226 protein-coding genes, 1 tRNA gene and 1 riboswitch (2 of these 228 cut by a window edge) are annotated in these 230,686 nt (G+C 54.8%); of the genes, 109 read left to right on the top strand and 118 right to left on the bottom strand.

Features of this window, described 5'->3' with window-relative positions:
* The 3 genes from cobN to cobU all read right to left on the bottom strand — a co-directional run.
* On the bottom strand, window positions 1-1,456 hold the beginning of the coding sequence (cobN, locus tag CU041_RS10325; protein WP_101247038.1) for a cobaltochelatase subunit CobN. Its footprint begins 2,324 nt before the window's first position; 1,456 of the gene's 3,780 nt are visible here — the first part of the coding sequence; it begins with the start codon at window positions 1,454-1,456; its stop codon lies off the left edge, out of view.
* A 92-nt stretch (window positions 1,457-1,548) separates the two neighbouring features.
* Window positions 1,549-2,589: a cobalamin biosynthesis protein CobW gene (cobW, locus tag CU041_RS10320; protein ID WP_101246806.1), complete on the bottom strand. Its 1,041-nt coding sequence runs from the start codon at window positions 2,587-2,589 to the stop codon at window positions 1,549-1,551.
* 34 nt (window positions 2,590-2,623) lie between these two features.
* Window positions 2,624-3,151 carry a bifunctional adenosylcobinamide kinase/adenosylcobinamide-phosphate guanylyltransferase gene (cobU, locus tag CU041_RS10315; RefSeq protein WP_101246805.1) on the bottom strand — a complete coding sequence of 176 codons (528 nt, stop codon included), beginning with the start codon at window positions 3,149-3,151 and terminating at the stop codon, window positions 2,624-2,626.
* Window positions 3,152-3,206: 55 nt separating this feature from the next.
* A riboswitch (cobalamin riboswitch) is annotated at window positions 3,207-3,384 on the bottom strand.
* Window positions 3,385-3,635: 251 nt separating this feature from the next.
* Here cobU and CU041_RS10310 point away from each other — a divergent pair.
* A complete protein-coding gene (locus CU041_RS10310; protein WP_101246804.1) occupies window positions 3,636-4,310 on the top strand; it encodes a hypothetical protein in 675 nt (224 codons plus the stop codon).
* Window positions 4,311-4,414: 104 nt separating this feature from the next.
* Here the strand turns inward: CU041_RS10310 and CU041_RS10305 are convergent, their stop codons facing one another.
* Entirely contained in the window at window positions 4,415-5,053 is a 639-nt protein-coding gene (locus CU041_RS10305; protein ID WP_233433078.1) for a histidine phosphatase family protein, read from the bottom strand.
* A 45-nt stretch (window positions 5,054-5,098) separates the two neighbouring features.
* A complete protein-coding gene (gene cobS, locus CU041_RS10300) occupies window positions 5,099-5,914 on the bottom strand; it encodes an adenosylcobinamide-GDP ribazoletransferase (protein WP_233433077.1) in 816 nt (271 codons plus the stop codon).
* A 268-nt stretch (window positions 5,915-6,182) separates the two neighbouring features.
* Here cobS and cobT point away from each other — a divergent pair, with 268 nt between their 5' ends.
* Window positions 6,183-7,217 carry a nicotinate-nucleotide--dimethylbenzimidazole phosphoribosyltransferase gene (gene cobT, locus CU041_RS10295; RefSeq protein ID WP_101246802.1) on the top strand — a complete coding sequence of 345 codons (1,035 nt, stop codon included), beginning with the start codon at window positions 6,183-6,185 and terminating at the stop codon, window positions 7,215-7,217.
* 93 nt (window positions 7,218-7,310) lie between these two features.
* On the opposite strand, the gene CU041_RS10290 is transcribed toward cobT, so the two are convergent.
* A complete protein-coding gene (locus tag CU041_RS10290; protein WP_101246801.1) occupies window positions 7,311-8,540 on the bottom strand; it encodes an EAL domain-containing protein in 1,230 nt (409 codons plus the stop codon).
* Between the two features lie 335 nt (window positions 8,541-8,875).
* Here CU041_RS10290 and CU041_RS10285 point away from each other — a divergent pair, with 335 nt between their 5' ends.
* The gene (locus CU041_RS10285) at window positions 8,876-9,460 is read left to right on the top strand and encodes a D-sedoheptulose 7-phosphate isomerase (protein WP_101246800.1); all 585 of its coding nucleotides are present in this window, start codon (window positions 8,876-8,878) and stop codon (window positions 9,458-9,460) included.
* A 56-nt stretch (window positions 9,461-9,516) separates the two neighbouring features.
* Entirely contained in the window at window positions 9,517-10,989 is a 1,473-nt protein-coding gene (gene rfaE1, locus CU041_RS10280; RefSeq protein ID WP_101246799.1) for a D-glycero-beta-D-manno-heptose-7-phosphate kinase, read from the top strand.
* Window positions 10,990-11,005: 16 nt separating this feature from the next.
* Here the strand turns inward: rfaE1 and CU041_RS10275 are convergent, their stop codons facing one another.
* Complete coding sequence (locus CU041_RS10275; protein ID WP_233433076.1) at window positions 11,006-11,575, bottom strand: nucleotidyltransferase family protein; 570 nt, start codon at window positions 11,573-11,575, stop codon at window positions 11,006-11,008.
* Between the two features lie 53 nt (window positions 11,576-11,628).
* Complete coding sequence (gene cbiB, locus CU041_RS10270; protein WP_233433075.1) at window positions 11,629-12,705, bottom strand: adenosylcobinamide-phosphate synthase CbiB; 1,077 nt, start codon at window positions 12,703-12,705, stop codon at window positions 11,629-11,631.
* Between the two features lie 327 nt (window positions 12,706-13,032).
* Between cbiB and CU041_RS10265 the strand changes: the two genes are divergently transcribed.
* The 13 genes from CU041_RS10265 (at window position 13,033) to bioB (ending at window position 26,267) form a co-directional block, all read left to right on the top strand.
* The gene (locus CU041_RS10265; protein WP_101246797.1) at window positions 13,033-14,088 is read left to right on the top strand and encodes a sirohydrochlorin chelatase; all 1,056 of its coding nucleotides are present in this window, start codon (window positions 13,033-13,035) and stop codon (window positions 14,086-14,088) included.
* Window positions 14,089-14,121: 33 nt separating this feature from the next.
* Window positions 14,122-14,805 carry a precorrin-8X methylmutase gene (locus CU041_RS10260; protein WP_101246796.1) on the top strand — a complete coding sequence of 228 codons (684 nt, stop codon included), beginning with the start codon at window positions 14,122-14,124 and terminating at the stop codon, window positions 14,803-14,805.
* Window positions 14,802-16,055, top strand: a complete 1,254-nt coding sequence (gene cbiE, locus CU041_RS10255) for a precorrin-6y C5,15-methyltransferase (decarboxylating) subunit CbiE (RefSeq protein ID WP_101246795.1) — start codon at window positions 14,802-14,804, stop codon at window positions 16,053-16,055. Before CU041_RS10260 ends, cbiE begins: the two co-directional genes overlap by 4 nt.
* Window positions 16,052-16,792: a precorrin-2 C(20)-methyltransferase gene (cobI, locus tag CU041_RS10250; protein WP_101246794.1), complete on the top strand. Its 741-nt coding sequence runs from the start codon at window positions 16,052-16,054 to the stop codon at window positions 16,790-16,792. The genes cbiE and cobI overlap by 4 nt, the downstream gene beginning before the upstream one ends.
* Window positions 16,789-18,714: a precorrin-3B C(17)-methyltransferase gene (gene cobJ / locus CU041_RS10245; protein ID WP_324789231.1), complete on the top strand. Its 1,926-nt coding sequence runs from the start codon at window positions 16,789-16,791 to the stop codon at window positions 18,712-18,714. Before cobI ends, cobJ begins: the two co-directional genes overlap by 4 nt.
* Window positions 18,714-19,475 carry a precorrin-4 C(11)-methyltransferase gene (gene cobM, locus CU041_RS10240; protein WP_101246792.1) on the top strand — a complete coding sequence of 254 codons (762 nt, stop codon included), beginning with the start codon at window positions 18,714-18,716 and terminating at the stop codon, window positions 19,473-19,475. The genes cobJ and cobM overlap by 1 nt, the downstream gene beginning before the upstream one ends.
* A 175-nt stretch (window positions 19,476-19,650) precedes the next feature.
* Window positions 19,651-21,054, top strand: coding sequence for a circularly permuted type 2 ATP-grasp protein (locus CU041_RS10235; RefSeq protein ID WP_101246791.1), 1,404 nt, complete (start codon window positions 19,651-19,653; stop codon window positions 21,052-21,054).
* 19 nt (window positions 21,055-21,073) lie between these two features.
* The gene (locus tag CU041_RS10230; protein ID WP_101246790.1) at window positions 21,074-22,021 is read left to right on the top strand and encodes an alpha-E domain-containing protein; all 948 of its coding nucleotides are present in this window, start codon (window positions 21,074-21,076) and stop codon (window positions 22,019-22,021) included.
* Between the two features lies 1 nt (window position 22,022).
* Window positions 22,023-22,841 (top strand): transglutaminase family protein, encoded by an 819-nt coding sequence (locus CU041_RS10225; protein ID WP_101246789.1) that lies wholly within the window; start codon window positions 22,023-22,025, stop codon window positions 22,839-22,841.
* 16 nt (window positions 22,842-22,857) lie between these two features.
* On the top strand, window positions 22,858-23,607 hold the full coding sequence (locus tag CU041_RS10220) for a proteasome-type protease (protein ID WP_101246788.1): 750 nt from the start codon (window positions 22,858-22,860) through the stop codon (window positions 23,605-23,607).
* A 153-nt stretch (window positions 23,608-23,760) separates the two neighbouring features.
* Entirely contained in the window at window positions 23,761-24,411 is a 651-nt protein-coding gene (locus tag CU041_RS10215; protein ID WP_101247035.1) for a GntR family transcriptional regulator, read from the top strand.
* Window positions 24,412-24,679: 268 nt separating this feature from the next.
* Window positions 24,680-25,261, top strand: coding sequence for a biotin transporter BioY (locus CU041_RS10210; RefSeq protein WP_101246787.1), 582 nt, complete (start codon window positions 24,680-24,682; stop codon window positions 25,259-25,261).
* Between the two features lie 4 nt (window positions 25,262-25,265).
* Window positions 25,266-26,267 carry a biotin synthase BioB gene (gene bioB / locus CU041_RS10205; RefSeq protein ID WP_233433074.1) on the top strand — a complete coding sequence of 334 codons (1,002 nt, stop codon included), beginning with the start codon at window positions 25,266-25,268 and terminating at the stop codon, window positions 26,265-26,267.
* A 143-nt stretch (window positions 26,268-26,410) separates the two neighbouring features.
* On the opposite strand, the gene CU041_RS10200 is transcribed toward bioB, so the two are convergent.
* Window positions 26,411-26,893: a CHAP domain-containing protein gene (locus CU041_RS10200; RefSeq protein ID WP_233433073.1), complete on the bottom strand. Its 483-nt coding sequence runs from the start codon at window positions 26,891-26,893 to the stop codon at window positions 26,411-26,413.
* Window positions 26,894-27,042: 149 nt separating this feature from the next.
* Window positions 27,043-28,350 (bottom strand): MFS transporter, encoded by a 1,308-nt coding sequence (locus CU041_RS10195; protein ID WP_233433072.1) that lies wholly within the window; start codon window positions 28,348-28,350, stop codon window positions 27,043-27,045.
* Window positions 28,351-28,657: 307 nt separating this feature from the next.
* Between CU041_RS10195 and CU041_RS10190 the strand changes: the two genes are divergently transcribed.
* The 3 genes from CU041_RS10190 (at window position 28,658) to CU041_RS10180 (ending at window position 32,330) form a co-directional block, all read left to right on the top strand.
* The gene (locus CU041_RS10190; RefSeq protein WP_101246784.1) at window positions 28,658-31,009 is read left to right on the top strand and encodes an alpha/beta fold hydrolase; all 2,352 of its coding nucleotides are present in this window, start codon (window positions 28,658-28,660) and stop codon (window positions 31,007-31,009) included.
* A gap of 194 nt (window positions 31,010-31,203) precedes the next feature.
* A complete protein-coding gene (locus CU041_RS10185) occupies window positions 31,204-31,866 on the top strand; it encodes a GntR family transcriptional regulator (RefSeq protein WP_101246783.1) in 663 nt (220 codons plus the stop codon).
* Window positions 31,863-32,330 (top strand): OsmC family protein, encoded by a 468-nt coding sequence (locus CU041_RS10180; protein ID WP_101246782.1) that lies wholly within the window; start codon window positions 31,863-31,865, stop codon window positions 32,328-32,330. Before CU041_RS10185 ends, CU041_RS10180 begins: the two co-directional genes overlap by 4 nt.
* A gap of 6 nt (window positions 32,331-32,336) precedes the next feature.
* Here the strand turns inward: CU041_RS10180 and CU041_RS10175 are convergent, their stop codons facing one another.
* Window positions 32,337-33,134 carry a class I SAM-dependent methyltransferase gene (locus tag CU041_RS10175; RefSeq protein WP_101246781.1) on the bottom strand — a complete coding sequence of 266 codons (798 nt, stop codon included), beginning with the start codon at window positions 33,132-33,134 and terminating at the stop codon, window positions 32,337-32,339.
* A gap of 187 nt (window positions 33,135-33,321) precedes the next feature.
* Between CU041_RS10175 and CU041_RS10170 the strand changes: the two genes are divergently transcribed.
* From CU041_RS10170 to eutC, 5 genes are all read left to right on the top strand, one after another.
* Window positions 33,322-34,452 carry an ABC transporter substrate-binding protein gene (locus CU041_RS10170; RefSeq protein WP_101246780.1) on the top strand — a complete coding sequence of 377 codons (1,131 nt, stop codon included), beginning with the start codon at window positions 33,322-33,324 and terminating at the stop codon, window positions 34,450-34,452.
* Window positions 34,452-35,513: a FecCD family ABC transporter permease gene (locus CU041_RS10165; RefSeq protein ID WP_101246779.1), complete on the top strand. Its 1,062-nt coding sequence runs from the start codon at window positions 34,452-34,454 to the stop codon at window positions 35,511-35,513. The genes CU041_RS10170 and CU041_RS10165 overlap by 1 nt, the downstream gene beginning before the upstream one ends.
* A complete protein-coding gene (locus tag CU041_RS10160) occupies window positions 35,507-36,331 on the top strand; it encodes an ABC transporter ATP-binding protein (protein ID WP_101246778.1) in 825 nt (274 codons plus the stop codon). The genes CU041_RS10165 and CU041_RS10160 overlap by 7 nt, the downstream gene beginning before the upstream one ends.
* 167 nt (window positions 36,332-36,498) lie before the next feature.
* The gene (locus tag CU041_RS10155; protein WP_101246777.1) at window positions 36,499-37,890 is read left to right on the top strand and encodes an ethanolamine ammonia-lyase subunit EutB; all 1,392 of its coding nucleotides are present in this window, start codon (window positions 36,499-36,501) and stop codon (window positions 37,888-37,890) included.
* On the top strand, window positions 37,890-38,663 hold the full coding sequence (gene eutC / locus CU041_RS10150) for an ethanolamine ammonia-lyase subunit EutC (RefSeq protein WP_101247033.1): 774 nt from the start codon (window positions 37,890-37,892) through the stop codon (window positions 38,661-38,663). Before CU041_RS10155 ends, eutC begins: the two co-directional genes overlap by 1 nt.
* Before the next feature lie 27 nt (window positions 38,664-38,690).
* Here the strand turns inward: eutC and CU041_RS10145 are convergent, their stop codons facing one another.
* The 30 genes from CU041_RS10145 to CU041_RS10000 form a co-directional block, all read right to left on the bottom strand.
* Window positions 38,691-39,119: a rubrerythrin family protein gene (locus CU041_RS10145; RefSeq protein ID WP_101246776.1), complete on the bottom strand. Its 429-nt coding sequence runs from the start codon at window positions 39,117-39,119 to the stop codon at window positions 38,691-38,693.
* A 225-nt stretch (window positions 39,120-39,344) separates the two neighbouring features.
* Entirely contained in the window at window positions 39,345-39,785 is a 441-nt protein-coding gene (irrA, locus tag CU041_RS10140) for an iron response transcriptional regulator IrrA (protein ID WP_101246775.1), read from the bottom strand.
* Window positions 39,786-39,967: 182 nt separating this feature from the next.
* On the bottom strand, window positions 39,968-41,755 hold the full coding sequence (locus CU041_RS10135) for an SPFH domain-containing protein (RefSeq protein ID WP_101246774.1): 1,788 nt from the start codon (window positions 41,753-41,755) through the stop codon (window positions 39,968-39,970).
* A 159-nt stretch (window positions 41,756-41,914) separates the two neighbouring features.
* Entirely contained in the window at window positions 41,915-43,309 is a 1,395-nt protein-coding gene (locus CU041_RS10130; RefSeq protein ID WP_101246773.1) for an NAD(P)H-dependent flavin oxidoreductase, read from the bottom strand.
* A 99-nt stretch (window positions 43,310-43,408) separates the two neighbouring features.
* Window positions 43,409-45,532: a polyribonucleotide nucleotidyltransferase gene (gene pnp, locus CU041_RS10125; protein WP_101246772.1), complete on the bottom strand. Its 2,124-nt coding sequence runs from the start codon at window positions 45,530-45,532 to the stop codon at window positions 43,409-43,411.
* A gap of 208 nt (window positions 45,533-45,740) precedes the next feature.
* Window positions 45,741-46,010, bottom strand: a complete 270-nt coding sequence (rpsO, locus tag CU041_RS10120; RefSeq protein WP_101246771.1) for a 30S ribosomal protein S15 — start codon at window positions 46,008-46,010, stop codon at window positions 45,741-45,743.
* A 17-nt stretch (window positions 46,011-46,027) separates the two neighbouring features.
* Entirely contained in the window at window positions 46,028-46,954 is a 927-nt protein-coding gene (truB, locus tag CU041_RS10115; protein WP_101246770.1) for a tRNA pseudouridine(55) synthase TruB, read from the bottom strand.
* A complete protein-coding gene (gene rbfA / locus CU041_RS10110) occupies window positions 46,954-47,373 on the bottom strand; it encodes a 30S ribosome-binding factor RbfA (RefSeq protein WP_101246769.1) in 420 nt (139 codons plus the stop codon). Before rbfA ends, truB begins: the two co-directional genes overlap by 1 nt.
* Before the next feature lie 17 nt (window positions 47,374-47,390).
* Window positions 47,391-50,060 carry a translation initiation factor IF-2 gene (gene infB, locus CU041_RS10105; RefSeq protein ID WP_101246768.1) on the bottom strand — a complete coding sequence of 890 codons (2,670 nt, stop codon included), beginning with the start codon at window positions 50,058-50,060 and terminating at the stop codon, window positions 47,391-47,393.
* An 80-nt stretch (window positions 50,061-50,140) separates the two neighbouring features.
* Entirely contained in the window at window positions 50,141-50,731 is a 591-nt protein-coding gene (locus CU041_RS10100) for an RNA-binding protein (RefSeq protein WP_101246767.1), read from the bottom strand.
* 18 nt (window positions 50,732-50,749) lie between these two features.
* The gene (gene nusA / locus CU041_RS10095; protein ID WP_101246766.1) at window positions 50,750-52,306 is read right to left on the bottom strand and encodes a transcription termination factor NusA; all 1,557 of its coding nucleotides are present in this window, start codon (window positions 52,304-52,306) and stop codon (window positions 50,750-50,752) included.
* A gap of 9 nt (window positions 52,307-52,315) precedes the next feature.
* A complete protein-coding gene (gene rimP / locus CU041_RS10090; RefSeq protein WP_228194935.1) occupies window positions 52,316-52,855 on the bottom strand; it encodes a ribosome maturation factor RimP in 540 nt (179 codons plus the stop codon).
* Between the two features lie 161 nt (window positions 52,856-53,016).
* On the bottom strand, window positions 53,017-53,613 hold the full coding sequence (locus tag CU041_RS10085) for a biliverdin-producing heme oxygenase (RefSeq protein ID WP_101246765.1): 597 nt from the start codon (window positions 53,611-53,613) through the stop codon (window positions 53,017-53,019).
* Between the two features lie 105 nt (window positions 53,614-53,718).
* On the bottom strand, window positions 53,719-55,083 hold the full coding sequence (locus CU041_RS10080) for an HlyD family type I secretion periplasmic adaptor subunit (RefSeq protein WP_233433071.1): 1,365 nt from the start codon (window positions 55,081-55,083) through the stop codon (window positions 53,719-53,721).
* Window positions 55,080-56,744: a type I secretion system permease/ATPase gene (locus CU041_RS10075; RefSeq protein ID WP_233433070.1), complete on the bottom strand. Its 1,665-nt coding sequence runs from the start codon at window positions 56,742-56,744 to the stop codon at window positions 55,080-55,082. The genes CU041_RS10080 and CU041_RS10075 overlap by 4 nt, the downstream gene beginning before the upstream one ends.
* A gap of 187 nt (window positions 56,745-56,931) precedes the next feature.
* Entirely contained in the window at window positions 56,932-57,669 is a 738-nt protein-coding gene (locus CU041_RS10070; protein WP_101246763.1) for a calcium-binding protein, read from the bottom strand.
* A gap of 179 nt (window positions 57,670-57,848) precedes the next feature.
* The gene (locus tag CU041_RS10065) at window positions 57,849-60,596 is read right to left on the bottom strand and encodes a TonB-dependent receptor (RefSeq protein WP_101246762.1); all 2,748 of its coding nucleotides are present in this window, start codon (window positions 60,594-60,596) and stop codon (window positions 57,849-57,851) included.
* 173 nt (window positions 60,597-60,769) lie between these two features.
* A complete protein-coding gene (locus tag CU041_RS10060) occupies window positions 60,770-61,690 on the bottom strand; it encodes a FecR family protein (RefSeq protein WP_101246761.1) in 921 nt (306 codons plus the stop codon).
* A 96-nt stretch (window positions 61,691-61,786) separates the two neighbouring features.
* On the bottom strand, window positions 61,787-62,311 hold the full coding sequence (locus CU041_RS10055; protein WP_233433069.1) for an RNA polymerase sigma factor: 525 nt from the start codon (window positions 62,309-62,311) through the stop codon (window positions 61,787-61,789).
* 293 nt (window positions 62,312-62,604) lie between these two features.
* Complete coding sequence (trmB, locus tag CU041_RS10050) at window positions 62,605-63,324, bottom strand: tRNA (guanine(46)-N(7))-methyltransferase TrmB (RefSeq protein WP_101246760.1); 720 nt, start codon at window positions 63,322-63,324, stop codon at window positions 62,605-62,607.
* A gap of 170 nt (window positions 63,325-63,494) precedes the next feature.
* Window positions 63,495-64,667, bottom strand: a complete 1,173-nt coding sequence (gene metK / locus CU041_RS10045; RefSeq protein ID WP_101246759.1) for a methionine adenosyltransferase — start codon at window positions 64,665-64,667, stop codon at window positions 63,495-63,497.
* 305 nt (window positions 64,668-64,972) lie between these two features.
* Window positions 64,973-65,443: a helix-turn-helix domain-containing protein gene (locus tag CU041_RS10040; RefSeq protein WP_101247029.1), complete on the bottom strand. Its 471-nt coding sequence runs from the start codon at window positions 65,441-65,443 to the stop codon at window positions 64,973-64,975.
* Window positions 65,444-65,550: 107 nt separating this feature from the next.
* Window positions 65,551-67,128, bottom strand: coding sequence for an apolipoprotein N-acyltransferase (gene lnt / locus CU041_RS10035; protein ID WP_101246758.1), 1,578 nt, complete (start codon window positions 67,126-67,128; stop codon window positions 65,551-65,553).
* Window positions 67,121-68,101 (bottom strand): hemolysin family protein, encoded by a 981-nt coding sequence (locus tag CU041_RS10030; protein ID WP_101246757.1) that lies wholly within the window; start codon window positions 68,099-68,101, stop codon window positions 67,121-67,123. Before CU041_RS10030 ends, lnt begins: the two co-directional genes overlap by 8 nt.
* 41 nt (window positions 68,102-68,142) lie before the next feature.
* Window positions 68,143-68,733, bottom strand: coding sequence for an rRNA maturation RNase YbeY (ybeY, locus tag CU041_RS10025; protein WP_101246756.1), 591 nt, complete (start codon window positions 68,731-68,733; stop codon window positions 68,143-68,145).
* The gene (locus CU041_RS10020) at window positions 68,717-69,820 is read right to left on the bottom strand and encodes a PhoH family protein (protein ID WP_101246755.1); all 1,104 of its coding nucleotides are present in this window, start codon (window positions 69,818-69,820) and stop codon (window positions 68,717-68,719) included. Before CU041_RS10020 ends, ybeY begins: the two co-directional genes overlap by 17 nt.
* Window positions 69,817-71,208, bottom strand: coding sequence for a tRNA (N6-isopentenyl adenosine(37)-C2)-methylthiotransferase MiaB (miaB, locus tag CU041_RS10015; RefSeq protein ID WP_101246754.1), 1,392 nt, complete (start codon window positions 71,206-71,208; stop codon window positions 69,817-69,819). Before miaB ends, CU041_RS10020 begins: the two co-directional genes overlap by 4 nt.
* A gap of 170 nt (window positions 71,209-71,378) precedes the next feature.
* The gene (locus CU041_RS10010; RefSeq protein WP_101246753.1) at window positions 71,379-72,284 is read right to left on the bottom strand and encodes a lysophospholipid acyltransferase family protein; all 906 of its coding nucleotides are present in this window, start codon (window positions 72,282-72,284) and stop codon (window positions 71,379-71,381) included.
* A complete protein-coding gene (locus CU041_RS10005) occupies window positions 72,281-73,075 on the bottom strand; it encodes a GNAT family N-acetyltransferase (protein ID WP_101247028.1) in 795 nt (264 codons plus the stop codon). Before CU041_RS10005 ends, CU041_RS10010 begins: the two co-directional genes overlap by 4 nt.
* Window positions 73,076-73,237: 162 nt before the next feature.
* Entirely contained in the window at window positions 73,238-73,660 is a 423-nt protein-coding gene (locus CU041_RS10000; RefSeq protein WP_101246752.1) for a Fur family transcriptional regulator, read from the bottom strand.
* 254 nt (window positions 73,661-73,914) lie between these two features.
* Between CU041_RS10000 and CU041_RS09995 the strand changes: the two genes are divergently transcribed.
* Window positions 73,915-74,160, top strand: a complete 246-nt coding sequence (locus tag CU041_RS09995; RefSeq protein WP_101246751.1) for a sulfurtransferase TusA family protein — start codon at window positions 73,915-73,917, stop codon at window positions 74,158-74,160.
* Between the two features lie 147 nt (window positions 74,161-74,307).
* Here CU041_RS09995 and rimI read toward each other — a convergent pair whose 3' ends face one another.
* A complete protein-coding gene (gene rimI, locus CU041_RS09990) occupies window positions 74,308-74,838 on the bottom strand; it encodes a ribosomal protein S18-alanine N-acetyltransferase (RefSeq protein ID WP_101246750.1) in 531 nt (176 codons plus the stop codon).
* Window positions 74,838-75,608, bottom strand: coding sequence for a tRNA (adenosine(37)-N6)-threonylcarbamoyltransferase complex dimerization subunit type 1 TsaB (gene tsaB, locus CU041_RS09985; RefSeq protein ID WP_233433068.1), 771 nt, complete (start codon window positions 75,606-75,608; stop codon window positions 74,838-74,840). Before tsaB ends, rimI begins: the two co-directional genes overlap by 1 nt.
* A 46-nt stretch (window positions 75,609-75,654) precedes the next feature.
* Between tsaB and ddpX the strand changes: the two genes are divergently transcribed.
* Entirely contained in the window at window positions 75,655-76,215 is a 561-nt protein-coding gene (gene ddpX / locus CU041_RS09980) for a D-alanyl-D-alanine dipeptidase (RefSeq protein WP_101246748.1), read from the top strand.
* Window positions 76,216-76,347: 132 nt separating this feature from the next.
* Here ddpX and CU041_RS09975 read toward each other — a convergent pair whose 3' ends face one another.
* The 4 genes from CU041_RS09975 to CU041_RS09960 all read right to left on the bottom strand — a co-directional run bounded on the left by CU041_RS09975 (window position 76,348) and on the right by CU041_RS09960 (window position 80,575).
* The gene (locus CU041_RS09975; protein ID WP_101246747.1) at window positions 76,348-77,427 is read right to left on the bottom strand and encodes an ABC transporter ATP-binding protein; all 1,080 of its coding nucleotides are present in this window, start codon (window positions 77,425-77,427) and stop codon (window positions 76,348-76,350) included.
* A gap of 5 nt (window positions 77,428-77,432) precedes the next feature.
* Window positions 77,433-78,287, bottom strand: a complete 855-nt coding sequence (locus CU041_RS09970; protein ID WP_101246746.1) for a carbohydrate ABC transporter permease — start codon at window positions 78,285-78,287, stop codon at window positions 77,433-77,435.
* A 2-nt stretch (window positions 78,288-78,289) separates the two neighbouring features.
* A complete protein-coding gene (locus tag CU041_RS09965) occupies window positions 78,290-79,141 on the bottom strand; it encodes a carbohydrate ABC transporter permease (protein ID WP_233433067.1) in 852 nt (283 codons plus the stop codon).
* Between the two features lie 189 nt (window positions 79,142-79,330).
* Window positions 79,331-80,575: an ABC transporter substrate-binding protein gene (locus tag CU041_RS09960; protein ID WP_101246745.1), complete on the bottom strand. Its 1,245-nt coding sequence runs from the start codon at window positions 80,573-80,575 to the stop codon at window positions 79,331-79,333.
* 228 nt (window positions 80,576-80,803) lie between these two features.
* Here CU041_RS09960 and CU041_RS09955 point away from each other — a divergent pair, with 228 nt between their 5' ends.
* Entirely contained in the window at window positions 80,804-82,135 is a 1,332-nt protein-coding gene (locus CU041_RS09955) for a GH1 family beta-glucosidase (RefSeq protein ID WP_101247026.1), read from the top strand.
* A gap of 50 nt (window positions 82,136-82,185) precedes the next feature.
* On the top strand, window positions 82,186-83,226 hold the full coding sequence (locus tag CU041_RS09950; RefSeq protein WP_101246744.1) for a LacI family DNA-binding transcriptional regulator: 1,041 nt from the start codon (window positions 82,186-82,188) through the stop codon (window positions 83,224-83,226).
* A 74-nt stretch (window positions 83,227-83,300) separates the two neighbouring features.
* On the opposite strand, the gene CU041_RS09945 is transcribed toward CU041_RS09950, so the two are convergent.
* Complete coding sequence (locus tag CU041_RS09945) at window positions 83,301-83,846, bottom strand: MgtC/SapB family protein (RefSeq protein WP_101246743.1); 546 nt, start codon at window positions 83,844-83,846, stop codon at window positions 83,301-83,303.
* Between the two features lie 49 nt (window positions 83,847-83,895).
* The gene (locus CU041_RS09940; protein WP_170310192.1) at window positions 83,896-84,834 is read right to left on the bottom strand and encodes a LysR substrate-binding domain-containing protein; all 939 of its coding nucleotides are present in this window, start codon (window positions 84,832-84,834) and stop codon (window positions 83,896-83,898) included.
* A 102-nt stretch (window positions 84,835-84,936) separates the two neighbouring features.
* Between CU041_RS09940 and CU041_RS09935 the strand changes: the two genes are divergently transcribed.
* Window positions 84,937-85,629: a LysE family translocator gene (locus CU041_RS09935; protein WP_101246741.1), complete on the top strand. Its 693-nt coding sequence runs from the start codon at window positions 84,937-84,939 to the stop codon at window positions 85,627-85,629.
* A 48-nt stretch (window positions 85,630-85,677) separates the two neighbouring features.
* On the opposite strand, the gene CU041_RS09930 is transcribed toward CU041_RS09935, so the two are convergent.
* The 7 genes from CU041_RS09930 to CU041_RS09900 form a co-directional block, all read right to left on the bottom strand.
* Window positions 85,678-86,109, bottom strand: a complete 432-nt coding sequence (locus CU041_RS09930; RefSeq protein WP_101246740.1) for a DsrE/DsrF/DrsH-like family protein — start codon at window positions 86,107-86,109, stop codon at window positions 85,678-85,680.
* On the bottom strand, window positions 86,099-86,902 hold the full coding sequence (locus CU041_RS09925; RefSeq protein WP_101246739.1) for a HesA/MoeB/ThiF family protein: 804 nt from the start codon (window positions 86,900-86,902) through the stop codon (window positions 86,099-86,101). Before CU041_RS09925 ends, CU041_RS09930 begins: the two co-directional genes overlap by 11 nt.
* Before the next feature lie 287 nt (window positions 86,903-87,189).
* Window positions 87,190-88,140: a cysteine synthase A gene (cysK, locus tag CU041_RS09920; RefSeq protein WP_101247025.1), complete on the bottom strand. Its 951-nt coding sequence runs from the start codon at window positions 88,138-88,140 to the stop codon at window positions 87,190-87,192.
* Window positions 88,141-88,342: 202 nt separating this feature from the next.
* Complete coding sequence (locus CU041_RS09915) at window positions 88,343-88,798, bottom strand: RrF2 family transcriptional regulator (protein WP_008888834.1); 456 nt, start codon at window positions 88,796-88,798, stop codon at window positions 88,343-88,345.
* 167 nt (window positions 88,799-88,965) lie between these two features.
* Window positions 88,966-89,430, bottom strand: coding sequence for a dUTP diphosphatase (gene dut / locus CU041_RS09910; protein WP_101246738.1), 465 nt, complete (start codon window positions 89,428-89,430; stop codon window positions 88,966-88,968).
* Between the two features lie 69 nt (window positions 89,431-89,499).
* Window positions 89,500-90,717 carry a bifunctional phosphopantothenoylcysteine decarboxylase/phosphopantothenate--cysteine ligase CoaBC gene (gene coaBC, locus CU041_RS09905; protein WP_101246737.1) on the bottom strand — a complete coding sequence of 406 codons (1,218 nt, stop codon included), beginning with the start codon at window positions 90,715-90,717 and terminating at the stop codon, window positions 89,500-89,502.
* Window positions 90,718-90,883: 166 nt separating this feature from the next.
* Window positions 90,884-92,188 (bottom strand): polysaccharide deacetylase family protein, encoded by a 1,305-nt coding sequence (locus CU041_RS09900; protein ID WP_233433066.1) that lies wholly within the window; start codon window positions 92,186-92,188, stop codon window positions 90,884-90,886.
* Between the two features lie 240 nt (window positions 92,189-92,428).
* On the opposite strand from CU041_RS09900, the gene CU041_RS09895 reads away from it, so the two are divergent.
* Together CU041_RS09895 and CU041_RS09890 are read left to right on the top strand one after the other, a co-directional pair.
* A complete protein-coding gene (locus CU041_RS09895) occupies window positions 92,429-93,010 on the top strand; it encodes a malonic semialdehyde reductase (RefSeq protein WP_101246736.1) in 582 nt (193 codons plus the stop codon).
* 264 nt (window positions 93,011-93,274) lie between these two features.
* The gene (locus tag CU041_RS09890; protein ID WP_233433065.1) at window positions 93,275-94,669 is read left to right on the top strand and encodes an ATP-binding protein; all 1,395 of its coding nucleotides are present in this window, start codon (window positions 93,275-93,277) and stop codon (window positions 94,667-94,669) included.
* Window positions 94,670-94,686: 17 nt separating this feature from the next.
* Here CU041_RS09890 and CU041_RS09885 read toward each other — a convergent pair whose 3' ends face one another.
* From CU041_RS09885 to hslV, 3 genes are all read right to left on the bottom strand, one after another.
* Window positions 94,687-95,166 (bottom strand): GNAT family N-acetyltransferase, encoded by a 480-nt coding sequence (locus CU041_RS09885; RefSeq protein WP_170310191.1) that lies wholly within the window; start codon window positions 95,164-95,166, stop codon window positions 94,687-94,689.
* Between the two features lie 143 nt (window positions 95,167-95,309).
* A complete protein-coding gene (gene hslU / locus CU041_RS09880) occupies window positions 95,310-96,620 on the bottom strand; it encodes an ATP-dependent protease ATPase subunit HslU (RefSeq protein WP_101246733.1) in 1,311 nt (436 codons plus the stop codon).
* A gap of 59 nt (window positions 96,621-96,679) precedes the next feature.
* Window positions 96,680-97,240 carry an ATP-dependent protease subunit HslV gene (gene hslV / locus CU041_RS09875; RefSeq protein WP_101246732.1) on the bottom strand — a complete coding sequence of 187 codons (561 nt, stop codon included), beginning with the start codon at window positions 97,238-97,240 and terminating at the stop codon, window positions 96,680-96,682.
* Between the two features lie 217 nt (window positions 97,241-97,457).
* Here hslV and ade point away from each other — a divergent pair, with 217 nt between their 5' ends.
* The 11 genes from ade to CU041_RS09820 all read left to right on the top strand — a co-directional run bounded on the left by ade (window position 97,458) and on the right by CU041_RS09820 (window position 105,877).
* Entirely contained in the window at window positions 97,458-99,188 is a 1,731-nt protein-coding gene (ade, locus tag CU041_RS09870) for an adenine deaminase (RefSeq protein WP_101246731.1), read from the top strand.
* A 103-nt stretch (window positions 99,189-99,291) separates the two neighbouring features.
* A complete protein-coding gene (locus tag CU041_RS09865; protein WP_101246730.1) occupies window positions 99,292-100,407 on the top strand; it encodes a Fic family protein in 1,116 nt (371 codons plus the stop codon).
* Between the two features lie 109 nt (window positions 100,408-100,516).
* A complete protein-coding gene (hisB, locus tag CU041_RS09860; RefSeq protein WP_101246729.1) occupies window positions 100,517-101,116 on the top strand; it encodes an imidazoleglycerol-phosphate dehydratase HisB in 600 nt (199 codons plus the stop codon).
* A gap of 74 nt (window positions 101,117-101,190) precedes the next feature.
* On the top strand, window positions 101,191-101,634 hold the full coding sequence (locus CU041_RS09855; protein WP_101246728.1) for a DUF2628 domain-containing protein: 444 nt from the start codon (window positions 101,191-101,193) through the stop codon (window positions 101,632-101,634).
* On the top strand, window positions 101,631-102,281 hold the full coding sequence (gene hisH, locus CU041_RS09850) for an imidazole glycerol phosphate synthase subunit HisH (protein ID WP_101246727.1): 651 nt from the start codon (window positions 101,631-101,633) through the stop codon (window positions 102,279-102,281). The genes CU041_RS09855 and hisH overlap by 4 nt, the downstream gene beginning before the upstream one ends.
* Window positions 102,278-102,832 (top strand): GNAT family N-acetyltransferase, encoded by a 555-nt coding sequence (locus CU041_RS09845; RefSeq protein WP_228194908.1) that lies wholly within the window; start codon window positions 102,278-102,280, stop codon window positions 102,830-102,832. The genes hisH and CU041_RS09845 overlap by 4 nt, the downstream gene beginning before the upstream one ends.
* Window positions 102,829-103,557 carry a 1-(5-phosphoribosyl)-5-[(5-phosphoribosylamino)methylideneamino]imidazole-4-carboxamide isomerase gene (hisA, locus tag CU041_RS09840; protein ID WP_101246725.1) on the top strand — a complete coding sequence of 243 codons (729 nt, stop codon included), beginning with the start codon at window positions 102,829-102,831 and terminating at the stop codon, window positions 103,555-103,557. Before CU041_RS09845 ends, hisA begins: the two co-directional genes overlap by 4 nt.
* A 23-nt stretch (window positions 103,558-103,580) precedes the next feature.
* Window positions 103,581-104,342, top strand: a complete 762-nt coding sequence (gene hisF, locus CU041_RS09835) for an imidazole glycerol phosphate synthase subunit HisF (RefSeq protein WP_101246724.1) — start codon at window positions 103,581-103,583, stop codon at window positions 104,340-104,342.
* A gap of 3 nt (window positions 104,343-104,345) precedes the next feature.
* Window positions 104,346-104,672 (top strand): phosphoribosyl-ATP diphosphatase, encoded by a 327-nt coding sequence (locus tag CU041_RS09830; RefSeq protein ID WP_101246723.1) that lies wholly within the window; start codon window positions 104,346-104,348, stop codon window positions 104,670-104,672.
* Between the two features lie 255 nt (window positions 104,673-104,927).
* On the top strand, window positions 104,928-105,299 hold the full coding sequence (locus CU041_RS09825; protein WP_101246722.1) for a histidine triad nucleotide-binding protein: 372 nt from the start codon (window positions 104,928-104,930) through the stop codon (window positions 105,297-105,299).
* A 95-nt stretch (window positions 105,300-105,394) separates the two neighbouring features.
* Window positions 105,395-105,877, top strand: a complete 483-nt coding sequence (locus tag CU041_RS09820; RefSeq protein ID WP_233433064.1) for a DUF6314 family protein — start codon at window positions 105,395-105,397, stop codon at window positions 105,875-105,877.
* Window positions 105,878-105,916: 39 nt separating this feature from the next.
* Here CU041_RS09820 and CU041_RS09815 read toward each other — a convergent pair whose 3' ends face one another.
* Window positions 105,917-106,843 carry a LysR substrate-binding domain-containing protein gene (locus CU041_RS09815; protein WP_101246721.1) on the bottom strand — a complete coding sequence of 309 codons (927 nt, stop codon included), beginning with the start codon at window positions 106,841-106,843 and terminating at the stop codon, window positions 105,917-105,919.
* A 109-nt stretch (window positions 106,844-106,952) separates the two neighbouring features.
* On the opposite strand from CU041_RS09815, the gene CU041_RS09810 reads away from it, so the two are divergent.
* The 3 genes from CU041_RS09810 (at window position 106,953) to CU041_RS09800 (ending at window position 109,350) form a co-directional block, all read left to right on the top strand.
* A complete protein-coding gene (locus CU041_RS09810; RefSeq protein WP_101246720.1) occupies window positions 106,953-107,372 on the top strand; it encodes a VOC family protein in 420 nt (139 codons plus the stop codon).
* 318 nt (window positions 107,373-107,690) lie between these two features.
* Entirely contained in the window at window positions 107,691-108,638 is a 948-nt protein-coding gene (locus tag CU041_RS09805; protein WP_101246719.1) for a 2-hydroxyacid dehydrogenase, read from the top strand.
* A gap of 202 nt (window positions 108,639-108,840) precedes the next feature.
* The gene (locus tag CU041_RS09800) at window positions 108,841-109,350 is read left to right on the top strand and encodes an SRPBCC domain-containing protein (RefSeq protein WP_101246718.1); all 510 of its coding nucleotides are present in this window, start codon (window positions 108,841-108,843) and stop codon (window positions 109,348-109,350) included.
* A 9-nt stretch (window positions 109,351-109,359) separates the two neighbouring features.
* Here the strand turns inward: CU041_RS09800 and CU041_RS09795 are convergent, their stop codons facing one another.
* Window positions 109,360-110,259, bottom strand: coding sequence for a LysR family transcriptional regulator (locus CU041_RS09795; RefSeq protein WP_101246717.1), 900 nt, complete (start codon window positions 110,257-110,259; stop codon window positions 109,360-109,362).
* A 113-nt stretch (window positions 110,260-110,372) separates the two neighbouring features.
* Between CU041_RS09795 and CU041_RS09790 the strand changes: the two genes are divergently transcribed.
* The 5 genes from CU041_RS09790 to CU041_RS09770 all read left to right on the top strand — a co-directional run bounded on the left by CU041_RS09790 (window position 110,373) and on the right by CU041_RS09770 (window position 113,548).
* Window positions 110,373-111,113: an SDR family oxidoreductase gene (locus CU041_RS09790; RefSeq protein WP_101246716.1), complete on the top strand. Its 741-nt coding sequence runs from the start codon at window positions 110,373-110,375 to the stop codon at window positions 111,111-111,113.
* A gap of 176 nt (window positions 111,114-111,289) precedes the next feature.
* Window positions 111,290-112,222 carry a bifunctional helix-turn-helix transcriptional regulator/GNAT family N-acetyltransferase gene (locus CU041_RS09785; protein ID WP_233433063.1) on the top strand — a complete coding sequence of 311 codons (933 nt, stop codon included), beginning with the start codon at window positions 111,290-111,292 and terminating at the stop codon, window positions 112,220-112,222.
* Between the two features lie 42 nt (window positions 112,223-112,264).
* The gene (locus tag CU041_RS09780) at window positions 112,265-112,747 is read left to right on the top strand and encodes a GNAT family N-acetyltransferase (RefSeq protein ID WP_170310190.1); all 483 of its coding nucleotides are present in this window, start codon (window positions 112,265-112,267) and stop codon (window positions 112,745-112,747) included.
* A 107-nt stretch (window positions 112,748-112,854) separates the two neighbouring features.
* Window positions 112,855-113,148 (top strand): phosphoribosylpyrophosphate synthetase, encoded by a 294-nt coding sequence (locus CU041_RS09775; protein WP_101246714.1) that lies wholly within the window; start codon window positions 112,855-112,857, stop codon window positions 113,146-113,148.
* A gap of 100 nt (window positions 113,149-113,248) precedes the next feature.
* Entirely contained in the window at window positions 113,249-113,548 is a 300-nt protein-coding gene (locus CU041_RS09770; RefSeq protein WP_101246713.1) for a phosphoribosylpyrophosphate synthetase, read from the top strand.
* A gap of 59 nt (window positions 113,549-113,607) precedes the next feature.
* Here CU041_RS09770 and CU041_RS09765 read toward each other — a convergent pair whose 3' ends face one another.
* The 3 genes from CU041_RS09765 to CU041_RS09755 form a co-directional block, all read right to left on the bottom strand.
* On the bottom strand, window positions 113,608-115,119 hold the full coding sequence (locus CU041_RS09765; RefSeq protein ID WP_101246712.1) for a YifB family Mg chelatase-like AAA ATPase: 1,512 nt from the start codon (window positions 115,117-115,119) through the stop codon (window positions 113,608-113,610).
* Between the two features lie 95 nt (window positions 115,120-115,214).
* On the bottom strand, window positions 115,215-115,640 hold the full coding sequence (locus CU041_RS09760; protein WP_101246711.1) for a VOC family protein: 426 nt from the start codon (window positions 115,638-115,640) through the stop codon (window positions 115,215-115,217).
* Window positions 115,641-115,687: 47 nt separating this feature from the next.
* Entirely contained in the window at window positions 115,688-116,125 is a 438-nt protein-coding gene (locus tag CU041_RS09755; protein WP_101246710.1) for a YybH family protein, read from the bottom strand.
* A 210-nt stretch (window positions 116,126-116,335) separates the two neighbouring features.
* Here CU041_RS09755 and CU041_RS09750 point away from each other — a divergent pair, with 210 nt between their 5' ends.
* Complete coding sequence (locus CU041_RS09750; protein ID WP_101246709.1) at window positions 116,336-116,815, top strand: MarR family winged helix-turn-helix transcriptional regulator; 480 nt, start codon at window positions 116,336-116,338, stop codon at window positions 116,813-116,815.
* Here CU041_RS09750 and CU041_RS09745 read toward each other — a convergent pair.
* From CU041_RS09745 to gshB, 5 genes are all read right to left on the bottom strand, one after another.
* A complete protein-coding gene (locus CU041_RS09745; protein WP_212733788.1) occupies window positions 116,787-117,326 on the bottom strand; it encodes a GNAT family N-acetyltransferase in 540 nt (179 codons plus the stop codon). The two genes, CU041_RS09750 and CU041_RS09745, sit on opposite strands and share 29 nt — an antisense overlap.
* Before the next feature lie 153 nt (window positions 117,327-117,479).
* Window positions 117,480-117,716, bottom strand: a complete 237-nt coding sequence (locus CU041_RS09740; RefSeq protein WP_101246708.1) for a hypothetical protein — start codon at window positions 117,714-117,716, stop codon at window positions 117,480-117,482.
* Between the two features lie 97 nt (window positions 117,717-117,813).
* Window positions 117,814-118,458, bottom strand: coding sequence for a glutathione S-transferase (locus tag CU041_RS09735; RefSeq protein ID WP_101246707.1), 645 nt, complete (start codon window positions 118,456-118,458; stop codon window positions 117,814-117,816).
* Window positions 118,459-118,506: 48 nt separating this feature from the next.
* Window positions 118,507-119,976, bottom strand: a complete 1,470-nt coding sequence (locus CU041_RS09730) for an alkaline phosphatase D family protein (protein WP_101246706.1) — start codon at window positions 119,974-119,976, stop codon at window positions 118,507-118,509.
* A 161-nt stretch (window positions 119,977-120,137) separates the two neighbouring features.
* A complete protein-coding gene (gshB, locus tag CU041_RS09725; RefSeq protein WP_101246705.1) occupies window positions 120,138-121,082 on the bottom strand; it encodes a glutathione synthase in 945 nt (314 codons plus the stop codon).
* Between the two features lie 232 nt (window positions 121,083-121,314).
* Here gshB and CU041_RS09720 point away from each other — a divergent pair, with 232 nt between their 5' ends.
* The 7 genes from CU041_RS09720 to CU041_RS09690 all read left to right on the top strand — a co-directional run bounded on the left by CU041_RS09720 (window position 121,315) and on the right by CU041_RS09690 (window position 128,126).
* Window positions 121,315-122,016, top strand: a complete 702-nt coding sequence (locus CU041_RS09720; RefSeq protein WP_101246704.1) for a LolA family protein — start codon at window positions 121,315-121,317, stop codon at window positions 122,014-122,016.
* Window positions 122,017-122,556: 540 nt separating this feature from the next.
* The gene (locus tag CU041_RS09715; RefSeq protein ID WP_101246703.1) at window positions 122,557-123,234 is read left to right on the top strand and encodes an EI24 domain-containing protein; all 678 of its coding nucleotides are present in this window, start codon (window positions 122,557-122,559) and stop codon (window positions 123,232-123,234) included.
* A 278-nt stretch (window positions 123,235-123,512) separates the two neighbouring features.
* Window positions 123,513-124,010, top strand: a complete 498-nt coding sequence (locus CU041_RS09710) for a bactofilin family protein (RefSeq protein ID WP_233433062.1) — start codon at window positions 123,513-123,515, stop codon at window positions 124,008-124,010.
* A gap of 77 nt (window positions 124,011-124,087) precedes the next feature.
* Entirely contained in the window at window positions 124,088-124,534 is a 447-nt protein-coding gene (locus tag CU041_RS09705; protein ID WP_101246701.1) for a hypothetical protein, read from the top strand.
* Window positions 124,535-124,949: 415 nt separating this feature from the next.
* Window positions 124,950-125,513: an invasion associated locus B family protein gene (locus CU041_RS09700; protein ID WP_101246700.1), complete on the top strand. Its 564-nt coding sequence runs from the start codon at window positions 124,950-124,952 to the stop codon at window positions 125,511-125,513.
* A 253-nt stretch (window positions 125,514-125,766) separates the two neighbouring features.
* Window positions 125,767-127,011 carry a 23S rRNA (adenine(2503)-C(2))-methyltransferase RlmN gene (gene rlmN / locus CU041_RS09695; protein ID WP_101246699.1) on the top strand — a complete coding sequence of 415 codons (1,245 nt, stop codon included), beginning with the start codon at window positions 125,767-125,769 and terminating at the stop codon, window positions 127,009-127,011.
* Window positions 127,012-127,232: 221 nt separating this feature from the next.
* Complete coding sequence (locus tag CU041_RS09690) at window positions 127,233-128,126, top strand: EamA family transporter (protein ID WP_101246698.1); 894 nt, start codon at window positions 127,233-127,235, stop codon at window positions 128,124-128,126.
* Window positions 128,127-128,155: 29 nt separating this feature from the next.
* On the opposite strand, the gene CU041_RS09685 is transcribed toward CU041_RS09690, so the two are convergent.
* The 6 genes from CU041_RS09685 to CU041_RS09660 form a co-directional block, all read right to left on the bottom strand.
* The gene (locus CU041_RS09685; protein WP_101246697.1) at window positions 128,156-128,521 is read right to left on the bottom strand and encodes a Dabb family protein; all 366 of its coding nucleotides are present in this window, start codon (window positions 128,519-128,521) and stop codon (window positions 128,156-128,158) included.
* A gap of 86 nt (window positions 128,522-128,607) precedes the next feature.
* Window positions 128,608-128,931 carry a Dabb family protein gene (locus tag CU041_RS09680; protein WP_101246696.1) on the bottom strand — a complete coding sequence of 108 codons (324 nt, stop codon included), beginning with the start codon at window positions 128,929-128,931 and terminating at the stop codon, window positions 128,608-128,610.
* Complete coding sequence (gene mltA / locus CU041_RS09675; protein WP_101246695.1) at window positions 128,928-130,193, bottom strand: murein transglycosylase A; 1,266 nt, start codon at window positions 130,191-130,193, stop codon at window positions 128,928-128,930. Before mltA ends, CU041_RS09680 begins: the two co-directional genes overlap by 4 nt.
* A 95-nt stretch (window positions 130,194-130,288) precedes the next feature.
* Entirely contained in the window at window positions 130,289-130,534 is a 246-nt protein-coding gene (locus CU041_RS09670) for a helix-turn-helix transcriptional regulator (protein ID WP_101246694.1), read from the bottom strand.
* A complete protein-coding gene (locus tag CU041_RS09665; protein ID WP_101246693.1) occupies window positions 130,531-130,899 on the bottom strand; it encodes a hypothetical protein in 369 nt (122 codons plus the stop codon). The genes CU041_RS09670 and CU041_RS09665 overlap by 4 nt, the downstream gene beginning before the upstream one ends.
* 206 nt (window positions 130,900-131,105) lie before the next feature.
* The gene (locus tag CU041_RS09660) at window positions 131,106-131,810 is read right to left on the bottom strand and encodes a Tim44/TimA family putative adaptor protein (protein WP_101246692.1); all 705 of its coding nucleotides are present in this window, start codon (window positions 131,808-131,810) and stop codon (window positions 131,106-131,108) included.
* A 341-nt stretch (window positions 131,811-132,151) separates the two neighbouring features.
* On the opposite strand from CU041_RS09660, the gene CU041_RS09655 reads away from it, so the two are divergent.
* A complete protein-coding gene (locus CU041_RS09655) occupies window positions 132,152-132,736 on the top strand; it encodes an FxsA family protein (RefSeq protein WP_101246691.1) in 585 nt (194 codons plus the stop codon).
* Between the two features lie 370 nt (window positions 132,737-133,106).
* Window positions 133,107-133,601: a protein-export chaperone SecB gene (gene secB, locus CU041_RS09650; RefSeq protein ID WP_101246690.1), complete on the top strand. Its 495-nt coding sequence runs from the start codon at window positions 133,107-133,109 to the stop codon at window positions 133,599-133,601.
* Between the two features lie 113 nt (window positions 133,602-133,714).
* Here secB and hemJ read toward each other — a convergent pair whose 3' ends face one another.
* The 3 genes from hemJ to hemE form a co-directional block, all read right to left on the bottom strand.
* Window positions 133,715-134,143: a protoporphyrinogen oxidase HemJ gene (gene hemJ / locus CU041_RS09645; protein ID WP_101246689.1), complete on the bottom strand. Its 429-nt coding sequence runs from the start codon at window positions 134,141-134,143 to the stop codon at window positions 133,715-133,717.
* Window positions 134,144-134,301: 158 nt separating this feature from the next.
* On the bottom strand, window positions 134,302-135,417 hold the full coding sequence (hemH, locus tag CU041_RS09640) for a ferrochelatase (protein WP_101247020.1): 1,116 nt from the start codon (window positions 135,415-135,417) through the stop codon (window positions 134,302-134,304).
* Between the two features lie 199 nt (window positions 135,418-135,616).
* A complete protein-coding gene (gene hemE, locus CU041_RS09635) occupies window positions 135,617-136,657 on the bottom strand; it encodes a uroporphyrinogen decarboxylase (RefSeq protein WP_101246688.1) in 1,041 nt (346 codons plus the stop codon).
* A gap of 682 nt (window positions 136,658-137,339) precedes the next feature.
* Between hemE and CU041_RS09630 the strand changes: the two genes are divergently transcribed.
* The 9 genes from CU041_RS09630 (at window position 137,340) to rho (ending at window position 145,018) form a co-directional block, all read left to right on the top strand.
* Window positions 137,340-138,164, top strand: coding sequence for a pyruvate, water dikinase regulatory protein (locus CU041_RS09630; RefSeq protein WP_101246687.1), 825 nt, complete (start codon window positions 137,340-137,342; stop codon window positions 138,162-138,164).
* Window positions 138,165-138,192: 28 nt separating this feature from the next.
* Window positions 138,193-138,792 carry a Maf family protein gene (locus CU041_RS09625; protein WP_101246686.1) on the top strand — a complete coding sequence of 200 codons (600 nt, stop codon included), beginning with the start codon at window positions 138,193-138,195 and terminating at the stop codon, window positions 138,790-138,792.
* Between the two features lie 121 nt (window positions 138,793-138,913).
* A complete protein-coding gene (locus tag CU041_RS09620; RefSeq protein ID WP_101246685.1) occupies window positions 138,914-139,780 on the top strand; it encodes a shikimate dehydrogenase in 867 nt (288 codons plus the stop codon).
* A gap of 21 nt (window positions 139,781-139,801) precedes the next feature.
* Window positions 139,802-140,386 carry a dephospho-CoA kinase gene (gene coaE / locus CU041_RS09615; protein WP_101246684.1) on the top strand — a complete coding sequence of 195 codons (585 nt, stop codon included), beginning with the start codon at window positions 139,802-139,804 and terminating at the stop codon, window positions 140,384-140,386.
* A 7-nt stretch (window positions 140,387-140,393) separates the two neighbouring features.
* Entirely contained in the window at window positions 140,394-141,119 is a 726-nt protein-coding gene (dnaQ, locus tag CU041_RS09610) for a DNA polymerase III subunit epsilon (RefSeq protein ID WP_258548129.1), read from the top strand.
* A 1-nt stretch (window position 141,120) separates the two neighbouring features.
* Entirely contained in the window at window positions 141,121-142,059 is a 939-nt protein-coding gene (locus tag CU041_RS09605; RefSeq protein ID WP_101246682.1) for a substrate-binding periplasmic protein, read from the top strand.
* Between the two features lie 292 nt (window positions 142,060-142,351).
* On the top strand, window positions 142,352-142,999 hold the full coding sequence (locus tag CU041_RS09600) for a Smr/MutS family protein (RefSeq protein WP_101246681.1): 648 nt from the start codon (window positions 142,352-142,354) through the stop codon (window positions 142,997-142,999).
* Window positions 142,996-143,355: a helix-turn-helix domain-containing protein gene (locus CU041_RS09595; RefSeq protein ID WP_101246680.1), complete on the top strand. Its 360-nt coding sequence runs from the start codon at window positions 142,996-142,998 to the stop codon at window positions 143,353-143,355. The genes CU041_RS09600 and CU041_RS09595 overlap by 4 nt, the downstream gene beginning before the upstream one ends.
* Before the next feature lie 400 nt (window positions 143,356-143,755).
* A complete protein-coding gene (gene rho, locus CU041_RS09590; RefSeq protein WP_101246679.1) occupies window positions 143,756-145,018 on the top strand; it encodes a transcription termination factor Rho in 1,263 nt (420 codons plus the stop codon).
* A gap of 103 nt (window positions 145,019-145,121) precedes the next feature.
* Here the strand turns inward: rho and CU041_RS09585 are convergent, their stop codons facing one another.
* Window positions 145,122-145,619 (bottom strand): lactoylglutathione lyase family protein, encoded by a 498-nt coding sequence (locus CU041_RS09585; protein ID WP_101246678.1) that lies wholly within the window; start codon window positions 145,617-145,619, stop codon window positions 145,122-145,124.
* Between the two features lie 97 nt (window positions 145,620-145,716).
* On the opposite strand from CU041_RS09585, the gene CU041_RS09580 reads away from it, so the two are divergent.
* Window positions 145,717-146,601: a LysR family transcriptional regulator gene (locus tag CU041_RS09580; RefSeq protein ID WP_101246677.1), complete on the top strand. Its 885-nt coding sequence runs from the start codon at window positions 145,717-145,719 to the stop codon at window positions 146,599-146,601.
* Here CU041_RS09580 and CU041_RS09575 read toward each other — a convergent pair.
* Window positions 146,582-146,875, bottom strand: a complete 294-nt coding sequence (locus CU041_RS09575) for a hypothetical protein (protein ID WP_101246676.1) — start codon at window positions 146,873-146,875, stop codon at window positions 146,582-146,584. The two genes, CU041_RS09580 and CU041_RS09575, sit on opposite strands and share 20 nt — an antisense overlap.
* Before the next feature lie 152 nt (window positions 146,876-147,027).
* On the opposite strand from CU041_RS09575, the gene CU041_RS09570 reads away from it, so the two are divergent.
* On the top strand, window positions 147,028-147,582 hold the full coding sequence (locus tag CU041_RS09570) for an HD domain-containing protein (protein ID WP_101246675.1): 555 nt from the start codon (window positions 147,028-147,030) through the stop codon (window positions 147,580-147,582).
* A gap of 107 nt (window positions 147,583-147,689) precedes the next feature.
* Here the strand turns inward: CU041_RS09570 and CU041_RS09565 are convergent, their stop codons facing one another.
* From CU041_RS09565 to CU041_RS09555, 3 genes are all read right to left on the bottom strand, one after another.
* The gene (locus CU041_RS09565; protein WP_101246674.1) at window positions 147,690-148,664 is read right to left on the bottom strand and encodes a quinone oxidoreductase family protein; all 975 of its coding nucleotides are present in this window, start codon (window positions 148,662-148,664) and stop codon (window positions 147,690-147,692) included.
* 151 nt (window positions 148,665-148,815) lie between these two features.
* Window positions 148,816-149,304: a methylated-DNA--[protein]-cysteine S-methyltransferase gene (locus tag CU041_RS09560; protein WP_101246673.1), complete on the bottom strand. Its 489-nt coding sequence runs from the start codon at window positions 149,302-149,304 to the stop codon at window positions 148,816-148,818.
* Between the two features lie 94 nt (window positions 149,305-149,398).
* Entirely contained in the window at window positions 149,399-151,438 is a 2,040-nt protein-coding gene (locus tag CU041_RS09555; protein ID WP_101246672.1) for a thioredoxin domain-containing protein, read from the bottom strand.
* Between the two features lie 293 nt (window positions 151,439-151,731).
* Between CU041_RS09555 and CU041_RS09550 the strand changes: the two genes are divergently transcribed.
* The 7 genes from CU041_RS09550 (at window position 151,732) to CU041_RS09520 (ending at window position 159,243) form a co-directional block, all read left to right on the top strand.
* Window positions 151,732-151,986 carry a DUF6489 family protein gene (locus tag CU041_RS09550; RefSeq protein WP_101246671.1) on the top strand — a complete coding sequence of 85 codons (255 nt, stop codon included), beginning with the start codon at window positions 151,732-151,734 and terminating at the stop codon, window positions 151,984-151,986.
* Window positions 151,987-151,991: 5 nt separating this feature from the next.
* Window positions 151,992-152,315, top strand: coding sequence for a (2Fe-2S) ferredoxin domain-containing protein (locus CU041_RS09545; RefSeq protein WP_101246670.1), 324 nt, complete (start codon window positions 151,992-151,994; stop codon window positions 152,313-152,315).
* A 143-nt stretch (window positions 152,316-152,458) separates the two neighbouring features.
* Window positions 152,459-153,832, top strand: coding sequence for a tRNA uridine-5-carboxymethylaminomethyl(34) synthesis GTPase MnmE (gene mnmE, locus CU041_RS09540; RefSeq protein WP_101246669.1), 1,374 nt, complete (start codon window positions 152,459-152,461; stop codon window positions 153,830-153,832).
* A gap of 143 nt (window positions 153,833-153,975) precedes the next feature.
* Complete coding sequence (gene mnmG / locus CU041_RS09535) at window positions 153,976-155,883, top strand: tRNA uridine-5-carboxymethylaminomethyl(34) synthesis enzyme MnmG (RefSeq protein ID WP_101246668.1); 1,908 nt, start codon at window positions 153,976-153,978, stop codon at window positions 155,881-155,883.
* Between the two features lie 458 nt (window positions 155,884-156,341).
* Window positions 156,342-157,205 (top strand): 16S rRNA (guanine(527)-N(7))-methyltransferase RsmG, encoded by an 864-nt coding sequence (rsmG, locus tag CU041_RS09530; RefSeq protein WP_233433061.1) that lies wholly within the window; start codon window positions 156,342-156,344, stop codon window positions 157,203-157,205.
* Window positions 157,202-158,029, top strand: a complete 828-nt coding sequence (locus CU041_RS09525; RefSeq protein ID WP_101246667.1) for a ParA family protein — start codon at window positions 157,202-157,204, stop codon at window positions 158,027-158,029. The genes rsmG and CU041_RS09525 overlap by 4 nt, the downstream gene beginning before the upstream one ends.
* Complete coding sequence (locus CU041_RS09520) at window positions 158,026-159,243, top strand: ParB/RepB/Spo0J family partition protein (RefSeq protein ID WP_101246666.1); 1,218 nt, start codon at window positions 158,026-158,028, stop codon at window positions 159,241-159,243. Before CU041_RS09525 ends, CU041_RS09520 begins: the two co-directional genes overlap by 4 nt.
* A 109-nt stretch (window positions 159,244-159,352) precedes the next feature.
* Here the strand turns inward: CU041_RS09520 and holA are convergent, their stop codons facing one another.
* From holA to CU041_RS09500, 4 genes are read right to left on the bottom strand one after another with little or no spacing between them, the layout of a single operon-like run.
* On the bottom strand, window positions 159,353-160,384 hold the full coding sequence (gene holA / locus CU041_RS09515; RefSeq protein WP_101246665.1) for a DNA polymerase III subunit delta: 1,032 nt from the start codon (window positions 160,382-160,384) through the stop codon (window positions 159,353-159,355).
* A gap of 50 nt (window positions 160,385-160,434) precedes the next feature.
* Window positions 160,435-160,941 carry an LPS assembly lipoprotein LptE gene (gene lptE / locus CU041_RS09510; RefSeq protein WP_101246664.1) on the bottom strand — a complete coding sequence of 169 codons (507 nt, stop codon included), beginning with the start codon at window positions 160,939-160,941 and terminating at the stop codon, window positions 160,435-160,437.
* Window positions 160,942-161,616 (bottom strand): hypothetical protein, encoded by a 675-nt coding sequence (locus CU041_RS09505; protein ID WP_101246663.1) that lies wholly within the window; start codon window positions 161,614-161,616, stop codon window positions 160,942-160,944.
* 5 nt (window positions 161,617-161,621) lie between these two features.
* Window positions 161,622-162,185, bottom strand: coding sequence for a DUF3576 domain-containing protein (locus CU041_RS09500; protein ID WP_228194866.1), 564 nt, complete (start codon window positions 162,183-162,185; stop codon window positions 161,622-161,624).
* 253 nt (window positions 162,186-162,438) lie between these two features.
* On the opposite strand from CU041_RS09500, the gene CU041_RS09495 reads away from it, so the two are divergent.
* Both CU041_RS09495 and CU041_RS09490 read left to right on the top strand, forming a co-directional pair.
* Window positions 162,439-163,428: a porin gene (locus CU041_RS09495; RefSeq protein ID WP_101246662.1), complete on the top strand. Its 990-nt coding sequence runs from the start codon at window positions 162,439-162,441 to the stop codon at window positions 163,426-163,428.
* Window positions 163,429-164,022: 594 nt separating this feature from the next.
* Window positions 164,023-165,042, top strand: coding sequence for a porin (locus tag CU041_RS09490; protein ID WP_101246661.1), 1,020 nt, complete (start codon window positions 164,023-164,025; stop codon window positions 165,040-165,042).
* A 98-nt stretch (window positions 165,043-165,140) separates the two neighbouring features.
* On the opposite strand, the gene CU041_RS09485 is transcribed toward CU041_RS09490, so the two are convergent.
* Together CU041_RS09485 and CU041_RS09480 are read right to left on the bottom strand one after the other, a co-directional pair.
* Window positions 165,141-166,364: a glycosyltransferase family protein gene (locus CU041_RS09485; protein WP_101246660.1), complete on the bottom strand. Its 1,224-nt coding sequence runs from the start codon at window positions 166,362-166,364 to the stop codon at window positions 165,141-165,143.
* A gap of 36 nt (window positions 166,365-166,400) precedes the next feature.
* Window positions 166,401-167,033 (bottom strand): thiamine phosphate synthase, encoded by a 633-nt coding sequence (locus tag CU041_RS09480; RefSeq protein ID WP_101246659.1) that lies wholly within the window; start codon window positions 167,031-167,033, stop codon window positions 166,401-166,403.
* A gap of 48 nt (window positions 167,034-167,081) precedes the next feature.
* Between CU041_RS09480 and CU041_RS09475 the strand changes: the two genes are divergently transcribed.
* Window positions 167,082-167,777, top strand: a complete 696-nt coding sequence (locus CU041_RS09475; RefSeq protein WP_101246658.1) for a YggS family pyridoxal phosphate-dependent enzyme — start codon at window positions 167,082-167,084, stop codon at window positions 167,775-167,777.
* 221 nt (window positions 167,778-167,998) lie between these two features.
* Here CU041_RS09475 and CU041_RS09470 read toward each other — a convergent pair whose 3' ends face one another.
* The gene (locus CU041_RS09470; protein ID WP_101246657.1) at window positions 167,999-168,688 is read right to left on the bottom strand and encodes a response regulator transcription factor; all 690 of its coding nucleotides are present in this window, start codon (window positions 168,686-168,688) and stop codon (window positions 167,999-168,001) included.
* A gap of 387 nt (window positions 168,689-169,075) precedes the next feature.
* On the opposite strand from CU041_RS09470, the gene ribA reads away from it, so the two are divergent.
* Window positions 169,076-170,233, top strand: coding sequence for a GTP cyclohydrolase II (gene ribA / locus CU041_RS09465; protein ID WP_101246656.1), 1,158 nt, complete (start codon window positions 169,076-169,078; stop codon window positions 170,231-170,233).
* A gap of 154 nt (window positions 170,234-170,387) precedes the next feature.
* On the top strand, window positions 170,388-171,848 hold the full coding sequence (locus tag CU041_RS09460) for a hypothetical protein (RefSeq protein ID WP_101246655.1): 1,461 nt from the start codon (window positions 170,388-170,390) through the stop codon (window positions 171,846-171,848).
* A 76-nt stretch (window positions 171,849-171,924) separates the two neighbouring features.
* Here the strand turns inward: CU041_RS09460 and trpS are convergent, their stop codons facing one another.
* From trpS to mutS, 4 genes are all read right to left on the bottom strand, one after another.
* Window positions 171,925-172,926: a tryptophan--tRNA ligase gene (gene trpS / locus CU041_RS09455; RefSeq protein WP_101246654.1), complete on the bottom strand. Its 1,002-nt coding sequence runs from the start codon at window positions 172,924-172,926 to the stop codon at window positions 171,925-171,927.
* Window positions 172,927-173,086: 160 nt separating this feature from the next.
* On the bottom strand, window positions 173,087-174,637 hold the full coding sequence (gene murJ, locus CU041_RS09450; protein ID WP_101246653.1) for a murein biosynthesis integral membrane protein MurJ: 1,551 nt from the start codon (window positions 174,635-174,637) through the stop codon (window positions 173,087-173,089).
* A 551-nt stretch (window positions 174,638-175,188) separates the two neighbouring features.
* Entirely contained in the window at window positions 175,189-177,930 is a 2,742-nt protein-coding gene (locus CU041_RS09445) for a [protein-PII] uridylyltransferase (protein WP_101246652.1), read from the bottom strand.
* Between the two features lie 225 nt (window positions 177,931-178,155).
* Window positions 178,156-180,879: a DNA mismatch repair protein MutS gene (gene mutS, locus CU041_RS09440; protein WP_101246651.1), complete on the bottom strand. Its 2,724-nt coding sequence runs from the start codon at window positions 180,877-180,879 to the stop codon at window positions 178,156-178,158.
* A gap of 185 nt (window positions 180,880-181,064) precedes the next feature.
* On the opposite strand from mutS, the gene CU041_RS09435 reads away from it, so the two are divergent.
* Both CU041_RS09435 and CU041_RS09430 read left to right on the top strand, forming a co-directional pair.
* The gene (locus CU041_RS09435; protein ID WP_101247017.1) at window positions 181,065-181,565 is read left to right on the top strand and encodes a hypothetical protein; all 501 of its coding nucleotides are present in this window, start codon (window positions 181,065-181,067) and stop codon (window positions 181,563-181,565) included.
* A gap of 603 nt (window positions 181,566-182,168) precedes the next feature.
* A complete protein-coding gene (locus CU041_RS09430) occupies window positions 182,169-184,436 on the top strand; it encodes an NADP-dependent malic enzyme (RefSeq protein ID WP_101246650.1) in 2,268 nt (755 codons plus the stop codon).
* Window positions 184,437-184,551: 115 nt separating this feature from the next.
* Here the strand turns inward: CU041_RS09430 and CU041_RS09425 are convergent, their stop codons facing one another.
* On the bottom strand, window positions 184,552-185,757 hold the full coding sequence (locus CU041_RS09425) for an APC family permease (RefSeq protein WP_101246649.1): 1,206 nt from the start codon (window positions 185,755-185,757) through the stop codon (window positions 184,552-184,554).
* Between the two features lie 285 nt (window positions 185,758-186,042).
* Between CU041_RS09425 and CU041_RS09420 the strand changes: the two genes are divergently transcribed.
* Window positions 186,043-186,501: a hypothetical protein gene (locus tag CU041_RS09420; protein ID WP_101246648.1), complete on the top strand. Its 459-nt coding sequence runs from the start codon at window positions 186,043-186,045 to the stop codon at window positions 186,499-186,501.
* A gap of 105 nt (window positions 186,502-186,606) precedes the next feature.
* On the opposite strand, the gene CU041_RS09415 is transcribed toward CU041_RS09420, so the two are convergent.
* The 8 genes from CU041_RS09415 to CU041_RS09380 all read right to left on the bottom strand — a co-directional run bounded on the left by CU041_RS09415 (window position 186,607) and on the right by CU041_RS09380 (window position 193,420).
* On the bottom strand, window positions 186,607-187,497 hold the full coding sequence (locus tag CU041_RS09415) for a glucosaminidase domain-containing protein (RefSeq protein ID WP_228194854.1): 891 nt from the start codon (window positions 187,495-187,497) through the stop codon (window positions 186,607-186,609).
* Between the two features lie 307 nt (window positions 187,498-187,804).
* A complete protein-coding gene (locus CU041_RS09410) occupies window positions 187,805-188,374 on the bottom strand; it encodes a NifU family protein (RefSeq protein ID WP_101246646.1) in 570 nt (189 codons plus the stop codon).
* 163 nt (window positions 188,375-188,537) lie between these two features.
* Entirely contained in the window at window positions 188,538-189,512 is a 975-nt protein-coding gene (locus tag CU041_RS09405; protein ID WP_101246645.1) for a DUF2333 family protein, read from the bottom strand.
* 69 nt (window positions 189,513-189,581) lie between these two features.
* Entirely contained in the window at window positions 189,582-190,124 is a 543-nt protein-coding gene (locus tag CU041_RS09400; protein ID WP_101246644.1) for a L,D-transpeptidase family protein, read from the bottom strand.
* Window positions 190,125-190,751, bottom strand: a complete 627-nt coding sequence (locus CU041_RS09395) for an O-acetyl-ADP-ribose deacetylase (protein ID WP_233433060.1) — start codon at window positions 190,749-190,751, stop codon at window positions 190,125-190,127.
* Window positions 190,752-190,814: 63 nt separating this feature from the next.
* Window positions 190,815-191,339 (bottom strand): inorganic diphosphatase, encoded by a 525-nt coding sequence (gene ppa, locus CU041_RS09390; RefSeq protein WP_101246643.1) that lies wholly within the window; start codon window positions 191,337-191,339, stop codon window positions 190,815-190,817.
* A 164-nt stretch (window positions 191,340-191,503) separates the two neighbouring features.
* Window positions 191,504-192,388 carry a glycosyltransferase gene (locus CU041_RS09385; RefSeq protein WP_101246642.1) on the bottom strand — a complete coding sequence of 295 codons (885 nt, stop codon included), beginning with the start codon at window positions 192,386-192,388 and terminating at the stop codon, window positions 191,504-191,506.
* Window positions 192,389-192,481: 93 nt separating this feature from the next.
* A complete protein-coding gene (locus CU041_RS09380; RefSeq protein WP_101246641.1) occupies window positions 192,482-193,420 on the bottom strand; it encodes a LysR family transcriptional regulator in 939 nt (312 codons plus the stop codon).
* A 520-nt stretch (window positions 193,421-193,940) separates the two neighbouring features.
* Between CU041_RS09380 and CU041_RS09375 the strand changes: the two genes are divergently transcribed.
* Complete coding sequence (locus CU041_RS09375; protein WP_101247015.1) at window positions 193,941-194,873, top strand: DMT family transporter; 933 nt, start codon at window positions 193,941-193,943, stop codon at window positions 194,871-194,873.
* Between the two features lie 19 nt (window positions 194,874-194,892).
* Here the strand turns inward: CU041_RS09375 and CU041_RS09370 are convergent, their stop codons facing one another.
* Together CU041_RS09370 and CU041_RS09365 are read right to left on the bottom strand one after the other, a co-directional pair.
* Complete coding sequence (locus CU041_RS09370) at window positions 194,893-195,243, bottom strand: antibiotic biosynthesis monooxygenase family protein (protein ID WP_101246640.1); 351 nt, start codon at window positions 195,241-195,243, stop codon at window positions 194,893-194,895.
* Window positions 195,240-195,569: an NIPSNAP family protein gene (locus CU041_RS09365; RefSeq protein ID WP_101246639.1), complete on the bottom strand. Its 330-nt coding sequence runs from the start codon at window positions 195,567-195,569 to the stop codon at window positions 195,240-195,242. The genes CU041_RS09370 and CU041_RS09365 overlap by 4 nt, the downstream gene beginning before the upstream one ends.
* Before the next feature lie 212 nt (window positions 195,570-195,781).
* Between CU041_RS09365 and CU041_RS09360 the strand changes: the two genes are divergently transcribed.
* Together CU041_RS09360 and CU041_RS09355 are read left to right on the top strand one after the other, a co-directional pair.
* Complete coding sequence (locus CU041_RS09360; RefSeq protein WP_212733787.1) at window positions 195,782-197,017, top strand: metallochaperone AztD; 1,236 nt, start codon at window positions 195,782-195,784, stop codon at window positions 197,015-197,017.
* 110 nt (window positions 197,018-197,127) lie between these two features.
* Window positions 197,128-197,808 carry an ArsR/SmtB family transcription factor gene (locus tag CU041_RS09355; RefSeq protein ID WP_101246638.1) on the top strand — a complete coding sequence of 227 codons (681 nt, stop codon included), beginning with the start codon at window positions 197,128-197,130 and terminating at the stop codon, window positions 197,806-197,808.
* On the opposite strand, the gene CU041_RS09350 is transcribed toward CU041_RS09355, so the two are convergent.
* The 3 genes from CU041_RS09350 to hrcA form a co-directional block, all read right to left on the bottom strand.
* Window positions 197,805-198,551, bottom strand: coding sequence for an NAD-dependent deacylase (locus tag CU041_RS09350; protein ID WP_101246637.1), 747 nt, complete (start codon window positions 198,549-198,551; stop codon window positions 197,805-197,807). The two genes, CU041_RS09355 and CU041_RS09350, sit on opposite strands and share 4 nt — an antisense overlap.
* Window positions 198,552-198,686: 135 nt before the next feature.
* On the bottom strand, window positions 198,687-199,331 hold the full coding sequence (grpE, locus tag CU041_RS09345) for a nucleotide exchange factor GrpE (protein ID WP_101246636.1): 645 nt from the start codon (window positions 199,329-199,331) through the stop codon (window positions 198,687-198,689).
* A 51-nt stretch (window positions 199,332-199,382) separates the two neighbouring features.
* A complete protein-coding gene (gene hrcA, locus CU041_RS09340) occupies window positions 199,383-200,441 on the bottom strand; it encodes a heat-inducible transcriptional repressor HrcA (protein WP_101246635.1) in 1,059 nt (352 codons plus the stop codon).
* Between the two features lie 302 nt (window positions 200,442-200,743).
* Between hrcA and rph the strand changes: the two genes are divergently transcribed.
* The 12 genes from rph to ptsN all read left to right on the top strand — a co-directional run bounded on the left by rph (window position 200,744) and on the right by ptsN (window position 210,996).
* A complete protein-coding gene (rph, locus tag CU041_RS09335; protein ID WP_101246634.1) occupies window positions 200,744-201,460 on the top strand; it encodes a ribonuclease PH in 717 nt (238 codons plus the stop codon).
* 77 nt (window positions 201,461-201,537) lie between these two features.
* Complete coding sequence (rdgB, locus tag CU041_RS09330; protein ID WP_101246633.1) at window positions 201,538-202,134, top strand: RdgB/HAM1 family non-canonical purine NTP pyrophosphatase; 597 nt, start codon at window positions 201,538-201,540, stop codon at window positions 202,132-202,134.
* Between the two features lie 112 nt (window positions 202,135-202,246).
* Window positions 202,247-203,440, top strand: a complete 1,194-nt coding sequence (gene hemW / locus CU041_RS09325; RefSeq protein WP_101246632.1) for a radical SAM family heme chaperone HemW — start codon at window positions 202,247-202,249, stop codon at window positions 203,438-203,440.
* 169 nt (window positions 203,441-203,609) lie between these two features.
* A tRNA-Leu gene (locus CU041_RS09320) sits at window positions 203,610-203,696 on the top strand.
* Between the two features lie 178 nt (window positions 203,697-203,874).
* Complete coding sequence (locus tag CU041_RS09315) at window positions 203,875-204,486, top strand: ribonuclease D (protein WP_101246631.1); 612 nt, start codon at window positions 203,875-203,877, stop codon at window positions 204,484-204,486.
* Between the two features lie 151 nt (window positions 204,487-204,637).
* Window positions 204,638-205,645 (top strand): KpsF/GutQ family sugar-phosphate isomerase, encoded by a 1,008-nt coding sequence (locus CU041_RS09310; RefSeq protein ID WP_101246630.1) that lies wholly within the window; start codon window positions 204,638-204,640, stop codon window positions 205,643-205,645.
* Window positions 205,646-205,648: 3 nt separating this feature from the next.
* Window positions 205,649-206,356 carry an LPS export ABC transporter periplasmic protein LptC gene (lptC, locus tag CU041_RS09305; protein WP_101246629.1) on the top strand — a complete coding sequence of 236 codons (708 nt, stop codon included), beginning with the start codon at window positions 205,649-205,651 and terminating at the stop codon, window positions 206,354-206,356.
* Window positions 206,353-207,231 (top strand): LptA/OstA family protein, encoded by an 879-nt coding sequence (locus CU041_RS09300; RefSeq protein ID WP_101246628.1) that lies wholly within the window; start codon window positions 206,353-206,355, stop codon window positions 207,229-207,231. Before lptC ends, CU041_RS09300 begins: the two co-directional genes overlap by 4 nt.
* Before the next feature lie 15 nt (window positions 207,232-207,246).
* Window positions 207,247-208,086: an LPS export ABC transporter ATP-binding protein gene (lptB, locus tag CU041_RS09295; protein ID WP_101246627.1), complete on the top strand. Its 840-nt coding sequence runs from the start codon at window positions 207,247-207,249 to the stop codon at window positions 208,084-208,086.
* Between the two features lie 76 nt (window positions 208,087-208,162).
* Window positions 208,163-209,734, top strand: coding sequence for an RNA polymerase factor sigma-54 (gene rpoN, locus CU041_RS09290; RefSeq protein ID WP_101246626.1), 1,572 nt, complete (start codon window positions 208,163-208,165; stop codon window positions 209,732-209,734).
* A gap of 162 nt (window positions 209,735-209,896) precedes the next feature.
* Window positions 209,897-210,493, top strand: coding sequence for a ribosome hibernation-promoting factor, HPF/YfiA family (gene hpf / locus CU041_RS09285; RefSeq protein WP_101246625.1), 597 nt, complete (start codon window positions 209,897-209,899; stop codon window positions 210,491-210,493).
* Between the two features lie 38 nt (window positions 210,494-210,531).
* On the top strand, window positions 210,532-210,996 hold the full coding sequence (ptsN, locus tag CU041_RS09280; protein ID WP_028791622.1) for a PTS IIA-like nitrogen regulatory protein PtsN: 465 nt from the start codon (window positions 210,532-210,534) through the stop codon (window positions 210,994-210,996).
* A gap of 160 nt (window positions 210,997-211,156) precedes the next feature.
* Here the strand turns inward: ptsN and CU041_RS09275 are convergent, their stop codons facing one another.
* From CU041_RS09275 to CU041_RS09260, 4 genes are all read right to left on the bottom strand, one after another.
* Window positions 211,157-212,728: an AmpG family muropeptide MFS transporter gene (locus CU041_RS09275; RefSeq protein ID WP_101246624.1), complete on the bottom strand. Its 1,572-nt coding sequence runs from the start codon at window positions 212,726-212,728 to the stop codon at window positions 211,157-211,159.
* Window positions 212,729-212,893: 165 nt separating this feature from the next.
* Window positions 212,894-214,705, bottom strand: coding sequence for a translational GTPase TypA (typA, locus tag CU041_RS09270; RefSeq protein ID WP_101247013.1), 1,812 nt, complete (start codon window positions 214,703-214,705; stop codon window positions 212,894-212,896).
* Window positions 214,706-215,126: 421 nt separating this feature from the next.
* On the bottom strand, window positions 215,127-216,116 hold the full coding sequence (locus tag CU041_RS09265) for an adenosine kinase (RefSeq protein WP_101247012.1): 990 nt from the start codon (window positions 216,114-216,116) through the stop codon (window positions 215,127-215,129).
* 675 nt (window positions 216,117-216,791) lie between these two features.
* A complete protein-coding gene (locus CU041_RS09260) occupies window positions 216,792-217,724 on the bottom strand; it encodes a SirB1 family protein (RefSeq protein ID WP_407702979.1) in 933 nt (310 codons plus the stop codon).
* On the opposite strand from CU041_RS09260, the gene CU041_RS20920 reads away from it, so the two are divergent.
* Window positions 217,623-217,853, top strand: coding sequence for a hypothetical protein (locus CU041_RS20920; RefSeq protein ID WP_233433059.1), 231 nt, complete (start codon window positions 217,623-217,625; stop codon window positions 217,851-217,853). The genes CU041_RS09260 and CU041_RS20920 overlap by 102 nt on opposite strands.
* On the opposite strand, the gene CU041_RS09255 is transcribed toward CU041_RS20920, so the two are convergent.
* Together CU041_RS09255 and CU041_RS09250 are read right to left on the bottom strand one after the other, a co-directional pair.
* Window positions 217,854-218,516: a BON domain-containing protein gene (locus CU041_RS09255; protein ID WP_101246622.1), complete on the bottom strand. Its 663-nt coding sequence runs from the start codon at window positions 218,514-218,516 to the stop codon at window positions 217,854-217,856.
* Window positions 218,517-218,652: 136 nt separating this feature from the next.
* Window positions 218,653-219,516 carry an AraC family transcriptional regulator gene (locus CU041_RS09250; protein ID WP_101246621.1) on the bottom strand — a complete coding sequence of 288 codons (864 nt, stop codon included), beginning with the start codon at window positions 219,514-219,516 and terminating at the stop codon, window positions 218,653-218,655.
* Between the two features lie 32 nt (window positions 219,517-219,548).
* Here CU041_RS09250 and CU041_RS09245 point away from each other — a divergent pair, with 32 nt between their 5' ends.
* A complete protein-coding gene (locus tag CU041_RS09245) occupies window positions 219,549-219,956 on the top strand; it encodes a DUF2000 family protein (protein ID WP_101246620.1) in 408 nt (135 codons plus the stop codon).
* A gap of 20 nt (window positions 219,957-219,976) precedes the next feature.
* On the opposite strand, the gene CU041_RS09240 is transcribed toward CU041_RS09245, so the two are convergent.
* Together CU041_RS09240 and rsmI are read right to left on the bottom strand one after the other, a co-directional pair.
* On the bottom strand, window positions 219,977-220,360 hold the full coding sequence (locus CU041_RS09240; protein ID WP_101246619.1) for a YraN family protein: 384 nt from the start codon (window positions 220,358-220,360) through the stop codon (window positions 219,977-219,979).
* A 2-nt stretch (window positions 220,361-220,362) separates the two neighbouring features.
* Window positions 220,363-221,310, bottom strand: a complete 948-nt coding sequence (gene rsmI / locus CU041_RS09235; protein ID WP_407702976.1) for a 16S rRNA (cytidine(1402)-2'-O)-methyltransferase — start codon at window positions 221,308-221,310, stop codon at window positions 220,363-220,365.
* A gap of 8 nt (window positions 221,311-221,318) precedes the next feature.
* Here rsmI and CU041_RS09230 point away from each other — a divergent pair, with 8 nt between their 5' ends.
* Window positions 221,319-222,767, top strand: coding sequence for a penicillin-binding protein activator (locus tag CU041_RS09230; RefSeq protein ID WP_233433057.1), 1,449 nt, complete (start codon window positions 221,319-221,321; stop codon window positions 222,765-222,767).
* A gap of 47 nt (window positions 222,768-222,814) precedes the next feature.
* Here the strand turns inward: CU041_RS09230 and nth are convergent, their stop codons facing one another.
* Entirely contained in the window at window positions 222,815-223,456 is a 642-nt protein-coding gene (gene nth / locus CU041_RS09225; RefSeq protein WP_101246618.1) for an endonuclease III, read from the bottom strand.
* A 224-nt stretch (window positions 223,457-223,680) separates the two neighbouring features.
* Here nth and CU041_RS09220 point away from each other — a divergent pair, with 224 nt between their 5' ends.
* The 4 genes from CU041_RS09220 to dapB all read left to right on the top strand — a co-directional run bounded on the left by CU041_RS09220 (window position 223,681) and on the right by dapB (window position 228,612).
* Window positions 223,681-224,190, top strand: coding sequence for a DUF2244 domain-containing protein (locus CU041_RS09220; protein ID WP_101246617.1), 510 nt, complete (start codon window positions 223,681-223,683; stop codon window positions 224,188-224,190).
* Between the two features lie 337 nt (window positions 224,191-224,527).
* Window positions 224,528-226,441: a molecular chaperone DnaK gene (dnaK, locus tag CU041_RS09215; protein WP_101246616.1), complete on the top strand. Its 1,914-nt coding sequence runs from the start codon at window positions 224,528-224,530 to the stop codon at window positions 226,439-226,441.
* Between the two features lie 103 nt (window positions 226,442-226,544).
* Window positions 226,545-227,678 (top strand): molecular chaperone DnaJ, encoded by a 1,134-nt coding sequence (gene dnaJ, locus CU041_RS09210; protein ID WP_101246615.1) that lies wholly within the window; start codon window positions 226,545-226,547, stop codon window positions 227,676-227,678.
* A gap of 133 nt (window positions 227,679-227,811) precedes the next feature.
* Window positions 227,812-228,612, top strand: coding sequence for a 4-hydroxy-tetrahydrodipicolinate reductase (dapB, locus tag CU041_RS09205; RefSeq protein ID WP_101246614.1), 801 nt, complete (start codon window positions 227,812-227,814; stop codon window positions 228,610-228,612).
* A gap of 97 nt (window positions 228,613-228,709) precedes the next feature.
* On the opposite strand, the gene polA is transcribed toward dapB, so the two are convergent.
* Window positions 228,710-230,686: the 3' portion of a DNA polymerase I gene (gene polA / locus CU041_RS09200; protein ID WP_101246613.1), read on the bottom strand. It continues 843 nt past the right edge of the window; 1,977 of the gene's 2,820 nt are visible here — the last part of the coding sequence; its start codon lies off the right edge, out of view — the gene reads right to left on this strand; its stop codon occupies window positions 228,710-228,712.

Below are 230,686 nucleotides of genomic sequence, written 5' to 3'. Positions count from 1 at the left end.
CCCAGGCCTCGATCACCTGGCTTCGGATCGATTTGGGCAGGGCGGCAAAGGCGGCTTGATACTCCGCCAGGGACAGCGTTACCCGTATCTCACGCGTGGCAAGGGACTTGAAATCGTTGGTCGGCCCGGCCTTGATCGCGGCAATCAGGACATCGCCGTCTGCCGGCAAATCGGTGATGGCGTATCCGTCTTCAAGCATGGCACGCAGGGTTTCGATCATGCCAGCCGGCGTATCAAGTCCGACACCATTGCCCAGACGGGCGTCCTTGTTGGGATAGTTGGCCATGACCATGGCGATCTTGCGATCTGACGGGGCAGATTTGCGCAATCCGATCCAGTTGGCGGCAAGTTTTGCGGTAAAATCGACCCGATCGCGCACCGGGATATATTTGACGAGATCGATCTGGGTCAGGTCATCCTTACCCGCCGACCCCTTGAACGAAATGGCCCGGGCCAGAATACGACCATCGACCTCGGGCAGGGCGACATTCATCGCGATATCACGGGCGGCAAGCCCGTTCACACCATCGCGCCATGCATCTTCGCTGCCACCGGACAAGACCACCTGAAAGACCGGCGCATCAACGGCATCAAACGGCCCGTCATATCGTTCTGACCCCGGAACGGAAAGCGCAAACCCGGTCGTATTCAAAATCAGATCGGCATTCGTTTCCGCAAGCCAGTCACTGACCAGCGCACTTGCCACCGGGTCCTTGAGGCTGGCGACAAAAATCGGCAACGGATTGAGATGGTTGTCGCACAATGCAGTAACCAGCGCATCTATGACGTCAAGATTTCCCGCCTGGACAAGTGATCGATAAAAAATGATCGGGGTGACCGGCTGATCGGTTTTCCAGTTTGATCTGATATCATCAAGACCGGCCTGTGACATGCCCGGCCAATATCCGCCAGCCTTGACCAACGGGGCGGCTGGCGACCAGTTCCACAGTACATCTGCATTGAGTTTTTCATAGATCAGACGCAGCAAATTTTCGGCATTTTGCGGGCCACCCTCGATCAGGTAGCGCCAGATATTCTGATATTCAGCACCCTTGACGGTGGATAGCGACAGAAGTTCGGCATCGGGTTGATCATCACCGGGCAACAGCACCAGCGGGATATCACGCGACCGCGCCAAGGCGACCAGCTGCTCGACACCATATTCCCAATAACCGCGCCCGCCCAAAATCCGCACGATGATGAATTTGGCATCACAAAGCACATCATCGACATAAAGATCGACCGACATATTGTGACCAAGCTGCAAAAGACTGGCCAAACGCAAAGACGGAACATCATCACCAAACGCATCTGCCAGACGTGCCTGTGCGCCGGCAAGGCAGGCAAGCTCGGACTCGGCCGCAGACAGGATGACGACATCGCCCGGTTGCTGACCAAGATCGACCGCTTCGCTGCCATCGGTGACCATGCCGGGCTGTGCTGCCAAAAGATGCATTTGAAATTCCGTCTGTTCTGTCGTCAAAAGCACCGATACCGGATGCAAAACATCCGGTATCGGTCATATGGTTTTATGTGTGCCCAATGGGCTTAGGCCGCCTTGATTGCGGCCTCGATCGCGGCACGGTCCAGACCATGCAAGCCGATCACCACCAGTTCGGAACGGCGGTTTTCAGTATCCGCCCAGGGACGGTCAAAGTAACGCTGGAAACGTTCACCGACCCCCTGAACCACATGGCGCATCGGTTTGCCCGGAACATCAAGGAAACCCTTGATGCGCAGAACATCATATTGACGCACGATATCGATCAGGCGTTTTTCAAGGGCCGCCGGATCATTGACCGCATCAAGTGAGACAACAAAACTTTCGAAATCATCATGATCATGTTCATGACCATCATCATGATGGCTCGGGCGGCTATCAAGGTCATCCTCGGCCGCAGCACCAAGGCCCAGCAAAATGGCGTTTTCAACACGGGAATGCTCGGTCGCGATGATTTTGACCGACGGCTTTTTAAGTTCAGCGCGGATATCGGCTTCGACCTTGGTGCGTTCTTCGTCAGTCAGAAGGTCGGTCTTGTTCAGAACCACCATGTCGGCGCAATGAAGCTGTTCTTCAAACAGTTCTTCAAGCGGGCTTTCATGATCAAGGTTTTCATCAGCCTCGCGCTGGGCCTGTACCGCATGATGGTCGTGGGCAAACAGTCCGTCGCGCAATGCCGCACCATCAAGAACCGCAACAACCCCGTCGACAGTCACGCGCGACCGTACTTCGGGCCAGTTGAACGCCTTGACCAACGGCTTGGGCAGAGCCAGCCCAGATGTTTCGATTACGATATGATCAGGTGGCGTATCGCGATCAATCAGGCCACGAATGGTTGGCAGAAAATCATCTGCAACCGTACAGCAGATACATCCGTTTGCCAGTTCAACCACATCATCCTCGGCACAGCCTTCGATACCGCACCCGTTGATGATGCCGCGATCAACGCCCAGATCGCCAAATTCATTGATGATCAGGGCAATGCGTCTGCCATTGGCATTTTCCAGCATGTTGCGGATCATGGTTGTCTTGCCGGCCCCCAAAAAGCCGGTAATGACGGTTGCCGGGATTTTACCCAATTGTGCCATTTTCAAATTCCTTGAAATTCAATCATTTAAATTGTCATTTGACCTGCATCGGAATGCCGGCAACGACAAGCGTCACCCGATCAACCAATGCGGCAATACGTTGATGGAGACGTCCGGCATGATCGCGAAAAGCCCGCGCCATTGCATTTTCCGGGACAATCCCGAAACCGACTTCGTTTGATACCAGCAACACCGGAATGTCCAGCCCAGGCAAGTGATCACAAAGCCGGTCGATTTCAGCATCAATATCGCGATCTTCGAGCATCAGGTTGGTCAGCCACAAGGTCAGGCAATCGACCAGAACCGGTTTGCCGTCCGGCTGATTGCAGGTGTCGAGTGCACCGCAAAGATCAAGCGGTTCCTCGATCGTTTGCCAAAGATCGCCACGTGATTGTTTATGAAGGTCGATGCGGTTGACCATTTCATCATCCCATGCCCGACCGGTCGCGATATATGTGCCGCCGCCAGCCGCATTGATGATGTTTTCGGCGAACCGGCTTTTGCCAGATCGCGCACCGCCAAGAATCAGATGTGTCCCGCAAGGCGGGTCAGTCCGGGTCATATTCTATTCCTCGCCATGGCCTCCCACCGAGGCCCGATTGCGTCGCCATCATTTAAGATGATGACACCATTCGGCTGGTTTCCTGGCTGCGGGCATGAAAGCAATCCGCCTTCCCGGTTTCCCGGTGGCTGGTGAATGGCAATACATCCACCCGGATCACCCAACCCGATACAGTTGCGGGGGCAGCATCGGCATCGCACCGATTTCCCATCACCGAACGGTGCGCCGAACCTAACAGGTTTGCCCTTGAACCCAAAGGGCATTCTCTGTCCGGACGGGTCAGCTAACCGGAAGGTCAGTATTTGTAAGAATTGCCTGCTTGAGGCCGGCCCTCCTTTAAGGGAACATAATATTATCAAGCTGGAATTAGAGTGGTAACAAATCACCTTCCAGCAAGATCACCGGGACAAAAAACATCAAAACCGGTGGGCCGCATAATTGCGGCACCAAACTCTTGGGGTTAACTGGAATTTTGCAAAATCAGATGGCAGTTTCTGCACAACTATCGAAAATCCGAAATCCGAACACACCAACCTGGACCACATCCTCGCGCAAGGATATGTGGCTTGGTCTGCTTGAACGTCTGAATTCCGACAATCGGGCCTTTCAGACGTTTCTGGAAGAATATGCGACCGGTGCGGACATTACATTGTCGCGCCGCGATGTGCGCAGCATCTTTGCACTTGATGCTTCCAAAGGGGTGATCGGCACCATCATCTGGTCTCATGCGCGTGGCATCCGCGTCAATGCGCTGTCGCTGCTTGTGCGTGATCTGCCGACGCTCATCACGTTGATGTCGATTTCGGATTTCGGCCAGGAAGAATTGAACGAATTGCTTTCCCAGCCCGGGATATCGGTCCCCACCGCCAGCAAAATGCTGTCAGCCTGTGGAAAGACCTATCGCAAGATGCCCGCAGCCATCATTGATGACAACGTCATCCAGGCAATTGAGAATACGGCTCTTTGTGAAGATTTCCCGCATGTCGCCAAATTGCGCAACAAGTCACGCAGCCGTCCGCTGCCCTATTACGAAGCCTATTTGAAAGACGTGACTGCGATCTGCGAAAAGCATGACATTACCGCAGATATGCTTGATCGCTATCTTGCCGAACATGCGCTTGAAGATCTTCCCCTGAATTCCGAGCTGCAAACGGCCTGATTGCCGCGGACAGGGCGGTCTATGGCACGGAAATGGTTACGGCATCCACATCCTGACGGCATCGTTCCACAGCGGATCGATGCCGTTTTTATTTTCTGTCAAAATCATCCGAAGCTTTGATTGACCGCGGTGACACGCCAGCCAGGTTGATCCACTCCGTCGATATATTCCAGTCTGGTCAGACTTAGCGTATCGATATGAAATGACAAAGCCGCTTCAAGTGACAGTCCCAGCGCATTGGCCATGATCGCGCGGATGGTACCGCCATGGACCACTGCAACAATGTCGCGGCCCGCCCAATAGCTGGTGGCGTGGGTGAAAACCGGACCGACCCGCTCGACCATATCGGCAAAGCTTTCACCATTTGGCGGCTGCTGTCGGGCGAAATCGGTCCAGAATTGTGTGGTTTCGCCTTTCGGAAGGTCGTTCCAGTGCTGAAGCTCCCAGGCCCCGAAATGTTGCTCGGCAAAGCCGCTTTCGCGGGTCGGGGTGATGTCTTCGTCGATCAGTTCCTGAAGCTTGAGCGCGGTATCAAGCGTCCGTGACAGATGGCTGGTCATCCAGACCGCATCGCGGGGCAAGTGCCGCGCCACCGCACGCAGTTTTTTTTCATCAGACAGATCAACCTGCATGTCGCTTCGGCCATAGACCAGACGTTCCGGGTTTTGCACCGGCGCGTGACGCACCAGCCACCAGCGCGTTGTCTTGATTTTGGTCATGCTTTCCCCGGTTTGTTCGGACATTGGCAGTCAATCATGGTCGTTTTGATCAATCAGCAAAATTCATGGCTATGCCATTACGGCAATGAAGCCGATACCGGCAAACAGTTCGGCACAAATTTGGGTTGCGCCCAACACATCACCGGTCTGCCCGCCGATCTGTGATCTGGCGACCATTGCAACAATCAGGATCGCGATCATCACACCGACAATTACCGCAAACATCGCACCGATACCGCCCAATACCAGAACAATAGCGCTGGCAATGGCAAACCCGATCAGAACCGGAAGCCATCCGGGCCGCCCGGCCCCTTTGCCCAGTCCGTTATCCCGCGCCGGCGGCAATATGCGCATGACAATCGGCATTGCCGCACGGGAAATAACCGCCATGATCAGAAACAGGATACCGGCCTGTCCGATATCCGCCGCAGCCGTAATCAGAACCAGCCGTAAACCCAGCGTCAAAATCAGCATGACAACCGCATAGGTCCCGACAGTACTGTCGCGCATGATTTCAAGTTTGCGGTCGCGGTCCATCCCGCCGCCAAAGCCGTCTGCACAGTCGGCAACGCCGTCTTCGTGCATCGCGCCGCTAAGCAATACCATCGCTGCGATGGCAAAGATCGCATAGACAAGGGGGTTTCCCGTCAGAAAATCGACAAGCATCGCCGGCAGCAATGCCAGGCCCGCCAGAACCAGTCCGACAAGTGGCCAGCACCAGACAGATCGCGCGATCAGAGCCGCACGGAAATCACCAACCGGGGGCAACGGCACCCGGCTGAGCAATGCCATGGCACGCCAGAAATCGGATAAAACCGATGCATCAACAGACGTTTTATCCGCATCATCATGCCGATCACCTGTCGGTGTATCTGTGCTTTGCATGTTTGTTTCGTTTTGGTTATGATCTTCGGACACCATGAAATTCCGATTTTCGAACTGGCAATCTGTTGCGCATAGGCCTAGTTTGGGGCCGATTTTATTGGGGTTCTTCAGTCCACCGCGAAACCGAAGCCATCCCGGATCCGGGACCGGCAGACCGTTGGCCGATACTGAAACACACCAATTGATTGGTTTCTGACCCTAATCCTTACCATTCCAGAAGCCAAGCGGAACACGCTTTTTGACGATTTGCCGCCAGCCGGAGACCACAATGTTCAATCCCAAGCACCCGCCCCAAAGCCTTGATGAAATTCGCAGTCTTCTGGCCGATTTGCCGGCCGTTGACGCAGAGGCACAAGCTGCTGTTGCCAACCGTGAGCCGACCCTGACCAAACCGGCCGGGTCACTTGGCCGTCTCGAAGATTTCAGCCTTTGGCTGGCGGGCTGGCAGGGAACATCACGCCCGCGGATGTCTCGGCCGCGTGTCACTGTCTTTGCTGGCAGTCATGGCGTTGTGGCACAGGGCGTGTCTGCATTTCCGCCAAGCGTAAACCAGCAAATGGTGGAAAACTTCATCAATGGCGGGGCTGCCATCAACCAGATTTGCAAATCGGTCGATGCAGAACTCCGCGTGATGGAAGTTGCACTTGAAATCCCGACCAACGATTTCAGTCAGGAACCGGCGATGGATGATGAGGGCTGTGCAGAAGCCATGGCCTTTGGCATGAGCGCGATTGAAAAGGGCCTTGATCTTTTTGTGCCGGGCGAAATGGGCATCGGCAACACCACCGCCGCAGCGGCAATTGCCCATGCACTTTATGGCGGCAACGCCGGGGACTGGACCGGGCGGGGAACCGGCATTGATGACGCCACCCTGACACTCAAGACCCGGGTGGTTGGCGATGCCATCATCTTGCATAAAAACCAGATGCATGACGGGCTTGATGTCTTGCGCTGTGTTGGTGGGCGCGAAATTGCCGCCATGGCCGGGGCGATTATTGCTGCGCGCTATTCACGGGTGCCGGTATTGCTTGACGGATATGTTTCCTGTGCGGCGGCGGCGGTTCTGGCCTCCATGCGGCCTGATGCACTTGATCACTGTCTTGTCGGCCATGTTTCAGCAGAGCCGGGCCATATTCGCCTGCTTGAAAAGCTTGGCAAAAAGGCATTGATCGATTTTGGCATGCGCCTTGGCGAGGGGTCGGGTGCAGCATTGGCGATCCCGCTGCTGCGCTCGGCTGCTGAATGCCATAACGGCATGGCAACATTTGAAAAAGCCGGCATTGACGGCAAGGAACAGGCTTAAGCGGCCGAATTGCTTTTCATCGAAGCTTTTAAGACAATCATCATAGCGTCGGGCATCATAGCTTAGGGCATCATAGCGTCGGGAAGCCCGGCGCTATTTTTTTGTCCGCTCGCTCATCAATTGTTCAACGTGGCGGCCCTGGAACATGGTGATGTTGATCGAATGGCCGAATTTGATCGCGCGTTCATCGTCGCAACGGCACAGAATCACACGTGTATCACCTGATTCAGCGACTGCGGCGCGCATGGCTTCGCGATGGGCATCATCCATGCTTTCCATATCCGGATCCCAGATCATCTTGATCATATCAACGCCCAGCTTGTTGCGGTTGATATAGGGCAGGGAAAGATGGCTGATGCCGTCAATGCAAATGCGATAGCCGCGGTCACGGCAAAAATCGCGGGCAAAGAAGAAAGCACCCAGATCGGCAAAGATATCAATCTTTTGCAGTTCAAGAACGATGGTGCCCCGCTGACCGGCTTTGACATTGCTGTCAAAAGTCAGGAAATCGGGTGACAGCAAAGTCGACACATTAAGATTGATACTGACAGACCCGGTCACGGACGCATCGTTTGACCGGGTCAAAAGCGACAGCATCCGCCGATCAAGAATTTCCGTCAGATGCTGAAACAGCCAGCGGTTCGACAGCACATTGACATCGGGCAGAAGTGTTTCCTGCAAATCCTTGATTGAAATGAACAATTCATGGAAAACCGGTGTCGGGTTCGCATCACCGACCACCGCACAGATCGCCTGGCGGCGCATCAGGTTTGACAAGTCGGCACGGCGCAGCGATTCATCAATCCGGCCCAGAATTTTCGGGGTCAGCGGGGCGCGATCATCCCCGTAATCGGGATGATCGTTATGGCGCTCGGCCGCCTTGCTAACCACCCGGGGGCGGTTGGCATTGGCACGCACCAGCATCTGTGTCAGATGCAGAAAGTCCTTATACTGCTGCCCGACATCGTAAAAGTCGGTGAAGCTTGCCGGCGCACCGCTTTCATCCTTGCCATCACTGATCAGCGGATCATCGTTGAACAGGAATTTCAGACGAAAGATGACGGCATTGACCTCGTCAATCTCGGCTGCATCAAAAATGAAAATCAGGTCCTGATTGGACAGGGTAAAGATACGCCCGGTGACTTCCGGCGCGATTTCTTCAAAGGCAACAATCGCCGTGCGAATATGGTGGTCGCGACGGTTGAATGCCTGCAATTTCGAGAAATGCACATGGATAGCACCCACACCTTCCTTGCGCCGCTCAAGGCGTCGCACATAGTCGACCAGAAAGGCTTCGGGCGATGGAAGTGAGCTATCAGACATTAATGCAATAACCAGATTATTGTTTTACCGGAACCAACCCCGATACCAAGCCCGTTCCATAATAGAGCCTGTCGATTAACAGGTTATGTATTTATCATTCATACCTATTGAAACCAAACGTGAAAATCGGACAATTTCAGACATCCGGTAAAACAGATAAGTCGTAGCTTTCCGCCATCCAAGCTGCTAGTTTCTGCCCGATTTGAGATGTCAGGTAAAAACATCAATCAACACATAGCGATGATGTAAAACCATTCCAGATTCTTGTTTAAACAAGGACCCTGTTTAAACAGCCTGATCACAATACATGACCTACTGCGGGATTATAGAGCGCAATGGATATCAAAGCTTTTTTCGATGCTGAGTTTGACGAGCATCTTGATCTGGTAAACAAAACACGCGAAGCCACCCGCGATGCGTTTGTCGAGCTTGTTGAAATTTGCACCGATGCGCTTAATGACGGTAACAAGCTTCTGTTTTTCGGGAATGGCGGATCAGCTGCGGATGCGCAACATATCGCCACCGAATTCACGGTTCGCTACATCCACGACCGTCGTGCACTGCCGGCAATTGCCCTGACCACTGACAGTTCTGCCCTGACTGCGATCGGCAATGATTTCGGGTTTGACTACCTGTTTTCGCGCCAGATCGAAGCCCTTGGCAATCCTGATGATGTTGCGATCGGTATTTCGACATCGGGCAACAGCAAGAACGTCAATCTTGGTCTGGCCAAGGCCAAGGAAATGGGCCTGATTGCAACCGGCTGGACCGGCAAGACCGGTGGCGACATGGTCGATCTTTGCGATCCGCTGATGATTGTGCCCAGCAACACCACCGCCCGGATCCAGGAAATGCACATTCAGCTCGGTCAGATGCTTGTCGGTGCGCTTGAGCATACCCTTGGCCTGACTAAAAAATAATCGGCCCATAGGCTGCCAAAACACAATTCAGAACGACAGAACAAAGATACGAACAAATGACCGATCTCAGCCATCTGGCCCGACAGGTAGAACAACTGACCAACGCCAAGGTCCTTTGCATTGGTGATGTCATGCTTGATCGCTTTGTCTATGGGTCGGTCAATCGTATCTCGCCCGAAGCACCGATCCCGGTCATCCGGGTCGAACGCGAAAGCGCAATGCTTGGCGGGGCGGGCAATGTTGCACGCAATGCCACCGCCCTTGGCGCATCGGTTCAGTTCCTGACACTTGTCGGAGATGATTTGCCGGGCCGCGAAGTCATGGAATATGTCGCCAATGACAAGGGTGTCGAGCCCTATATCCAGACCGAACGCAACCGGCCGACCACCATCAAAACCCGTTATATCGCAAGCGGCCAGCAATTGTTGCGATCTGATAACGAAACCACATCGGACATCACCCCGGCCACCATCAGCAACCTTTCGACCCTTGCAGGCCAACTCGCACCGGATGTGGCGGCAATTATTCTGTCTGATTACGGTAAAGGCGTCTTGCATGCCGATGTGGTTGCCGCGGCGATCAATGCCGCGCGCAAGGCCGGAAAACCGGTCATTGTTGACCCCAAGGGCAGTGATTACACCATCTATCGCGGGGCAACCGTGGTAACCCCGAACCGCGCCGAAGCACAGGCAGCAACCGGGATTGCCGTCAATAGCGACGAAGAAGCGGTTGCGGCCGCCACCAAGATCATTACCGAATGCGGCATTGATAACGTCCTGCTGACGCGCAGCCAGGATGGCATGACCCTTGTTACCAAAGATGGCGAAGCCATCCACCTGCCGACCGAGGCCCGCGAAGTTTTTGACGTATCGGGGGCCGGTGATACCGTGGTCGCCTGCCTTGCATCCGCGGTTGCGGCAGGATCAAGCCTTGCCGATGCCGCGCGCATTGCCAATGTTGCGGCGGGCATTGTGGTTGGCAAAATCGGTACGGCCATTGTTTATCCCGACGAGCTGGTATCGGCCCTGCATCACCATGATCTGATGATTGGCGAAGCCAAACTGATGCCGCTTGACCGCATGGTGGATCGCGCAGAACGCTGGCGCCGCAAGGGCTATAAAGTCGGCTTTACCAATGGTTGTTTTGACCTTTTGCATCCGGGCCATCTCAGCCTGCTCAAACAGGCGCGGGCAAATTGTGACCGACTGATTGTCGGCCTGAATTCCGATGCGTCGGTCAAACGCCTTAAAGGCGAAAGCCGCCCGGTCCAGTCCGAAGCCGCCCGCGCAGCCGTTCTCGGATCGCTTGAAACTGTAAGCGGCGTGGTGATTTTCGGTGAAGATACGCCGATCAATCTGATCGAAGCGATCAAGCCTGACATCCTTGTCAAAGGGGCCGATTACACCATCGACAAGGTGGTTGGGGCCGATATTGTGCAAAGCTATGGCGGCAAAGTGGTGCTGGCCAATCTTGAGGACGGTTTTTCGACCACCTCGACCATTGCACGGATGAATGAAGGCAATAGCTGACTTCGGTTTTAATGGCTTAGTCGTCGCACATATCCGCATCGCCGCCCTCAACCCACGGCATGATATCAAGATGCGGCCAGATGTTTTTCCATCTGGCAACTTTCGCGGCGTAAACCGACGCGATGGGGAGCGCCTTATTTGGGATGACGCGGCCGTCAAGGGCGGCTTCTACCCCGAACGGCGCATAAAGTCGGTAATCGCCGTCAAGTTCCCTGCGAAGGCCGATCGCCGTAGTTTGATAGGCAAAGCGATCAATGCCGCCGCTTGCCGATTGAACCGCACCATATTCCAGACCGAACTTTTGGCGATACCAGATCGGTACCCGGGCCTGGTTTCGAAGCTCGATCCGGATCGGAAGATCCGAAAACAGATCAGCGCATCTGGAAATTAAATGATCCTCCGCACCCCAACTTGTGTCGGGATCGAAATAAAAAAGATCATAATCCTCAATCCCGGTTTCAGGCGCCTTTCCGGCTTTGAGGTTCCAGACGGTCTGCGCCAGACACCCCGCCGTAAGCCACCAGTCGGTGAAGCCCAGCAATCCGGTACGGTCAAGGATTTCGGCATTAAAACGGTTTTGAAGCACGGCAGCTAAAAATTCCGGCCCCCTTGGGCACGCATCAATCGCGCAACCAGCACTCATAACCCGATCCAAAGTGCCTTGATCAGAACCGGCCAAGCCGCATTGATCAGACAGGCCCCAATATAAAGCGACAATGCCCGGTCAATATCAGCTGCCCCGGCATCGCGCCGACCAGACCCGATATAGGGATCATCAACGATTTCATCACCATATTGACGTGGCCCGGCAAGAGCCAGATCAAGGGCGCCGGCAAAGGCTGCTTCCTGCCATCCGGCATTGGGGGATTTATGTTTGCGTGCATCACGCCAAAGCGTCTGCCAGGCAGCTTTACCGCTGGTCTTGGCACCAAGCACGGCGGCCAGACAAATCACGCCCCCGGCAATCCGGGCCGGGACAAAATTGGCAACATCATCAAGCCGGGCCGCAAACCGACCAAAATACAAATACCGTTCGTTGCGGTGACCAATCATCGAATCAAGGGTATTGATCGCCTTATAGGCGCAAATACCAACCGGTCCGGCGACCGCATACCAGAAAAGCGGCGCGACCACCCCGTCCGAGAAATTTTCAGCACAGCTTTCAATTGCAGCCCGGCTGACACCGGCTTCATCAAGCTTGTCCGGGTCACGGCCAACAATCATCGAAACCGCCTTGCGTCCGCCGGCAAGTCCATCGGTTTTAAGGGCTGTCGAGACCGCTTTGACATGTTGATAAAGGCCCTTTTGCGCGACCAGGACCGCCACCAGAAAGATCTCGAACAGCCAGAAGACACCGCCAAAGTCCGACAGAATCTGGATTACACCACCGGCCATGCCGGCCACGAAAATGACCGCCAGACTGGTGACCACGCCGCGCAGGATCAAGTCCGCATTGCCAAGCCCCTTGCGATTAAGGCGCTTTTCGAACCACGAAATCAGATTGCCAATCCAGACCACCGGATGGGAAATACGCGAAAACAACCATGGGAAATCGCCAAAGATCGCGTCCAACACCAGCGCCAGCACCAGTATTGTGAAAAGCGGTCCGGAAAAGCCGGAAGCCGGAATAAGAAAATCTGCAAGATCGGGTTCCATCGGCGCAATGTGCGATCTGCGCGGCAAACCGTCAATGCCAATGACACGGGCACGGGACAAGGCCCTGTTGCGACACCATCATTTGCCAAGCCTGACCCGATTTGATAGAAGAAATTCATACGATTTTTATTTTTATCATACGATTGATCGTCACAACAGCATGCATCCCCCGTAAGATCGCACCGCCCCACAAGATATTCGATATCAACGACCCGCCCGCCCACCATAAGTAGTATTTTCGCCTCTGATCCCGCCTTCGATATTTCTTCTGTTACCTGCCGCTTGCATTCCGCAGGCCAATCGGTGAAAACGGGGGTGGCATCGGGTACCGCGATGGCAAAAGTCATCGCGAAGAACACCAAAAGAGAGACAAAGGAGCAGCCTTTTATGTCCCCCAAAGGCGCAGTAATGATTTGCGGTCACGGTTCGCGTGATGAACGCGCAGTTTCACAGTTCAACGCCATGGTTGAAACGATGAAACAGACCCATCTGGCCGACTACGATGTCGAAAGCGGCTTTCTCGAATTTGCGCACCCGATCCTGCGTGATGGCTTTGAAAAGCTCAAAGCCATGGGCCACAAAAAGATCTATGCCCTTCCGGGTATGCTGTTTGCCGCCGGCCACGTCAAAAATGACCTGCCGAGCGAGGTAAACAATTTCGCCCACGACAATCCCGATATCGATGTCAAATTCGGTCGTGATCTGGCGATTGATCCCAAACTCCTGCTCGCGGCCAAAGACCGTATCGAAGAAGCCCTTGCCGATGCGGATGACAGCGTATCGCGCAAGGAAACCCTTCTGATGGTCGTCGGGCGGGGCACCAATGACCCGGATGCCAATTCAAACGTTTATAAAGTTGCCCGCATGCTTCAGGAAGGCATGGGATTTGGCCGTACCGAAATCAGCTATTCCGGTGTTGCCCATCCGCGCGTCAATTCGGGTCTGCGCGAAGCCATGAAACTGGGCTACAAACGCGTTGTGGTTTTCCCCTATTTCCTGTTTGCAGGTATCCTGATCGACCGTATCTATACCCATACTGACGAAGTCGCAGCCGAGTTCGGCGATGTCGAATTCATCAAGGCCGGTTACCTTAAAGATCACCCGATGGTTCTTGAAAGCTTTGCCGAGCGTCTTGCCGAAATTGACACCGGCGACAACAACATGAACTGTCAGCTGTGCAAGTACCGCGAACAGATCATCGGATTTGAAGGTGATGTTGGCACCCCGCAAGTCGGCCACCACCACCATGTGATGGGGATCGGCACCGACGGGCACAGCCATGGTCATAGCCACGGCCATCATCACCATCATGGTCACGGGCACCACCACGGCCATAGCCACGATCACGGTCATGACCACGCACACGATCACAGCCATAATCACGACCATGGGCACAGCCATTCCCATGATCATGGTGATGCGAACAAATCGACCGGTTCCTGACCGGTCGATCCCCGAGTTCTGAAAGGCGCGGCAATGTTTGACTATCTGCGTGATCCGCAGGAAATCTATGCCAAAAGCTTTGCCACGATCGAGGCCGAGGCAGACCTTGCGCGCTTTTCAGAGACCGAGCGTCCTGTTGCCATCCGTATCATCCATGCCTGTGGCATGGTCGAAATGGCGGGTCAGATTACCTTTGCTGGTGATCTGTGTGGAGCCGCCACACAGGCATTAAGAACAGGCAAACCCGTCCTTTGTGATGCGGAAATGGTCCGCCATGGCATCATTTCCCGCCTTTTGCCCGCGGAAAACCCGGTTTTGTGCACCTTGAATGATGGTGATACCCACGGCCTTGCAGCCCAGCTTGGCACCACCCGTTCTGCCGCCGCGGTCGAGGCATGGACAGATCATATCGAAGGCGCAATAATCGCGATCGGCAATGCGCCCACCGCCCTTTTCCATCTGCTCGAAGCCATTCATAATGGCCGACTGCCCAAGCCCGCCGCACTCATCGGCATGCCGGTCGGATTTGTCGGGGCGGCTGAAAGCAAGGATGCCCTGATCGAACATGCCGGGGATATTCCCTTTGTCACCTTGCGCGGCCGGTTTGGCGGCAGTGCGGTGACCGCCGCCACCGTCAATGCACTGGCGCGTCTGGCGCGCGATGACGAAACGACACCCGATGGCACCCTTGATCGCAAGAAGGCGGGCCTGTCATGAATGAACAATCCCCGCTTAAAGGGCGCATCACGGTAATCGGCATTGGTGAAGACGGCTATGACGGCCTGTCACCGATAGCGCGCAAAATCATTGAAAATGCCAACATCATTTTTGGCGGTACGCGCCATATTGCCATGTTGCCCGGGTCCAACACCGCAACCCAAAACAAATGGATCACACCATTTGAAGCCAACCTGCCGCTGATCGAAGATTGCCTTGATCAGAACCCTGTGGTTCTGGCCAGTGGCGATCCGATGTATTTCGGGGTTGGCAATACGCTGATTAAATATTTCGGACCCGAACCGATATATGCGATCCCGTCCCCATCAAGCATTTCACTGGCCGCATCGCGGCTTGGCTGGCCATTGGCGGAATGCGATGTGATTACCCTGCACGGACGGGAACCCGAAACCCTGCGCGCCCATTTGCGCCCGCATGGCAAACTGATTGCACTAAGTGCCGACGGATCAACCCCGGCACTGGTCGCGGTCATGCTGTGCGAAGCCGGTTTTGATCAAAGCCGCATGTCGGTTTGCGAACGCCTTGGCGGCCCCGAAGAACGGATTACCACCCAGACGGCACGTACCTGGCAATCAACCGCCACTTCGATGCCTGATGTCAAATCGGTCGATCCGCTTAATCTGATCATGATTGATCTTGAAGCCGGCCCCAAAGCCAATCCGTTACCCATGGGACCGGGTTTGCCCGATGATGCATTCATTCATGATGGCATGATCACCAAATCGGAAATCCGTGCACAAACGCTTTCTTCCCTTGCGCCGTTTGCCGGGGGTGTTTTGTGGGATCTGGGGGCCGGATGCGGTTCGATTTCCATTGAATGGATGCGATTGCAGGGCAAGGCGGTGGCGATTGAACGTGACACCGAACGTTGTGCAATGATCAAAAAGAATGCGCTTCGTCTGGGCGTACCGGGACTGGTCATTGAACAAAGCACGATTGAAGATGCAATCGCCTTTGCTGACCGCTTGCCAAGGCCTGATGCCATTTTTATTGGCGGCGGGATCACCAGTAACGGGTTGCTTGAAGCCTGCTGGAAACTGCTTCCTGCACATGGGCGGCTGGTGGCCAACACGGTGACGCTGGAAGGCGAAGAACAATTATTACGATTTTATAATGAAAACGGTGGCACGCTGTCGCGCCTGTCGGTATCCCGATTGGTTCCGCGCGGCAATTTCAGGGGCTGGAGCAACCTTGCCCCCGTCACCCATTACCTCGGAGTAAAAGCATGAGCAGTGCGGATCTTCCCGCATCAAACGGCCTTCCGGTTGCCGGAACCGCCTATGGGCTTGGCATCGGACCGGGGGAGCCCGATCTGATCACGCTTAAGGCCTATAACATCCTGCAACAGGCCGATGTGATTGCCTATCCGGCCCTGGAAGACGGTGTCAGTCTGGCCCGCCAGATCGTCGATCCGCACATTCCCGAAGGCCGGATTGAAATTGCCATCCGCATCGAAATGGGCAAACCCGCCGACCCGATCTATGACACCGCCGCCATCGAGATTGGCGAATATCTGGCAGCGGGCAAAACCGTAGCCGTGCTGTGCGAAGGCGATCCGTTCTTTTATGGCAGCTTCATGTATCTGTTTGGTCGCCTGGCCGAGGCCGGATATCCGGTCAAAACCGTGCCCGGTGTCAGTTCCATGATGGCCTGTGCCGCCCAGCTTGGCGCGCCGCTTGCCGCCAAGAACGACGTTTTGCAAGTCATCCCCGGTCCACTGGATGCAGATCGCCTGCGCACCCAGCTTGCCAATACCGATGCGGCTGCGATCATCAAGCTTGGCCGTCATTTCGCCAAGGTGCGCGATGTCATCAACGAGCTTGGCCTGACAGACCGGGCGCGCTACATCGAACGCGCCACCCTTGAAACCCAGAAAATGGTGCCGCTGGCCGATCTTCCGGCTGATGCCAAGGCACCGTATTTTTCCATGATCCTGATCCACCGTCGCGGAGACGCATGGCGATGACCGCCCATAACAGCTCGAACAGCCCGGCATTGCCGACCAACCCCATTGCCCCGATAGCGGTGATTTGCCTGACGCAGCGCGCCCTTCCGACCGCGCGCAAAATCGCCAGCAACCTTCAGGGTGCCAGCGTCCATGGCCTGCGCACCCGCGTATCGGTCAAGGATGTCGATATTGCCTTTGACGATACCATTGCACATCTGCAACAAACTTTTTCATCTGATCACGTGATCATCGGCGTCTGTGCCGCCGGCATTCTGATCCGCGCCCTTGCGCCGCTTCTGGCAGGCAAGTGGCAAGATGCGGCCGTCATTGCCGTTGACGAAGCCGGTGATACTTTCATCCCGCTTTTGGGCGGGCATCATGGCGGCAACCGCCTTGCCCGTGATCTGGCCGAACGGCTTGGCGGCAATGCTGCAATCACCACGCCGGGCGATGCGATGCTGGGTCTTGCCCTTGATGAACCGCCCGCGGGCTGGAAACTGGGTACGCCCGAAACTGTCAAACCGGCCACCGCCGCCCTTTTGGCTGGCGCATCGGCACGGATTGAGGTCGAAGCAGGATCAAGCGCCTGGCTGACCAACAGTGCCATTTCCCAATCTGAGGATGGCAGCGTATTGATCACTGCCACCGCCCGCGAGGGCGCCGATGACGATGCGATCAGTGATGGCGCAGAAACCGCAATCACCTATCACCCGCCGGTTCTTGCCCTTGGGGTTGGTTGTGAACGCGGCTGCCCGGTTGACGATCTTTATGACCTTGTCATGGAAACACTGGCCGGTCAGTGCCTGAGCCCGAAGGCCATCGCCTGTGTCAGTTCGATTGACCTTAAGGCCGACGAAGCGGCTGTGCATGAACTGGCCCGCCGTCTTGGCGTTCCGGCCCGGTTCTTTGATGCCCAAACCCTTGAAGCCGAGGCAAATCGTCTTGTAACGCCTTCTGATGTTGTCTTTGCCGAAACCGGCTGTCACGGCGTTGCCGAGGGTGCGGCCCTTGCCACCGTCGGCCCGAATGGCAAGCTGATCGTGCCCAAGCACAAAACCAAGAAATCCACCTGTGCCATTGCCCTGTCACAGGATGACATCATCCCCGAGCAGGTTGGCAAGGCACAGGGCAAATTGTCGATTGTCGGCATTGGCCCGGGTCAGATCGGCTGGCGCAGTCCGGAAGCCACCGCCCTGATCGGGCGCGCGACCGATATCGTTGGTTATCAGATGTATCTTGATCTGCTGGGATCGCTGATTGATGGCAAGGATTGCCACCATTCCGACCTTGGCGCTGAAGAGGCCCGTGCGCGCCATGCCCTTGAACTGGCTGCAACCGGCAAGGATGTTGCCCTGATCGGATCGGGGGATGCGGGTATCTATGCGCTTGCCACCCTGGTGTTCGAGTTGCTGGACCGCGAAGATCGCGCCGACTGGAACCGGGTTGCGGTTCAGGTTTCCCCGGGCATTTCCGCCCTTCAGGCTGCGGCATCGCGTATTGGTGCGCCGCTGGGGCATGATTTCTGTGCGATTTCGCTCTCGGATCTTTTGACCCCGCGTGAAGATATCCTACGCCGTCTTAAGGCCGCAGGCGAGGGTGACTTTGTCATTGCCTTCTATAACCCGGTATCCAAACGCCGCCGCGACTTGCTGGCCGTTGCCCGTGATATCCTGCTTGAACACCGACCAGCCGATACCCCGGTGGTTCTTGGCCGTCAGCTGGGCCGCCCGGACGAGGAAATCACAGTCGTTCCGCTTTCGAAACTTGAAGTCGACATGGTGGATATGCTGACCACGGTTCTGGTCGGATCAAGCAACAGCCGCCACATCACGCGCGGTGAAAATGAATGGGTTTATACCCCGCGCGGCTATGCCAAAAAGGGCCCGGATGCGGCCAAGGCGCCGGTTCTCAGTACCTCGAAAAACGACAAGGCAGAATAATGACTGTTCATTTTATTGGCGCCGGCCCCGGTGCCCCGGACCTGATCACCGTACGCGGTTTGCGTCTGATTGAAAAATGCCCGGTCTGTCTTTATGCCGGATCGCTGGTACCCGAAGAAATCGTCACAAGCGCACCAGAAGGCGCACGTGTGATTGATACCGCCTCGATGCATCTTGATGAAATCATCGCCGAAATTGAAACAGCCCATGCCAAGGGCCAGGACGTGGCACGTGTGCATTCCGGCGACCCGTCAATTTACGGGGCAATTGCCGAACAGATCCGTCGTCTGGATGATCTTGGCATCCCCTATGACATCACCCCGGGTGTGTCGGCCTATGCCGCGGTCGCGGCTGAAATCGGTGCGGAACTGACCCTGCCCGATATTTCGCAAACCGTGATCCTGACCCGTACCGCCATGCGGTCATCGGCGATGCCTGATGGCGAAAGTCTTGCCGAACTTGGTAAAGCACGGGCCACCCTTGCCGTGCATCTTTCGATCAACAACCTGGCCAATGTGGTGCGCGATCTGACCCCGCATTACGGGGAAGAATGCCCGGTGGTGATTGCCTATCGCGCCACCTGGCCCGATCAGCAATATATCTTTGGCACCCTTGGTGACATCCGCGCCAAGGTCAAAGGAAGCGGCATTACCCGCACGGCACTTATCATGGTCGGTGAAGTGTTCGGACGAAAGGATTTCACCGATTCCCGGCTTTATGCCGCCGACCATACCCATGTGTTGCGCCCGGCCAAGGCATGACACCGACCGGGCGGACGCCAAGTCCGCCCGTTTTTTGACCAAACACCCCGGGCACCGAGTTTATTTTTTCAGCACAACAAATTTTTGCCGAAAAATATGCCATTTCAACCCTGAACATCCTTGACCATGCCACCCCCGGACGCCTTTAATCGAAAGGTAAATAAGGGGAGTATGCATGTTCAACGAGATGACGATGGACGACCAGGTTCGCGAACCTTATCGCGCGCTGGTTGACTGGATGGAAGCAAACGGCCCCGAGGTCCTCGAACAGAAGCGCCTTGAAGCTGAAACGCTGTTTCGCAAAATCGGCATTACCTTTGCCGTCTATGGCGAAGGCGGTGACCCGGAACGGTTAATCCCGTTCGATCTGATCCCGCGCATTTTTACATCAAGCGAATGGCGCAAGCTCGATCGTGGTGTCAAACAGCGCGCCCGGGCACTCAACACGTTTCTCTATGACGTTTACCACAATGCCGAAATCATCAAGGCCGGGATCATTCCCGCTGATCTGGTGTTTAAAAATGACGCCTTTGAACCGGCCGTAATCGGGATTGATCCACCGCGCAAGGTCTATAGTCACATCGTCGGCGTCGACATTGTCCGCACCGGCCCCGAAGATTTCTATGTGCTTGAAGATAACTGCCGCACCCCGTCCGGGGTGTCCTACATGCTTGAAAACCGCGAAATCATGATGCGGATGTTCCCGGAGCTTTTCAAAAACCTGCGTATCGAGCCGGTTGAAAGCTATCCGGACATGTTGCTCAAAACCCTGAAAAGCATCGCACCGCCCAAATGCGACCGCGATCCCAATATTGTTGTCCTGACACCGGGCGCAATGAACAGCGCCTATTACGAACATTCATTCCTGGCCGACCAGATGGGGGTCGAGCTGGTGGAAGGACAGGATCTGTTTGTATCGGAAGACCGCGTTTACATGCGCACCACACGCGGCCCGGCCCGGGTTGATGTGATTTACCGCCGCATTGATGATGCCTATATCGATCCGCTGTGCTTCCGACCGGACTCGGTGCTTGGCGTGCCGGGACTTATGAATGTCTATCGATCAGGCGGGGTTGCCATTTGCTCCGCACCGGGTGCCGGGGTCGCCGATGACAAGGCGGTTTATACCTATGTGCCCGATATGATCCGTTTCTATCTGGGGCAAGAACCGATCCTTAATAACGTTCCGACCTGGAAGTGCGGCAAATCCGATGACCTGAAATATGTGCTTGAGCATCTCGGCGAACTGGTGGTCAAGGAAGTTCACGGTTCGGGCGGATATGGCATGCTGGTCGGACCCGCATCGACCAAGGCAGAACAGGCCGCCTATGCCGAACGCATCAAGGCCGATCCGGGTGATTTCATCGCCCAGCCGACTTTGGCGCTTTCGGCTTGCCCGACCTTTGTTGAAAGTGGCATTGCGCCGCGCCATGTCGATTTCCGGCCTTTCTGTCTTGTTGGCGATGACATTCGCCTGACACCGGGCGGTCTGACCCGTGTGGCGCTGCGCGAAGGGTCGCTTGTCGTGAACTCGTCACAGGGTGGCGGGGTCAAGGACACCTGGATCATGAGCGATTAACAAGGGAAAGGGTTGAAAGATGCTTAGCCGTACCGCAGACAACCTTTTCTGGCTGTCGAGATATGTTGAACGGGCCGAAAACATGGCCCGCCTGATGGAGATGGGCTATCGCATGGCGCTGATGCCTGCTGTTGGCGATGGCAACCGGTCCGAATGGGAATCGGTTCTTTCGGCGTCCGGCTGCATGGCGGGATATGATCCCGATGCGCCGTTGCGCCAGGAAGAAGTCGCCAATTACCTGATTTTCAATCGGGACAACCCGTCATCAATCATCAATTGTTTTGAATATGCGCGCGCCAATGCACGCGCCATGCGTACCGCGATCACCGCAGAAATGTGGGAAGCACTGAACAACGCGCTGATGGAGCTTCGCCGTCCGTCGATGCACAATCTGGCCAAGAATGAACTGCCGGAATTCATCGACTGGGTCAAAAAGCAGGGCGCGTTGTTTCGCGGGGCAACGGATTCGACCATTTTGCGTAATGACGGATATGATTTTATCCGTCTGGGCACTTTCATCGAACGTGCCGATAACACTGCCCGCCTTCTGGACGTGAAATATTACGTGCTTCTGCCCGAAACCAGCATGGTCGGCGATGGTGTGGATAACTATCAATGGACGACCGTTTTGCGGGCGGCATCGTCGCTGCGTGCGTTCCACTGGGTTTATCGCGATGATTATTCACCGCACCGGATCGCGCATTTTTTGATCCTTAATCCGTTCAGTCCGCGGTCCCTTGCCCATTGTGCGGAACAGATCACCCAGCATCTGGAACGGCTGGCGCGCCATTATGGCCAACGCCACCCGGTGCACGGGCAGGCGGTCGAGATGTATTCGCTTCTGACTCAAAGCGAAATGGACGAAATCTTTTCGACCGGGCTGCATGAATTCCTCAATGATTTTCAGGCCCGCAATGGTGCGCTGTCCAACGCCATTGCCGACGCCTATTATTTCGGGGGGCAATAAGATGCGCCTGACGGTCGAACACAGAACCAATTACCGCTATGAAATGCCCGCACGTCACGTCGTGCAAAGCCTCAAACTCACCCCGGCGCAGTTTGACGGGCAAAAGATCCTGAACTGGTCAATCACCGCCGAAGGATGTGTGATCGGATCGGAATTCACCGATGGCAATGGCGATGTCATCAGCACGCTTACCGCTGGCGGCCCGGTCGACGCAATCGAGATTGTGGTTCGCGGCGAAGTGGAAACAACCGACACCGCCGGTGTTTTGCGCGGCCACAAGGAACGCGCCTTTCCGGGGGTGTTCCTGCGCACCACACCAATGACCAAATCCAGTGCAGCCATCCGCAAACTGGCCGACAAGGTCGCCAAAAAGACCAAGGATGTGCCGCTTCTTGATCGCGCGCATGCCCTGGCCGGGGCAATATCGGATGCCATCGAATATGCACCGGGCTCAACCCATGTGCATACAACCGCCGCCGATGCATTGGCCGACGGCAAGGGGGTTTGTCAGGACCACGCCCATGTTCTGATTTCGGCCGCCCGGCATCTGGACATTCCTGCACGTTATGTGTCGGGATATCTGTTTGCCGATCAGGATGGCAACCCACACGAGGCATCCCACGCCTGGGCGGAATTGTATCTTCCTGACTTCGGATGGGTCGGGTTTGACCCGGCAAACCGGTGCTGCCCGACCGATTATTATATTCGTCTCGGGGCTGGACTTGATGGCCAGGTGGCAACACCTATACGGGGTGTACATACTGGTGGCGCGAACGAAAATTTGGATGTAACAGTCATCATCGCGCAATCACAACAATAGCCGGGCCAAAACGAAAATGACCTATTGTGTCGGTTTGATGCTGAACGAAGGGATGGTTTTCCTTTCCGATACGCGGACCAATGCGGGGCTTGATAACATTTCGCGCTATCGCAAGATGTTCACCTGGGAAGTGCCCGGTGATCGCGCCATTGTTGCCTTGTCAGCCGGGAACCTTGCCATCACACAAGCGGTGATGAGCACCCTTTTTGAGGCCATCGACGACCCGAATACCGAACCGGGAAACTGCATCCTGAGTGCGCCCAGCATGTTCCGCGTTGCCGAACTGTTTGGCGAAGCAATGCAAAAGGTTCAGAACAAATACCACGACACGCTTGAACAGCATCACGAAAGCAGTGCCGCATCCATCATGGTCGGTGGACAGCGCAAAGGCGGGGAACAGCGCCTGTTTCTGGTCTATGCGGCGGGCAACTTCATCGAAGCCACCACCGATACGCCCTATTTGCAGATCGGCGAACATAAATACGGCAAGCCGATCCTTGATCGGGTGATTACCCCGGAAACCCCGATTCAGGACGGGGTCAAGGCGGTATTGCTGTCGATGGATTCGACATTACGATCCAACCTGTCAGTCGGCATGCCGCTTGATCTCGCCGTCCTGCCCGATGACACCTGTGCGTTTTCCGAACTGCGCCGGATCGAAGCCGATGATCAGGGGTTTCGTGCACTTTCCGATGCATGGTCGAACGCCCTGCGCGATGCCTTTGCCGATATGCCAGACGAGCATTGCGATTTGGTGGCCGAATAGTCGGCCCGCATATACCGCCAAACCCGAAGCCGGGCCCACGTTTTTGGCCCGGCTTTTTCGCGACCGGATTTGCCGTGTTTCCGGTTTGGATTGTTTGGCCCGGCCACGAACTTTCCAGTGACAAATCCCGCCGGTCAAATTATCTATAAAATCATGACCCAAAAGACCGACACCACCGTTACCGGGCGGATCACCCGCGCCTTGGCCGATCGCATCATTGCCGGTGAAATTGCACCGGGCACAAAGTTGCGACAGGATCACTTTGCCGAGGAATTTGGTGCAAGCCACGTCCCCGTGCGCGAAGCATTCCGCAGGCTTGAGGCACAGGGTCTTGTTGTCAGTGAACCCAGGCGCGGTGTCCGGGTGGCAAGTTTTGATATTGCCGAGGTCCGCGAAGTCGCGGAAATGCGGGCATCACTTGAAGTTCTGGCCTTGCGCCATGCCGCCCCGAACCTGACCAGTGCGATCCTGGATACTGCCGAAGACATCAACCGGGCCGGTGAAAACGCCAGGGATGTCCGCGAGTGGGAAGACGCCAACAAGGCTTTCCATCGCATCATTCTGGCGCCGTGCAGCATGCCGCGCCTGATGGCCAGCATCGATGATCTTCATGCCGCCAGTGCGCGTTTCCTGTTTTCGGGCTTCCGGATGGAATGGGAAGCCCCGACCGATCAGGATCACCGCGCCATCTTGCGGGCCCTGCGTGAACATCAATTTGATGTTGCTGCCGCGACCCTTGCCCGGCACGTGAAATGGATCGGCACCAAGCCCGGCAAAAACAGCCGGAAATTGTCGGCGATCTGATCAAAAATCCAAAATTTCTGGTCTGATGATTGGCAATCGGGTGCTGCTGCGCCCCGATATCGCCTTTGCGCGTCTATAATTTCAAATTTTATAGATAATTTTTACATAATAATTACAGATATTTAGCTAACAATTGCCCGAATTCTTGTCCAAATCCTCCGATTTGATGATTTTTGGATTGATTTTGATCCCGGATGACGTCGTAATTAATAGATCAGATTCAATTTTATAGATAATTATAAAACAACCGCCGAAGGAACCCGTCATCATGGTCCATCCTGTTACCCCCGACAGCCCTGCTGCGATCGACAATCCGGTTTTCAAAGCCGTCAAAAACAGCGTTGCGGTTTTGGCCGGTGTGGCCCTGATCACGGCAAGCGCCAAGACCACGGTTCCGTTCTGGCCAGTCCCGATGACGCTTCAAACCATGGCGATCATGGCAATCGCCCTTGCCACGGGCCCCCGCATGGCAGTTGCCACCATGCTGACCTATCTTGCCGCCGGGGCCGTGGGGCTTCCGGTTTTTGCCGGGACACCCGAACGCGGCATCGGCATTGCCTATATGATGGGGCCGACGGGCGGATATCTGGCCGGTTACCTTGTTGCGGCCGGGTTGGTCGGGGCGCTGGCGCGCGGCCGCGGGGCATTTGGGCGCTTTGTTGTCATGATGGGGGGCATGGTGCCGGTTTACCTGCTGGGGCTCGCGGGGCTTTCGGCCTTTGTTCCATCAGAAAAGGTTCTGGCACTTGGTTTTACCCCGTTCATTCTGGGTGACACGATCAAGATCGCGCTGGTTGCACTGGGCTTTGCGACGATAAGCCGCCTGAAAAACCGCAATGTGGCAGGCTGATCCGATGGCAGTCACGCAATCCGATATGCCCCAACCCGATATGGTTTCGCCCGCCACGGGCACCATTCGTCATGACTGGACCGTCGAGGAGATCGAGGCGATCTATCGCAGTCCGCTTCTGGATCTGGTCGGGCAGGCCAATGCCGTGCACCGCGCCCATCACGATCCGTCACATGTGCAAAAGGCCAGCCTGCTTTCAATCAAGACCGGTGGTTGCCCCGAAGATTGCGCCTATTGCCCGCAATCAGCCCACCATCGCGAGGTCAAACTGGGCAAGGAACAGCTTCTTGATCCGGCATCGGTCATTGAAACGGCCAAACGCGCCAAGGATGCCGGGGCTGATCGGTTCTGCATGGGGGCAGCGTGGCGTCGGGTGCGCGATGGGGCGGCGTTTGACGCGGTGCTTGAAATGGTGCGCGGCGTCGATGCGCTGGGACTGGAGGCCTGCGTTACCCTTGGCATGCTTGAACCCCATCACGCCAAGCAACTGAAGGACGCCGGACTGACGGCCTATAACCATAATCTTGATACCAGCCCGGAATTTTACGGAAAAATCATCACCACCCGCACCTATCAGGATCGGCTTGATACGCTTTCTGCGGTGCGGTCGCACGGCATTGATCTGTGCTGTGGCGGGATCATTGGCATGGGTGAAACCATCCGCGATCGGGCATCGATGCTCGCGGTTCTGGCTGGATTTGATCCCCATCCGGAAAGCGTGCCGATCAATGCGCTGGTGCCGGTGGCCGGAACGCCGCTTGCCGGGCGTGATCCGATTGATCCGCTGGAGCTGGTGCGCATGGTGGCGACGGCCCGCATTACCATGCCGACATCAATGGTGCGGCTGTCGGCCGGACGCACGGAACTGAACCGCGAAGCTCAGATCATGTGTTTGATGGCCGGGGCCAATTCGGTGTTTTACGGCGAGAAGCTTCTGACCACACCAAACCCGGAAGAAAACAGCGACAGCGCATTGTTTGCCGCCCTTGGCCCCATCGCGGCCTGAGCAACAAAACACAAGTTCAACCCCCGAATCCGTGCCGCCCGCACGGGTTCAGAGCGTGCCAGGCGCACGCTTCCAACTGGCGAAGCTCTCTATCTGCGGGAGCTTCGCCATTTCTGTTTGCGGAATGCTGAGCTGGAAATGGTTTAGTTGGCCTGCGCAGTTTCTTGCGGCTGATAGATAAAGCCATGCGCGGGATAGACACTGCCGAATGTGCCAAGCGTATTCATCATGCGCACTTCCGACCAGTCATTGTTGGGCGAAACATCGACCACCGGCTGACGGTAATGGACCTTGCCACGGGTGCGCGAATCACTGCCCCAGTTGGCGTGATTGACCAGAATCTTGCGGTTATCAAGAATTGCCGAAACCACCGCAACATGGCCAAGCTTCAAACGCGACGTCTTGCGCAGGGCCAGAACAGCACCGACTTGCGGGCGATTGCCACGCTGAAAATTCTGTTTGCCGGCCTGTGCCCACCAGGTCCATGCATCACCATAAATCTCGATCCCGGACACTTCGCGGGCATAGGGTACGCATTGCAGGAATTTGTTGGTCGGCGCAAAAGAATTAAGCCGCGAGCTTGGCACATCGACGCTGGCAAGCACTTTGACCGTATCGCTTGGCATGGGGCCGGTTGACTGGGTTGCGGAATTGCCCGTGCTGAAACACGCGGAAAGCACCAAACATAGACCTACAATCCCCAGAAACCGCATCTGAAATTTTCCCCAAATGACTCGCGTTCGCCCACCATAGGGGGCCATGCCTTAATAATCCTTTACTGCACTGCATCCGAAGATGGCGCAGACCGGCGACCAGATGCACCAATCCGGTAAAGCCGCCACAGTCCGGCACAAGCCGCACACAGGATCAGAATGCCCGAACCGCGCGCGGTATACTGGATGTTTCCGGCTTCGGATATGGCACCAAGCATGGTCCCTCCTAGCGCCATACCACCAAAACTCGTCGCACTCCAGAAGCTCATCACACGGCCGCGCAATTTATTATCGACCGTAAGCTGCAAGGCGGTTTGCGATCCCACACCGACCGCCGTCAACCCGAACCCGGTCAGCGCAATCAACCCCACCGCAAGCTCGTACCAGGGCGACCATCCAAGTCCGAACATGCCAATCGCGGCTGCAAAAGCACCGACAATGGTAATGCGTTGAAAATCAGCAGCATTTGATTTGACCCGCGACAACATAAAGGTCGATGCCACCGCCCCGATCCCGCCCGCCGAGGCCATCATACCAAGGCCGGTCACCCCGCGTTCATAGACTGCTTCGGCGAAAACCGGCATCAGTTCGATCATGCCCGTACCAACCAGTGACACAAAGCATGATAGCGCCAACACCGAACGGATCATCGGGTGATGGATCGCATAACTGGCGCCATCAACAAGGGCGGCCAGGATTCGCCGGCTTTTGGCATCGGGGGCGCGGTCCTGATGAATGGTCACAACCGAAATGACAAACACCATCGGCAAATAGCTGATGGCATTCAGCATAAAGGCCGCCCCCGTCCCCCAGGTCGCAATCACCACCCCGCCAACCGCCGGACCGACAAGACGCGAAATATTGAAATTCATCGCGGCATAGGCCACCGCACGGCTCATGAATTCACGCGGGACAATCACCGGCACCAGCGACAAGCGGATCGGGGTCATTGCACTGCCCAATATCCCCATCGACGCCGCAAGCATGATCATCCAGGGCAAAGTCATCATCCCGGCATAGGACAAACCCATCAGTACAAAAGACACAGTGGCCTGCCCAAGATTGAGCAACATCGCCGTCCGGCGCAAATCAACCCGGTCGGCCATGACCCCGAAAATCGGCCCCAAAAAAAAGGCCGGCGCAAAATTCAGTGCGGCAATCAAACCGGTCCAGAATGCCGATCCCGTTAACGACCAGGCCAGCCAGGACATGGCGATTTTCTGAATCCACAGGCCTTGTGTCGTGATGCATTGTCCGACCAGAAACAGGATGAAATTGCGATCCGAAAAGATCGAGCGCGCCTTTTCCTGCGATGGTGCGGGATTTTCGGGCCGTTTCGGTGTTTGCGGATCTGGGGCGGTTGTCGACACGGGAGCTCCGGCGATGAGTCAGAGAGTCAGAACAGCAATCCGGCCATCGGCCTGTCGGGAAATACAGGATGGAACGGCAGAAAGCCGTGATGGCAGACATTGGCAAGCGCGTGGCCGGACGAAAGTCATCAAGGCCACGACCGTCACGACAGAGTTACGCGCAGCACATTAATTCTTCGCAAATTACTTGTAGCATACCTTCCAAAGGCACGCACAAAGACACATATCAAAATGACAAAACAATCGGCACAGAACCGATAAAACGTCCTTGAAACCATTGCCTTAGGCAAACCGGGTATCGCATCACATGCCACATGATTTCCGCGATATCGAACGTGAAAAGTTCGCGATCAATGCCAAAACGTGCGAATGGACCATTCGCGCGATGACCGCCCTTAGGGCCAATATCGACATCAATATCAAGATGCACGGCCCGTGCGACCATCTAGCGCAAGGCGACATTTTCATGTTCAACCATTTTGCCCGGTTTGAAACCTTTATTCCGCAATTTCTGATCGCGCTTGAAACCGGGGTCTATTGCCGGTCGATCGCATCGGGCGAGTTTTTCGTGCAGGACAATACCTTTTCACGCTATTTGCGCGCGCTCGGCGGTGTTCCCAATGACTATGAACGCCTGTTGCCGTTTCTGGCCGAGGAAATCCTTCGTGGCGGCAAGGTGGTTGTCTTTCCCGAAGGCGGCATGGTCAAGGACCGGCGTGTCCTTTCGGAAGAACGCCCGCACCCAAAGCGCCCGGATTACAGCATCTATTCCCGGTCAGCCGATACAAGACGCGCCCATCATACCGGGGCGGCGTTGCTTGGTCTTTGTATTGACGGTTTCAAAATCGGGCTGTCGACGCTGATTGAAAAGGGCAAGCGCGATGAATTGTCGCGCTGGGCCGACATTCTGGACTGCAGCGAAGATGATCTTCGCGCAACCATTGCCAAACCGACACTGATGTTCCCGGCCAATATCACCTTTCATCCGCTTCGGGTGGATCAGAACCTGCTGGCACGGGCAGCCGACATGTTTACCGGCGGCTTAAGCCCCAAGATGGCCGAAGAACTGATCATTGAAGGCAATCTGATGTTCAAGAAGACCGATATGGACATCCGCCTTGGCGATCCGGTTGATCCACGCATGCATTTCAACTGGCTGGACCGGCGCATGCTGGCAAGACGGGTGGCACAGGCCGGCGCGATTGATGATCTGTTCAAACCGGCACGGACACTTGAAAAGGTGACGGATCGGGTGACGCAATATGCCCTGACCCGCCACATCAAGCCGCTGCGCGATCATTGCATGGCGGTGATGTATTCCAATCTGACACTCAATGTCAGCCATCTGGCATCACGCCTGATCATGATGTGGCTTGAAGACGGCGTGACCGAAATCGATATCGGTCATTTTGACAGAACCCTGTATCTGGCAATCAAGAACATCCAGCAGGCCGAAAATGTCCATCTGCATCGCGGCATGAAAAACCCGGCCGATTATGTCGGTATCTTTGAACTGAATTGTCCGCAAATCCGGTTCTTTATCGACAGCGCTGTCCAGCTTGGCCTGATCGAACGCCGGGATCAGAAATACTGTTTCCTGCCAAAATTGCAGGAACAGGCCCATTTCGACCAGATCCGCATGGACAATCCGATCATGGTCTATGCCAATGAAATGGCGCCGATTCATGCCGCCTGGCAGGCACTGGAACGCGCCCGGGTCGAAGTCGATCATCTAAGCCCGGTCGACATCGCCCATCGCCGTTTTGATGATGAAGTCCGGGCGTGGTCCTGGAATCGGGCCAAGTTCAAGGATCCGAAATACGACGCAATCAATCAGCAGGAAACCGCAACCGCGGACAGCCGTCCCTATTTGCTTCTGCCCAACGGGCAGACACGATTTGCCTGCGGGGTGCTGCTTGTCCACGGGTTCCTGGCATCCCCGGCCGAACTGCGCGAACTGGGTGATAAACTGTCCGCACTTGGCTATGCGGTGATGGGGGTGCGGCTGTCCGGCCATGGAACATCCCCCCATGAATTGCAAAAACGTACCTGGTCGGATTGGCTGGCATCGGTGCGACGCGGATACGAGATTCTGTCACCATTTTGCGAACAGGTAATCATTGTCGGCTTTTCAACTGGCGGGGCGCTTTCGGCCATTCACGCCGCAAACCACCCCGAAAAACTTGCCGGGTTGGTTCTGGCCGCAACACCGCTTAAATTCCGCAATCGCAATCTGATGTTTGTGCCGTTGCTATACGGGGCAAACAAATTGATGGGATGGATGCCATCAGCACAGGAATTGCTGAGTTTCCGGCCCAACGACTCCGAACATCCCGACATCAATTACCGCAACATTCCGATCGGCGGCCTGCACCAGTTGCGGCAAGCGGTTGCTGAAATGCAGCGCCGTTTGCCAGACCTTGAATGCCCGACACTTGTTCTTCAGGGCGATGGCGATCAGGTTGTCGACCCGGCCAGCGCAAGCATGATCCGTCGCCTTGCCTCCAAGGCAACGGAAATCGATGTTCAGATGGTCACATCCGGACGCCACGGTATCGTGACCGAAGATATCGACAACACCCAGAACCGGATCATTGATTTCATCACCGATCATTGCGCCATCCGCGAGGGCGAAGCGCGCGCCATCCCCGCAGAATAAACGCGACCTGATCAAATCGTACCAACCCCGCATTCAGACAAAAACCCACACGCATGACGCGTCGGGATCAGGGAAAAATCGAATAACGGAGCAAACATCCGATAAGCGCCACGAGTTTCCCTGGCGACCCCGGTTTCAGGGCGCAACCGCGGTTGCAGCTTGACTTTGCAGTAAAATCCACACAGTTTGGATCCATGGATACAAACATTATCGCCCAGACCCTGGAAAACGAAATTCAGTCCGGCCATCTTGGCCCCGGAACGATCCTGAAACAGGAAGAACTGGCCGCCCGATTTGGCGTCAGCCGCCAGCCGGTGCGCCATGCACTTGAACGGTTGCGGACATCCGGCCTGCTTGAAAAGCGCCCTGACAGAAGCCTTGCCGTGGTCGGGCTCCGGGCGAAAGACGTTCGTGAACTCAGCCAGATCCGCATTGCGCTTGAACAAAATGCACTGATGCTGTCCGCACCGAACCTGACGGCAAGCAATCTGCGCAAGGCGCGCCGCCTGAACGAAGACCTTTTCGAAGAAGAAGACCCCGAAACCCTTGCCGAGCTGGACCGCGATTTCCACCAAACCCTGTATGGTGGATGCGGCAATGAAAGGCTTTTGAAAATGATTGCCGATCTTCGCAACGAAGCAAGACGCGCCTATGCCCTGCAACCGATCGGATCACAGCCACGCCGCGTCTTTTACGAAGAACATAACCGCATACTTTCCGCACTCTCAGCCGATGATATCGCGGCTGCCTGTGACGTTCTTTCAACCCATATCGGAATTACGGCCGGCACATTGATCCCGATCGATGGTACATCGGGGCAAAATCCGCATCCGACATCGGACAGGACCTCGTCATGAGCAGCTTTGGCGCAAATGTTGTCTGGCAACGCGCAGAAACCGAAAAATTCACCGACCGGCGCTATTCACGTGGGCATGTCTGGCGGTTTGATGGCGGACTTGAAATCCCGGCATCTTCATCACCGCATGTGGTGCCTTTACCCTATTCGGTTGCGGAAAATGTCGATCCGGAAGAAGCCTTTGTCGCAACTCTTTCAAGTTGCCACATGCTGTTTTTCCTTCATTTCGCATCCGATGCCGGACTGGTGATTGATCGTTATGCCGATGATGCTGTGGGCCTCATGGAAACCCGTGATGGCAAAACCATGATCACCAGGGTCGTTCTGCGCCCTGACGTGACCTATGCCGGACCGCGCCCCGACACCGGAACCGAGGACGAATTGCATCACCGCGCCCATGAAGCCTGTTTCATTGCAAATTCGGTGATAACAGATGTCGTCACCGAACCGGTGCGTCACACATAAGCGCGATCAATAACCGGCAACCGGTTTTTGCGCGCAAATCGCATAGCGATGCTGCGCCCCGCGTTCCAGCCCCTTGCCAAAACTGATATGTTTTTTCTGGGCAGCATGGATCTGGCGCAAATCGAAATCGACAACAACCGGATCAAAACCGGTTCGGACCAGCATGGCCGAAACATCATTGGCGCGCGCACCTTCGGAAAAATGCACACGGGCAAGAATGTCGCGATGGGTTTGCATATGCGCCACCGGCTCGGTCGGCTTGCGCAACCCGATCGATTCGAGAAAACCCGACATCGCCTTGTTCAGTTTTGTTGCCCATGTCGGCGATACAAAATCACCATCGACAACAAGAAGCTTTCCACCCGGCTTTAAAACCCGGAACCATTCCGCAAAGGCCGCCGCCGGATCAACCAGCGTCCAGACGAGATGACGGGTGACAATCACATCGTAACTGTCATCCTCTTCGAGGGTGTGTTCCGCATCCCCCAATAAAAACCGGATGTTCGATCCCCGAAGCCGCGATTTCGCCCGGGCCTTTTCAAGCATCGCCTCAGACCAGTCCATACCGGTCACGGCAAAGCCAAGATCATGCATCAGATGGCTGATCACGCCGGTACCGCTTGCCAGATCAAGTGCCTTGCGGCCATCGGCAACCCCGAAATGCCTTTCAAACAGCGCGTGCCAGGCACTGCGTTCAGCATCGGAAAAGATTTCATGGCCGGGCTGTTCATCAAATGTTGCCGCCCGCATCGACCAATATTCCTTGATCTCGTCACGCAAATTGTAATTGCTGGCCTGGCTCATGATTTGTGGTTCTCTCTGGGTCTTCTCTGGCGGAGAATGGCAGTTTTCTGCGGTTTTTATCTAATTCAGAGGTGAATATGACACCTTTATGATAAATCAATGATTTTATTTTTGCGAAAAATATTGATTTGCATTCTCAATAACTGATAATCCGTGCCTCGGGCAATCCTAATTTGAGGGAACGGGAATGAAATTTTATGGTGCTATTGCTGCCTTGGCCATGATGGTCGCGGGAACCGCACAGGCAGCAGACTCGGTCAAGGTAACGGATGTTGCCGGCCGTGAAGTGACCGTCGAACTGCCGGTCGAACGCGTCATTCTGGGGGAAGGTCGCCTGATTTATGGTCTGGCAACGCTTGATAGCGAAGATCCCTTTGCACGTGTTGTCGGCTGGAAAGACGATCTGAAAAAAGCCGACCCGCAAACCTATGACATCTATGCTGCGAAATACCCGCGCATCGATGACATCCCGACCTTTGGCGGCATGAAAGACGGCACGTTTGATGTCGAACAGGCCATCGCGCTCAAACCCGATGTCGTCATCATGAACCTTGAAGCCAAGGGCGCGACCGAAGATGGCGGCTATGATGACAAACTGGCTGCTGTCGGTATTCCGCTGGTCTATATCGACTTCCGCGAAGCCCCGATGAAAAACACCGAAACCAGCATGAAGATCCTTGGCCAGCTGACCGGCAAGGAAGACCGTGCTGCGGAATTCATCAAGTTCCGTGCCGATCACATCCAGAATGTGCTTGATCGCATCGCCAAGGCAAACCCGGAAAAGCCGCAGGTCTTTATCGAGCGCGCGGCTGGCTATTCCGAAGAATGCTGCATGTCCTTTGGCAACGAGAATTTCGGCACCATGGTTGAAATGGCCGGTGGCGTAAATATCGCAGCCGCGATCATTCCGGGCACCTTTGGCACCATCAACCCAGAACAGGTTGTGGCATCCAATCCCGATCAGTTCGTTGGCACCGGTGCCAGCTGGGAAGCCTATTCCCCGGGCGGTGCATGGGTCGGTCTTGGCCCGGATGCCGATATGGTCGAAGCACGCCGCAAACTGGTTGGCCTGATGGAACGTCCGGCATTCACCGGCATCAAGGCTGTTGAAAACGGTCAGATTCACGCTGTTTGGCACCAGTTCTACAACAGCCCGTATCAGTTCGTTGTCATCGAAAAGATGGCCAAATGGTTCCACCCGGACCTGTTTGCCGATCTAGACGCCGAAGCGACCTTCAAGGAATTGCATGACCGCTTCCTGCCGCTTGATTACCAGCCGGGTTATTTCATCTCGGTTACGGATTCCGCGACAAACTGATGACCACAAAACAGATTTCTATTGAAGCCGGGAGCGCGCATTACAAAGCGCGCTCCTTGCGTCGTTTTTTGATCCTGGTTGCCATGGGCTGCGCGCTGTTTCTGTCCTTTGCGATTGATCTGGCAACCGGACCTGCGAATTATCCGTTATCGGACGTGATTGCCACCCTGATTGATCCATGGTCGGCCAGTGATCAGCTGCGTGTTGTGATCTGGGATATCCGCATGCCGATCGCACTGATGGCCTTGACCGTGGGGGCGGCTCTTTCCACTGCCGGTGCCCAGATGCAGACCATTCTTGCCAACCCGCTGGCCAGCCCGTTTACGCTGGGCATTTCGGCTGCTGCCGGATTTGGTGCGGCCCTAGCGCTGGTGCTTGGCGTGGCTTTGCTGCCGGCATTTGTTGATTTAATTATTCCGATCAATGCCTTTGTCATGGCCATGGCAACCGCACTGATCATTCATTTCTTCAGCCGCCTGCGCGGTGTTACGGTTGAAACCATCGTGCTTTTGGGTATTGCGCTGGTCTTTACCTTCAACGCGCTTCTGGCATTGCTGCAATATCTTGCCAGTGAACAGGCACTGGCTGCTGTGGTGTTCTGGACCATGGGCAGTCTGGTCAAGGCAACCTGGACCAAGGTTGCGGTCACCGCGATTGCGGTTGCGATTGCACTGCCGCTGTTCGTGCGCCAGGCATGGGCCCTGACTGCCCTCCGACTTGGTGATGCCAAGGCAGAAAGCTTTGGCGTGAATGTGCAGGGGCTTCGTCTACGCACCATGCTGATTGTCAGCATGCTGGCCGCAATTCCGGTTTCCTTTGTGGGCACCATCGGCTTTATCGGCCTTGTCGGTCCGCATATTGCCCGCATGCTGGTGGGCGAAGATCAACGCTTCTTCCTGCCGGCATCGGTTCTGTGCGGGGCCTTGATCCTGTCGGCGACGTCGGTTTTGTCCAAACTTCTGATCCCGGGTGCGATCCTGCCGATCGGGGTGATTACCGCCCTTGTTGGCGTGCCCTTCTTCTTCTCGCTGATTTTCGCAAGTCGGAGGAAATCATGGTAACGCTTCGCCTCAATGACATCGGCACCCGATATGGCAAGGTGCAGGTGGTATCAGGGATCACCACACCGGTCATTCAGCCCGGAACCGTTACCGCCGTGATCGGCCCGAATGCGGCAGGCAAATCAAGCCTGTTCAAACGCATTGCCGGTCTGGCAAAGGGTACGGGATCAGTTGATCTTGGCGCGATTGCCAAAGAACGCAACACGATCTGCTATATGCCGCAAGACACCGGATCAACAGCTGTGCTGTCGGTGTACGAGTCCATCATTCTGGCCGCCAAGCAGGGTTCCAGCCTGCGGGTAAAAGCCGATGAACTGGCACGAATTGATGAAATTCTGGCAGCCTTGCGCATTTCCAATCTGGCGGGTCGCAACCTTGGGGAACTCAGCGGCGGGCAGCGTCAGCTGGTCGCGATTGCCCAGACACTGGTGCGTGATCCCAAGATCCTGTTGATGGATGAACCGACATCCGCCCTTGATCTTCATCGCCAGATGGAAGTCCTGTCTTTCATGCGCGACGTTGCCAAGGGGCAGAACATCATTGTTCTGATTGCCATTCACGATCTGAATCACGCATTGCAATATTGCGATCAGGCCATGGCCATCTGTGATGGCAGGATGGTTGCCTATGGCCCCTGTGCCGATGTCATCAACAGTGATCTTCTGCGTGATGTCTATCAGGTTGACGGCCATGTCGAGCTTAATTCACTTGGCCATCGCCATATCGTTTTGCGTGGCCCCAGTGACCAAGCCCAAAGCCGCCACAGCACGGCAATCCTTCACGGTCCGGGAAATGAAACACCGCTTGCTGCCCAATAGGCAGGCGCTGTTTCTTTGTGATTAAAAACTTTGCATTTGGGGAATTTTCTGTTTCCATAGAAGCATCATGATCACCCGTTGCGGCATCCATTGGGATGATGCCGTAACCGCATGATAACAAGCATAAAAATATCATGTGATGCGATCGATGCTTCAGGAGACAGAACTTGCAGACCGGCGCGCCATTCAGTTTCGAACGCTTTACATTTCCCGATCTCAAGACCCTGTTGGCAAAGGCAAGCCCGCTTAGATCCGGCGATGTGCTTGCCGGGCTTGCGGCCGGGTCGGATGAAGAACGGGTTGCAGCGCGCTTTGCACTGGCGGATGTACCGTTAAAACGCTTCCTGTCAGAAGCACTGGTTCCCTACGAGGATGATGATGTCACGCGCATGATCATCGATGATCATGATGCCGATGCCTTTGCGCCGGTCGCATCCCTGACAGTCGGGGAATTTCGCGACTGGCTTCTGGGCGATGACGCGACCCCCGAAGTTCTCAAAAACCTTGCGCCCGGTCTGACGCCCGAAATGGTGGCGGCTGTTTCCAAACTGATGCGCAATCAGGATCTGATTGCCGTTGCCCGGAAATGCCATGTGGTGACGGCCTTTCGCAATACCATCGGGCTTCCCGGCCATCTGGCCGTCCGTTTGCAGCCCAACCACCCGACCGATGATCCGGCCGGCGTGGCGGCATCGATCCTTGATGGTCTGATGCATGGCAGTGGCGATGCGGTGATCGGTATCAATCCGGCAACGGACAGCCCCGAAGCCATGATCGATCTTTTGAAACTGATCGATGAAGTCCGCGAACGCATCGATATTCCCACCCAATCCTGCGTTCTGGCCCATGTCACGACAGCCATTGACGTGATGGCCCGCAATGCCCCGGTCGATCTGGTGTTTCAATCGATTGCCGGCAGCCAGAAAGCCAATGAAAGTTTTGGCATTACCCAATCCATGCTGGCCGAGGCCGAAGATGCCGCCAAGGGACTGAAACGCGGCACGGTGGGTAATAATGTGATGTATTTCGAAACCGGGCAGGGTGCGGCTTTGTCCGCCGATGCCCACGAAGGGGTTGATCAGCAAACCGTGGAAACCCGCGCTTATGCGGTTGCCCGCAAATATTCCCCTCTTCTGGTCAATACCGTCGTCGGTTTCATCGGGCCGGAATATCTGTTTGATGGCAAACAGATCACGCGCGCCGGTCTTGAGGACCATTTTTGTGGCAAATTGCTTGGCGTGCCGATGGGGTGCGATGTTTGCTATACCAACCATGCCGAAGCCGATCAGGATGATATGGATAACCTTCTGACCCTGCTTGGCGTTGCCGGGTGCAATTTTGTCATCGGGGTTCCCGGGGCCGATGACATCATGCTGAATTATCAAAGCACCAGTTTCCATGACGCGATGTATCTGCGTTCGGTTCTTGGACTGGAACCGGCACCGGAATTTGCCGCATGGCTGCGCAAGATGGAAATTCTTGATCAGAATGGCCGTACGCGCCCGCAGCTTGACGGGCAGGCCGCCCAGAATCTTCTGGCATGGTCGGGGGCCGCGTGATGAGCAAGCTTGCCAACAAAAAAATTCCAAGCGGCCTCGACCCCTGGAACGCCTTGCGGGTTCATACCGATGCCCGGATCGGTCTTGGCCGGGTCGGTGACGGGTTGCCAACGGCCCGGTTACTTGAATTCCAGATGGCCCATGCGCGGGCCCGTGATTCCGTTCATATGGCGTTTAAGCCAGACCGCGTACGCAGTAAGCTTGGATCGCTGGGCCTGCCCGTTCTTGATGTCCATTCCGCCGCATCGGATCGGGCGACCTATTTGCAGCGCCCAGATCTTGGCCGGTTGCTTGATGATGCGTCGCACGACACCCTGTCAGGTCATAAGGGTACGTATGATGTTGCCTTCATTCTGGCAGACGGTCTTTCGGCACGCGCCACCCATGATCATGGTGCCGACACCCTGTCACTGATCCTTGATCGATTGGGGGATAGCTGGTCGATTGCCCCGATAACCCTGGCAACCCAGTCCCGGGTCGGGCTGGGCGATGAAATCGGCGCGGCACTGGGCGCCAAACTGACCGTGATGCTGATCGGGGAACGGCCGGGATTATCAAGTGCGGATTCGCTTGGCGCCTATCTGACCTGGGGGCCAAAACGCGGTAAATCCAACGCGGATCGCAATTGTGTGTCCAATATTCGCCCGGCCGGGCTGGTCCCGAAAAAGGCCGCTGAAAAGATCGCCTATCTGATGCTTGAGGCCCGCAAGCTTGGCCTTTCCGGTGTGGCGCTTAAGGATAATTCATCCAATCCGGCGTTGATCGACGGATAAGCTGAACGGCACGGCACCCCTAGACGATCAGGTCCCCGAACCCGACATCCGTTCGAGCATGCGTTCAATGCGTTCGGCATGGGCGGCCTCGCCACGTGCCACACTTTCAAACCAGGCTGCAATGTCTTCAAGCCCTTCCTCGCGGGCAATCCGGGCCATTTCGGGATAGTGTTTTTCGGCTTCGTCCTTTTCCTGCATCAGGGCGGCCTCAAGATTGAGTTTGGTCGTCCCGAGCTCCTTGCCTGTCAGCGGGTCCCCACAGGTTTCAAGAAATTCCAGATGGCCGAAAGCATGGCCTGTTTCGGCCTCGGCCGCAGTTCTGAAAAGTTCTGCCGCGTCGCTCTGGCCTTCGATATCGGCCTGCTGGGCGAAATACAGATAACGACGGTTTGTCTGGGCTTCTGCGGCAAAGGCCGCACGCAGATTTTTCTCGGTCCGTGTACCCTTGAGCGCCATGTGCGCTGTCCTTTTTTATTGTTGGCGATCGGTTGTGAACTAACCACGCGAAAGGCGTAAAAATAAGGCGGCGGGACATGGCATCCCGCCGCCTTCTTATGTGTCTTGAAATTCGACATCGTCAACCGCTACAGGGGCAATTTGCACCGGTCAGAATGCCGATTTCATCTGCCTGTTACGCACCGATTGCGCCGCCAACAGATCAAAATTCCGGTATCAGCAGGCCTATGCAGCATCCTGTGCAGAACAATTGCGCCGCAACCGGAAAACCAGATCAACCGATGCCAGCTCGGTGCCGTTTGGCATGTTCGGAATGCCTTCGATCTGTACCGTTTCCGCCGGGATGTCGGACAAAAGCCCGTCTTCCTCGCAATAGAAATGGTAATGCGGCGCGGTATTGGTATCGAAATAGGACCGGCCCGGATCAATCACGATTTCGGTCAGCAGCCCGGCATCGGTAAATTGATGCAATGTATTGTAAACGGTTGCCAGCGACACCTTGATGCTGTTGCTCATGGCTTCGGAATGCAGCTGTTCGGCCGTGACATGGCGATGCCCGTTTTCAAACAAAAGCCGCGCAAGTGCCAGACGCTGACGCGTCGGACGCAAATTGGCATCTTTTAGCCGGTTCAGGGCGTCGGTGAATGGACGCGATGTGGTTCTCATAGTCTGCCCCTATAGTTTCCCGGGAACAGGTCCACACCTGTTCCGTTAATTCCCACGATCAGACTAGAGAACCCGGGCGCACGATTCCTTGATTTTGATCAACTCCAATAAGATGGAGAAATCAGCCCTTCCCAAACAAAAAAGGGCCGGAAAACCGGCCCTTTTCAGATGTTATCGCGAAATCAATTCGGAGATTTTTCAGAACCGCTGAACATACCTGTCCCCCGCAAAATCGCGGCTGCACCACCCAAACCGTCAGCGCCATCACCCGAAACGTACACTTCGGGGACAAGCTTTGATACCAGCTCAACTAGCTGAGGTTTTCGTTCCAGTGTCGCCAGGAACTTCTCGAGAGCCTGCAACATAACCACGCGATCCTCGCCCAAAACCTGTGCTTGGGCCATCTGCCCATCAGCCAAAGCCGTCAGATAGCTTTTTTCTGCTTCGCCAAGGTTTTTGCGCTCAAGCTTTCGCTTTTCTGAAATCTCAACATCAATCTCTGCTTTGACCAGCTCTGACTGCTGATTGGCTGTAGCACGGGATTTTTCTGTCTTGATCCGTTCATCCTGCGACAGTTTTTCCTGCTGGTAGGCCGCGGCAAGCTGGCTTGCCAGCTGCTCTCGTTGACGTGCGACCAGAAGCTCGGGCGGGATAACCGGTTCGCCAAGCCGTACTTCCTTGATGTTGATGCCTGCCTTGTCGCCTTCGACACGGACCTTCCGCTCAATGGTATTTTGCAAAGCCTCTCGATTTTCAATCAGATCAAGAACTCGTGTTTTTCGAACGGCATATCCGCTGCCGCCATCGACCCTTGGCAACTGGATCGAGCCACCAGCTACATCGCGTACAATCGAACGAATTGTTGGGGTAAGGACCCGATCTTCTATTTCGCGCAAGCTGCCAACAGACGCGACAACATAAGGCGCATTTTCACGTGTTACCTGCACAAGCACGCGAACTTCCTGCGGTATTTCCCAACCTTCGACCTTGACCACAATTGCACGGTCAGCGTCATCGTTTGGGTTAAATACAACCTTGTCTGTAGTTTCAGTCTGACCGATCTTGCCTTGTTGATCGACATTCAGTTTGATGGAACGCTTGACGTAACCGCCACGATACTTCCATGTCTGAACCCTCGTATCAACGAGGGTAACGTCATAGGCCTCGCGGTTGATGTAATAAGCATCAGGGTTGAGAACGGACTCCCAGATTCCCTTGCATCCGCGAGGTACCAACGCGACGCTCAATGCACTTACATCGCTATTTGTGATCTCCTTGCATTCAGATCCGGGACGTTCCTGAACGTTTGATTTGACCACACCAACAAACCCGGCGGGGATTTCAGTAATCAGGGTGTCGGTTGACCCGTCTGCATCGGTACGACCTTCAAGGTCATAAGTAACCTCGACATTTCCTTCACCTATTTTCACCCTGAAAAGATAAAGATTAAGCGGATAAACACCCGGTTTCAGGACAGTCGTCTGTAGACCTTTCTGCCCGCCATTTTGCAGAAAGTATGACGCATCAAGCATGTCCTTGACTTCATCTTCTGGCCAAGGGGCAGCAAAGGCCGCACCGGACGGCAACGGGTTCCCGTCGCGCGCTTCTATCAACCCGTAAAATCCCGGCGGAACCTCAACCATCGGAAGAACACTGACATCGTTGATAACAGTCAGGAGCGGCTCAAAATGGAAGCCCGGAGACAGAATTCTGGACTGAAAACCGTTTTCTCCCGAAAGTGCAATCAAACGGCCTGCTGGAAGCGAACTGCCACCATAAATGCGTTTTAAATGGGCAACCTGATTACCCCCGACATACACATAAGACGTCGAAGCAAAACAAATAAGAGCAACAAAAAGCAATGTCACTGATGCCACTTTACCGATCACCGGACGGCTTGGCGGAAGCCCTTTAACAAATATAACGACTGCAACAAGCAGAAAAATCAGACCAAGAACGAGCCAAATCATACATATCTCCCAAACAGAACGCTGCAATATCCCCGGTTAATGCAGCTTCGGTTTGCTATGTTACCCAAGATTGCAAGGCAGGCATGTGATTTTTCGCACAAATAGCAAAAAGGGGCCGGAAATCCGGCCCCTTTTTGGTTTGTTTTGCAGTCAGGAAAATCAGTCGCCAGTCATGATCCGATCGACCAGTTCCTTGACGGTCGGGATGTGACCATTGGCATAGAACGGGTCTTCGCCGAACTTGTAGGCATTGTGACCTGCAAACATCAGTTCGTTTTCAACCGCTGCGCCATGGGCGATGTTCTGAAGCGTCTTCTGAATACAGAAGGACCGCGGATCAGCGCGCTTGCCGGTCGTGCCTTCATGCTGTTCCCAGTTGGAGAACTGGCACTGTGACAGGCACCCCATGCAATCGATCTGGTCTTTTTTGATCGTCAATGCGCTTTCGGGCGTGACAAAGACCATGGTGTCATCCGGGGTCGGCATGCCTTCGGTGTAACCGGCGTCAAGCCATGCCCGGACCTTATCCGCATCGTCTTCGCGCACATAAATCGGACGACCACGACGACCCAGCGGAATACCGACATGCAGGTCGGCCTCAGCCGTACGGGAATAGCGGACCTGACGATCGGAACGCTGATGCAGATCTTCAAGGAAGTCGTTGCGCACAGCCGAGCTGTAGAAGCCCGTCGGGCTGAATTTATGCAGCGACACATCACCGTTCTGAAGACGGGTCAGGCGCTGTTTCCATTCGTCGGAAATCTCGCTTTCCTGGGTCAGAAGCGGACGGGTCCCGAACTGGAAGGCCACCGGGGCAACTTCCGGATTGTCGATCCAGTCTTCGAAATCACGCAGGAACCAGACCCCGCCGGCCATGATGATCGGAACATCATTCAGACCAACAGAATTCATGAATTCACGCAGTGCCGCGACACGCGGGAACGGATCTTCGGGCACCAGCGGGTCTTCGGAATTCGACAGGCCGTTATGGCCACCGGCACGCCACGGATCTTCATAGACCACGCCGCCCAGCCATTCCGGGGTCTTCTTGTATGACCGCAGCCACAATGCACGGAAGGCACGGGCCGATGACACGATCGGATAGTAATGGACACCATACTGGGCCGAAATCTGGGCAATCTTGTATGGCATGCCCGCCCCACAGGTTACCCCGTGAATCAGGCCTTTTGCACCTTCAAGAACACCATGAAGGATCGGTTCGGCACCACCCATTTCCCACAGCACGTTCATATGCAAACGGCCTTCGCCATTGCGCATTTCATGTGCGATCTGGGCCTGGGCAATACCGCCGCGGATACCATAGGCAATCAGTTCCTGATGGCGGTCACCGCGGGTTTTTCCTGCATATTCGATCGGAACCAGATTGCCGTTCTCGTCATACGAGTCAGCATTCACAGCGGAAAAAGTCCCGATACCGCCGGCAGCAGCCCATGCGCCGGAACTTTTACCCGTCGATACAGCAACGCCTTTGCCACCTTCGATAACCGGCAAGACTTCTTTACCCGACATGACGAGCGGATTAAGGGCTTTCAACTTCGTCTCTCCCATTCGGCATTTGCCAGCGACACCACGGTATCGCTCAGAGTGCCGGGCGACGTCTTGTTTTTATCGTCGCCCGGCATACCGTTCAGCTTATTCGGCGTCGCCTGCTTCGAGGTCGGCACCGGTTTCCTGATCGACACGCTTCATCGACAGCTTGATTTTGCCGCGATCATCGAAGCCGATGACCTTGACTTTAACTTGGTCGCCTTCTTTCACGATATCCGAAACCTGTTTGACACGCTCAGGTGCCAGTTCGGAGATGTGAACAAGACCGTCGCGGGCGCCGAAGAAGTTAACGAACGCACCGAAATCAACAGCCTTAACGACCTTACCGTCATAGATATGGTTCAGTTCAGGTTCTGCAACGATGGATTTGATCCAATCCACAGCCTGCTTGCCTTTTGCACCGTCGGTATGTGCGACAGTGATCGAACCATCGTCTTCGATGTCGACTTTTGCACCGGTTTCTTCGCAGATTTCACGAATGACCTTGCCGCCCGAACCGATGACGTCACGAATTTTGTCTTTCGGGATCGAGAACTGGGTGATGGTCGGCGCATTGCCCGAAACTTCACCGCGTGCTTCCGGAAGGGCCTTGGCCATTTCGCCAAGAATATGCAGACGACCGTCACGGGCCTGTTTCAGCGCGATCTGCATGATGTCTGCGGTCACCGAGGTGATCTTGATGTCCATCTGAAGCGAGGTGATGCCGTTTTCGGTACCGGCAACCTTGAAGTCCATGTCGCCAAGGTGATCTTCGTCACCCATGATATCGGACAGAACGGCAAAGTCGTCAGCTTCCTTGATCAGGCCCATGGCGATACCGGCAACCGGACGTGCCAGCGGAACACCGGCATCCATCATGGCAAGCGAACTTGCGCAAACGGTTGCCATCGACGAAGAACCGTTCGATTCGGTGACTTCGGAAACGATACGGGTGGTGTAGGGGAAGACATCCTTGCTCGGCATCAGCGGATGCAGGGCACGCCATGCCAGTTTACCGTGACCGATTTCACGACGGCCAGGCGAACCCATACGACCAGCTTCACCGACCGAGTAGGGCGGGAAGTTGTAATGCAGCATGAAGCTTTCACGATATTCACCGTCAAGCGCATCAACGATCTGCTCGTCCTGACCGGTACCAAGGGTAACAACAGCCAGTGCCTGGGTTTCACCACGGGTGAAGATCGACGAACCGTGCGAGCGCGGCAGAACCGAAACTTCGCCCATGATCGGACGAACGTCAGCACCGGTACGGCCATCAATACGTTTGCCGGTTTTCAGGATCGCACCGCGAACGATGTCTTTTTCCAGATCCTTGATGATCGAGGAAACTTTGCCTTTGAGTTCGTCAGGAACTTCATCGCCAAGTTTCTCGACGATTTCTGCCTTGGCAGCGGCAACAGCGGCCGAGCGTTCCTGTTTGACGACATTGGCATAGGCAGCGGTCAGGCTATCAGTGCCAAGGGCTGCGATTTTTTCGACCAGCGCATCGTAGCCGTCCGGAAGTTCTGCAACTTCGCGCGGTTCCTTGGCAGCTTCTTCTGCCAGTTCGATGATCAGGTCAAGAACGCCCTGGAACTGGTCGTGACCAAACTTGACAGCGCCAAGCATGATTTCTTCGGACAGTTCGGATGCTTCGGACTCAACCATCATCACGCCGTCACGGGTACCGGCAACAACAAGATCAAGGTCGCTTTCCTTGATGGCTTCGGTCGACGGGTTCAGGAGGTATTCACCATCCTTGTAACCAACGCGCGCAGCACCGATCGGGCCGAGGAACGGCAGACCGGAAATGGTCAGTGCGGCCGAGGTACCGATCATCGCAACCACGTCCGGATCGTTTTCCATGTCGTGCGACAGAACGGTACAAACGATCTGGGTATCGTTGCGATATTGCGGGTGGAACAGCGGACGGATCGGACGGTCGATCAGACGCGAAACCAGGGTTTCCTTTTCCGACGGACGGCCTTCACGCTTGAAGAAACCACCCGGGATTTTGCCAGCGGCAAATGCTTTTTCCTGATAGTTGACGGTCAGCGGGAAAAAGTCGACATCCGGGCGCGGCTGCTTGGCGCCAACAGCAGTACAAAGAACGACGGTTTCACCATAGGTTACCTTGACGGCACCATCGGCCTGACGGGCAATCTTACCGGTTTCAAGAACCAGTTTGGCATTGCCCCACTGCATTTCCTTACGGACGACATTAAACATTATTTTCTCTTCCTCTTACAAACCTCTGGCGGACCCGGAATACTACACGAGTTCCGAACACATTAATTATGAGGCTTTCATAACAGCGTCATAATTAATGGGTCCGGCGTAAGCATCGGGTCGGCCCATCCGACCCAGCTTCTCGTGTCCCGATCCACCGGAACAATAAAAAACGACGGCGGAGGTCACCCTCCGCCGCAGTTTGAAATCAGCGGCGAATACCGAGGCGTTCGATAACGCTCTCGTAACGCGACTGGTCTTTGCGCTGCAGATACTTCAGCAGGCGGCGACGCTGACCAACCATCATGAGAAGACCACGACGGCTATGGAAGTCGTGGTTATGTTCTTTCATGTGCTCGGTGAGGTTCTTGATCCGCTCGCTCAGGATTGCAACCTGGACTTCGGGGGAACCGGTGTCACCGTCTTTCTGAGCGTATTCTTTGATCAGCTCAGCTTTGCGTTCAGCAGTAATCGACATCAGGCATCCTTTCGCCTTTAGAGATTAAAAACACGCACAGGCCGTATTTCGCCACCATTGATCTCCGCCAACGCAACCGCGCGGTCATGGAGCATGGCACAGACGATTTCGTCCTGCACGACGGGGTTTTCGAGAGCATTGCGCTTTGCGACCGGCAACAGCCCGACAGGCTGGCCAGACGAAAGGCGTTGCGCCTCGACTTCGGTCAAGGCCAGCGCCGGGATGTCGTCCAGCGCGGTCTCAACCGGAAGCATTTTCTTCATCACCTCTTCGGGGTCCATCTCCAGCAATTCCTGCAGGGGGATGGCGTTTTCCTCCGAAAACGGCCCCGCCGATGTCCGGCGAAGCGCGGCGATATAGCCGACAGTGCCAAGGCGCAGCGCAATATCGCGCGCCAGTGATCGCATATATGCGCCTTTGCCCGATACAACATCGAACACGGCATGATCGCGATCCGGCATTTCGACCAGTCGAAGATCCTTGATCAGAATCGGACGCGGCTTCAACACCACGTCTTCATCGCGACGCGCAAGATCATAGGCACGCTTGCCATTGACCTTGATCGCCGAAAACTTTGGCGGCACCTGCTGGATTTCACCGATAAATTCACCCAGCACAGCCTTGATTTCGTCTTCAGTCGGACGGTGGTCGGAGGTTTCGATAACCTCGCCCTCGGCATCGTCCGTGCTGCGTGCTTCGCCGAATTTCAGCGTCACACGATAACTTTTGCTGCCATCCATGACATATGCAACCGTTTTGGTTGCTTCGCCAAAGGCAATTGGCAGAACGCCCGATGCCAGCGGATCAAGCGTTCCGCCATGTCCGGCCTTGTTGGCATCCAGCAGGCGACGCACCTGATTGACCACCGTTGACGAGGTGATCTCCAGGGGCTTGTCGACCGCCAGCCAGCCATTAATGCTTTTACCGCGACGGCGACGCGCCATCAGTCGTCCTCATCTTCCTGGTCACCAGACCGGCCATCCACCAGATCCTGCGCGACATGCGGATCACGCAGCAGGGCGCCAATATGGTCGGCGACATCAAAACTTTTGTCTTCGACAAAACGCAATGCCGGCACGTATTTCATGTGCACCGTATGGGCCACATGGTTGCGCAGGTGTCCTTTCTGACGCGTCAACGCCTTGAGCGACGTTTCGGCCTCACCGCCGCCAAGCGGGGTAAAGGATACCATAGCATTGCGCATATCCGGTGAAAGATTGACGCCGGTAATGGTTACCGGGCGACGGGTCAGGTCCGGATCGTAAATATCTCCACGCTCCAGCGCCTGCGACAGCGCCTGACGGATTTCTTCCGCCACTCGGAGCTGTCGCTGACTTGGTGCTTTGGCTGGTTGCTTCGCCATTTCAGTTCCTCACCGTCTTACAGTTCGACGGCAATTTCCTCGTTCTCGAAGCACTCGATCATATCGCCAACCTGGAGATCGTTATATTTGGCGAACGACATGCCACATTCATAGCCCTCGCGGACTTCTTTGACTTCGTCCTTGAAGCGACGGAGCGTGGACAGCTCGCCAGAGTGAATAACGACATCGTCGCGCAGCAGGCGGACACCCGCGCCGCGTTTGACAATACCCTCGGTGACCATACAACCGGCGATCTTGTTGCCAGAGATGGTGAAGATGTCGCGGATTTCTGCATAGCCCAGGAACTTCTCGCGAACTTCCGGAGACAGCATGCCCGACAGCATCTTTTTGATGTCATCAGCAACATCATAGATGATCGAATAGTAACGAATATCAACGTTGTCGCGGCGGGCCTGTTCACGGGCCTGCTGGTTTGCACGAACGTTAAAGCCGATGATCAGTGCATTGGATGCACGGGCCAGCGTCACGTCGGATTCGTTGATACCGCCAACACCGCTATGCAGAACGCGAACCGATACTTCCTCGTTACCGAGTTTCTGAAGCGTCCCGATAAGGGCTTCGACAGAACCCTGCACGTCACCCTTGATGACGATCGGCAGTTCTTTGACGTCACCGCTCTGCGAGAACATGTTCTCAAGCGCGGATTTCTTCATCGCGGCAGCCTGGGTTTCACGAATACGGCGCTGACGGAAGTCGGAAACTTCGCGGGCCTTGGCTTCGTTTTCAACGACCACAAAGTCATCACCGGCAGACGGAACACCGTTCAGACCGGTCACCTCGACCGGCATGCCCGGAATTGCTTCCTGGACACGGGTACCGTGATCGTCAACCAGCGCACGGACACGACCCCATTCCGGACCGGTGACAAAGATGTCACCGGTGCGCAGCGTACCGCGCTGAACCAGGACGGTCGCGACCGAACCACGGCCTTTTTCCATGCGGGCTTCGACAACAACACCGTCGGCAACACGTTGCGGGTTGGCCTTAAGGTCCAGAACCTCTGCCTGAAGAAGGATTGCTTCTTCAAGTTCGGTCAGACCGGTGCGCTGTTTGGCCGAAACTTCGACCGCCTGAACGTCACCACCCATTTCCTCGACCACGACTTCGTGCTGAAGCAGTTCGGTCTTGACCTTGGACGGGTTGGCACCCGGCTTGTCGATTTTGTTGATCGCGACAATCATCGGAACACCAGCCGCCTTGGCATGGCTGATGGCCTCAATCGTCTGCGGCATGACCGAGTCATCGGCAGCAACAACCAGAACCACGATATCGGTGACCTTCGCACCGCGCGAACGCATTTCGGTAAATGCGGCGTGGCCCGGGGTATCGATGAAGGTGATCTTCGAACCGGTTGCCATGGTGACCTGATAGGCACCGATATGCTGGGTAATGCCACCGGCTTCGCCGCCGGCAACGTCGGTTGAACGCAGCGCATCAAGCAACGAGGTTTTACCATGGTCAACGTGGCCCATGACGGTCACGACCGGCGGGCGACCGACCAGCTGCTCTTCGCTGTCATCTGCAACAACCAGTGCTTCTTCGACGTCTGCATCGGAAACACGTTTTACATTGTGACCGAATTCTTCGACCACGAGCTGTGCCGTATCGGGATCGAGGCTCTGGTTGATGGTCGCCATGACGCCCATGCTCATCAGAGTCTTGATCACGTCGGCTGCACGTTCAGCCATACGGTTGGCCAGTTCCTGAACGGTGATAACGTCCGGGATGGTCACGTCACGCACGATTTTCTCTTTCGGTTTCTGCGGGCCCATGGCACGGGCTTTGGCTTTGGCCTGCTGGCGCTTGATCGATGCCATGGAACGACGACGGCCACCTTCGTCACCGGTCATTGCATTGGCGATCGACAGCTTGCCACGACGGCGACCATCATCAGCCTTGCCACGGTTTGCACGGCCCTGGGCTTCTTCTTCGGCGCGCTTGCGCGCGGCCTTGCGTGCATCTTCCTCGTCCTGCTCCTTACGGCTTTTCGGCTTGGCAGTCGCAGGGGCAGCGCGACGACGTTCTTCGGGAACCAGCGGTTCTGCCGGTTCGCCCATGATCACATCGTCTTCCTTGGCTTTCGGCGTAGCAGCCGGTTTCGGCTTCGAGGTCTTGCCTTTGGCAGTCGAGGCAGCAAGCTGTTTTTCAACATCTTCAACAGAAACTTCGTCCTTGTCCTTGGCTTCTGCTTCTGCCGCTTTGGCTGCTTCGGCAGCCTTGGCTTCCTCGGCCTTGCGGGCTTCTTCCTCTGCGGCCTTGCGGGCAGCTTCTTCACGCGCACGGATTTCGGCGTCGGCCTCTTCCTGCTTGCGGCGCTCTTCAGCAGCCTTCAAAGCAGCCATACGGGCAGCACGCTCGCTATCGGTCAGGTTGCCGTGATCTTCGGCAGCCGGGCGCGATTTCGGCTCTTCGACCGGTTCCTTTTTGGCTTCTGGTGCCGGCGTTTCAGCCGGTGCCTGTTCAGCAACGATATCCTTCTTCACTTCACGGAAGCGACCGGATTCGTTCTTTTCGAATGTACGCTTCTTACGCACTTCGACGGTCACAGATTTGGACCGTCCATGCGAGAAGTTTTGGCGAACCTGCCCTGCCTCGACCGTCTTGCTCAATTCAAGCTTCGATCTGTTGAGGCTCAGCGGTTTCTTCTCCTGATCGCGATCACTCATAATCCGTCCAACTTCCTCATTTCCTGCGGGATCGACTTCCAATGCCGACCCTGTCCTGTCCGTCCGGCGCCTGTCTGATGTCAGACTGCGCGAAATCCTTGCAGCCGTTTCAGGGAACGGCCCAGCCGTTTGGCCAGACCACCTGGCGCAACAGCCACATGTACTGCTTTTTCACGGCCAAAGGCCGCGCCGATTTCAGCAGCATCCAGAACGGAATAAATCGGCAGATCCCGGGCCTTGGCCTCGATCTTGGATTTTCCGTCCGCAGCACCATCGCGTGCTGCCAATATCAGAGCCGCACCCTCGGCAATCTGGGCGCGGGCCTTTTCAAATCCGGCAACCGCCTGACCGGCGCGGCGCGCAAGCGACAACAGATCAAGACATTTCTGCGTCAGCAGCTGTTCGATCCGGTCTGCAAGCGCGGCGTCGACCACGACTTTTTGCCGCGCCGCCTTGGCAAAAGCGTTTTTTGCACAGGCGGTATTTATCACATCCCGCGACGGGCACAACCATAATCCCCGTCCCGGTAGCCGTTCCTCAAGATCGGGTACAACCGAACCATCCGGCCCGATCACAACCCTGAGAAGATCTTCCTTGTTCCGGGTCTCGCCGGTGACAATGCACCGGCGTTCCGGAACCTCGGCTACCTTGCCGCCTTTGCGATGCGACATGGTGTCCTCCGATCGGCCTTAAGCCTCTTCGCCTTCGGCTGCTTCTTCGGTCTCTTCTTCAAGACCATCGAACCAGCCCAGCTTGCGACGCGCTTCCATGATCAGATCATTGGCCTGATCCATGGTCATGTTGTCGGCATCACCGATATATTCGATCAGCTCGTCACTTGCCAGATCGGCGAAATCTTCAAGGTTTTTGACGTCGTTTTCGCCAAGGCGAACAACAACTGCCAGCGACAGGCCATTGAATTCGACCAGATCATCGGCAACCTTGAGCTCTTCACGACGCTTCTGAAGACGTTCGGCTTCTTCGGAAAGGAAGGTACGTGCGCGGTTGCGCAGTTCTTCGGCGATTTCTTCCTCGAAACCTTCGATCTCGGCCAGTTCTGCCAGCGGCACGTAACCGACTTCCTCGATCGAGGTAAAGCCTTCGGCGACCAGGAGATGGGCGATAACTTCGTCAACATCAAGGGCCTTGATGAACATTTCTGCACGCTTGCGTGCTTCTTCCTGACGACGTTCGCTTTCGTCTTCCTCGGTCAGAATGTCGATATCCCAACCGGTCAGCTGCGATGCCAGACGCACATTCTGACCACGACGGCCGATGGCGAGGCTAAGCTGATCGTCCGGAACGACGACTTCGATACGGTTGGTTTCTTCGTCCAGAACAACCTTGGTGACTTCGGCCGGGGCCAATGCGTTCACAACAAAGGTTGCCGGGTCTTCCGACCACTGGATGATATCGATTTTTTCGCCCTGCAGTTCGGCAACAACGGCCTGAACACGCGAACCGCGCATACCGACACAGGCACCGACCGGATCGATCGAGCTGTCTGACGACAGAACCGAAATCTTGGCGCGCGAACCCGGATCACGGGCAACCGATTTGATTTCGATGATGCCGTCATAGATTTCCGGAACTTCCTGGGCAAACAGTTTTGCCATGAAGGTCGGATGGGTACGCGACAGGAAGATCTGCGGACCACGCTGTTCGCGACGCACATCAAGGATCAGCGCACGAACGCGATCGCCCTGGCGGACGGTTTCACGCGGGATCAGTTCTTCGCGGCGCAGAATTGCTTCGGCACGGCCGATATCAACAAGAACGTTGCCAAACTCGACACGCTTGACGACGCCGTTGATGACTTCGTCGGTGCGGTCTTTGTATTCTTCGAACTGACGTTCGCGCTCGGCGTCGCGGACCTTCTGAACGATAACCTGCTTTGCGGTCTGTGCGGCAATACGGCCAAAGTCGATCGGCGGCAGCGGATCAATCAGGAATTCGCCCAGATTGATGTTTTCGTCACGAATACGCGCCTGTTCGAGCGACATCTGGGTGAAATCGTTCTCGATCTCATCGGTTACTTCGATGAAACGTGCAAGTTTGATTTCGCCGGTTTTACGGTCGATATGGGCACGAATGTCGTGCTCATGGCCATATCTGGAACGACCAGCCTTCTGGATGGCCTGTTCCATTGCGCCGAGAACCTCGTCACGATCAATGCCCTTTTCACGGGCAACGGCATCAGCGACCTGCAAGAGTTCCGGCCGCGGCATTCCCGAAGTTGCTTCCATATCCAACCTCTATTCTGCGTTGTCGTCAGAGCGGCGATTGCCGGTGACATGCGCGATCAATTCATCCGTCAGAACCAATTTCGACTTTGCGATATCGGCCAACGGCAACAAGACACGTTCGCCATCGACAATCAGGGCGACCGCATTATCTTCAATCCCATCCAGCAAACCGCTGAAACGGCGACGACCATTGATGGCCATCACCAGTTCGACCTTTGCCTCGAAACCTTTCCACACTTCAAAATGCGTGGCACGGGTCAGCGGGCGGTCGATCCCCGGAGAACTGACTTCAAGGTGATAGGCACCCGAAATCGGATCTTCGACATCCAGAAGGGCAGAAACCGTACGGCTGATTTCGGCGCAATCTTCAACATTGATGCTGCCTTTCGCGTCCGGGCGATCTGCCATGATCTGCAGGATATTGTGGTCCTGTCCCGTCATGGAAACACGGACCAGCTCGAACCCCAGCGCATTGATCGACGGCTCGATAATTGCCGTGATTTTCGCCATCAACGGGTCTTTCAACTGTTGTCCAATCAGCTCAGCCATAAAGCGATGCCATACCCCAAAAAGCACAAAAGAGCGGGCGCGAGGCCCACTCTTTGTCAGAATTTACAAAAAGCTTGGCGGCTTTATACAGCCGGTTTGCGCAGAAATCAAGTGAGGATACAGGGCTCCCGCGCCATTCAACCCAAGGATTCACAAAGACCTTACTGCAATGGCAGATTACCCATCAGATTCCGGAAATAGGCAAAGGCCGCCACCGCACCATTGCGCACAGCGATCTCTTTGTCGTCGCTCAGCTCCAAGTCATTGACCTGTTCGACAAATTCGCGCCAATGCTTGCCCCGGCCATCCGGATGACCGGCCAGATGACGGGCCCCGAATGCATCCCCAAGCCCGATATTGGCAGCGGCCTTCAACAGGAACGCCGCGCCAAGCGATGACCCCTCGCAGACATAAAGCCAGCCGATCCGCTCGGCATCCTGTGCGGAAATCTCGAAGCGACTCCCGATTTCGGGGCGTGCGCATTCCAGATCTGCAAGATCATCACAAACGGCCTTATACCGGCTGCGCGCCACCAGCCCCGGAATGACACGGTTAAGGTCCTCGGCGTCATATAGCGGTTTCATCCGGGCGTGAAAGACATATTGCAGAGTCAAAAAGCGCATATAGTTGTCGCGGTTATCGAACGGCGCCATTTCCATGACCATATCGTCAACCGACTGATGCGCACTGCGTGTAGATTGCCGGAGGTCTTCCATCCGGGTCACAGTGGCGGTGTCTGCCCCGTGAATTGCGTTCATTGCTACCTCGTTCCTGGTCAGTTCGTGCCGATATCGGACACGACTCATTAAGTCTGAAACGATCAACATCGCCCGATATCCGAAAATGTCCGGATTTCAATTTGATCAATCTTCGCGAAACGCACGGGCAAACTGATCGGAAAGCGGCTTAAGAAGGTAGCTGAGCGCCGTGCGCTCGCCGGTCGCAAGGAAGGTTTCCACCGGCATTCCCGGCACCAGGTCGCGGCCATCAAGCTTGGCAACTTCGCCAGCCCCGATTCTGATGCGCACGATATAATATGTATCACCAGTCAATTCGTCGCGTTCAAGATCGGCCGCCACGAATGAAACCCGCCCGAACAGCTCAGGGGTGGTTCGCTGATTAAAGGCGGTGAATCGCAATACCGCTTCCTGACCGGGAACGACCTGTTCGATATCGCGCGGATTGATATGGGCTTCGATCACCAGCTCATCCTGATCAGGCACAATGCCCATAATGCGATCACCCGCACCAATCACACCCCCGACTGTATGCACGGCAAGCTGATAGACCGTTCCGTCATAGGGTGCGCGAATGTCAATGCGACGCAGCTGGTCGCGCAGGGCAATCTGTTGCTGCATCAACTGGGCGATCTGCTGATCAATATCGGTCAGTTCGCCAAGAACTTCGGTTTGGCGCACACGATCAAGCTGCAATATCTGCATTTCCGTTTCCGATATTTGCATCCGGGTCGCGGCAATCTCGGCCGTCAGTTCCCCATGCGTACCGTCAAGGCTTGCCCGTTCACGACGCAGGGCCGCCACACGGGTAATCGGAACCAGTTGCTTGGCAAACAGACCTTCCAGCCCGGTCAATTCATCTACGATATGGCGACGTTCTTCTTCGTTGGCTGTTTTCTGGGCGGTCAGGCCGGTAATGGTTTCTGAAAGCTGGGCGCGCTTCTGAACAAGCTGCTGCTTTTCACCTTCAAGACTTTCGCGGCGCGCATTGAACAAATTGCGTTCCGCGGCAATCAGTTCGGCAATTGCCGGATCATCAAGACGATCCGTAAAGGCATCCGGAATGCGAAGCTCCGTCAGATTGTCCCTTTCCCCGGTCAGGCGCATGCGCCGCGCCGTCAAAGACGACAATTGCGTCTCGACAATCCCAAGACTGGCGCGTGCCATGGTGTCATCAAGCCTGATCAAAAGATCACCGGCCGACACCCGATCACCGTCACGGACATGGATTTCACCAACGATACCGCCGTCCGAATGCTGGACATCCTTGACGTTGCTTTCGACAACCAGCTTGCCCGATGCGACCACTGCACCGGACAGCTCGGCAAATGTCAGCCAAAGCATCAATCCGGCAAACAGGGCCACCACCACACCGCAACCAATGATGATATGGCGGCGCAAGGTTGCCTGTGCGGCGGATAAACGCGCATCGCGACCGGGTCTGATGGATGGTGCCATGCGCCCGCGTGAAAGGAGTTGCAAGCCGGTCATGCGGATTCTCCTACCTGGCGAACGGTTCGGCGCAAAATATCGTCACGTTTGCCAAAGGCAATCTGATGGCCATCCTGAATCACGGTGGCCAGATTGACCGTGGCAAGCGCGCTGGGACGGTGGGCGATCAGCACAACAATCGCCCCGCGGGCACGTGCGGATTGAACGGACTGCAACAATGCCTGTTCGCCATCGCTATCAAGGCTGGCATTCGGTTCATCAAGCACGATCAGGAAGGGATTCCCGAACAACGCCCGTGCCAGGCCGATCCGCTGGCGTTGGCCGCCCGACAAAACAACACCACCCACCCCGATACGCGTGTCATACCCGTTGGGCAGCGACAGAATCATATCGTGAACACCGGCCGACTTTGCGGCCTGAACGATGTCACTCGACAATGCGCCGTTCTGCAATCGCGCAATGTTGCGTGCCACCGTATCGTCAAACAGTTCGACATCCTGTGGCAAATAGCCGATATGCTTGCCCAGTTCATCGCGATCCCAGTGGGACAATTCCGCCCCGTCGAGACGGATTTTGCCGCCACGCATCTTGCCAATCCCGACCAGTGCACGGCCCAGGGTCGATTTCCCCGATCCGCTCGGCCCGATAACACCCAATCCGTCCCCGGCACTGAGCGTCAGGGCATTGATCCGCAACAACACCTTGCTTTGGCCCGGTGCATTTCCGTCCTGCGTTCCGACCACAAGATTGGATACCGTCAGATTTCGTGACGGCGCAGGAAGACGGGTACGCGTATCTTCGCTTTGTCCTTGTGTGACCAGCATTTCATCAAGACGCCGCCGGGCCTGTCGGGCGGCAACAAAACCGCGCCAGTTGCCAATCGCCTGTTCCACCGGCGACAAGGCACGTGCAGTCAGGATCGAGGCCGCAATCATTGTGCCCGGCGTGACTTCCTGATGGATTGCCAGATACGCCCCCAGCGCCAGCACCCCGGACTGCAAGGCCAGACGGATGACCTTGATATAGGCCGAAAAGGTAGAATTGACGTCGCCAACCGCAGTGTTATCGCGCAAATAGCGATTATTGAGTTTTGCCCAGCTTTGGGAAAAGGCCTTTTCCATACCCATGGCCCGCAAGGCTTCGGCGTTGCGCCGACCGGCTTCGACCAGACGATCACGCTGGACGGTCTGACTGTTCATGGTGGCGACCTTTTTGCGGGTAACGACTTCGCTGATCAGGGTCAGGACAACCAGCAACGCCCCGCCGACAAGTGCCAGCACACCAAGCCAGGGATGGAAAACAAAAACAATGGCCAGAAATACCGGCATCCACGGCAAATCGCAGATTGCCACCGGGCCGGCACCCCCCAGAAATTGCCGGATCTGATCAAGATCATGCAAAGGCTGATTATTGGCGCGGGCATTGCGCAGTCCAAGGTCAAAGGTCTGCATCAATGCGTCCGGACCTATTTTTTCATCAACCCGCCAGCCAATCCGGATCAGCATGCGGGCACGAAGGGCGTCGACACTGCCCAGAAACAGATACAGAAAAACCACAAGCCCGCTCAATGCGACCAGTGTGGGGACATTCTGACTGGCCAGGACCCGGTCATAAACCTGAAGCATGAAAAGCGGGCCTGTGAGCATCAGGATATTGGACACACCACTAAGCGCTGCGACTGCAACAAACGCACGGCGCAAGGATGAAATTGCTTCAGAGAGCGGCCGGGATTTGCCGGTTCGCATATCTGATTTCGAAGATGCCTGTCCAAACACGCTTTTTATATTCCAGAAAAATCGGGTAGGGTGAGGTGGGTGCTGCTGTTGCGCAGCACCCTGGATCAAAGACTTTGGCCCGTTCCGCACCTTGCGGGATGGGCCGTCTTCGTTAAACAAAGTCGTTCTGGTCAATGTCGGCGTAATCGACACCGGTCAGCGTCACAGTGCCATTGGCATGGGTGATCAGAGCATTGCCTGCACCGTCGTCAGAGACGGTCACTTCGCTGTAATCAAGATCAATCAGATCCGTGCCATCGGTGAAATCGGTAACAGTGTCATCGCCAAAGTCCGACGCGCTGTCGAATTCAAAGATATCCGCACCGCCATTGCCGGTAAGAACATCATCACCAGCCCAGCCGCCAATGACGTCAGCGCCGGCGCTGCCGTTGATTTCGACACCGGAATCAAGGACAGATTCCAGCGTGTTGGTGCTGCCCGAATAGATGTCAACAAGGACGCCATTGGTGTCACTGTTCGACAGGTTCAGTCCCGAGATATCAACAGGCGAATCGGTGAAATCAAATTCGGTTCCGTTGTCCGCAACACCAAGGGTGGTGCCAAAGGACAGTTTGTCGAGATTGCCCGTGATCGTGTGCGTGTTGATGTCGTAGGCAAAGTCAGAGCTTCCCGCAGTCGCAAGCACAGAACCGGTGTAGCTGCTGCTGCTATCCTGGTCGGTCGCCAGGAACTGCGAACCACCGTAATAGCTCGACGGTGCAAAGCCATCATAGAAAGTACCGTGGTTGCCCGAACCAAGCGAAAAGTTGTTGTTGAAGTCTTCAAGAACACCATGCAGGTCCACACCAGCACCCGAAGACGCCGCGTTGAGATCAATCGTAATAGTCATGTCAGTTTCTCCTGTCATTAAGCTACCCATTTAGCGAGTAGCATCATGAGAATGACTCTTATTATCTTTACGAGTCAATGGAAAAATTGTTTATTATCAATATGTTAATCTGAACAGCGCGAAAGCCCAACCAGGCGTATGCCTGGTTGGGTTCAACATCCAGCCGATGCGACGTTACGTTAGAAATTGCCGCTAAAAGTCAGTATGGCGGTTCGTCCTGGTGCCGGGGCGAATGTTCCGCCTGTCCCCTGCACATAGGCTTCATCAAGCATGTTGTTCACCGCAAATCTCAGTGTGAGGTTTTCGTTGATTTCATATGAGCTGTAGAAATCAAACACCCGGTACTTGAAATACTTCGAGACGATCGAGGACGAGTTGCTGCTGCCAAAGTTATCCTGCGGATAAACAAATGAAGCTCGCATTCCAAGAACCAGGTCCTGATCAAACAGTCTGAACCCGCCATCAACCGTGTATTTTCGCTTTGGAATTGCATAAATCCCGAAAAGCCGATCAGCGGTCCCATAATTTACATCGCTGTAGGAAAGATAGGTTGCACCCAATTGCGTATAGTTTACCGCAGCAAAGGGATCATATGCTGTGTCGAGAACATATGGGTTGTGGTTGCCTGACAGATCGGTATCGGAGATCGAAATCGTACCACCGAGATAGAATTCTCCAGCATCGTAAGACAGCTCGGCTTCGGTACCATTGATATATACCGGGTCAGTCAAATTGACGATTGCCTCGGCCTCGACAGAAGTATTCGTGATAACCCCAAGGTTCGTCCTTTTCGGAGTTGGCTGCGGGACATTGGCCAAGGTGATGTAGTTATCAATTGCGGTCCGATAGTAAGCAACCTTTGCCCTGAACCCGTCGCCTTGGCGAAGCACATTGTCAAAGCTGAAGTTGACACCAACTTCTTTCGTCTCGCTTTCTTCGGGCTTCAGGTTTGCGTTGGAGTAAAACGGCAACCCGGCATTGTCACCGATATGATCGCCCTTGATCATTGATTCCATGATGGTTGGGGCACGCATGTTCCGGCGATAATTTGCAAATAGCTGAATTCCCGAAGTCACATTGAAACTGGCGCCAACCGATGGCGAAAACGCATCTTCGCTGAGATCAATGTTCAGTGGTGTGCCACCATCCTCACAGAGGTTGGCGGAGTTCTGTTCCTCGCACCAATAGGAATCGCCGGTCAGTGAGTACCGGTCATAGCGAAGGCCGCCCCGGAGCTCGAACATGTTGTCAAAGTCATAAGTGGCGGCGACAAAGCCCCCGGAAACGTCGCGTTCGCCAGCTGGCGTGCCACCTTCAATTTCATATGCAGCACCCGCGCCGCCAAGACCGCCAAGCTCGGCACTTGTTTTGGCCTTGTCCTGAAAATACTCGACACCGTAATCAAGACCGAGATGACTGGAGACATCGCTGCTCAGGTCAAAGTCAAAGCTGCTGCTGTTTGATACCTCACCACCCAACGTATCGAGCGTATATTGGTTATCAAAGGAGTCCGTCGTCACGGCGCCGCCGGCATTGTATCGCGCCGGTCGGAACTGGTGGTTCTGTGTCCTTGTCCAGTAGACGCCGCTATTCATGGCAATCAGGTCTGATTCCGGGTTCCAGACATGCTTAGCGGTTAGGGTATGAACGTCAGTTTTATTGTGGTCCTGGTAGTTGTTCGTCGAATCACTCGACTTTGTGTATGAAGTGCTGCTTCCGACGTAACCAAGATTTATCTCCTGATCTTCCGTCAGAAAAAGGTTCGCCTTCACCAGACCCGATGTTTGCCGGACATAACTGTATTCCGGACGGGAACTGTAAACATCGACATACTTTGGTGTGCTATCGATTTCCTGATAAAGGCCCGGGTTATGCGTCCCCGGGCGATAGTCTCCGACGACTTTTCGGCTCACTGCGGCAGATAGATCAAACTTTGGCGAAACACGTGCACCAACGGCAACGTCACCGGCAAAGTCATACTGGTTTGTACCGCGACTAAGATTGACTTTGCCGCCCCATTCCTCGTCTGGATCGACAATATCCTGCGTATTGAGCGTTCGCATGGTAACGATACCGGCAGATGTACCCGCACCACCATTCTTGGCCAAATCAGACTTCTCGACCTCAACCTGGGCCAGAAGTGCCGGATCGACATAAACACGCGATGCAGTGCCATGGGTCAACTGATTGTAGTTCTGACGCGCACCATCAATATTGACGTTTACCCGGCCCATTTCCTGCTGACCACGCACATTGACCGTCAGACCAGGATCTTGCGCATCGTTTGCAACATCCACACCGGCAACATTGTTGAAAATCTCGCGTGCTTCACGTACCGGCGCTTTGCGCATGCTTTGCTGCGTGATGACCGATACCGAACCCGGGGTGGAGTACACTTCATCGGGAACCCCGTTTGGCCCCAATGCACGATTTGTGGCAGTGACGATCACCGGCAAGGTTTGCGCGCCATTTTCCCCCGATATGTCCGATGCCGGGATAATTACCGAGATGGTTGTACCGTTAAGCACGACCCACTGAAACGGGGTCTGCGATGTCAGGATATCAAGCGCAGCAGATGGCGACATGGCGCCTTTTACGGCCGGGCTGATTGTGCTTTCGGGCAATACGCCATCAACAACAACATCAATCCCGGAAATACGCGAAAAGGCAACCAGTGCCGCACCTATCGGCTGGGCTGCAATATCGAAGTCATAGATTTCGGAAGACAGCTTGACCTGTGCGACTTCCTCGGTCTGCACGACTGTCGCATTATCCCGCATTTGCGCCATTGCTCCGAAAGGCATCATCGCAATCATGGCACTGCCGATTGCAGTGGCAGTGACAAAACGTACTCCCCCCAAGGAAGTAGCAGCAGGCAGTTTTTTGTTGGCCGCGAACATCGTGCGACCGCCCCCGTTAGACAGCATTTCATTCTTCTCCTGATTTCACGAAATGCAAATGCCTCGCATTCGTTTTTCGTTACTTTCTGAGACGAAGTGAAAATTCATTTATCTGAAAATAAATGGTTTTTTATGAAAATAATTTTTATTCGCATTAAATAGCCTGCGCAAAGAGGCACGCAAAGAGACACACCACGACGTCAGGCGGCGCGAATAACCGTCAGATAATCGGTAAACTGGTCAATCTTTAGCGACAAGGCACCTGCAAGGGTTGGCAACACGTCACGGGTGCGATCAAGATCAACACTCATGGTTACCTTGCGACTGGCGACATGGTCGCCAATGACAATGATCTTTCCTGATTGCCAGCGTTCAAGAATGCGCGCCACATCCCCCAGCTTGTCGCCAACAAAGACAAGCCGGCCATCACGCCAGGCAAGGGCATTTGCGATATTAACATCATGAACCGCGCCCATTTTTCCATCATGATAAGTGACCGCCTGTCCCCCCGATACCAGTCGGGCCTGATCGGCGAGTTTCACCGCAACGCTGCCTTGTTCAACCGTGACAGTCGTCTGATCATCGTATCGGGCCACATCAAAACTGCCGCCACGCGACCAGCTTCTTGCACCGGACGCAGCAACAAAGAAATCACGATTGCCTTTGCTGTGATCAAACCAGACTTCGCCTTCATGCAGTTCAACACCTGCAAGACCCTGTCCCGATACAAGCGACATGGTTGTTCCGCTTGCCAAAAGTGCCCTCATGCCGCCAGGCAAAGTGAGTTCCCGCCGTTCACCGGTTGCCGTTCGGAAATCGGCTGTCGGGTGGTAACGCTGCACACCCCAACCGGTCGCCAGAATACCGGCCACGACAGTGCCGCCCAAAAAGGCGCGCCGTCCGACCTTGTTATTGGCCGCCAGATGCAGACTTGAACTGCCGCTCCACAGCCGTTCCACCTCGTTAAAGGCTGTCATGTTGCGTGGGTCTTTTTCAATCCAGGACGCAAATGCGCGGCGGTCCTCTTCGGTTTCACTGCCATCAAGAAGCAGCGCAAACCAGTATGCGGCCTGTTCTGTAGGCGTCTGGAAGCCACTGTCCGGGTTTGGAAAACGGGTCATATCAGCATGTCTGTCAATTACATGAATGCGGATGATCCCGTCCAGAATCCATGGGCAAACAGACGGGCTCAATCATAGGACGAACGGGATTTGGATTTATCTGATTGCAGATCTGTTTTTTTCGTCCTGCTCCATCGCTTCCTTTACGATGGTAAGCGCCTTGACCATGCGGCTGAACGCTGTCTGGCTTGGAATGCCGAGTTTTTTGCCGATATCGACATAGGTTTCCCCGCCCACACGCGCCAGGATGAAAACGTCACGCAAATGGCGCGGCAAAGCATCAAGAGCGGTTTGCAACCGACGGAGCTCCTGCCGTGACCAGGCGATTTGTTCCGGGTTTGGGGCGTCATCTGCAATCAGTTCAAACGCCATATCCGGATCCGACACAAATGACAGGATCCGTTCACGGCGGAAATGATCGATTACCAGATTGTTCGCAGTCCGATACAGATAAGACTGCGCAAAACGCTGTTCGGGTAAAGATGGCGTTGCCACGACGCGTAAGAAGGTGTCCTGAACAATGTCATCGGCAAGATGCCACGACAATTTTCGGCGCTGGACAAATTGAAGCAACCGACGCCGATAGGTTCTGAACAATGTATTGACATCCCAGTGTGTCACGGCCTGGACCTCTGGCTGTTTTCGCCTGTATATGCGCCGGAAAAGTGGGGCGTTTGGCGCGGCATTGTTGTGACTTCAAGTCATTAACGTGCTTATTTTATCGCACATGACAATCATTCGCAATATTTTGTTATATTTCTGTACGTGAGTATAAGTCAAAACTGCAATTTAAGATTGCCGCATTTCCGATCATCATCGGCGTCCGGCCTTTGGATATGGAAATGCCCGACGCATCGATTACGAACGCCGGGCATTGATAAAATCCGAACCGGATCAGCAGGCAAACCTGTATGTCAGACCTGACGCGGCTTGCGACGGAACCGCAGATAGTTGCATTTCTTGCCCTGGCGAAGGGCTTTTTGTTCGTAACGGGTTTTGACCCAGTCCTCGGGCGGGCTGCGCCAGTCATCCGGGCCTTCGGCCAACCATTCAAAGTCGGGATGGTTGTGCATATGCTGCAAGGTCCACGAGATATATTGCATATCGTCACTGGCCACCCGGAATTCCGCGCCGTCTTTTAACAACCGTGCCAAAAGTGCCAGGTTTTTGGGCCCGATAAAGCGACGTTCGGCGTGACGTTTCTTTGGCCAGGGATCAGGAAACAACAGAAACGCGCGATCAAAGCAGGCATCAACCAGCTTATAAAGAAGCGGGCGCGAATCATCGGCCACCACACAGACATTGCCAAGGCCGCGCTCATCAAGATGGCGCAGCAGGCTGCCAACCCCATCCATGAAGGGTTCCGCCCCGATGATCCCGATATTCGGATTGGCCTCGGCCTGACCGGCAAGATGTTCCCCGCCGCCAAATCCGATTTCAAGCCACAGCTGATCCGGATCACCATCAAAATAGCTTTTGGGATCGACCCCTGCGACGTCCGGATAGCTGATCCCGATTTTCGGCAGCATGGTGTCAACCAGCGCCTTGCGGGAATCCTTGAGCGGTCGGCTTCCGCGGCGGCCATAGAAATTCGGGCGATCGGGTGTCGGAATCGGGCGTTCTTTGTTGCGCATGGTCGTATCAGTTGATCAGGGTCGGGACAAACTCGGTCAAAGTGACAGATCCGCAAGGCGAAACACGTCACGTAAATCAAAACGGGCGGCCCGAACATCCGGGTCGCCCGCCTCATATCATGTCGTGCGCATTTGGCAAATCGCACTTTTGCAATGCTGCTGCCTGATGATCAGGCGCCGAATGCCGATTTCAGTTCACCCACAAGGTCGGTACGCTCCCAGGAGAAGCCACCATCTGCGGTCGGCTGACGGCCAAAGTGACCATAAGCAGAGGACGGGGTGTAAATCGGACGGCACAGCGAAAGATGTTCACGAATGCCACGCGGGCTGAGATCCATCAGCTGACGCAAGGTCGCACCAAGCTTCAGCTCGTCAACATTGCCGGTATCGTGGTTGTTGACATACAGAGCCAGCGGCTTGGACACGCCAATCGCATAGGCAAGCTGAATGGTGCAACGTTCTGCCAGGCCGGCAGCAACCACGTTTTTGGCAAGGTAACGCGCAGCATAGGCTGCCGAACGGTCAACCTTGGTCGGGTCTTTCCCCGAAAACGCGCCACCACCATGCGGTGCGGCACCGCCATAGGTGTCGACAATGATTTTACGTCCGGTCAGACCGGCATCCCCATCGGGACCACCAATGACGAAACGACCCGTCGGGTTGATATAGATTTCATCAGCAGCCGGCATCCAGCCTTCCGGCAGGGCAGCTTCGATATAGGGCAGAACCAGGCCGCGGACATCTTCCTGGGACAGGCCTTCGGCATGCTGGGTCGAAACCACAACCGACGTTGCGCCAACCGGTTTGCCATCGACGTAACGCAGGGTTACCTGGCTTTTGGCATCCGGGCCGAACTGTGCTGCTTTGCCGGAATGACGATCTTCGGCCATTGCGCGCAGAATACGGTGCGAGAACTGGATCGGTGCCGGCATCAGTTCATCGGTTTCGTTACATGCGTAACCGAACATGATGCCCTGGTCACCGGCGCCAAGGTCCTTTTCACCAGCGGAATCCACACCCTGTGCGATGTCAGCAGACTGTTCATGCACGTGACATTCGATTTCGGCAGTTTCCCAATGGAAACCGTCCTGCTCATAACCGATCGCGCGGATGGCTTCGCGCGCTTTTTCGATCATGACGTCTTTGGTCACGCTTTCAGGACCGCGAACCTCACCGGCAAGAACCACACGGTTGGTGGTCGCAAGCGTTTCAACGGCAACGCGCGAATCTTCGTCAGCAGCAAGGAACGCATCAACGATGGAATCGGAAATGCGGTCACAAACCTTGTCCGGATGACCTTCCGAGACGGATTCACTGGTAAAAAGATATTCGGAAAGAGACATTAAGACCTTCTCCGGTAATGGGTTTCCAAAACTGGACCGGAGGGCTCTCAACACCGGGTTGGTGTCGATAGCGCCCACTTAGCCTTTTTTTGTGTGGTGGCAAGCGGTCCAAATCCGTCCACAAATCTCTGCCGTTATGACGGCTGCATGACGCTTTTGCCTGATCGGTTTTTACAGGTCAAGCATCATTGACGCAAAATGGTAACCGGAAAATTGCATAGCCGGGCCACCCGATTGCGCAGAAAGAAAAGGCGCATCCCGTCATCCACGAAATGCGCCTTCTTTAACGGCTTGTCAAAGCGCGATTATTTCTGGTCGGCATCGCCGGCCTGCAAGGCCCCCATCGACTTGACCAGCTCGAAGATTTTCTTGCGCTGGTTGGGGTCGGTGATCCGGTAATAGGCACGAACCAGTTCAAGCGTCTCGCGACGGTTCATCGGATCATTGTCAAACGGATCCGGGCTTTCGGACATTTCGCGACGTTCATGGACCGATTTCGATGAAATTTCATCAGGCATATCGTCAAAGAAGAACGAAACCGGCACTTCAAGAACACGCGACAAATCATACAGGCGCGATGCGCCAACACGGTTTGCACCGCGTTCATATTTCTGGACCTGCTGGAATGTAAGGCCGATTGCCTCACCCAGCTTTTCCTGGCTCATGCCAAGCAGTGTACGACGCAGACGGACGCGTGCGCCAACGTGAATATCAACAGGATTCGGTTTACCACTTGCAGTCCGGCCACGACCGCGACCACGGGTGTTTTTCACCATCGCGCTATCATCCTTGGGCGACATTGTTTTTTCCTTCTCTCACTCCGACCTACCCGTCCTTATTAACTGGGACAATTTGTGGACGGTTCGGTGCCTTTAACAGCCGCCTAGAGGGATTTTAATCGACGATTATATCCCATAACGAGAACGGCAAAGAAGGTAACAATACCGTAAAATAGAATATCACGCCACAAATAATATACTGTAGTATGGTTTTTATCACTCAAAAGTGGGTGAACCATGATATTACTTGCACTTAAGGGCAGGTCGGCCAGTTTACGCCCGTAGGAGTCGAAGAAAACCGATACTCCGGTATAGGCCGCACGCACCAAAGGAAGCCCTTCTTCAACCGCACGAAAACGTGCGGCTGCCATATGCTGATATGGGCCCGCGCTTTTGCCAAACCAACCGTCATTGGTAACATTCAACAACCAGTCGGGACGATTATCAGGATCGGTCACCGCACCGGGGAAAATCACCTCATAGCAAATCAGCGGTGAAAATCCCGGCAGACCATGCACGGACAAGGTCTGCGGACCGGGTCCGGCCGAAAAATCCGTCCGCCCGGCTGTCAGCTTCGGAAATGGCAGGATCGATCGGAACGGGACATATTCGCCAAACGGCACAAGATGGAATTTATCAAAACTTGCAATGATGCGCGCCGATGCATCAATCACCTGAATGGAATTCCAGACCTTGTATTCATCGGTATCGCGCGGATAGGTGCGCGGGGCACCGGTGATCAGGATATCATCAGGGCCAAGTGTCTCGGCCATCTGCATGCGCGCGACATCCTGGGTTTCGACAAAAAACGTCGCCGCTGTTTCCGGCCAGATCACAATGCGTTTGCGCGCCGGATCCAAACCGGCGGGACGGCGCGACATTTCAACCAGCTTGGTGAAATGCTGACGCTGCAATTCCGGACGCCATTTGTCTTTTTGCGGAATGTTTGGTTGCACGATCTGAACAACCGGCACGTCAGACGGCAATTCCGACAATGGCAGGGTCGAGCTGTCCGGCCCCGCAAGTGACAGGCGCACAGCACCGCCGCCCCACAGCAAAACAGCAATCAAAACACCACCAAAAGCGGCCATTTTGCCACGGCGCCCGCCAACCACCGCGGCAGGAAGGGTTGCAAATAGCGCCGTCACAAACGAAAGACCATAGACCCCGACAACCGATGCAAATTGCATCGGCGCAGCATCAATTGCCCAGACGTGACCCAGAAGATTCCAGGGAAATCCGGTCAAAAGATGCCCGCGCAAATATTCCGCCACCGCCCAGAACACGGCAAGCAATACCGCACGACGCACCAGCCCGTCTGTCAGGCGCCACGAAGCCCAGACCGCAACCATCGGAAAGATCGCCAGTCCGCCACCAAGTCCCGCAAGTGCAAAGGGTATCATCCAGCCGTAAATTTCCGGCTGCACCAGAAACGCGTGACTGACCCAATAAAACCCGGCGGCAAAATGCCCGGTCCCGAACCACCAGCCCGCCGAAAGCGCACCTTTGTTGCAACGGACCCCTTCCAGGCTCCACAGCAGAATGGCAAAACTGATCGGCAAAACCGGAATAAAAAAGAAGGGCGGCAGCGCCAAAACCGCAACCGCCCCGGAAAGCAACCAGACAAAACGCCTGCGCCAGCCTGAAAGTCCGGCCAGGCGCGTCGCCATCGTCTTAATCATCCGTTTTTTCCTGATTTTTGGTGTCTTCGGCCGGGGCTTGAACTTCGCGGCGCACCATATGGATTCGCAACCGGCGAATTCTGCGCGGGTCTGCATCAAGGACTTCGAACTGAATGCCGCTTGGATGTTCGATCAGCTCACCACGCGCGGGAACCCGCCCGGCCAGCGAAAAGACAAGCCCGCCAAGCGTATCGATATCTTCGTCTTCATCCTCGTCCAGCAGACTGAAAGACAGTTTTTCTTCCAGATCCTCGACCTCAAACCGTGCATCGGCGATGTAACAGCCGTCCGAAAGACGGATCAGTTTCGGCGTCTGGTCGATATCGTGTTCATCATCGATTTCGCCAACGATTTCCTCAACCAGATCCTCAATGGTGATCAGGCCATCAATCCCGCCAAATTCATCAACCACCAACGCCATATGTGTGCGCGACAAACGCATTTCCGACAAAAGATCAAGAACGCGGATCGCGGGCGACACAAACAGAACCCGGCGCAAAAGCGCCTGAAGGCTGAATTCACGGCCCGCTGCAACACAGCCCAGAACATCCTTGATATGAACCATGCCGGCAATATCGTCGAGCGTATCCCCATAGACCGGAAGGCGCGAATGGGCCTTTTTGACCATCACCTCGACCAGTGCTTCGAGTTCGATGGTTTTGGGAACAGCCACAATATCGGCACGCGGAATCATGACGTCTTCTGCCGTCATGTCACGCAGGGCAATGATATTTTCAAAAAGGGAACGTTCGTGCAGCGAGACCGGTTCGTCGTCTTCTTCGGTCCGCTCAGCCAGTTCTTCAAGCGTATCGGAAAGTGAGGCCTCGCCATTGCGCGGCTTGCCACGCCGGAGCCCGAGGGCAGAGGCCACATTATCCCATAAGGAGCCGTTCTCGGTCTCCTGATTTGCATCCTCGCCGTTGCGAGGGCGCGTACTGTCGTGGTCGTCGTCGCGTTGACTTATGTCGTTCATGGGTCGGTTTCGACATCCTTTGATTCAAAAAAGCCTTACGGCTAAACCGGCTCGTCTTCAATCGGTTCATAGGGATCATCAATCCCGAGTCCGGCAAGAATTTGACGTTCAAGTTCTTCCATCTCTTCGGCTTCATCATCAACCATATGATCGTAACCGACAAGATGCAGCGTGCCATGAACGGCAAGATGAACAAGATGATTTTTCAGCGACTTGTTCTGCTCGACCGCTTCGCGTGCACAGGTTTCCCGTGCAATCACAATATCACCAAGCATCAGCGGCATATCCGGGGCCATCATGAAAGCATCCGCATCATCGGCACTTTCAAGAGCGGCAAAGGACAGAACATTGGTCGGTTTATCCTTGTCGCGATAGTCGCGATTAAGGATGCGCACCGACGCATCATCAGACAAACGCACCCCGACCTCGATCACCGGGGCCACAGACAAAAGCGACGCCCCGTCCCCTTCATCAGGGGTTCCGTCGGTCGGATGCGCGTCATCATCCCAAAGCGCACCATCGTCAAGCGCGCCATCAAGGGCCGCAATAATCGCAGCCTCGATCGCGGCTATTTCTTCTTGCTGCCAGTCGCCTGCTTCGACCTCAAGATCAAGATCAAGCGGTGCCGTCATGGTCGGTTTCCTTGTTTGCGCTATCCTTTTCGCCGCGATAGCCCTTTTTCAGGCGATCGCGCAGCGCATCGGCCGCGTCATAGGCCTGAACGATCTTGGTCACCAGATGATGGCGTACAACATCGCGCTGATCAAATTTGACCGTTGCTACCCCTTTGACATCGCCAATGGTCTCAAGCGCGTCACGCAACCCTGATTTGGTGCCATCGGGCAAGTCGATCTGGGTCATGTCCCCGGTCACCACCATGCGTGATCCCTCCCCAAGACGGGTCAGGAACATCTTCATCTGCATCGGGGTGGTGTTCTGGGCTTCGTCCAGAATGACAAAAGCATGCGAAAGCGTCCGGCCACGCATGAAGGCCAACGGGGCAACTTCGATCTCGCCGCTTTCCATGCGCTTGATCACGACATCCCCCGGAAGCGTGTCATGCAGCGCGTCATAAAGCGGGCGCAGATACGGATCGACCTTGTCTTTCAGATCACCGGGCAAGAAGCCAAGCCGTTCGCCGGCCTCGACCGCCGGACGCGACAGGATGATGCGATCAACCTGACCCAGGATGAAGGCCTGAACCGCCATCGCCACCGCCAAATAGGTCTTGCCGGTACCGGCTGGCCCGATACCAAAGATCAGTTCGTTATCAAGGATCGCCTCGACATAATCCTTCTGACGCTTGGAACGCGGTGAAATACGACGCTTCTTGGTCTGGATGGTCAGGCGCGATCCGCCAAACATATCCTTGGTCTGTCCATTCCAGGGATCGGCATCATCAGGTTCGGAAAGACGAATGGCACCGTCGACTGTTTCGACATCGATATGTTCGATTTCCTTGTCACGCAGACGCGCATAAAGCTGCGACAGCACCTTTTTGGCCTGGGCAACCTTGGCAGGTTCACCATTAAGCATCACGACAAGGCCGCGGCTTGAAACCTGCACGCCGGTGCGTTCGGACAATCGCGTCAGGTTTTCTGCCTGCGGCCCGTATAAAAGCTGGGCCAGCGCATTGTCCTGAAACTCGATCTTATCGGAATCCTTGGGGGCGTGTTTAACTTTGGTGGTGGGTTTGTTCTTTGTCGGGGTGCCGCTCACGCAACGTTCCTTTCCGATTTCTGGCCGTTTGTGGTGGCATCGACCAGTTCGCCGCCAAGGGAATTAGGCAGCGCTTCCGTGATTTTCAACCGAACGATCTGACCAAGTGCCGATTCCGGCAGGCCGGAAACATGGACCGGCTGCATATAGGGGCTTTTCCCGACCAGCTGGCCTTCATATTTGCCACGCCGTTCAAGCAGCACATCCATTTCCTTGCCGACAGAATTGCGGTTGAACTCAAGCTGCTGCTCGGCCAGCAGCGCCTGAAGGCGCATGATCCGTTCGGTTTTGACTTTTTCGGGCACCTGCAATTCCATTGCCGATGCCGGGGTACCCGGGCGCGGGCTGTATTTGAAGCTGAAAGCCTGAATGAAGGTGACATCACGCACGATATCCATCGTGTCTTCGAAATCCTTGTCCGATTCACCGGGGAAACCGACAATGAAGTCCGATGACAATGCCAGATCCGGGCAGGCATCCTTGAGCCGTTTGGCAATTTCGCGGTAATCGGCGTTTGTATGTTTGCGGTTCATTGCTTGCAAAACGCGATCTCCGCCCGCCTGAACCGGCAAATGCAGGAACGGCATCAGCTTTTTGATGTCCCGGTGCGCCGAAATCAGATCATCATCCACATCACGCGGATGGGATGTGGTGTAACGAATGCGATCAAGCCCATCAATTTCGGCCAGCTCGCGCAACAGACGTCCAAGCGTCCATTCACCACCATTCGGCGCTTCGCCGTGATAGGCGTTCACATTCTGGCCAAGCAGGGTCAGTTCACGCGTGCCATGCGCAACAAGCTGATGGGCTTCGTTGATCACATCCATGGCCGGGCGTGAATATTCCGCCCCGCGGGTATAGGGCACGACACAAAACGTACAAAATTTGTCACAGCCTTCCTGAATGGCCAGAAACGCCGAATATCCCTGACTTGAAACCTGTGCGGGCAGGTGGTCGAATTTTTCCTCGGCCGGGAAATCGGTATCAATGATCCGGTTGCGGCCAATCGCGCGGTTGGCACGTGCCACCATTTCCGGCAAGCGATGATAGGTCTGCGGGCCAAACACCATATCGACCATCGGTTCGCGCCGCATCAACTCAGCCCCTTCGGCCTGGGCAACACAACCGGCAACAGCAACAATCATCTTGTCACCGCCATTGGCTTCTTTGGCTTCCTTGTGCTTGCGCACGCGTCCAAGATCGGAAAACACCTTTTCTGCGGCTTTTTCACGAATATGACAGGTATTGAGGATCACCATATCCGCGCCCTCGGCGCTGTCGACCGACTGGTACCCCAGCGGCGCCAGGACGTCCTGCATGCGCTGGCTGTCATAGACATTCATCTGACAGCCATAGGTTTTTACAAAAAGTTTCTTCGGTTCAGTCACGTAAGATCCGTTTCGCTCTCTCAAAACGCCGAAAAGCGGTGTGAATAAGTCACACCGCGCTTGAGTTCCGCATAATCGCCAGACCGGAACTTTCGGACATCTCGTTATCTGAATTTCCGGTCAGGTGAAACCCAATTTCACATCAACCGGTGCATTATACGGCAAAACGATCAGGAGCCGAACTGTCGATCGGGACCAAACAGTCGAAAATCCTCGGAAATGATTGCCAGGGGCGACCGCCCGATCAGTTCCCCGGACAGACCGCTGTCGATCAACTGAACCGGAACACCCTGATGCAAGCCACGCAACGCTGCCTGATGTCCTTCGGCAACACGGGCTTCGCAAATCCGGGCAAGTTCCTTGCGCGATCCGGCCGCATCCGCCAGCGTGACCGGCGCATGGACAACGATCTCGACCGTCACCTTGCCGAGCGCGAGAAACTGCCACAAATGCGGGGCCAAGTCCATATCCCCGTACCAGGAATAGAATGCCCGCAAATCGCGGCCAATCGGGGCACCATCAAGACGGGTCGCGGCAATTGAAACCGGCTGGAATTTCACCGGCGATCCATCGGGCATCGCCCGTTCAGCCGATGCAAAAAGCGTCGACTTGAACGGCAAAACCCGGTTGCCGTCATTGCTTGTGCCTTCCGGGAACAGGATCAGCTTGTCACCGTTTTGCAGACGTTCGCTCAGCTGTTCGTTCTGTTCGCGTGAACGGACCGCACGACGTTCGACAAATGTCGTGCGCGAAAGCTTGGCCAGCACGCCGAAAACCGGCCAGCTGGCGACTTCGGTCTTGGCAATGAAACTGCCATGGGTCAGCGCACCCAGAACAGGGATATCAAGATAGGACGCATGATTGGCCACAATCACGCCCGGCCCATCCATCAGATCAACACCCGATACCCGGACCTCGATATGAAGGATGCGCAGGCAAAGCGCGTGATAGAAACGCGGCAATTCATCTGCCAGACGCAACCGGCATGCAATCGCCACCACCTGAACAGGCAGCAGCACAACAGTCAGAAGCACATAGGCGATCAGCCGGATTGCGGCGCAGACATAGCAGTTCACGATACCCTCGCGGTCCGTTCGTAATGCTTGTAATAGCGATCGGTTACCTTTTCCGTCGGTAACACAATGCAGATGTCCGTGGTATTGAACTGATGGTCAACCACAGCCCCGTCCCCGACAAAACCGCCAAGACGCAGATATCCCTTGATCAGTGGCGGAAGATCACGCAGCGCCTGACGCTGGTCAATGCCGTCGATCTCGGCACGCAGCATCGGCTCGTAACGTTCCTCGATCGCGCGCGGGCGCATGTCTTCGGGGGCAAGGTGGTTGTGATGCAGATAGGTCAGAACATCCTTGAAGGCATCCGGGTCGGTGCCATGGAACGATGCGCAGCCAAACATCAGTTTGATATCGTATTTGAAGACATAGGCAGCAATACCCTGCCACAAAAGCTGAAGGGTCGGCATCGTGCGGTAATCGGCTTCTACGCAGGAACGGCCAAGTTCCATGATTTCACCAGTTTCCTTGACCGCATTGAGCATGGACTCGATATGATATTCATCAGCACTGTAAAAACCGCCATGCTCGTTGGCAACCGACTGGCGCAGCAGGCGATAGGTCCCGACAACCGCATCCGCCCCGGCACCGCGATTGTGATCAAGCACCAGAAGATGGTCGCATAGCGGGTCATAATGATCGAAGTCGCGTTTTGCCGCAGCCATTTCGGCGGTCGGCTTCGCACCGCGTTCTTCGTAAAATACCTTGTAGCGGAGTTTCTGACTGGCGAGAATCTCGTCCTCGGTTTCCGCAAGGCGGACCTCAAGCCGTTGAAGCTGTCTTTCGTCGCGCATGACAACACCCTTTTGTTCATCTGCCCGGATTTTGCGCGTGAATTGCGTGAAGGGCGAGTGAAGGGTTTGTGAAGAACGCGTAACAAAAATATGAAGGCCACTTGCCCGAATGAGCAAGTGGCCCTGATTTTCGTCGATCAGCAGTGCGGTTGAAAACCGGACTTATTTTTCGTCTTTCAAAGGAACACCATAAAGCTCAAGACGATGACCAACCAGTTTGTACCCGAGTTCCTTGGCGATCTCTTCCTGAAGCTTTTCGATTTTCTCGTTCGAAAACTCGATCACATTGCCTGAACGCATATCGATCAGGTGATCGTGATGCTCCTCGGTCAGCTCCTCGTAACGGGCGCGACCGTCGCCAAAATCATGTTTCTCGAGAATATCCGCCTCTTCAAAAAGGCGAACCGTACGATACACGGTTGCGATCGAAATCTTGGGATCGATATCGGTTGCCCGACGATAGACCAGTTCTACGTCCGGGTGATCTTCGGACTCTGACAGCACACGGGCGATAACCCGGCGTTGGCCCGTCATTTTAAGGCCCGCGTCGACGCATTTCTGCTCGATGGTTGATTCTGCAAGCATTGTCTTATCTCGTTTCCGTTTCCGGTTCCGCCTGTCCCCAGCCAGGACTTACCCCTAGGCTCTCTACTCTCTGTGGCTAAATATTGAAAAATCCGCCACATATCGCAAGGTTCAATTCGCGATAAATTCGTCAATCCGCGATCCTCAATGCCAAAGCACCGGAAATCGCCAAAAACCGGCTTCTGGTCGTGACCACTTGCCACCGCCGTACAAGGGCGCTACTTCACACTTGCGCACCAAGCCCGGAGACAGACATGGCCACCAGCACCCCCGACCAGAAAATCGACATCACATCCGATGTCTGCCCGATGACATTTGTTCGTACCCGACTGAAACTTGAAACCATGACATCGGGTCAGGTTCTCGAAGTCATCCTGGGTGCGGGCGAACCGCTTAAAAACGTTCCGCGCTCGGTCACCGAGATGGGTGACGAAGTCATCGATCTGGTCGAAATCGCCGATGCACCTGGTACTTTCCGGTTAACCATCCGCAAGGCATAGCATAACCGCCAGTTCCAATGCAGGCTTACACTACAACAGGTTGATGCGCAAAACCACACTATTTATGTGGATATACCAGATTAAAATGCGTCCAACTTGCGTAACTGCATGACGGCAAAATAGATTTGCCGTCCAAAACAATTTTGTCTATTCGCCCCAGCCCAGCGCGCAATATCCAAGACTGCGTTCCATCACCAGCGCATCACATGACCGCCCCGATTTGCGGCGATAGTAATTCTTGCGACGACCGATCTCGGTAAATCCGGTTTGCTGATAAAGCGCAATGGCCGGGGCATTGTCTTCGGCGACCTCAAGCAGCAGCCGCCCGATGCCATTTTCACGCAACCGGTCACTGACCGCCGCCAGCAATTTACGGGCGACACCGCATTTACGGGCCTGTTTGGCGACAACAATGGTGTTGATCTCGGCCTCATCAAGCACTGACTGGATCAGAACAAACCCCAGCGGCACATCATCGCGGTTTTCCGCCTCGTCCCCTGGGGCATAGGCCAAAATGCCAAAGGCACCGGGCACATCAAGCAACCGGATGATGGAATCGGCATCCCAGCAATCCTCGAACCCTTCGGCATGCAGGGCTGCTGCAACCGGTGCAAAGGCCGCCGTCAGCGCGACCAGTTCAATTTGCTTTGCCGGGATTTGGGACGATTGCCGGGCCATTATTTTTTGCGCGGCCCCTGATCTTCGATGCGGCGCGCATCAGGCGCACGCAGATACATCGGAACCGGCGCCAGATTTTCACCGCGTTCCCACCGTTCGGCAGCAATTCTGGCGACATTGCCTGCGCGCGGTAAACCGGGCGCGGTACAGTCATAAAAGGCATCGGGCGCATGGGCCGCAGCCGTCAGAAGACGCGGGGTCGCATCCCCGGCAAGAAGCGTATCACCCGGGGGCGCCATCATAAGCGCCTGGCGCGGTGCAACACATTCCGGTGAACTCAATGGACGTTTCTTGCCATCAAATGCCTGGGCAAAAATCTCGTTTCGTTTGCTATCAAGGGCGACCAGAATGTTGCGCCCCTGCTGATCGCGTTCGGACACGCCATAGGCCACTGCTTCTAGCGAACTGACACCAACAACCGGGATCTTGCGCGCCAGACCAACGGCACGTGCCGTTGAAAGACCAATCCGCATTCCGGTAAAGGCACCCGGTCCGACCGTGACCGCAATACCATCAATATCGTCAAAGGTAACACCGGCCTTATCAAGGGTTTCGCCAATGAATCCGATCAGATGTTCGGCCTGACCGCGTTCCATATCTTCATAAAGCTCGCCCTTGACCACACCATTGATCAGAACCGCCGTCGAAAGCGATGTCGAGGCCGTATCAATGGCCAGAATCGTCGGTCCGGACTTTTCCGCATCTGGCGAGGAAGTTTGCGATGCGTCATTTTCTGCGCTATCTGATGAGCGCGACTGTCCAGTCAGCATCTTCTTTATGTAATCGGTGAACGACAAGAACAGGGAGCCTCCGGCGATGGCGCTGGTCGAAATTACGCCACAAGAATATGATGTCGAAATTGATATCGTCTATGCCACGGATCGGAATATCACCGGGGCACCAATCTATACACGACCTGCCTGCTATCTTCACGCGGATGCGGCCGCCTGCCTGAAAAAAGCCGCTGCCATGGCAAAACGTCAGGGGGTAAAGCTGCGCATTCTTGATGCATTCCGGCCCCAGGAAGCCCAACGCGCGCTTTGGAACCATTCGCCCAACCCCGATTTCGTCGCCAATCCGGATTTCGGATCGCCACATGGTCGTGGTGTGGCCATTGATCTAACCCTGATTGATCAAAACGGCAAGGAACTGGATATGGGGGCAGGGTTTGACGAAATGCATAGCCGCTCCTATCACGGCTCGGAACTGATCTCCAAACAAGCCGAAGCCAACCGTTTGCTGCTGCTGGGCATCATGGTCAGTGCCGGGTTCGAATATTACGATCATGAATGGTGGCATTATCAGCTGCCCGATGCGGCGCGCAAATACCCGCTATTTTCCGATAGCGCACTGGCACAGCCAATGATGCGCCGCTGATCACTAAAACCGGCAATGCAAAACGGCGGAGCATTTCTGCCCCGCCGCTGCAAGCTGTCATCACGTGATGCAATCGTGAAACAGCCCAGGGATCTGTGGCATTTCCGGGAAAACCCGCCCCATCGGGCCCGGTCAGGACCCAAGAAGCGCCTGACCGCTTTGCGGGTCAAACAGTGTCATGCGCGCCCCGTCGACCAGAATTCTGGCATCGCTTCCCGATTTGAAAATCTGTTCCGGCCCGCTGCGGGCTGTCAGTTCCGACCCGGCAACCGCAAGACGGACATATTGATCCGGCCCGGTCGGTTCGGCCAAAAGCACGCGCGATGAAATACCCGCATCATCAAACACCATATGTTCGGGACGCGCGCCCAAGGTCATCGGGCGCCCGATCAGGTCGCGAATTTCGGCCGGAACATTGATCAGCGGCAGGCACCCCGAACCACTGTCAAAGACGATATCATCGCCATCGTGCGTCAGCTTTCCATCAATGAAATTCATCGTCGGCGCGCCGACAAAACTTGCGACAAAGCGGTTTGCCGGACGCCGATACACGTTTTCCGGGGTATCAACCTGCTGGATGCTGCCCTTATCAAGCACCACGACCTTGGTCGCCAGTGTCATGGCTTCGATCTGGTCATGGGTGACATAAACAATCGTTCGGCCCAGCCGTTCATGCAGACGTTTGAGTTCAATCCGCATGTCAGCACGCAATTTGGCATCAAGGTTTGAAAGCGGCTCGTCAAACAGGAAGACAGAGGGCTCACGCACCAGCGCACGGCCAATCGCCACACGCTGTTGCTGCCCGCCGGAAAGCTGCGATGGCTTGCGATCCAGAAGCGGGGTGATCTGCAACAGCTCGCCAACCTCGGCAACCCGCTTTTCGATCTCGCCCTTGGCCATGCCCCGCATTTTCAATCCAAAGCCGATATTGCGGCGCACCGACATGGTCGGATACAGGGCATAGGACTGAAACACCATCGCGATATCGCGTTCATCGGGTTCCAGCCCGGTGACATCGCGGCCATTGATATGAATGCTGCCACCTGTGGTCGGCTCCAGCCCGGCAATCATGTTCAACAAGGTCGATTTGCCACATCCCGACGGCCCCAGAAGAACAAGGAAATCACCGTCAGCGATCTGAAGATTGATATTCTCCATCACCGTCAAACCGGCATAGGCCTTGGTTACATTACGAAGTTCAACGCCGTTCATTCCCGTTACCCTTTCACCGCACCAGCAGCAATCCCGCGCACAAACATCCGCCCCGAAAGCAGATAAACCGCAAGTGTCGGCAAAGCCGTTAGCATGGTTGCAGCCATATCAACATTGTATTCCTTCTCGCCGAATTGCGATCCGACAAGGTTGTTAAGCGCAACCGTCATCGGCTGCCCCGCACGCCCGCCAAATGTCAGGCCCAGCAGGAAATCGTTCCAGATATAGGTAAATTGCAAAATCATCGCGACACCAAGGATCGGCAGCGACAAGGGCAACATCACATGCCAGAACAGCGGCCAGAATCCCGCCCCGTCGATCCGGGCTGCCTTTAGCAAATCCTCGGGAACGGTTTTGAAAAAGTTGCGAAACATCATGGTGGTAAAGGCAACACCCCAGATCACATGCACAAGGATCAATCCCGGGATGGTGCCAAATATCCCCAATTCCCGGATCATGATGATCAGGGGATAAAGTGTCACCTGTGGCGGAATGAACATGCCGACCAGAAGGGCCGCAAACATCACATTGGCGCCCTTCATCTTCCAGGCCGCCAGCGCATAACCGGTAATCGCCCCAAGCCCGACTGACAAAAACAGCGCGGGAATAACGATTTTGACCGACGTCATGAATGACGATGACAGACCACCGCAAGTATCCCCCAGCGTCTTGGCACAATCGCCAAACCATGCCTTTCCCCATGCGGCAAAACCGGGATCGGCGGGCAGGGTAAAGATGCTGCCATTGCGGATTTCATCCATCGATTTCAGCGATGTCGAAATCATGATGAAAACCGGCGACAGGATCATGATTGCGGCGATGCCAAGCAATCCGTAAAGGGCAAGACGATTATAGCGCATCCTCAATGCCCCCGACCGCTGCGTTCTTTTTGCAGCTCGAAATAGATATAGGGCGCGATCACGGCAATCACCGTGCAAAGCAGGACAAATGCGCCCGCCGCCCCCAGTCCCAATTCCTGCCGGTTCAGGATATGGTCGACAACGAAACGGGCCGGAAGATCCGATGAAAAGCCCGGCCCACCGCCGGTCAGGGCGACCACAAGGTCAAAGGCCTTCATGACAATCGCACTCATCAGGATGAAAACCGTGAAGAACACGGTGCGCATCATCGGGGTAATGATGTGCAAATAGACCCGCCAGACCGGAATGCCGTCGACACGCGCGGCCTTCCAGATATTGGGATCAATATTGCGCAGACCGGCCAGAAACAGCGCCATACACAACCCGACCTGCTGCCAAATCCCGGCAATGGCAAGTGTGTAAATCGACCGGTCGGGGCGCACGATCCAGTTAAATTCAAACCCGGCCCATCCCAGCGCACGCACCGCTTCCTGAAGACCAAGCCCCGGATTCATCACCCATTGCCAGATGACACCGGTCACAATGAATGACATCGAAAGCGGCAGCATGAAAACGGTACGAAACAGGCCTTCTGCCTTCACACCGCGATCAATCAAGATCGCCAGCAAATAGCCAAAAACGATACAGCCGCCGATAAACAGAAATCCGTGAATCGCCAGATTCTGCATCGCTGTCCACCAGCGTTCATTGGCAAACAGCCGGCCATATTGATCAAATCCGGTGAATTTATAGACCGGCAACAATCGCGACCGGGTCAGCGAAATTACAAAGGTCCAGATGATAAAGCCATAAAAACAGAAAATCGTGATCGCCATGGCAGGGATCAGCGCCATTCTGGCGGTCCATTGCGGACGCCAGCGCCGCCTGCCTTTTTGATGCGCATCTTGCGGTGTCGCGGAATAATGCAACACGTCTTGTGCCGGATCGGGCATGAACATACTCGCTTCTTTGTAAAGGCGCCGCTGCCACCGCACAAAGCGGCCCGCAGCGGCGCATCCCTGCAAAGTCTCTGGAATTTCGCCTTATTTGGCGTTGGAGATCGCTTGATGGAACTGCGCCTGGCCCTCTGCCGGGCTCATATCCGTACTGTTCCAGAAATTCGAGATGCTGTCATCAATTGCCCCCGAAACCGCACTTGGCACACCGAAAAGTCCGGTGCTGACAAGGTGGGTCTTTTCGTCCTGAAGGGTCTTGATCGCAGTCTGTGCACAGCTGTCAAAACTGTCAGCAGGCACGTCCAGACGGGCCGGGATGGATCCCTTTTTCTTGTTAAAGGCAATCTGCACATCAGGTTCAAGCATCACATGCGCCATTTTGGCCTGCGCAGGGGTGGCTTCCTCGCCATCCATCGCCGAAAAGGCAAAGGCATCAACGGTCATGATATAGGCGGTATCGATCGCGGGGGCGAAGGCGCATCCGACCGTGGTTCCAGGCTCGATCCCGGCGGCAATGATTTCACCCTTGGCCCAGTCACCCATGAACTGGAACGCAGCATCGCCCTTGATCACCATGCTGGTTGCTTCGTTCCAGTTGCGGCCCGGGCTTCCTTCATCAACAAAGGGCTTAAGCGCGGCAAAGGTTTCGAACACTTTGCGCATGGTATCGGAATCCAGCAGATCATCATCAAGCGTGCTGTAAAGCTTGGCATAAAACTCGCGACCGGCAACGCCCAGAAGCACACTGTTGAACATGATGCGTTCCTGCCAGGGCTGCCCGCCCAGACCGATCGGAATAATACCGGCATCTTTAAGCTTCTGGGCTGCGACCACAAACTCATTCCAGCTTTTGGGCACGTCCACACCGGCCTTTTCAAGGGCTGCCTTGTTATAGAACATCCAGTTTTCGCCATGGATGTTGATCGGTGCGGCGATGTAGTCACCATCATATTTCGCTGCCTTGACGATCAGCGGCGGCAGCTTTTGGTCCCAGTTTTCTTCACTCGCGACCTTATCGACATTGGCAAGCAATCCCTGATCTGCCAATTCACGCAATTGCTGACCGATCGAGAACTGGAAAACAGCCGCCGGATCACCACCAAGCATCCGGTTGACTGCCGCAGCACGGGCATTGCCACCCCCGGCAATCGGGGTATCGACCCATTCGCCACCGCTTGCCTCGAACACCTTGCGAACCTCGGCAAGGGCGGCCTGTTCGCTGCCCGATGTCCACCAATGCAGAACCTCTGCAGTCTGGGCATGAAGCGCACCGGCAGAGACACCTGTGCTCAGAAACGCCGCAAGGGCTGCGACTTTGGATAATTTCGTCATAACCGATGTTCCTCCCTAATGGATACCTTCACGCCCGACTTCTTCTTAAACGGAAAATCGTAACGTTACGATTTTTTTGATAAGCGCTTTATTCACCCTTGTCAATCAACAAAACCCAATGATAATAGGAGAAACAGGTGGCGAATATATTTTTTTGCCAAAATTTTCGAAACGTTACGATTTTGGATGCATTCAACAAGAACATCCGATCAGGGTAAGGAAGCAAACATGACGAAATCATTCCCCGACGGGTTTCGATGGGGTGTCTCCACCTCAAGCTATCAGATCGAAGGCGGCGCAGATGATGACGGACGCGGCGACAGCATCTGGGACACCTATTGTGCCACACCGGGGCGTGTCGCCAATGGCGACAATGGTCGTGTTGCCTGTGACCATTATCATCGCTGGGCCGAAGACCTTGACCTGATCAAGGGGCTGGGCGCGCAACATTACCGCTTTTCTGTCATGTGGCCGCGGGTTTTGCCCGATGGCACCGGCCGGGTTAACGAGGCCGGAATTGATTTTTACAGCCGCCTGATTGATGGCATGCTTGAACGCGGAATTGATCCGTGGCTGTGCCTGTATCACTGGGACCTTCCGCAGGCGCTTCAGGATCGCGGCGGCTGGACCAATCGCGATGTTGTCGACTGGTTTGGCGACTATACCGAACTTCTGGTCAGCCGCCTGGGCGACCGGGTCAAGGCCTGGGTCACATTCAATGAACCCAATGTGGTGGCCTGGGTCGGCCACGAAGAAGGCCGCCATGCGCCGGGCATTACCGACCCGCGTGCCGCCATGCGGGTGACCCATCATCTTAACCTTTGTCATGCGCGCGCCACCCGCATCATCAAACAGCACCATCCAAAGGCCCCGGTCGGATTCGTGTTACCGATGCACAAGGGATACACATTGCCCCATCGCCGCGAACAGGACACCCATCTGATCGATCTTTTCGAAGCCAAGTGGAATGGCGCGTTTCTCGATCCGGTTTATTACGGGCGCTATCCGGAACTGATCATGGACCGGATGGAACCCCATATCCGGGCAGGCGACCTTGAAGCGATCCGAACCGATGTCGATTTTCAGGGACTGAACCAGTATTTCCCAAGCTATATCCAGGCCGCCGAAGGCAAGGCATGGCCGTTCCAGCATGCCGAACCGCCAAAATATTTCCGTAGGACCGAAATGGGCTGGGCCATTGACGGGGACTGCTTCTATCGCACGATGAAAATCCTTCAGGAAAATTATGGCAATCCGCCGGTTTTCGTCACTGAAAACGGGGGTGCCTTTACCGATATTCCGGGCCATAACGGCTATATCGATGATCAGGATCGCATTTCCTATTACCGCGAATATCTTGGCGCGCTTTTGCGTGCCGTTTCCGAAGGTGCCAATGTGCAGGGATACATGCCCTGGTCGCTTCTGGACAATTTCGAATGGGCTTATGGCTATGAAAAGCGGTTCGGGCTTGTCCATGTCGATTACACCACCCAAAAACGCACCCCGAAGGCATCCTATGAATTCATGCGCAACGTGATTGCACAGAACGCATTGCCATAGGACGCTACGGACGCTTACATTGTCCGAAAGAACATAAGAACGGACCTGACATGCCTGCTTCTCGCCCCAACTTGCGCACGATTGCCGACCGGCTTGGCCTGTCGGTTACAACTGTGTCGCGCGCCCTTAAAGACGGACCCGAGGTCAAACCCGACACGGTCGCCAAGGTCAAGGCAGCAGCAGCGGAAATCGGCTATCGCCCGGATGCACGGGGCGTCATGCTGCGCACCGGCAAAACCATGCAGGTCTGTTCGATCCTGTATTCCCCCGAAGTCGGCGATTACGGCGATCCGGGCTTCCTTGCCCAGGTCGAAAGCCTAGCACAGGGGCTTGAAGCCGATCATTATTCGCTGGTGGTGCTGGCCCAGACCAGTGCCGAAGATCCGCTTGAACCGGTGCGCAAGGTCCATACCCAGCGCATGGCCGATGCGGTGGTGTTTTCACGCACCACGCTTCAGGACAAGCGTGCCAAATACTGCCTTCAACATGATTTTCCGTTCGTCAGTTTTGGCCGGACAGAACTTTTGACTCCGCATGCCTTTGTTGATCACGATGATGAACAGGCCGCTTATGATGCGATTACGCGCCTGATCGAAGACGGCCATCGCAAGATCGCCATGATCGATCCGCCCGAAAACCTGACCTTTTTTGGCTATCGCAAACGCGGGGCACGCCGCGCCATGGTCGATGCCGGACTTGATCCCGACAGCCTTGTTCTGATGCCCTCGGACGTTTCTGTGCGGGCTGCGCGTGACGCAACCAACCGGCTTTTTGGCGATCAGCATGATGCGACCGCCATTGTGTGCGCCAGTCAGATGACCATGATCGGCGCACTCGAAGCCTTGATGGAACTTGGTATGGATACCATCCGCGACGGCATCGGGGTTGTCGGGTTTGGCGGGATGCCGTTTCGCATGCTGTCCAAACAGAAGCTGGCCTATTATTACCAGCCCCAGCGTCACGTCGGCGAAGTCCTTGCCCGCCATCTGCACGATCTGATGAACGGATCGGACGTCGAACAGCTGCAAACCTTGCTGCCCTATCGGCGGATTGATGATTTGGCTGCCTTCCGCGAGGGTGAGGACTTTTAGCCCACCCAAAACCCCTGCAATACAAAACGCCCCTGCAATACAAATCCCGGATCGATCACGCCCGGCACCGATCCTTAACCCTGCGCCTTGCGATGTTCGGGATTGTCACCGTTTTCGGCATCCCCGGCCCCGATCAACCGGACCAGAAGCACCTCGATCGGCTTAAGCACGATCAGAACGATAAAGGTCAGCACCGTGGCGATAACCACGATATGCCAGGCCGCAAGTGCGCAGGCAATACCAAGTGCGGCTGTTATCCAGACCGTCGCCGCCGTTGTCAGGCCCGAAACCGACATGCTTTTGGGCTGACGCAAGATCACCCCGGCACCGATAAAGCCGATCCCGGTCAAAACGCCCTGCAAAATGCCCTGAACCACACGTGACAGGGCATCGGGATGATCAATCATGTCCTGAAAATGAACCGCCACCACTGAAACGACAGCCGCCCCCAATGCGACAAGGGCCAGGGTCCGCATCCCGGTCGGCTTACCATTCACATCCCGGTTAAGTCCGATCATCATGCCAATGACCGTGGCCGCACACAGACGCGCCACCATATCGATAATTCCGATATCGAAATATTTTTCGGCCGTCGCGAAATAGGGCAGATCGGTCAGCATGCTGGGTGCCTTTAAGGTTTCAGGGACTCCCAGAACGCCCGACATTCGATCAATGTTCCGGTTCTCGCACCCCAGACCCGGAACCAAGATGGCTTTCCATCCCCTGTGCCATCATCATCAGCCAGTCAAAAAACAGGGCAATGCGCGGGTCACGATCCGGCCGATCAAGCGTGATCAGAACATAATCGCATCCGGTTGGCGCCATCCCGTGCGGAGCGATCAGCCGCCCGGCGGCCAGATCATCACAAACCAGCGGCAACGGACCAATCGCTGTGCCCAGCCGGTTGACGGCTGCCTGAAGGGCAAAAAAGAAATGGTCGAAATATTGTTCGCTCGCCGGGCTAACATCCAGCCCGCTGGCCCGTTTCCAGTCATCCCATGCCTCGGGCCGGGTGCGACTATGCAGCCAGCGTGCCTTTGACAAATCGCGATCAAGGATGTTTTCCCAGCAGTCCGGATCACATACCGGTCCCGCAAGTTCGGCCCAAAGACGGGTGGTGACGTAATCTTCGGAAATGCCGTAATCGGCCCGGCGAATGGCCACATCACAGCCATCCGAAAGCAAATCAACCGGCCCGCCGGCAAGGCGCAGGTCAATATTCAAATCAGGATTGGCTTGCCGGAAATCACCAAGACGCGGCATCAGCCAGCGCATGGCAAGACTTGGCTCGCACGACACCGTCAGGATCGGCGACGTTCCGGCGTGACGGTGAATATCCTCGATCGCCTGATCAAGACCGTCCAGCGCCCCGGTCGTTGCCTTAAGCAACCGTTCGCCCGCCGATGTCAGCCAGACCCGGCGGTTACGCCGCACAAACAGATCAACGCCCAGGCGGTCTTCGATCTGGGCCACCGCCCGGCTGATGGCCCCGTGGGTCAGGTGCAATTCCTCGGCCGCGCGTGAAAAACTTTGATGACGGGCAGCGGCTTCAAAGGCCGGAAGGGCCGCCAATGGGGGCAGGCTGCGTTTTTTGTGAATATTACTCACAATATTTCCCGGAATTTTTCGATTTTCTGGCAACGGGTCCAGTTTGATACTCAATCAGCTCACAGATCAATCGGTTTCTTTAAGCTTTCAGGATCACAGACCATGCCGGAAATATCCCCCCATCTGCCATCAATGGAAATCATTGCCGTTGCCATCATCACCATTCTGGCAGTTATCAGCCCGGGGCCGGACTTTGCCATGGTCACGCGCATCGCCCTGTCACGGGGCAGACGGGCCGGTATTTTATGTGCAATCGGTATCGGAAGCGGGGTTTCCGTCCATCTGACCTATACCCTGATCGGTCTGGGCGTGGTGTTTGCCAGCAATGTCTGGGTTCTGACGGCGTTGCGTTATCTTGGGGCGGCTTATCTTATCTGGCTTGGCATGTCAGCCCTGTGGCCGGATATCCGCGTCATGGTGACCCGGCGTAAACCCCTGAAAGAAATGGATGTTAGCGCTAACATCTTCAGCACCGCTTCGGGCACGGATCAAAACAGGAACGCCCCTGATCGCAATGCGTTCTGGATCGGCTTTGCCTGCAATGCGCTTAATCCGAAAACAATGCTGTTTATCGTATCGCTGTTCAGTCAGGTGATTTCACCTGGCACCCCGATCCTTCAGGAAATCGGATACGGCATCTATATTGCGGCCTGCCACATGGGCTGGTTTGGGCTGGTTGCGGTTGCACTTACACTTCCGGCCGTGCAGGCCCGGATTGCCGCGATCAAGGTCTGGATCGAACGGGCTGTCGGGCTGTGCCTTGCCGGTCTTGGCATCAAACTTCTGGCAAGTTAGGGCTGCATAACCCCGGCAATGGAACGAACAGACAACCGGGATGGCAGATCAGATAAACAGCATCTCGCCATTCTGTCTGGCATCGTTCAGGAACGTCACAACACCGCCGGTTTCGATGGAAAGTTCATCCCGGGTGGCGTCGTTTTCCAAACCAAGTGCGCGCAAGCCCATTTCGCAGACCATGAATTTCGCGCCAAGCGACGCACAGGCCGACAGTAGCTCTTCAAAACTGCCAATACCGCGGGTGGAAAAGCTTAGATCGATCGAGGTCGCAGTCGCACCTTCGGCCTCGGTGCGCAAATGCCGCCATCCCGATGGCGCCAAAAGCGCCCGGCTGGCATCCATGGTAAAGAACAGTGTGACTTCGCGCCCGGTCGCCAAAGCCGCCGACGCCATTACGAGTGCGTAATGAACTTTTTCAAAGCTGCCGGAAAAGATCACCAGCGACAGTTTTTTCGGGCTTTCCGTCTCAGTGCTCATGGATTGAAAGATCCTTTATGGTCGCATTTTCGGAACAGGTCGGGCAGCCGGGGTCGCGCGGCACCCGGATTTTGCGGAACGATGCCGACAGGGCATCGATGATCAAAAGTTGCCCGGAAAGACCGTCACCAATGCCCATCAACTCCTTGAGCACCTCGGTCGCCTGGATGCCGCCAATCATGCCAACCACCGATCCCAGAACACCCCCCTGTGCACAGGACGGGATGGCATCTTCGGGCGGCGGGGCATGATAAATACAGCGATAGCACGGATTGGGCGCCCCCAGATGGGCCTTGAAGGTCGATACCTGACCATCAAAACGAAGTGCCGCCCCCGATACCAGCGTCTTGCCCGCCAGGTAGCAGGCATCGTTAAGCAAAAAGCGCGTCTCGAAATTGTCCGAACCGTCGGCAATCACGTCATAACCGGCAATCAGATCCATGACATTGGATGCATCAAGGCGGTCATTATGGGCATGAACCGTGATTTCCGGGTTCATATCAAGCATGGTCGATTTTGCACTATCTACCTTGGCGGTTCCGAGATCCTTCATGCCATGCGCGATCTGGCGTTGAAGGTTGGACAGTTCCACCGTATCGGCATCAACAATCCCGATGGTCCCAACCCCGGCGGCGGCCAGATACATCGCAAGTGGCGAGCCAAGCCCGCCGGCACCAACAATCAAGACACGCCCGCGCTTAAGCTTCATCTGGCCGGTACCGCCAACATCCTTAAGGACGATATGGCGAGCATAGCGCTGTACTTCATTTTCGCTGAATTCGAAATCACTCACGCGGGCGGGTTTCCTGTCAGAACGGAACAAGGGTGCTGGCTTCTGGATATAGCTTGCGGGTCTGATCTCTCAAGGAAAAGATTTGATTTCCCACCGAATTGTCCGGGTGATGCACCGTCCGAACAAAAATTAATCCGGACCGAAATGCGATCAGAACGCTGATCTTTCCCGCCGCATGCCTTATAAATTTCGATATCGCAATGAAATCAGAGCACATAAAAAGGCCCGGCGCAATGCACCGGACCTTTTGCACGGATCGTCTGGATATCCGGACTGCTGACCAAGGCTTATTGCAGGCCTTCGAACAGCGCGGTCGACAGATAACGTTCGGCAAAGCTCGGTACGATGACAACGATGCGTTTGCCGGCATTTTCCGGTTTCTGACCAAGTTCGATACCGGCGGCAACCGCCGCACCCGACGAAATGCCGGTCGGAAGACCTTCGATGCTTGCCAGTTTGCGCGCGGTGGCAAAGGCCGTCTCGTTGCCGATGGTCATGACGGTGTCGATGACATCGGTATTAAGGTTGCCCGGAATGAAACCGGCACCAATGCCCTGGATTTTGTGCGGACCCGGCGCGCCGCCGGAAATAACCGGGCTGTCTTCGGGTTCAACGGCAACGATCTGGATGTTCGGATTATGCTTTTTAAGCACTTCACCCACACCGGTCAGCGTCCCGCCCGTACCGACACCGGCAACAAAGATATCAACCTGACCGGCGGTATCCTTGAGGATTTCCTCAGCCGTGGTGTTGCGGTGAACTTCCGGGTTGGCCGGGTTGTCAAACTGCTGAAGCATGATCGCACCATCGATTTCGGCAACCAGCTCCTCTGCGCGGGCAACCGCGCCCTTCATGCCCTTGGCGGCCGGGGTCAGGTCGATCTGTGCGCCCAGAAGCATCAGCATCTTGCGACGTTCAAGCGACATGCTTTCAGGCATGGTCAAAATCAGCTTGTAGCCCTTGGCAGCAGCAACAAAGGCCAGCGCAATGCCGGTATTGCCCGATGTCGGCTCGACCAGGGTTGCACCCGGCTTGATCTTGCCGGCTTTTTCGGCGGTTTCAATCATCGCCAGGCCAATACGGTCCTTGACCGAGGCCAGCGGGTTGAAGAATTCAAGCTTGCCAATCAGGTCGGCTTTGACACCTTCTGCTTCGGCCAGACGCGAAAGGCGCACCAGCGGCGTTGCGCCAATGGTGTCGATGATGCTGTCGTAAATCTTGCCGCGAAACTCAGTCATGTTTTCCTCGCACGTTTCTGTATTTTTGCCATCAAGCACATGATCTACCTGTATTTATCCTGCGATCCCACAAGGTCAAATGGATAGCGCAAATTTTTACAAGCAATGGTGCCTGCGGCATTCGTGATGCCTGTAGTTTAATTCAAATTGCAGCGGAATCATGTTGAATAAGGATACATCACTCCGCCACCAGCCCAGAAGACTAAATAATGAAATCCGGGGACTCTTCGATGCCACTGCGCAGGCCCGCATCGCGCGCCCGGTTGCACAGGTCTTCGACCGTGATCTTTTCAAGCTGTTTCATCATTTCGTCCTGCAATTCCCGCCAAAGGGGACGCACGACTTCCTTGCCCAGCGGCGATCCGGCCGGATCTTCGATCGGATCATCGGATGTTTCCATCGACCGGATGACCGAAACAATATCGGCAAGCGTGATACGACGGCGTTCACGCGCCAGGCGATACCCGCCCCGCGGGCCGCGCACACCAACCAGAATATCGGCACGCACCAGCTGCTGAAGGGTTTGTTCAAGGTACCGTTTCGGGATTCCCTGACGCGCGGTGATATCGCGGCTTTGGACCGGTTCGCCTGCTGCGTTATAGGCAATATCGACAACCGCCTCGATCGCAAACAGCATCTTTTTTGAAAGCTTTAACATCGTTTCATCTTACTCCCCTCTTGGTTCGGCCATCCCCCCAGACGGCATGCAAACCTGGTTTGGCCAGAGCAATCAAATCTCGTAACCAAAATCATGACCGTCACGGCAACCACCCGCCATAACCGTCATGTGACCATCAGATCGCGTTGCGATCTGATGGCAAAAACTTATTTGACCGGGCTTGCTGTCCCGGTCGATCCGAATCCGCCCGCACCGCGCGCAGTCTCGTCCAGATCATCCACCGCACGCCAGGAAACCTGGGTTACCGGGGCAACCACAAGCTGGGCAATGCGCATGCCGCGTTCAATTTCAAACGCCACGTCGCCGTGATTGATCAGGATAACTTTGATCTCGCCGCGATAATCGGCATCGATCGTGCCCGGGCTGTTCAGAACCGTGACACCGTTCTTGGCAGCCAACCCCGAACGCGGGCGTACCTGGGCTTCGAACCCGGCGGGCAGGGCAATGGCAATGCCGGTTTCAACCAGCGCACGCTTGCCAGGTTCAAGAACCAGCTTGCCGTCAATTGCCGCCTGCAAATCGACCGCCGCCGACTGGGCAGTGGCATATTCAGGCAACGGCAAATCCGCCCCGTGCGGAAGCTGTTTCAAATCAACACTCAGAGCCGACATATTCCATCCTTGTCTTCTTCCCGGTCATCAGACCGGGTTTGTTCTTGCAATCCGTGTGTCCGCGACACATCAGGAAAAATGTTTGATGATCCGGGCACAAAGTGCCCCGGCGATGCCGGTTTTGCTTTGGCGCGACCAATGTTCGTCAGCGCCCGCATCATCCCCTGAAATCAGGAAGACCTCGTTCAGATCCCCGCCAAAGGTCCCGGTATCGGGCGCCACATCATTGGCAAGAATCCAGTCGCATCCCTTGCGCGCGCGCTTGGCACGGGCATGTTCGGTGACTTTTTCGGTTTCTGCGGCAAAGCCGATCACAAGCCCCGGGCGCGATGCCCCGGACTGGCTGATGGTTGCCAGAATGTCGGGATTTTCCGCAAGTTTAAGATCGGGAATAATCCCCGACCCATCCTTTTTAAGCTTCTGACCGGCTTCATCAGCAGTACGCCAGTCGGCAACAGCAGCGGCACAAACCGCAATATCCGCCGGCAGGGCATTTTGAACCGCGGCAAGCATATCGCGCGCTGTTTCAACCCGTACAACCGTCACCCCGACCGGATCGGGCAGGGTCACAGGACCGGACACCAGCGTCACTTCCGCACCGGCATTGGCAAGTGCCTGGGCAATTGCATGGCCCTGTTTGCCCGATGACCGGTTGGCGATGTAGCGCACCGGATCAATCGGCTCGTGGGTCGGGCCGCTGGTCACGACCGCCTTTTTGCCGGCAAGCGGCTTGGGCGCAGACTGACTTTCAAGGAAATCAAGCACGTTTGCGATAATCTCGGCCGGTTCCGCCAGACGCCCCGAACCGGTTTCGCCACAGGCAAGATCACCGGCAGACGGCCCCACCCGGATCACTCCGCGGCTTTCAAGCGTTGCGATATTGGCCTGTGTCGCCGGATGGTTCCACATTTCCACATTCATGGCAGGCGCAATCATCACCGGCTTGTTGGTCGCCAACAGCGCGGTTGTCGCCAGATCACCGGCCTGTCCGGTTGCCATTTTTGCAAGGATATCGGCACTTGCCGGGGCGACCAGAACAAGGTCGGCCTCACGCGACAGACGGATATGGCCCATCTCGGCTTCGTCGGTAAGGGAAAACAGATCCTGATAGACCTTGTTTTCCGTCAATGCCGCCACAGACAACGGTGTCACGAACTGTTCGCCACCCTTGGTCAGGATGGCGCGGATATTGATTTCGCGGTCTCTGAGCCGACGGATCACTTCAAGAACCTTATAGGCCGCAATGCCGCCCGAGATGATCAAAAGGATATTCTTGCCTGCCGACACTGTGATTACCAATTAATTACGGTTTAAAAGTGTGGTTAACCTACATTGTCTCATTATGGGACGCAAGCGCCCATAACCGAAATGGCAAACGCCGCGGTCCGGAAAGGATCGCGGCGCTTTGTTTTGGGGTGCCTTGAAATCCCAAAAAGCAACGGCATCAAAGGCTTCACGGTACAGTGTAAAGCATCCCGAACCATTGCCAACGGGAATCCGGGCCCATCGCCGTGCAATTGATGCGCCAGCGTCCCGATGCGACCGGCCCATCAAGGCGAATTTCAACGCGCTCATCGCCAAGGCGGCTCATGGTTGCGTCACCATCGGACGGATAACAGGCGATATTGGCTGTCGGCTCCTTAAGGGTAAAGCCGAATGCAGGCGGATTGCGCGTCAGGGTATAGTCCCCCGGGGTCACGTCGCTGACCCGCAATGGCAACGAATTTGCCGCCAATTTGAAGCGGTCCATTGCGCCATAATGTTCGTTCAGCGCAAAGCGCGGCAGATACATGAAATCGGATTCCGTGCTCATGGCACCGCTTTGCTGACCAAATGCGGCCTTGTATCCGGCCTCCTTGACCGCACTGATCACGTCTGCATTTGCCTCGCCATAGGGATAGGCAAAGATATCAGGCACAAAGCCAAGCTCTTCCTTGAACCGTTTGGCCGAATGATCCAGTTCGGCCTTGACGGCCGCAATATCAAGATCAGGCAGGTGGGAATGATGCTGGCTGTGACCCCCAATAGTGACCCCGGCCTTTACCAGATCACGCACCATGTCCCAGGTCATGTAATTGGAAAAGCCGTCATCGATCTGTTGGGTAGAAACAAAGACCGTAAAGGGCATATTGTGGGCCTTGAAGATCGGCCAGGCCTGTTCATACACAGATCGATAGGCATCATCGATGGTGATGCCGATGGTACGATCAGGCAAACCGCCACCATTTTCAATCGCCGTGACGATCTGTGGCAGCCCCATAACCGTGTATCCGCCACTGGTCAGTTCGGCGATATGTTCCTTGAACTGGTCGATCTTGATGTTGGTCGACGGATATTCATCTTCGCCAAACCGGTGATACATGAAAACAACCGCCGAGGTGGCATCACCTGCCGGTGCTGCTGCCGGTTTTTCGGCAACAATGGGATCAACGGCCGGATCAACAGCCTGATCAACGGCCGATGCTTCGGGTTGCGGCACTTCAGGAGCCGCTGTTTCGGATGCTGGTGCCCCGGGTGCTGCTGATTGTGCCGACATGTCGGGATCAGCCGCACTGTCACTTTGCGCAGACGGCTCGGCAACCGGCATGGTGGCCGGTGCAGTGGTTTCGGTTTCAACCGACTGGGCGCTGCCCTGACCGACACCGAATGTTAACCCAACAGCAAACGACATCCCGAAAACCATACCGCGCAGCATGGAGCCGGGGGAAAGCAGATCGGTTACCGACGATGACCTTTGCCCTTTGGTCTCGAATTTCATAATTGTTTCCAGTCTTCTACCAACCACTCCAATCAGGGCGACATATGGGGGTCGGCCCTGTGCACCGGACATGCTGTTTTCACCGTCGTCCGGGTGCAGCGTCCCGTTTGCCGGGATCGTTTTGCAAAAGCAAAAATACCAGCGAACCAATTGTTTTTCCATATTTCATATAGATGGTTGCGAATTGGTTCATCAGGGTTACCTTTGAAACAGACCTATAACCCAAACTGATGAGGCCCCATGCTTGATTCTGATGCTTTTGGTCTTCTGTTCCACAATGCGCGCACCTTCAATAACTGGCAGGACCGTGATGTCGATACCGGCTTGCTCAAACAGGCGTGGGATCTGACGGTGCTGGGCCCGACCAGCGCCAATTGCGAACCGATGCGCATTACCTTTGTCAAATCCGATGCCGCCAAAAAGCGCCTTAAACCGTTCCTTTCCGAAGGCAATGTCGACAAGACAATGAACGCCCCGGTGACCGCGATCGTGGCCCAGGACATGGAATTTTACGAAAAGCTTCCTGATCTGTTTCCCCATACCGATGCGCGGTCATGGTTTGCCGGCAAGGATGACGCGATCAAAGCCACCGCTTTTCGCAACAGTTCACTTCAGGCCGGATATTTCATTCTTGCCTTGCGTGGTCTCGGGCTTGATTGCGGTCCGATGTCGGGATTTGATGCAGCGGGACTGGATGGCGAATTTTTTGCAGGTACACCGCTTAAGACCAACCTTCTGATCAATATCGGTTATGGCGACCGCAACAAATTGCCACCGCGCAGCCCGCGGCTCAGTTTTGATCAGGGGGCTGAAATCATCTGATTTCGCAAAACCCGTCCTCGATCTTCCAGAAGGCCTCCGACAGTCGGGGGCCTTTTTTATATTTCAGGGTTGTGATTTTCTGATAAAGCACGGCCGGGCCATGCTTCGACGGATTTTTTCAATCGGCTGAGCAACTTGAAAACTGTCATCAAACTTTTATTTGATCTTTACTGGCCCATAACCATTTTAGGTCCACTTTTACAACCGCGTGCACCGGATCACCGCAACCCCCGTAAACAGGAGCGTTAATTGGGCTTCCGCCAATTGATACTTACAGCTTTGGCCATCGCCTTTCCGGCGGGCATTGTCTTTGTCGTCCTTGCGGCGATGGAGCTGCTTGGCTGGGGCACGGCGATCCTGTCTGCCACGCTGTCCTGGCTTGGCATCACCGCAATGCTGCGCATCTATTTCGGCGATCTGCGCCGGGTGGCACGCTATGCCACGGATTTGCGCGACCGGTTCAAGGGTGCCCCGCCGCAACATATTTCGTTTGGTGCTGCGGCTGAACTTTCATCGCTTTATACCCAGATTGCTGCGGCCTTCCGTGATCGTATCGCGCTTCTTGAAGCACAAACCAGCACCGATGCCGAAATCCTTGATCACCTGCCAAACCCGGTGGTGATGGTCAACCGGCACCGGGTTGTGACCGGCTTCAACCAGGCGGCCAAGGGGCTGTTTCACAATCTTGAAACCGGGCGCGATCTGACACGGTTTATCCGTGACCCGATCCTTCTGGACGCATTTGATGACGTCGCCAATGCCCGCGAAACCATGAAGCATGCCGAATTTGTTCTGGCCAGCGACGCGCACCGTCATTACGACGTGCTCACCGCACGACTGCCCGCCGCAACCGGGGACCGGAACTTTGTGCTGAGTTTCTCGGACCTGACCGAGCTTCGCAAACTGGAACAGATGCGTGCCGATTTCGCGACCGATGCCGGTCATGAATTGCGTACCCCGCTTTCGGTGTTGCTGGGCTTTATCGAAACGCTTGAAGGCCCGGCCAAGGATGACCCCGATGCGCTCAACCAGTTCCTGCCGGTCATGCGCGATCAGGCCCAACGCATGCAGCATCTGATCGAAGATTTGCTGTCGCTGGCGCGGATCGAACTGAATGAACATACCCCGCCATCCGAAGAATGCGATGTTGGCAAGATCATCGGCAAGGTTGCCGAAAGTCTGACCATGAAGGCGCAGGCAAAGGGCATGAACATCCGTGTGACCAGCGAACTCGACAACACCGAAATGGTCGGCGAGGAAAAGGAACTGACCCAGGTCTTTGTCAATCTGGTCGAAAACGCCATCAAATATGGCCACGCCAATACCGATGTCGAAGTTTCGATCAGCCTGGTCAAAAACCCGCCGGGCGCACTGGCCCGGTTCCGCCATGACCGGATCATGGCCGTTGCTATCCGCGATCATTCCGACGGCATTGCGCGCGAACATCTGCCGCGTCTGACCGAACGGTTCTATCGGGTCGATACCGCACGATCGCGCGCAGTTGGCGGTACCGGTCTTGGTCTTGCCATCGTCAAGCACCTTGTCCAGCGCCACCGCGGCACCATGCAGATCGAAAGCGAACAGGGCGTCGGTTCAGTCTTTACCGTCTATCTGCCGGCCAAAACCGGCGATAATGTCCGGAAACTGCATTCCGCCTGATCTGCTTTGGATAGCAGTCAGATATCCTTGCAAAACAGGATTTCATGACCTGCTGCCGCGGTATTCGTATCTCTTCGATCAATTTCGCGGAAACCGAATTTTCGATACATCTCGGCCGCGCTTCCGGCTTGCAGGTAAATAATATCGACCCCAAAACGTTTTGCTTCTTGCAGGATGCTTTCTACAAGCTTTTTTGCAATGCCCAGTCCACGATATCGATAAAGCGTATAGACGGCAGCAACCCAAGGGGTTTTATCCGGCCATCCTTCATCGTCCCGAGGCCAAAGGCTGACCATCCCTATCGGAAAGTTGGTATCTTTGTTGATTGCCAAAAGCGTTAGGGGAAGATCATCCTTTTGACAGCATTGAGCGAAGTACGCTCTGGCTTTTTCAAGGCTGCTGTCAGGCTTTTGCACGCCCCAACGCCCATATGCCCAAGCTGCACAGGCGTCTACGCAATCAGGTCTGTCTGCCAGATAAACAACGTCATAAGGCATGGCCGCGCCCCCGAAATCGATACATTCCCAATGCATGACCATAGGCCAGATTGCGGCGGATGAGGGTTAAATAAAAAAGGCCAGCAACATCGTGCTGGCCTTTTGCGTCTCTGATCTGAATCTGATTCGGCAGAACGTTTCGATTACAGAATAAACTTCGAAAGATCGGCATCCTTTGACAGATCTTCGACCTGTTCGCGGACATAATTGGCATCGACCTTGAACGTTTCACCACCACGATCGGTCGCGGTAAAGCTGATATCATCAAGCAGCTTTTCAAGAACCGTATGCAGACGACGCGCCCCGATATTTTCGACCGTTTCGTTCACATTGGCCGAAATGCGGGCGATTTCATCAATCGCATCATCGGTAAAGTCCAGGGTGACATCCTCGGTCTTCATCAGCGCGATATACTGCTTGATCAGGGAGGCTTCCGGTTCCATCAGGATACGGCGGAAGTCACCTTCGGTCAGGGCTTTCAATTCAACCCGGATCGGCAAGCGACCCTGCAATTCCGGCAGCAGGTCCGATGGCTTGGCCAGATGGAAAGCGCCCGAACAGATAAACAGGATATGGTCGGTCTTCACCGTGCCATGCTTGGTCGAAACGCTGGTTCCTTCGATCAGCGGCAACAGATCACGCTGAACACCTTCGCGCGATACATCGCCACCGCGCTCGGACCGTGCGGTGATCTTGTCGATCTCGTCGAGGAACACAATACCGTTCTGTTCGACATTCTCGATCGCCTCGGCGGTGACCTTGTCCATATCCAGAAGCTTGTCGCCTTCTTCATCGATCAGGCGCTCGAACGCTTCTTCGACGGTCATGCGTTTGGGCTTGGTATTGCCGCCAAATGCCTTGCCGAACATGTCATTCAGGTTAAGCATCCCCATCTGGGCACCGGGCATGCCCGGGATATCGATGGTCGGCATCGAGGCCGAGCTGCTTTCCTGAACGTTGATTTCGATTTCTTTTTGCTGAAGTTCGCCTTCGCGCAGCATCTTGCGGAATTTCTGACGGGTGTCAGAAGACGCATTTTCACCGACAAGCCCGTCAAGAATGCGTTCTTCGGCCTGCATTTCGGCCTTGGCGCGGACTTTTTTGCGCATGCTTTCGCGCGTCAGATCAATCGAAACTTCGACCAGATCACGCACGATCTGTTCGACATCACGCCCGACATAGCCGACTTCGGTAAATTTGGTTGCCTCAATCTTGATGAACGGTGCATCGGCAAGCTTTGCCAGACGGCGCGCAATTTCGGTTTTACCGACACCGGTCGGGCCGATCATCAGGATGTTTTTGGGCAGAACTTCATTGCGCATGGTGTCGTCAAGCTGCTGACGGCGCCACCGGTTGCGCAACGCAATGGCGACCGCGCGCTTGGCGTCTTTCTGCCCGATGATATGACGATCGAGTTCAGAAACAATTTCGCGCGGGCTGAAATGTTGGGTCATGATTTATTCCGTATCTTATTGCGACAGATGCAGCGACAGGGCCCGGATTGGCGCCCTGCTTATTTCGCATCCTCGATTTCAATCTTTTCCAAAAGGACATTGCCGTTGGTATAGACACAAATCTCGCCGGCAATTGCCATGGCCTTGCGGGCGATTTCCTCAGCACTGAGATCCTGGTCAATCAGGGCACGCGCCGCGGCCAGTGCATAGTTCCCGCCCGATCCGATGGCAATGATGCCGTCTTCGGGTTCAAGAACATCACCCTGCCCGGTCAGCACCAGCGACACATCCTTGTCGGCAACCGCCATCATGGCTTCGAGCTTGCGCAGATAACGGTCAGTACGCCAATCCTTGGCAAGTTCAACACAGGCACGCATGGTCTGCCCCGGATGGCGGTCAAGCTTTGCTTCGAGCCGCTCAAGCAGGGTAAAGGCATCCGCCGTTGCACCGGCGAAACCGACCATGATCTCGCCTTTCTGGCCGATCCGGCGGACCTTGCGGGCATTGCCCTTGATCACGGTCGGGCCAAGCGATACCTGACCATCACCCGCCACCACGACTTCATTGCCCTTGCGCACCGACAGAATTGTCGTGCCATGCCAGCTTTGTTGTTCGCTCATGAATTATCCTTGAATCTCATCGATTGCTTCGCCCAAGAGTTAGCACGGCAGACGCCCCGGTCAAGGGCAGAAGCCACCAGACAGACCGCATCGAACCTTTGCTGTGATGCAAACACAGTTTCAACGCCCATATGCATAAAAATTCAAAGCACACCGGCCCCACATGCTTTAGGCTTGATCGTCAGAAAAGAATTTCAAGAATACAGGACCAAACATCATGAGCAGCACCGATCTTTCCCAAACCCATCTTGGCAAATGCATCCTTGCCGGTCAGGGCAAGATCAAGGCCGATCTGGTTTTGCGCAATATCGGGCTTCTCGATGTTATCACAGGATCGGTAACCCAAACCGACATTGCCATTGTCGGCGACCGCATTGTCGGCACCCATGACAGTTATGAAGGCCGGGACGAGATCGATTGCACTGGCAAATTCGCAGTCCCCGGCTTTATCGATACCCACCTTCATATTGAAAGCTCGCTGGTTACCCCGCTTGAATTTGATCGCTGTGTCTTGCCGCATGGCGTGACCACGGTTTTGTGTGATCCGCATGAAATCGCCAATGTGCTGGGCTCCGAAGGCATCAAATATTTCCTTGATTGCGCCGAACAGACAATCATGGATGTGCGGGTCAATCTTTCATCCTGTGTGCCGGCCACGGCGTTTGAAACCGCCGGCGCGCGACTTGAAATCGAAGACCTGTTGCCGTTCCGCGATCATGAAAAGGTCGTCGGCCTTGCCGAAATGATGAACTATCCCGGTGTGCTCAACCTTGATCCGGGCATCATGGCCAAACTTGAAGCATTTCAGGATGGCCATATTGATGGTCATGCGCCGCTGGTGCGCGGCATGGATTTGAATGGCTATATGGCGGCGGGCATCCGCACCGATCACGAAGCAACATCGGCCGCAGAAGCCCGCGAAAAACTGGCCAAGGGCATGGCGATCCTGATCCGCGAAGGATCGGTTTCCAAGGATCTCGAAGCCCTTGCCGAAATTCTCGATGAAAACAGCTCAAGCTTTGTGGCCCTTTGTACGGATGACCGCAACCCCCTTGATATCGGCGAGGAAGGCCATCTGGACAGTCTGGTGCGCCGCCTGATCGGGCATCTCAAGGCACGCAATTGTCCGATCCATCATGCCTATCGCGCCGCATCGCATTCCGCAGCTCGTATTTTCGGCCTGCGTGATCGCGGATTGATCGGGCCGGGGTGGCGGGCCGATATCGCCATTCTGGATGATCTTGAAACCTGCGATGTTAGCGCTGTCATCGCCCGTGGCCGGTTGGTCAGCGACGATCTGTTTGCCGGGCGCAAAACCATCGCGCCTGTCGGCCTAAGCTCGATGAAAGCCAAACCCGTATCGGCCGAGGCATTCGCCTGTGATCCCAAACCGGGGCAAAACCAGACCCCGGTGATCAAGGTCAAACCGGGGCTTATCCTGACTTTTCGCGATGAAGCCACCCTTGAGATTGGTGAGAATGGCCTGAAACCCGATCTTGCCAATGACGTGATCAAGGTCGCGGTCGTCGAACGCCACGGGATCAATGGCAATATCGGACGCAGCTTTGTACGTGGTTTTGGCCTGAAACGCGGGGCGATTGCATCATCCGTCGGCCATGACAGCCACAATATCACCGTGGTCGGGGCCAATGACGCCGACATGGCCGCAGCCGTCAATCGCCTGATTGAAATGGGCGGCGGCTTTGCCGTTGCCGATGGCGGCACGGTGGCCGCCGAACTGCCATTGCCGGTCGCTGGATTGATGAGCCTTGAGCCGTTCGAGATTGTTGAAAAAGACCTGATCAAACTCCGCGCAGCCGCCAAGGATCTGGGATGCGTTTTGCCCGAGCCGTTCCTTCAGGTCGCCTTCCTGGCACTTCCGGTCATTCCGCATCTTAAAATGACCGATCGCGGTCTGTTTGATGTCGATAAATTCGACTTTGTCTAGGGGATGCGGTGAATCCCCCCATATTCACCGCATATTTTGCAGTAAATAAACTTGCTATTCACCGCAAATTCCCGGCATAATCACCGCAAACGGAGCGGTGATTATGCCCTGGATTCATGAACACACAGATTGGCCGAATTTCTTCTGGGACGATAACGCCCTTATCGTCGACTTGGCTGACTGTCGTTTTCGGCAAGGCAAACTCATTGGTAAAATGACAGCTCTGGGCTTTGATTTACAACGCGAAGCAAGCCTGAGCACCCTGACAAACGACATCATCAAATCATCCGCCATCGAAGGCGAACAGCTCAACAGGGATGAAGTTCGGTCTTCGGTCGCACGACGTTTGGGGATGGATATGGCGGGAATGGTTCCAACCAATCGCCATGTCGACGGGGTGGTTGAAATGATGCTCGACGCCACTCAGAATTATCACGAAACGCTGACAAAAGACCGTCTTCTTGCCTGGCATGCTGCCCTGTTTCCCACCGGGCGCAGCGGCATGCACAAAATCAGAACCGGGATATGGCGAGATGATCAAGGTGGCCCTATGCAGGTTGTTTCAGGCCCGTTCGGTCGTGAAACTGTTCATTTCGAAGCGCCGGGCGCCCCCCGGATTGACGACGAAATATCGGCTTTCATCGACTGGTTTGAAGGCCCGTCAACAATAGACCCGGTCATCCGCGCTGCCATTGCCCATTTCTGGTTTGTCACAATTCATCCTTTTGATGATGGCAATGGGCGCATCGCACGCGCGATTGCCGATCTGGCGCTGGCCCGTGCCGATAACAATTCTACCCGTTTTTACAGCATGTCGACCCGGATCGAAGCAGAACGGCGCGATTATTACGCCCAACTTGAACGTCAACAACGCGCCACGCCCGATATAACAGAATGGATCAGCTGGTTCGTCACATGCCTTGGCCGTGCGATTGAAGCGGCAGATGAAACACTTGAGTCCGTCCTGAAAAAAGCACGCATCTGGGATATCGCCAACAAGGCCGGGCTGAATGCCCGACAGACCCTTGTGCTTAACCGTATGCTCGAAGGGTTCAAAGGGCACATGAACACGTCGAAATATGCAAAAATCGCCAAATGCTCAAATGACACCGCACTGCGTGATATCCAGTCATTGCTTGATGCAGGCATCCTGCAAAAAAACTCGTCTGGTGGCCGCAGCACCAGTTATCGGCTCATTGAAAGCTCCGTTCCGGACTAGGCGCATATTTTGCGGCCATTACGTAGCCACCTAAAACTGGCTTTTCCACGGGTTTGTTGCTACATACGGTCCATCATATGCATCAATATCTGCAGGAAAGGAGCTTTGCATGCGCAAGGCCCGCGTTGAGCGTAATACAAACGAAACCCAGATCATGGTTGAACTGAACCTTGACGGGACCGGCATCTATGATGTCGAGACCGGGGTCGGTTTCCTTGATCACATGCTCGAACAGCTTTCGCGTCACAGCCTGATGGACCTTAAGGTCCGGGCCAAGGGCGACCTGCATATTGATTTCCATCACACGACAGAAGATAGCGGCATCGCGATTGGCCAGGCCTTTGCACAGGCGCTTGGCGATAAAAAGGGCATTACGCGTTATGGCAGTTGCCTGCTGCCGATGGACGAGGCATTGACCCGTGTCGCACTTGATATTTCAAGCCGTCCCTATCTGATCTGGAATGTCAATTTCACCCGCGACAAGCTGGGCGATATGGACACCGAATTGTTCCGCGAATGGTTCCAGGGCTTTGCCCAGGCGGCCGGTATTACCCTGCATGTCGAGAACCTGTATGGCGAGAACAATCACCATATCATCGAAAGTGCCTTTAAGGCGCTTGCACGGTCCTTGCGCGATGCGATCGAAATCGATCCGCGCAAATCCGATGCCATTCCGTCGACCAAGGGGACCCTTGGCGGTTCGCTTTAAGCGGGTCAGCTTGATCTGATCGAAAATTTACCGGTGCTGTTGCGAGAACACCGGGACCAGAAAATCGGTTTTCGATGAAGGTTTACACAGTACATATCCATCCCGGCGATGCCGAACCGATGGAAAACGCCATCCTGATCCGCGAAGGGTTCAATTTCTGGGCCTTTCTGCTGTCGGGTCTTTGGGCGTTGTATCATCGGCTGTGGCTGGGATTCTTTGGTCTGGTCGTTGTTTCAATTCTGTGCAGTCTTGCGGTCATGTTCTTTGATGGCGGGCCGGAAATGGATTTCGCCCTGGCGCTTGTTACCGGGATCGGCTTTGGCCTGATTGCCAATGATTTGCGCCGGCGCAAACTGGCGGCACAGGGCTGGAAAATGACCGATATCGTTGCTGGTAAAACCCAAAGCGATGCCGAACATCGCTGTTTTGAGCGTTTGACCATATCGAAACTGCGCGTCCCACAGATGCAGCAAACCACCATATCAACCCCCTCAACCGGGAGCCCATCCTACCCATGAGTGTTGCGATTATTGATTACGGTTCAGGCAATCTGCGCTCTGCTGCCAAGGCGTTCGAGCGTGCCGCCCGCGAAACCGGCTTTTCCGATGCAATCATTGTCACCGATGACCCGGAAAAGGTCCGCAACGCCAGCCATATCGTGCTTCCGGGTGTTGGTGCCTATGCCGATTGCCGGGCCGGACTTGATGCCGTGACCGGCATGGTCGATGTTCTGAACGAACAGGTGATCAAGGGCGGCAAGCCGTTCTTTGGCATCTGTGTCGGCATGCAGCTGATGTCATCGGTTGGCCGTGAATTTGCCGATACCCCCGGCCTTGACTGGATCGCGGGCGAGGTGGTTGCGATCGAACCCAGCGATCCGACCCTGAAAATCCCGCATATGGGCTGGAACGAACTGGTGCTTGATCCCGCAGGCAAATCCCATCCGGTCCTTCGCGGTATTTCGGACGGGGATCACGCCTATTTCGTGCACAGCTATCACATGCATGTTGCCAATCCCGACCAGCGACTGGCATCGGTTTCCTATGGCGGGGAACTGACGGCGATGATCGGGCGTGACAACATGATCGGCACCCAGTTTCACCCGGAAAAAAGCCAGAAAACGGGGCTTACCATCATTGGTAATTTCCTGGGATGGAAGCCATGATCGCACCATCTGATACCATTCAGCCCGGCGTTGTTGCCGAATGCGTGACCGAACTTTCCGCAGGCGAGCTTTCCGACATCGTCGATGCCTGCACCCAGGCGATTGTCGAGGGTGGTGGATTTGGCTGGCTGACCCCGCCCGATCGCCCGGATATGGAAAAATACTGGCGTGGCGTGTTGCTGATGCCCGGGCGGCATCTGTTTGTGTCGCGCGTTGATGGCGTGATTTCCGGTGCAGCACAGCTGATTGAAACGCCTGCCAACCTTGAAGCGCAGCGCCATTCCGCCCAGATCACCGGTCATTTCGTGGCCCCCTGGGCGCGCGGGCGCGGCAATGGCAAGGCGATCGTGCGTTCGATTGAATATTTCGCCCGTCAGGCGGGCTATAACGTTTTGAAACTGGACCTTCGCGAAACCCAGAAGGCCGCCATCGCGCTTTATAACGGGCTTGGCTATGTCCGTTGGGGCATCAATCCCTATTATGCGATGATCGACGGCAAAATGGTCGAAGGTTACTATTACACCAAGAAATTACAGGACTCTGATCAGTGAATCTTTATCCCGCAATCGACCTTAAAGACGGCGCATGTGTGCGCCTTTTGCGCGGCGACATGGACAAGGCCACGGTATTCAACAATGACCCCGGCGCACAGGCGGGTGAATTTGTTCAGGCGGGCTGTCACTGGGTCCATATTGTTGATCTGAACGGTGCCTTTGCCGGCGAACCGGTTAACGGTGCGGCGGTTGATTCGATCCTGGCGGCCGTTGATGGCAAAGCCCAGACCCAGCTTGGTGGCGGCATCCGCACCATGGAAACCGTTGATTACTGGCTGAACAAGGGCATCACGCGTGTGATCCTCGGCACCGTTGCCCTGCGCAATCCGGATTTTGTCAAGGAAGCCTGCGCGAAATGGCCGGGTCGGGTTGCCGTTGGCATTGATGCCCGTGATGGCTATGTCGCGGTTGAAGGCTGGGCAGAAACGTCGGAAGTTACCGCCCTTGAACTTGCCAAAAAGTTCGAGGATTGCGGGGTTACCGCGATCATCTTTACCGATATCGACCGCGATGGCGCGATGGGTGGACCGAACATCGAGTCCACCGTCGCACTGGCGTCTGAAATCTCGACCCCGGTGATCGTTTCGGGCGGGGTATCGTCGCTTGATGATCTGATTGCGGTGAAAAAGCATACGAGTGCCGGCATTGACGGTGCGATTTCGGGCCGTGCGCTTTATGACGGGCGTATTGACCTGGCCGAAGCCATCGCAGCCCTTGCGTAATCGAGCAAAACAGGAAACCGACCATGTTAAAAACCCGTGTCATTCCCTGTCTTGACGTCAAGGACGGACGTGTTGTCAAAGGGGTCAATTTCGTTGATCTGATTGATGCCGGCGATCCGGTCGAACAGGCGCGGATTTACGATGCCGAGGGCGCGGACGAACTGTGCTTTTTGGACATCACCGCATCATCTGATAACCGCGACACAATCTTTGACGTGGTTGCCCGAACGGCCGAGGCCTGCTTTATGCCGGTTACGGTTGGCGGCGGTGTGCGATCGCTCGAAGACATCCGCAAGCTGTTGCTGGCCGGTGCCGACAAGGTTTCGATCAATACTGCTGCGGTGAAAAACCCCGATCTCGTGCGCGAAGCCGCGCGCAAGTTCGGGTCGCAATGCATTGTCGTTTCGATTGATGCCAAATCGGTCGGCCCGGACAAGTTTGAAATCTTTACCCATGGTGGCCGCGAACCGACCGGAATTGATGCCGTTTCGTTTGCAAAACAAATGACCGAATATGGTGCGGGTGAACTTCTTGTCACCTCGATGGATCGCGATGGCACCAAGTCGGGCTTTAACATCCCGCTGACCCGCACGATCGCCGATTCCGTCCATGTTCCGGTGATTGCATCAGGCGGGGTGGGCACGCTTGATCACATGGTCGAAGGCGTGACCGAGGGTCACGCATCAGCCGTTCTGGCCGCGTCGATCTTCCATTTCGGCACCTATCGCATTCGCGAGGTCAAAGACCACATGAAGGCCGCTGGCATTCCGGTGCGTGAGGAGTAAGTTATGGCTGATCAACACATCCTCGATGCACTTTACGCCACCGTTGCCGCCCGCAAGGGGGCCGATCCGAACACCAGCTATACGGCCAAGCTGTTTGCCAAGGGCACAGCCAAAATCGCCCAGAAAGTCGGCGAAGAAGGCGTTGAAACCGTGATTGCAGCACTGGCCGAAACCCCGGACAAGGTCGCATCGGAAAGTGCCGATCTTCTTTATCACCTGACGGTTCTTTGGGCCGATCAGGGGGTAAAACCCGAAGATGTCTGGCAAATTCTGGCCGAGCGTCAGGGCATTTCAGGCATTGCAGAAAAGGCATCGCGCAAGGCTGATTAATCCTTTGTCCTTGCCGTAAAACATATTGCCCTGATCGCCGCAATCCACCCCGTAACGCCCGAACATGGCCTGTGGCCGCGAAGGTTGGGACCGGCATCGTGCTTTGGGCATTATGGTCCGGGCTCGATTGTCGATTTCAGCCCGGAATGACAAAGATGCAAAACCGGCAGAAATTCGAAAATCGAAATTGCACCTGACGCCAAGCCTGTCCAATATGGCAGCCATCATCAGATTATATCGATCAGGAGCCCCAAGATGGCCGTTCAGCCTTACGATCCGGAAAACATCTTTGCCAAAATCCTGCGCGGCGAAATCCCGTGCACCAAGGTCTATGAAGACGACCATGTGCTGGCCTTCAACGATATCGCCCCACAGGCCCCGACCCATATTCTGGTCATCCCCAAGGGCGCCTATACATCCTATGACGACTTTGCCCTGAATGCGTCGGATGCTGAAATCGTTGCCTATACCCGCGCGATCGGCAAAATAGCCAAGGAAGCCGGTGTGCTCGAAGACGGCTATCGCCTGATCGCCAATACCCGCGACCATGGTCGCCAGGACGTGCCGCATCTCCATGTCCATATCATTGGCGGCACCAAGCTTGGCCTGATGTTGCCAAAGGCATAAGCCCCTCTGATACGCAATATACTGACACGCAACATAAAAGGCAGGGTGACCGTATCGCGACCCTGCCTTTTTTATCCCGATCAAGATTAATCCAAATGCCGATGAATACAGCCACGCCCAATGCATCCGATATCTTTGCTGCCCTGGCCGGGGACTGGTCACTGGTGCGCGATCTGGGCGATGCCGGACAGTTTACGGGCGAGGTGACATTTCACGCCGCCGATCCCGATAAACCAAATGTCCTGCGCTATCGCGAAGAAGGCTTTCTGACCCGCACCGATGGCAAACGGTTTGACGGTTACCGCGAATATGATTTTGTGCTGCACGAAGACCCGGCCGCGATCGAGCTTCTGTTTCGGGACCCGCTAAGTTTTGGCAATCGCTATGTGATGCTGCACTTTGGTGAGGATGCGACAGATGGGCTGTGTGCGCGCGACATTCATCCGTGCGGTGAGGATTTTTATCATCACTGCATGATCTGGCAGAATGATAATCATTTCGAAACAAAAATAAAAATCACCGGCCCCAAGAAAGACCATCTGCTTCACAGTATCTATCGCCGCAGGCAAGGCGCGTAAGCCGTCAAAAATCCCCAGAAACCGCGAATTTTCGCCAGATCAGACTGGAGTATTGTCCGCGACTTCGCGCAGCAACCAGTCGCGAAATGCACTGACTTCGGGGGCGTCCATTCTGCTTTGCGGTGTGATCAGGTAATAGGCGCCGGGATTTTGCAAGGTGGCATCACAGACGATCTCAAGCGTCCCGTCGGCAAGCGGCCCTTCGATCAGAACGCGCGGCAAAAGGGCAATACCCATCCCGGCCTTTGCGGCCTCGATCAGCATGAAGAAATGCTCGAACCCCGGTCCGGGGGCCCCCGATATGGTCACCCCATGCGCCTGTCCCCAATCATGCCAGGCCTTGGGCCGGGTGGTGTGGATCAGGCGGGTCTGCCCCGAAATCAGGGTCGTCAAATCATCTGACGGATCGGATGCGATGGTTCCGGGTTTGGCAACAACCACCTGAATTTCATCAAAAAGTTTATCGGCACGCGCGTCTTTCCAGGTCCCGTCGCCAAAATAAAGCCCGACATCCATCTGGCGTGTTGCAAGATCGGGACTGCGTTCCGGGGTCGCGAAATTAAGCGCCAATGTCTCGATCACCGGGCGGATATCAGGGTGTTCGTTTTGAAATCGTTTCAATCTTGGAATCAGCCAGGAGCTGGCCAGCGTATGCAATGCCCCGATTACCAGACGGCGTTCGCCAACTCCGTGGGTGACCAGATCAAGGGTGGCGGCCTCGATCTCGTCCAGGGCACGGCGCAAACTGGGTAAATAGGCCCGTCCGGCTTCGCGCAAAGCCAGTTTTGGGCCATTGCGATCAAACAGCACCATGCCAAGGCTGCCTTCCAGATTGGCTACCTGTTGGCTGATCGCGCCCGGTGTCACCGAAAGTTCGTTTGCGGCACGGGCAAAACTGCCCAGGCGGGCGGCGGCCTCAAAAGCGCGAAGCGCATTGAGCGGCGGGGTGGTCGGGCGCAGCGCCATATCAATAGATTTCCTTATGATAAGGGCAGAACTTCTGATTTTGACCGCAATATTATGCTGATTTAAACTGTTTCTAACAACCAAGCATTAGATTATCTAGGAGATTCCCATGTCGCTGCCCCCGTTCCATCTGGCCTTCCCGATCAAATCGATTGCCGATACCCGCGCCTTTTACATCGACATTCTTGGCTGTGCCGAAGGACGTTCGACCGAGGCATGGATTGATTTTGATTTCTTTGGTCATCAGTTGTCTGCCCATGTCCGCCCCGAAGCCGGTCAGAACAAGGGTGCTGGCACTGTCGATGGTGATGCGGTTCCGATCCCGCATTTCGGTGCGGTTCTGGAATGGGATATCTGGCATGACCTTGCCGATCGCCTGAAAGCCGCCAATGTGCCGTTTCTTCTCGAACCGAAAATCCGCTTTAAGGGCGAACCGGGTGAACAGGGCACGTTCTTTGTCGAAGATCCGGCTGGCAATGGTCTTGAATTCAAGACATTCCGTGATCCGGCGATGATTTTCGCCCACTAAACCGAACCGGTCGATCCCGAAACGGGTGATCAAACAACTGCCAATCTGTTCAGACGGGTTCGGCGCACAGACGGGTCAGATGCCCTGATACCAAAAAATATACCGGTCACGACCGGCAAATGCCCAATAAATGCCCGGTCAATCACACGCCAATTGATTGACCGGAGATGGCAATAGCTGCCATCAATAGACGCGTCAGACTTTGCAAAGGAACGCTTTGCGATCTGGCGCGTTTTACATAAAGAAGCCATTGCGTATCCCGCCACCAGACCCCGTTCGTCCCCCAGGTATCGGGCACCGGAAAATCAGGAGAACACCATGTCAACCGCCAACAATGCCCCCAATATCCTTATTTCCGCCGCCGGCGAAGACGCCGCATGGAAAGAGGCAATGGTCGCGCGGCTTCCTGGTGCCAAGATCGTCACCGGTGACGAAAATTACGATCCAGAAACGATTGACTATGCCCTGTTCTGGAAACAGCCACAGGGACTGATCAAGACGCTTTCCAATCTTAAGGCCATCTTCTCGCTCGGTGCCGGGGTTGACCATGTGGTGTCTTCGCCAAGTCTTCCGGCCGATCTGCCGGTCATTCGTCTTGAAGATGCCGGAATGGCGGATCAGATGGTGCAATATCACCTTTATGCCGCCCTGCATTTCATGCGTGATTTCGACATTTACAGCGACCAGCAGGCCAAGGCCGACTGGACCCAGCACCCGGTTGCCCGTATTTCCAAATGCCGGATTGGGGTGATGGGTCTTGGCGCACTGGGCGCAGCAGTTGCCACCGCGCTTTCCTCTCTTGGCTTTGGCGTATCGGGCTGGAGCCGCTCGATGAAGGCGATTGACGGCATTACCACCTTTGCCGGCAAGGAAACGCTGGGTGAATTTCTGGGTCAGTCCGACATTCTGATTTGTCTGCTGCCGCGCACGACTGAAACGGAAAATGTCCTGAACAGCACGACGTTGTCCTTTTTGCCCAAGGGGGCTGCGATCATCAATGCCGCACGCGGGGCCATGATCAATGAGGCCGACCTGCTGCGCGCACTTGATACCGGGCATCTGCGCGGGGCGTTTCTTGATGTGGCGGTGACCGAACCGCTGCCCGAAAGCCACCCGTTCTGGGACCATCCGAAAATCCGCATCACCCCGCATATTGCCGCAGAAACCCGGATTGAGGAATCTGTCGAACAAATCGCGGAAAATATCGACCGGATCAATCGTGGTGAAACCCCGCGCGGGCTGGTCAACCGGGAAACCGGTTACTAAGCACCCCGGCGAGAACGCGCAGCCCATCAAACAGCTATACGGGATCTGTATCTCGCACGCCTTTGCGCGGCATGATCCGAGCATTTCGGGCACTTCGATCCATTTTGGGCGCGTCGCAATCGGTGGTTTTTCTTGTCGGCGGACGCAAATTCTGAAAAGAAGGGTTTCCGCCCGCAAGGCCCCCGTTCAGACAGGAATTTCAATGTCGGCCAAGACCTTTGTCGCCCTTCGCGTTGACTGCGATCCCCAAACGGCCTTTGACGTTTTTACCAAAGATATTGATCACTGGTGGAAACAGGGACCGCGCAACCGGCTGATTGGCAATCGGCCGGGCATCATGCAGTTTGCCGAAAAGAACGGGACGATTTTCCTTCAGGAAGCGGACAAGCGCCGCCCGGATTTCGTGGTTGAAGCAGGCAAAGTCATCAGTTTCGAGCCTGGCAAACGGTTACGGTTCGAATGGCGCTGGCCGATGGCCGACAGGAACGAGCCGGTGACGATTGTCGATATCGGTTTTGCCCCGGCTGGTCAGCAATGCCGCATTACCCTTGAACATCTTGGGCTTGAACGCCTTTCGGCCGGGCATCCGGGCCGCAACGGGCTCAATGACAACCGGTTCAAACCAATGATGACCCATTACTGGCAGGCCCATATGGTTTCATTGCGAAACCGGATCAAAAACATTTATGGGCCTTCCGGCGCGTCGTCCTGACTGCCGCTTTCAAAGATCGGTTATGGCGAACAAATCCGCCAGCCAGTCGACAAAAACCCGTACACGTGTCGAAAGCTGGCGGTTTTGCGGATAAAGTACTGAAACCGGCATCGGGTCGGGTGGGAAATCGGGCAAAACTTCCACCAGCCGCCCCGCCCGCAAATCATCCGCCACCCGATAGCGCGGCACCTGAATCAAGCCAAGCCCGGCACTGGCACAGGCCGCATAACTGTCCGCCCCGGTGACCGAAATGCTTGCGGGCAGGGTGATTTCACGCACTTTGCCATCCACCACGAAATCAAGCGGGATCGGTTTGTCATCCGCGCCAGACAGGAAACTGACCATTTCATGACCCTGGCTTTGCAAATCATCGATGGTGCGCGGTGTCCCGAAACGCGCCAGATAATCGGGGCTTGCGATCGTTACTTCATGCAAAAGCGCCAGTCGCCGGGCGATCATGGATGAACTGGCCAGATCGCCACTGCGCAAAACGCAGTCATATCCTTCGTGGATCAGATCGACATACCGATCACCATCGGCAATCACCAGATCAATCCCCCGATAACGTTCTCGAAAGCCCGAAATGGCCGGTATGACAAAGGTACGCGCCAGCGTGCCCTGAAGATTGACCCGCAAAAGCCCCTTGGGATCGGGATTGGTAAAGCTGGTATCGGCATCTTCAAGATCGGCCAGAATCCGCACACAGCGCTGATAATAGGCTTCGCCATCGCGGGTCGGTTTGACCGTTCGCGTGGTACGTTCAAGCAACCGGGTGCCCAGCCGGTCTTCAAGGCGCTGAATGGAATTGGACATGGTTGCGCGCGGAATCAAAAGATCACCGGCCGCCTTGGTAAAGCTTTTGCGTTCTACCACGCGGACAAAATTGCGCATGTCTTCGAACCGGTCCATCCACACCCCTGATTGTTAATAATTTTCGAACAGTCAATTCGAATATAGGGCAATTATCCGAAAAGTCATCCAAGGCATAGTGCGGGCATCACAGTTAACCAAGGAGACTTTCAATGTCTGCCACTGAAAACAGAACCGCAATCATCACCGGCGCGTCGCGCGGGATCGGCGTTGCCCTTGCCAAACGGCTTGCTAAGGACGGTTTTGCCGTTGTCATCAATTATGCAAGTTCGGCCCAGCCGGCCGAAGAACTGGCCGAAAGCCTGAAGGCCGACGGGCATAAGGCAATCGCAATCCGGGCCGATATTTCGCGGCCCGATGCGGTCACCGCCTTGTTTGACAAAACCATTTCCGAATTTGGCGGAGTGGATGTCATCGTCAACAATGCCGGTGTCATGATGACCCAGCCGATCGCCGAAATGGATGATGCCACCTATGACGCGATGATGGATATCAACGTGCGCGGCACCTTCAACATGCTGCGCGAAGGGGCCAAGCATCTGCGCGATCATGGCCGGGTGATCAATTTTTCGACCACCGCCCTGCATCTGAAATTGCCGGGTTATGCGGTCTATAACGCCACCAAGGCCGCGGTCGAGGCCATGACAGCCGTTTATGCCAAGGAACTGCGCGGCCGTCACATCACCGTCAATGCGGTCGCACCGGGTCCGGTTGCAACCGAACTGTTCCTGAATGGTAAAACCGACGAACAGATCGCCCAGTTTGCCAAAATGCCGCCGCTTGAACGCCTGGGTCAGCCCGAAGATATCGCCGGTGTGGTGTCCTTCCTGGCCGGGAGCGACTCCGGCTGGGTGGATGGTCAAACCATCCGCGCCAATGGCGGGCTGGCCTGATCTGACGGCTTTCTGGTCCCCCGATCGTCTGGCCCCGTGATCCAGTCACTGATCCAGCTGCCGGTTTCGGCGTGTGATGGCAACATCGCACGCCGTTTCCATATCAATATATTTGACTTAGTCCATTATTTATTGGACAAAGTCAAATATCATCACAGATGGCAGGAGCACGGGATATGGATGTCAGACAGATTGACGAGATACGGGCATTCAACCGGTTCTATACCCGACAGATCGGACTGCTGAGCGAAGGGCTGCATAAAAGCGCCTTTTCCCTGACCGAGGCCAGGGTGCTGTTTGAACTTCATGCCGGTGGTGCGCAGGTGGTGGGCAAGCTTGCCACCATACTGGCGCTTGATCCGGCCTATCTCAGCCGGATACTGACGCGCTTTAAAAAGGCCGGTCTGATCACGCTTGCAACCGACAGCAAGGATCGCCGGGTGCGGGTCGCGGAATTGACCAAGCAGGGTCAGGAAACCTATGCCGGGCTTCAGGCGGCCTCGCGCAATGATATCGCATCACTGATGACGCCGCTTTCGGAAAGCCAGCGTGAACAGTTGATCGCTGCGATGAAAACCATCCAGTCGCTTTTGGGATCCGATGATGCCATCAAGGCCGCGGACCATAGCAAGCCGGTTCTGATTCGTGACCACCGCCCGGGTGATCTTGGCTGGATCGTGCAACGTCACGGGGCGCTTTATACCGCCGAATATCAATGGGACAGCACGTTTGAAGGGCTGGTAGCAGAAATCGCCGCCAAATTCCTGGCCCATCATGACCCGCGCAAAGAAGGATGCTGGATTGCCGAACATGACGGCAGGCCGGTTGGCGCCGTCATGCTGGTTCGCGAAAGCGATACGGTCGCCAAATTGCGTGTCCTGTTTGTCGAACCCGACGCACGTGGTCTTGGCATCGGCAAACATCTGGTTGATCACTGCATCTCCTTTGCCAGACGGGCCGGTTACGCCCAGATCACGCTTTGGACCAATGGCAATCTGCATGCGGCACGCAAGATCTATGAGAAGGCCGGATTTGTCATGGTTGCCGAAGAACCCCATCACAGCTTTGGCCATGATTTGATTGGACAAACCTGGACACTCGGTCTTTAAGTCCCGCCAGGATCACATCGCCAGTCACCATCGGGGAATGCCATGACCGCCCAATCAGACATTACTTTCCGCTATGCCAATCGTGCGGATCTGCCCGCCATCGTCGCCCTTTTGGCCGATGATGAAAAAGGCAAAACCCGCGAAGAATTCACCGATCCGTTGCCCGATGCCTATTACGCCGCCTTTGATGCCATGGAATCCCAGTCAACAGAGGCACTTCCGAACAAGTATCTTTTGGCGATGTCTGGCGATGATGTTGTCGGCTGTTTGCAATTGACCCTGATTGCCGGGCTGTCGCGCCGCGGGCAGTTGCGTGCCCAGATCGAGGGTGTCCGGGTATCAAGCAAGGTGCGCGGACAGAAGATCGGTGAAAAGCTGATCGAACAATCCATTTCGGTTTCGAAATCACTTGGCGCGCATCTTGTGCAATTCACCACGGACAAGACCCGCAAGGATGCCCATCGTTTCTACGAACGGCTTGGCTTTGTCGCAAGTCACGAAGGCATGAAAATGACCCTAGATTGATCCCTGGCCCGGGAAATCATGTATTGAATTGAGCTTGCGCAATCACATTGCCAACGATTTCTGCTAGACTATTTCTATTCCAGTCAGCACTTGATCGGAGCGATATCATGAACTTGATCGAATTGCAGGATATGGCCCGCGAACGCGGCTTTACCCACATTTTCAGTGCCCGTGACAATCATGTGATCTGCGACGGCCAGGAAGTCAGATACCATGCCGATGATCTGACCATTGTCGATTTCCGAAGTGTCGATAACGGTACCGACCCGGGCGATGATGCCACCCTTTACATGATCGAGGCCAAGGACGGCCTGCGCGGTATGCTGATCGTGCCTGACAGCTTTCACACCGACCCGGACAAAGCGGATCTGGTCGATCATTTGCGCCGCAATCAATCCTGAAAAAAGGGCCTGAAAAAAGGTTGGTGATTCCGGTCCGGAACATTCCTGTGGGGTATGACGTTTTGTCGATATCAGGAAAATTTCGATCACGGAGATTCCAATGACCCTCGCAGATCTTCAGGCAAATGCAAAAGAACATGGTTTCACCCATCACTTCATGTGTGAAGACGGTGGCGTGCGCAGTGACGGTACGGGTCACCTGTATAATGCGGATGAGCTGCGCCTGGTACATTCCAGCAGCACCGACCACGGTACTGACCCCGGCGATGATGCGACGATTTTCATGATCGAGGCCAAGGACGGCACCAAAGGCGTGATGATTGTCGCCGATGCCTTTCACGCCGACCCGAACAAAGCCGAAATCATTGATCAGCTGCGCCGTAACCGCGCGACTTACTAACCATGATTGAATGGCGATGGTTTGATCATTGCCACCAGAATACCAACCAGGGCCCTGAACTAACGGCGATAAACCATCTGCCGATAGTTCAGGGCCTCGGCAATATGGGGGCGTTTGACGGCTTTGCTGTCGGCAAGATCGGCAATCGTGCGTGCAACGCGCAGGATACGGTGATATCCGCGGGCCGAAAGCTTCATCTGACGGGCGGCATCCTGAAGCAGACCACGCCCGTCCTCATCAAGCGATGCCGCCTGTTGCAAAACGTCGCCATCGGCCAGTGCGTTGGTTGATATCGGTTCGTTCTTATATCGTAACATTTGTACTTCGCGCGCCCTGAGCACCCGGTCACGGATCACCGCACTTGTTTCCCCGCTGGCTGGCAGATCAAGTTCTTCGGGCTTGACCGCCGGGACTTCGATCTGAATATCAAACCGGTCAAGAAGCGGCCCTGACAGTCTTGCCTGATAATCCTCGCCACATCTTGGTGCGCGGCTACAGGCCAGATCATTATCCCCCAGATAGCCACAACGGCATGGATTCATCGCCGCCACCAGCTGCACCCGTGCCGGATAGGTCACATGTGCATTGGCGCGTGCGACCGAAACCTGCCCGGTTTCAAGCGGCTGACGCAGGGCATCAAGCACATTGCGTTGAAATTCCGGCAATTCATCGAGAAACAGCACCCCGTTATGGGCCAGTGAAATTTCACCCGGCCGTACACGATGCCCGCCACCCACAAGGGCCGGCATCGATGCTGAATGGTGCGGGGTTCTGTAGGGACGGCTGCGGATAAGCCCGCCGGCCGGCAACATCCCCGATACCGAATGGATGACCGTGGTTTCAAGCGCCTGTCTGGCATCAAGATCGGGCAGGATACCCGGCAACCGGGCCGCCAGCATCGACTTTCCCGATCCGGGTGGCCCCGACATCAAAAGGTTATGGCCGCCGGCTGCGGCGATCTCAAGCGCGCGCTTGGCGCTTTCCTGTCCCTTGATATCACGCAGATCACCATGAAATTCGTTGATTTCCCCGTCATCACGCCGGGTCGGACGGGCAAGGATCTGGGTGCCCTTGAAATGATTGATCAGGCTAATCAGTGTTTTGGGCGCCAGAATTTCCAGATCACCGGCCCAAAGGGCCTCGGCCCCGTTGTCATGCGGGCAAATGATCCCGCAATCACGTGTCGCGGCCTCCATCGCTGCGGGCAGAACCCCGCCAACCGCGGTGATCCCGCCATCAAGGCCAAGTTCGCCAAGTACCAGAAACTGCGCGATATCTTCATGCCCGATCACATCCATTTCGGCCAAAAGACCAAGTGCGATCGGCAGATCGAAATGCGATCCTTCCTTAAGCAAATCGGCCGGCGCGAGATTAATCGTGATCCGCTTGGGCGGCAGGGCAAGCCCCATGGCAGAAAGTGCCGAACGCACCCGTTCGCGGGCCTCTGACACCGCCTTGTCAGGCAGGCCAACCACGGTAAAAGCCGGAAGGCCACTTGCCATTTGCACCTGAACGTCAACTGGGATGGTTTCAATCCCGGCAAAGGCGACTGTCGTGACCCGTGCTGTCATGTTGGCTGATCCCCATAACCCCAAGTTGCAATACTTTGACGGGAAATGGGGATCAGAGCAACAAATCGTTTATCAACAGGGAATTAGGACCGCCATCACGCACAGCTTGCCATGTCGTCCGACGACATTTCGGTATTGATCATCCACGGTGTTCCGAACTTGTCGACAAACATGCCATAGCCGGGTGACCAGAAGGTTTTGTCAAACGGCATGGTAACCACACCATCAACGGATAAGCGGTCAAAGATGGCTTTTGCCTGTGCGGCGGTATCAAAGTGAAGGGATGCTGTCATGCCCTGCATTTTGTTGAAATAGTCGGGCGGACAATCAGATCCCATCACCTGCCAGCCATCACCGATCAGGCAGGCATGGGCGATCTTGTCGTTATGTTCGGGCATGTCACCGGCCATCGGCGTATCGCCATAGGCCATCATGATCAGTTCGCCGCCCAGAATGGTCTGATAAAATTCGAATGCCGGACGGCAATTGCCGTCAAAGTTCAGATACGTGATCAATTTCATCGCGGTGATCCTCAAATCAAAGGGGTGGATGACGCAGATATCCTGGCTTATGGCGCCAGATCGAACTGGGCAGCACAATTTTCATAGTCAAACGGTACCGAGAAATGTTCATGCACGATGCGCCAGTGCCCGCCCTGTTTTTCAAGTTGCTTTGTCGCGCGCATCCAGCTGGCCTGTTCACTGCCATCATCGTGGCGCAACCCGCACCGGATCAGGAAATGCACCACCGCAAGATCACCCGACACCCGGATGGAAGGTTCAAGCGGCTGGAAAAAGACCGTGCCCCTTTCGGGCATGCAGCGATGCCAATGGGCGCGATATTGCGCATGACCACGCACTTGCAGCGGCCCGATCGCGTCAAAGGAACAGATATCGTCGCTATAAAGTGCCATCACGGCATCAACATCTTTGTTGCTGGCAAATGTGATCCAGCGGTCAAGAAGATCCAGAATGGCCTTGTGGTCGTCAGATTGCGGATTGGTCATCAGACGGATCCTTTGATGATGTACAGCGCCCCGGCCTATCGACAGGGCAGGGTCATAAACACGGTCGGATGCTCGCTCGGTCGGTCGGTCGAGCACAACGCAAACCATTGATATTCAACGGTCACGACTGGTTGCCGAAAACCGGGAAACAGATCAGCGTTTTATGCTTTTCCCGTTTGACAAATACGTTGATATCAACATAATTAAGTCATGTCAAAAAAAGAATTCAACCATAACGATCACACGGTTCCGTTTGCCAATACCCTTATGGTTCGGGACTCGTGTCTTTGCCTGCATGTCAGGCGGGCGGCCAGAACAATTGCCCGGCGGTTTGATGATGCATTTCGTCCGCTTGATCTGACCAGCGGGCAATATTCATTGCTGATGTCGCTCAACCGTCCTTCGCCACCGCATATGAAGGATGTCGCCGATCTTCTGGCGATGGATCGCACCACACTTACCGCCAATCTCAAACCGCTTGAACGGCGCGGGCTTGTGGAAATCACACCGGATCCCAAGGACAAGCGCGGCCGTTTGCTCAGCCTGACCAAGGATGGCATGGCGCTTTTGGCGCGTGCCTTTCCAATCTGGAAGGAAACACAAAATCAGCTCGAAAGTCTGGTCGCCGACTCCAATGCCCAACAACTTTTGGCCGATCTGATCAGCCTGTCGCAGGATCCGGAAAAATAGTCGCATCATTTGCACCGGTTTCAAGCCGATATCGCAAAAACTGGCCGCCGTCATGCATAACCGGGCCGTCAAACACTGCCCCAATGCGTTTTAACGCGCCAAGTCTGGTCCGGGTCGGCGGCAATAGGAAGGTAACATGGGGAATGCGCGGATCCGCGCGCGCAAATTCCAGTGCCTTTCGGGTGATTGCCATGCCCAGGCCAAAACAGTCGGCCTTCAATACCAGCCCGTAATCCCAGTCATTTCCTTCCTTCTGGAATCCGCCCCAGCCAACATAGACACCATCACACATAATTGCCCAGTGGCCGAGCCCGTCACGTGCCCAATATCGGGTTTTGACCATGATAAACCGGTCATAGGCCGCCCGGTCCCAAGGGCCGGACAGTAACGGCATATGCACGCGCAGACGCCGATCAGACATATGCGCAATGACCATGGCCGGATCGATATCGCGCAGATCGACAAAATCGATCTTGGGTCCTGTGGCCGGACGCATCGCATCATGTGACATTCAGTTCTGCCAGCTCGAAAAAGAAAAAGGCGCAAAGGTATCGCACCCATTGCGCAGTCTGGCCGATCAATTGTCAAATCAAGGCAGATCACAACCGATCACATCTGCCCAAGCCCGACCTTGCGGGCCGCGTTCAGTCAGTCAGTCAGTCAATCAATCTTCGTCTTTATCGGTTGCTTCGCGCGGCGGAAGGAATTCCTTGCGGCACGGAACGGCTTCTTCATCAACCACGGTCCAGCCGAAATTGCGAAACTTGCCAAAGCTTTCCTTTTTCATGGTGATGCCGCTGGCTTCGTGTTTGCGCACCACACTTGCATCTTCACCATCAATCTTGGCGGCACGGGCCCAGGCGCGTTCGCGCATGGCTTTGGTGATTTTCGGTTCGGGCATCGGGACTCTTTTTTCTAGAAATGCGACAGTACCGCACTATAGCGCAATTTCGGGCAAGCACGTGCAGTTTGCGATGGCATTACCCCATGCCCGGATATCAGGCAATCGACTTTTGATCATTGTCGTGGGGCAGGTGGAAGACGGTTTCGGTCAGGGATTCACGTTCGGACATGATCGCCATCCAGTCGCGTACCCGCACCGGAATATCAAATCGCCGGTCCGGCCAGCGGAAATCGATATAATAAAGCCCGACCAGAACCGACCAGGTCCCAAGATTGGGTTCCTCGGTCCGCAATTGCGGCAATCCTTCAAGGATGGCATCAATCGCACTTTGGACGGCGGTTGCCTGCCGGTCCATTACGAAATCGGAACGATCAGTTTCTGCCCGCTTTGAATCGGCAAACAGCCGGCCGGTTGCCGTCATCATACCATCGGCCAAACCTTGCCATTTCAGGGCATTAAGGCGATCAATCCCGTCCTGGGGAATAACGCCGTCCGATTGTCCGGTCGATCGGGCCAACTGGTCGAGATAGTCACAAATCACAGCTGATTCAAAAACCGCCATCCCGTCTTCAAGGATCAGGGTCGGGACCTTTGCCAGCGGGTTATGTTCGCGCAAGGCCGCATCGGTCCAGGGATCAATCAGGATTTCACTGACCTGCTTTTCCAGACCGAGTTCGCGCAAAACGACCCGCACCTTGCGTGAAAAAGGTGATGTTGGCGAATAGTAAAGTTGCATCATGATCCAAAGCCCCTTGCCGGTTTCAGGCGTTTTTCACTCTGCAACGCCCTATATCGTCAAATCCGCTGTCCAGCCGATCCCTTCAAGATGCCAGTTCGCATCCCAGTTTTGTCCTTTGCGGTCCAGTGTAAGGTAATTTCGCGCCGCACAATAGGTCCCAATACGCCCGGGCAGCGGTTTTAGCTTGGTCGGGCGATCCGGAAGCGGGTTATCCCCAATCCAGGCCAGCAACCCAAGACAACGGGCAAAGGCCACGGGCGGTGCGGTATGCGAGATCCCCGATGCCACCAGCTGATGGATGGTTTTCCCCTGTGTTTCAAAGGTACCGCGCGTGGCGACATGAATCTCGCCAGACAGGATCGTGATGTCGTGATCGTGGTCGTTGGCAATCCGTTCAAGCAATTCAAGGAACCGGCACCATTCGCGGCGGTGCCAGCGGCTTTGCCATTGGTCGCGCAGGTCATCTTCGTATTTTTGCGCCCGCGGCAGCATATGCAAAAACATCTCCACCAGTGACAGGCGCGGACCGATCACCGGCACGCTCGACATCAGAAGAATGCGATTGCCCTTTGATACCGTTTCAAGTGCCCCGGGAAGATCACGCCAGCCATGATCGCCCATAATATCATTCGGGGTGCGCTCGGATCGCAGATCCGGCGCGACAAGGCTGATACCGGGATATTCGACCTTCCAGGCAAGACTTTTGCCCCCACGGTCAAGAACCATGTCGGGCAGGGTCTTGTCACTGCCATCGGGACTTGCGGCAAGCTGCATCAAACAGAAGGCCGCACGCGCGCAGGCAAACATGCCACGCGCCACTTCGGATCCCTGGAACCATTTTTTGTGACTGCCCCAGCCATCAAAAATATCGTGGTCATCCCACATCATAAGTGACGGCACACGCGCCAGCATGTGGCTGATCTGTGGCTGTCCGTAAATCGCCAGATAATGATCAAGATAGAATTTCAGAACCGCATCGCGCATGTCTTCGGAAAATGCGCTCGACTGTTTGGTGCGGCGGCGCGCCTTGGTCCATCGCACGATGTCGGGATGGCATTCCCAGACACCGTCGGCGTAAATCTGATCCCCGCCATGCAACAACAGTGCAAAGGGCCGGTTTTGATGTTCGCGGCCAAGATCGGTCCATAACGCATTGCGGTCTTCAAGCGGCCGGTCAAGATCGCCTTCTTCCTGACCATTGCAGGACACAAAACCGCTCCGTATGTCCGAACTGAAATCACTAAATACCGTGAATGTTTCATCATCGAAATGATAACAGGCATCGGGTTTCGCCGGCAGGTCAAAATCAAACCGCCAATATGTCCGACCAAACAGGGTCGCAAGTTCGACCGGTGATACTGCTGCGGCCCCCATCGGGCGCAATTCGGGAATTTCCATCCTCTCGGGCGCAACTACCAGCGCAGCCAACCTTGAAACCCGGTCATCCCCGCCGCGGGCAAACAAAAACGGCCCGAACAGGTCGTTGCCTTTGATTATCTTGGCCTTGCGATCGGTCATGCGGGCGATGTTCCTGCTGTGGAAATGATATGTCCTTGATACGTCTGGTGCGGGTTTTGGTTCCCCGTACCGGCAGTTCAGCAAATCAATCGGCACAAAAAAGGGCAAGCGACCCTGATCACTTGCCCTTTTGTCATTTTGTCATCACCCGATGATCCCGATCAGGAAAGCCGGGTTTCGATCGCATCCCAGATCAGGCTTTCAAGTTTCGACCCGTCAAAACGGTTCACTTCCTGAAGGCCGGTGGGCGAGGTGACGTTGATTTCGGTCATATAATCGCCGATCACATCGATCCCGACAAAGATCAGATCGCGCTTTTTAAGCTCCGGCCCGATGCGTTCACAGATTTCCAGTTCACGTTCGGTCAGCATCGATTTTTCGGCCACACCGCCAACATGCATGTTCGAACGTGCTTCACCTTCGGCCGGAACGCGGTTGATCGCACCCACCGGTTTGCCATCGACCAGAATGATGCGTTTGTCCCCTTTGCGCACGTCAGGCAAATAGGCCTGCACCATCAATGGTTCGCGCGACTGGGCCGCAAACAGTTCAAGCAGGGAATTGATGTTTTCGTCCCCGGGCTTGAGATGGAAAACACCGGCCCCGCCATTGCCAAACAGCGGCTTGACGATGATGTCCTTGTATTCTTCGCGGAAATCGCGAATGCGGGCTGCCGACCGGGTGATCAGGGTCGGGGGCATCAGATCGGGGAATTCGGTGACAAAGATCTTTTCGGGCGCATTGCGGACATGGCCCGGATGATTGACAACAAATGTTTCCGGATGGACGGCTTCCAGAAGGTGGGTGGCCGTGATGTAATTCATGTCAAAGGGCGGGTCCTGACGCATCAGGATCACATCGGTTTCCTTTGCCAGATCAATGATTTTGGGTGCACCCAGATCATAATGATTGCCCTGTTCATAGCGCAGAGTCATCGGGCGGACTTCCGCCTTGATATGACCGCGGTCATAGAACATGTCGTCCGGATGATAATGCAGAAGTTCATATCCGCGCGCCTGGGCTTCGAGGCCCATGACAAAGGTGGAATCCCCCTTGATATCGATTGATTCAATCGGATCCATCTGGATGGCGACTATACGGCTCATTAAACGCGTTCTCCTGTTCACCGGGGCGGTCTGCCCTGACCTGCAAGTCGACAATTGTGGCCCAAAACGGCCAATTGTGATCATTTGCGGGCATTGCTTGACCCGGCTGGCCTTCCCGGCCAAATGATGCGATATGTAAGATGTTGCGATTACATTTGGCAGGATTTTTATCATCCGCCATTCAACTTCCGCAATCGCGATCAATTATTTGTTTTGACGACCAGGCAAGCACATGACGTTTACCCGCAAAAATACGAAGGCATCCTTGAAACATGCTGGCAAGAAATCCCGTTCGGCGATTGCCGCGGGCATTCTGGCCACTGCCATCGGTCTTGGTGCGGTAAGCAGCATGGCGTTTCTGCCCCAAGCAGCCCACGCCCAGTCATCATCGTCGCAGATCAGCCCGGAAATGATCAGCAAGATTGAAAACTATCTTGCCAATATCACCACGCTCAAGGCCGACTTTGTGCAGATTTCATCGGATGGCGGTGCAGCCGAGGGCGAACTTTTCATGGAACGTCCGGGCAAGATGCGGTTCGAATATAACCCGCCGGCCCAGATCCTTCTGGTCTCGACCGGGCATGATTTCATCTATTATGATAAGGAAATCAACGCCCCGACCTATTTCGATATCGACGAAACCCCGGCCGGCATCATCCTGGCCAAGGACATTTCGCTGACCGACAAGGTCAAAATCGTCGATTATCGCCGTACGGCGGAAACCATCCGCGTTGAAATGGTGCGCAAATCCGATCCGGGCGCGGGCAGTGTCACGCTGGTCTTTGGTGAAAAGCCGATGCAGTTGCGTCAGTGGATCGTCACAGATCCGACCGGGATTGAAACCACAGTGACCCTTTTCAACACCGAAGAAGGTGTCACACTTGATCCCGAGCTGTTCAAGTTCGACCGCATCTGGCCGCAAAAGGGCAACTGATCACAAAATTTTTTCATTCGTCGTACCGGATGTGAAAGTGCATGGCGATGGTCGCCTGAGACTAATTATTTTGTGATTCAAGCCCTTGTCGACATTGGGGTTTCGTAATGAAAATTCCCATTGTTCGGAATCCCTCAAACCTTCGTGAAATGGCCGAAATTTCGGACCAGATGCTATGGCGGAGACCCCGTCTGCTTCCTATATGAGAGTCTGTCACAAGGTTCCCTAAAATGATGGGAACCCGGTGTGAGGAAAAGGTCTCCCCTACCTTTCCTCACGCTCCAGATCATCGGAGCGCTGGCGTCCGGTTCTCCCCCCTGGCCGGACGCCTTTTTTTTGCCCAAACGCTCGGCTAAGACCTAGGTCACCCTTGGCATCATCAATGGCATCATCCACGGCATCGCCCGTGGCGGATTTGTGAAAGCTGCCCTGCATGTTTGATGATTTCACGGGCTGTTAATTTTAATTGCGTACGACTCTCAGGCATGATTCCCTTATGGATCAGGATCACCCAATGACAGGACAGGATCGACACGTTCGATGATCAACGACTTTCTGAAATCCATCGCACAATTTTCCGACCCGCGTTTTCGCAAGGTCGTTCTGATCGGGATTGCCGGTGCATTGGCCACCATTGTCGCGCTGTGGGTATTGATCTGGTTCGGTCTGAATTCCATCACCTTTTTCACCGATGGCGGCTGGCTTGAAAGTGCGGTTGACTGGGTGCTTGGCATTGGTCTGACGCTTCTGGTCATTTTGCTGTTTCCCGCAGCCACGGTTCTGATTTCAAGCCTGCTGCTTGATCAGATTGCCGATGCGGTCGAAGACAAGCATTACCCGACCTTGCCCGATACCCGCCCGCAACCGATCCACGAGGCCCTGATCAGCGGTCTTAAATTCGCGCTGACCGCGCTTGCGCTTAACATTCTGATTTTGCCGCTGCTTCTGGCGGGGCCGCTTTATGTCATCGCCTTCTACACGATGAACGGGTATCTTCTTTCGCGTGAATATTTTGAACTGGTTGCTGCGCGCCGCTATGATGCGCGTACCGTCGAATCCATTCGCAAAAGCCGCCAGAAAAAGCTTTGGGTTGCCGGGATCGGCCTGACCTTCCTGATGACCATTCCGGTGGTCAATCTGGTTGCGCCGATCATCGCCACAGCCTTTATGGTCCATTACTCCGTGCGTCTTGGCACCTTTGTGCCGCAAAACGCATAAACCGGTTTAAAGACATACGGGCAACGGACCCCTGAACCGAAACTGCAATACAAGGATCTGGTCATCCAATGTTTGGAAAGAAAAAAGCCAATAAAACAGTCGACAGCAGTGCGGCTTCGTCAGATACATCTGTCAAAGATGGATCAGGCACACTTTCCGGGACCACGACCAAGGCCACCGCGATTGCAGCTGATCACGCCACCGGCATTGCCGAAAAAACAGAAAAACGAAGTGAGCCGCAGCTCTTCACCCGGCCGCGCACAAAGGATGAACCGCAAATGTCCAGTAAACCGCATTCCACCAGCTTCCGCCCGGAAATCCCGAAACGCCCGCTTGAAATTCCGACCCGTGGCAATTCGGGCCGTCCTGCAAGTGCCGGCAACAATGCCGAGGGCAAAAAGCTGACGGTTGGCCGCGATATCACCCTGAAAGGTGAAATCGGTTCCTGCGATATTCTGGTCGTCGAGGGCGTTGTTGAAGCCCAGATCAAGGAATGCACCCGTCTTGAAGTTTCCGAAGGCGGTTCCTTCATCGGATCGGCACAGGTTGATGAAGCCGAAATCAGCGGCAAGTTCGAGGGCGATCTGAATGCCCGTCGCGTGACCGTCATCCATTCGGCCGAAATCAGCGGCAAGATCACCTATGGCGCACTGCATGTGGAAAACGGTGCGCGCATCAAGGGTGAACTTGATTATGTCGAAGGCAGCGACGACGGACTGGCGCGCGGCGGCAATACCGCGGCAATCACCATCCCGCGCAAATCAGACGATTCCTGATCACCGTGCGCGCACCCGGTTTGACCATACAAACACCCCGAACGGACACGACCCGTCTGTTCGGGGTGTTGTTCATTATGGCCATGATTGCCATGGGGCTGAGTGCCTGTGGCGGGAATGCCGTTCCCCCGGGCAGCACAAATGCCAATTACGGTGAACTGAGCAACAGCGGTGCGATCAAGACCACCCGCCCGGTCACCCGCAAAAAACCCGAAAGCGCAAAGTCGCCCAAGGTTGCCGCCATTCCGTTCAAGCCAATTCCAACAGACACCCTTAAGGGCCTGTCGGAAGAAGCCTTCGAATCCCGGATTGGCGCCCCGGAAATGATCCGCGGCGAAGGCGAAATTCGCGTCTGGCAATATCGGTCCGAACAATGTTCGTTCGACGCCTTCTTTGTACCCAAGGCCGAAGGTGGTGCGCGTGAATTGCTCCACATGCTTGCGCGGATGCGCCGTGGCAATAAGGCAATCACGGTTCAGGACTGTCTTGATCAGGTCGTCAAACAAAAGCTTGCCCAAGGCTAAGGCCCAAGTGCCCGGAGCCCGGAACCCGAAGCATGATGCTAATGCCTGGCTCCTAACACTCCAGCCCAAGAACAGCGACCGCACCCCTTTGGCCCCCCCCCCCCCCCGATTAACCCGCCATCCTGTGGCAGGCACGTGACGCTGTTAACCCGATCACATTCCACCAGCGGCCTGTCGGCGGCAAAGCCCGGCCAAATTCCCCGAACAAGGGGGCTTAACCGCCCGAAAAGTCCCGGAAAGCACGGTAAAAACGCAATTTTTGCCGGATCGGACAGATTTCCTTGGTTTAATCTTTACCTTTTATTGGCAGGCTCCGATAAGCGACCTCATAAATTTGCCATATCCGATGGCTTTATTACCTTTTCCCGGCCCTCAACGGGCCTGTCCCGAAACTTCAGACACGATACGCGACCTCATGAAAAAACACGCCCATCGTCTCGTCAGAACTTCGATCGCCGCTGCTCTGTCAGCATTTGTCTATGTGATTGCGATCAGCATTCCTGCCACCAGTGCACAGGCGCAAAATGCGCCCAAGCTGATTGACGTCTATGGCAAATGGGAAGCTTACACCTATTCCGAAGAAGGCCAGAAAGTCTGCTATATGGGCAGCCAGCCGACATCGGCCAAAGGCGATTACACCCAGCGCGGCAAAATTTACGTGATGGTCACCCATCGGCCGAGCCTGAAACTGGTCAATGAAGTCAGCTTCATTACCGGTTACACCTATAAGGACAAAAGCACGGTCGATCTTCGAATCGATTCCAAGAAGTTCAGCCTGTTTACCCATGCTGATTCCGCATGGGCCGTCGATGCCGAAACCGACCGCAAGCTGGTCAGTGCAATGAAATCCGGGTCGACCATGGTTGTTGTCGGCTATTCTTCGCGTGGCACCAAAACCACCGACACCTATTCACTGTCGGGCTTTACCGCCGCCTATAACGCGATTTCAAAGGCTTGCAACACGACGCCGGTCAACTGATCGCGGCTGTTTCGAACCGATAGGTGATGTTGCGTTTGCGCCATCTGCAACCCTGATTGCATAGGTGCGATAGCAGCAATGTGAAATTTATCGTTTCTAATTTTGTCCGGCCCCGCTATATGCGGGGCCAACAGTTTTATGTGCCCGACGCATTCCGGCGCATTTTCTGGTATAGTCCCGCTGTCACCAGAAACGCATATTGCGCCAGAACCGATCGGCAATACCACCAGAACCCAAAAAGAGAGAGCCCGGGATGACCGACGTCCTGACCGAAAACGCACCCCAGACCAACGCATCCGTCCGTCAGGACGGGCCGTCGCTGTCCGATTTCGTCACGCGCGCCGCCAATGGGCAGGCTGCCGACGGTCGGCGCGACCTGGTCGGGATCACCCGCGAAGAACTGACCGAGCTTATGGCTGGCATGGGTGAAAGCAAGTTCCGCGTCAAACAGCTTTGGAACTGGATCTATAACCGCGGTGTCACCGACATCGAGGATATGACCAACATTTCCAAAAAACTGCGTGATCGCCTGTCCCAGGATTTCTATATCGGCCGTCCGGTTCTGACTGCCGATCAGAAAAGCTCGGACGACACCCACAAATGGCTGATGAAGTTCCATGACGGCAACGAGGCCGAGACGGTCTATATCCCGGATCGCAACGAAGACCGTGGTGCTGTCTGCATTTCATCGCAGGTTGGCTGCACGCTGACCTGCAAATTCTGCCATACCGGTACCCAGCTTCTGGTGCGCAACCTGACACCTGGCGAAATCGTCAGCCAGTTCATGGTCGCACGTGACAGCTATGGCGAATGGCCGACACCGGCCAATGGCATCCGTCGCCTGTCAAACATCGTCATGATGGGCATGGGTGAACCGCTGTTTAACTATGAAAACGTGCGCGATGCGCTGCGCATTGCCATGGATGGCGAAGGCATTTCGATCTCGCGCCGCCGTGTCACACTGTCGACATCCGGTGTCGTGCCGGAAATCGTCCGCTGTGGCGAGGATCTCGGTGTGGGTCTGGCTATTTCGTTGCATGCGCCTGATGATGATCTGCGCAATGAAATCATGCCGATCAACAAGAAATACCCGCTCAAGGAACTGATGGATGCCTGCCGTCATTATCCGGGCATGTCCAACTCGCGTCCGATCACTATGGAATATGTGATGCTCAAGGGCGTGAATGATAAACCCGAACATGCGCGCGCATTGGCCAAGCTTGTCAAAGGTGTTCACTGCAAATTCAACCTGATCCCGTTCAATAAATGGCCGGGCTCGGATTATGAATGCACGCCGACCAATGACATCAAGAAATTCGCGCAGATCCTGCTTGATTGCGGCTACGAAGCCCCGATCCGCTGGCCGCGCGGCCGCGATATTCTGGCCGCCTGTGGTCAGCTCAAATCCGAAAGCCAGCGCCAGCGCAAATCGCGCGTCTCGGGCTGTGGCAAATCGGGTGCCGGCACCAGTGACGAAGGCGTGGTTGCGGCACAGTAACGCAAAGTAACCCCGCCTGACTTTTCGGTCCCGCCCATTTGGGCACGCACGAAACGATTTTGACAAACACCGGATGGCCCAGCTGTCCGGTGTTTGTCATTTCCGGCATATTTTCATGTTCTTGCGCAAAATTGTCGCCATGACATTGTTTTGATTGTCGAACTGCTGTGACAGGCATAGCGTGATTTTCCCCACGAAATTATCGCAAGGTCACAAGCCGCATGTCCGTTGGTCAGTTTTTCGCAATTTTGCTGGTCGTCACCATCTGGGGTGCGAATTTCACCGTGATTAAGCTGGGCCTGGGTGAAATGCCACCGATCCTGCTGTCATCATTGCGGTTTGCCTTTGCGGCCCTGCCGGCTGTGTTCTTCCTGCCGCGACCCAAATGTCCCTGGAAATATGTGGTCGGCTTTGGCGTGGTGCTTGGCTGTATCAAGTTTTCCCTGCTGTTTCTGGGCATGGATCTTGGATTATCGGCGGGGATTTCATCGCTTGTCCTGCAATTGCAGGCCTTCTTCACTCTGATTTTGGGCGTGTTTTTGCTTGGCGAAAAGATCGGACCGCATCGTATCATCGCCATGCTGGTGGCGTTTTGCGGCGTCGGGTTGCTTCTGTTTGTTTCGGACGGCTCCATCACCGCCATCGGGCTGGCGCTTGTGATTGCCGCCGCCGCGGCCTGGGGAGTCGCCAATATCATCATGAAGCGCGCAGGATCGGTACAGATGCTGTCCTTTGTGGTCTGGGCCAGCCTTGTTCCGCCGATCCCGCTTGCCATTCTGTCCTTCCTGACCGAAGACCGGGCAAATCTGGCAAGCCTTGGCGACCAGATCAGCTGGATCGGTATCGGGTCAATCCTGTATCTGGCCTATCCGGTGACGTTGCTGGGGTTTGCCATCTGGGGTCGGTTGCTATCAACCCTTCCGGTCGGGCTGGTCGCCCCGTTTACGCTGCTTGTTCCGATTGTCGGAATGGCGACATCTGCGCTTGTTCTGGGTGAGGATTTCGGACCAATCAAAATCATCTCGGCAATCCTTGTGATGACCGGGCTGATGATTAATGTGTTTGGCGGGAAGCTTATGTCCGCATTTTCCCGCCCTGATGCCGGGAAAATATAAATATAAGGACTATTTGATAGTCCTATATATCAAACCCAGCGCAACTGGGGCTTCTTGTCCGGATTTTTATCCGGGGTTTGGATATCGTCGATATCGATATTCATCACCAGAATACCGCCCAGTCCGCCAACCGTGATTTCCGACAATCTGCTGCCCACACGGTCGCCGTCAAGTTCCGCAAGATAGGCATCGCGGGCCTGTTCGTCGACAAAATCGATGTTGAAACCATGGGTGAAGCCTTGGCTCAATCCGCTGCCGGCTTTCTTTTTGCCGCCGCAAAACGCGACCATACCGGGTACAGACATGGCCGCCTTTGCCAATTGATCAATCAGTGTTTCGACCTGGTCGGGATTGACATGATCGGCAACCTGCAAAAGTACAATATGACGCAGCATGAAGGCGCTATTCCTTTTTGGCGGCCAGGATCAAATTGGCACAATTCCGACAGGGTACAGACCCCTTTGACAAGGGTCGGTGACGATCAGGATTTCTGATCTCCAAGATCAAGATTCATCGATAAAATTCCCCCCAATCCGCCAACGGTAATATCGGTTAGCCGCCAGCAGGTTTCATCCTGATCAAGTCGTTCAAGATACTCATCGCGGGCTTTTGTATCGACGAAATCAATCGTAAAGCAGTGGGTAAAACCCTGATTAAGGCCACTTCCGGGCATGTTCGCCCCGCCGGCAAAGGACAACATGCCAGGCGTGTTCGACGCAATTTTTGCAATCGCATCAAGAACATTGCGGCATTCCGTCCGATCCACAGATCCTGAAATCTGCAACAATACGACATGGCGTATCATGGCGTGGTTTCTTTCACCCAATTTGCAGGGTCGATCACATCGGGCAACAGAACGTATTTCTGGCCCTTTCTGTTCATATGTCCTGCAAACAGGGCCGCGTCATCCCCGGGGCCAAAAAAGATGTCGCCGCGAACCGGACCGCGAATGGCACCACCTGTATCCTGCGCGATCATCAACCGGTGAAACTGGCGATCAGCATTCATCGGGTCCGTTGTTTCAAGCCAGACCGGAACCCCCATCGCATGGAAACGACGATCAACCGCAAGCGACCGACCGGTTTCAAGTGCAACCCCCTGGGATCCAAGCGGACCGGCCGTCGGATCATCCGGATCGGTTTTAAGCGGGCGGAAAAACACAAAGGATGCGTTGGTGTTCATCACCTCATCGGCCTGATCGGGATTGTCATGCAGCCATTTGCGAATGGTCTGAAGCGACACGGTTTCGCGTGTCAGGACCCCGCGATCAATCAGTTCACGCCCGATGGCAAAATAGGGATGGCCGTTTGTCGCGGCATAGCCAATCCGCAACACACTGCCATCGGGCAGGACAACCCGCCCGGATCCTTGGATTTGCAGGAAAAACGCGTCAACCGCATCATCAACCCAGACCATTTCAAGATCACGGCCCGCAAGCGCCCCTTTTTCAATCTCGGCACGATCGTAATAGGGTTTAAGATTGCTTCCGGTCAGACGCCCGACGAGCTTCTTGCCTTTGAATTCGTCGCTGAAATCACCAAGATCGACCGAAATCATGTCGTCGGGTTTCAGATAAATCGGTGTCTGGAACGGGCCTTCACGGGTCAGGCTGCCACGCAGTTCGGGCTCGTAATAGCCGGTAAACAGGCCTTCGGGATTGTCCCTGTTGCCGCTGAGATACGGTTTGAAGCCGCTTTCGAAAAAGGCACGCGCATCTTCCTTGCGCAGGGCATCGATATTGATCGATACCGCCTTTTCGCAAACAGCCCGCCATTGACCAATCGTGCCCATTCGCGGGTCCGGACCGACGGGCTTGTCATCATCGCGTCGAAGCATCGCGGCACATGACCGGGCAAAGGCCCGGATCGCCGGGCGCATATCATCCTGTTGCCAGCCATCAAGCTCGGAAAATGACGTCGGCCGCAATGTCAGTTTGTCTTCGGCTTCTGGCGGTGTTTCGATCTGACCGGTGATTTGTGGCCAGTACATCCAGATCAAGGCAGCACCGGCACCAACCAAAATGGAAATAATCGAAAGGCTACGCGATAAAACCAGACGTCGTTTCAAGATAAAACCTGTTATTTGACAAGGCAAAAGGCCATTTGGGACCCGTGGAATCCAGATCGTGATTTTGCCCGCCACATGCTTAACAAGCCGATAATTCAATCGCGGCAATTGCCAAATTGGCCTCGCAGATCCTTGTCGCGGGTTTTACCGCCGTCAGGTTGGAAAATCTCTTCGATTGATAATGAAAACAGCCGCGCAATGCTGAATGCCAAGGGAAGGCTGGGGTCATATCGACCGCGTTCAAGCGCATTAACCGTCTGGCGCGATACCTTCAGCAAGGCCGCAAGATCGGCCTGTGACCAGTCCCTGTCCCGACGCAGTTCCTGGATACGGTTTTTCATCTGAACCGTATCCGTCCGATCATCACCCCGATAAACCAAAGTGCCGCCATGATCGGCCAGACAACAAACATCGAAACTTTCGGCAATCCCGACCCTTCCAGAAAGCCGTAACCAAATGTGATCAACGCCGTTCCGGCAAAGGCCATCGCAAGTGCTTCGAATTGCAATTTACGCTGCATTTCATCCATCTGGCGAATGGTCCGAACAATCACGGCACAGATAAAAATCGCCGGCAGCATTGGTAATAGCGAAATCATCGCCACGATCATTGTCCGTTCAATCCCGTTGGACAACACGATTTGGGAAAAGACCAAAAGCGCGACATAGGCCGCCAAACCGGCACATAGCAAGACAAGATTGCGCATTTCTAAACCCCAAATGTAAAACATGTTTTACATAAGAAGCTTGGCACCAGAATGTCAAGCAACCTTGACATTGCAATCGGAATGTACGCCCAAAGAATACAGCCCAAAAACAAAGGGAAGCTTCCAATAGACGGAAACTTCCCTGATGCAAAACCGGAACGGAAATAAGCCCGAACGGGTTGATATCATTGCCGGACGAAGGTGCCTTACTGTGCTTCTTCTTCTTCCGGGGTCTCGGTCGCAACCAGTTGCCAGTTCGGGTCGCGGCTTTCAATATTGCGCGCAAAGGTCCAAAGATCTTCGGCCTCGATCACCTTGTTGGGATCGCCGGAAACCACTTCGCCATCCGCATTGCGGATTACCGATACTTCTTCGGATACGAATTTCACCGTGACATAGGCGGTGCGGCCTTCGAGGCTGGCATCATGGATGGTCGCACTTTTGATCCCGACCAGGGTGGTTTCCTCGTGCTCGCCTTTTTCGGCGCGCGCATCAATGGCAGCAGCAAAGTTTTTGTAAACTTCGGCCGAAAGCAGGGGATTGAGCCCGTCCTTGTCGCCCTTGGCGAAATATTCGACGATCATCTCGAACGCCATGCGGGCGCCATTCAGGAAATCCTGCTGGGTAAAGTTCGGATCGGATTTCTGAATCTTTTGCAGGGTCGCAAAGGTGCCCGACGGAACATTTGCCGCATCCTGACCGTTAGCAGAGTCCGGCAGGCGATAGACATTGTCTGTCTTTGATGCCGGCTCGTTCTGGGCGCCATTGGCGTCCTGGTCATGGGTCTGACGGCCAAAGATGTCGGATGGCCCCTGTTTTTCGTTGCCGGTGCGACGGCCAAGTACGCCGCGCAAACGCAGCACAAGAAAAACAGCAATCAGTGCGAATAGAAAGATATCGAAATACTGCAAGACCGATCTCTTGATCCTAATGGTTTCAAACAGGCAGGATTTGCATCACAACCGTGGTCGAGAGATGGTATGAACCCAACCAAATGCAAGGGCAACCAATGATCACATTCCTTCATGTGATCGTCTTCACCATCATATGGCGACGAAGAAGGCATTCTGCCGCATTTTTGTCGTCTTGGGATACTAGTTTCCCGACCAATACCTGTTGCAGATTAATGGGAAATCACTGAAATCCAAGTTGTTTTCTGCAAATGTTTAAGCACATTGTCAGGAATGACGTTAAAATGCAGCGCAATCATTGATGAAATCTGCGGTCAGACTGACCAAGGAACGGAGTAAAAATGGGTTTTTATTTCCTCGCGATATTCGTCGCAATGCCGATCATTGAAATCGCGGTCTTTATCCAGGCCGGCGAACTGATTGGCCTGTGGCCCACCATCGGCGTTGTCATTTTGACGGCAATTCTTGGAACGACGCTGATGCGGGCACAGGGATTACAAACCCTTGCCAAGGCCCAAAGCCAGATGGATCAGGGTGAAATGCCCATTGGGGCGATGTTTGACGGGATCTGCATACTTGTTGCCGGTGTGCTGTTGCTCACACCGGGCTTTGTCACCGACACCATGGGCTTTTTACTTCTGGTGCCACCGCTGCGTCAGCTGGTCGGGGCAAAAGTGATCATGAAGCTGGTCCAGTCAGGCAATATCCGCACAAGTTTCAGTGGCGGCTTTTCAAGCCGTCCTGGTGGCCAGACCGGGGCAGGCGGTTCCGCTGGCATGGGTGGCCAACATCCCCGTGGTCGCGGTCCGATCATTGATGGCGATTTCGAAGATGTCAGTGGCAATGGCGCGGATGATCCGGCAAATCGATCAGATACCGGCACGTCAGATCCCCAAAACCCGCGCAATTTGCCGCCACGCGACTGATCTGAACCCCGCCTGAAATTCACGGGAAAATCACATTTTCAAAAGGTTGGCTTTGTTATCGGGCCAACCTTTTTGTCTGTTGGTACGGATAACGCCAGCATTTGGGCAGTGGATTTGAAAATGCTTTGTAATGGCAATCATCCAAACCCGCAGAAATATGGGTTTTGGGCCGGTTGTGATTGGCTTGCCCATGTCTGTTATCCGTGCTAGGCCAATTCATCTGCCGCAGTTACGCGGCGTCAGAAACAAGCATTTTGGCCGGTTCGCGCCCCGACATTCATCATGGATTTGACCGGGGCGCCATCATAAGCGATCCGGCTGAACGCTTTTTTCTGACTAGGATTACAAGACTCAAGGGAGCTAGACTTTAATGGCCGAGAATACCACCGGTGCAGAAGGCGGCGCACAACAGCAGCAGCCGGCCGCAAATCCGATCACGATCCATACCCAGTACATCAAGGATCTTTCGTTTGAAAATCCGAATGCACCGGAAAGCGTTGCCCTGCAGCAGCAGCCGAAAATCAACATCGATGTCGATGTCGAGGCACGCACCACCCAGGATCAGAAACTTCATGAAGTCACCATCAAGATCAATGTCAAAGCTGACGTTGGTGACAAGGTCGCCTTCATTGCCGAACTGCAGTATGGCTGTGTCGTCACCCTGAATGTGTCTGACGAACATCGCCTGCCGGTTCTGATGATCGAAGTACCGCGCCTGCTGTTCCCCTATGTTCGCAAAATCGTCGCTGACCTGACTGCTGATGGTGGATTCCCGCCGCTGATGATGCAGCAGATTGATTTTGCTGATCTTTTCCGCAAGAAATTCGCCAAACAGATGGAAGGTCAGCCGGCTGGAAATGCCTGATTGACCCTGTAAACATCTATTTGGTTCGATACCAAAACAAAGGCCGCCGGTTTGGCGGCCTTTTTATTTTAAAGTCGAAACGTTTTTAAACTAACGGGCCGCCGGCCTGTCAATCAGAACGGGCGGGCGATCACCATAAAGACGACAATGATCATCAGGATCGTCGGTACTTCATTGAGAATACGGAAGAATTTCTGCGATTTCTCGTTGGCGTCCGCTTCAAACGCCCGGCGATAACGCGCCATCATCATGTGTGATGCGGTCATCAGAACAACGCACAATAGTTTCACATGGAACCAGCCGTCCGACATCACACCAGCTGCATGTACCAGATATCCGCCAAACAGCCAGGTCGCGATCATTGCCGGGTTCATGATCGCCCGCAACAGGCGGCGCTCCATGATCTTGAACTTTTCACTGGCTTCCGAGCCTGGTGCCACTTCGCAGTGATAGACATAAAGCCGCGGCAAATAGAGAAGGCCCGCCATCCAGGCGATCACGCTGATGACATGCAGGGACTTGATAATGCTGTATGTATCCATCTCTCTCTTTTCTCTGATTTGGCGGGTGGATCCGGATCGGCAAAGCTTCGGGTTTGCGGGATTCCTTGCCGTAAGATCGCCCGGAAAATTTTTCAAACCATAACAGCAATCAGGCCAGTTTCGAAAGGAAACCGGCCTGAAATCATTGATCTTTTATCCTAGATGCCAGCCGGCTTGAGACCGGGTTGCTTGGCCGTCGCACAGGAATGTTCATCCGGGCACCACCAGCCGCGGCTTTCGACCTTGTAATCATCCGGGCCTTTTTGATCGAGTTCATCCTGTGTTTGTTTTACAACCGAAACAAGACCGTTAATGAATTTCGGATGCGAGCAAACGGTGCGGACCCGTTCGTAAACCGGGACATGTTTTTCATGCGCCAGTTCACCATATTCGATATCAAGCTCGACCAGGGTTTCCGAGTGCTCGGTCACAAAGGCAATCGGGACAACGACAATCGCCTTGTTTTCTTTGCCGGCACGTTCAATTTCGTCTTCGGTTGACGGTCCGATCCATTCCATCGGCCCGACCCGGCTTTGATAACACACATTCCAGTCAAGGCCGTCGATCGCCATCTTTTCGACCACCGCAGCCGACGTTTTTTCAATCTGGGACTGATAGGGGTCACCGCGCTTGGTGATCACCGCCTTGGGCACGCCATGGGCAGAAAACAGGATGCGCGGCTTATCAATGCCAAGTTCGTTGGCCTTGGCCAAGGCCCGGTCATAGCCCGCGCGGATCATTTCGGCCGATGCTTCAACAAAGCCCGGATTGGTCGGATAACAGCAGGCCGTCTTGATCGGGGCACTCAGCCCGACCTTGTGGCAGGCGCGTTTCCAGTCCTTGACCGATGATCCGCTGGTTGTCGTGGAGAATTGCGGATAAAGCGGCAGCAATATCTGTTCATCCGCGCCCCATGCCTTGACGGCCTGGGCAGTATCATCGGCAAACGGCTTCCAATAGCGCATGGCGATGAAACAGCGGTTTTCATAGCCGTCATCTTCGGCATTCAATGCCGCCTCAAGCGCATCTGACTGTTCCTGGGTCAGTTCCAGCAACGGCGATTTGCCGCCGATATGATCATAGATCTCGCGGGCAATCGGTGCACGACGGCGCGAAATCAGTTTTGCCAGCAAAAACCGGAACGGATTGGGCAGGCTGATGATCGCCGGATCATTGAACAGATTGAACAGAAACGGTTCGACAGCTTCGGGGCTGTCCGGTCCGCCAAGATTGAAAAGAACAATGGCGCGTTTCTTGCGCGTCGTTTCGGACATTTGGCTATCCTTCATGGCACAGCGTGTTTCAACCGGTTCCCGACAAACCGGAAATTTTATAAATCCATCGCGCTCCGGGGCCTATTTTGGTCAAACAGGTCCGAAGCGCAACAAACTTAGCCCACTATACGCATTGAATTTTTCAATCGATTTGATTGATTTCAAAAATCACAAAATAAAATGCAGCAATTGCCGACATTTATCCTTTGTAACCGCGGATGAAATTCACCAGCTTCTCGACATTTTCCGGCGGCGTTTCCGGTGTGATGCCGTGGCCCAGGTTAAAGATGAAAGGCCCGTTGCCCAGCGTATCAAGAATACGCTTGGTTTCATCAAGCATCGCATCGCCACCGGTGATCAGATACATCGGATCAAGATTGCCCTGCACCGGCCCCAGTTTCTGAAGATTTTGGGCAACCCAATCAAGTGGAACACCACTATCAAGGCCGACACCCGTCACACCGGTCTGTTTTTTGAAATCAATCAAATGCAATCCGGCCCCGCGCGGGAAGCCGATAATCGGCAAATCGGGATGAACAGCACGCAAATTGGCAACGATCTGTTTGGTCGGCTCGATTACCCAGCGTTTGAAACCGGTTTCGGACAAAACCCCGCCCCAGGTTTCAAACAACTGAATGCATTCTGCACCGGCTTCAACCTGTTTGAGCAGATATTGCGTAGTTGCCTCGACCAGAATGTCGATCAGCTGGCCAAAGCCGTCGGGATCGCCATAGGCAAAGCGACGGATATTGGCAAAATCCTTGGACCCTTTGCCTTCGACCATATAGGTCGCCACAGTCCATGGCGCACCGGCAAAGCCGATCAGGGCCGTATGGGACGGAATGGCTTCTGACAGCTTTGAAACCGTCTCATAGACCGGTCCAAGCGTGTCATGAATGCCATCAACTGATAGCTTGCCAAGGCCTGAAGCATCGCGGATGGCCTCAAGCTGTGGGCCTTCACCCTGCTTGAATGCCAAATGCTGTCCAAGTGCCTGCGGTATAACGAGGATATCGGAGAACAGAATAGCCGCATCGAAATCATAGCGCCTGAGCGGCTGCAAAGTGACTTCGCAGGCAAGATCGGGATTATAGCAAAGATCAAGAAATGACCCTGCTTCGCCGCGGGTTGCACGATATTCCGGAAGATATCGACCTGCCTGGCGCATCAACCAGATTGGTGGCACCGGAAGGGTTTCACCGTTCAGGGCGCGCAAGAAAGTCTTCGTCATGTTGGGCATCTGGTTTCCTGTTCGTCTGTCCCGATCGCTTTTTTATCTGGTTCCGGTCTTTGACCCGAGGACCTGGAGGCCAGTTTCGTTCACGTGAATTTTGTCCTGAGACCTGTGCCAGGACGTTTTCCACGTTCTGCCTAACAAAACCTTATTTAATAAAAAAGGATGTTGTTTGTAGGTGGTTCCCTGTGGATAACAGGGATTAAATTTAGTGCACAGTTTATTCACATTCCGACTCGGGAAAAATGATTCATCTCAAACCGGTTTGGGGAAAACTGTGTACGACTCCGAACGACTCCCAGACCTGAGCTTGGGAAAAGCCGATTTTGAATAATGGGGATAAGGTGAATAAGGCTGGTTTTTGCCGTCTTATCCCTGCTATTACGGGAAAAAATGATCACTTATCCCGCACGGGACATCTGGTTTGAGAAAGTTTGTATGAGGGGGAGGATAATTCCTGTGGAAAAAATCGGGCCGGAGTCGCTCCCGTTATCCACAATTGTCCACAGGCCCGACTCCACCCCGCTAACTCCGGGTTGGGCGAATGGGCCTTATCCATCCGGGTAGTGATCGAAATTTTGAACACCAAAATCCGGGTTTTAAAAAAGTTTGAAAAATCGCTTGGTGCGCAAAAAGTGGAAAAAGCAGGCTTGCATCGCCGGAATTTGATCGGAAACACGGATCGCTGATGGTCGACACAGACAATATTTTTCATCTTCATCTGGTTTCGGACTCAACGGGGGAAACCGTTGACGGTGTTGCGCGTGCCTGCATTGCCCAGTTTCCTGATGTCCGTGCCCATGAGCATGTCTGGTCACTGATCCGGACCGAGGCCCAGCTTGCCCGCGTGCTTGCCGATATTGAACGCAATCCCGGCATTGTTCTTTACACCGTGTTTGACAGTGACATTCGCCGCAAACTCGAAGAAGGATGCCGCAGGCTTCAGGTACCCCACAGCCACGTTCTTGATAATACCGTCACCATGATGGCCGGTTACCTTGGCCAGCAATCGCGCGGCCGGACCGGTGCGCTTCATAAGATGGACGAGGAATATTTCAGCCGGATCGAAGCAATCGATTACACGCTTTCCCACGATGACGGACAATCTGGCTGGGATCTTGAAGAAGCCGATGTGGTCATTGTCGGGGTGTCGCGTACGTCGAAAACCCCGACTTCGGTCTATCTGGCCAATCGTGGTATCAAGACCGCCAATATTCCCTTTGTCCCAGGATGCCCGTTACCGCCCGAGCTTGATAAACTTAAAAAGCCGCTGGTGGTCGGATTGATCAAGGATGTTGATCAGCTGGTATCGATCCGCAAAAACCGTCTGCGCCAGATCGAACGCGGCGAGGGCGGGGATTATGTCGATCCGGTTGCCGTGCGCGATGAAGTCCATCAGGCAAGACGCTATTTTACCGATCGAGGATGGAAGATTATCAATGTTACCCGCAGATCGATCGAAGAAACCGCTGCCATGATCCTGGCAACCATGTATGACCGCCGCGGTCACTGATGAAATTTCAAACAGGATATAAAGACGCATGAACCATCGGCTTATTTTGGCATCCAGCAGCAAAGCCCGTCACACCATGTTGAAAAATGCCGGTGTCGATTGCGAAGCCGTGGCCTCGATGATTGACGAGGAAGGCTATAAGCAATCGATGAAGGCCGAAGGGGCCAGTGCCGCCGAGGCCGCCGAAACTTTGGCCGAAATGAAGGCATTGCGCATGTATCGTCAGCAACCCGATGCGATTGTGATTGCGGCTGACCAGATGCTTGAATGCAATGGTATCTGGTTTGACAAGCCACGCGACCGTGACAATACCAGGGCCCAGCTTATGGCCCTGCGCGGCAAGACCCATCAGCTGGTTTCGGCCGCTGTTATATATAAAGAGGGATCGCGCATTTGGGGCACCATTGATACGGCCCATCTGACCATGCGCAACTTTACCCAAGAATGGCTTGATGAGTATCTTGATGCCGCCGGCGACGAGATTTTCAATTGCGTTGGCGGTTATCAGCTTGAAGGTATTGGTGCGCAGCTGTTTACCGAAGTGCGCGGTGACTATTTCACGGTTCTTGGTTTGCCGTTATTGCCGTTGATCGGTTTCTTGCGTGATCATGGCGTGCTGAAGGCATAGAAAGACAACATTACCCGATTTTTGTTATGCATCATCCGGGTAATGCCACTTGCCACTTGCGCGATATTTGAAATCAAAGAACCACAAAGACAAAACTCCGTCAGGCAGGAAACACCGCACAATGACAGCCCGCAAACCTTATCGGACACTTTCTGGAACCTCGCGCCTGGCCGGTGTGATGGGGTGGCCGGTATCGCATTCCAAATCACCGCGTCTGCATGGCTACTGGCTGGCCAAATACGGGATCGATGGCAGCTATATGCCGCTTCCGGTCGAACCGGAAAACTTTCAGGCGGCTTTGATTTCCTTGCGCAATCTTGGTTTTTCCGGGGTTAATGTCACCATTCCGCAAAAGGAAATGGCCATGCCGGAATGTGATGAGCTCTCAGATCGTGCGCGCCGTATCGGGGCAGTCAATACCGTTACCTTTGCCAAGGATGGCCGGTTGCTTGGCGATAATACTGACGGGTTCGGCTTTATTGAAAACCTGCGTCAGGAAGCCCCGGATATTGATTTTACGTTTGGTCCGGCGGTGGTTCTTGGGGCCGGGGGTGCATCGCGGGCGATTTTGGTCGCCCTGCTTGATGAAGGCAGTCCGGAAATCCGTATCGCCAACCGGACCCGTGCCCGGGCAGAAGACCTTGTGCGGGAATTCAATGATCCGCGCCTGACGGTAATTGATTGGCCGGTATCGCCAGATGCCTTGTCTGATGTTTCCCTTTTGGTAAATACCACAAGCCTTGGCATGGTTGGTCAGCCGAAGCTTGATATTGATATGGACGGTTTGCCGACATCGGCACTGGTTACCGACATTGTTTATGCCCCGCTGATAACGGGCCTTTTGCAGCAGGCAAAAGACCGTGGAAATCCGATTGTTGACGGGCTTGGCATGTTGCTTCATCAGGCGCGCCCGGGTTTTCATCGCTGGTTTGGCATTGATCCCGAAGTAACCCAGGAACTGCGCGACTTTGTCCTTTCACCTGATTAAGTATGCAAAGGTGATCTTATCATGGTGATTTTGGGGTTAACCGGTTCGATCGGCATGGGCAAATCGACCGCGGCGGCGATGTTTCGATATCTTGGCGTGCCGGTCCATGATGCGGATGCTACCAACCATCTTTTGATGGCACCTGGCGGTCCGGCCTTTGATCAGGTGATTTTAGCTTTTCCAGAAGTTTTGCGCGATGGACGGATTGACCGGCAAATGCTGGGCAAGATTGTTTTTGCCGATGCACGCGCACTTAAAAAGCTTGAGGCGATATTGCATCCGCTGATCCGCGCCGCAGAGATTCGCTTTTTGCGCAGCCAACGGATGCTCGGACGTAAACTGGTAGTACTCGACATCCCGCTTTTATATGAAACGGGCGGTGAAAAGCGCTGCGATATCGTTGCAGTTGTTTCAGCACCAGGGTTTGTTCAACGCCAGCGTGTTCTTGCGCGACAGGGGATGACGGATGAAAAATTTTCCGCCATTCTGTCCAAACAGATGCCGGATATGGAGAAACGGAAACGGGCCGATTATGTCATCCCAACAGGGTTGGGTCGGGCTGTAACTTTTCAATATATTCAGGGCATTGTTGATCATCTAAGTTGACCACCGGATCCAAGAATACATGCGTGAAATCGTCCTCGATACCGAGACCACAGGCCTTGATCCCTATGCTGACCACCGTCTGGTAGAAATCGGGTGTATCGAACTGGTCAATCACATGCCGACCGGTCGCCAATATCACCAATATATCAACCCGGAACGCCCGATGCCCAAAGAGGCGTTTGACGTTCACGGTCTGGGTGATGACTTCCTGAAAGACCAGCCGGTCTTTGCCGAAGTTGCCGATGATTTCCTTGAATTTATCGGTGATGATTCGGTCCTGGTCATTCACAATGCCGCCTTTGATATGAAGTTCCTGAATGCGGAACTTGAATGGCTTAACAAGCCGCGTATCGCCATGGAACGTGCGCTTGATACGGTTCAGATGGCGCGCAAAAAGTTTCCGGGATCGCCGGTAAGCCTTGATGCGCTGTGTCGACGGTTCAAGATCGATAACTCCAACCGTACCCTGCACGGGGCACTGCTTGACTCCGATCTTCTTGCGCAGGTTTACCTGGAACTTCTTGGTGGACGTCAGCATGGTTTGTCGCTTGATCCCAATGCCCAGGATGCAGACAGCTCTGGCGGGAATGTCGGCCGGCGGGTTCTGGGGCCGAAATCCAACAGGCTGGAACCGCGCCCCCATGTGATCAGCGAAGAAGAACTGGCCGCCCATCAGGCCTATATCGAAAGCAAGGTCAAAGACGCCATCTGGTTAAAGAAGCAAGAGGCGTGACATGAAAAAACGGAATTGCCTGAAATTCCGTTCGCCACACCGGCGCCTTGCGACCCGCTTCTATTTGCTGTTTCTGCTTGCTTGCATCCCGATTTTGTTTCCCACAGCGTCTTTTGCCGATGACGTGGCGGGAACGGTACAGTCGGATGCGGTTTCTGCGGAATTTGACGGGCGCTATATCATTCATCTTTCGGAAAATCCGCGGGTCCGGTCGTCAGACCGGCCTGAACCGGGCTATTTTGACAGTCTTGCCATCGAACTGTTTACCCAGGCCGGCATTTATGCGGAAATCGTGCCGCAAATGCCCTGGAAACGGCAGATGGAACTGGCCGAGCGCGAGGCCGGTCATGTGATTTATCCAACGACCCGATCCGATGACCGCGAAGACAAATTCAAATGGGTCGGGCCGGTCAGTCGCACCATCTGGAACCTTTACGGGTTTGAAAACCGCAATTGGTCGGATACCGGTTTTGAAGACATTCTTGAAAGTGCGCGTATCGGAACCCTGATGGGATCGGCCCGCGAAGCCTATTTGCGCGAACGCGGTGCCAAACAGATCGTAATTGTCCCGCGCGAAGAACTTTTATTGCCGATGCTGCTGGCCGACCGGATTGATCTGATTGCAATCGGTGGCAATGTGCTGCGTCACTATATTGACGAGATCGAACAAAAGGATACCGGCGCAAACGTTCCGAAAATCGACGGGGCCGTGTCATATCGAAGCTGTTATCTTTATATCGCGGTCAGTGGCGATGTACCGGATGAGGATATTTTACGTCTTCAGGGCCAGCTTGACGCGTTCAAACGTAACGGCTTTTTTGTGAAAAACCGCCAGACGCACGGCTTGTCGACCAACCTTGATGGCAGTTTCCTTAAGGCGATGCTTGATCTTTCCAATAACGGGGTCAGATGCATTGATCTTGCCGGAAGCGACGATTAGGCATTGGGCGATGTTTGGATGCCGGGCGGGGATTGGATCGACTAATTCATCGCATTCTGTTTGAATAAAATGTTTAAACAGACGTGGTATCGATAAAGGAAAGGCTTTATGCCTTTTGAAATTGATACCGGGTCTTGGGCGATGTTTTATGGCAAACCCAACGGGCTGCGTTCGATTAATCGGTGGCGGGTGTTTCATTCCCCTGGAACCCAGGGGACTTTGGCGGAAGTCCTCCTATCCACATATTAATCGAGTGCGGCAGAACGCGTTTAATTGGTCGATCTAGTTCCCAATGACACAGAAAAAAACAAATAAGCGACGCCGTACCGTCAGTGACGAGGAAAAGACCCTGTGGGAGGTTTTTACCCGTGACGTCAAACCCTTGCGCAGTAAAAAGCGCAAAGGCGATGAAGCGGTATTTGATCCTGACGATGACATCCACACCAGTGATACGGCCATTCCCCTGCCGGATACGCTTGGTGAAAGTCTGGAACGGTCCGAAGAAAACCGTGCTGCGCGCAATTTGCCGTCGGCGCGCAATGCCGATCGCGGACCACAGGTCAAAAAACAGAGCCTTGCCGATCTGAAACCGGGTGTGACGGACGGGATTGACCGGTCAACCGCCAACAAATTCCAGAAAGGCAAAATGACAATCGACGGGCGCATCGACCTGCATGGCATGACCCAGGATGTCGCCCATAATGCGCTTAATGCCTTTATTGAAGAAAGCTGGCGGGCCGGGAAACGTTGCGTTTTGGTGATTACCGGCAAAGGATCGCGCGCCGACGAATATGGGCGCACCGGCCTTCTGCGCAGCCGCACCCCGCAATGGCTGAGTGCGCCGCGCCTGCGCAATCGCATTCTTGCCATCAATCAGGCCCAGATCCAGCACGGTGGAGCAGGGGCCTTTTATGTTTTGTTGAAACGGAGACGCCCGTGACACCTTTTGGCAATCGCATCAGGGAATTGCGGGCCCGCAATAATGTGACGCTGACCGATATGGCAACGGCGTTGCAGTTGTCGCCGGCCTATCTTTCAGCACTTGAACATGGCCATCGCGGCCGCCCAAGCCCCGGTTTGGTGCAGCAGATTTGTGGTTATTTCAATCTGGTATGGGATGAAGTTGACGATATCAAACGTCTGGCCCAGCTGTCGCATCCCAAAATCACCGTCGATACCGCCGGGCTTGAACCCGAAGCAACCGAGCTTGCCAATCTTTTATCCGAACGGATTGCCGGGCTAAGTGATGATCAGCTTGGCCGGATGCTTGAAATTCTTCGTGAACGCCATCCGTAAAGTCCGCCCGCGATCGCAAAACAGGTCAAATACAGTCATTTCTAATATTGGGATCGGAAATTTGCGGGGTCAAACCGGTTGTTGAACCTGTTAATTGCAGGTTTTGTGCCCATATATCCGAAGTCTGGCGACAGAATCGTGTTTTTTACACAACGCTGCGGGCAAAATAGCTGCATTGCGTGAAACACGGTTTGACTATTCCCGTTTTCGAGGTTATCAATCGGGGGTGTTTCGATCCAGAAACATGAAAAGCCCTGCCTTTCTTGCAACTACAAGGTTTGGAACCGTCCGCACGCCCCAGCATTTGACTGAGTGCCTTGCCTGACGGTCAACCGCATATCTTCTTCTTATCCCATAAAATCTTCGCCCTTCCGGCAACCACAGATCATTAAACGCACATATGCATCTTCAGGAACTCAAAAAGAAATCTCCGACCGAGCTGCTTGCCCTGTCTGAGGAACTCGAAATCGAAAATGCCAGCACGCTCCGCAAACAGGAGCTGATGTTTGCCATTCTCAAACAGTTGGCCGAGAACGACCATGCCATTTTTGGCGAGGGGGTTCTCGAAGTGCTGCCCGATGGTTTCGGCTTCTTGCGTAGCCCCGAGGCAAACTATCTTGCCGGGCCCGATGACATTTATGTCAGCCCAAGCCAGGTTCGCCGTTTTGGTCTGCGGACCGGTGATACGGTCGAAGGCCAGATCCGTTCGCCCAAGGAAGGGGAACGCTATTTCGCGTTGCTCAAGGTCGACAAGGTCAACTTTGATGCGCCGGAAAAAGTCCGTCATCGCATCAACTTTGACAACCTGACCCCGCTTTATCCTGATCAGCCGTTGCGCATGGAACGTGAATCCGATCAGGAAGGCAACAAGGACACCACCAACCGCGTGATCGAACTGGTATCACCGCTTGGTAAAGGTCAGCGTGCCCTGATCGTCGCACCGCCGCGTACCGGTAAGACCGTGATGCTGCAAAATATTGCGCACGCGATCGAGGAAAACCATCCGGAAGCCTATCTGATCGTTCTTCTGATTGACGAACGCCCGGAAGAAGTGACCGACATGGACCGTTCGGTGAAGGGTGAAGTCATCAGCTCCACCTTTGACGAACCGGCCCAGCGTCACGTTCAGGTCACCGAAATGGTTCTGGAAAAGGCCAAACGTCTGGTCGAACACAAGCATGATGTCGTCATCCTGCTTGATTCCATTACCCGTCTGGCACGTGCGTATAACACCGTCGTGCCAAGCTCGGGCAAGGTTCTGACCGGTGGTGTTGATGCCAACGCCCTGCAACGTCCGAAACGGTTCTTTGGTGCGGCTCGTAACATCGAAGAAGGCGGGTCGCTGACCATCATCGCAACCGCCCTGATCGATACCGGTTCGCGCATGGACGAGGTCATCTTTGAAGAATTCAAAGGGACCGGTAACTCCGAACTGGTTCTGGATCGCAAACTGTCTGACAAACGTATCTTCCCGGCGATTGATATCCTTAAATCGGGTACCCGTAAGGAAGAGCTGCTTGTCGACAAGGGCGTTCTGTCCAAGATGTGGGTGTTGCGCCGTATCCTCAACCCGATGGGGCCGCAGGACGCGATGGAGTTCCTTCTGGGCAAACTCAAATCGACCAAGAACAACGACGATTTCTTCGATTCCATGAATGGATAATCGAAATCCGGCGCAAATGGCCGGATACAGATAATTGTCTGATGATTAAACGGGGCCGGATTGGCCCCGTTTTTTATTGTCTGATGATTGGTGATCAGGCAGTTCAGTATGCGCCGGCTGAATAGGTCAGCTCGTAGCTGTGGCTATAGATTTCAAAGACATTGCCAAACGGGTCTTCGACATAAACCATGCGATAGGGTTTTTCGCCGGGATAATAGTGGCGGATCGGCATGCGTTGTTTGCCGCCATGGGCTTTGATCTTTTCCACCAGACCTTCGACATCGGGATCCTGGACACAGAAATGGAATGTTCCGGTTTTCCAGTATTCCAGATTGTTGTCCGGGCGTTGGTTATCGGGAAATTCAAACAGTTCGATGCCAACACGATCACCGGTCGACAGATGGGCGATGCGGAACGATTTCCAGTTTGCGCCAAAGACATCGGTGCACATCTGACCGATATCACTGTCATCTTCGGTGATGGTGGTCGGTTCCATGATCACGTACCAGCCAAGAACTTCGGCATAGAATTTTACAGCGGCCTCAAGATCGGGGACCGAGATGCCGATATGGGAAAAGGTGCGCGGATAATGTGATGACATTGCTGTGCTCCTGAAATGTGAAAGGTTGGGCACAGCTTTGATCGGTTATGATATAAGTAAAATAGACCAGAACTTATTTATTCGATAAAATATCGTTATGAATATATCGCCAATCTGGTTGAAAACATTTTGCACGGTGTGTGATTCGGGGTCCTTTACCCGCGCCGCCGATCGCCTTGGCCTGACCCAGGCCGCAGTCAGTCAGCATATCAAGCATATCGAACATGTTGTTGGCCCGGTTTTCCTGCGTCAGGGGCGCAAAATCGAACTGATGCCGGCGGGCAGGGCGCTTTTGCACTATGCGGCCGAGGTCGATGCGGCCGCCCACCGGCTGGCCCGTCGGGCATCACCGGATCAAAGTCATGCCGGGGCAGTCAAAATCGCCACACCGGGCAGTTCGGGACTTGGCATTTATGCAGCCCTTCTTGATCTGCAGGGCCGGCATCGTGACATCGCCATACATCATCGTTTTGCCCCGACAGATGATATCATTGATGCGGTCCTTGATAACAAGGTGGAGCTTGGCGTTGTCACCCAGCGTCCCGATGATCCCAGGCTTCGCGCCGAGAAAATTGGGATTGAGCCGCTTGAACTGATTTTACCTGCCGGGGTGAAGATCACGGAATACCAGGATCTTGTTGAAATCGGGTTCATTGACCATCCTGATGGCCCATCAATGGCGACCCGGTTGCTTGGTCAGGTGTTTCGCGAGTTTTCTGGTGTAAAATCAATTCCGTGCCACGGATTTTCCAACCAGATTACCCTTATTCTTGAACCGGTTGCCCGCGGGCTTGGATTTACCATTCTGCCGGCCTTTGCCCGCAAGGCGTTTCGCGATCAGTCGAAAATCACGGTGTATGATCACGACCCGAAAGTTTTCGACACCCTTTATGTCATATCTCGTGCCGAATGGCCGCTATCGGCCCTTGCCGGAACCATCGTCAACGAGATCCGGACGGTCATCAGCGCAAAACAAGCGTAATTTCAGCAAGCGCACCGTCAAGTTTCTGACTTTCGATCACCGCATCGCCCGGTTCGACACTGAAAGTGCCATGGCCCAAATGAATGCCGATATGATGGGTGCCATAACGCATGGTAATCGCCAGTTCGCTTGTTGTTTCAATCTCGCAGGTTCTGGCCTGATTGGCATCAAGATGATGGGGCGGATCGGATTTCCAGCCATCGCGCGGGGCAAGACTGGTCAAATGAAGGGGATTTTGGCTGCTTTCATTTCGCAAGGTCAGTTTCAATTGCATGTCCTGTGACAAATCCTGTGTCCTCCTGCGCCAATTTCATTGCTGATTTCTATGTGGGGACGGTTTTTCGGTCCCGACAGGGGATGAAGGCTTGAAACCATGCAAAAGCCGTGTGAATCTGGGGATCGTCGTTCACTACCAGATCGCGCTTGATGCAGCTTTTACTCAAATCCGTTGATTTTGCCGCCCGCGCCCACCGGGATCAGCGCCGCAAGGGCCCGGCCGAGGAACCCTATATCAATCACCCGATCGAGGTTTCCCGTCTGATTGTCGAATGTGAACCGCATACCGACGAAGACATTCTATGTGCCGCAGTGCTCCATGATGTGATCGAGGATTGCGGTGCAACCCGCGACGAAATTGCGTCCTGTTTTAACGACGCCATTGCTGACATCGTACTGGAAGTCAGCGATGACAAGGCATTGCCGCGTGAAGAGCGCAAGGCAAAACAGGTCGAAAACGCGCCCAACCTGACAGAAGGTGCCAAACTGGTGCGTCTGGCGGACAAGGTCGCCAATGTCGGGGCCATGTTGACCGACACCCCTATTGGCTGGGACGAAGAGCAGATCCTGGCCTATGTTGACTGGGCCGAGGCCGTGGTCGCCCCGTGTCGCGAAGTCAGTTACGGGCTTTCGGATCGCTTTGATGCCATTGCGCGTGATGTGCGTGCATTTCATCAGGATCGCCAGGAATTGGTCGGCAAATAACCCGCCCGGTTTGATCGTCGGACTGAAATGAACAAAGGCAGGGTGTATTCCCTGCCTTTGTCAAAAAATCTTTTGATATCAGACCACAATCGGATTTATCCGATCAATCAGACCGTAAAGACAATCGATCCGTTGGTTTTGCGGCCTTCAAGATCATCATGGGCCTTGGCGGCATCGGCAAGCGGATAGGTCGCCGTGATGTCGATCTTGACGATGCCCGATTTCAGGACGTCGAACAGCTCACCGGCCGATGCCAGAAGCTCCTCACGGGTGGCGTTATAGGTGAAGATGCTTGGGCGGGTCAGGAAATAGGCACCCGGCGCAAGCTGTGCCAGCGTAACCGGCGGGACCTTGCCCGATGACTGGCCGAAACTGACCATCATGCCCAGACGTTTCAGGCATTTAAGTGAATCTTCGAACGTGTCTTTGCCGACAGAATCATAAACAACTTCAACGCCCTGACCGTTGGTGATTTCCATCACCCGTTCGGAAACCACCTCGTCACGATAAAGGATCGGATAGTCGCAGCCCTTGGCCTTGGCGATTTCGGCCTTTTCCTTTGATCCGACCGTCCCGATCACGGTTGCGCCAAGATGCTTTGCCCACTGGCAGACAATCTGGCCAACACCGCCGGCCGCTGCATGGATCAGGATGGTATCGCCCTTTTGCACCTTATAGGTCCGGCGCAAAAGATATTGCGCGGTCATGCCCTGAAGCATCGCAGCGGCAGCCAGTTCAAAACTGACATCATCAGGGATTTTGACCAGTCCCTTGGCCGGCATCACGCGGGATTCGGCATAGGCACCAAGCGGCTGGGCGGCATAGGCAACCCGGTCGCCGACCGCAAGATCGGTGACACCTTCGCCAACCGCCTCGATCACGCCGGCCCCTTCAAGCCCAAGACCTGATGGCATGGCGGGGGCCGGGTAAACACCGGAACGGAAATAGATATCGATATAGTTCAGACCGATAGCCTTTTGTGCCAGGCGTACTTCACCGGCACCCGGTGCGCCAACTTCCACATCTTCAAAGCGCAGCACATCGCTGCCGCCTGTTTCGTAAAAGCGGAATGCTTTGGTCATGGATGACCTCCCATTGTTCCGTTCTTTTGAACGTCTGTTTCATCAATGGGTTGAGTGTAGGTCAGAAAATCGGGATTTGCAGCAGGGGAGTTATGTATTTCGCTGGGTGAAATTGCCGGGTCAAATTCGCCTGCAAAAGCCATCGGTCGGTCTAAAGATCAAAGCTTCCCTGATCATCGCCGATGACAAGTTCGACCCCTTCGATCTTGAGCAAATCACGCTTGGTTTCCAATCCGCCCTGGCCGGAATAGCCACCCGGCTTGTCACCGCTGGCAAGAACACGGTGGCAGGGGATGATAATCGGGATCGGGTTCATTCCGCATGCCGTTCCGACCGACTGGAAGGCCTTGGGCGATCCGGCCGCGGTCGCCAAGTCCTTGTAGGTTGCGGTTTTACCCTTGGGGATCTTGCACATGGCGTCCCAGACGGCCTTTTGGAAATCCGTACCATCGGGTGCCAATGGCAGGTCAAAGGCATTCAGCTGCCCGGAAAAATAGGCATTAAGCTGCTTTTTGGCTTCTTCGAGGACCGGACTGGTTTCCATCTCGTCGACAAATCCCCAGTCAAGGGCGACGATCTGACCATCAAATTCGAAGATCGTGATCGCGCCAACCGGGCTGTTCATCGAAATCTGGGGCATGGAACATACTTTCAGATATTGGTGGCACTTGTTGCTCGTACTTATCGGTCGTACTTGCAAGGTGACAAGTGCAGGTGGTGATTATGATGACGACTTATGCCGGGTTGGCAGGCAGCCCGGCAAGCAGTTTGGCAAGATCTTCTGCGTTCGTTACAGGTTCGGAACAAACCGGACCCTGACAGACATAGGCGGTTTCCCTGCCACCGATCGCGGTTTTTCCCTCGGCCGGATGTCCGGCGGGCAGGGGATCACCATTACCAAGGATGGTAATCGCCCGGTTGGGCAGATATTGGCCAAAAATCGCCCGGCGCATATCAAGATATGTTTGGCTGCGTTCCTTGGCGATCAGCACAATCTGAACCGGGTTTTGCAACATTTCGGCGGCCAGAAGCAATCCGGGCATGTTGGGGAACTGTTCGGCAATGCGCCCGCCAAAGGCCGAAAGGGTGATTTCGGCACGATCACGGTATTTGGTATCGCCGGTCAGCGCATATAGCTTCGCCAGATTTTGGGCCATGATCGCATTGCCCGACGGCACGGCATTATCCATGAACGGCTTTTGACGAACCACCAGATCGCTGGCATCTGAGGCCGACTGGAAATAGCCGCCCTTGGCATCGGCAAACAGGTCTTCGACCGTTTCCGACCAGGCAATCGCATCGCGCAGATAGGCATCCTCGCCAAAGCATTCAAACAGACGCAGGGCTGCGCGGATCATATGGGCATAATCTTCGAGCATTCCGGCATGCTGGGCGCGGCCTTCGCGGTAACTGTGCAGGAAGCGACCATCTTTCATCAGGCTATTGGTGACGAAATTGAAGGCAAGCTTGGCGTAATCGAGCCAGTCGGCCCGGTGGAAGGTCATGGCCGCTTCGGCGAGGGCGGCAATCGTCATGGCGTTCCAGTCGGTCAGCGCCTTGTCATCCCAGCCCGGACGAACGCGGTAGGCCCGTGCGGCAAGAAGCTTTTCACGCAATTGCCCAAGCTTTGCCTCGGTTGCGTCATCGGCAAGCGCAAGCCCCGATTTGGTGCGGTTCAGGATATTGTGATGTTCCCAGTTGCCACGGGCAGAAACATCATAGAATTTTTTGAAAAGCGCGGCATCATCGCCAAGAAGGTCATCGACCTCGGCCTCTGACCAGACATAGAACTTGCCTTCGACCCCTTCGCTGTCGGCATCAAGGCTTGCAGTAAAGGCCCCGCCGGGAATGCGCATTTCGCGCAAGATCCAAGTGATGGTTTCCTCGATGCGGCGGGCATAAAGCGGATTGCCATCGACGCGCCAGACATCGCACAACAGATCAATCAGCTGGGCGTTGTCATAAAGCATCTTTTCGAAATGCGGCACCAGCCATTGATCATCAACCGCATAGCGGGCAAACCCGCCGCCCAGATGATCATAAATGCCGCCCTGGCACATGCGATCAAGGCTGTGTTTGACGATCCGTCCAAGATCGGCGTCGCCGGTTCGGACCCCGGTGCGCCAGATTAGCGACAACAGGCTTGGCTGCGGGAATTTTGGCGCACCGCCGGTACCGCCATTTTCCCCGTCCATAATTTGCAAGCAGCCACGCCCGCAGCGATCAATCATTTCAAGACCGGGAACAGATCCGGTCGCACCGCTGTTCATTTTGATCAGGGCGTTTGATATCTGGGTGACGTTGTGGCGCACATCATCAGGCTTGTCGGTATAGATCTTTGACACGGTCTTGAGCACATCATCAAATCCGGGCCGACCATAGCGGGCTTCTTTCGGGAAATAGGTCCCGCCCCAGAACGGTTCACCATCGGGTGTCAGGAACATGGTCAATGGCCAGCCGCCCTGTTGGCCCAGAAGGGCCAGCGCATTCTGATAAATCGCATCAAGGTCCGGGCGTTCTTCCCGGTCGAGCTTGATATTGATGAACAGGTCATTCATCAGGGCAGCCATGTCATCATCTTCGAAACTTTCATGGGCCATGACATGGCACCAGTGACAGGCGGCATAGCCGATCGACAGCAGGATCGGCTTGTTGGCTGCCTTGGCTGCGGCCAGAACTTCGGCACTCCAGGGTTGCCAATGCACCGGATTGTCACGGTGTTGCAGAAGATAGGGGCTGGTTTCCGACCCAAGATTGTTCCGTGTAAGTTCCATGTCGTGTCCTGTGCCACCGGTTGGCTCAATATTGGCGGGGCGGCATTATCGTTGTGGCGTGCCCGATGGTGATCGAATGACGAACAGATCACGACGGACAGTGCTGTTAAAAGGGACTCTAAGGCCTATGGGATCATTCATAAAGGCAATTGGCAGTAATCTTTGTCTCAAATTCGTGATATTGCCGGGAAATGATCCAATATGCTGCCAATATGGTTATTGTGATTGAGATGGCAGGCAGGCGCGCCATAATGATGCGGACAAAAATCAGAAAATAAAAGGAGATCAGGGCGATGAAAGTAACCGTGAACATTGATTGCACCCCCGAAGAGGCCCGCACCTTCTTTGGGCTTCCTGATGTTCAGCCGATGCAGAAGGCCATGATGAAAGAGGTCGAAGACCGCATGAAGGCCAATTTGGCGGCAATGGATCCGGAAACCATGCTTAATACCTGGCTCCCGCAGGGTATCCAGAATTGGGAACAGCTTCAGAAAGCGTTCTGGGGACAGTTCAACGGATCAACCGGCGGAAGCGGTGACAAGGACTGAACCAAGTGACTGACCACTACTATCAGGCGCATGTTTTTGTGTGCCAGAACGAACGCCCGGCTGGCCATGAGCGGGGCTGTTGCAATTCCAAGGGCGCGACCAAGCTTCGCAATTACATGAAAGTCCGCGCCAAGGAACTCGGCATTCCGATGACCCGGATCAACACGGCCGGATGTCTGGACCGGTGCGAGTTGGGCCCGGTGATGGTGATTTATCCGGAAGGGACCTGGTATCGGTACGAGACGATGGAAGATATTGACGCCATTCTTGATGATCACCTGGTCGGTGGTCAGGTGGTCGAAAGATTGCAGCTTTCGCCGGATCAATAAGAATTCAAACGGTCCCTTTGTCGGGGCCGTTTTCTTTTGCACTGTTAAAACCCTGTTGGTGAAGACTGCGCTAGGTTGACCTTTGCGCGCGACTGAACGATATCGACAGCACGAACCGAAACCACAAGATTGAACGATCCATCATGATTGCAAGCCGAGAAACCATCTTTGCCCTGTCATCCGGGGCCGGGCGTGCCGGTGTGGCCGTGATCCGCCTTTCGGGGCCGTTATCCGGGCAGACGCTTTGTGCGCTGTTGGGGCGCGATACGTTGCCAAAACCGCGTCATGCAGTCTATGCCCCGATCCGTGATCCGCAATCGGGCGAGCGTCTTGATGATGCGGTGGCGATCTATTTTGCCGGCCCGGCAAGCTTTACCGGTGAAGATGTGGTTGAGCTGCATGTTCATGGCGGACGTGCCGTGATCGAAGGCGTTCTTGATTGCCTGTCATGTCAGAACGGGCTGCGCATTGCCGAACCGGGCGAATATACCAGACGGGCCTTTGAAAACGGCAAGATGGACCTGACATCGGCTGAAGGGATCGCTGATCTGATTGATGCGGAAACCGCGGCACAGCGTCGTCAGGCCGTGCGTCAGATGGCGGGTGAGCTTGGTACGCTTTATGAAGGCTGGCGTGCGCGCCTGATGAAGGCATTGGCCCATATCGAGGCCGATATTGATTTCCCTGATGAAGATCTGCCCGACGGGATTGTGCCGGTGGTGCATGGCGATCTGCGTGCGGTGAATGACGAGGTCAAACGCCATCTGGCTGATAACCGCCGGGGCGAACGCCTGCGCGAAGGGTTCCAGATCGTCATTCTTGGTGCACCCAATGCCGGGAAGTCGAGCCTTCTGAACCGTCTGGCACAGCGCGATGCGGCAATTGTTTCCGAGATTGCCGGGACCACGCGCGACATGATCGAGGTTCATCTTGATCTTGGTGGTTTCCCGGTGACCATGGTCGATACCGCAGGCCTGCGCGAAAGCGGTGATGTGATCGAAAGCGAAGGGGTGCGTCGCGCGACCGAGCGGGCCGAGAATGCCGATCTCAGACTTGTTGTTGTTGATCGTGCCGACTGGCCCCATATCGATCCCGAAGCCGCGCGGCTGATTGATGCAAAGACCATCATCCTGATCAACAAGGTTGATGGCAGCGATGCGGATGATATCCCGACCGTCTGGCAGGGTGCTTCGGTTGAAGGGGATCGCCTGGAGCTTCCCGTTTTGGCCATATCGGCCATGACCGGGCAGGGGGTCGAAAGCCTCTTGCAACTGCTGGAAACTCGCGTAAAAGAGGGGCTCGATTTTGCCGGGCCCGTGCCTTTGACAAGGCTGCGACACCGGCGTGCACTTGAAAGTGCCAGCGATCATCTTGATCGCGGATTGCAGACCGAAATCGCAGAACTTGCTGCCGAGGATGTTCGCCTGGCAGTACGCGAGATCGGCAAGATTACCGGACGTGTCGATGTGGAAGACTTGCTCGATATTATTTTCGGGGACTTCTGTATCGGAAAATAAGATCAGGGAAGAGTCGCTATAGATCGAGCCCTGCGATTGTTTCACGTGAAACATTGGTCCATTGACCGGACCTGATAAGCCTATTCGAACCGCAAAGGTTCAAACCCGCCACATATCGGTGTGGGGATTGAGTGAGGAATTCGATGTCACAGAATGTGTCGCACAACCGTTTTGATGTGATTGTTGTTGGCGGTGGCCATGCCGGCTGCGAGGCTGCGGCTGCTGCTGCGCGCATGGGGGCAGCAACGGCGCTGGTGACCCATCGCGCTGATCGCATCGGTGAAATGTCCTGCAACCCGGCCATCGGCGGTTTGGGCAAGGGACATATGGTGCGCGAAGTTGATGCGCTTGACGGTGTGATGGGGCGCGCCATTGACCGTGCCGGTATTCAGTTCCGTATGCTCAACCGGTCCAAGGGGCCGGCCGTACGGGGTCCGCGCGCACAGGCCGATCGCAAGCTTTATCGCGAAGCGGTTCAGGATATCCTCGCCAATCAGGAAAACCTCACGATCCTAGAAGGCGGGGTTGAAGACCTGATCATTGACGCGAACAATCGCGTGGCCGGAGTCATCACAGGCGACGGTATTGAATACCGTGCCGGTGCGGTGGTGCTGACCACGGGTACCTTCCTGCGCGGTCTGATTCATATCGGCGAAAAGACCACGCCGGCCGGGCGAATTGGTGATGCCCCGGCAATGGGTCTTTCCGAGACGCTGGAAAAATATGATTTCAAACTGGGCCGATTAAAGACCGGTACGCCGGCACGTCTGGATGGCCGCACCATCGATTGGGCAAGTTTGCAGGAACAGCCTGGCGACAATCCGCCGGATCCGTTTTCCTTCCTGACCAGGGAAATTACGGTGCCTCAGATTCCGTGTCATATGACCTGGACGACCGAGGCAACCCACGAAATCATTCGCGCCAATCTGCATCGCGCCCCGATGTATAGCGGCCAGATCAAAAGCAGCGGCCCGCGTTATTGCCCGTCGATTGAAGACAAGGTCGTGCGCTTTGCCGAGAAGAACCAGCATCAGATCTTTCTTGAGCCCGAAGGGCTCGACGATCCGACCGTCTATCCGAACGGCATTTCGACCTCGCTTCCCGAAGAAGTGCAGTTGGCCATGCTCGCCACCATTCCGGGTCTGGAAAAGGTCGAGATTTTCCGCCCCGGTTATGCTGTCGAATATGACTTCGTTGATCCGCGCGAATTGCGTCATACGCTGGAAACCAAAAAGGTCGCCGGTCTGTTCTTTGCCGGACAGATCAATGGCACGACCGGCTATGAAGAAGCAGCCGGGCAGGGCCTGATTGCCGGGGTGAATGCGGCACTGGTCGCCGATGGTGGCGAACGTGAATTCGTGCTCGATCGGGCCGATGCCTATATTGGTGTGATGATCGATGACCTGGTGACCCTGGGGACCCGCGAACCGTATCGCATGTTTACATCGCGTGCGGAATATCGACTGATGCTGCGCGCCGATAACGCCGATCAGCGTCTGACGGATCGCGGTCTTGATATTGGCTGTATTGCGTCAACCCGCGAACAGGTGTGGGGGGCAAAGAAAGCCGCCCTGCAATCCGCAAAGGATGAAGTTTCGACCCTGACGGAAACGCCCAATGGTCTGGCCAAGTTTGATATCAGGATCAACCAGGACGGCGTGCGCCGATCTGCATATGACCTTCTGGCCTATCCCGATATCGATTTTGATACCTTGACCCGCGTGTGGCCGCAGCTTGGCGATCTTGATCCGGCGATCAAGGAACAGGTGGCGATCGATGCACAATATAAAGGATATCTTGACCGGCAGGCCGCAGACATCGCCGCGTTCCGGCGAGACGAAGAATTGCGCTTGCCGCGTGGCCTTGATTTTGATTCCGTCGGAAGTCTGTCTGCTGAAATCCGGTTGAAGCTCAAGGAAATTCAACCTGAAACGATTGGGGCCGCGTCGCGTATTCCGGGCGTAACCCCGGCAGCGGTAACAGCATTGCTTGGCCATATCAAAAGCCACAAGCATCGTGGCAGCGATGACAAGGCGGCCAAAAGCGCCTAGTAACATCTGACAAATTCATTCTGCAAGGGCCCGGTTGAGCAATCAGCCGGGCCTTTTTGCGTTCTTCGTTCTGAATGACCGCCAGAACAACTGCACCAGGTTCTTTCTTGGGAGTCGCATCAGGACATTTTATTAGCAGCTTAATTGGCAACGCCTCCTGATCGGGCGGGGGATACCGGCCAGTTAGGTTACCGAAAATCCGACGCCGTTAACCTAACAGACTGCCACGTATCTGCACCGCGAGATGTGACCGATACACGACCTGGGTCGGGCAACTTTGTGGGTGGTTCTTTCGGGTGAAGTGCGGGCAGGGCGCTTGCGGTGATCAGGGCAGATCTAGCGAATGGCGGGATATTGTTGGGTTGCGCTGCGTCTACGTGGGTAGGTGCGCAACCTGGAAGGCGGGATGCGTATAGTAGTGTTTCACGTGAAACATTCTTTGGTGCATCTACTAAGCGATGACTGGAGAGGGAACTATTGTCGGGTGCGTCATCGGTCGGGCGATGGCTACGATAATACCAAGTCTATCTTTTCATCATCTGGCCTCTCGATTTCTGACAAATGATGTTTCACGTGAAACATTCGAGCCGACTTTTATCGATTTTTTTCGCCGCGACGCGATGAAAAACGCAAAACGTCAAAAATCAAGTCTGGTGTGTCTTTCAAACTGGACGTATAAATCATTTATGCAATCCATTTCCGCACCCGTAAAAACGTGGTTCGAACGCGATTTGAATGTTTCACGTGAAACATTGGACCGTTTGAACCAGTACGCAGACCTTGTCGTCAAATGGCAGCCACGTATTAACATCGTTGGCGCCAGTACGGCTGAAGACGTTTGGGGACGTCATTTACAGGATTCTGCGCAGCTTTGGCCGTATCTGCAGGATGTTGCTGCAGAGGGTAAAATCGTTGATTTCGGCTCTGGCGCCGGATTCCCGGGCATCGTTTTGGCCATTCTTGGGGCGGGCAACGTCACCATGATGGAATCCAATACCAAAAAAACGGTGTTCCTGATGGAAGCAGCCCGGGTTTGTAATGTTCTGGCACAGACGGAAATTGCCCGTGAACGGATCGAAGCCGCAGCACCGCGCGCGGCCGATGTGATTACGGCGCGCGCCTTTGCACCGCTGCCAAAATTGCTGGAATTGGGACAAAGACATTTGAAAGCCGGTGGCCATTATGTGCTGCTGAAGGGACGTGCCTTTGAGGATGAGCTGGCGGATGCACGAAACGCTGGTTGGTCGTTTGATGTAACCACGCATGCCAGTCTGGTGGATCCGGACGGAGTCGTGATGATCTTAAAAGGAGTTGGCCGGTGACTGATGTAATTGACTTGCCGCTTTCCGCCCAGTCACAAGGGGCAGGGCATCGTCCGCGTATCATTGCGGTTGCGAACCAGAAGGGGGGCGTTGGTAAAACAACCACCACCATCAATCTGGCGACGGCGCTTGCTGCGGTTAATCAGCGTGTTCTGATTGTTGACCTTGATCCGCAGGGCAATGCCAGCACCGGTTTGGGGTTGCGTCCTTCGGATCGTCAGATCAGTTCCTATGATGTGCTGATCAATGGCAACTCGCTGGAAGAAGCGCGTCAGGAAACCGCGATCCCGCGTTTGACGATTGTGCCGTCCGGCATGGACTTGTCCGGTGCCGAGATCGAACTGGTCGATTTTGAACGTCGCGAGATGCAGCTGAAAGAATCCCTGGGCAAGTTGCCGCAGGATGTTGATTACGTGCTGATCGACTGCCCGCCGTCGCTTGGTCTTTTGACCTTGAATGCACTGGTGGCGTCTGATGCGGTTCTTGTGCCGTTGCAATGCGAATTCTTTGCCCTTGAAGGGGTCAGTCATCTGGTTCGCACCATCAAACGTGTCAAAAAGGCATTTAACCCGGATCTGGAAATCCAGGGCATTGTTCTGACCATGTATGACAAGCGCAACAACCTGTCGGCACAGGTTGCCAATGACGTACGCGATTATTTCGGTGACGTGGTGTATCGCACTGTCATTCCGCGCAATGTTCGTGTCTCCGAGGCCCCCAGTCACGGGACGCCGGTTCTGGTTTACGACATGAAATGCCCGGGATCACGGGCCTATCTCAATCTGGCAAGCGAAGTCCTGAAACGCGAAGGGGTTAAAGCATGAGCGAAGCAAAAAAACGCGGCTTGGGGAGAGGACTGTCTGCACTTCTGGGTGAAGATGACGAAGATGTCGGCGTTGCAGTTGCCGCAGGCGGTGAAGCATCGGCTGGTGGTCATCCGGGGCCGGGCGGCACCACACAGCTGATTGCCATTACGGATTTGAAGCCGTCGCCATTCCAGCCGCGCAGCAATTTTGATGACGAAGCCATTGATGATCTGGCTGCCTCGATCCGTGAAAAGGGGATCATTCAGCCGATTCTGGTGCGTGCGTCTTCTACGGGCGAAACCACCTATGAAATCATCGCGGGTGAGCGTCGCTGGCGCGCGGCACAGCGGGCACAATTGCATGAAGTTCCTGTGCTGGTGCGTGATTTCGATGATCGCGAAACAGCTGAAATTGCCCTTATCGAGAACCTTCAGCGTCAGGATCTGTCGCCGCTTGAAGAGGCCGAAGGCTATAACCGCCTGATGAACGAGTTCTCGCACACCCAGGAAGCACTGGGTCAGGCGCTTGGCAAAAGCCGTAGTCACATCGCCAACAGCTTGCGCTTGTTGGGACTGCCAGCCCCGATCAAGCAAATGCTGTCTGACAAGGTTCTGAGCTCCGGCCATGCCCGGGCATTGTTGGGGGCGGAAAATGCTGTCGAGCTTGCAGCCCAGATTGTCAAAAAGGGATTGAATGTTCGCCAGACAGAAAAGCTGGTGAAAACCGACGGCGGCAAGGCATCCCGGCCCAAAAAAGCGTCTGGTGGGGCTTCTGCGCATAAAGACCCAGATACTGTGGCTCTTGAACGTGACCTTAGCAACATGTTGGGGTTGGCGGTAAATATTGATTTTGATGGCGCGGCTGGAAAAATCTCTATTCGCTATGAAACGCTTGAGCAGCTTGATGACATTTTGCAACGGCTTACACATGGCAAGGCCCATGATCTGACCGGAGATGCAGACAGTTCGGCAATATCCGACTCGGACGAGAATGAATTCGATTCGATGTTTATCGAAGACGATGACCCGGCCGCAGACGACGAAGATCCAGAAGAGAAGCTGACCGCGGAACTTGAAAGCATCGCCGATGCTACCTTGCCGGAAAGCGATGGCGAGGATGACGGGATTGATCTTGCTGCCGTCGTCGATGGACCGGAAGGCGATACGCCAATCGAATCCGATGCGATCGATGAAGACGAGCTTGATGAGTTGATCATAACCGACAAGGCATGACGGGGGTTGTCGGTTACTCGGCGACAAAGATCATCTCGCCACAAAAAACGGGCCATCCGATCGGTGGCCCGTTTTTAATTGGTATCAATAAAATATTCGATGAAAACTGTTACCGCCGTGCCTGTTTCTGGCGGGCGACGGCAACCTTGATCATGGCGCGATGGGCAATGGTTTCCGGGATGGCCAGGCCGCTTTTGCAGTCCTTTTCGGCCTCAAGCAGAATTTGCAGGGCACGTTGCAGGTTATTTACCGCCCAATTATTCAGATTGGCACGAAACTGGTCTGCTGCCTTGAAAAACAGGGGCGGGCGCAGGGACTTCATTGCCTGATCGGCGTTGGTACCTTGGGCAACCAGTCCCTTAACCAGATGCAATTTCTGGAAATAGCTGATCATCATGCGCAATGCGCCGACCGGGTTGAGACCTTCTTCCACCAGTCGGGTCAGTGCTGCATCAAGATTGACGACATTGCCCTGTGAAACAGCCTGAATGACATCGTCATAATGGCGGGCGGAACTATCACCAACACAGGCCATCGCATCGGCCAACGTGACCTGACCGTCTTTGAGCGCATAAAGTGCAAGCTTTTCAAGCTCGCTTCGTGAAATCATGCGGTCGGATCCGAGATTTGCCACCAGATAGCGCGTGGCATCACGATCGATCCGCAATTTGTGTTCTTCCATGATCGACTGGATCAGGGTTTCAATGTCGCGACCGCTATCGGCATAACAGGGCAGGGCCATGCCATTGCCGGCTTTTTCGACCGCCTGACGCAGTTTGGATTTCGAAGCAAGGCTGCCGGCTTCAATAACAATCAGGGCATCACCAGCCGGATCGGCCAGAAAGTCTGCGATAATCGGGGCTTGTGCTTCCCCAATGTCGCGGATGCGGATCACCCGGCGTCCGCCGCCAAAGCTGATCGCGGCGGCCTCATCACGAAGGCGTCCGGCATCTTCCTTAAGCTGCGGGATACCAAGTTCGATCACCCGAAACGGATCCTTGAGATCCTCGACAACGGTTTTGGCCAGGCGCACGGCGCGTTCGCGAACAAGGCCTTCATCCTCACCATAGATCAGGATCAGCTGTGCCTTGGCATCGGGACTGCGCAAAAAGGTTTCGACTTGGGCTGCCTTGAGCTTCATGAAGCGTCTTGGTTATCCTGGTATCGGGTGCAGAAATGAGAGAACGGGATTTATTGCGATCTCAGGCCGATTGCGACCTGGTTGGCAAGCTGATTGGCCAAAGTCCGTGCGGCATCGGCCTGGGCGGCGCTTTCGGCTTCGATGGTTGCGAAATCGGAATCGACAATATTGTAACTGGTACGGGTTCTGACATTGCCCTTGCGCAGGACCTTTGAATCCTGCCGGCGCGTCAGTTCATAGGTCGCCGTGATCAGGTAATCGGCGATTGTCGCTTCGTTGTCTTTGGTAAAGCCCTGTTCACTGGTCGATTCGCTCAGTGTGACTTTAAGGTCATACAAGGGGGTCTTGCTTTGCCCCCGTGGGGTCAGGGTCTCGACCAAGGCATTGCGCGTGACCTGACCGACGCGGTCATTAATCAGGGCAACTTTGACAAGTGCCATGTTTGCAGCGGTGTTGTAATTGTCGCCCCCTGTTGCGTAAAGCGGCCGGAAGCCGCAGGCACTCAGGGTCGTCAGGGCAACAAGTGCCAAAACCGGAAGAATCGCGCGCATTTTCATTCAATCAAGCCTTCTGTCTTTCGGGCCAGCGATCAGGCCTTGCCGCCACAATAGTTCGGTTCCGATAAAAGGGCAAAACAGAGTTAGATTGGCAAGAAAAGAATGGTGCGTCCGGTTTGATCGTGCCGACGTGGAATTATCCTCCGACTCGAGGTCGCGGAAGCTTTGACGCAACAGGGCAATTGCCAGATTGTTTCGTCCTTCATCAATGGCTGTGATGATTTCCGGGGTTGGGGATTCTTTGATGCCGTCGTGGGACATTGTTTCGGAAAAATCCGCACATGTTCGCCAAACCTGACGCAGCCAGCGCCAATGACCAACCAGACTGTTGTGACTTATTTGCAATGGACGGTGAATGGGAACATCCGCCAGCAACGCCAGTGACAGGGTATCGAGGCCAACTTCGCGATACAGCTGCTGTGCATCGGGGCTCACCGACTCCGTCGTGACCTTGGCATCATTTCGCAAAGCGGGCTTCTTTGCCTGGTCACCCTGGTTTTGGGTGACCGTTGCTTGCGCGATGACATGATCAAACATTGCACGGCGCAACGCTGAAAGGTCTTTTGACAGTGCGGCGTACATAGCAGGGTGCTGGCTGCGCATGACGAACCCCCAGTCGCGTTCAAGCGAATGGGGGTTGAATTCGGGCGATATATATAAGGTGTCCTGTGCCATCAACCCTATTGGGCGTTTGCACTGTCGATGCGCAGCTGGCGGGCACGGGTCAGGATCGCATCTTCAAGCGAGGTAACCGTTCCTGCTTCGACCACCGCATCCTGCCACTGATTCGGACCTACATTGACCTGACGGAATACCGAAACCTTGATGGCATCGGATCGCAACGCTGTGCCGAGAATATACGCGGTCAGTTTGAAGCGTTCATTCGGGGTCTCTGCCGGCGAATACCAATCGGTAATGATCACACCGCCAAACGGGTCGGCCGAATTAAGGGGCATGAATGACAGGGTATCAAGTGTGGCACGCCACAAGAAGCTGTTGACACCGATGCCGGATCCACCTGCGCCCGGCTTGGCCTCTTCGCCACCGAAAATGTTCAGGCCATCACCACCGAACAGAGATCCTTGCTCTTTCAGATCGGCGCGCGTTGCTTTGCGGCCATTCACTTTCTGATCTCCAGGAGCAGACCCTGGAAAACTGTCATAGTCAGCTTGTGATCCAGCACAGCTTGCCAAAAAGGCAGAAAGTGCAGCAATGGTCGCGAATTTGGCGAAAGAACTGTTCACGGTGTAGCCCTTAATATCGAGTGTCGTTCAGCAGTTGCCCGCACTATAAGGCGGATGGCGCGCCGGGCAAATAAAAACATGTGTGGTTTTTGTGCAACATGATGTGAAAAATGTCGCATTTTGATCACAGTATCGTTGACGACAGCAAAAAATACTGGCTCCATAACGTCGAACCGAGCGGCAATAACAAAAAAGCTGCTCACCTAATTTTGTTATGCGCTCAAGCGCATTTGCAAAGACGTTGAGGGAAAAGATGAAAAAGATTCTGGTAGCTTCCAGCGCACTCGTCGCTGTTGCTTTCGCAGGCCAGGCACAGGCTTCTGAGAAAATCAGCCTGTCGCTCGGTGGTTTCATGGAACAGTGGGTCGGTGTTGCTGATGAAGACAACAACGCTGAAGGCAAAAACAAGTTCCAGTCCGATACCGAAGTTCACTTCAAAGGTGCAACCACCCTTGATAACGGCATCGAAGTTGGCGTAGCAATCGAATTCGGTATCGAAGGCGGTGACAACGCTACTGACGAACAGTACCTGTTCGTTAACGGCGGTTTCGGTCAGGTTAAACTTGGTTCCGAAGATGGCGCAGCTGGCGACATGACCATCTCTGCTCCGGCAGTTGGCCCGGTTGGCGCAAACGACGGCGACCTCACCAAGTGGATCTCCACCTCGAACGTTCCGAACAACAGCTGGGACGATGGTGATGATCAGAAAATCACCTACTACACCCCGGTCTTCGGTGGTTTCCGCGCTGGTGTTTCCTACACCGACTCTGCTGATGCAGAAGCTAATGACCAGACCACCAACGGTCGTGAAGTTGTTTCCGGTGGCGTAGAATATAACGGCGACTTCGATGCCGTTTCTGTTTCTGTTGCTGCAACCGGCGAAAGCAAAAACGAAGGTGAGTGGTACAACATTGGTGCAAATGTTGGTTTCGCGAACTTCGTAGTTGGCGCTTCTTACGGTGAGAAAGACAAAGAGTTCGGCACCACCACCGGTACTTATGATGTTGATGGTTTCGATGTTGGTGTTTCCTATGCAATGGACGCAGCAACCGTTTCCGCAACCTATGCTTTCTCTGACTATGGTAACGGCGAAGTTGCTGCTGCTGACCTCGGTCTTGCTTACACCCTCGGTGCTGGCGTGACCTGGAAGTCCTCGATCTTCTGGTTCGAAGACGATGCAGACAACAACACCAACGACAACGACGGTTTCGGCGCTGTTACTGGTCTTGCTCTCTCCTTCTAATCCTTACTGGATTAGCTGAAGAATTGAAGGAGGCGGATTTTTTCCGCCTCCTTCTTTTTTTGACCGTTTAAAGCCGAAATCTCCTAATCATAGGTTTACTGTATCCTCTCCGACTTTGCTTAAACTGGGACCGACGGAAAATCTGTTGGACTTCTGCAGTCGGGCTTTTCTTGAAGCTATAACCTGGCTCGTTCAGACCAATATTTGCGTTTGAGTATACTGTCTTGGCATTGCTGAATGGTGGGGCTTTGGCAGCGCGGTCATCATTGCGGAATATCTGCCAACTGGTCGCTTTGCAGCATGCCAGGAACAATAAATGACCTGAGGATATTTATAGGGGTATATAGATAAATACACACGTCATCTGATACTTCTGGTGACCGATACTCATTGCAAAACTATATATACACTCAAAAAATCAGTGCGCTAGCTAGGTGGTGTGCTTAAAATGCCACAGTGCGATATTTAAATGACCATTGGTCGTTTATGATAGTTGACCATAAGTCATTAAAAGGTTTTTATGTCCCTCGACAGATTGAAGGGCCGCTCGGTTCAACCCCTTCATTCCCGAAACGTCATTCTTTGAGGGTAAAGATGAAAAAGATTCTTTTTGCTTCCAGCGCGCTCGTCGCTGTAGCTGTTGCAGGTTCCGCACAGGCTTCTGAAAAAATCCAGCTTGAAGTTGGTGGCTACATGGAACAGTGGGCTGGTGTAGCTGATCAGGACGTCGGCGAATCCAAAAACGCATTCCAGTCTGACACCGAAGTTCATTTCAAAGGTAAAACCACCCTTGATAACGGCATCGAAGTTGGTGCAGTGATCGAACTCGAAGGTGAAACTTCTGATGACCAGATCGACGAACAATATCTGTTCGTAAACGGTGGCTTCGGTCAGTTCAAACTGGGTAAAGACGACTCGGCTGCTGACTCGCTTGGCATCACCGCACCGTCGGTCGGTCCGGTTGGCGTTAACGATGGCGACCTGACCAACTGGGTCGACGCATACCTGATCGATACCGTTCCTTCGAGCGGCGACCAGAAACGCGCTACCTACTTCACCCCGAACATGGGTGGTTTCCAGGCTGGCGTTTCCTATGCTGACGACAGCGGCTCGAACAACAACGACAAAGCAACCGACGGCGACAACATCGTTTCTGCAGGTGTTAGCTACCAGGGTGATTTCGACGGTGTTTCCTTCGGCGTTTCTGCTGTCGGTGAAAACCAGGGTGAAGGCAACTGGTATGGCGTTGGTGCAACCGTTGGCTTCGGTAACTTCGTAGTTGGTTCTTCCTGGGGCCATATCGAAGACGACTATGCACAGGGTGAAGGTGAAACCACTGCTGGTGACACCGACGCGTATGACATTGGCGTTTCTTATGCAATGGACGCTGCCAAAGTCTCCCTGACCTATGGCTATGCTGAATACGGTAACGGTGGCGACGATGCCGACGTATCCGGTGAAATCAGCACCGTTGACCTTGGCCTTGCTTACACCCTTGGTGCAGGCGTGACCTGGAAATCTTCGATCTTCTGGTTCGATGATGAAGTTGACACCGCTGGTCAGTCTGACAATGACGGCTACGGCGCTGTTACCGGTCTGGTTCTGAACTTCTAATTCCTCGGAATTGGATACAGACGTGGAAAGGGTGGCTTATGCCACCCTTTCTTTTTTGTTCTATCTGGTTTTTTGCGATTTTTCGGTGCTGTGGAGCATCAGCTATCCAGCGATAGCTCCGTTTTGAGCAGCGATAAAATCGCATCGCTTTTTTGGCCAAGTTCGGCAACGCAGGGGACGGGGTTTTCGGTTACCAAAGTACGGGCGAGGGCCGGATCGCTTTTTTGCGGTAGTTCGCTTAACACACTGGCCGCAACATTCAGGCTTCCCATACAGCCGATTTTGCCATCGGGCGTCGCACGCAACTTCGCAAGTCCGCATGGCGCCTGACAATAGGGGCCGACAAAGCCGCTTTGCCAGCTGCGCAAATTCTGATGGCGTCCCTGAAGTGTTTTGGCAGAAGCCGAACTGTAGATCCCGAGCCCCGGTGTCTGAAAAAGCTTGGTAATATGCGCCGGGCCGCTATCGGCGACTACCATGTAATCTTGCTTCGAGACAAACTGCACAAGATCGCCGATCGTCTTAAATCCATCGACGATCCGTATATTGGGTGCGGCCAGATCGCCAAGTGCCGCTTTATAGGCCTTCATCACCCCTTGATAGGCATTCAAAACAATCGTGACATTGGCATCATGACGGGCAAATAGCGTGCTGATTTTCCCGACAAGCTCCGGTGGTAATGTCCGAAGTGGGGAAGAGGCCATCGGGACAATGCCGATATTGATCCCGGGTTTGAAACTGACATCGCGTTTTTCAAGCGGAACCGGCGCCAATTCAAAGGCTTCGCAAAGGGCTTCTTCCGGGTTGACCGGCATGGTGGCGATATCTTTCCATCCTTCCATCTCGCTCAGATCAATCACATATTCAAACTGTGCGAGGTTCCGCGCAGAAATGAACAACTGAAAAATCGCAAGATCGGGGATCAGAGCAAAGATATCAGAAGCCGCGGCACTGTTAAGAACGGCTGTTTTCGCATGTGGATAGCGTTGAAGAAATGCCCTGAGAAACAGAGTCATACCAACACAATCGCCAAGCGCATCGTCGGGGATCAAAAACAGAACCGAACTTTTGGAAAAGTCGGCTTTTCCCCAGCAATCACGCGGCAGCACCTGAAACCGGAAGGCATCGGATTTGATGGCAACTCCCTTGGCATTGCCAAGAACCTGTTGACGCAAAAGCGAGTTCGTACGCGTGAAATAAACAGGACTGTTGTCAGATGCCTGAGCAAGTTCCGGGCTGACATTGGGCAGGCCGAACTGAAAGGGTTGTCTGGAGGCGAAACGCGCAAAAGTCTTGCGCGATGGATGCAGGTGGCGGGGCATTACGGGGCTTATTCTCCAATCACCGAAAGGTGCGGTTCACTCAGAAGAAAACCCTATCCCGGCCAAAGAAGCAAGGGCGGAAGACCGCAGGTTTCTGCATGTTTTCCGGTTAATTCCACCCAGTCCGACCGGCGTGATGCCAAGGGTGTGACATAGCATTGCCATCTGTTGAACTTGCTGAAGTGAAAGGCCCGACCTACCGGGGTGACTTTGGGTGGAAAATACCGGTGAAATCAACACTCCGCTTGGTCGATGGCGTGATGGAAGGAGCGCCATGTGGTGCAGGGTTTTGATCCCATGGCAGGCGGATGTCGTAATCATCCCTGTCGGAATTTGATGATAAATTCCAGGCGTTTGGAGAATGCGATATTCCGGAAGATGAATTCCGTCAGCAGAAATTTCAAGCGCAAGCCCAAGGTCATTTGCAACCAGAAACCGGATTTGGCGCAGGCGGCAAAGCTGCCGGAGTGATGCTGCCAGTTTTGGTCGATCAGGATGGTTGTAATGACGAAAAATCACCATGCTGTTACGCGGCAATTGCTTGATCGCCGACCGCGGATCGGGCAAACGGTGATCGTCGGTCAAAAGTATGACCGGCGGAAAAACAGACCCTGGGCGGCTATTGCGCACATTGAGTTGGCGAGCCTGCTTTAACAGGGTGTCATCCATTGTTATGATCCTGATCTTCGTCTGCCACCGATTAAGGGCCTATCATCCATGAGCCAGTCTGATCTGTCATCCGACAAGAGCGATGTTGCTGAAAACCTTGCCGAAATTCAGAGAAATATCAATGCGGCCTGTGTTGCCGCAAAGCGTGATCCGGCTGAAGTCACCCTTGTCTGTGTTAGCAAAAATCACGAAGCCGATCATGTGCGCAAGGCCCTGCTTGAAGGAAGGCGGGTTTTTGGTGAAAACCGGGTCCAGGAAGCAGCAGGGAAATGGCCGGGGCTGCGTGAAGAGTTTCCCGATATCGAACTTCATCTTATCGGGCCGCTTCAAACCAATAAGCTGAAAGATGCGGTCGCACTGTTTGATGTGATTGAAACCGTTGACCGTCCGAAACTTGCAAATGCGCTGGCAAAGCACCGTGACAAAACCGGTGAGTGCCCTGATTTGTTTATTCAGATCAATACTGGCGAGGAAGAGCAAAAAGCCGGGATCGCGCCAAAGGATGCTGATGCATTCATCAGGATGTGTCGCGAAGAGCTTGAGCTGCCGATCAAGGGGCTGATGTGCATTCCTCCTGTTGATGAGGAACCGGCCCCGCATTTTGCCCTGCTTGGCAAGATTGCGCAGAAACATGGACTGGAAATCAAAAGCATGGGAATGAGTGGTGATTACGAGGCTGCAATCGCCATTGGGGCTACTCATGTGCGGGTTGGGACAGCCATTTTCGGGTCACGAGGCTATTGATTCCCAAAAATACGGTGATTTTTTCCCCGAAAATGCCGATTTAAGGGGAAAGTTTTGTCATTTCACCGATTTTTTTGCCGAAATCATGTGTTTTGAACGTATTTTCAGGTAAGGCGCATTTTTGTGGATAACCAGCCGAAAGACAATGACGGTTTCATCCGTTCTTTGTGACAAAAAATCCCGCCAGAAGCGGGATTTTTTTATTCGGGTCAAAAACCTGACTAAGGGATCAGTTTGTATCCGCCGGGCTCGGTGATCAGGATCGCGGCATTTGACGGGTCTTTTTCGATTTTCTGGCGCAACCGGTAAACATGGGTTTCAAGCGTGTGGGTCGTCACCCCGGCATTATAGCCCCATACCTCATCAAGCAGGGTTTCCCGGGTAACCGGCTTGTCGCCGGCACGGAACAGGAACTTCAGAATCGAAGTTTCCTTTTCTGTCAGGCGGACTTTTTTCTCGGTCGCGGTTTCAATCAATATCTTGGCACTTGGCTGAAAGCTGTATGGACCAATGACAAAAACGGCATCCTCGCTTTGTTCATGCTGGCGGATATGGGCGCGAATGCGCGCCAGCAGGACATTGAGCCGGAAGGGCTTGGTAACATAGTCATTGGCACCGGATTCAAGGCCAAGGATGGTGTCTGAATCACTATTGGCACCAGTGAGCATGATGATCGGTGACTTGACGCCCGCCCGACGCATGAGTTTGCACACGTCACGTCCGTCCATATCGGGAAGCCCGACATCAAGCAGGATCACATCAAAATAGGATTCCTTGGCAGCATCAAGTGCATCTGCACCGCTTTTCGCGACCACGCATTCAAACTCTTCATGCAGGCGAAGCTGTTCAGTCAGCGACTGGCTCAAAGCTGCATCATCTTCGACCACAAGAACCTGTTTACCTGTCGACATTCACCATCCCTTGCTGCTTGCGCGATCCGGTCTATATATTGGGCCGTATCAGGAACCGGGTGTTACCTTGTTTTCTGGAACTTCCGGTCCGGCCCGCCATATATAAAGTACTCAATCTAGGATCAGCGCCTTAAAGTGCATTTTCAAGAACAAACTGTTTTCGCATTAATCCTGTGCAGGATGCGTATTACTTAATACAGTCACCCGGTCGGGTTTATCCGGTGTGCATTGCTGTAAAATCTTGAAAGATGTCTATCTTCCTGCGATTTTGCGCAGCGCTTGGAATGAAACCTGACTGACCAATGCGGTTATATTAAGTAATTCGGGTCCTTATCCAGCCCCATACCCACCAGATCGCGATGTTGTGATCATAAAGACAAGATAACGATGACCCAAAGTTCTGTTGCCCCGGCCCAAAATGACAGCAATCTGATCCCGGCCACTGATCTTGTGACTGTATCACGCGCTGTGGCCGATTTGCGCCGTGGCGAAATCGTTCTGGTGCAAGGCCATCAGGACGGCGAAGCCCACAATGTGGCTGTCATTGCCGCAGAACCGTTGTCGCAACTTGGTTTTGATCGTTTGTGTGATATCGCAAATGGCAACGAAGCCCCGGCAATCGTTATTCCGCGTGTGCGCGCCAAATCACTGGGACAGGCGTGCAAGGATGATCCGTTTATCGCATTTGTCAGCGCGGACCGATCGGCAATCAATGCAGATCGGCTGGGCGAGATCGCCAACCCGTTGCTTGATCTTGAAAAATTGCCAACAGGTGACTGGCGCCCGGTTTCAATGGCCGAAAGTGCCGCCATTCGATTGGCAAAACTGGCAAGACTGTTGCCGGCTGTTGTGACGGTTCGGGTTGGCGCCGATCAGCTGGAAAATCTGGCACGGGCGCAAAATCTTCTGGTGCTGCAATCAGACAGCATCAATGGATATGAAAATGCCTCTGCCGCAAGTCTGCGCCAGGTGAGTGAAGCCCGTGTGCCGCTTGAAGATGCCGAAAATGCGACTGTCATTGCCTTCCGTCCCGAAGACGGTGGACAGGAACATCTGGCCATCGTCATTGATGAACCGGCAAAGGACAAACCGGTGCTGATTCGGTTGCATTCGGAATGCTTTACCGGTGATCTGATCGGATCATTGCGTTGTGATTGCGGCCCGCAATTGCGCGGTGCAATTTCCGAAATTTCGCGCAGCGGGCAAGGTGGCATCGTTCTATATTTGCGCCAGGAAGGGCGCGGGATCGGCTTGGTCAACAAATTGCGTGCTTATGCACTTCAGGATCGCGGCTTTGATACGCTTGATGCCAACGAAGAACTTGGCTTTGACGCCGATGAACGCGTTTACCGGCCGGCCGCCGAGATGCTCAGACAGATGGGTTTTGAGACAGTGCGTCTTTTGACCAACAACCCGGAAAAGCTGACCGGACTGGAAAGCTGGGGCATTCAGGTGTCCGAACGCGTTCCCCACAAATTCCCTTCGAACGGTCACAACGAATTTTATCTGCAAACCAAGAAAGATCGGGCAGGGCATCTGTTCTGATTGTGCCAGGATGGGATCCCGTAACCCGGCAGAAGATTCCGACAGGCAGCTTTTCCCAAAACCGTTCCTGAATAATATCATTATTTTTCAATAGGTTATTTGATCTCCAAACTGGCACTCCTTTTGCAAATTATCAGGCAAGAGGAGGACAGATATGTCGATTGGAGCAAATTGGCGGCAAATTTCGCCCGGTAACGTGCCGGGCGTCGCAGGAGACGGGGCAGGAAGCAAGTTTGCCCAGTCGAACGCGGCTGACCAGCTTTCCGAAACATCGGAAGGCCGCAGTTTTTCCGAATATATGTTCGGCCAGGACGGCTTCGAGTTCTCCGATGTGCTTGATGTTATCAATCCTTTGCAGCACATACCCGGCGTTGGCATGATCTATCGGTCACTTACCGGGGACGAGCTCGGTAACGGGGCCCGGGTTGTTGGTGGCGGATTGTTTGGCGGGGTATTCGGTCTGGCCGGGGCTGCAATCGATGCGGTTGTCGATGCCGTGACAGGTGAAGATACCGGCGCCCATGTCATGGCCTTTGTCGAAGACAGCTTTGGCGGTGGTGACGAGAACGGTACTGCGATCGCCGATGCATCCGAAAATAGTTCCGATTCCGAAATGAGCCTTGCTGCGGCGGATGGCAGCTATCAGGGTGATCTTGTTCTGCCATGGATGACGGGGTCGCAGTCCACGCAGCCCTCACGACAGGCAGCACCACATGCCGAGCAGGAAACCATTGTGCAAAACGCGCCTGTTGCACCGGTGGATCAAACTGTTCTGGCGTCCAACGCAGCCGTGAACCCGGTTCGCGACGGCATCAAGGCAAGTGATCTGAACGTTCCGTGGGCGCAAAGCAACGGGCCGGCGCAGTCGATGAACGCTCAGTTACAAGCCCAGATGACTGCCAACATGACTGGCCAAGCCAGGACAAGCGATACAGGAACGCCAGCAGCATCGGCAATGGATCCGGCGGAACTGACCGTTGCCATGGCATCAGCCCAAACCGGCAATCCGGCATCATCAGGTCTTGCCCAGACCGTAGCGGCCAATTCAGCATCACATGAAACCATGCGCCGCCCGACATTGACCAGCGACGTCGGGAACACGGTTTGGGCCCGGGCGCAAAGCAGCGGACGTGTCAGCCGTCAGGGATCAAGCTTTGCCATTTCACCTGAAATGGCGGCCCATGAAGCGCGCACGGCAAAACTGAACGCAGCCAAAGAAAACGTGTCGGCATCAAAATCGGAAAATGGATTCCATGATGGGAATACACCGCTTTCGGCTGCTGAAATGGCCGCGCGGTTTAACGCAGCCCTTGGTCGTGATAAGGCCCAGACCATGGCCGCTGACGCAGTTGCCAGTACCAATGCCGTTGCGGATCAGGACCGATCTGTCAGTCAGAATGCCAGAAATTCCGGCGATGTTAGCGCTAACACGGCAGGAGATATCGCACCGAATTCTGACGCTGAATCCCATCCCTTGATGCAGCGTGCGTCAAGCCATCTTGGCGGAGACGAACCTGTCGGGGCGTGGTTTAGTCAGACAATGATGGATGGTTTGAAAAAGTATCAGGCGATGCAACAGCAAAACCAGGCCCGGCCATCGGGCAATGCCATCTGATCACAGCATGATACTCATCAAAAAAGCCCGCCTGTTTATCACTGGCGGGCTTTTTGTTTTTTAACGTCGGGTCTGATCAGCTGTTAAGGAAACCGACGATTTCCTTGACCTCGCGCAGGATCGGCTGGGCAATGGCATTGGCCCGCTCGGCTCCTTTGGCCAGAACACTGTCAATATAGGCGTGATCGGCATTGAGCTTTGCCATTTCTTCGGTGATCGGTGCCAGTTTATCAACAACCACGTCGGTCAGCGCCTGTTTGAAGCCCGAGAATTGGGTGCCGCCATGCTCAGCAAGAACCGCATCGACCGTGCTGTCGGTCAGCGCAGCATAGATGGTGATCAGGTTCTTGGCTTCCGGGCGGCCTTCAAGACCGGCGGCTTCGCTTGGCAGCGGTTCCGGATCGGTTTTGGCCTTGCGGATTTTTTTCGACAGCGTATCGGCATCGTCGGTCATATTGATGCGCGCCATATCCGACGCATCGGACTTGGACATCTTTTTCGCACCGTCACGCAATGACATCACACGCGTTGCCGGGCCAAGAATAAGCGGCTCGGGCTGCGGGAAGAAGTCTTCGACGCCGTAATCATTGTTGAATTTCAACGCAATATCACGGGCCAGCTCAAGATGCTGTTTCTGATCTTCGCCGACCGGAACATGGGTCGCCTTATAGGTCAGAATGTCCGCCGCCATCAGGCTCGGATAGGCATAAAGGCCAAGGGACGCGTTTTCGCGATGCTTGCCGGCTTTTTCCTTGAACTGGGTCATGCGGTTCATCCAGCCGATGCGCGCAACACAGTTAAAGATCCAGGCCAGTTCGGCATGGGCGGAAACCTGGCTCTGATTGAACAGAACATGTTTTTCCGGATCGATGCCCGATGCAATCATGCTGGCAGCAAGTTCGCGAATGTTGGAACGCAGTTCGTGCGGGTCCTGCCAGACCGTGATGGCATGCATATCAACAACACAGAAGATGCATTCATATTGCTTCTGCAATTCGACCCAGTTGCGGATCGCGCCGAGATAGTTGCCAAGATGAAGGTTACCGGTGGGCTGGGCGCCCGAAAACACACGTTCCATTGGTGTCGTCCATTTCAAATGATGATCAATAAAGCCTGCATACTCCGCCAGGTTTTGGACACCCGCCGGCGGACGAGCATGCAAGCAAGCAGCGCGGAGTTAAGCCGCCCTGACAGGTCAGGTCAAGCAGCTTGTCGGCATATGACCGGATTTATTCCCGCTAGGCGGCTTTTCCGCGTTTGAAAGTGGCCTTGAGCTCGGAAAGGCTGGTGGCCCCAAGCAGTTGGGCAGCGATGCCATAGACCGCCAATCCCCCAATGACACAGAAAGTCATGATGGTTATCCGCGTGACTGAAAGGGCGTCATTCTGCCAGAAAATATCGGTCGCCACCCAAAGAGCAGCCCCCATCAGAACAGATGCCAACAGAATGCGCGGTAACCGTTTGACAAGCCGGTCATCAAATACAAGATCGCCCCTGCGATGGAGCAGGAAGCAAAGTGATCCGGCATTGACCCAGACGGAAACCGATGTCGCAGCTGCAATGCCGAGATGCCCGAACAGTGGCATCAATGCAACAATCAGCGCGATATTAAGGATCATGCACGAAATGCCGATCCGGATCGGGGTTTTGGTATCTTCACGTGCAAAGAAGCCCGGTGCCAGCACCTTGACCAGAACCGATGCCGGAAGGCCAAAGGCAAAGACAATCAGGGCAAGACCGGTCATGCGGGTTTCTTCGGCCCCGAACGCCCCGCGTTCAAACAGGACATTGATCACCGGAAGCCCCATAACACCCAGCGCAACCGCAGCCGGAAGCGTCAGCAAAAGGGCGATTTCAATGCCGCGATTCTGGCTATACATCGCGGTTTTCGGGTCATCGCCCTGCAACTGGCGTGAAAGCGTTGGCAAAAGAGCCGTGCCAATCGCAATGCCGATCACCCCAAGCGGCAGCTGTTGCACCCGGTCGGCATAATAAAGCCAGGATACCGCACCATCGGATACCAGTGATGCCAGCATGGTATCGATCAGCAGGTTGAGCTGATAAACACCGGCCCCGATCATGCCCGGGATCATGCGTTTGCCAAGAAGTTTGACCCGGTCATCTACCTTTGGCAGTTGCCACTTGATGGCAAAACCGGCGCGTTTGCAGGCAATGACCAGACAGACAAATTGCGCAACCCCGGCTGCGGCAACCCCCCATGCCAGCGCATGGGCCGGGGTTTCGGTCATCGGTGTCAGGCCAAGCAGGGCGGCAATCAGACAGATATTAAGGATAATGGGTGCGCCGGCCGCAGCGGCATAACGATGAAGGGTATTAAGAACCCCCGACATCAGCGCAACGGCGGAAATGAAAGCAAGATAGGGGAAAGTGATCCGCGATAATTCGATCGCAAGATTGAACTTTTCGGGATTTTCCGCAAAGCCCGGCGCAAAAACATACATCGCCCAGGGCATCAGGATTTCGATGATGGCCACCAGAAAACCGGTGATCAGAACCAGCATCGACATGGCGCGCGCGGCAAATTCGCGGGCCGCATCCATGCCGCGTTTTTCAATGTCACCAGCCAGAAGCGGAATGAAGGCCGCGGAAAAGGCGCCTTCGCCGAACAGTCGGCGAAACAGGTTGGGGAATTTGAACGCGACAAAGAATGCATCGGCCATGCCCCCGGCACCCAGCATCCCGGCAATCAGAATGTCGCGGCAAAATCCCAGCAGGCGGGACAACAAGGTGAAACCACTAACCGTAGCGATGGAGCGAACAAGCGACATTCAATAGCGTTCCGTATCAAGGAGGCATCAGGCTTTGTGTGATGATCGCCAATTGCGGCAATGATCAGGCCGGAGCGACAAAACTGACAGCTGAAGGTGAAGAAGTCGTAATGACACCTTAAAAACGGGCTGGGCTATATCACAAAAATATGAAAGTCGTTGAATCAGGTGATTTTTTTCGATGATTGTGACAGCCGTCACAGAAAATGGATTGTAACGGGCATAAATTCCATCTCGCTGAGGATTCGTTGGGACGCGAGCCTCATTATTGGACGGGCGGGGAAACAAGGGAATCCACCTCAACCTGCTGCACTCCGAGGACAACGACATCGCGAATAACAGGTCTCGATGTTGGGTTTGGTTTTTACCCTTCCTCGTCCGTCACAATTTTCCAAAAAGACAAAAATACCGTTCTGATCGCGGAGATTGGAACTACCGGATTGATCCGTACCGTGGTGGTATTGATGATGCCACATGGGTATTGGATCAATCCGGTTTGTCTTTATGTGCCAAGCCCAAATGTCCCGCCAAAAACGGGCGGAGGCGGCCCGTCAATTGTTCTGGATGGCCTGGGTCAGGGTTTCCTTGACCTGGACAAATTTGGTCCGGCTGTCGATTTTAAGGCCAAACACGTCTTTTACGTAAAATACGTCAACCGCACGTTCGCCAAAGGTGGAAATACGGGCCGATGCGATCTGCAAGGACAGGTCACGCAAGGCACGGGTAATGTCATAAAGCAGACCAAGCCGATCACGCGCGGTAATTTCAATCACCGTATGGGTGCGGCTGGCCTTGTTGTCGATGATGACGTTCGGTTCGACCTTGAACACCGCAGTGCGGTGCTTGTTGTCCTTGGTCTGGCGACGTTCGATTTCATGGCTGGGGCGCAGACGCCCGGAAATCACCTGTTCAAGAGTTTCACGCAGCTTTTCGAGTTTGGCCGTATCGTTAAAGGCCTCGCCATTGGTGTCCTGGACAAAAAAGGTGTCCAGCGCCATGCCGTCGGCAAGGGTCAGGATCTTTGCATCAACAACGTTGGCACCGCACAGCGCCATCGAACCGGCAATCTGGGAAAACAGGCCAGGATGGTCGGTGGTGTGAACGGTGATTTCGGTGGCGTCAATTTCGGTATCGATGCGGACATCGACCGTGATTTCCGCACCGGTTTTCTTGGCCTCGCGGGTCAGATGGGCATGATGGACGTGAACATCGGTATCGAAACTGAGCCAATAGGACGGATAACCGCGATCGATGAAATCTTCGATATCGTCAGTGGGCCAGTCAACCAGCGCTTCGCGGAGCGCCATCTGGGCATTGGCAACGCGCGAATCGCGGCTGTCGGCATTCAGGCCACCCGACAGCAAATCATCGGTGGCAAAGTAAAGTTCACGCAAAAGCGTTGCTTTCCAACCGTTCCAGACATTGGGCCCGACCGCGCGAATATCGGCCACGGTCAGACAAAGCAAAAGACGCAAACGTTCCTGTGACTGCACCAGATCCCCGAACGCCTTGATCGTGGTCGGGTCATTAAGGTCGCGTTTGAATGCGGTCAGGCTCATCCAGAGATGGGCCTTTACCAGCCAGGCAACAGTTTCGGTATCGGCAGGCGACAGGCCCAGACGCGGACAGAGCTTTTCGGCGACTTCGGCACCAAGTTCGGAATGGTCGCCGCCACGTCCCTTGGCAATGTCATGGAGCAGGACGGCGACATAAAGTACCCGGCGCGAAATCACCTTGCCCATGATCCGGGTGGCGACCGGCGCATCTTCGGCCAGTTCACCACATTCGATCTGATTGAGAATGCCGATCGCGCGGATGGTGTGCTCGTCCACGGTATAGGTGTGGTACATGTCATATTGCATCTGGGCAACCACACGCCCGAAATCGGGGATAAACCGGCCAAGAACACCGGCTTCGTTCATTTTGCGAAGCGCGACATCCGGGCTGTTGCGCTGGGTCAGGATTTCAAGAAAGACCTCGTTGGCGACCGGATCATTTTGCAGTTTGTGATCAACAAATTTCAGGCTTTGCGTCACCCAGCGCAGGGTTTCGGGATGAATGCCGACACCGTTCTGATGCGCAACCAGAAACAGGCGCAAGATCTTGATCGGGTCTTTTTTGAAGACATTAAGGTTTTCGACCGTCAGGCGATCATTGCGCAATTCGAACCCGTCGATTTCCTTGGTGCCGAAAAGCTTGCCCGGGAACCGGATCAGCGGGCGGCGCTGATGGCGTTCTTCCAGGGCGGCACAGAAGATCCGCGTCAGGTTGCCGACATGTTTGACCATCAGGTAGTAATGTTTCATGAAGCGTTCGACACCCGATGCCCCGGCATGATCGGTATAGCCAAGGCGCGATGCGATTTCGCGCTGCATGTCAAAGGTCAGGCGGTCTTCTTCGCGGTCTGAGAGGTAATGCAACCAGCAGCGCACCGCCCACAGGAAGTTCTGGGCCTTAAGGAAGCCTTGCGCTTCCTTGCGGGTCAGAACCTTAAGGTCGACCAGTTCCATCGGGGAATTGACGCGATACAGATATTTGCCAATCCAGAACAGGGTATGAAGATCGCGCAGGCCGCCTTTGCCGTCCTTGACGTTGGGTTCGACCACATAGCGTGAATCGCCCATGCGAACATGGCGTTCATCGCGTTCGTTCAGTTTCTTTTCGATGAATTCAAGACCGCTGCCCTTGACCAGTTCGTCCATGAACCGGGCGCGAAAGACATTATAGGTATCCTCATCCCCCCAGACGAACCGGCTTTCAAGCAGGTTTGTGCGGATGGTGATGTCCTGTTTGCCCATACGCAGGCAATCATCAACCGAACGGGTGGCATGACCGACCTTAAGGCCAAGATCCCACAACATATAAAGAATGAATTCGACGACCTGTTCGCCATGGGCGGTTTGCTTGTAGGGGAACAGAAACAGGATATCGACATCCGAATGCGGTGCCATATCGCCGCGACCATATCCGCCAACTGCAACCACCGACATGCGCTGTTCATTGGTCGGGTTATGCAGGGGATAGACGAAGCTGACGGCAAAATCATGGATCAATCGGACGACCTGATCCATCAGGAAGCTGTTGGAAAACACCGTTTCCTGGCCGGAATTGCTGGCTTCGAAACGGGCGCGAATGACAGTGCGACCGTCTTCCATGACCGATTTCAGCTTGTTCAGGACAGCGGTGCGCTGTTTGAAACTTTTCAGCTCCGGGTCCTTTGCGATGGCTTCAAGCTCGGCAAAGACTTTTTTCCGGTCAATGATTTCGCGCTGCTTCTTGATCTTGTAGGTCACGTTGGTCGGTTTCCTTGGCGCTGGTCTGCGGTCTGAGTGCCGTATTCGGGGCCGTTATCCAAATACAATAACGACAAAGTTTTGCGTCCGCATCATATGCATGTGCCATGCCGGAACGCAGGTTTTGCCCAAACGCCGAAAAACCCGCACCATCAGGCCCAAATGAAAACAGGCACCTGCCTCATATAGGGGCAAGGTGCCTGTTTTTCATGCGTTTATATTCGATCAGCTGTTGATTGATCGCAGACGATACAACGCATCCAGTGCTTCGCGCGGTGTCATATTGTCGGGATCAAGTTCGGCCACTGCGTCCAGAACCGCTTTCTGATCATCAGACAGGGCAGGCGTGCTTGCGCGTTCTTCCTTGGCGGCCTGTTCGATGGCAACGGCAAATAGCGGCAAGTCATCGGCAAGTTTCGAAACAGCCCCGCCCTGTTCGCCTTTTTCAAGGGTCTTGAGAACCTGTTCGGCGCGCTTGATCACCGGTTTGGGAAGGCCAGCCAGCTGGGCGACATGAATACCGTATGACCGGTCTGCACTGCCGGCCCCGACTTCGTGAAGGAACACGACCTCGCCCTGCCATTCCTTGATCAGCATCGTGTGGCAGGACAAATGGTCAAGCTTGGCGGCAAGGGCGGTCAGTTCATGATAGTGGGTGGCAAACAGGCCGCGGCATTTGTTGATTTCATGCAGGTTTTCAACAACCGCCCAGGCAATGGAAAGCCCGTCAAAGGTTGCCGTACCACGCCCGATTTCATCAAGAATCACCAGCGACCGGTCGGTTGCCTGATTAAGGATCGATGCGGTTTCAACCATTTCAACCATGAAGGTCGATCGGCCACGGGCCAGATCATCAGCCGCACCCACGCGTGAAAACAGCCGGTCAATCACCCCGATATGGGCCTTGGCGGCCGGAACAAAGGCACCGATCTGGGCCAATACCGCAATCAGCGCATTCTGGCGCAGGAAGGTCGATTTACCGGCCATGTTCGGACCGGTAATCAGCCACAGGCTTTGCGCATCTTCAAGGCGGCAGTCATTGGCAACAAACGGGGCATCGCCATTTTCGCGCAGGGCCGCTTCAACCACCGGATGGCGACCGCCACGGATGTCAAAGGCAAGGCTGTTGTCAATGGTCGGGCGGACACAGCCCTGATCACGGGCAAGTTCGGAAAGGGCGGCTGATACATCAAGTCCTGCCAGGGCTTGTGCGCATCTTGCAATCTCGTCTGCCTTGGCAAGAACGGCTGCTACCAGTTCTTCGAACAGTTCAAGTTCAAGGGCAAGCGTCTGATCACCGGCCTTGGAAACCTTGCTTTCAAGTTCGGACAATTCCACGGTCGTAAAGCGCACGGCATTTGCCATGGTCTGACGGTGGATGAATTCGTCTTCTTCCATCATCTTGTCGGCGGATTTGGCCGATACTTCGATGAAATAGCCCAGAACGTTGTTGTGCTTGACCTTGAGATTGCTGATCCCGGTCTGTTCGGTATAGCGGGCCTGAAGATTGGCGATCAGCTTTTTGCTTTCGCTTGAAAGCATGCGCAATTCATCAAGCGGCGGGTGATATCCCCCGGCAATAAAGCCGCCGTCACGGGCCAGAAGCGGCAGATTTTCCGAAAGCGCCCGGCGCAAAAGGTCAATCAGGTCGCCATGATGCCCCATTGCCGTCAAGTGATCGCCAAGGGCTTCTGGCTGTGTGGTCAGACCATCATTGCCACCATCGGGTTTGGCCAACAAATTGCCGATCGCAAAGGCACAGGACAAACCGTCACGCATTGCCGCCAGATCACGCGGACCACCACGCCCGACCGACAGACGCGAAAGCGCGCGTTCAATATCGGGACATTCGCCAAGGGCTGCGCGCAGATCGGATCGCAACGCATCGCGATCATGGAAATATTCGACCAGATCAAGGCGTTTGTTGACTTCATCGGCATTGGTCAGCGGGGCCGACAGGCGTGCGGCCAGCAAACGTGCCCCGGCGCCGGTTTTGGTGCGATCAATAACCGAAAGAAGCGATCCCTTGCGCTCGCCCGACTGGGTCTGGATCAGTTCCAGTGACCGGCGGGTAGCGGCATCAATTTCCATTGCTGCCCCCTCGGCCACACGGGTCGGGGGCGACAGGCGGGGCATCTGGCCTTTCTGGGTCAGATCGACATAATCAATCAGTGCGCCGGCCGCGGAAAGTTCGGCAACCTCAAACCCGCCAAAGGCATCAAGGGCTTCGACCTGATAAAGCTTTTTCAGGCGCAGCTGCGCGTTTTCGGGATCGAAACGTGCGGTCGGCTGCGGGGTGATGATGTTTTTGTATTCGGCATATATGTCAAACACGTCCGCACGGTTCAGCATCTTTTCCGAAAACAGGATTTCACCCGGATCAAGCCGGGCCAGGGCCGCAGGCAGACCGGCCATATCACAAGGCTGAACAAAAAAGTCGCCGGTCGACATATCAAGCCAGGCCAGGCCGACCTTGCCGCGCACTTCCGATACGGCTGCCAGATAGTTATGGCGCCGCGCATCCAGAAGGCTGTCTTCGGTCAGGGTGCCTGGCGTGATCAGGCGGACAACGCCGCGTTTGACCACGGATTTGGCACCGCGTTTCTTGGCCTCGGCCGGGTCTTCCATCTGTTCGCAGACCGCAACACGGAACCCCTTGCGAATAAGACGCTGAAGATATGTTTCGTGACTGTGGACGGGAACACCGGCCATGGGAATTTCGTTACCCTGATGCTTGCCGCGTTTTGTCAGGGCGATATCAAGGGCTTCGGCTGCTTTGACGGCATCGTCAAAGAACAGCTCGTAGAAATCGCCCATCCGGTAAAACAGCAAGCAGTCCTGATACTGTTCCTTGATTTCAAGGAACTGCATCATCATGGGTGTTGCGCCCTCTTTGGAAAAGGAAGGCGCGGTCGGTGTGGTGTCGGATGTATCAGCGATCTTGTTCATGACGACTGTGATAGCAAACCCTGAAGGCATTGACGAGAGGTGGCAAAGTGCGAAGTCATAGTTTTTGACCTATGCCATTGCAACGCCTGAATTTCCGTAAAATATATAACCATATGGCCGGTCAGGACCTGCGATGGTCATCGCAGAATCTTGTACCGGAAAACATCCCCCAAGGAGAGCGCAAAATGGCAGCAGAACAGACCACCTCGCAGGCCCCCGAACTGGTCGGGTTGTTCGACACAAAAGACAGTTTCGATGCCGCTGTGCGTGAATTGCGGGAAAGCGGCTTTTCGCGGACGGACCTTTCGGTGCTGAGTTCACATGAATCAATCGATGTTGCCGGATCTGACGGCCGGTCCTGGTCCGATGTGCTGACAGCATTGGTGGGTGAAGTGAAATATGAAGTGCCGTTGGTGGCATCGGGTGCCATCGCCCTGTTTGGCGGGGCGGCAACGGCACCGGCTGCGATTGCGATTGGTGCCGGGGTTGGCGCCGTGGCCCTGCGTGAATTTATCGACGAAGTCACATCCACCCCCCATACCGAGGATTTCGCCCGTGCGGTCGATGCCGGCTCGGTTATTTTGTGGGTGCGTATTGATCCGGCAAATGAGGGCGCAGAGGCGAAGGCAAAGGCGATCCTTGAAAAGAATGGCGCGACCAACATTCACCTGCATGTTGGCAAATAGGGCCGACCGCCGGACGGTGTCGTAAATCAATCCGTCCGGCAAAAGCCGGGTGCGCAAATGCATCTGGTTGCTTGCAGCAATGACCTGGCGGTGGCTGAATTAGATCGGCGACCGCCATCTTTCTGATCGGGCAGGTTTGATCGGACCGGCATCGGGCTTGGTGATCTGTCAAAAGTGCTGCTGTTGTCGGGGACTTTCGGTTTTTTCGGATCGTGGAAAAGGTGCTTTTGATGCGAAATCCGATGGTTTTTTGCGCGCTGCAAACTGATTGCTGTTGGCTGGCCGGGCAGACGGATCGGCATTTACGTTACTGAAAAATCAAGTCTATTCCTGTTTTCAATCTTCATCATCGCAAAAAATGGCCCATCACCGGATGGAAAAACCGGTGCTGGAACGGTGCAACCGGCGGTGCATTGTTGCGTCGCAACATACGGAAAACGCTACGTAATTTTGCGGTTGCCGTTAACGTCGCCTTTGACCCGGGGCAAGAAGCCTGATTTATTGGGCGGTCCGACATGACGGTCCCACACCGATTTTATGTCGAACAGGATAAACTACACACTTTGCTTTCCAACCCACCACGCAAGCGTCAGTGAAAACATAATGTCAGATAAAGAAATCAAGGTTCGTGACCGCGAAGCGCTGCTGTTTCATTCCAGCGGCCGCCCGGGCAAAATCGAAATCACCGCATCCAAGCCGCTGACCACACAGCGCGATCTGTCCCTGGCGTATTCGCCAGGCGTTGCGGTGCCCTGTCTTGAAATCGCCAAGAATCCCGCCACCGCGTATGATTACACCTCCAAGGGCAACATCGTTGCGGTGATTTCCAACGGTACTGCCGTTCTGGGGCTTGGCAATCTTGGTGCGCTGGCGTCCAAGCCGGTGATGGAAGGCAAGGCGGTTCTGTTCAAACGCTTTGCCGATGTTGACGGGTTCGATCTTGAAGTATCGACCGAAGACGTTGACGAGTTTGTCAATTGCGTGCGCTTCCTTGGCGCGTCGTTTGGTGGCATCAACCTTGAAGACATCAAGGCACCGGAATGCTTCATCATTGAACAGCGCCTGCGCGAAGTGATGGATATTCCGGTCTTCCATGATGACCAGCACGGCACAGCCATCATCGCGGCATCGGGTCTGATCAATGCCTGTGATCTGACCGGTCGCAAACTCGAAGACATCAAACTTGTGATCAATGGTGCGGGTGCCGCGGCAATTGCCTGCTCCGAACTGGTCAAAAGCATGGGTGTGTCGCCTGACAATGTCATCATGTGTGACTCGCGCGGGGTCATCTACAAGGGCCGCGAAGATGGCATGAACCAGTGGAAATCGGCCCATGCTGCCGATACCGATGCCAGAACCCTTGAAGAAGCCATGGATGGTGCCGATGCGTTCTTTGGCCTGTCGGTCAAAGGTGCGGTGACTGCCAAGATGGTCAAATCGATGGCCAAACAGCCGATCATCTTTGCGATGGCCAACCCGGATCCGGAAATCAGCCCGGAAGAAGTGGCCGAAATCCGCAGTGATGCAATTTGTGCGACCGGTCGTTCGGACTATCCGAACCAGATCAACAACGTGCTTGGATTCCCCTATATTTTCCGTGGTGCGCTTGATGTCCAGGCATCAACCATCAACGAGGACATGAAGATCGCGGCCGCCCATGCGGTGGCATCGCTTGCCCGTGAAGATGTTCCGGACGAAGTGGCGGCCGCCTATTCCGGCCGTCGTTTGCAATATGGTCCGGAATACATCATCCCGGCCCCGTTTGATCCGCGTTTGATCATGGCTGTGCCCAAGGCGGTTGCACAGGCCGCCATGGATAGCGGTGTTGCCCGCCGTCCGATCATTGATATGGAAGAATACGAAAATCAGCTGCGCGGTCGTCTGGACCCGACGGCAGCACATTTGCAGCTGATTTCCGATTATGTGCGCGCACATCCCAAACGCATCGCCTTTGCCGAGGGCGAAGAAGAAACCGTCATTCGCGCGGCTGTTGCCTATCGCAACTCGGGTTATGGCACGCCAATCCTGATCGGGCGCGAAGACCGCATTCATGAAAGTGCCAAAAAGCTTGGTATCGACAGCCTTGAAGGTGTTGAAATTAACAATGCCGCACTTTCAAAACACAATGCCGAATATGCGGAATTCCTGTATGCGCGCCTGCAGCGCAAAGGATATCTGTGGCGTGATTGCCAGCGCATGGTCAATCAGAAGCGTAACGTCTTTGCCTCTGTCATGGTGGCCAAGGGACATGCAGATGGCCTGATCACCGGCCTTACCCGTAACTTCAATCGCAGCTTCACCGATGTTGCCGGTGTGATTGATGCCAAACCGGGTGAAATTCCGATGGGTCTGTCGATTGCCATCGCCAAGGGCCGTACGGTGTTCATTGCCGATACCCGTGTGCATAACCTGCCCAATGCCGAGGAATTGGCTGAAATCGCCATTCAGGCGGCTGAAAAGGCCCGTCAGCTTGGTCATGAGCCGCGCGTCGCAATGGTGTCGCATTCGACCTTCGGGAACCCCTATAGCGACGATACCGATCGTATCCGCGAAGCAGTTGGCATTCTTGAACGCAGCGATGTCGATTTCGAATTCGATGGTGATATCGCGGTTGATGTCGCACTCGATACGGAACTGCTGAAGCTTTATCCGTTCTGCCGTCTGTCCGGTCCCGCCAACGTTCTGGTGATGCCGGCCCTTCATGCGGCAACCACCGCATCCAAGCTGCTTGACAAGCTTGGCGGCGGCACGGTGGTTGGTCCGGTGATGATCGGTCTGGAAAAACCGGCCCAGATCGCACAGATGGGCTCGACCGTGAACGATCTGGTCAACCTGGCAGCACTTGCCGCGCACGAGGCAGAGCACGGCTAATCGCCGTCTCGAGCTGAATATCAAAAAAATGGCGGAGCTGATTATTCAGTTTCCGCCATTTCTAATTTGGCCATGATGTGATCGCCGGGCATTGCAGGTGACCAGCAATGTGAGGTTATTCGACCGGCTGACCAAAGAGTGCAATCACCGCACCCAATGTTGCCAGCAGCCCGTAAAACCCGACCCGTTGCCACCCGGTATTCTGCCGGGCCGCGATCACCGCGCCAAGGGCGGCCTGCAATCCGTAATAGATGGCAAAGCCGCGTGATGCGTAATTTACAATGGCATAGATATTTGCCGACCAGGTCAGGGCAACACCGATTACCGCCAACAGAAGATAGGCCTGCCGTTCGGTAATGCGATTGCGCGACAGCTGGGCAAACAGCCCGCCTGATCCGCTGGTATCGGCAACCGCCGCGCTGAACTGTGATGCCAGTGCTGCTGCGACCAACAAAAAGGGCAAAATCGGCGCGACAATCTGCATCATGTTGATGATGCCGGTTTCTGATGACGACATCTGGTCAGGACGAAACACATAGGAAATCAGAAGAATATAAACCAGATAGATCGCCGTAGATAACCACTGGGCAAGACGCATGGATTTGATGCGGGTTTGTGCGTCATATTCCGATCCGAGATAGCGCGATGTCTCAAACCCCTGCACCGTAATCAAAAGACCGAATGCCAAAGTAAGTGCAGACCAGCCGTCAAGTTTCGGCGGATTGAAGATCAGGGCGTCATCAAGCGCCCGATGACCGAAATGTGCCATCAGCCCGATCAGCAGTCCGGCAATGATCGCCAGTTTCAGACTGACCGAAACATATTCCATTTTCTCAAGGCTTTTGAACCCGCGCGACCATCCGACAAACACAATGATGAAGAAGACCCCGGTGGTCAGAAGTTTGGCATCAAGATCGGAATTGAATGGCGTCAGGCTAAGGGCGAAAGCACCCAGAAGATTGAGGTAATAGGACACCGAAATGATATAGGCAAAGGCCAGCGCCCAGGATGACAGCGTTTCGATGCGGATTGCCAGTGCCCCGTAATCACCGTTCTGAATGGCCTGTTCGCCGGCAGCCATATTGAAGCGGATCACACCGCCAAACAGGAAGGCGACAAAACAAAGTGCAATCATGATCAGCGGTGCATAACCGCCATATCCGATATTGAGAATCGGACCCAGCAGCAAAAATCCACTGCCAATGATCGATGCAAGCGGTGTGACAACGGCCCGCCACAACGGAAAATGCGCAACAGAACGTTTTGAAAGAACAAAGGCAACACATGCGGTTGCCAGGGCAATGATCAGATCGAAAGTCACGGTGTCATTCCAGGGCGGTTATTCGTAGCGCATTGATTTATAAGCGATGAAACATCCGTTTATGTCCAGAATATAGTCGTCGGTGTGTTCAGACCATGCAGCACCCTGTTGGCGAGCGGCACTATCAGGTTTGTGACCAGACATTCCGGCGTAATGGATGCATGGGTGATGTGTTAGGCTTGATGTCATGAAATGTCATGGGATGATCACGACCCGATTTTCGCCACATGGTTTGGGCATATGGCTGATATGTCTGCGAAATTGTACAAAAATAGGAATTTCTCGATGGGCCAGTTGACCCGATTTCTCGCTGTTTTCATGTTTTTCCCGATGCTTGCGGCCTGTGAAGATGAACAAATCAGCGGCCCGACTGCCGATGAAATCACCACCGCAGTCATCGAGCGTTTCCGTGCCGATCCCTATGCCAAGGTCGGGCATGTCGAAAATGTCACCAAGACCAACAGCATCCCCAAAGGCGATGACGAGATCATTGTCATGGTGCGCTATGATCTGGTGTTTGATCGTTCAATCGCCGATTTCGCAGATGACGTGACGGAAAAGGGTAAGGCTGCCGGCACAATGGATGATGTCGGCAATACGGTCAGTGATGCGATTGATCTGGTGAAAACCAAGATGCTTGCCATGAAGGAAGGCGAGTTCAAGGCTGGTGATCGTCGCACGGTTGAAAATGAAATCCGCCTGCTGAAATCTGAAAAAGGCTGGATCTATCGCGGCGACCGATAACGGCTTTGACCGTTTGGGCGCTATTGCTGCGACATCATGAAAAAAGGAACCCGATCGGGTCCCTTTTGCATATTTGTGCCGGGCAAAGATGCCTGGTCTTCATGCCTAGTCTTCGAGGGATGCCAGAACTTTGGGCGGCGGCGGAATTTCACCGGCCGCGAATGTCAGGCCATCAAGCTCGTTCAGACCGTTGGCCCGCATGATCGTATGCAGGCTGTCGACATATTCCTCACCGCGTTCGGAATATTTGGTCAGGGTTTCGGCAAGATCCCAGCCATTGATCAGATGACCTTCGGCCCGCAGGACCGAACGGCGTTCACGCAGGGTCTGATAGGCCGGATGGGAATTGATGTTACGCGCATAAGCTCGCACGCTGTCCATCAGGCTGCCAAATGATTTGATGACGTGGGTTTTGCCTTCTTCGCGGTCTTTCGGAACGATGCCTTCGTCATCGCCCCAGGCCCACTGCCCGAACAGGGCATTGCCCGTCCGGACAAAGCGCGACGTGCCCCATCCGCTTTCCTCGGCCGACTGGGCCAGGATCAGTGACGGCGGGATGATGTCGATGCGTTCGAGCAGGGCGGTAATACCGCCATCGGTAACGCGGTAACGCTTCATCAGCTGATCAACCCATTGCTGATCGGCTGCACTGACCGGGGTGCCGGAAATACCTTTGGCCTGAATGGCCATCAGACGTTCGCGACGTGCACCGATTTCTTCATTCACCCGCATGGCCAGCGGCAACATGATGCGCAGGAACAGTTCCTTGCGCTCTTCGACCGATGCCAGCTCGCCAAGTCCCTTTGGAACGCGCTTGATATAGACGCGCGGAACTTCGGTCATGCTGCCAAAGCTGTAACCGATGCTTTTGAAATACTGGTTCAATGCGACGACTTCGGGGCCGCGCCGATAGACCGGCTTTTTCTTTGTCGCAGCGATCTCTTTCGGGGTCATTGCAGGGATGTCGGTGCCAAACCCGGCGGGGGTTGGTGACACATCAACTCCGGCAAATATACCGATATACAATAAACCGATTGCTCCGGTGACCGAAGCAAGCGCAATTTTCCGGTAATTTCCTGTCTTTGCGCTAGTCATTCTTGTCTCTCCAGGATCAGTATCATTGTTGATTCACTGTCCATCCCAAGTGGAAGATATCTATGCCTGTCAGCGCCGCGGATCGCAACGGACAATATTTCCACAAGTTGAAAACGCCGCGTAAACCTTCTCGTTTGCGCAAAATAATAACGCCCGGCGCAGGCAAAAGTTTGCGCCGGGCTAAAGATTTTCTTAACGACTCGGGAAATCAGTCGGCCATGACCGGTTCGACGGCCTGAACTTCCGGCACGTAGTAACGCAGCATGTTCTCGATCCCCATTTTCAGGGTCGCGGTGCTGCTCGGGCAACCCGAACATGCGCCATGCATCTCAAGATAGACGACACCGTCTTCAAACTTGTGAAAAACGATATCGCCGCCATCCTGGGCCACGGCCGGGCGAACGCGGGTATCAAGCAGTTCCTTGATCTGGCTGACCAGTTCGTCATCGCCTTCTGCGGCGGTGCTGGCGCCGGTTGCGGCACCGGAATTCTGGTCCAGAACCGGCTGGCCGGACGTGTAATGTTCCATGATGCCGCCAAGAATCTGCGGCTTTAGGGTCTGCCAGTCCTTGGAATCGTCCTTGGTGATGGTGATGAAATCACCGCCAAGAAAGACACCTGCTATGCCATCAACTTCAAACAGCTTGCGCGCCAGCGGCGATTTGACGGTTTCGTCACCCTTGACGAAGTTCGCAGTGCCCAGACGGCCCATGACTTCCTCGCCCGGCAGGAATTTAAGTGTGGCCGGATTTGGGGTTGGTTCGGTCTGAATGAACATGGTCGGCTTGTCCTCTCACTCTGATTGCCGGGGCTTATGCTGCCCGCTCGGCAATCCGCATTTCATTTGGTTAGGCCCTAAATGGGGCAAAAAACAGAAAAGATCAAGTCGCAGCGCGCAAGTCAGGTATTCCGCCCAAGCGTATATATGACGGAAATCACGATTAACGTTGCAGGATACTGCTGATCTCGCGCATCTGGGTGCGGGCACGCAACAGATAGAAGCCCAATCCGGCCAGATGGTTGGGGAAAATGATCCCGTCTGCCGATCCGTTGACCACCACCAGCGGGTCCAGTGCGGCTGCCGATTGCAGGGACCCGATCATTTCGGCCCATGCCGGGGCAATTTGCCGCTCATTGATGATCTGCTCAAAATCGGTGCCAAGATCACGCAGGATCAGGCTATAGGCATAAAGACGCCCCTTGGTGGCATAGAACACATCGTCTGCGGTGCGATCAAACAGGGATGGATCGTCGACCTTGTCATCAATCAGGGCGGATGCCGAACCAAGATCATTGGCAAAGCGGTTAAGCGTTTCCTGAAGGTTGTCGGCCCGGCGTTCAAACACTGCATTCCCGGTCGTCAGGCGCGTGTTATAATTTTCAAGAGCACGAATGGCCTGACGATATTGCTGTTCGGACGTCACACCGGGCAGCAACGAAACGCTTGGATCAAACACCCATTTGTCGCCGCGGAACTTCAAAAGGCCGGCCGCATCGTCAAGATCAGGGTCGACCTGGCTTGATCCGCGGGTTCGGCCGATCTGATCAGACAGCTCGATTGAAAAACGCGACAGGGCATAGATGATGCCGGTCTGGAAGTTTGGCATATTGTCAAGCGCTGCCCCGGGCAGGAAGAACGGATCATTTGCCGTCCAGCGGTTCTGATTGACCTCGCGATCAATCAGCCCTGCTGCGGTGCTTACGGCGTGACTGCCACCCTGATAATTGCCGACAAAGTCCGGATTGTCGTCAATACGGTGAACCAGCGCCATGCCCGCCGGATAATAGATCAGTGCAATCAGAACGATTATGCCAAAACCACGAATCCAGAATTTCCGCGATCCGAAAACGGCTTTCAGACGCGATCCGAAACCTGAAATTCCGCCTTTTTTGTACAGATAATCGTCTTCAATCATGACTTGTCCTGTGAATTGATCCGGCAATAGAACCTAGGACGTCGGTGCCCAAACGGCAAGTGCATGATTTCACTGCTCGATAGAGATATAAGTATCATATTGCGCCAGACCCAGCAGGGTTTCCAGATCCTGTTCGGCCAAGGCAATGCATCCTTCGGTGCCACTATAGTCCGGTTTGGCGATATGCATGAAGATCGCCGAACCTTTTCCCGGGACGGGCGGGCTATCATTGTGCCCAAGTACGACAACAATGTTGTAGAGCCCGTCATCACGCCACAGTTTTTCATGACTGCCCTTGAAGGGCAGTCTGACCGGACAGTTATAGGACGGATGTGCCGGATCGTCACACCAGCCATCGGAAAACGAAATGGTCGTTACAGGCAGTCTGGTTTTCGGGCAGGACCGGCGATCGGCGCGATACATGACATATCGCAGTTTCCATCTACCGGCGGGTGTCTTGCCATCACCTTCGGTTTTGCTGTCGGCATCAGTGATGCCATTGACGCCGAATGCGCACCGGAATTCCCGATCGCCGACGCGCAATTTTCCCGTTGCCGAGGCCGTAATCTCAAGCGGTTGGGAAACGGAATGTGCAGTTGCGTCGCTTTGCATTCAGCAGGTGCCTTCTTGGAACTGGTGCAGGGCATGTTCGAGATGCCCGCGCGTGGAGTGTGAAAAACAACAAAGGTAAATTTGTGGCATCGCAGCGGTTTCGCCAGCCCATTCACAAATGGTTGATACGGCGATTTTGGCGGCCTGGTCTTCCGGATAGCCAAATATTCCGGTCGAGATGGCCGGAAAGGCGATCGAATGCAGACTGTGCTGCGCGGCAATAACAAGTGAATTGCGATAACAGGCGGCAAGCAATGCTGCTTCGCCGTTTTGTCCACCGTGCCATACAGGACCGACTGTATGGATGACGTGGCGCGCTATAAGCTCAAATCCCGGTGTTATCCGGGCTTCGCCGGTCGGGCAGGGTGCAAGCGACCGGCATGCGGCGGCAAGTTCCGGCCCGGCCGCAGAATGGATGGCACCACAAACTCCGCCGCCAGGCAGCAAGGCCGTATTGGCAGCGTTGACAATGGCATCGGTGTCCAGCGCGGTGATGTCACCTTCTATGATTTTTATGACGCTGGTGGTTTTTAGATCATCTTCTTTTTTGACGGGCACAGATCCACTCCCAAAATGTGTGCTGAGCCCCCGACAGTTCCATTGTCGCGTTTTTTGCAAAAAAGTCAAAAAAAACAACGCCCTGCAAAGAGCAGAGCGTTGCTTGAAAATTGATTTCGTCCGTTATGCCAGTTACTTGGCCAGACGTGCGACACCTTCTTCGACCAGGCTTGCTGCTTTTTCAGCACCTTCCCAGCCGGTGACCTTTACCCATTTGCCTTTTTCGAGGTCTTTGTAACGCTCGAAGAAGTGCTGGATCTGGTCACGCAGGATCTGCGGCAGATCTTCATGCGACTTGATGTCGGTGTAGTACGGGTCGATCTTGTCATGGGGAACGCAGATCAGTTTTTCGTCCTGACCGGCTTCGTCTTCCATCATCAGAACGCCGATCGGACGTGCCCGGATAACCGAACCGGCAACAACCGGCTCACGGAACATGACCATCGCATCAACCGGATCACCATCTTCGCCAAGGGTGTTGGGGATGAAACCGTAATTGACCGGATAATACATCGAGGTATGCAGGAAACGGTCAACAAAGACAGCACCGGAGTCTTTGTCTACTTCGTACTTAACCGGTCCGCCCTGCGGAATTTCGATGACGACATTTACGTCCCACGGAACATCTTTGCCGACGGCAATCTTGCTGAGATCCATCTGGGAAAATCCCTTTCGCTTCTATAAAGGCATGCCCCGGCATGCCGGGACGGCTGTAATCGGCTTCGAAGATGCGAAAACGCACCCGAAGGAGAATGATGCCGCCCTTTTATCGCGAATTGTCGCCGCTTCCAAGGGGGTGCACATGCATCCTTGGTCGAAAATCACGCTATCTCTTTTGCGGCTGCGAAAGAAGACGCAGTTTCCGGGTGTTTTGACTGTGCGGCAATACCTGACGGCAAAAACCTGTTCTGATCACGCAAAAGGTCTTCGTTAAAGAGATGCCAGTTGGAAACCGCATTGCTGGTTTGATGGCGCTGCGGAATTTTGCGGTCGTGATACAGGTGCAATACCGGTGAGCAATATTCGACATTTTTGCGCCGCAGACCTGATCGCAGAAGGCGCAGTACAAAGTCTGAATCTTCCCAGCCGTGACCTTCATATGCCTCGTCAAAGCCGTGAATACGATCGATATCCGCTTTGAACACGGCAAGATTGCATGTCTGGGCCTTGCGCCAGCAGTTTTCATGTTCCCAAAGCCAGGGGCCCTTATGCGGCAGACGGATAAACTGGAACGGGCGGTTGCAGAAACCAAAAAGTGAAACGCCAAACAGGGCTGCGCGGGGCCATTTGTGGAAGGCCCATTTGCGCTTCAAAAGCATATTGGTCAGACGTTCCTTGATGAATACGCGTTTGCCCGACACAAAACATCCGGCTTCTGCCGCTTTGCGGTGGCGGCTGACGAAGTCGGGCATGACACAGCAATCGCCGTCAATGAAGACAACAAGATCGCCTTTGGCCATCGCAATTGCCCCGTTTCGTGCCTTTGCGACCCGAAAGCCGTTATCTTCATGCCAGTAATGTTTCACCGGAACAGGACAGGTGGCTGCGAAATTTTCAATGACACGCGTCGTCGCACCGGCAGATCCGTCATCGGCAATGATGATTTCGAAATTGCGGTCCTTCTGATCGGCGAGCGAGTTGAGCACCAGTGACAGTGCTTCCGGCCAGTTATAGGTCGTGACAACGACCGACACCAAAGATGTCATCTTCCCCAAATTACCCCGTCTTTTTCGCAGCATTGCCCGCTATTGTTAACCGAGCCTACCCTTACGAATCCTTAAGGGCAATTGACAATTCGCTTACATGAATTTCTTGCGTGCGAGTGATGCGGTTTTCGGATTGATCAGTTCGCGGATCCAGTTGGCGGCTTCGATCACGACCGGGTCCTTCTGACGCGCCGGGCGGATCAGAAGGCGGTACCACCAATGCGAAATGAAATCCGGGAAATTCAGCGGCACCAGTTCACCACGTTCGACATAGTTGCGGGCAACAACGTCGGTGCTGGCAACGATCCCCTGACCGGCACGTGCCGCTTCGAGCGCCCAGATATGATGGCTGAAGGTCCAGCAATCAGCGAGGGAGAACTTGCCGGCCTTGAACCATTGTTCGATCTGGGAAAACTGTTCACTGTCACTGTCGATCAGCAAGATATCCCGCGGGCCGAGCTCGGCAACATTGATGTTGCGGGCATCAAATCCGCGTTTTGCCAGCCATTCGGGGGCGGCAAAGGCGGTATAGACTTCGGGAGTCAGAAGTTCAGTTACCCAATCTTCCGGACCGGGCAGGTCCTTGGGGGCAATTTGCAGGGCAAGATCAATTTCAAGCGGATCAAGCCCGTCATCAAATTCGATCTTGCGGAACTGGACAGGAATATCACCCGGCAGCCGGTCACGCAGGTTATCAAGTTCATAAAGCAACACGGTCAGGGCCGGTGTTGCAAGCGCACCAATACGGATCGCCTTGCCCTTGTCGGGACCGACTTCGCCGGTGATGTCGGCAATGCCGTCCAGGGCCTCGGTCAGGCGCGGCAACAAAAGTTCGGCCGATTTGGTCGGGCTTAGTCCGCGGCCTTTGCGTGTGAACAGGACAACACCAAGATTTTCCTCAAGCTGGCGCAACTGATGGCTGATGGCACTTTGTGTGACATGCAGTTCTTCGGCTGCGCCCTTGACGCTCTGATGGCGGGCGGTGGCTTCAAAGGCGACAAGTGCGCGTAAAGGGGGCAGTTTCCGGCGCATTTTGTGTTTCCATACCAGCTGTTTCCTTCGTCATACCTGTCTATCAGGAGTGATCGGAAAATGGGGCAAAAAAAACTCAACAATGGCTGAAAACTCTTCATTCGTATTTTTCAAAACAAGCGGGCAATATCATTGGCATAAAGGGTTTCCGGCCGTAGATTTTCCGATGTCTCCTTGCGCCACCTCGTAAGCCAGTCTCCCTGACTGCCGGAAACCCCCAAACAACCTCAAACATGGAAACGATCATGACCGGACGCTGATGCGGCAAGAGCATTCAGCATCAAGTCCAACCGGTTTTGCCCAAAGCAACCAGATGTTCCGCAAGAAGGCGGTCGCAAAATTTGGCGGCGCAAAGGTCACGGTCATCTATGTTGCGGAAAGAACGGGTGTCCGGCCCGAAGGGTTGGGTGCGGACGTTTTTCCCAGCGTTACATTCCGAGAACGATGCCCCGCATCGCCCCCGCGCGCAGCGTTCCTTGCCAGACAACGCGCCAATGACAAACAAAATGGATTGGATTTGATGTTGAGTGCTCTAAGCGGAAATGTCCGCGGCGTTTTATGGATGACGGCTGCAATGGCATCGGGCGTTTTTGTCGATGTCTGTGCCAAGCTGGTATCCCATGACGTTCCGACGGCTCAAATCCTTGCCATGCGGGCAATAACGACGGTTGCGGTGTTCCTGATCATCCTGATGTTTGTTGGCACCCGTTCGATCCGCACCCGCCGTCCGATGGCCCATATTGCGCGTGGTGTTTTGTGGTACGGGTCGCTGTTTTTCGTCTTCTTTGCGCTTCGTCAGATGAGCATTGCCGAGGTCAATGCCTATTTGTTTATCGAGGCATTGCTGACCGTGTTGCTGGCGGTTGTGATCCTTGGTGAAAAGCTGACAGCACGCAAAATGATTGCAACCGTTCTGGGTTTGATCGGGGTTTGGGTGATGTGTGCGCCACGCATGGACGGGTTCGGTGTGCCGCTTGGTGTGGCTGCTGCCCTGATCGGTGCCTTCTGTTTTTCGGCGCAAACCCTGTTTGCCAAGGTGATGACGCGCACCGAGACCAATTTTTCCATGCTGTTCTGGCCGCAAATCATTGCAGTCGTGATCTGGGTGCCGATTGCCCTGATCTCCTGGCAGCCGGCGTCATTTGCCGATTGGGCCTATTCGGCGGGGGCAGGGTTCTTTGCCATGATGACCAACTATATGGTTTTGCGTGCCGTACGGGTTGCAGATGCCAGTGTTGTGTCACCAGCAGCCTATACCGCCCTGCCATTTTCAGTCGCGATGGACCTGATTTTCTTTGATATGTTGCCGGTGCCGGTCATTTTCGTCGGGGCGGGAATTGTTATTCTTGCGGTGATGCTTCTGGATTACAAAGGTGGTGCGAAGCCGCAGCAGGCAACAGATACCGAGGAAATCGGGGATGATGAAACATCCCCGAAACCGGCAGAAGCATGATTGATCCACTCATGCCGATCTAGGCGCGGTCATGGCGTGATCGGGAATCGTCGGGTGCCTGTTGGCGTTCAAACATGCCGTAATCCCGGATAACACCGGCAACCCGCAAACGGTAATCTTTAAAAATTCCGGTTCGGCCTTGGGTCTGTGCAGAACGGTGTTCCGCCAGATTGCGCCAGGCTTTCACGGCATCCTCGTCACGCCAGAATGACAGTGACAGGATTTTCTCTGGTGTGCTCAGACTTTGAAACCGTTCGATCGAAATGAAGCCATCCATGGTTTCAAGCACCGGTTTGAGATCACCCGCAATGGCAAGATAATCGTCATAGCGCGCCGTGTGAGGTGTGACTTCGAAAATGACCGCGATCATGGTTTGATCAGCTCCGCATGCGGGGCGGACGCCAGTTTGAGAAACTGGCGTTCTTCGCGCAGGATGAATTTTTCACGTTGGGAAAACGCATAGTTTTCCCGGCCCAGCGGATCGTCCTTTAACCGGGCGCGATAGGCCTCATAAGATGCCAGATCGGGCAAATGATAGATACCATAGGCGGTCGATACCGATCCTTCATGCGGGGCGAAATACCCGACAAGATCGGCCCCGCAACGCGGAATGGCCTGCCCCCAGTTTCGGGCATATTGGACGAAGGCATCCTTTTTATAGGGATCGATTTCATAGCGGATGAAGCAGGTGATCATGGCGCTCTTCCTTATGTAAATGGTGACGAAACCGGTGAAGGTCCCGGTATTTGTCGGAGATAGCGCAAATGATCGCCCTGTTGCTTCGATACGGATCGAACTATGGGCAATTACAAGAAGCGACAGCAAAGAACGTGACGGGGCATGGACAGGTGTGAAAAAGGACGTTATTAAATGTTACGTTATAACATAACATTTAATGGGAGCGTTCGTTGTTCAAACATGTGGTTCAGGCCGCGATCATAAGTGGTGCGGTTCTGATGCCGGTATTGGGTGTCTCTGTTGCCCGGGCCGATGATGAAACCAAACAGGCATGGCGTCTTTTTGTTACCGACCAGCAAGAGGGCGGGGTAACGGTCCTTGATCTGGAACAGAAATCGGTGATCGACCGGTTTGCCACCAAGGGCTATGTCACGCATCTTGTCCCAAGCCAAAGCGGCAGAACCCTGGCTGCTGTTCAGATGGATCATGATGTCGTCAACATGATCGATAGCGGTATTGAGTTGTCCTCGCACAGGGATCACAGCGACCTTGAAATCCATGATCCGGCATTGCTGCCCATAACCATTGCGGGCAAACGCCCGGTCCACGCCGTGCCCGATCATGGCGTATTCTATATATTCTTTGATGGTGAGGGTGCGGCAAAGGTCTTTGATGAGGGCGATCTGATTGCCGGAAAATCCGTGCATAAAACAGTTACAGGCAGTGCGCCCCATCATGGCGTTGTTGTGCCAAAGGGGAACTATCATCTGATCTCCGAGCCAAATCTTGCTGTTGAAACCAAGCCGGGCAGTCTGCCGCCGCGGCTGGGCCTTAAGGTTCTTGATCAGGATGGAAAACAGGTTGGTCCTGTTCATACCTGCACCGGCCTGCATGGCGAAGCATCGTCTGCCGGTGTGACGGCCTTTGGCTGCGAGGAGGGGGTGATCATCGCCTATCAGAATGGTGATGATGCGCCGACAGTTGAAATGCTGCCCTATAGCAAGGACATGCCGGAAGGTCGTGTAGGGCATCTGGCCGGTGGCAAGGCGATGCAGTTCTTCCTTGGCGATTACGGTTCAGACAAGCTGGTCTTAATTGATCGCACCGAACAGAACCCGTTTCATCTGATTAACTTGCCGGTCCGATACGTGCACTTCATCCTTGATCCGGCACGCGTGACCATTGCCTATGTCTTCACCGAGGATGGCTATCTTCATGCGGTGGATTTGCTGGATGGCAAGATTGTCCGGTCTGCCCAAATCACCAAACCCTATAGCAAGGATGGCCACTGGCGTGATCCGCGTCCGCGCATTGCTGTTGCCGGTGACGTGGTTAGCGTGACCGATCCGCGCGAACATCTTGTCCGACTCGTTGATGCCGAGACTTTTGCAAACAAAGGTGAAATCCCGGTCGACGGGCTGCCATTCAATATTGTTGCGTTGGGTGGTTCGGGCCTGTCCCACTGATCAGCGACAAGAACCAATTCCAGTGATTAAGGCAAAGGCGGGCAGGTATCTGTCCGCCTTTCGCTTTGCTGGTTGTTGTTTGGTGATCACACTTCGATTACTATCGAAGGATGAAAGAAGGACCCGATATTGCCCGTGTGGCCGCATTGCTTGGTGATCCGGCGCGCGCAAATATGCTGACCGCGCTTATGGGCGGTCGGGCATTGACAGCTGCCGAACTGGCGCAGGAAGCCGGTGTTACCCCGCAAACCGCAAGTTCCCATCTGGCAAAACTAGAAGCCGGGCAGATTGTTGTGCCGCGCAAACAGGGGCGACATCGTTATTTCACGTTGTCGGGTCCCGATATTGTCGAGGCGCTTGAGGTCCTGATGGGGATTGCGAACCGGGTTGGACATAACCGGGTGCGGACCGGGCCGAAGGACCCGGAATTACGCAAGGCACGCGTTTGCTATGACCATCTGGCGGGGGACATGGGGGTTGCCCTGTTTGACGGATTGATCAAAGGAAAGCTGATCGAAAATACCGTAAATGGCGTGGTGATGACCGATGCCGGCGTGGCGTTTGCTGACAAATTTGGCATTGATCTTGAAGCCTTGCGTCGCAAACGCCGTCCGCTTTGCCGGGAATGTCTGGACTGGAGTGCACGGCAATCGCATTTGGCCGGTTCATTTGGGGCGGCAATGCTGGACCGATTTTATGAGCTGGGTTGGGCCAGGCGGGTTGCGGAGTCGCGCATTGTACGGTTTGAACGCGATGGCGAACGCCAGTTCCGTGATCTTGTGAATTTCTAATCGCCGAGCAAGCTTGCGACAAAGGCTGGCACCAGGTCGGTTGCCGACCCGTATGCACTGTGTTCAAACAGCGTCGCACCCGAACTTGGTTCAAGATTGAGCTCGACCGTTTCCGCCCCGGCTTCTTCATGCGCGATTTGAACAAACCCGGCAGCAGGATAGACATTTCCCGATGTTCCGATCGAGATAAAAAGCCCGCATTCGCCCAAGGCGGCGTATATGCGTTCCATCTCAAGGGGCATTTCACCAAACCACACGACATGCGGACGAAGCCCGCCAGCCTTGCCACAGGACGGGCAGGGGGTTTCCTTGGCAAGATTATCAGACCAGTGGGCAAGAAGATCACAATGATTGCAGCGGATTTTCAAAAGCTCGCCATGCATATGGATCAGGTGTTTTGATCCGGCCCGGTCATGAAGATCGTCGATATTTTGCGTCACCAGCAGCACAGGCCCCGGCCACTCGGCTTCAAGCCGGGCGAGGGAAATGTGGGCGGCATTGGGTTGAACCGCAGGATCAAGCAATCCGGATCGGCGGTCATTATAGAAATAATGCACCAGATCAGGGTTGTTCACGAAGGCCTCGGGTGTGGCGACTTCGGAAATATCGTATTTCGCCCAGATACCGTCAGGATCGCGAAATGTATGCAGGCCGCTTTCCTTGGAAATGCCCGCACCGGTCAGAATGACAATCGGGGCGGCTTCGTCACGCAGGATTTCAATCAGATCGGGGCGGAGCGGCATCTTAGTGATCCTTGATTCGCAGGGGACTTCTGCCCGACAGCCTAATGCAAACAAAACACCCCCGCCAAGTATGTCTGGCAGGGGTGGTTGCTAAACCCGATCCGCTAAAACCGGTTTATCTGAATATTGTGGCGATCAGGCCGAAGTATCGACATTGCTGCCCGGGCCGTCTTCCTTGGCCGGGGCTTCGCCGGCCGGATTTTTGGTCACACCGACCATTGCCGGGCGCAGCAAGCGGCCTTTAAGCACGTAACCGGCCTGCATGACCTGTGCGACATGACCGTCCGGATATTCCGGGTTCGGCATTTCAAACACGGCCTGATGTTTGTTCGGATCAAGCTTTTCACCAAGCGGTTCAAGCTTTTCGATACCGTTCTGTTCCATCGCCTTGAGTAGCGCCTTTTCGGTCATCTCGACACCGTCAACCAGCGTTTTCATCGCCGGGTCAGCATCGGAGGTATCACCGGCTGCTTCGAGTGCGCGGCGCAGGTTGTCGCCCACATCCAGAAGGTCACGGGCAAATTTCGTGATGGCGTAGTTGCCGGCATCCTCGACGTCTTTTTTTGCACGACGGCGGGTATTTTCCACCTCGGCGGCCTGACGCAACAGACGGTCTTTCAGTTCTGCGACTTCGGCTTCGAGGGCTGCGACCGGATCTTCGATAACAACTTCTTCGCTTTCTGCCTCGGTCGCCTCTGCTGCGACGTCTTCAGCTGCGGTTTCCTCTGCGGCATTTACATCCTGCAGATCTTCCGGATTGTTTTTTGCGGTTTCCGACATGGCTAACCTTACTACTTTCACGTTGTGCGGCCTGACACGCAGCGCCGCGATTTATCCAATCAGTCGACCGACCAGCTTGGCGGTATAATCGACCAGCGGAATGATCCGGGCATAATTGATCCGGGTCGGTCCGACAACCCCGATTGCGCCCACAATGCTGCCTTCTGCATTCTGATAGGGCGAAATCACCATCGACAGACCCGATCCGCCAAACAGTTTATTTTCCGACCCGATGAAAATCTGAACGCCCTGGGCATCCGTCGTCACATCGAGCAATTCAATCATCTGATCACGGGCCTCAAGCACGTTAAACAGGCGGCGAACGGTCTCAAGCTGTTCTATCGTATCGATATTTTCAAGCAGCTGTGACTGTCCCTTAACGATCAGAGACGATCCCTTGACCCCGCCGGCCCATGTCGCAAGGCCCGCATCAATCAGATTGGCCGAAAGATCATCAAGCTCCTGCTTGAGCTGATCACGTTCCTTTGTGATCAGTACTCTTGCATCATCAAGTGTCTTTCCAGCCAACCGGGTATTTAGATAATTCGCCGCCTCTGTCAATGCCGAGGCGGGCAAATCGACCGGTACATCCAGGATTCGGTTTTCAACCGTGCCGTTCTGCGACACCAGAACCGCAAGCACTTTTCCGGGCGAAAGCGCGACAAATTCAATCTGTTTAAGCCGGATGCCATCGGTTTTCGGTGCAACCACAAGGCCTGCGCAGCGTGACAGGCCGGATAGCATTGTGGTGGCCTCGCCCAGCATCTGATCAAGCGAATAGCCCGCCTGTTCGCAATTCTTGGTCAACTGGTCGCGTTCAGCATTGGGAAGATCGCCGACTTCCATCAAGGCATTCACAAACAGCCGCAACCCCTTTTCACTGGGAAGGCGGCCGGCTGAAACATGCGGTGCAACCAGAAGACCCATGTCTTCAAGATCGGACATGACGTTGCGAATGGTTGCAGCCGAAAGATTTTCGGACATGCGCCGGGCAATGGACCGCGACCCGATCGGTTCGCCGGTTTCGACATAGGCATCGACAATCTGGCGGAACACTTCACGTGACCGCGCATTCATATCGCCCAGCAATGTATCGTCAAAATGCGCCATTTGTTCTGTGCCAACCGGTTCAGACAAAGCTGTCTCAATGCTTTTGAGAATTTAGTCAGGCAAGGCGATGGCGTCAATCACACCGCGGGGCCGCACATGGTGAAAGCTGCATTGCTTCAAGCCCTTGGTTTGAAAACGTTGTTTGCCGACCGGGTCATTGATGTGCGAATCGGACGCAATTTTGACGGGGAAACTGCTGGACCTTTGGCGGGTGGCACCGTACTTTGGGCCAAATTTTCAGACAGTTCGCCTTTGTTGCTTTGTCACAAGGGCCTGACCTTACAAACAAGAGGTTCCCACTCATGCGCCCATCCGGCCGTACCCCCGATCAGCTTCGTGACGTAACCATTGAAACCGGTGTTTCGAAATATGCCGAAGGGTCCTGCCTGATCAAATTCGGCGACACCCACGTTATTTGTACCGCCACGGTCGAAGACAAGGTGCCTGGCTGGATGCGCAATTCCGGCAAAGGCTGGATCACCGCAGAATACGGCATGCTGCCGCGTGCCACCGATTCGCGCATGCAGCGTGAAGCCGCGCGTGGCGGCCAGTCGGGCCGTACCCAGGAAATTCAGCGCCTGATCGGTCGTTCGATCCGTGCTGTGGCCGATATGAAAGCCATGGGCGAAATGCAGATGCGTCTGGATTGTGATGTCATCCAGGCTGATGGCGGTACGCGTACCGCATCGATCACCGGTGCCTATGTCGCGGCCCATCTGGCATTTCAGGGCGTGCGCCGCCTTGGCCTGATCAAGGAAATCCCGCTGACCCAGCCGGTTGCTGCCATTTCATGCGGTATTTATGAAGGCGAGGCCGTTCTTGATCTGGATTACGCCGAAGACAGCAATGCGGGTGCAGATGCCAACTTTGTGCTGGCGGGCAATGGTGGCATCGTCGAGGTGCAGGCAACTGCCGAAGACGTGCCGTTTGATCGCGACTCTTACGACAAGATGTTCGCGCTGGCGGAAAAAGGCTGCAAAGAGCTGTTTGCCAAACAGCGCGAGGCCCTTGGTCTTTAAGCTGGAATTGCAGTTTGCGGCAGGCATCCCACCTGCCGCTTTTCACATCTGACCCTTATCGCATCTCAGGCAGAAAAATGGCGCGTCGTTTTACGGAAAAGAAACTGGTGATTGCCAGCCATAACAAAGGCAAGATCAAGGAAATTGGCGAATTGCTGGCCCCGTTCGGGATCGAGGTATTTTCAGCTGGCGAACTTGATTTGCCAGAGCCAGAAGAAACCGAAAAGACCTTTATCGGCAATGCGCAGCTGAAATCGATGGCCGCGGCAAAGGGGGCCAATCTTCCGGCACTGGCCGATGACAGCGGCCTTGCGGTTTCCGCCCTTGATGGTGCACCGGGGATCTATTCGGCGCGCTGGGCCGGTCCGGACAAGGATTTCGACATGGCGATGGAAAAGGTCCAGAACGGGATCGGCAACCACCCGGATCGCCGGGCGTCCTTTATCTGTGCATTGTCACTGGCATGGCCCGATGGGCATGTCGAGAATTTCGAAGGCAAGATCGATGGCGAAATCGTCTGGCCGAAGCGCGGTCGTCACGGATTTGGCTATGACCCGATCTTTCAGCCCAAGGGATATGACGAAACCTTTGGCGAAATGGACCCGGCCAAAAAGCATGAAATGAGCCACCGTGCCGATGCCTTTGCCCAACTGGTCAAGGCCTGCTTCGAATAAGCCTTTCACAGGCCCGAACCCTGCATTGAACATATGCACGCATCGCTGATGTCAGGATCGGCGGTGCGTGTTAGTTTATGGCCCTGCTTCCCGCATTTAAAAAGAGTTCCGCGTGTCCGCACCCCTTGTCGAAACCGTGCCGTTTGGCATCTATATCCACTGGCCGTTCTGTCTGTCGAAATGCCCCTATTGCGATTTCAACAGCCATGTCGCGAACAGTGTTGATCATGCCCGTTGGCGCAAGGCGCTGCGCGCAGAGCTTGCTGCGGGTGCCGCACGTCATCCAGGGCGCGTTGTCGGGTCGGTTTTCTTTGGCGGTGGCACGCCGTCGCTGATGGATCCGGAAACCGCGGGCGCACTGATTGCCGATATCAAGACCTTCTGGCAGGTTACGGACGATCTTGAAATCACGCTGGAAGCCAATCCGGGCACGGTCGAGATTAACCGTTTTTCGGCCTTTGCGGCCAATGGCATCAACCGGGTATCGATCGGTATCCAGGCGCTCAATGACCGTGACCTTAAATTCCTGGGCCGTGTGCATTCCGCCAAGGAGGCGCTGCGCGCCCTTGATGTGGCAACCACGGTGTTTGATCGCTTTTCATTCGATCTGATCTATGCCCGTCCGGAACATGATCCCAATGCCTGGCGTCGCGAATTGCGCGAAGGGCTTGATATCGCCAATGGTCATATCTCGCTTTATCAGCTGACCATCGAGCCGGGCACGCAGTTCTATACCCTGCATCAGCGCGGCGAACTGGTGGTGCCTGATGAAGACCTTGCCACCGAACTTTACGAAATCACCCAGGAAGAAACCGAAGCGGCCGGCTATCGCTGTTATGAGGTTTCCAACCACGCCAAGCCCGGTCAGGAAAGCCGCCATAACCTCGTTTACTGGCGCTGTGGCGATTATCTGGGCATTGGCCCGGGCGCACATGGCCGCGAAGCGGTGATTCAACCCGATGGCAGCACCATCCCGATGGCGGTGCGCCGCCACCGTGCGCCGGAAATCTGGCTGGATCGGGTGGAAAAGCATGGCCATGGCACGCAGGAAGAAACCGTGCTGGATGCGGATGAACGCCTGCTTGAAATGGTGATGATGGGCCTTCGGCTTAATGAAACCATTCCGGTATCGCGGTTTGATCGGATCATTGGCAAGGCACCACGTGATGTGCTGGATTCGGAACGGCTCGAAACCCTGATCGCGTCGGGTGATCTGATCTGTGATTCTGCGGGGCTTCGCGCAACGCAGCAGGGCAGAAACCGGCTGAATGGTGTTCTGGGCTATTTGTTCGACCATTCGGCGTGATGTTAAAATCCGCGAAAACCAAGGAAAATCCGTGTGTTTTCGGCCCAAGGCGGCTTTGCGCGATTTAGTTTCACCAAACCATCAAAAAGTTGGTTGACACTTTAAGCTGACCGCGTATATTCCGCCCCGTTCCGGCGGACACCGCCCGAACAAAACCAGATGCCCCTATGCCCAGGTGGCGGAATTGGTAGACGCGCTGGCTTCAGGTGCCAGTGGCCATTAGGTCGTGGAAGTTCGAGTCTTCTCCTGGGCACCATACCCCAGCACATTTCTGATGTGCTGGGGTATTGTCGTTTTGGGCCGAATTTGCGCTGTTCGGGCTCAGAAAACGGGGGGAAATGCGTGAAAAACCCCACAAATGGCATGACTTTTGCGATGCGAGCGGCGGTTCGCTGTGTTAAGAACAGGCAAATTCTGACATTTGGAGAACCGCGATGACCAATTTCCTCCATCTCGGAGATCTGCCGGACGATCTTGACCTTGGCAAGGTGGTGGCGATCGACAGCGAAACCATGGGGCTGAACCCGCACCGCGACCGTCTGTGTGTCGTGCAGCTTTCAAGCGGGGATGGCAATGCCCATCTGGTCAAGTTCGATGGAGAAGATTACAGCGCCCCGAACCTGAAAAAACTGCTGGCCGATCCGTCGGTGCTGAAGCTGTTTCATTTCGGGCGTTTCGACATTGCGGTCATGGACAAATATCTCGGTGTGCGGTGCGCGCCGGTCTATTGCACCAAAATCGCCTCCAAACTGATCCGCACCTATACCGACCGTCATGGTCTTAAAGACCTTTTGCGTGAACTGGTCGGGGTCGAGATTTCCAAGCAGCAACAAAGTTCCGACTGGGGGGCCGCCGAGCTTACCAAGGAACAGATCGATTATGCGGCGTCCGATGTGCTGTATCTGCACAAGGCCAAGGAAGAGCTTGATCGTCGTCTGGCCCGTGAAGGCCGTACCGAACTGGCCCAGGCCTGTTTTGACTTCCTGCCGACCCGTGCGACGCTTGATCTGTCGGGTTGGGAAGAAACCGATATTTTTGCCCATTAATCATTGCGGTTAACCGCCTGTGAAGAATGGCGGTGTATGGGGTTCAATAAAATTGACCCCTACACCTGTCAGGTTCATAGTTTCGGCTCATTGGTCTTGCATAAGGGGCCTTGTGCCTTATCTCCGGGCAGGAAACGCAAACAAGAAACAGATGACAGTGACCTCTATCGCTCCCACCTCAAAAAATGCTCCCGCACCGGCGTCTGATGCCGATCTTGCGATTGCGCGCCGGGTACTTGATATCGAAGCCACGGCACTGCGCGAACTTGCAGACTCGCTCAATGGTGATTTCTGCAAGGCGATTGACCTGATCGAAGGCCTCAAGGGCCGTCTGGTGATTACCGGCATGGGCAAAAGTGGTCATATTGCCAAGAAAATCGCGGCAACCTTTGCCTCGACCGGAACACCATCCTTCTTTGTCCATCCGGCCGAAGCCAGCCACGGCGATCTTGGCATGATTGGCAAGGATGATGCGGTTCTGGCCCTGTCCAATTCCGGCGAAACCCCGGAACTGTCGGACATCATCGCCTTTACCCGGCGCTTTAACGTGCCGCTGATCGGCATGACCCGTAAACCGGAAAGCTCGCTTGCCAAGCAGTCGGACTGTCCGCTGGTTTTGCCGGCAAGTCCGGAGGCCTGCCCGAACAAGCAGGCCCCGACCACCTCGACCACGGCGATGCTGGCCCTTGCCGATGCGCTGGCGGTGACCTTGATGGAGCGCCGCGGCTTTAGCGCCGATGATTTCCGTACTTTCCATCCCGGCGGCAAGCTGGGGCAGCGTTTGCTGCATGTTCACGACGTCATGCATGATGCAGACAGCCTGCCGCTGATTGCGCGCGACGCGCTGATGTCGGAGGCCCTTGTGACCATGACCAGCCATTCCTTTGGTTGTGTCGGGGTGCTTGGCGACGATGGCGCGCTGATCGGGATTGTGACCGATGGCGATTTGCGCCGTCACATGGCTGACAATCTGGTGGCGATGAAGGTTGGCGATGTCATGACCGCCGGGCCCAAGGTGACCCATGCCGATGCGCTGGCGGTCGAGGCCCTGGCAATCATGAATGATCGCAGCATCACCGCCTTGTTCGTTCTGGATGAAAACAAGGTGCCGGTGGGGCTTGTCCATATCCATGATCTTCTGCGTTCGGGAGTGGCATAAGCAATGAGTATCGAAGGCACGCCAAAGGTCGCATCGCAAAGGGCCGAAGGCCTTTCGCGCGACCGGCTGCCTTCCGGTCGCCGCGAGGTGCGCATCAATCCGTTGCGACGGATGATTGTCACCATGCTGAAATTCGTTCTGCCGATGATTGCACTGGCGCTGATGGCGCTTGTGGTGCTGTGGCCGCAGATCGAACAGGTTCAGGATAGCGGCTTCCGCCTTGGGTTTTCGACATCCCCCGAAGATCTGATGGAAAATGTTGCCATGAGCAACCCGCGTTTCTTTGGTGTGGATGGCAAAAAGCAGCCCTTTACCGTGACTGCACGCGAAGCCATCGAAACCCCGGAAACCCAGGAACGCAACGAACATATCTATCTGGATGCGCCGCAGGCTGACATCACCCTGCAAGACGGATCCTGGATCGCGCTTACCGCCAATGAGGGGTTCTATACCGAAGAAAACGGGATGCTCGATCTTGTTGGTACGGTCAATATGTATCACGATAACGGCTTTGAAATTCACACCGAAGAAGCTGAAATTGCTATGAATTCCGGTTCTGCAAGCGGGACGGTGCCGGTCGATGGCCAGGGGCCGTTCGGCACGATCAAATCCGATTCCGGGTTTGAGCTGGAAAACAAAGGGGCGGTGATCCGGTTTCTCGGGAAGTCCAAACTGGTGATTTTCGATAGCGCATTGAAAGGGAAGTCATGATCGCAATGGGGCATCTGAGCCGAAAAACCGGAACGCTTGTTGCGGCCCTGATGCTTGGTGGTGCTGTGCTGGCTCTGTCGGGTCTGCCAAACAGTGCAAAGGCCAATCCGCTGGGCCTGGCGCAAAATGGCAGTGGCGGTCTTGAAGTCGAATCCGATAACGGCATTGAATGGCGTCGCAACGAACAGGTCCTGATTGCCCGCGGCAATGCGGTGGCCAAGCGCGGGACATCGCGCGTCGATGCAGATGAGCTTCAAGCGCTGTATCGTGATCGCGACGGCAATAGCGAGATTTACCGCATCATTGCGATCGGCAATGTCAAACTGTCATCGGATACCGATGTCGCCACCGGCGACAAGGCAGTTTATGACATCGATCAGGCGGTGGTGGTTCTGACCGGTGATAACCTTAAATACACCACGCCAAAGGAAACCCTGACAGCGCGTGACAGCCTTGAATATTGGGAGACCGAGCGGATTGCAGTGGCCCGTGGCAACGCGGTTGCAACCTCCGAGGACCGAACCCTGCGTGGTGATACGCTGACAGCACGGTTTGAACCGGGCAAGGACGGTGCAAACGAGTTGCGCCGCATTGATGGTCAGGGCAATGTGAATATTCGCACATCCACCGACTTTGTCGTGGGCGATCAGGGCGTTTATGATGCGAAAACAGGTATCGCCACATTGATCGGATCGGTTAAGATCACCCGCGGAGAAAACCAGTTGAACGGGGATCGCGCGGTTGTTGATCTGAATACCGGTGTCAGTCGTCTGACGGCAAATGGCAATGGTGACGGCAAGGCCCGGGTTCGCGGCCTGCTGGTTCCTGAAAAAGATGAAAATAAAAGCCCGGCCGGTGCCGGGACCGGTAACTGAGGAAAGGTCGGTAATTTGTTCTGGTCGCGCAAGGGCGTAAAATCCGATGACGCAAAGACGCGAGGCGCGTCTGCCGGTGCACAAGCATCCTCAGGGGCGGGGACCGCGGGTGGTCCGCGGCTGATTACGACCAACAAGGGGCTTGTGGCGCATAATCTTGGCAAAAGCTTCAAGAAGCGCCCGGTTCTTAAAGACGTATCTGTGTCTGTTCAGCGCGGCGAGGCTGTCGGCCTTCTGGGGCCGAACGGTGCTGGCAAGACGACCAGTTTCTATATCATTACCGGGCTGATTTCATCGGATCGCGGGACAATTTCCCTTGATGGGCGCGATATCACGGCAATGCCGATGTATCAGCGTGCGCGCCTTGGAATCGGCTATTTGCCACAGGAAGCATCGATTTTCCGCGGTATGACGGTCGAACAGAACATCATGGCGGTCCTTGAGGTGGTCGAAGATGACCGCATCAAGCGCGAACAGAATCTTGAAGATCTTCTGGCCGAATTTGCCATCGAACATTTGCGTCGCACACCGGCACTTGCGCTGTCGGGCGGGGAGCGCCGCCGTTGCGAAATCGCCCGGGCCCTGGCAGCACATCCGAACTTTGTCCTACTTGATGAACCACTTGCCGGGATTGACCCGATTGCAGTGGGTGATATCCGTGATCTTGTCCGCCATCTGAAAGATCGTGGCATTGGGGTCTTGATTACTGACCACAATGTGCGCGAGACTCTCGACATTATTGACCGGGCATATATCTTGCATGACGGTCGGGTTTTGATGGAAGGTGGTCCTGACGAAATCGTCAGAAATGATGATGTTCGAAGGGTTTATCTGGGTGATCGTTTCAGTCTCTGATCACGATACCAGACGAAAACACCAGACAGACATAACAGTCTTGGGGGAGTTCGGATTGACACGGGGTAGTGCATAAATGGCCCTGAAGGCGCGGCTCGATTTACGTCAGTCCCAGTCTCTTGTCATGACGCCCCAGCTGCAGCAGGCGATCAAGCTGCTGCAATTCAATAATATTGAGCTTTCCAATTTCATCGACAGCGAACTTCTGGAAAACCCGTTGCTGGAACGGGCCGACCCCGGTCAGACCTTTGCCGAGACCGGTGACGGGGCTGTTGGCAATGGCGATGACGGTATCGACAGCCGATCCACTGACAATTTCACCGACCGCGAAGACCGGTTTGGCACTGATCGCCTGACCGCAAGTGAAACCATGGGCGGGGATGACGGCCCGCTTGATGTGTCAAGCGACGCGCTTTACGACGGTGAAGGCGAAATTTCGCGCAATGGCGAACCGGTCGCGGGCAATCACGACTATGCGTCGCCCTATGGCGGCGGAACCGGCGGATCCGGGGCGGGCAGCAGCGATGATCTGCCCGGTCTTGAACAGACCCTGGCCGACGAGGCGACGCTGCGCCAATCCCTTGATGATCAGCTCAATATCGCCTTTGCCGATGCCATGTCGCGGATGATCGGGTCCTATCTGATCGATATGCTTGATGAAAACGGCTATGTCGGCGGTGACCTTGATGAGGTGTCCGAGGCGCTGGAATGCCCGTTGACTGAGGTCGAGCGTGTTCTTGGCATCATGCAGGGGTTCGAGCCGGTCGGCATTTTCGCCCGTGACCTTGCCGAATGTCTTGAATTGCAATTGCGCGAAATGAACCGGTTTGATCCGGCAATGGCGGCATTGCTTGCCAATCTTGATCTGCTGGCAAAGCGCGAATTTGACCGGTTGCGCCGGGTCTGCGGTGTTGATGCCGACGACCTTCACGACATGATTGCCGAGATCAAGACACTGGATCCGCGCCCGGGGCGCACCGCCGATGGCGAAGTTGCAACCCCTGTCATCCCCGATGTTCTGATGCGATCGGCGGGGAATGGTAACTGGCATCTGGAACTGAATTCCGAAGCCCTGCCGCGTGTTCTGGTCAATGAAGATTATGTCGCCCAGATCGGATCGGGCCTGCGCGACCGCGAAGAACGCAGCTTCATGAGTGAAAAGTTGCAAACCGCGAACTGGCTGGTCAAGGCACTGCATCAGCGTGCGACCACCATCATGAAGGTCGCCAGCGAAATTGTCCGCCAGCAGGACGGGTTCTTTACCCACGGGGTATCGCATCTGCGGCCGCTTATTCTGCGTGACATTGCCGAGGCCATCGGCATGCATGAAAGTACGGTGTCGCGGGTGACCAACGGCAAATTCATGGCGACACCGCGCGGCATGTTCGAGCTGAAATACTTCTTCACCACGGCAATTTCGTCATCTGATGGCGGGGATGCCTATTCGTCCGAAGCTGTTCGACACCGGATCAAGTCATTGATTGATAACGAAGATCCGAAAAAGATTTTGTCTGACGACAAACTCGTTGAGTTGCTCGGGAAGGAAGGGATCGACATTGCCCGCCGAACAGTGGCAAAATACCGTGAAGCGATGCGCATTCCTTCGTCGGTCCAGCGTCGGCGCGAAAAAAAATCACGTGCTTCCTAGCATCGTTTTTTCGAAAATTTGTACTGTAACGTACTGCAATCAAAGGAAATATACCCATATCTTGACTTGGCAATGACGAGGGAATATGGTGCGGCCTCCTGACTGAGGGGCACCAAACATCCATATGTACTGGGAAGTCACTCAACTGGGGATAGGCGATCCATGCAAATTACGGTTATCGGTAAGCAACTTGACGTTGGGGATGCTCTTCGGCAGCACGTCGTCGAGACCTTGGACCCTGCGGTAGAGAAATATTTCGATCATGCGATCGAAGCCACGGTGACGATCACCAAACAGGCACATCTCTATCAGGCACAAATTTCGGTCCATGTTGGCAAGGGCATGATGGTACAGGCAAAGGCGTCGGCGGATGAAGTCTATCCGGCCTTCGATTCAGCCTGTGACAGAGTGGCCAAGCAGTTGCGGCGCTATAAACGGCGCCTGCGTGATCATCACGCAAGCCGGGACCATCACGAGCAGGCTCGTCTTGAAGCGATTCACTATGTGATCGCACAGGAAGATGACGATCATTCGGATGACGATCACGTAAACGGGTTTGAACCGGTGATTGTCGCCGAGACACCGGATCGCATTGATACGCTCTCTGTCGGAGAAGCTGTCATGCGGCTCGACTTGGGGGACATTCCGGCACTGATGTTCCGGAATGGCAAACATGGCGGGTTGAATGTTGTGTACCGTCGCGCGGATGGCAATATCGGTTGGCTTGATCCAAACGATAAAGATGCTGGTGGCGCGTGACGAACACGGATTCCGAGCCAAACAACGCAACGCGAAAAATGGACATATCATCTATACTTACCCCGTCCGGGGTCATTCCGGCACTGCGGTCCGGTGCGAAAAAGGCTGTGCTTGAGGAACTTGCCGAAAAAGCAGCCGAAGTTACCGGACGCGACGCAAGCGAGATTTTCTCTGTCCTGCTTGATCGTGAGAAGCTTGGCAGCACTGGCGTAGGCGGTGGTGTCGCGATTCCGCATGGCAAGCTCAATGACCTTGATCGGCTCTACATGGTCTTTGCCCGTGCTCAGAACCCGATCGAATTCGATGCGGTTGATGAACACCCGGTCGACCTTTTCTGCATGCTGATCGCACCCGAAGAAGCCGGTGCCGATCACCTGAAGGCACTGGCGCGGATTTCGCGTCTGCTGCGTAATCAGGGCATGTGCGACAAGCTGCGCGGGGCGGGTTCCGCCGACGCGATCTATGCATTGCTGACCCAGGACGAGGCCGAACAGGCCGCTTGAAACGGTCAGTGAAAGGCGGGTAGTCCCCGTAATGCAGACAGACCAGATTTAAAAAAACCGGACGCTTTGCTAGCGTCCGGTTTTTCTTTTGGGCAGACCGATTGTGATCAAAGGGCATCCGCGCCAGATCAGCATCAGGTTTCAGCATCAGGCACCGATATCAGGCATCCTGGGCTGAGGCATCGGTTTTGGTCGTGACTTTGGTATCGGTCATGCGACCGGCCAGTACCACAAGCCAAAGAACCGGGATACCGATCACAGCGGTACCGACAAAGAACCAGCTATATCCGACCGCATCCACCACGGTTCCCGAGAAACCGGCAAGGATTTTCGGGAACAGGGTCATGATTGAACTGAAGATCGCATATTGCATGGCGGTAAAGGAAATGTTGGTCAGGCCCGACAGATAGGCGATGAAGGCCGCTGTGGCGAGACCGCCAGACAGGTTATCGGCCATGATCACAACGACAAACATCGTGGTATCCGGACCAAGCTGCGCCATGAAAGCAAACAGGATATTGGTAATGGCCGAAAGCATGGCGCCAAGAAACAGGATCTTGACCACGCCATAACGTACCGACAGGACGCCGCCCAGGAAACTGCCACCAATGGTCATGAACAGGCCGAATGTCTTGGAGACCGCGGCGATTTCTTCCTTGGAAAAGCCAAGGTCGGTGTAAAATACGTTGGCCATCACGCCCATGACGATATCGGCAATGCGATAAACCCCGATCAGGGCAAGAATGATGATCGCAACCTTGCCGTAACGGTCGATGAAGTCCTTTACCGGCGAGATATAGGTTTCCTGCACCATTCCGGTCGGCGTCAGGCCGACCCGCGTGGTCAGCCAGGCAACCAGAATGGCAAAACCGACTGCGATCGCAAGTTTGAGCGTCCCGGCAATAAAGCCGGACAGCTCCTTGATCATCCCGGCATCGGTCAGGCCGATCTTGAGCGGGTCGGTAAGGTCGCCTGCATAGATATTGGCAAGGATAAAGGCGATGACAGTGAGCGCAAACATCGCCAGGAAACGAAGATAGTCTGACGTTTCATGGAAATATTTGCTTTGTGTTTTGGGCGCATCGGGTTCACGCACCAGAAGGGTGGTGATAACGCCAACACACATGGCAAGCGCCATACAGCCATAAGCCACCGTCCAGGCAAAGTGCTGATAGGTGCCTTCGGCCTCAAACAGGCCGGCAATCGTCAATGCACCGGCACCGGCGACAATCATGCCGATCCGGTAGCCGCCAATATAGGCCGAGCTCATCATTGCCTGAAGGTCGGCATCGGCGGCCTCGATCCGGTAGGCATCAATAACGATGTCCTGTGTGGCCGATGCAAAACCAAGTGCCACAGCAGCAAAGGCCATCATGGTCAGGTTTTCGGCCGGATCGGTCAGGCCCATCCACAGGATGGCAGCAATGATGCAGGCCTGCGCAATGATCAGCCAGCTGCGCCGGCGGCCCAGAAGCCCGTGCAGAACCGGGAAAGGCAGCCGGTCAATCAATGGCGCCCAGACAAACTTGAAGGAATAGCCAAGGGCGGCCCAGCTGAAATAGGTGACGGTCGACCGGTCGACGCCGGCCTCGCGCAGCCAGATCGACAGGGTGGAGAAAATCAGAAGGATGGGAATGCCCGCCGACAGGCCCAGAAACAGCATCGTAATGACGCGTGGATGAATAAAGGCGCCAAAGGCTTCACCCCAGCTTCGCTTTTCTGTGCTGTGCATCGATTCCCCCAACTTGAAACACGCTGCGAAGAAGCTAGTGCAAACAGGTTAATGAATAGCCAATCCGCAAGCACCGCCGGGCGGGTGGCAAAGATCCGGTCTGCCATGAAAAAAGGGCCGATCCACTGGACCGGCCCTTTTGGAATCTGATGCTAGAAGGAAGGCTTAGCCTTCTTTCTTGCGGCTTTCGCGCTTACGAACGTTCGGGTCAAGGTGCAGTTTGCGGATACGTACGCTCTGCGGGGTGACTTCGACCAGTTCGTCGTCCTGAATGTAGGACAGGGCTTCTTCAAGCGACATGCGGCGCGGCGGGGTCAGGGTAACAGCCTCGTCCTTGCCCGATGCACGAACGTTGGTCAGCTTTTTGCCCTTGAGCACGTTCACTTCCAGATCGTTGTCACGGTTATGTTCACCGATGATCATGCCCTGATAGACGCGTTCGCCATGTTCGATGAACATGATGCCACGATCTTCAAGACCGAACAGTGCATAGGCCACGGCATCGCCCTGATCGTTGGAAATCAGTGCGCCGTTACGACGGCCTGCAATCGCACCCTTGACCGGGCCATAGGAATGGAACACGCGGTTCATAACGCCGGTACCGCGGGTATCGGTCAGGAATTCACCGTGATAGCCAATCAGGCCACGCGACGGCGCAAGGAAGATGATACGGGTCTTGCCGCCACCGCTTGAGCGCATGTCGGTCATTTCAGCCTTGCGCAGGCTCATTTTCTCGACCACGACGCCGGAATATTCTTCGTCAACGTCAACCTGGACTTCTTCGTACGGCTCGGACATTACGCCGTCGATTTCCTGGAACAGAACGCGCGGACGTGAAATCGAAAGTTCAAAACCTTCGCGGCGCATGGTTTCAACCAGAACGCCGAGCTGAAGTTCGCCACGACCGGCAACTTCGAATGCATCCTTGTCGGCGGTTTCGCCGATCTTGATCGCGATGTTGCCTTCGGCTTCGCGTTCCAGACGGGCACGGATCATGCGCGAGGTAACCTTGTCACCTTCCTGACCGGCCAGCGGCGAATTGTTGACCGAGAAGGTCATCGCCAGGGTCGGCGGATCGATCGGCTGGCTTTCGATGGCGGTGTTGACGTCGGTTGCACAAATGGTGTCGGCAACGGTTGCCTCGGTCAGGCCGGCAATTGCGATGATGTCACCGGCAACAGCTTCGTCCTGCGGGACACGTTCCAGACCGCGGAAGCCCATCAGTTTCGACAGACGGCCGGTTTCAACCGTGCCATCGCCACGAAGAACCTTCACCGGCATGTTGAGTTTCGCACGGCCCTGATAGACACGACCGGTCAGAATACGACCCAGGAAGTTGTCAGCATGCAGCATGGTTGCCAGCATCGCGAACGGGGCATCGACATTGACGTCCGGTGCCGGAACGTGGTTCAGAACCAGTTCCATCAGCGGGGTCAGGTTTTCTTTCGGGCCTTCCGGGCTTTCAGCGGCCCAGCCGTCACGACCAGATGCGTACAGAACCGGGAAGTCGAGCTGTTCTTCGGTTGCTTCGAGCGATACGAACAGATCGAAAATCTCGTCAAGGACTTCCTCGGCACGCTGGTCAGGACGGTCGATCTTGTTGATGACAACGATCGGTTTCAGACCAAGTTTAAGCGCCTTGCCCAGAACGAATTTGGTCTGCGGCATCGGACCTTCGGCCGAGTCAACAAGCAGAACAACGCCTTCGACCATGGACAGGATACGTTCGACCTCACCGCCGAAATCGGCGTGGCCCGGGGTATCGACGATGTTCACGCGGGTATCACCCCACTGAACAGCCGTCGGTTTTGCAACGATGGTAATGCCGCGTTCACGTTCCAGATCGTTGCTGTCCATTGCGCGTTCATCTACGCGCTGGTTGTCACGATAGACACCTGACTGACGGAACATGGAATCGACCAGCGTGGTTTTGCCGTGGTCAACGTGGGCGATGATGGCGATATTGCGCAAGCTCATGGGCGCGGACTCCAGAAATAAAAATGCCGCGCGCCGGGGCTTGCCCATGCGCATCGGTCAGTAAAACGTTTCAAGGCCAGTAGATATTCAGCAGCCTTATGACCGATGGCGTTCGGTCATCCGCGCAACTCTAGAACACGGCATATGCTGAATGTTTACTGGTCCGGGCATTGTGTATCTTGCCCGAAGGCCGCCCTGTCATAGCCAATGTGGAGGCGAATGACCAGCTTTGTGCGCGCCATGCGGGGTTGATTTTTCTGCAATGCGGGCTGTTTGCGCTAAACTTTGTATAAAGTCAATGTTTGTGTTGCGCTGCAATGCCCGGAAATCGGGGTCTTTGGTAACGTAAAACGGGACGACAACGGATTGTTGCCGTCCCGTGAAATCTTTGCAGATGGCGCTGAAAGCCACCGGTTTCCGGTCAGATGACCTTTGCGGTCAGTTCCTTAAGATCCGCATCCGGACGCGCGCCCATATGCGAAATGACCTCGGATGCGCAAATCGCACCAAGCTGCCCGCAAACCGGAAGTTCGTGACCCTGGGTATAGCCATACAGGAAGCCCGATGCGAACAGATCGCCGGCACCTGTGGTATCGACCACCTTGGCGACCGGTTCGGCGCTGATTTCGTGTAGTTCGTTCTCGGCAACGATAACCGCGCCTTTTTCACCACGGGTCAGGGCTGCAACCTTGCAGTGTTTGCGAACTTCGGCCAGGGCCTCTTCAAAGGTGCCGACTTCGTAAAGCGACTTGATTTCTTCTTCGTTGGCAAACAGCACGTCGATATGGTGATGAACCAGATCGCGGAATGAATCGCGGTGACGGTCAACACAGAATGAATCAGACAGGCTGATGGAAACCTGCCGACCTGCCTCATGGGCGACCTTGGCCGCTTTGACAAAGGCTTCCTTCGCCTCGGGGCGATCCCACAGATAGCCTTCCATATATGTGACTTTGGCCGATTTGATCAGATCTTCGTCGATATCTTCCGGGCCAAGCTCGGTGCAGGCACCAAGGAAGGTGTTCATGGTGCGATGACCATCCGGGGTGACAAAGATCAGGCAGCGCGCGGTCGGCGAACCGGCCGTGGCCGGTGCGGAATTGAACTGAACGCCAATTGCACGGATATCGTGGCGGAAAACCTGGCCAAGCTGATCGTCGCGCACCTTGCCGATATAGGCACCCTTTCCGCCAAGGGCTGCGATGCCGGCCATGGTGTTGCCTGCCGACCCGCCGGACATTTCCATGCCCGGTCCCATCTGTTCATACAGACTGTCTGCGGTTTCCGCGTCAATCAGGGTCATGGAGTTTTTGACAAGCTTCAGACGGGTCAGGTCTTCTTCCTTGCAATGGGCAAGGACATCAACAATGGCGTTGCCAATACCGACGACGTCAACTGTGGTGTCGTTCATATAGTTCATTCCTGCAATTTGTTCGGTTTGAACGGCACCGTATCGAACCCGGTTGACCGCACAGGCGGGCCAATCTGGCAGATGGCCATGATCAGGCGCCTAAAAACTGACTGGCGCGGAGTATATGCATTGCTGTTCACGGTGCAAGTGTCGCGACCGTTTCGTGGCCGGTTGTTTAACCTGCCGTTAAGAACCGAAAAAACTGCAAAAGATGTTTTTTAAGGCGATGTCACCGCGAAATTCGATCTGAATCCGGTTTCAATTTCGATCTTCGGGCCGATGACGGTGCCGTCGATCCGGTCGCCATCGCATGTCAGTGGTCAAAAGCCCCGATTTCCGGGGCTTTGCGCATTCTTCAGGGTTTTCTGATGCACGAAGTGGTCAGATCGCCGAAATTAGGCAAAAAATACCGAAACAAGCATTTTTTGATGATTTTGTGCCCGATAATCACCGGCATTCAGTGATCTTGAAAAACCGGACGGACCAGTTTGTTCGTATTTAGGTTTAAAAATAACATCCTAATTAATCATTTATAGAAATATTTATTTAATTCTATATTGGAAAAAAAGCTATTTCACATGGATTTTCATGATCCGAGCTTATAAAGGTCGTGCAAGGCCAGATGACGGAATCCGGCCGCATTGCATATGGCGAGTACAGGTTATTTTGGAGAAATCAGGAATTCAGATCGGGGAAAAGCGGGATCGGCGCGTTGGATTTTTGCTGTGGATCGCTGTGCGATTGATCGGAACTTTCCGATGGTGCGGAAATCCCGGTCGGATCATCCTGATTGGCGACTTCCCGTTCAAGCCGTTCGCGCAATTCTTCGATCACGGCTTCGATCCGGGCGCGATGAAGCGGGTCGTCACAGCGCATGACAAATTGTTCAAACGCGCCAAGTGCCATATGGTCCTGATCAAGACGTGCATAAAGCGCACCAAGCTGATGCCAAAGCCCTTCATGGTCGGGTGCGATCAGCAAACTGTGTTCGATTACGCGGGTCGCAAGGGCCAGTTCACCTGCGCGCAGGGCCCGGACCTTTATATTGTTTTGAAGTCGTAACAATATATCGACATTGCTTGTCGGGCGGTAGTGTCGGGGCTCAAGTTCGGCATCAAGCCCGCTAAAGGATTTCAGTAATTCGCGCAATTCTGCCGGTCCAAGGGTAATGCCCCCGTGGAACGGATCGATCATGCGGCGTTTGCCATTGGCCTGGACCCGCAACAGGAAATGGCCGGGGAAATCGATCCCGGTGATGGTAATGCCGCATCGTTCGGCCGCATGGATGTATAGCAACCCAAGTGCAACCGGCAGGCCGCGTTTGCGTTCAATGACTTGCAACAGGTCGGCATTGGCCATGTCATCGTAATTTTCCATGTCGCCCTGAAAGCCGTTGCGTTCGGCAATCACTGTCTGAAGGCCTTTGACCACTTGTTCAATGGTCGGTTCGGCTTCCTTGTCGTCGACCGGAAGGCCCGCAATGTCGGACAATGTGACAAAGTCCGGTTGCAGGGTTATGCGGGCCAGTTCGGCCCGCAGCTGGTCGGCAAGGTCATCGAGATGACGAAGATATGGCGCGATATCGCGTTTCTGACCGTCTTCTGCCAGATTGAGCCGGGCAAAATGAAGGGCCGCCTCCGCAACGCTGGCGTCAGGTTTCTGGCCCTTGGCGTAATCGACAAGCCATTGGCGGTCCGGATCGGTCGGTGCGATGATGTGGCTTACGGTACTAATTGATCAGGTCCCTTGCCGGTTGACGTCATCTTTCAGGCGGATGTGACTGACCACGCGTTTTACATAGCTGGTTTCACGCGCATGCGAAATAACCCGTTCACGTTCGCGTTCGTTCTGGGCAATGCCCATCAGATGCACTGTACCGTTTACGGTCTCGATACTGTAATTGATCGCGAAAACATCGCCATCAAACATCAGCGCGGTCTTGATCCGTGTGGTGATGATCAGATCGCCGGCACTGTCCATCAGTGACATGCCCGATCCGACATCAATTTCGTTAATGACGCTTCTGACGCCATCGACCTGCCAGCTTAATCGTACCGCTTCAAGCTGATCTGCGACGGACGGTACACGACCGGCCAGCAGGACTTCGCCTTCGACAACTTCGATTTCGATATCGAGAAACAGTTTCTCATCTTTTGACAGAAATTTCTGCCAGATTTCTGCGGTAATCGCGGTGTCACTGACGGCACCGTCAAGACCACGTTCCTGAAGGGCTGCAACCCCGGCCGTGGCCCCGGCACCGATTACAAGCGATGTGCATCCCGACAACGGCAAAAGACAGAACCCGGCCAATACCAGATACCTGACCGCGCGCAAATGACGGTTGGCATGATCTGGCGGTCTGGTGGTCAGATGCCATTCAATGTCCGTTTTTGACGACATATGGTGATGTCTCGCCCCCGATTCCCTCAGTCTTCCGGGTGCAATCATCGCGCCTTGGGGTTAAAGAGTTTTAAAATCCCGACCAGTTTATCAGCAAAAATGCATCTTTTTGCATATTGATCGGAACGGGATGGCTTCAATGCGCCCTTTTCGCGATCAATCCGGCCCAGCGTCCCGGTGTCACGCCATAGGTCTGGCGAAAATGCCGATTGAAATGGCTTTGATCTGAAAACCCGGTTTCAGCCGCAATCCCGGCCAGCGGTTGTCCCAGAACCATCAATGCCCGGGCCTTTTGGAGGCGGCGCATCATCAGATAGCGATACGGGGTCGTGCCAAACCGGGCCCGGAAATGCCGGATCAGGCGATAGCGGTCCATATCGGCAATCTGTTCAAGTTCATCGGACTGGACCGGTCGGTCAAAATTGTCTTCCAGAAAGGCGCGGACCTGATCCATGCGCGCAGCGGCATTAAAGCGCGGTTGTTTTAACGGTGTTTTGCCATGAAGTGACAGGCGCTGAGCAATATCGGCGACAAACTGGTCACGCAGCATGGGATCAACATCGCAATCAAGTTCGCCCAGAACCGATGCCAGAACCGACCATAAAACCCGATCATTGATCACTGGTTCACCGACAAAGGGCAGGGGATCGGACTCATGGTCCAGACCGCCGCGTAAAAGCGCCGGTTCAAGATACAGCATACGGTATTGCAATCCGTCTTCGGTGCCCGCCCCGCCATCATGAATTTCGTCGGGATGCAGGATAATGACATTGCCCGGATTGCTGGCGCGAAATTCCCCGCGATAGTTAAAGGTTTGAACACCCTGCATGGTGATGCCCAGCGCATAGGTGTCATGGCGGTGCGGGCTGAACATATTGCCATAAAACCGGGCTTCGATCCGCTCGATCCCGTTGCTGGTCGGGGCGGCGATAAAGCGCTCATGCTTTTTGCACAAACGTTCAATACCGGGATCGGTGCTTTGATCTACTGCTTCTTTCATCACCTGATTATCCGACCCGTTGGAGAACGCATATGTTTGACACCAAAGTCGCGCTGGTCTTGCGCAATGATCTTGAAGCCTGGCAATCGCTGAATGTGACGGCCTTTCTGATGAGTGGCATCGTCGCCCAGACACCCGATATCATCGGCGAACCCTATGTCGATGCGAAGCAAAATATTTACAATCCGCTATCGCGGCAACCGGCGATTGTTCTGGCCGCAGACCAGGCGACCCTGACCAAAATCCATCGCCGGGTGCTTGATCGCGGTGTCAGGGCATCGGCCTATATCGAAGATATGTTTGCCACCGGCCATGACGCGGCCAATCGCGAAGTATTTGCCGCTGTCGATCCCGAACAGGCCAAATTTGTCGGCATTGGCATTCATGCAGACAAGCGCATTGTCGATAAAATCACCAAGGGCGCAAAGATGCATCCCTAGGGGCATGACGACGGTTGTAGCTAGCTGGCATGCCAGGCATTGCGAAGATGTTCGACCCGCACAAGACCGTGCACCATCATCAGATCGAAGCGAAGATCGCCGTCATGGCCAATTTGCCGGGCATAGCTTTCAAGGGCGCGGGCAATTCGGACCTGCTGACGGGGACGCAGTGCAAACAGCGCTGTTTCCCGGTTGGGCCGGTTTTTGACTTCGATTGCAATCAGGACTTTGCCGCGCCGGGCGATGATATCAATTTCACCGACCGGGCTTTTATGGCGCGTTGCAAGGATGCGATATCCCTTCAGGCGCAGAAACAGGGCACACAGCATTTCTGCGCGGCGTCCGGCCTTTTCCGCCCGCTTGCGACTTGATTGTTGATCAGGTGCGCGGCGGGTTCGGGGCATGGCTACTCCGTCTTGGCCAGTTCAAGGGCGCGATTGTAAAGATCACGCTTCTTAAGGCCGGTTTCGCGGGCCAGGATATCGGCGGCATCCTTGGTCCGATGGGTTTTGATCAGATCAAGCAGCCGCGCATCAATGTCTTCGGGGCTGGGTTCGTTATCCGCATCATTGGCCGGGCCGACAATGATCACGATTTCGCCCTTTGGGGCGCCGGCTTCTTCGTAATGGGTGGCAAGTTCATCAAGGGTGCCATTACGAACTTCTTCAAACATCTTGGTCAGTTCGCGGGTCACAGCGGCTTCGCGTGATCCGCCAAGAACCCGGGCCATATCGGCAAGGCTTGCGGCAAGACGTTTGGGACTTTCAAGAAAAATCAGGCTGCCCGGAATGGCGGTAAAACGGGTCAGTTCCTTTTGCCGGGCCATGGTTTTGGGCGGCAGGAAACCGGCATAAAAGAAATGATCGCTTGGCAATCCTGACAGGATCAACGCGACAATTGGCGAAGATGCGCCCGGTGCGGCCGTGACGTTAAAGCCTTCTGCCTTGCAATCACGTACAAGCTTGTAGCCCGGATCATTGATCAGGGGCGTTCCCGCATCGGAAATCAGCGCCAGTCCCTGACCCTTGCCAAGGCGTTCCATGATTTCGGGGCGCATCTTGGCGGCGTTATGTTCGTGATAGGCGATTCGCTTGGTCTTGACGCCATAGCGTGACAGCAATTTACCCGATGTCCGGGTATCCTCGCACAGGATAACATCGGCCCGTTTAAGGATTTCGAGCGCCCTGAACGTAATATCGCCCAAATTTCCGATTGGAGTAGCGACAAGATAAAGACCCGATGAAAGTGGCAAATGGCTTTCATCATGTTTACTTGCATCCTCGCCCGCATTACCCTGCGTGCGAAACGACTTATCTGGAGGTGAGAGTGGGTTGTCCGAAACGTCATCCGTCACAGAATCGGATGCAGAACGAGGCGCTGCCGCGTCAGGCGTTGCAGAATCTGAATGGGGGTTCGACCTGGGGCCGGATTGCACGCCGGACGGCATCAGTTATTGTCCTCTCTGTCGGGCTTGCCGCATGTAATGCGACCACGAGTATCACGGACCTGTTTGGTACGCAACGTGGCGCCCCGGTCGAAACAGCCAATCAACCTGCTGTCGACCCGACAGGCGCCCCTGATCAGGGGTTGATCCCTGATGCCAATCCATGGCCAAGTGACGCCGCCCTTCCCGAAGGCGAAGGTGTCGAACTGCCGACCCTTTATAACGACGAAGCCGCAGTCTTTGAAAAGCGGGTTGCGCTTTTGCTGCCGCTTTCCGGGCAGCATGCCGATCTTGGTCGTGCCATGCGCCATGCAGCCGAACTTGCAATGTTTGACATTGCCGGGGATGATTTTGTCCTGATGCCGATCGATACGGCGGGTACCTATCAGGGCGGGCAAAATGCCGCACGCCAGGCGGTTGATGCCGGCGCGAAAATGATCCTTGGTCCGCTGTTTTCCGAATCGGTCAGCGGGGCCAGCGAAGTTGCCAAGGCCGCCAATGTTCCGGTCATTGCCTTTTCCAACAACCGGCGTGTTGCTGAAAACGGTGTTTGGGTTAGTGGCCTGATCCCTGAAGACCAGATTGCACGTGCTGTCGGATATGCCACAACACAGGGCCATTTCCGGTTTGCCGCCCTGTTGCCGCAAAATGATTATGGTCGCCAGATCGCCAGCGCCCTGAACGGGGTGGTGTCGCGTGTTGGCGGATCGCTGGGACGGGTGGCGTTCTATCAGCCCGGCTCGGAAAGTCTGCAACAGACCATTCGCGATTTTGCCAATTACGATGCGCGTCGTGCCAATCTGCGTGCCCACAAGGCCCAGCTTGAAGCTGATGGCAGTGCCGGGGCAAAGCGGGCGCTGCGCCGTCTTGAAGGCGTCGATACCTTTGGCGAGCTTGATTTTGATGCGTTGATCCTGCCGGCAACCGGTGGCGATCTGCGTCAGGTATCGGCCCTGCTGGCCTATTTTGATATTGATCCGTCGGTTGTTCAGTTCATCGGGACCTTTGGCTGGAATGATCCCGGCTTGTTTGCGGAACCGGCTCTTAAGGGCGGTATTTTTGCCGCCCCCAATCCGGAAAACTGGAACCTGTTTGCCAACCGGTTTGAACGCACCTTTGGCAGCCAGCCGCCGCGCATTTCAAGTCTGGCCTATGACAGTGCGGCACTGGCGGCATTGATGGCGCGTGATGAAAACGGGATCACGCGCGATGCGCTGACCAATCCAAGCGGCTTTGTCGGGGTTGACGGGATTTTCCGTCTGACGGCTGATGGGCAGTCCGAACGCGGCTATGCCATCATGCAGATCCAGCCGGATGGTGCAAAGGTCATTGCGCCGGCGCCGGCAACCTTTGACCAGGTATTCTGATCTTCCGATCTGATGGATGCCTGGCCTGTTTTTAAACGCCTGCCGGATTATGCTTCGGCAGGCGTTTTGTCTTTGAAATTGCACAGATCATTGACGATGCAGTCGCCACAGCGTGGCTTGCGCGCCTTGCAGATATAGCGCCCGTGCAGGATCAGCCAGTGGTGGGCATGTGTCATGAAGCGTGCCGGCACCTTTTTCAAAAGAGCCTTTTCAACAGCCAGAACCGTTTTGCCATTGGCCATGCCGGTGCGATTGCCCAGCCGGAAAATGTGGGTATCAACCGCCATGGTATGTTCGCCCCAGGCGATATTGCGCACGACATTGGCGGTCTTGCGCCCGACACCGGGTAATTCTTCAAGGGCTTCCTGATCATTAGGAACCACCCCGCCATGCTTTTCGACCAGAATTTTGGCTGCTGCCATGACGTTCTTGGCCTTGCCGCGATAAAGCCCGATCGTCTTGATATGATCAATCAGTGCTTCTTCGCCCAGATCAAGCATGTCTTGGGGTGTTTCAACGATCTGAAACAGCTTTTTGGTCGCCTTGTTGACCCCGACATCGGTTGCCTGTGCCGACAGGGCAACAGCCACAAGCAGCGTATAGGGATTGGTGTAATCCAGTTCGCCTTTGGGTTCGGGATCAGCATCCGACAGACGCTGGAAAAATTCTTCAATGGCGGCTTTGCTCATCGGGCGGGCCATGGACTTTAGCTCTCTTTTTTTGGCGGGCTGTTTTCAGCCGATTTGGGGACGCACATGTGTCAAAGCATGGCATCCCTGATCCGATCTCCTGTGCGGACATTATATATAAGGGATAAGACGAAAAATCGAATTTTGATTGCACGACATTCTGTGCTGTACGCACCATATAAGGAAAACAGCAGCAGGCCCGTTCAGACATACAGGTAAGTAAAATGCCCGCCGTCCCGCGCAGTGCCAAGCCGATCTATCGGGTGGATTTGTTTCCGCCGCGGTCGCTTTCGCGCCGGGCTGCGCGCAATATTGTCCTGATGCTGGCTGCGTTGACGACAAGTATCGGTCTGGTTTTCTGGTCGGTCGGGGCCTGGCCGGTGATCGGGTTTCTCGGCGTGGATGTGGTGTTGCTGTCGCTGGCATTTCATTTCAGCTTCCGCTCGGCCCGGCAGGAAGAACGCATCGAACTCAGCCCGGCCAATCTTCGCGTAACCCGCATTTCGGTCCGCGGCGATCGTCAGGAATTTGATTTTCAGCCCTATTGGCTGCGCGTTGTTCTGGAACGCGGCGAAGACGATCAATGCGCGCTGTTTTTGCAAACACATGGCAAAAGCTTCGAAATTGCCGGCTTTTTGGGGGCAGATGAAAAGGCTGATCTGGCCAGTCAGCTCGAAGCGGTATTGCGCCACACCCGCTGTAATCCCTCGGATATTCCGCTTCAATCCCCGTAAAATTCTGTGATTTGACGGAATTGCAACCCGGTTATGAGCGATTTGAAAAGCCCGGTTTTGACACTGAAAATCGGCTCGAAATCGCCCAAATGGCGTGGCAATCGCGATGATATTGCCCGCGATTGGATAAAAATTGCATTTTTAAGGTAAAAAACACCCAAGATTCCCCTCTTTGACCGCTTGCGACTTTGTGGGGACTTTCATATATAGGTGCGCGGGGTCATGCAGAGACCCCAGAAAAATTACGTGTATTACAACCATTGGTCCCAGGAGGTCCTGCGCGGCGCTTCGGTTTGAAGGCTGCGGGACGGACCGGCCGCTAAAAGAGGAACTTACTATGGGCAAGATTATTGGTATCGACCTTGGCACCACCAACTCGTGCGTTGCAGTCATGGATGGCAAAGAAGGCCGTGTGATTGAAAACAGCGAAGGTGCCCGTACCACCCCGTCAATGGTCGCTTTCACCGACGATGGTGAACGCCTTGTCGGTCAGCCGGCGAAACGCCAGGCTGTGACCAACCCGGAAAATACCCTGTTTGCGATCAAGCGTCTGATCGGCCGTCGTTACGGCGATCCGGAAGTCGAAAAAGACAAAGACCTCGTGCCGTACAAAATCGTCTCGGGCGAAAACGGCGATGCATGGGTTGAAGTCAATGGCGAGAAAATGGCACCGAGCCAGATCGCAGCTATGGTTCTTCAGAAAATGAAGGAAACCGCAGAAGCCCATCTGGGTGAGCCGGTGACCGAAGCCGTGATTACCGTTCCGGCATATTTCAACGACTCCCAGCGCCAGGCGACCAAAGACGCCGGCAAGATCGCGGGTCTTGAAGTCAAACGTATCATCAACGAGCCGACCGCGGCAGCCCTGGCCTATGGCCTGGACAAGAAAGACGGCGGCACCGTGGTTGTTTATGACCTTGGTGGCGGTACCTTCGACGTTTCTGTTCTTGAAATCGGCGATGGCGTTTTCGAAGTGAAATCGACCAATGGTGATACCTTCCTTGGTGGTGAAGACTTCGACAAACAGATCATTGATTACCTTGCTGACGAGTTCAAAAAGGAACAGCAGATCGACCTGCGCAAGGACCGTCTGGCTCTGCAGCGTCTGAAAGAAGCTGCTGAAAAAGCCAAGATCGAACTGTCCTCGTCGATGCAGACCGATGTGAACCTGCCGTTCATCACCGCTGATGCATCCGGTCCGAAGCACCTGAACATCAAGCTGTCGCGTGCGAAGCTTGAAGGTCTGGTTTCCGATCTGATCGAACGCACCATGACCCCGTGTAAAGCCGCCCTCAAGGATGCCGGCATTACCGCAGGTGAAATTGACGACGTCATTCTGGTCGGCGGCATGACCCGTATGCCGAAGGTCCAGGAACGCGTTAAGGAGTTCTTCGGTCGTGAACCGCACAAAGGTGTGAACCCGGACGAAGTTGTTGCCCTTGGTGCCGCAATTCAGGGTGGTGTTCTGCAGGGTGACGTCAAAGACGTTCTTCTGCTCGACGTGACCCCGCTGTCGCTTGGTATCGAAACCCTTGGCGGTGTGTTCACCCGCCTGATCGACCGTAACACCACGATCCCGACCCGCAAGTCGCAGACCTTCTCGACCGCTGAAGACAACCAGACGGCCGTGACCATCCGCGTCTTCCAGGGTGAACGTGAAATGGCGGCTGATAACAAGATGCTCGGCCAGTTTGATCTGGTTGGTATCCCGCCGGCACCGCGCGGTGTTCCGCAGATCGAAGTGACCTTTGACATTGATGCCAACGGTATCGTCAACGTGTCGGCCAAAGACAAGGCGACCAACAAGGAACAGCAGATCCGTATTCAGGCATCTGGTGGTCTTTCGGATGACGAAATCGAAAACATGGTCAAGGATGCGGAAAGCAACGCCGAAGCCGATAAGAAGCGCAAGGCACTTGTCGAAGCCCGTAACCAGGCAGAAGCCGTCATTCACGCCACCGAAAAGAACCTTAACGAGCATGGTGACAAGGTTGATGACTCAACCAAGTCCGACATCGAAAACGCTCTGTCGGCTTTGAAAGAAGCCAAAGACGGTGACGATGCCGAAGCCATCAACGCCAAGGTCAATGAACTTCAGCAGGCTGCAATGAAACTTGGCGAAGCCATGTATCAGGCACAGCAGGCCGAAGAAGGTGCCGAAGGTGATGCAGGCGCATCCGCGTCCCAGGCCGATGACGGCGTTGTTGATGCCGACTTCGAAGAAGTCGATGACAACAAAAAAGACAAGTAAGACGACCGCAGAGGTCGTCTTGAACGACGCCCTGTAAAGAAAAATCGGGCCGTTCCGGACGCAAGGATTGCGGGAACGGCCCGACCGTATTTCGGAGTTACAGATGGCGAAAGAAGATTTTTACGAGCTGTTGGGTGTTTCGAAAGGCGCCAGCGCAGCGGAGCTGAAAAGCGCCTATCGTAAAAAAGCGATGCAGTATCACCCGGACAAGAACCCGGGCGATGCCGAAGCCGAAGTAAAATTCAAACAGGTCAACGAAGCGTACGAAGTTCTCAAGGACGACGAAAAACGCGCAGCCTATGACCGTTTCGGTCACGCAGCCTTTGAACAGGGCGGCCCCGGTGGCGGTGGCGGCTTTGGCGGTGGTTTCGGTGGCGGCGGGTTTGCCGACGTCTTTGACGAGATCTTTGGTGCGATGGGCGGTGGACGCCGTGGTGGCGGGTCATCGCGCGGGGCGGACCTGCGCTATAATATGGCGATCACGCTTGAAGAAGCGTTCGAAGGCAAAAAGGCCGAGATCACCATTCCAGGTTCGGTGTCCTGTGAAAAATGCGATGGCACCGGCGCCGAAGCAGGCTCACAGCCGGTCAATTGCCCGACCTGTAACGGTCACGGCAAGGTCCGCGCACAGCAGGGCTTCTTTACCATTGAACGCACCTGCCCGAGCTGTCATGGCAAAGGCAAGATCATCAAGAATCCGTGCAAATCCTGTCACGGTGTTGGTCGCGTTGAAAAGGAAAAGACCCTTCAGGTCACCATTCCGGCCGGTGTCGAGGATGGTACGCGCATCCGTCTGGCGGGCGAAGGCGAAGCAGGAACAAACGGGGCACCTCCGGGTGATCTCTATATCTTCCTTGATATCGCCCATCATCGCTTCTTCCAGCGCGAAAGTGCCAACCTTTATTGCCGGATTCCGATCCCGATGAGCAAGGCTGCCCTTGGCGGCACCATCGAGGTCCCGACGATCGAAGGCACGCGCACGCGGATCAACATTCCAGCCGGGACCCAGTCGGGTCAGCAGCTTCGTCTGCGCGGCAAGGGCATGACCATCCTGCGTTCGCAGGCCCGCGGTGACATGTTTGTTGAAATCAGTGTCGAAACGCCGGTCAATCTGACAGAACGTCAGAAGGAACTGCTTGAAGAATTCGACGAAATTTCCCGCGAAGAGGGCTCAAGCCCGGAAAGCGAAGGCTTCTTTTCCAAGATGAAGGAAATCTGGAAAGATCTGACGGACTAAGGTCAGCATCGCTTCAATGAAACGACACGATCAAAACCCCTGACATGCCGGTCAGGGGTTTTGTTTTGCCTGACCGGGGGCTTGTGATAAAGCAAAGGCATAATTTGCAAGCTTTGTTGCTAGGAGACCGGAAATGAAGATCGGGATTGTTGGATGTGCGGGCCGGATGGGCCGGATGCTGGTGAATGAAACTGCCAAAACCAAGGGCTGCGAAGTCGGTGGCGGTACGGATCTTCCCGGAAGCCCGTTCATTGGCAAGGACATCACCCTGATTGCCGGTCTGGAAGAAAGCGGCGTTCTGGTCGGAGATGACGCCAGGGCCTTGTTCGAAGCCGTCGATGCGGTGATTGATTTCACCGCCCCGGCCGCAACCATGAAACATGCGCAGCTGGCTGCTGAAACCGGGACGATCCTTGTGATCGGAACCACCGGGCTTTCCAATGATCAAAAGGACGAGCTGAAAGTTGCCGCCCAGAAGGCCCCGATCATCTTTGCGCCGAATATGAGTGTCGGCGTGAACCTTGCCTTCGCACTGGTCGAAAAGGTCGCAAGTGTCCTGGACAAGGATGTGGCCGATATCGAAATCGTCGAAATGCATCACAAGCACAAGGTCGATGCGCCTTCGGGCACAGCACTTGGCCTTGGTGAGGCCGCGGCAAAAGGCCGGGGTGTCAAACTTGACGATGTGGCGGTTCGCACCCGTGACGGCCATACCGGGGCGCGTGAAGACGGTACCATCGGCTTTGCAACGCTTCGCGGGGGCGATGTGGTTGGCGATCACACGGTTATCTTTGCCTGTGAAGGCGAACGCATCGAGATCACCCACAAGGCATCATCGCGCGAAGTCTTTGCCAAGGGCGCCGTGCGCGCTGCCAAATGGGCCGAGGGCAAGGCACCTGGCCTTTATTCCATGCGCGAAGTGCTGGGCCTTTGAAGTTCTGGGCCTTTAAGGTTTTACAATCGTCAATCAATCAAAAAGGCCGGGGATATCCCCGGCCTTTTTGCGTTTGGGTTCGGTCTGAAAACGCCGGTTAATGCGCATCCGCCCAGCTATCGCCGATACCGGCGTCGGCAATCAGCGGTACGGACAGATGGGCCGCATTTTCCATGACGTTACGGATGACCTTGATGGCTTTTTCTGCCTCGTCTTCCGGGGCTTCAAAGATCAATTCATCGTGGACCTGCAACAGCATGCGGGTCTTGAGGCCGGCATCAAGCAGCGCACCGGGTACCGCGATCATCGCGCGTTTGATGATGTCGGCAGCACCGCCCTGAATCGGGGCGTTGATCGCCGCACGTTCGCCAAAGCTTCTGCGCATGCCGTTTTTGTCATTGATGCCGCTGATATGGATATGGCGACCAAACAGCGTACGGACAAAACCGTGTTTGGTGGCGAATTCCTTGGCCTGATCCATATAGTCGCGAATGCCCGGATAAATCTCGAAATAGGCATCGATAAAGGCCTTGGCCTCTTTTTGCGGAATGCCAAGCTGATTGGCCAGACCAAAGGCCGAAATGCCGTAAATGATGCCGAAGTTGATCGCCTTGGCCTTGCGGCGAACCATCGGGTCCATGCCTTCGATTGGCACGCCAAAGACCTTGGATGCGGTCGCGGCGTGGATATCCTCGCCGTTTTTGAAGGCTTCACGCAGGGCGTCGATTTCGGCCACATGGGCAAGAAGACGCAATTCGATCTGCGAATAGTCGGCAGAAATAAGCTTGTGGCCCGGCTCTGCGACAAAGGCAGTACGGATTTTACGGCCTTCTTCGCTTCGGATCGGAATGTTTTGCAGGTTCGGATCATTGGATGACAAACGCCCGGTATTGACGTTAGTCTGACCGTAACTGGTGTGCACACGACCGGTTTGCGGGTTGATATGGTTGGCAAGCGCGTCGGTATAGGTGCTTTTGAGTTTCGAAAGCTGACGCCATTCCAAAAGCTTGGCCGGAAGATCATGCCCCTGTGCTGCCAGGGCTTCCAGAACATCTGCCCCGGTTTGCCAGGCACCGGTTTTGGTCTTTTTACCGCCCGGCAGGCTCATTTTATCAAACAGGATTTCGCCGAGCTGCTTGGGACTGCCGAGATTGAACGGCTCCCCGGCCATTTCATGGATGGTAACTTCAAGACTTGCCATGCGTTTGGCGAAATCATCCGACAGGTTTTTCAGGATTTCGGCATCGACCTTGACGCCCAGGCTTTCCATCTTTGCCAGAACCGGCACCAGCGGCCGGTCAAGGGTTTCATAGACACTTGCCATATGTTCCTGTGCGATGCGCGGCTTCAGCAGGCGATGCAGACGCAATGTAATATCCGCATCCTCGGCCGCGTAATCGAGGGCCTTGTCCAGCGGTACCTGATCAAAGGTGATCTGGGTTTTGCCCGATCCGCAAACATCGGAAAACTTGATCGGTTTATAATCAAGATGCAATTCGGCCAGCTCGTCCATGCCGTGACCATGGCTGGTCCCGTCAAGCACATAGGACAGAACCATGGTGTCGTCCATCGGTGCGACATCGATGCCATGGCGGGCCAGAACGATCATGTCATATTTCAGGTTCTGACCAACCTTGAGCACGCCGGGGTCTTCGAGCAGGGGTTTGAGAAGCTCTATCGCGCGTTCAAGCTTGATCTGCTTGGGGGCGTCGCTGCTTTGTTCGGGGGTGTCGCCGAAGTCAAAGCCACCCTGTGCTTCGCCGCTGACATGGCCAAGCGGGATATAGCAGCCATTGCCCGGTTCGGTCGAAAGCGAGATGCCGACAAGTTTGGCCTGATGGGCATCAAGTGATGTGGTTTCGGTATCAACCGCCACGGTGCCAAGATATTCGGCCTCCGCAATCCAGTGCTTTAGACGTTCTTCATCCTGCACCAGTTCATATTCGGCCTTTTCGACCTTGATATCATTGACACCAATGCCGAGTTGGCTCGGGCTTTCAAATTCAACATCGCCGCCAAACTTGGCTTTTACTTTAGAAAGCAGTGATTTAAAGCCGTGACTTGCGATGAAGCT

The organism is Thalassospira povalilytica (assembly GCF_002844235.1).
Lineage (GTDB): Bacteria > Pseudomonadota > Alphaproteobacteria > Rhodospirillales > Thalassospiraceae > Thalassospira > Thalassospira povalilytica.
The sequence above is the reverse complement of the archived record's forward strand: the minus strand, read 5'-3'. Positions and strand labels throughout refer to the sequence as shown.

Excerpts from the sequence above, each read along its gene's own strand:
- dnaK (WP_101246616.1), top strand. The coding sequence starts at position 224,528 with ATGGGCAAGATTATTGGTATCGACCTTGGCACCACCAACTCGTGCGTT.
- metK (WP_101246759.1), bottom strand. The coding sequence starts at position 64,667 with ATGTCTCTTTCCGAATATCTTTTTACCAGTGAATCCGTCTCGGAAGGT.
- CU041_RS09410 (WP_101246646.1), bottom strand. The coding sequence starts at position 188,374 with ATGTTCATTCAGACCGAACCAACCCCAAATCCGGCCACACTTAAATTC.
- hemH (WP_101247020.1), bottom strand. The coding sequence starts at position 135,417 with ATGTCCGAAACGACGCGCAAGAAACGCGCCATTGTTCTTTTCAATCTT.
- rbfA (WP_101246769.1), bottom strand. The coding sequence starts at position 47,373 with ATGGCGAAGCAACCAGCCAAAGCACCAAGTCAGCGACAGCTCCGAGTG.
- CU041_RS09760 (WP_101246711.1), bottom strand. The coding sequence starts at position 115,640 with ATGAAATTGATCACGTATCTGAACTTTGACGGCAATTGCCGTCCGGCA.
- CU041_RS10030 (WP_101246757.1), bottom strand. The coding sequence starts at position 68,101 with ATGAACGACATAAGTCAACGCGACGACGACCACGACAGTACGCGCCCT.
- cobT (WP_101246802.1), top strand. The coding sequence starts at position 6,183 with ATGTTCAATCCCAAGCACCCGCCCCAAAGCCTTGATGAAATTCGCAGT.
- CU041_RS10080 (WP_233433071.1), bottom strand. The coding sequence starts at position 55,083 with ATGACCGGCTTGCAACTCCTTTCACGCGGGCGCATGGCACCATCCATC.
- CU041_RS09490 (WP_101246661.1), top strand. The coding sequence starts at position 164,023 with ATGAAAAAGATTCTTTTTGCTTCCAGCGCGCTCGTCGCTGTAGCTGTT.
- CU041_RS10160 (WP_101246778.1), top strand. The coding sequence starts at position 35,507 with ATGGTAACGCTTCGCCTCAATGACATCGGCACCCGATATGGCAAGGTG.
- CU041_RS09690 (WP_101246698.1), top strand. The coding sequence starts at position 127,233 with ATGTCCGTTGGTCAGTTTTTCGCAATTTTGCTGGTCGTCACCATCTGG.
- secB (WP_101246690.1), top strand. The coding sequence starts at position 133,107 with ATGGCCGAGAATACCACCGGTGCAGAAGGCGGCGCACAACAGCAGCAG.
- CU041_RS09350 (WP_101246637.1), bottom strand. The coding sequence starts at position 198,551 with ATGCCGCTCCGCCCCGATCTGATTGAAATCCTGCGTGACGAAGCCGCC.
- CU041_RS09630 (WP_101246687.1), top strand. The coding sequence starts at position 137,340 with ATGGTCGACACAGACAATATTTTTCATCTTCATCTGGTTTCGGACTCA.
- CU041_RS10135 (WP_101246774.1), bottom strand. The coding sequence starts at position 41,755 with ATGATTTGGCTCGTTCTTGGTCTGATTTTTCTGCTTGTTGCAGTCGTT.
- CU041_RS10290 (WP_101246801.1), bottom strand. The coding sequence starts at position 8,540 with ATGTCTGATAGCTCACTTCCATCGCCCGAAGCCTTTCTGGTCGACTAT.
- CU041_RS09475 (WP_101246658.1), top strand. The coding sequence starts at position 167,082 with ATGAGCCAGTCTGATCTGTCATCCGACAAGAGCGATGTTGCTGAAAAC.
- CU041_RS09365 (WP_101246639.1), bottom strand. The coding sequence starts at position 195,569 with ATGATCACCTGCTTCATCCGCTATGAAATCGATCCCTATAAAAAGGAT.
- CU041_RS09970 (WP_101246746.1), bottom strand. The coding sequence starts at position 78,287 with ATGCGCTATAATCGTCTTGCCCTTTACGGATTGCTTGGCATCGCCGCA.
- CU041_RS10070 (WP_101246763.1), bottom strand. The coding sequence starts at position 57,669 with ATGACTATTACGATTGATCTCAACGCGGCGTCTTCGGGTGCTGGTGTG.
- CU041_RS09470 (WP_101246657.1), bottom strand. The coding sequence starts at position 168,688 with ATGTCGACAGGTAAACAGGTTCTTGTGGTCGAAGATGATGCAGCTTTG.
- grpE (WP_101246636.1), bottom strand. The coding sequence starts at position 199,331 with ATGTCGGAAACCGCAAAAAACAATCCGGAAGATCTGCAGGATGTAAAT.
- CU041_RS09900 (WP_233433066.1), bottom strand. The coding sequence starts at position 92,188 with ATGAAATTCGAGACCAAAGGGCAAAGGTCATCGTCGGTAACCGATCTG.
- CU041_RS09250 (WP_101246621.1), bottom strand. The coding sequence starts at position 219,516 with ATGAAAGAAGCAGTAGATCAAAGCACCGATCCCGGTATTGAACGTTTG.
- hisB (WP_101246729.1), top strand. The coding sequence starts at position 100,517 with ATGCGCAAGGCCCGCGTTGAGCGTAATACAAACGAAACCCAGATCATG.
- rsmG (WP_233433061.1), top strand. The coding sequence starts at position 156,342 with ATGACTGGAGAGGGAACTATTGTCGGGTGCGTCATCGGTCGGGCGATG.
- irrA (WP_101246775.1), bottom strand. The coding sequence starts at position 39,785 with ATGAGAACCACATCGCGTCCATTCACCGACGCCCTGAACCGGCTAAAA.
- CU041_RS09800 (WP_101246718.1), top strand. The coding sequence starts at position 108,841 with ATGTCGGCCAAGACCTTTGTCGCCCTTCGCGTTGACTGCGATCCCCAA.
- CU041_RS09435 (WP_101247017.1), top strand. The coding sequence starts at position 181,065 with ATGGCAGCAGAACAGACCACCTCGCAGGCCCCCGAACTGGTCGGGTTG.
- CU041_RS09735 (WP_101246707.1), bottom strand. The coding sequence starts at position 118,458 with ATGATGCAACTTTACTATTCGCCAACATCACCTTTTTCACGCAAGGTG.
- CU041_RS09265 (WP_101247012.1), bottom strand. The coding sequence starts at position 216,116 with ATGAACGACACCACAGTTGACGTCGTCGGTATTGGCAACGCCATTGTT.
- CU041_RS09230 (WP_233433057.1), top strand. The coding sequence starts at position 221,319 with ATGCAGAACGAGGCGCTGCCGCGTCAGGCGTTGCAGAATCTGAATGGG.
- CU041_RS10265 (WP_101246797.1), top strand. The coding sequence starts at position 13,033 with ATGTCCCCCAAAGGCGCAGTAATGATTTGCGGTCACGGTTCGCGTGAT.
- CU041_RS09255 (WP_101246622.1), bottom strand. The coding sequence starts at position 218,516 with ATGTCGTCAAAAACGGACATTGAATGGCATCTGACCACCAGACCGCCA.
- CU041_RS10065 (WP_101246762.1), bottom strand. The coding sequence starts at position 60,596 with ATGCTGTCTAACGGGGGCGGTCGCACGATGTTCGCGGCCAACAAAAAA.
- CU041_RS09385 (WP_101246642.1), bottom strand. The coding sequence starts at position 192,388 with ATGACATCTTTGGTGTCGGTCGTTGTCACGACCTATAACTGGCCGGAA.
- CU041_RS10185 (WP_101246783.1), top strand. The coding sequence starts at position 31,204 with ATGGATACAAACATTATCGCCCAGACCCTGGAAAACGAAATTCAGTCC.
- CU041_RS09560 (WP_101246673.1), bottom strand. The coding sequence starts at position 149,304 with ATGCCCCAGATTTCGATGAACAGCCCGGTTGGCGCGATCACGATCTTC.
- rpoN (WP_101246626.1), top strand. The coding sequence starts at position 208,163 with ATGGCCCTGAAGGCGCGGCTCGATTTACGTCAGTCCCAGTCTCTTGTC.
- hemE (WP_101246688.1), bottom strand. The coding sequence starts at position 136,657 with ATGCCCAACATGACGAAGACTTTCTTGCGCGCCCTGAACGGTGAAACC.
- dnaJ (WP_101246615.1), top strand. The coding sequence starts at position 226,545 with ATGGCGAAAGAAGATTTTTACGAGCTGTTGGGTGTTTCGAAAGGCGCC.
- CU041_RS09845 (WP_228194908.1), top strand. The coding sequence starts at position 102,278 with ATGATCGCACCATCTGATACCATTCAGCCCGGCGTTGTTGCCGAATGC.
- CU041_RS10170 (WP_101246780.1), top strand. The coding sequence starts at position 33,322 with ATGAAATTTTATGGTGCTATTGCTGCCTTGGCCATGATGGTCGCGGGA.
- dapB (WP_101246614.1), top strand. The coding sequence starts at position 227,812 with ATGAAGATCGGGATTGTTGGATGTGCGGGCCGGATGGGCCGGATGCTG.
- CU041_RS09585 (WP_101246678.1), bottom strand. The coding sequence starts at position 145,619 with ATGTCATCACATTATCCGCGCACCTTTTCCCATATCGGCATCTCGGTC.
- lnt (WP_101246758.1), bottom strand. The coding sequence starts at position 67,128 with ATGATTAAGACGATGGCGACGCGCCTGGCCGGACTTTCAGGCTGGCGC.
- nusA (WP_101246766.1), bottom strand. The coding sequence starts at position 52,306 with ATGGAAGCAACTTCGGGAATGCCGCGGCCGGAACTCTTGCAGGTCGCT.
- CU041_RS09505 (WP_101246663.1), bottom strand. The coding sequence starts at position 161,616 with ATGGCACAGGACACCTTATATATATCGCCCGAATTCAACCCCCATTCG.
- CU041_RS09430 (WP_101246650.1), top strand. The coding sequence starts at position 182,169 with ATGTCAGATAAAGAAATCAAGGTTCGTGACCGCGAAGCGCTGCTGTTT.
- CU041_RS09960 (WP_101246745.1), bottom strand. The coding sequence starts at position 80,575 with ATGACGAAATTATCCAAAGTCGCAGCCCTTGCGGCGTTTCTGAGCACA.
- rfaE1 (WP_101246799.1), top strand. The coding sequence starts at position 9,517 with ATGACCGATCTCAGCCATCTGGCCCGACAGGTAGAACAACTGACCAAC.
- CU041_RS09965 (WP_233433067.1), bottom strand. The coding sequence starts at position 79,141 with ATGGCGCTGATCCCTGCCATGGCGATCACGATTTTCTGTTTTTATGGC.
- rlmN (WP_101246699.1), top strand. The coding sequence starts at position 125,767 with ATGACCGACGTCCTGACCGAAAACGCACCCCAGACCAACGCATCCGTC.
- CU041_RS09820 (WP_233433064.1), top strand. The coding sequence starts at position 105,395 with ATGCCGATGAATACAGCCACGCCCAATGCATCCGATATCTTTGCTGCC.
- CU041_RS09625 (WP_101246686.1), top strand. The coding sequence starts at position 138,193 with ATGAACCATCGGCTTATTTTGGCATCCAGCAGCAAAGCCCGTCACACC.
- ptsN (WP_028791622.1), top strand. The coding sequence starts at position 210,532 with ATGGACATATCATCTATACTTACCCCGTCCGGGGTCATTCCGGCACTG.
- CU041_RS09700 (WP_101246700.1), top strand. The coding sequence starts at position 124,950 with ATGAAAAAACACGCCCATCGTCTCGTCAGAACTTCGATCGCCGCTGCT.
- CU041_RS10220 (WP_101246788.1), top strand. The coding sequence starts at position 22,858 with ATGACCTATTGTGTCGGTTTGATGCTGAACGAAGGGATGGTTTTCCTT.
- cobJ (WP_324789231.1), top strand. The coding sequence starts at position 16,789 with ATGACCGCCCATAACAGCTCGAACAGCCCGGCATTGCCGACCAACCCC.
- coaE (WP_101246684.1), top strand. The coding sequence starts at position 139,802 with ATGGTGATTTTGGGGTTAACCGGTTCGATCGGCATGGGCAAATCGACC.
- CU041_RS09485 (WP_101246660.1), bottom strand. The coding sequence starts at position 166,364 with ATGCCCCGCCACCTGCATCCATCGCGCAAGACTTTTGCGCGTTTCGCC.
- cobM (WP_101246792.1), top strand. The coding sequence starts at position 18,714 with ATGACTGTTCATTTTATTGGCGCCGGCCCCGGTGCCCCGGACCTGATC.
- tsaB (WP_233433068.1), bottom strand. The coding sequence starts at position 75,608 with ATGCTGACTGGACAGTCGCGCTCATCAGATAGCGCAGAAAATGACGCA.
- CU041_RS09805 (WP_101246719.1), top strand. The coding sequence starts at position 107,691 with ATGTCAACCGCCAACAATGCCCCCAATATCCTTATTTCCGCCGCCGGC.
- CU041_RS09755 (WP_101246710.1), bottom strand. The coding sequence starts at position 116,125 with ATGACCAATCCGCAATCTGACGACCACAAGGCCATTCTGGATCTTCTT.
- CU041_RS09815 (WP_101246721.1), bottom strand. The coding sequence starts at position 106,843 with ATGGCGCTGCGCCCGACCACCCCGCCGCTCAATGCGCTTCGCGCTTTT.
- hisH (WP_101246727.1), top strand. The coding sequence starts at position 101,631 with ATGAGTGTTGCGATTATTGATTACGGTTCAGGCAATCTGCGCTCTGCT.
- CU041_RS09825 (WP_101246722.1), top strand. The coding sequence starts at position 104,928 with ATGGCCGTTCAGCCTTACGATCCGGAAAACATCTTTGCCAAAATCCTG.
- CU041_RS09680 (WP_101246696.1), bottom strand. The coding sequence starts at position 128,931 with ATGATACGCCATGTCGTATTGTTGCAGATTTCAGGATCTGTGGATCGG.
- cobU (WP_101246805.1), bottom strand. The coding sequence starts at position 3,151 with ATGACCCGGACTGACCCGCCTTGCGGGACACATCTGATTCTTGGCGGT.
- CU041_RS09420 (WP_101246648.1), top strand. The coding sequence starts at position 186,043 with ATGGGCCAGTTGACCCGATTTCTCGCTGTTTTCATGTTTTTCCCGATG.
- CU041_RS09685 (WP_101246697.1), bottom strand. The coding sequence starts at position 128,521 with ATGCTGCGTCATATTGTACTTTTGCAGGTTGCCGATCATGTCAATCCC.
- cobI (WP_101246794.1), top strand. The coding sequence starts at position 16,052 with ATGAGCAGTGCGGATCTTCCCGCATCAAACGGCCTTCCGGTTGCCGGA.
- hpf (WP_101246625.1), top strand. The coding sequence starts at position 209,897 with ATGCAAATTACGGTTATCGGTAAGCAACTTGACGTTGGGGATGCTCTT.
- CU041_RS09495 (WP_101246662.1), top strand. The coding sequence starts at position 162,439 with ATGAAAAAGATTCTGGTAGCTTCCAGCGCACTCGTCGCTGTTGCTTTC.
- hisF (WP_101246724.1), top strand. The coding sequence starts at position 103,581 with ATGTTAAAAACCCGTGTCATTCCCTGTCTTGACGTCAAGGACGGACGT.
- hrcA (WP_101246635.1), bottom strand. The coding sequence starts at position 200,441 with ATGGCGCATTTTGACGATACATTGCTGGGCGATATGAATGCGCGGTCA.
- CU041_RS09370 (WP_101246640.1), bottom strand. The coding sequence starts at position 195,243 with ATGATCGCGGTCATTTTCGAAGTCACACCTCACACGGCGCGCTATGAC.
- holA (WP_101246665.1), bottom strand. The coding sequence starts at position 160,384 with ATGAAGCTCAAGGCAGCCCAAGTCGAAACCTTTTTGCGCAGTCCCGAT.
- CU041_RS09790 (WP_101246716.1), top strand. The coding sequence starts at position 110,373 with ATGTCTGCCACTGAAAACAGAACCGCAATCATCACCGGCGCGTCGCGC.
- ybeY (WP_101246756.1), bottom strand. The coding sequence starts at position 68,733 with ATGACGGCACCGCTTGATCTTGATCTTGAGGTCGAAGCAGGCGACTGG.
- hemJ (WP_101246689.1), bottom strand. The coding sequence starts at position 134,143 with ATGGATACATACAGCATTATCAAGTCCCTGCATGTCATCAGCGTGATC.
- CU041_RS09605 (WP_101246682.1), top strand. The coding sequence starts at position 141,121 with ATGAAAAAACGGAATTGCCTGAAATTCCGTTCGCCACACCGGCGCCTT.
- CU041_RS10260 (WP_101246796.1), top strand. The coding sequence starts at position 14,122 with ATGTTTGACTATCTGCGTGATCCGCAGGAAATCTATGCCAAAAGCTTT.
- mnmE (WP_101246669.1), top strand. The coding sequence starts at position 152,459 with ATGATTGCAAGCCGAGAAACCATCTTTGCCCTGTCATCCGGGGCCGGG.
- CU041_RS09810 (WP_101246720.1), top strand. The coding sequence starts at position 106,953 with ATGTCGCTGCCCCCGTTCCATCTGGCCTTCCCGATCAAATCGATTGCC.
- CU041_RS10210 (WP_101246787.1), top strand. The coding sequence starts at position 24,680 with ATGGTCCATCCTGTTACCCCCGACAGCCCTGCTGCGATCGACAATCCG.
- CU041_RS09785 (WP_233433063.1), top strand. The coding sequence starts at position 111,290 with ATGGATGTCAGACAGATTGACGAGATACGGGCATTCAACCGGTTCTAT.
- CU041_RS09570 (WP_101246675.1), top strand. The coding sequence starts at position 147,028 with ATGCAGCTTTTACTCAAATCCGTTGATTTTGCCGCCCGCGCCCACCGG.
- CU041_RS10235 (WP_101246791.1), top strand. The coding sequence starts at position 19,651 with ATGTTCAACGAGATGACGATGGACGACCAGGTTCGCGAACCTTATCGC.
- CU041_RS10040 (WP_101247029.1), bottom strand. The coding sequence starts at position 65,443 with ATGGTGAAAAACACCCGTGGTCGCGGTCGTGGCCGGACTGCAAGTGGT.
- CU041_RS09950 (WP_101246744.1), top strand. The coding sequence starts at position 82,186 with ATGCCTGCTTCTCGCCCCAACTTGCGCACGATTGCCGACCGGCTTGGC.
- CU041_RS09460 (WP_101246655.1), top strand. The coding sequence starts at position 170,388 with ATGTCGATTGGAGCAAATTGGCGGCAAATTTCGCCCGGTAACGTGCCG.
- CU041_RS10000 (WP_101246752.1), bottom strand. The coding sequence starts at position 73,660 with ATGCTTGCAGAATCAACCATCGAGCAGAAATGCGTCGACGCGGGCCTT.
- CU041_RS09895 (WP_101246736.1), top strand. The coding sequence starts at position 92,429 with ATGCTTGATTCTGATGCTTTTGGTCTTCTGTTCCACAATGCGCGCACC.
- trmB (WP_101246760.1), bottom strand. The coding sequence starts at position 63,324 with ATGCGCAACAAAGAACGCCCGATTCCGACACCCGATCGCCCGAATTTC.
- trpS (WP_101246654.1), bottom strand. The coding sequence starts at position 172,926 with ATGGAACGTGTGTTTTCGGGCGCCCAGCCCACCGGTAACCTTCATCTT.
- CU041_RS09405 (WP_101246645.1), bottom strand. The coding sequence starts at position 189,512 with ATGATTGAAGACGATTATCTGTACAAAAAAGGCGGAATTTCAGGTTTC.
- CU041_RS09865 (WP_101246730.1), top strand. The coding sequence starts at position 99,292 with ATGCCCTGGATTCATGAACACACAGATTGGCCGAATTTCTTCTGGGAC.
- CU041_RS09930 (WP_101246740.1), bottom strand. The coding sequence starts at position 86,109 with ATGAGCACTGAGACGGAAAGCCCGAAAAAACTGTCGCTGGTGATCTTT.
- ppa (WP_101246643.1), bottom strand. The coding sequence starts at position 191,339 with ATGGATCTCAGCAAGATTGCCGTCGGCAAAGATGTTCCGTGGGACGTA.
- CU041_RS09220 (WP_101246617.1), top strand. The coding sequence starts at position 223,681 with ATGCCCGCCGTCCCGCGCAGTGCCAAGCCGATCTATCGGGTGGATTTG.
- CU041_RS09935 (WP_101246741.1), top strand. The coding sequence starts at position 84,937 with ATGCCGGAAATATCCCCCCATCTGCCATCAATGGAAATCATTGCCGTT.
- CU041_RS10305 (WP_233433078.1), bottom strand. The coding sequence starts at position 5,053 with ATGTCCGAACAAACCGGGGAAAGCATGACCAAAATCAAGACAACGCGC.
- CU041_RS09855 (WP_101246728.1), top strand. The coding sequence starts at position 101,191 with ATGAAGGTTTACACAGTACATATCCATCCCGGCGATGCCGAACCGATG.
- CU041_RS10230 (WP_101246790.1), top strand. The coding sequence starts at position 21,074 with ATGCTTAGCCGTACCGCAGACAACCTTTTCTGGCTGTCGAGATATGTT.
- CU041_RS09480 (WP_101246659.1), bottom strand. The coding sequence starts at position 167,033 with ATGGATGACACCCTGTTAAAGCAGGCTCGCCAACTCAATGTGCGCAAT.
- rph (WP_101246634.1), top strand. The coding sequence starts at position 200,744 with ATGCGCCCATCCGGCCGTACCCCCGATCAGCTTCGTGACGTAACCATT.
- CU041_RS09765 (WP_101246712.1), bottom strand. The coding sequence starts at position 115,119 with ATGACAGCACGGGTCACGACAGTCGCCTTTGCCGGGATTGAAACCATC.
- CU041_RS09575 (WP_101246676.1), bottom strand. The coding sequence starts at position 146,875 with ATGCAATTGAAACTGACCTTGCGAAATGAAAGCAGCCAAAATCCCCTT.
- mutS (WP_101246651.1), bottom strand. The coding sequence starts at position 180,879 with ATGAACAAGATCGCTGATACATCCGACACCACACCGACCGCGCCTTCC.
- ddpX (WP_101246748.1), top strand. The coding sequence starts at position 75,655 with ATGGCGCTGGTCGAAATTACGCCACAAGAATATGATGTCGAAATTGAT.
- lptE (WP_101246664.1), bottom strand. The coding sequence starts at position 160,941 with ATGAAAATGCGCGCGATTCTTCCGGTTTTGGCACTTGTTGCCCTGACG.
- rimP (WP_228194935.1), bottom strand. The coding sequence starts at position 52,855 with ATGGCTGAGCTGATTGGACAACAGTTGAAAGACCCGTTGATGGCGAAA.
- cobS (WP_233433077.1), bottom strand. The coding sequence starts at position 5,914 with ATGCAAAGCACAGATACACCGACAGGTGATCGGCATGATGATGCGGAT.
- CU041_RS09975 (WP_101246747.1), bottom strand. The coding sequence starts at position 77,427 with ATGAACGGCGTTGAACTTCGTAATGTAACCAAGGCCTATGCCGGTTTG.
- CU041_RS09775 (WP_101246714.1), top strand. The coding sequence starts at position 112,855 with ATGAACTTGATCGAATTGCAGGATATGGCCCGCGAACGCGGCTTTACC.
- nth (WP_101246618.1), bottom strand. The coding sequence starts at position 223,456 with ATGAGCAAAGCCGCCATTGAAGAATTTTTCCAGCGTCTGTCGGATGCT.
- CU041_RS09315 (WP_101246631.1), top strand. The coding sequence starts at position 203,875 with ATGACCAATTTCCTCCATCTCGGAGATCTGCCGGACGATCTTGACCTT.
- cysK (WP_101247025.1), bottom strand. The coding sequence starts at position 88,140 with ATGACTGAGTTTCGCGGCAAGATTTACGACAGCATCATCGACACCATT.
- CU041_RS09795 (WP_101246717.1), bottom strand. The coding sequence starts at position 110,259 with ATGGACCGGTTCGAAGACATGCGCAATTTTGTCCGCGTGGTAGAACGC.
- infB (WP_101246768.1), bottom strand. The coding sequence starts at position 50,060 with ATGAGTGATCGCGATCAGGAGAAGAAACCGCTGAGCCTCAACAGATCG.
- CU041_RS10145 (WP_101246776.1), bottom strand. The coding sequence starts at position 39,119 with ATGGCGCTCAAGGGTACACGGACCGAGAAAAATCTGCGTGCGGCCTTT.
- CU041_RS09830 (WP_101246723.1), top strand. The coding sequence starts at position 104,346 with ATGGCTGATCAACACATCCTCGATGCACTTTACGCCACCGTTGCCGCC.
- rpsO (WP_101246771.1), bottom strand. The coding sequence starts at position 46,010 with ATGTCGATTACTGCTGAACGCAAAGCTGAGCTGATCAAAGAATACGCT.
- CU041_RS09520 (WP_101246666.1), top strand. The coding sequence starts at position 158,026 with ATGAGCGAAGCAAAAAAACGCGGCTTGGGGAGAGGACTGTCTGCACTT.
- CU041_RS09375 (WP_101247015.1), top strand. The coding sequence starts at position 193,941 with ATGTTGAGTGCTCTAAGCGGAAATGTCCGCGGCGTTTTATGGATGACG.
- CU041_RS09550 (WP_101246671.1), top strand. The coding sequence starts at position 151,732 with ATGAAAGTAACCGTGAACATTGATTGCACCCCCGAAGAGGCCCGCACC.
- CU041_RS09915 (WP_008888834.1), bottom strand. The coding sequence starts at position 88,798 with ATGTTAAAGCTTTCAAAAAAGATGCTGTTTGCGATCGAGGCGGTTGTC.
- CU041_RS09355 (WP_101246638.1), top strand. The coding sequence starts at position 197,128 with ATGAAAGAAGGACCCGATATTGCCCGTGTGGCCGCATTGCTTGGTGAT.
- typA (WP_101247013.1), bottom strand. The coding sequence starts at position 214,705 with ATGAGCTTGCGCAATATCGCCATCATCGCCCACGTTGACCACGGCAAA.
- CU041_RS09665 (WP_101246693.1), bottom strand. The coding sequence starts at position 130,899 with ATGCGCAATCTTGTCTTGCTATGTGCCGGTTTGGCGGCCTATGTCGCG.
- CU041_RS09655 (WP_101246691.1), top strand. The coding sequence starts at position 132,152 with ATGGGTTTTTATTTCCTCGCGATATTCGTCGCAATGCCGATCATTGAA.
- CU041_RS09780 (WP_170310190.1), top strand. The coding sequence starts at position 112,265 with ATGACCGCCCAATCAGACATTACTTTCCGCTATGCCAATCGTGCGGAT.
- CU041_RS10215 (WP_101247035.1), top strand. The coding sequence starts at position 23,761 with ATGACCCAAAAGACCGACACCACCGTTACCGGGCGGATCACCCGCGCC.
- CU041_RS10165 (WP_101246779.1), top strand. The coding sequence starts at position 34,452 with ATGACCACAAAACAGATTTCTATTGAAGCCGGGAGCGCGCATTACAAA.
- CU041_RS09945 (WP_101246743.1), bottom strand. The coding sequence starts at position 83,846 with ATGCTGACCGATCTGCCCTATTTCGCGACGGCCGAAAAATATTTCGAT.
- truB (WP_101246770.1), bottom strand. The coding sequence starts at position 46,954 with ATGGCGCGTCGCCGTCGCGGTAAAAGCATTAATGGCTGGCTGGCGGTC.
- CU041_RS09740 (WP_101246708.1), bottom strand. The coding sequence starts at position 117,716 with ATGCCCGAACCGAAAATCACCAAAGCCATGCGCGAACGCGCCTGGGCC.
- CU041_RS09580 (WP_101246677.1), top strand. The coding sequence starts at position 145,717 with ATGAATATATCGCCAATCTGGTTGAAAACATTTTGCACGGTGTGTGAT.
- CU041_RS09275 (WP_101246624.1), bottom strand. The coding sequence starts at position 212,728 with ATGCACAGCACAGAAAAGCGAAGCTGGGGTGAAGCCTTTGGCGCCTTT.
- cbiE (WP_101246795.1), top strand. The coding sequence starts at position 14,802 with ATGAATGAACAATCCCCGCTTAAAGGGCGCATCACGGTAATCGGCATT.
- CU041_RS09670 (WP_101246694.1), bottom strand. The coding sequence starts at position 130,534 with ATGAAAAACCGTATCCAGGAACTGCGTCGGGACAGGGACTGGTCACAG.
- CU041_RS10060 (WP_101246761.1), bottom strand. The coding sequence starts at position 61,690 with ATGACCCGTTTTCCAAACCCGGACAGTGGCTTCCAGACGCCTACAGAA.
- CU041_RS09620 (WP_101246685.1), top strand. The coding sequence starts at position 138,914 with ATGACAGCCCGCAAACCTTATCGGACACTTTCTGGAACCTCGCGCCTG.
- CU041_RS09555 (WP_101246672.1), bottom strand. The coding sequence starts at position 151,438 with ATGGAACTTACACGGAACAATCTTGGGTCGGAAACCAGCCCCTATCTT.
- CU041_RS10005 (WP_101247028.1), bottom strand. The coding sequence starts at position 73,075 with ATGCGCGACGAAAGACAGCTTCAACGGCTTGAGGTCCGCCTTGCGGAA.
- CU041_RS09885 (WP_170310191.1), bottom strand. The coding sequence starts at position 95,166 with ATGCCTTATGACGTTGTTTATCTGGCAGACAGACCTGATTGCGTAGAC.
- dut (WP_101246738.1), bottom strand. The coding sequence starts at position 89,430 with ATGTCGGCTCTGAGTGTTGATTTGAAACAGCTTCCGCACGGGGCGGAT.
- CU041_RS09710 (WP_233433062.1), top strand. The coding sequence starts at position 123,513 with ATGTCCAGTAAACCGCATTCCACCAGCTTCCGCCCGGAAATCCCGAAA.
- cobW (WP_101246806.1), bottom strand. The coding sequence starts at position 2,589 with ATGGCACAATTGGGTAAAATCCCGGCAACCGTCATTACCGGCTTTTTG.
- hslU (WP_101246733.1), bottom strand. The coding sequence starts at position 96,620 with ATGACCCAACATTTCAGCCCGCGCGAAATTGTTTCTGAACTCGATCGT.
- rimI (WP_101246750.1), bottom strand. The coding sequence starts at position 74,838 with ATGGCCCGGCAATCGTCCCAAATCCCGGCAAAGCAAATTGAACTGGTC.
- rdgB (WP_101246633.1), top strand. The coding sequence starts at position 201,538 with ATGGCGCGTCGTTTTACGGAAAAGAAACTGGTGATTGCCAGCCATAAC.
- CU041_RS09770 (WP_101246713.1), top strand. The coding sequence starts at position 113,249 with ATGACCCTCGCAGATCTTCAGGCAAATGCAAAAGAACATGGTTTCACC.
- CU041_RS10100 (WP_101246767.1), bottom strand. The coding sequence starts at position 50,731 with ATGTCGCATCGCAAAGGCGGCAAGGTAGCCGAGGTTCCGGAACGCCGG.
- eutC (WP_101247033.1), top strand. The coding sequence starts at position 37,890 with ATGAGCAAGCTTGCCAACAAAAAAATTCCAAGCGGCCTCGACCCCTGG.
- CU041_RS09380 (WP_101246641.1), bottom strand. The coding sequence starts at position 193,420 with ATGCGCCGGAAACTGCCCCCTTTACGCGCACTTGTCGCCTTTGAAGCC.
- murJ (WP_101246653.1), bottom strand. The coding sequence starts at position 174,637 with ATGTCGCTTGTTCGCTCCATCGCTACGGTTAGTGGTTTCACCTTGTTG.
- CU041_RS10175 (WP_101246781.1), bottom strand. The coding sequence starts at position 33,134 with ATGAGCCAGGCCAGCAATTACAATTTGCGTGACGAGATCAAGGAATAT.
- CU041_RS09745 (WP_212733788.1), bottom strand. The coding sequence starts at position 117,326 with ATGTCACATGATGCGATGCGTCCGGCCACAGGACCCAAGATCGATTTT.
- hslV (WP_101246732.1), bottom strand. The coding sequence starts at position 97,240 with ATGAGCGAACAACAAAGCTGGCATGGCACGACAATTCTGTCGGTGCGC.
- bioB (WP_233433074.1), top strand. The coding sequence starts at position 25,266 with ATGGCAGTCACGCAATCCGATATGCCCCAACCCGATATGGTTTCGCCC.
- CU041_RS10085 (WP_101246765.1), bottom strand. The coding sequence starts at position 53,613 with ATGAACGCAATTCACGGGGCAGACACCGCCACTGTGACCCGGATGGAA.
- gshB (WP_101246705.1), bottom strand. The coding sequence starts at position 121,082 with ATGAGCCGTATAGTCGCCATCCAGATGGATCCGATTGAATCAATCGAT.
- ribA (WP_101246656.1), top strand. The coding sequence starts at position 169,076 with ATGACCCAAAGTTCTGTTGCCCCGGCCCAAAATGACAGCAATCTGATC.
- CU041_RS09705 (WP_101246701.1), top strand. The coding sequence starts at position 124,088 with ATGGCCATGATTGCCATGGGGCTGAGTGCCTGTGGCGGGAATGCCGTT.
- CU041_RS09245 (WP_101246620.1), top strand. The coding sequence starts at position 219,549 with ATGTTTGACACCAAAGTCGCGCTGGTCTTGCGCAATGATCTTGAAGCC.
- CU041_RS10285 (WP_101246800.1), top strand. The coding sequence starts at position 8,876 with ATGGATATCAAAGCTTTTTTCGATGCTGAGTTTGACGAGCATCTTGAT.
- CU041_RS09400 (WP_101246644.1), bottom strand. The coding sequence starts at position 190,124 with ATGCAAAGCGACGCAACTGCACATTCCGTTTCCCAACCGCTTGAGATT.
- lptC (WP_101246629.1), top strand. The coding sequence starts at position 205,649 with ATGAGTATCGAAGGCACGCCAAAGGTCGCATCGCAAAGGGCCGAAGGC.
- CU041_RS09565 (WP_101246674.1), bottom strand. The coding sequence starts at position 148,664 with ATGACCAAAGCATTCCGCTTTTACGAAACAGGCGGCAGCGATGTGCTG.
- CU041_RS10200 (WP_233433073.1), bottom strand. The coding sequence starts at position 26,893 with ATGCCAAGCGATACGGTCAAAGTGCTTGCCAGCGTCGATGTGCCAAGC.
- CU041_RS09715 (WP_101246703.1), top strand. The coding sequence starts at position 122,557 with ATGATCAACGACTTTCTGAAATCCATCGCACAATTTTCCGACCCGCGT.
- mnmG (WP_101246668.1), top strand. The coding sequence starts at position 153,976 with ATGTCACAGAATGTGTCGCACAACCGTTTTGATGTGATTGTTGTTGGC.
- ade (WP_101246731.1), top strand. The coding sequence starts at position 97,458 with ATGAGCAGCACCGATCTTTCCCAAACCCATCTTGGCAAATGCATCCTT.
- CU041_RS09310 (WP_101246630.1), top strand. The coding sequence starts at position 204,638 with ATGACAGTGACCTCTATCGCTCCCACCTCAAAAAATGCTCCCGCACCG.
- CU041_RS10190 (WP_101246784.1), top strand. The coding sequence starts at position 28,658 with ATGCCACATGATTTCCGCGATATCGAACGTGAAAAGTTCGCGATCAAT.
- CU041_RS10180 (WP_101246782.1), top strand. The coding sequence starts at position 31,863 with ATGAGCAGCTTTGGCGCAAATGTTGTCTGGCAACGCGCAGAAACCGAA.
- pnp (WP_101246772.1), bottom strand. The coding sequence starts at position 45,532 with ATGTTTAATGTCGTCCGTAAGGAAATGCAGTGGGGCAATGCCAAACTG.
- CU041_RS09955 (WP_101247026.1), top strand. The coding sequence starts at position 80,804 with ATGACGAAATCATTCCCCGACGGGTTTCGATGGGGTGTCTCCACCTCA.
- CU041_RS09995 (WP_101246751.1), top strand. The coding sequence starts at position 73,915 with ATGGCCACCAGCACCCCCGACCAGAAAATCGACATCACATCCGATGTC.
- rho (WP_101246679.1), top strand. The coding sequence starts at position 143,756 with ATGCATCTTCAGGAACTCAAAAAGAAATCTCCGACCGAGCTGCTTGCC.
- CU041_RS09600 (WP_101246681.1), top strand. The coding sequence starts at position 142,352 with ATGACACAGAAAAAAACAAATAAGCGACGCCGTACCGTCAGTGACGAG.
- CU041_RS09730 (WP_101246706.1), bottom strand. The coding sequence starts at position 119,976 with ATGACCGATCGCAAGGCCAAGATAATCAAAGGCAACGACCTGTTCGGG.
- CU041_RS09750 (WP_101246709.1), top strand. The coding sequence starts at position 116,336 with ATGTCAAAAAAAGAATTCAACCATAACGATCACACGGTTCCGTTTGCC.
- CU041_RS09300 (WP_101246628.1), top strand. The coding sequence starts at position 206,353 with ATGATCGCAATGGGGCATCTGAGCCGAAAAACCGGAACGCTTGTTGCG.
- CU041_RS10225 (WP_101246789.1), top strand. The coding sequence starts at position 22,023 with ATGCGCCTGACGGTCGAACACAGAACCAATTACCGCTATGAAATGCCC.
- CU041_RS09720 (WP_101246704.1), top strand. The coding sequence starts at position 121,315 with ATGACGTTTACCCGCAAAAATACGAAGGCATCCTTGAAACATGCTGGC.
- CU041_RS10310 (WP_101246804.1), top strand. The coding sequence starts at position 3,636 with ATGGCAGTTTCTGCACAACTATCGAAAATCCGAAATCCGAACACACCA.
- CU041_RS09240 (WP_101246619.1), bottom strand. The coding sequence starts at position 220,360 with ATGCCCCGAACCCGCCGCGCACCTGATCAACAATCAAGTCGCAAGCGG.